Annotated in this window: 218 protein-coding genes and 8 tRNA genes (1 of these 226 cut by a window edge); 114 read left to right on the top strand and 112 right to left on the bottom strand. The window is 37.8% G+C overall.

Translation table 11 applies throughout. The features are described 5' to 3' along the window. On the top strand, positions 1-845 hold the 3' portion of the coding sequence (locus HHL23_RS03905; protein ID WP_169233503.1) for a nucleoside recognition domain-containing protein. It extends 559 nt beyond the left edge of the window; only the last 845 of its 1,404 coding nucleotides appear in the window; its start codon lies beyond the left edge, outside the window; the stop codon is at positions 843-845. Between the two features lie 154 nt (positions 846-999). Next, positions 1,000-1,392 (top strand): hypothetical protein, encoded by a 393-nt coding sequence (locus tag HHL23_RS03900; protein ID WP_169233502.1) that lies wholly within the window; start codon positions 1,000-1,002, stop codon positions 1,390-1,392. A gap of 14 nt (positions 1,393-1,406) precedes the next feature. On the opposite strand, the gene HHL23_RS03895 is transcribed toward HHL23_RS03900, so the two are convergent. The 4 genes from HHL23_RS03895 to HHL23_RS03880 form a co-directional block, all read right to left on the bottom strand. Next, positions 1,407-2,294, bottom strand: a complete 888-nt coding sequence (locus HHL23_RS03895; RefSeq protein WP_169233501.1) for a ferric siderophore ABC transporter substrate-binding protein — start codon at positions 2,292-2,294, stop codon at positions 1,407-1,409. A 33-nt stretch (positions 2,295-2,327) separates the two neighbouring features. Continuing rightward, entirely contained in the window at positions 2,328-2,726 is a 399-nt protein-coding gene (locus HHL23_RS03890; RefSeq protein ID WP_169233500.1) for an ExbD/TolR family protein, read from the bottom strand. Between the two features lie 5 nt (positions 2,727-2,731). Continuing rightward, complete coding sequence (locus HHL23_RS03885) at positions 2,732-3,436, bottom strand: MotA/TolQ/ExbB proton channel family protein (protein WP_169233499.1); 705 nt, start codon at positions 3,434-3,436, stop codon at positions 2,732-2,734. A gap of 171 nt (positions 3,437-3,607) precedes the next feature. After that, positions 3,608-4,069, bottom strand: coding sequence for a hypothetical protein (locus HHL23_RS03880; RefSeq protein ID WP_169233498.1), 462 nt, complete (start codon positions 4,067-4,069; stop codon positions 3,608-3,610). A gap of 169 nt (positions 4,070-4,238) precedes the next feature. Between HHL23_RS03880 and HHL23_RS03875 the strand changes: the two genes are divergently transcribed. Beyond that, entirely contained in the window at positions 4,239-6,035 is a 1,797-nt protein-coding gene (locus HHL23_RS03875; RefSeq protein ID WP_169233497.1) for a DUF885 domain-containing protein, read from the top strand. Between the two features lie 131 nt (positions 6,036-6,166). Beyond that, positions 6,167-6,613, top strand: a complete 447-nt coding sequence (locus tag HHL23_RS03870) for a DinB family protein (RefSeq protein ID WP_169233496.1) — start codon at positions 6,167-6,169, stop codon at positions 6,611-6,613. A gap of 87 nt (positions 6,614-6,700) precedes the next feature. Here HHL23_RS03870 and nth read toward each other — a convergent pair whose 3' ends face one another. Next, positions 6,701-7,321, bottom strand: a complete 621-nt coding sequence (gene nth, locus HHL23_RS03865; protein WP_169233495.1) for an endonuclease III — start codon at positions 7,319-7,321, stop codon at positions 6,701-6,703. Positions 7,322-7,354: 33 nt separating this feature from the next. On the opposite strand from nth, the gene bcp reads away from it, so the two are divergent. Next, positions 7,355-7,804: a thioredoxin-dependent thiol peroxidase gene (bcp, locus tag HHL23_RS03860; RefSeq protein ID WP_169233494.1), complete on the top strand. Its 450-nt coding sequence runs from the start codon at positions 7,355-7,357 to the stop codon at positions 7,802-7,804. Between the two features lie 176 nt (positions 7,805-7,980). Here the strand turns inward: bcp and HHL23_RS03855 are convergent, their stop codons facing one another. From HHL23_RS03855 to HHL23_RS03835, 5 genes are read right to left on the bottom strand one after another with little or no spacing between them, the layout of a single operon-like run. Continuing rightward, on the bottom strand, positions 7,981-8,514 hold the full coding sequence (locus tag HHL23_RS03855) for a GNAT family N-acetyltransferase (RefSeq protein ID WP_169233493.1): 534 nt from the start codon (positions 8,512-8,514) through the stop codon (positions 7,981-7,983). After that, on the bottom strand, positions 8,483-9,145 hold the full coding sequence (locus HHL23_RS03850; RefSeq protein ID WP_169233492.1) for a hypothetical protein: 663 nt from the start codon (positions 9,143-9,145) through the stop codon (positions 8,483-8,485). The genes HHL23_RS03855 and HHL23_RS03850 overlap by 32 nt, the downstream gene beginning before the upstream one ends. A gap of 33 nt (positions 9,146-9,178) precedes the next feature. Beyond that, complete coding sequence (locus tag HHL23_RS03845) at positions 9,179-10,261, bottom strand: mannose-1-phosphate guanylyltransferase (protein WP_228464602.1); 1,083 nt, start codon at positions 10,259-10,261, stop codon at positions 9,179-9,181. Continuing rightward, positions 10,255-10,854 carry a SprT-like domain-containing protein gene (locus HHL23_RS03840; protein ID WP_169233491.1) on the bottom strand — a complete coding sequence of 200 codons (600 nt, stop codon included), beginning with the start codon at positions 10,852-10,854 and terminating at the stop codon, positions 10,255-10,257. Before HHL23_RS03840 ends, HHL23_RS03845 begins: the two co-directional genes overlap by 7 nt. A gap of 1 nt (position 10,855) precedes the next feature. Beyond that, positions 10,856-12,202, bottom strand: coding sequence for a TolC family protein (locus HHL23_RS03835; RefSeq protein ID WP_169233490.1), 1,347 nt, complete (start codon positions 12,200-12,202; stop codon positions 10,856-10,858). Positions 12,203-12,299: 97 nt separating this feature from the next. Between HHL23_RS03835 and HHL23_RS03830 the strand changes: the two genes are divergently transcribed. From HHL23_RS03830 to HHL23_RS03820, 3 genes are all read left to right on the top strand, one after another. Beyond that, positions 12,300-13,544 carry a bifunctional folylpolyglutamate synthase/dihydrofolate synthase gene (locus HHL23_RS03830; RefSeq protein WP_169233489.1) on the top strand — a complete coding sequence of 415 codons (1,245 nt, stop codon included), beginning with the start codon at positions 12,300-12,302 and terminating at the stop codon, positions 13,542-13,544. A 42-nt stretch (positions 13,545-13,586) separates the two neighbouring features. Then, positions 13,587-13,661, top strand: a tRNA-Val gene (locus HHL23_RS03825). A 35-nt stretch (positions 13,662-13,696) separates the two neighbouring features. Beyond that, a tRNA-Val gene (locus HHL23_RS03820) sits at positions 13,697-13,771 on the top strand. Between the two features lie 62 nt (positions 13,772-13,833). Here the strand turns inward: HHL23_RS03820 and HHL23_RS03815 are convergent. From HHL23_RS03815 to HHL23_RS22420, 5 genes are read right to left on the bottom strand one after another with little or no spacing between them, the layout of a single operon-like run. Next, positions 13,834-14,727 carry a glycosyltransferase family 2 protein gene (locus HHL23_RS03815; protein ID WP_228464600.1) on the bottom strand — a complete coding sequence of 298 codons (894 nt, stop codon included), beginning with the start codon at positions 14,725-14,727 and terminating at the stop codon, positions 13,834-13,836. Beyond that, positions 14,727-15,698 (bottom strand): glycosyltransferase family 9 protein, encoded by a 972-nt coding sequence (locus tag HHL23_RS03810; RefSeq protein WP_317174663.1) that lies wholly within the window; start codon positions 15,696-15,698, stop codon positions 14,727-14,729. Before HHL23_RS03810 ends, HHL23_RS03815 begins: the two co-directional genes overlap by 1 nt. Before the next feature lie 2 nt (positions 15,699-15,700). Then, positions 15,701-16,120 carry a SufE family protein gene (locus HHL23_RS03805; protein WP_169233488.1) on the bottom strand — a complete coding sequence of 140 codons (420 nt, stop codon included), beginning with the start codon at positions 16,118-16,120 and terminating at the stop codon, positions 15,701-15,703. 46 nt (positions 16,121-16,166) lie between these two features. Next, entirely contained in the window at positions 16,167-17,261 is a 1,095-nt protein-coding gene (locus HHL23_RS03800; RefSeq protein WP_169233487.1) for a glycosyltransferase, read from the bottom strand. Next, complete coding sequence (locus tag HHL23_RS22420; protein WP_169233486.1) at positions 17,258-17,485, bottom strand: uroporphyrinogen decarboxylase; 228 nt, start codon at positions 17,483-17,485, stop codon at positions 17,258-17,260. Before HHL23_RS22420 ends, HHL23_RS03800 begins: the two co-directional genes overlap by 4 nt. Before the next feature lie 152 nt (positions 17,486-17,637). On the opposite strand from HHL23_RS22420, the gene HHL23_RS03790 reads away from it, so the two are divergent. After that, on the top strand, positions 17,638-20,166 hold the full coding sequence (locus tag HHL23_RS03790) for an ATP-dependent Clp protease ATP-binding subunit (protein WP_169233485.1): 2,529 nt from the start codon (positions 17,638-17,640) through the stop codon (positions 20,164-20,166). A gap of 150 nt (positions 20,167-20,316) precedes the next feature. On the opposite strand, the gene HHL23_RS03785 is transcribed toward HHL23_RS03790, so the two are convergent. Further along, positions 20,317-20,844 carry a hypothetical protein gene (locus tag HHL23_RS03785; RefSeq protein WP_169233484.1) on the bottom strand — a complete coding sequence of 176 codons (528 nt, stop codon included), beginning with the start codon at positions 20,842-20,844 and terminating at the stop codon, positions 20,317-20,319. Positions 20,845-20,961: 117 nt separating this feature from the next. On the opposite strand from HHL23_RS03785, the gene mnmA reads away from it, so the two are divergent. Together mnmA and HHL23_RS03775 are read left to right on the top strand one after the other, a co-directional pair. After that, the gene (mnmA, locus tag HHL23_RS03780) at positions 20,962-22,149 is read left to right on the top strand and encodes a tRNA 2-thiouridine(34) synthase MnmA (protein WP_169233483.1); all 1,188 of its coding nucleotides are present in this window, start codon (positions 20,962-20,964) and stop codon (positions 22,147-22,149) included. An 81-nt stretch (positions 22,150-22,230) separates the two neighbouring features. Continuing rightward, complete coding sequence (locus HHL23_RS03775; protein WP_169233482.1) at positions 22,231-22,437, top strand: hypothetical protein; 207 nt, start codon at positions 22,231-22,233, stop codon at positions 22,435-22,437. Between the two features lie 137 nt (positions 22,438-22,574). On the opposite strand, the gene HHL23_RS03770 is transcribed toward HHL23_RS03775, so the two are convergent. The 3 genes from HHL23_RS03770 to HHL23_RS03760 are packed head-to-tail and all read right to left on the bottom strand — an operon-like array spanning position 22,575 to position 24,532. Next, positions 22,575-23,381 (bottom strand): hypothetical protein, encoded by an 807-nt coding sequence (locus HHL23_RS03770; protein WP_169233481.1) that lies wholly within the window; start codon positions 23,379-23,381, stop codon positions 22,575-22,577. 20 nt (positions 23,382-23,401) lie between these two features. After that, positions 23,402-23,758 carry a hypothetical protein gene (locus HHL23_RS03765; protein WP_228464598.1) on the bottom strand — a complete coding sequence of 119 codons (357 nt, stop codon included), beginning with the start codon at positions 23,756-23,758 and terminating at the stop codon, positions 23,402-23,404. A 12-nt stretch (positions 23,759-23,770) separates the two neighbouring features. Next, positions 23,771-24,532: a glycine-rich domain-containing protein gene (locus tag HHL23_RS03760; RefSeq protein ID WP_169233480.1), complete on the bottom strand. Its 762-nt coding sequence runs from the start codon at positions 24,530-24,532 to the stop codon at positions 23,771-23,773. Between the two features lie 115 nt (positions 24,533-24,647). Between HHL23_RS03760 and HHL23_RS03755 the strand changes: the two genes are divergently transcribed. Next, the gene (locus tag HHL23_RS03755; RefSeq protein WP_169233479.1) at positions 24,648-25,544 is read left to right on the top strand and encodes a hypothetical protein; all 897 of its coding nucleotides are present in this window, start codon (positions 24,648-24,650) and stop codon (positions 25,542-25,544) included. A gap of 168 nt (positions 25,545-25,712) precedes the next feature. Here the strand turns inward: HHL23_RS03755 and HHL23_RS03750 are convergent, their stop codons facing one another. The 9 genes from HHL23_RS03750 to HHL23_RS03710 all read right to left on the bottom strand — a co-directional run bounded on the left by HHL23_RS03750 (position 25,713) and on the right by HHL23_RS03710 (position 33,761). Beyond that, positions 25,713-26,456, bottom strand: coding sequence for a LytR/AlgR family response regulator transcription factor (locus HHL23_RS03750; RefSeq protein WP_169233478.1), 744 nt, complete (start codon positions 26,454-26,456; stop codon positions 25,713-25,715). A 55-nt stretch (positions 26,457-26,511) separates the two neighbouring features. Then, on the bottom strand, positions 26,512-26,787 hold the full coding sequence (locus HHL23_RS03745; protein ID WP_169233477.1) for a 2TM domain-containing protein: 276 nt from the start codon (positions 26,785-26,787) through the stop codon (positions 26,512-26,514). Positions 26,788-26,811: 24 nt separating this feature from the next. Then, positions 26,812-27,108 carry a 2TM domain-containing protein gene (locus tag HHL23_RS03740; protein WP_169233476.1) on the bottom strand — a complete coding sequence of 99 codons (297 nt, stop codon included), beginning with the start codon at positions 27,106-27,108 and terminating at the stop codon, positions 26,812-26,814. Positions 27,109-27,409: 301 nt separating this feature from the next. Continuing rightward, the gene (locus HHL23_RS03735) at positions 27,410-27,979 is read right to left on the bottom strand and encodes a methyltransferase family protein (protein ID WP_169233475.1); all 570 of its coding nucleotides are present in this window, start codon (positions 27,977-27,979) and stop codon (positions 27,410-27,412) included. Positions 27,980-28,039: 60 nt separating this feature from the next. Further along, complete coding sequence (locus HHL23_RS03730) at positions 28,040-28,342, bottom strand: 2TM domain-containing protein (RefSeq protein WP_169233474.1); 303 nt, start codon at positions 28,340-28,342, stop codon at positions 28,040-28,042. Next, positions 28,329-29,660 carry a 2TM domain-containing protein gene (locus HHL23_RS03725; RefSeq protein WP_169233473.1) on the bottom strand — a complete coding sequence of 444 codons (1,332 nt, stop codon included), beginning with the start codon at positions 29,658-29,660 and terminating at the stop codon, positions 28,329-28,331. Before HHL23_RS03725 ends, HHL23_RS03730 begins: the two co-directional genes overlap by 14 nt. Before the next feature lie 129 nt (positions 29,661-29,789). Further along, positions 29,790-30,440, bottom strand: a complete 651-nt coding sequence (locus HHL23_RS03720; RefSeq protein ID WP_169233472.1) for a hypothetical protein — start codon at positions 30,438-30,440, stop codon at positions 29,790-29,792. A gap of 82 nt (positions 30,441-30,522) precedes the next feature. After that, positions 30,523-32,766 carry a TonB-dependent receptor gene (locus HHL23_RS03715; protein ID WP_169233471.1) on the bottom strand — a complete coding sequence of 748 codons (2,244 nt, stop codon included), beginning with the start codon at positions 32,764-32,766 and terminating at the stop codon, positions 30,523-30,525. Between the two features lie 92 nt (positions 32,767-32,858). Next, positions 32,859-33,761, bottom strand: coding sequence for an AraC family transcriptional regulator (locus HHL23_RS03710; protein ID WP_169233470.1), 903 nt, complete (start codon positions 33,759-33,761; stop codon positions 32,859-32,861). Between the two features lie 150 nt (positions 33,762-33,911). Between HHL23_RS03710 and HHL23_RS03705 the strand changes: the two genes are divergently transcribed. Continuing rightward, positions 33,912-34,415, top strand: coding sequence for a superoxide dismutase family protein (locus HHL23_RS03705; RefSeq protein ID WP_169233469.1), 504 nt, complete (start codon positions 33,912-33,914; stop codon positions 34,413-34,415). A 55-nt stretch (positions 34,416-34,470) separates the two neighbouring features. On the opposite strand, the gene HHL23_RS03700 is transcribed toward HHL23_RS03705, so the two are convergent. Then, the gene (locus HHL23_RS03700; RefSeq protein WP_169233468.1) at positions 34,471-36,600 is read right to left on the bottom strand and encodes a carboxy terminal-processing peptidase; all 2,130 of its coding nucleotides are present in this window, start codon (positions 36,598-36,600) and stop codon (positions 34,471-34,473) included. Between the two features lie 509 nt (positions 36,601-37,109). Between HHL23_RS03700 and surE the strand changes: the two genes are divergently transcribed. The 3 genes from surE (at position 37,110) to HHL23_RS03685 (ending at position 39,827) form a co-directional block, all read left to right on the top strand. Beyond that, on the top strand, positions 37,110-37,880 hold the full coding sequence (gene surE / locus HHL23_RS03695) for a 5'/3'-nucleotidase SurE (protein WP_169233467.1): 771 nt from the start codon (positions 37,110-37,112) through the stop codon (positions 37,878-37,880). Continuing rightward, positions 37,880-38,545, top strand: coding sequence for a GNAT family N-acetyltransferase (locus HHL23_RS03690; protein ID WP_169233466.1), 666 nt, complete (start codon positions 37,880-37,882; stop codon positions 38,543-38,545). Before surE ends, HHL23_RS03690 begins: the two co-directional genes overlap by 1 nt. Positions 38,546-38,786: 241 nt before the next feature. Next, the gene (locus HHL23_RS03685; protein ID WP_169233465.1) at positions 38,787-39,827 is read left to right on the top strand and encodes a GMP reductase; all 1,041 of its coding nucleotides are present in this window, start codon (positions 38,787-38,789) and stop codon (positions 39,825-39,827) included. A 69-nt stretch (positions 39,828-39,896) separates the two neighbouring features. Here HHL23_RS03685 and fabG read toward each other — a convergent pair whose 3' ends face one another. From fabG to HHL23_RS03665, 4 genes are all read right to left on the bottom strand, one after another. Further along, positions 39,897-40,640 (bottom strand): 3-oxoacyl-[acyl-carrier-protein] reductase, encoded by a 744-nt coding sequence (gene fabG / locus HHL23_RS03680; protein WP_169233523.1) that lies wholly within the window; start codon positions 40,638-40,640, stop codon positions 39,897-39,899. A gap of 172 nt (positions 40,641-40,812) precedes the next feature. After that, complete coding sequence (locus tag HHL23_RS03675) at positions 40,813-42,318, bottom strand: WG repeat-containing protein (RefSeq protein ID WP_169233464.1); 1,506 nt, start codon at positions 42,316-42,318, stop codon at positions 40,813-40,815. Between the two features lie 5 nt (positions 42,319-42,323). Beyond that, complete coding sequence (rsmI, locus tag HHL23_RS03670; protein ID WP_169233463.1) at positions 42,324-42,998, bottom strand: 16S rRNA (cytidine(1402)-2'-O)-methyltransferase; 675 nt, start codon at positions 42,996-42,998, stop codon at positions 42,324-42,326. Between the two features lie 2 nt (positions 42,999-43,000). Beyond that, the gene (locus HHL23_RS03665; protein WP_169233462.1) at positions 43,001-44,500 is read right to left on the bottom strand and encodes a hypothetical protein; all 1,500 of its coding nucleotides are present in this window, start codon (positions 44,498-44,500) and stop codon (positions 43,001-43,003) included. Between the two features lie 61 nt (positions 44,501-44,561). Here HHL23_RS03665 and HHL23_RS03660 point away from each other — a divergent pair, with 61 nt between their 5' ends. The 6 genes from HHL23_RS03660 (at position 44,562) to HHL23_RS03635 (ending at position 53,443) form a co-directional block, all read left to right on the top strand. Next, the gene (locus HHL23_RS03660) at positions 44,562-45,152 is read left to right on the top strand and encodes a thymidine kinase (RefSeq protein ID WP_169233461.1); all 591 of its coding nucleotides are present in this window, start codon (positions 44,562-44,564) and stop codon (positions 45,150-45,152) included. A 310-nt stretch (positions 45,153-45,462) separates the two neighbouring features. Further along, positions 45,463-47,910 carry a bifunctional UDP-N-acetylmuramoyl-tripeptide:D-alanyl-D-alanine ligase/alanine racemase gene (locus HHL23_RS03655; protein ID WP_169233460.1) on the top strand — a complete coding sequence of 816 codons (2,448 nt, stop codon included), beginning with the start codon at positions 45,463-45,465 and terminating at the stop codon, positions 47,908-47,910. 2 nt (positions 47,911-47,912) lie between these two features. Beyond that, on the top strand, positions 47,913-50,069 hold the full coding sequence (locus tag HHL23_RS03650) for a patatin-like phospholipase family protein (RefSeq protein WP_169233459.1): 2,157 nt from the start codon (positions 47,913-47,915) through the stop codon (positions 50,067-50,069). Positions 50,070-50,073: 4 nt separating this feature from the next. Next, entirely contained in the window at positions 50,074-50,496 is a 423-nt protein-coding gene (ybeY, locus tag HHL23_RS03645) for an rRNA maturation RNase YbeY (protein WP_169233458.1), read from the top strand. Between the two features lie 147 nt (positions 50,497-50,643). Beyond that, the gene (gene mnmG, locus HHL23_RS03640) at positions 50,644-52,506 is read left to right on the top strand and encodes a tRNA uridine-5-carboxymethylaminomethyl(34) synthesis enzyme MnmG (RefSeq protein WP_169233457.1); all 1,863 of its coding nucleotides are present in this window, start codon (positions 50,644-50,646) and stop codon (positions 52,504-52,506) included. A gap of 115 nt (positions 52,507-52,621) precedes the next feature. Then, positions 52,622-53,443, top strand: coding sequence for a class I SAM-dependent methyltransferase (locus HHL23_RS03635; protein WP_169233456.1), 822 nt, complete (start codon positions 52,622-52,624; stop codon positions 53,441-53,443). Positions 53,444-53,958: 515 nt separating this feature from the next. On the opposite strand, the gene HHL23_RS03630 is transcribed toward HHL23_RS03635, so the two are convergent. Next, positions 53,959-55,149: a phosphoglycerate kinase gene (locus tag HHL23_RS03630; RefSeq protein ID WP_169233455.1), complete on the bottom strand. Its 1,191-nt coding sequence runs from the start codon at positions 55,147-55,149 to the stop codon at positions 53,959-53,961. Between the two features lie 554 nt (positions 55,150-55,703). Here HHL23_RS03630 and rpiB point away from each other — a divergent pair. The 11 genes from rpiB to tsaB all read left to right on the top strand — a co-directional run bounded on the left by rpiB (position 55,704) and on the right by tsaB (position 65,569). Further along, positions 55,704-56,138: a ribose 5-phosphate isomerase B gene (gene rpiB, locus HHL23_RS03625; protein WP_169233454.1), complete on the top strand. Its 435-nt coding sequence runs from the start codon at positions 55,704-55,706 to the stop codon at positions 56,136-56,138. A gap of 547 nt (positions 56,139-56,685) precedes the next feature. Then, positions 56,686-58,839, top strand: coding sequence for a ribonuclease R (rnr, locus tag HHL23_RS03620; RefSeq protein WP_169233453.1), 2,154 nt, complete (start codon positions 56,686-56,688; stop codon positions 58,837-58,839). A 15-nt stretch (positions 58,840-58,854) separates the two neighbouring features. After that, the gene (locus HHL23_RS03615) at positions 58,855-60,258 is read left to right on the top strand and encodes a pyridoxal phosphate-dependent decarboxylase family protein (RefSeq protein ID WP_169233452.1); all 1,404 of its coding nucleotides are present in this window, start codon (positions 58,855-58,857) and stop codon (positions 60,256-60,258) included. A gap of 24 nt (positions 60,259-60,282) precedes the next feature. Then, complete coding sequence (locus HHL23_RS03610) at positions 60,283-60,969, top strand: LysE family translocator (protein ID WP_169233451.1); 687 nt, start codon at positions 60,283-60,285, stop codon at positions 60,967-60,969. After that, positions 60,966-61,895, top strand: a complete 930-nt coding sequence (locus HHL23_RS03605) for a S66 peptidase family protein (RefSeq protein WP_169233450.1) — start codon at positions 60,966-60,968, stop codon at positions 61,893-61,895. The genes HHL23_RS03610 and HHL23_RS03605 overlap by 4 nt, the downstream gene beginning before the upstream one ends. Before the next feature lie 16 nt (positions 61,896-61,911). Next, entirely contained in the window at positions 61,912-62,337 is a 426-nt protein-coding gene (locus HHL23_RS03600) for a hypothetical protein (RefSeq protein WP_169233449.1), read from the top strand. Next, positions 62,337-62,708: a YraN family protein gene (locus tag HHL23_RS03595; RefSeq protein WP_169233448.1), complete on the top strand. Its 372-nt coding sequence runs from the start codon at positions 62,337-62,339 to the stop codon at positions 62,706-62,708. The genes HHL23_RS03600 and HHL23_RS03595 overlap by 1 nt, the downstream gene beginning before the upstream one ends. A 152-nt stretch (positions 62,709-62,860) precedes the next feature. After that, positions 62,861-63,535: a hypothetical protein gene (locus HHL23_RS03590; protein WP_169233447.1), complete on the top strand. Its 675-nt coding sequence runs from the start codon at positions 62,861-62,863 to the stop codon at positions 63,533-63,535. A 91-nt stretch (positions 63,536-63,626) separates the two neighbouring features. Beyond that, complete coding sequence (locus HHL23_RS03585; RefSeq protein WP_169233446.1) at positions 63,627-64,376, top strand: SDR family NAD(P)-dependent oxidoreductase; 750 nt, start codon at positions 63,627-63,629, stop codon at positions 64,374-64,376. A 1-nt stretch (position 64,377) separates the two neighbouring features. Continuing rightward, complete coding sequence (locus tag HHL23_RS03580; RefSeq protein ID WP_169233445.1) at positions 64,378-64,818, top strand: nuclear transport factor 2 family protein; 441 nt, start codon at positions 64,378-64,380, stop codon at positions 64,816-64,818. Between the two features lie 64 nt (positions 64,819-64,882). Beyond that, positions 64,883-65,569: a tRNA (adenosine(37)-N6)-threonylcarbamoyltransferase complex dimerization subunit type 1 TsaB gene (tsaB, locus tag HHL23_RS03575; protein WP_169233444.1), complete on the top strand. Its 687-nt coding sequence runs from the start codon at positions 64,883-64,885 to the stop codon at positions 65,567-65,569. Between the two features lie 57 nt (positions 65,570-65,626). Here the strand turns inward: tsaB and porW are convergent, their stop codons facing one another. The 4 genes from porW to HHL23_RS03555 all read right to left on the bottom strand — a co-directional run bounded on the left by porW (position 65,627) and on the right by HHL23_RS03555 (position 70,104). Then, on the bottom strand, positions 65,627-68,197 hold the full coding sequence (gene porW / locus HHL23_RS03570) for a type IX secretion system periplasmic lipoprotein PorW/SprE (protein ID WP_169233443.1): 2,571 nt from the start codon (positions 68,195-68,197) through the stop codon (positions 65,627-65,629). Between the two features lie 85 nt (positions 68,198-68,282). After that, positions 68,283-68,837, bottom strand: a complete 555-nt coding sequence (locus HHL23_RS03565) for a Maf family protein (RefSeq protein WP_169233442.1) — start codon at positions 68,835-68,837, stop codon at positions 68,283-68,285. A gap of 9 nt (positions 68,838-68,846) precedes the next feature. Continuing rightward, positions 68,847-69,365, bottom strand: coding sequence for a KdsC family phosphatase (locus HHL23_RS03560; protein ID WP_169233441.1), 519 nt, complete (start codon positions 69,363-69,365; stop codon positions 68,847-68,849). Continuing rightward, the gene (locus HHL23_RS03555; protein ID WP_169233440.1) at positions 69,355-70,104 is read right to left on the bottom strand and encodes a Rossmann-like and DUF2520 domain-containing protein; all 750 of its coding nucleotides are present in this window, start codon (positions 70,102-70,104) and stop codon (positions 69,355-69,357) included. Before HHL23_RS03555 ends, HHL23_RS03560 begins: the two co-directional genes overlap by 11 nt. A gap of 189 nt (positions 70,105-70,293) precedes the next feature. Between HHL23_RS03555 and HHL23_RS03550 the strand changes: the two genes are divergently transcribed. From HHL23_RS03550 to lepA, 6 genes are all read left to right on the top strand, one after another. Next, positions 70,294-70,845 carry an RNA polymerase sigma factor gene (locus HHL23_RS03550; protein WP_169233439.1) on the top strand — a complete coding sequence of 184 codons (552 nt, stop codon included), beginning with the start codon at positions 70,294-70,296 and terminating at the stop codon, positions 70,843-70,845. An 18-nt stretch (positions 70,846-70,863) separates the two neighbouring features. Next, complete coding sequence (locus HHL23_RS03545; protein WP_169233438.1) at positions 70,864-71,397, top strand: hypothetical protein; 534 nt, start codon at positions 70,864-70,866, stop codon at positions 71,395-71,397. 5 nt (positions 71,398-71,402) lie between these two features. Continuing rightward, complete coding sequence (locus tag HHL23_RS03540) at positions 71,403-71,924, top strand: hypothetical protein (protein WP_169233437.1); 522 nt, start codon at positions 71,403-71,405, stop codon at positions 71,922-71,924. A gap of 99 nt (positions 71,925-72,023) precedes the next feature. Continuing rightward, the gene (locus HHL23_RS03535) at positions 72,024-73,040 is read left to right on the top strand and encodes a hypothetical protein (RefSeq protein ID WP_169233436.1); all 1,017 of its coding nucleotides are present in this window, start codon (positions 72,024-72,026) and stop codon (positions 73,038-73,040) included. Between the two features lie 85 nt (positions 73,041-73,125). After that, positions 73,126-74,154: a hypothetical protein gene (locus HHL23_RS03530; RefSeq protein ID WP_169233435.1), complete on the top strand. Its 1,029-nt coding sequence runs from the start codon at positions 73,126-73,128 to the stop codon at positions 74,152-74,154. A 267-nt stretch (positions 74,155-74,421) separates the two neighbouring features. Continuing rightward, the gene (gene lepA, locus HHL23_RS03525; RefSeq protein WP_169233434.1) at positions 74,422-76,218 is read left to right on the top strand and encodes a translation elongation factor 4; all 1,797 of its coding nucleotides are present in this window, start codon (positions 74,422-74,424) and stop codon (positions 76,216-76,218) included. 39 nt (positions 76,219-76,257) lie between these two features. Here lepA and HHL23_RS03520 read toward each other — a convergent pair whose 3' ends face one another. Both HHL23_RS03520 and HHL23_RS03515 read right to left on the bottom strand, forming a co-directional pair. Beyond that, positions 76,258-76,467, bottom strand: a complete 210-nt coding sequence (locus HHL23_RS03520; protein ID WP_034724485.1) for a hypothetical protein — start codon at positions 76,465-76,467, stop codon at positions 76,258-76,260. A 98-nt stretch (positions 76,468-76,565) separates the two neighbouring features. Further along, positions 76,566-77,198, bottom strand: coding sequence for a DUF1579 domain-containing protein (locus HHL23_RS03515; RefSeq protein WP_169233433.1), 633 nt, complete (start codon positions 77,196-77,198; stop codon positions 76,566-76,568). Positions 77,199-77,319: 121 nt separating this feature from the next. Here HHL23_RS03515 and HHL23_RS03510 point away from each other — a divergent pair, with 121 nt between their 5' ends. From HHL23_RS03510 to HHL23_RS03440, 15 genes are all read left to right on the top strand, one after another. Then, the gene (locus HHL23_RS03510) at positions 77,320-77,997 is read left to right on the top strand and encodes an NUDIX hydrolase (RefSeq protein ID WP_169233432.1); all 678 of its coding nucleotides are present in this window, start codon (positions 77,320-77,322) and stop codon (positions 77,995-77,997) included. Positions 77,998-78,283: 286 nt separating this feature from the next. Beyond that, positions 78,284-78,832 (top strand): prolyl hydroxylase family protein, encoded by a 549-nt coding sequence (locus HHL23_RS03505; RefSeq protein WP_169233431.1) that lies wholly within the window; start codon positions 78,284-78,286, stop codon positions 78,830-78,832. Between the two features lie 70 nt (positions 78,833-78,902). Continuing rightward, on the top strand, positions 78,903-79,238 hold the full coding sequence (locus HHL23_RS03500) for a hypothetical protein (protein WP_169233430.1): 336 nt from the start codon (positions 78,903-78,905) through the stop codon (positions 79,236-79,238). Positions 79,239-79,241: 3 nt separating this feature from the next. After that, a complete protein-coding gene (locus HHL23_RS03495; protein WP_169233429.1) occupies positions 79,242-80,096 on the top strand; it encodes a hypothetical protein in 855 nt (284 codons plus the stop codon). A gap of 3 nt (positions 80,097-80,099) precedes the next feature. Further along, positions 80,100-81,170 carry an adenylosuccinate synthetase gene (locus HHL23_RS03490; protein ID WP_169233428.1) on the top strand — a complete coding sequence of 357 codons (1,071 nt, stop codon included), beginning with the start codon at positions 80,100-80,102 and terminating at the stop codon, positions 81,168-81,170. A gap of 55 nt (positions 81,171-81,225) precedes the next feature. Beyond that, entirely contained in the window at positions 81,226-81,699 is a 474-nt protein-coding gene (locus tag HHL23_RS03485) for a macro domain-containing protein (RefSeq protein WP_169233522.1), read from the top strand. A gap of 80 nt (positions 81,700-81,779) precedes the next feature. Beyond that, positions 81,780-82,421 carry a DUF4291 domain-containing protein gene (locus HHL23_RS03480; protein WP_169233427.1) on the top strand — a complete coding sequence of 214 codons (642 nt, stop codon included), beginning with the start codon at positions 81,780-81,782 and terminating at the stop codon, positions 82,419-82,421. Between the two features lie 6 nt (positions 82,422-82,427). Beyond that, positions 82,428-82,934, top strand: a complete 507-nt coding sequence (locus HHL23_RS03475) for an O-acetyl-ADP-ribose deacetylase (protein ID WP_169233426.1) — start codon at positions 82,428-82,430, stop codon at positions 82,932-82,934. 4 nt (positions 82,935-82,938) lie between these two features. After that, complete coding sequence (locus HHL23_RS03470; protein ID WP_169233425.1) at positions 82,939-83,625, top strand: SIR2 family NAD-dependent protein deacylase; 687 nt, start codon at positions 82,939-82,941, stop codon at positions 83,623-83,625. After that, positions 83,625-84,590, top strand: coding sequence for an ADP-ribosylglycohydrolase family protein (locus HHL23_RS03465; RefSeq protein ID WP_169233424.1), 966 nt, complete (start codon positions 83,625-83,627; stop codon positions 84,588-84,590). Before HHL23_RS03470 ends, HHL23_RS03465 begins: the two co-directional genes overlap by 1 nt. A 12-nt stretch (positions 84,591-84,602) precedes the next feature. Continuing rightward, positions 84,603-85,145, top strand: coding sequence for an RNA 2'-phosphotransferase (locus tag HHL23_RS03460; protein ID WP_169233423.1), 543 nt, complete (start codon positions 84,603-84,605; stop codon positions 85,143-85,145). A 1-nt stretch (position 85,146) separates the two neighbouring features. Beyond that, entirely contained in the window at positions 85,147-85,893 is a 747-nt protein-coding gene (locus tag HHL23_RS03455; protein WP_169233422.1) for a metallophosphoesterase family protein, read from the top strand. Between the two features lie 312 nt (positions 85,894-86,205). Then, entirely contained in the window at positions 86,206-87,930 is a 1,725-nt protein-coding gene (locus HHL23_RS03450; RefSeq protein WP_169233421.1) for a M14 family metallopeptidase, read from the top strand. 141 nt (positions 87,931-88,071) lie between these two features. Further along, the gene (locus HHL23_RS03445; protein ID WP_169233420.1) at positions 88,072-88,353 is read left to right on the top strand and encodes a hypothetical protein; all 282 of its coding nucleotides are present in this window, start codon (positions 88,072-88,074) and stop codon (positions 88,351-88,353) included. After that, positions 88,343-88,753 (top strand): hypothetical protein, encoded by a 411-nt coding sequence (locus tag HHL23_RS03440; RefSeq protein WP_169233419.1) that lies wholly within the window; start codon positions 88,343-88,345, stop codon positions 88,751-88,753. The genes HHL23_RS03445 and HHL23_RS03440 overlap by 11 nt, the downstream gene beginning before the upstream one ends. A 34-nt stretch (positions 88,754-88,787) precedes the next feature. Here the strand turns inward: HHL23_RS03440 and HHL23_RS03435 are convergent, their stop codons facing one another. Further along, positions 88,788-89,669 (bottom strand): cupin-like domain-containing protein, encoded by an 882-nt coding sequence (locus tag HHL23_RS03435; protein WP_169233418.1) that lies wholly within the window; start codon positions 89,667-89,669, stop codon positions 88,788-88,790. 496 nt (positions 89,670-90,165) lie between these two features. Between HHL23_RS03435 and HHL23_RS03430 the strand changes: the two genes are divergently transcribed. After that, complete coding sequence (locus HHL23_RS03430; RefSeq protein ID WP_169233417.1) at positions 90,166-92,916, top strand: carboxypeptidase-like regulatory domain-containing protein; 2,751 nt, start codon at positions 90,166-90,168, stop codon at positions 92,914-92,916. Positions 92,917-92,979: 63 nt separating this feature from the next. Here the strand turns inward: HHL23_RS03430 and HHL23_RS03425 are convergent, their stop codons facing one another. Further along, on the bottom strand, positions 92,980-93,477 hold the full coding sequence (locus HHL23_RS03425; RefSeq protein ID WP_169233416.1) for a DinB family protein: 498 nt from the start codon (positions 93,475-93,477) through the stop codon (positions 92,980-92,982). Between the two features lie 245 nt (positions 93,478-93,722). Here HHL23_RS03425 and HHL23_RS03420 point away from each other — a divergent pair, with 245 nt between their 5' ends. From HHL23_RS03420 to HHL23_RS03395, 6 genes are all read left to right on the top strand, one after another. Then, entirely contained in the window at positions 93,723-94,631 is a 909-nt protein-coding gene (locus HHL23_RS03420) for a GLPGLI family protein (RefSeq protein ID WP_169233415.1), read from the top strand. A gap of 134 nt (positions 94,632-94,765) precedes the next feature. Continuing rightward, positions 94,766-95,020, top strand: a complete 255-nt coding sequence (locus tag HHL23_RS03415; RefSeq protein WP_169233414.1) for a FeoA family protein — start codon at positions 94,766-94,768, stop codon at positions 95,018-95,020. Then, the gene (gene feoB / locus HHL23_RS03410; protein ID WP_169233413.1) at positions 95,020-97,053 is read left to right on the top strand and encodes a ferrous iron transport protein B; all 2,034 of its coding nucleotides are present in this window, start codon (positions 95,020-95,022) and stop codon (positions 97,051-97,053) included. The genes HHL23_RS03415 and feoB overlap by 1 nt, the downstream gene beginning before the upstream one ends. Positions 97,054-97,273: 220 nt before the next feature. Beyond that, positions 97,274-98,302, top strand: a complete 1,029-nt coding sequence (locus tag HHL23_RS03405; RefSeq protein ID WP_169233412.1) for a DUF4421 family protein — start codon at positions 97,274-97,276, stop codon at positions 98,300-98,302. Between the two features lie 60 nt (positions 98,303-98,362). Continuing rightward, the gene (glmM, locus tag HHL23_RS03400; RefSeq protein ID WP_169233411.1) at positions 98,363-99,745 is read left to right on the top strand and encodes a phosphoglucosamine mutase; all 1,383 of its coding nucleotides are present in this window, start codon (positions 98,363-98,365) and stop codon (positions 99,743-99,745) included. Between the two features lie 382 nt (positions 99,746-100,127). Then, complete coding sequence (locus HHL23_RS03395; RefSeq protein ID WP_169233410.1) at positions 100,128-101,510, top strand: tetratricopeptide repeat protein; 1,383 nt, start codon at positions 100,128-100,130, stop codon at positions 101,508-101,510. Between the two features lie 142 nt (positions 101,511-101,652). Here the strand turns inward: HHL23_RS03395 and HHL23_RS03390 are convergent, their stop codons facing one another. Genes HHL23_RS03390 through HHL23_RS03380 form a run of 3 tightly spaced genes read right to left on the bottom strand, consistent with a single transcriptional unit; the run spans position 101,653 to position 103,621 of the window. Then, positions 101,653-102,543: a DMT family transporter gene (locus HHL23_RS03390; RefSeq protein ID WP_169233409.1), complete on the bottom strand. Its 891-nt coding sequence runs from the start codon at positions 102,541-102,543 to the stop codon at positions 101,653-101,655. After that, the gene (aat, locus tag HHL23_RS03385; RefSeq protein WP_169233408.1) at positions 102,530-103,183 is read right to left on the bottom strand and encodes a leucyl/phenylalanyl-tRNA--protein transferase; all 654 of its coding nucleotides are present in this window, start codon (positions 103,181-103,183) and stop codon (positions 102,530-102,532) included. The genes HHL23_RS03390 and aat overlap by 14 nt, the downstream gene beginning before the upstream one ends. Before the next feature lie 60 nt (positions 103,184-103,243). Then, on the bottom strand, positions 103,244-103,621 hold the full coding sequence (locus HHL23_RS03380) for a DUF3127 domain-containing protein (RefSeq protein WP_169233407.1): 378 nt from the start codon (positions 103,619-103,621) through the stop codon (positions 103,244-103,246). Between the two features lie 172 nt (positions 103,622-103,793). Between HHL23_RS03380 and HHL23_RS03375 the strand changes: the two genes are divergently transcribed. The 7 genes from HHL23_RS03375 to HHL23_RS03345 all read left to right on the top strand — a co-directional run bounded on the left by HHL23_RS03375 (position 103,794) and on the right by HHL23_RS03345 (position 107,026). Next, positions 103,794-103,875: transfer RNA gene (locus HHL23_RS03375), tRNA-Leu, on the top strand. A gap of 4 nt (positions 103,876-103,879) precedes the next feature. Beyond that, positions 103,880-103,955, top strand: a tRNA-Gly gene (locus HHL23_RS03370). A gap of 5 nt (positions 103,956-103,960) precedes the next feature. Beyond that, positions 103,961-104,044: transfer RNA gene (locus HHL23_RS03365), tRNA-Leu, on the top strand. A 182-nt stretch (positions 104,045-104,226) separates the two neighbouring features. After that, positions 104,227-104,308, top strand: a tRNA-Leu gene (locus HHL23_RS03360). Positions 104,309-104,465: 157 nt separating this feature from the next. Next, a complete protein-coding gene (locus tag HHL23_RS03355) occupies positions 104,466-104,831 on the top strand; it encodes a hypothetical protein (RefSeq protein ID WP_169233406.1) in 366 nt (121 codons plus the stop codon). Between the two features lie 41 nt (positions 104,832-104,872). Further along, entirely contained in the window at positions 104,873-106,291 is a 1,419-nt protein-coding gene (locus HHL23_RS03350) for an aminotransferase-like domain-containing protein (RefSeq protein ID WP_169233405.1), read from the top strand. Between the two features lie 249 nt (positions 106,292-106,540). After that, positions 106,541-107,026 carry a GNAT family N-acetyltransferase gene (locus HHL23_RS03345; RefSeq protein ID WP_169233404.1) on the top strand — a complete coding sequence of 162 codons (486 nt, stop codon included), beginning with the start codon at positions 106,541-106,543 and terminating at the stop codon, positions 107,024-107,026. Between the two features lie 226 nt (positions 107,027-107,252). Here HHL23_RS03345 and HHL23_RS03340 read toward each other — a convergent pair whose 3' ends face one another. The 6 genes from HHL23_RS03340 to HHL23_RS03315 all read right to left on the bottom strand — a co-directional run bounded on the left by HHL23_RS03340 (position 107,253) and on the right by HHL23_RS03315 (position 116,421). Next, on the bottom strand, positions 107,253-109,106 hold the full coding sequence (locus HHL23_RS03340; RefSeq protein ID WP_169233403.1) for a LamG-like jellyroll fold domain-containing protein: 1,854 nt from the start codon (positions 109,104-109,106) through the stop codon (positions 107,253-107,255). Positions 109,107-109,371: 265 nt separating this feature from the next. Beyond that, positions 109,372-110,040, bottom strand: a complete 669-nt coding sequence (locus tag HHL23_RS03335) for an HAD-IA family hydrolase (protein ID WP_169233402.1) — start codon at positions 110,038-110,040, stop codon at positions 109,372-109,374. Positions 110,041-110,046: 6 nt separating this feature from the next. Next, a complete protein-coding gene (locus tag HHL23_RS03330; RefSeq protein ID WP_169233401.1) occupies positions 110,047-111,201 on the bottom strand; it encodes a TIGR03364 family FAD-dependent oxidoreductase in 1,155 nt (384 codons plus the stop codon). Positions 111,202-111,203: 2 nt separating this feature from the next. After that, complete coding sequence (locus HHL23_RS03325) at positions 111,204-112,511, bottom strand: DUF5690 family protein (RefSeq protein ID WP_169233400.1); 1,308 nt, start codon at positions 112,509-112,511, stop codon at positions 111,204-111,206. 10 nt (positions 112,512-112,521) lie between these two features. After that, the gene (locus HHL23_RS03320) at positions 112,522-115,347 is read right to left on the bottom strand and encodes a TonB-dependent receptor (protein ID WP_169233399.1); all 2,826 of its coding nucleotides are present in this window, start codon (positions 115,345-115,347) and stop codon (positions 112,522-112,524) included. 504 nt (positions 115,348-115,851) lie between these two features. Beyond that, a complete protein-coding gene (locus tag HHL23_RS03315; RefSeq protein WP_185194852.1) occupies positions 115,852-116,421 on the bottom strand; it encodes a helix-turn-helix domain-containing protein in 570 nt (189 codons plus the stop codon). Positions 116,422-116,583: 162 nt separating this feature from the next. Between HHL23_RS03315 and HHL23_RS03310 the strand changes: the two genes are divergently transcribed. The 10 genes from HHL23_RS03310 (at position 116,584) to HHL23_RS03265 (ending at position 126,335) form a co-directional block, all read left to right on the top strand. Then, on the top strand, positions 116,584-117,291 hold the full coding sequence (locus tag HHL23_RS03310; RefSeq protein WP_169233398.1) for a response regulator transcription factor: 708 nt from the start codon (positions 116,584-116,586) through the stop codon (positions 117,289-117,291). A 3-nt stretch (positions 117,292-117,294) separates the two neighbouring features. Next, positions 117,295-118,713 (top strand): sensor histidine kinase, encoded by a 1,419-nt coding sequence (locus HHL23_RS03305; protein WP_169233397.1) that lies wholly within the window; start codon positions 117,295-117,297, stop codon positions 118,711-118,713. Positions 118,714-118,987: 274 nt separating this feature from the next. Then, positions 118,988-119,482: a hypothetical protein gene (locus tag HHL23_RS03300; protein WP_169233396.1), complete on the top strand. Its 495-nt coding sequence runs from the start codon at positions 118,988-118,990 to the stop codon at positions 119,480-119,482. A 33-nt stretch (positions 119,483-119,515) separates the two neighbouring features. Then, positions 119,516-120,343, top strand: a complete 828-nt coding sequence (locus HHL23_RS03295) for a YoaK family protein (RefSeq protein WP_169233395.1) — start codon at positions 119,516-119,518, stop codon at positions 120,341-120,343. A gap of 627 nt (positions 120,344-120,970) precedes the next feature. Continuing rightward, positions 120,971-122,767 carry a DNA mismatch repair endonuclease MutL gene (gene mutL, locus HHL23_RS03290; RefSeq protein WP_169233394.1) on the top strand — a complete coding sequence of 599 codons (1,797 nt, stop codon included), beginning with the start codon at positions 120,971-120,973 and terminating at the stop codon, positions 122,765-122,767. 2 nt (positions 122,768-122,769) lie between these two features. Next, positions 122,770-123,498 (top strand): rhomboid family intramembrane serine protease, encoded by a 729-nt coding sequence (locus HHL23_RS03285; protein ID WP_169233393.1) that lies wholly within the window; start codon positions 122,770-122,772, stop codon positions 123,496-123,498. 7 nt (positions 123,499-123,505) lie between these two features. Continuing rightward, on the top strand, positions 123,506-124,495 hold the full coding sequence (locus tag HHL23_RS03280) for an endonuclease/exonuclease/phosphatase family protein (protein WP_169233392.1): 990 nt from the start codon (positions 123,506-123,508) through the stop codon (positions 124,493-124,495). Between the two features lie 78 nt (positions 124,496-124,573). Then, positions 124,574-125,548, top strand: a complete 975-nt coding sequence (locus HHL23_RS03275; RefSeq protein ID WP_169233391.1) for an endonuclease/exonuclease/phosphatase family protein — start codon at positions 124,574-124,576, stop codon at positions 125,546-125,548. A 4-nt stretch (positions 125,549-125,552) separates the two neighbouring features. Beyond that, on the top strand, positions 125,553-125,915 hold the full coding sequence (locus HHL23_RS03270; RefSeq protein ID WP_169233390.1) for a hypothetical protein: 363 nt from the start codon (positions 125,553-125,555) through the stop codon (positions 125,913-125,915). 39 nt (positions 125,916-125,954) lie between these two features. After that, complete coding sequence (locus HHL23_RS03265) at positions 125,955-126,335, top strand: hypothetical protein (RefSeq protein WP_169233389.1); 381 nt, start codon at positions 125,955-125,957, stop codon at positions 126,333-126,335. Between the two features lie 184 nt (positions 126,336-126,519). Here the strand turns inward: HHL23_RS03265 and HHL23_RS03260 are convergent, their stop codons facing one another. The 17 genes from HHL23_RS03260 to mraZ all read right to left on the bottom strand — a co-directional run bounded on the left by HHL23_RS03260 (position 126,520) and on the right by mraZ (position 146,517). After that, positions 126,520-128,034 carry a GH3 auxin-responsive promoter family protein gene (locus tag HHL23_RS03260; protein ID WP_169233388.1) on the bottom strand — a complete coding sequence of 505 codons (1,515 nt, stop codon included), beginning with the start codon at positions 128,032-128,034 and terminating at the stop codon, positions 126,520-126,522. A gap of 105 nt (positions 128,035-128,139) precedes the next feature. Further along, positions 128,140-128,550, bottom strand: coding sequence for a BrxA/BrxB family bacilliredoxin (locus HHL23_RS03255; RefSeq protein WP_040992866.1), 411 nt, complete (start codon positions 128,548-128,550; stop codon positions 128,140-128,142). A 458-nt stretch (positions 128,551-129,008) separates the two neighbouring features. Beyond that, entirely contained in the window at positions 129,009-129,455 is a 447-nt protein-coding gene (locus tag HHL23_RS03250; RefSeq protein ID WP_169233387.1) for a GatB/YqeY domain-containing protein, read from the bottom strand. Positions 129,456-129,545: 90 nt separating this feature from the next. Further along, on the bottom strand, positions 129,546-131,468 hold the full coding sequence (gene ftsZ / locus HHL23_RS03245; protein ID WP_169233386.1) for a cell division protein FtsZ: 1,923 nt from the start codon (positions 131,466-131,468) through the stop codon (positions 129,546-129,548). A 120-nt stretch (positions 131,469-131,588) separates the two neighbouring features. Then, complete coding sequence (ftsA, locus tag HHL23_RS03240) at positions 131,589-132,974, bottom strand: cell division protein FtsA (RefSeq protein ID WP_169233385.1); 1,386 nt, start codon at positions 132,972-132,974, stop codon at positions 131,589-131,591. A gap of 115 nt (positions 132,975-133,089) precedes the next feature. Further along, positions 133,090-134,055, bottom strand: coding sequence for a cell division protein FtsQ (locus HHL23_RS03235; RefSeq protein WP_169233384.1), 966 nt, complete (start codon positions 134,053-134,055; stop codon positions 133,090-133,092). Positions 134,056-134,127: 72 nt separating this feature from the next. Beyond that, on the bottom strand, positions 134,128-135,486 hold the full coding sequence (murC, locus tag HHL23_RS03230; RefSeq protein WP_169233383.1) for a UDP-N-acetylmuramate--L-alanine ligase: 1,359 nt from the start codon (positions 135,484-135,486) through the stop codon (positions 134,128-134,130). 60 nt (positions 135,487-135,546) lie between these two features. Beyond that, on the bottom strand, positions 135,547-136,656 hold the full coding sequence (murG, locus tag HHL23_RS03225) for an undecaprenyldiphospho-muramoylpentapeptide beta-N-acetylglucosaminyltransferase (RefSeq protein ID WP_169233382.1): 1,110 nt from the start codon (positions 136,654-136,656) through the stop codon (positions 135,547-135,549). Between the two features lie 105 nt (positions 136,657-136,761). Continuing rightward, positions 136,762-138,000 carry an FtsW/RodA/SpoVE family cell cycle protein gene (locus HHL23_RS03220; protein ID WP_169233381.1) on the bottom strand — a complete coding sequence of 413 codons (1,239 nt, stop codon included), beginning with the start codon at positions 137,998-138,000 and terminating at the stop codon, positions 136,762-136,764. A gap of 64 nt (positions 138,001-138,064) precedes the next feature. Further along, positions 138,065-139,399, bottom strand: a complete 1,335-nt coding sequence (gene murD / locus HHL23_RS03215) for a UDP-N-acetylmuramoyl-L-alanine--D-glutamate ligase (protein WP_169233380.1) — start codon at positions 139,397-139,399, stop codon at positions 138,065-138,067. Positions 139,400-139,483: 84 nt separating this feature from the next. Continuing rightward, a complete protein-coding gene (mraY, locus tag HHL23_RS03210; protein ID WP_169233379.1) occupies positions 139,484-140,725 on the bottom strand; it encodes a phospho-N-acetylmuramoyl-pentapeptide-transferase in 1,242 nt (413 codons plus the stop codon). Between the two features lie 39 nt (positions 140,726-140,764). Further along, entirely contained in the window at positions 140,765-141,145 is a 381-nt protein-coding gene (locus HHL23_RS03205; RefSeq protein ID WP_228464595.1) for a four helix bundle protein, read from the bottom strand. Positions 141,146-141,192: 47 nt separating this feature from the next. Further along, positions 141,193-142,653: a UDP-N-acetylmuramoyl-L-alanyl-D-glutamate--2,6-diaminopimelate ligase gene (locus HHL23_RS03200; protein WP_169233378.1), complete on the bottom strand. Its 1,461-nt coding sequence runs from the start codon at positions 142,651-142,653 to the stop codon at positions 141,193-141,195. A gap of 64 nt (positions 142,654-142,717) precedes the next feature. Next, positions 142,718-144,709 (bottom strand): penicillin-binding transpeptidase domain-containing protein, encoded by a 1,992-nt coding sequence (locus tag HHL23_RS03195; RefSeq protein ID WP_169233377.1) that lies wholly within the window; start codon positions 144,707-144,709, stop codon positions 142,718-142,720. After that, the gene (locus HHL23_RS03190; protein WP_169233376.1) at positions 144,693-145,058 is read right to left on the bottom strand and encodes an FtsL-like putative cell division protein; all 366 of its coding nucleotides are present in this window, start codon (positions 145,056-145,058) and stop codon (positions 144,693-144,695) included. Before HHL23_RS03190 ends, HHL23_RS03195 begins: the two co-directional genes overlap by 17 nt. Before the next feature lie 63 nt (positions 145,059-145,121). Next, the gene (gene rsmH, locus HHL23_RS03185) at positions 145,122-146,015 is read right to left on the bottom strand and encodes a 16S rRNA (cytosine(1402)-N(4))-methyltransferase RsmH (RefSeq protein WP_169233375.1); all 894 of its coding nucleotides are present in this window, start codon (positions 146,013-146,015) and stop codon (positions 145,122-145,124) included. A 43-nt stretch (positions 146,016-146,058) separates the two neighbouring features. Beyond that, positions 146,059-146,517, bottom strand: a complete 459-nt coding sequence (mraZ, locus tag HHL23_RS03180) for a division/cell wall cluster transcriptional repressor MraZ (protein WP_073328675.1) — start codon at positions 146,515-146,517, stop codon at positions 146,059-146,061. Between the two features lie 272 nt (positions 146,518-146,789). Here mraZ and HHL23_RS03175 point away from each other — a divergent pair, with 272 nt between their 5' ends. The 3 genes from HHL23_RS03175 (at position 146,790) to HHL23_RS03165 (ending at position 148,680) form a co-directional block, all read left to right on the top strand. Further along, positions 146,790-147,551, top strand: a complete 762-nt coding sequence (locus tag HHL23_RS03175; protein ID WP_169233374.1) for an alpha/beta fold hydrolase — start codon at positions 146,790-146,792, stop codon at positions 147,549-147,551. A gap of 65 nt (positions 147,552-147,616) precedes the next feature. Continuing rightward, the gene (gene yihA / locus HHL23_RS03170; RefSeq protein WP_169233373.1) at positions 147,617-148,240 is read left to right on the top strand and encodes a ribosome biogenesis GTP-binding protein YihA/YsxC; all 624 of its coding nucleotides are present in this window, start codon (positions 147,617-147,619) and stop codon (positions 148,238-148,240) included. Next, positions 148,240-148,680, top strand: a complete 441-nt coding sequence (locus HHL23_RS03165; protein ID WP_169233372.1) for a GNAT family N-acetyltransferase — start codon at positions 148,240-148,242, stop codon at positions 148,678-148,680. Before yihA ends, HHL23_RS03165 begins: the two co-directional genes overlap by 1 nt. Before the next feature lie 421 nt (positions 148,681-149,101). Here HHL23_RS03165 and HHL23_RS03160 read toward each other — a convergent pair whose 3' ends face one another. The 9 genes from HHL23_RS03160 to HHL23_RS03120 all read right to left on the bottom strand — a co-directional run bounded on the left by HHL23_RS03160 (position 149,102) and on the right by HHL23_RS03120 (position 157,058). Beyond that, positions 149,102-149,761 (bottom strand): hypothetical protein, encoded by a 660-nt coding sequence (locus tag HHL23_RS03160; RefSeq protein WP_169233371.1) that lies wholly within the window; start codon positions 149,759-149,761, stop codon positions 149,102-149,104. Between the two features lie 142 nt (positions 149,762-149,903). Next, the gene (locus tag HHL23_RS03155; RefSeq protein ID WP_169233370.1) at positions 149,904-151,454 is read right to left on the bottom strand and encodes an ATP-binding protein; all 1,551 of its coding nucleotides are present in this window, start codon (positions 151,452-151,454) and stop codon (positions 149,904-149,906) included. Positions 151,455-151,456: 2 nt separating this feature from the next. Next, complete coding sequence (locus HHL23_RS03150) at positions 151,457-151,969, bottom strand: hypothetical protein (RefSeq protein ID WP_169233369.1); 513 nt, start codon at positions 151,967-151,969, stop codon at positions 151,457-151,459. Continuing rightward, on the bottom strand, positions 151,969-152,142 hold the full coding sequence (locus tag HHL23_RS03145; protein WP_169233368.1) for a hypothetical protein: 174 nt from the start codon (positions 152,140-152,142) through the stop codon (positions 151,969-151,971). Before HHL23_RS03145 ends, HHL23_RS03150 begins: the two co-directional genes overlap by 1 nt. An 11-nt stretch (positions 152,143-152,153) precedes the next feature. Continuing rightward, positions 152,154-153,857 (bottom strand): hypothetical protein, encoded by a 1,704-nt coding sequence (locus HHL23_RS03140; protein ID WP_169233367.1) that lies wholly within the window; start codon positions 153,855-153,857, stop codon positions 152,154-152,156. 20 nt (positions 153,858-153,877) lie between these two features. After that, positions 153,878-154,327 (bottom strand): hypothetical protein, encoded by a 450-nt coding sequence (locus HHL23_RS03135; RefSeq protein ID WP_169233366.1) that lies wholly within the window; start codon positions 154,325-154,327, stop codon positions 153,878-153,880. Positions 154,328-154,449: 122 nt separating this feature from the next. Next, complete coding sequence (locus tag HHL23_RS03130; RefSeq protein WP_169233365.1) at positions 154,450-155,115, bottom strand: response regulator; 666 nt, start codon at positions 155,113-155,115, stop codon at positions 154,450-154,452. A 15-nt stretch (positions 155,116-155,130) separates the two neighbouring features. Further along, complete coding sequence (locus HHL23_RS03125; protein ID WP_169233364.1) at positions 155,131-156,756, bottom strand: tetratricopeptide repeat-containing sensor histidine kinase; 1,626 nt, start codon at positions 156,754-156,756, stop codon at positions 155,131-155,133. 77 nt (positions 156,757-156,833) lie between these two features. Then, the gene (locus HHL23_RS03120) at positions 156,834-157,058 is read right to left on the bottom strand and encodes a hypothetical protein (protein ID WP_169233363.1); all 225 of its coding nucleotides are present in this window, start codon (positions 157,056-157,058) and stop codon (positions 156,834-156,836) included. Between the two features lie 381 nt (positions 157,059-157,439). On the opposite strand from HHL23_RS03120, the gene HHL23_RS03115 reads away from it, so the two are divergent. Next, positions 157,440-158,306, top strand: coding sequence for a hypothetical protein (locus HHL23_RS03115; protein WP_169233362.1), 867 nt, complete (start codon positions 157,440-157,442; stop codon positions 158,304-158,306). 52 nt (positions 158,307-158,358) lie between these two features. Here the strand turns inward: HHL23_RS03115 and msrA are convergent, their stop codons facing one another. The 9 genes from msrA to HHL23_RS03070 all read right to left on the bottom strand — a co-directional run bounded on the left by msrA (position 158,359) and on the right by HHL23_RS03070 (position 171,873). Next, a complete protein-coding gene (gene msrA, locus HHL23_RS03110) occupies positions 158,359-158,913 on the bottom strand; it encodes a peptide-methionine (S)-S-oxide reductase MsrA (RefSeq protein WP_169233361.1) in 555 nt (184 codons plus the stop codon). Positions 158,914-159,298: 385 nt separating this feature from the next. Continuing rightward, positions 159,299-160,267: an ROK family protein gene (locus tag HHL23_RS03105; protein ID WP_169233360.1), complete on the bottom strand. Its 969-nt coding sequence runs from the start codon at positions 160,265-160,267 to the stop codon at positions 159,299-159,301. Positions 160,268-160,351: 84 nt separating this feature from the next. Then, complete coding sequence (locus HHL23_RS03100; protein WP_169233359.1) at positions 160,352-161,563, bottom strand: PepSY-associated TM helix domain-containing protein; 1,212 nt, start codon at positions 161,561-161,563, stop codon at positions 160,352-160,354. A gap of 51 nt (positions 161,564-161,614) precedes the next feature. Beyond that, positions 161,615-163,732, bottom strand: a complete 2,118-nt coding sequence (locus HHL23_RS03095) for a TonB-dependent receptor (protein ID WP_169233358.1) — start codon at positions 163,730-163,732, stop codon at positions 161,615-161,617. Further along, a complete protein-coding gene (locus HHL23_RS03090; RefSeq protein ID WP_169233357.1) occupies positions 163,732-164,928 on the bottom strand; it encodes a PepSY-associated TM helix domain-containing protein in 1,197 nt (398 codons plus the stop codon). The genes HHL23_RS03095 and HHL23_RS03090 overlap by 1 nt, the downstream gene beginning before the upstream one ends. 40 nt (positions 164,929-164,968) lie before the next feature. Then, entirely contained in the window at positions 164,969-167,134 is a 2,166-nt protein-coding gene (locus tag HHL23_RS03085; RefSeq protein ID WP_169233356.1) for a TonB-dependent siderophore receptor, read from the bottom strand. Between the two features lie 153 nt (positions 167,135-167,287). Next, positions 167,288-170,362, bottom strand: coding sequence for a preprotein translocase subunit SecA (gene secA, locus HHL23_RS03080; RefSeq protein WP_169233355.1), 3,075 nt, complete (start codon positions 170,360-170,362; stop codon positions 167,288-167,290). A gap of 125 nt (positions 170,363-170,487) precedes the next feature. Beyond that, positions 170,488-170,709: a DUF2795 domain-containing protein gene (locus HHL23_RS03075; protein ID WP_002662059.1), complete on the bottom strand. Its 222-nt coding sequence runs from the start codon at positions 170,707-170,709 to the stop codon at positions 170,488-170,490. A 141-nt stretch (positions 170,710-170,850) separates the two neighbouring features. Further along, entirely contained in the window at positions 170,851-171,873 is a 1,023-nt protein-coding gene (locus HHL23_RS03070) for a GDP-mannose 4,6-dehydratase (protein WP_169233354.1), read from the bottom strand. Between the two features lie 74 nt (positions 171,874-171,947). On the opposite strand from HHL23_RS03070, the gene HHL23_RS03065 reads away from it, so the two are divergent. From HHL23_RS03065 to HHL23_RS03055, 3 genes are read left to right on the top strand one after another with little or no spacing between them, the layout of a single operon-like run. After that, the gene (locus HHL23_RS03065; RefSeq protein ID WP_169233353.1) at positions 171,948-173,006 is read left to right on the top strand and encodes a DUF389 domain-containing protein; all 1,059 of its coding nucleotides are present in this window, start codon (positions 171,948-171,950) and stop codon (positions 173,004-173,006) included. 38 nt (positions 173,007-173,044) lie between these two features. Continuing rightward, complete coding sequence (locus HHL23_RS03060; RefSeq protein ID WP_169233352.1) at positions 173,045-173,842, top strand: DUF2797 domain-containing protein; 798 nt, start codon at positions 173,045-173,047, stop codon at positions 173,840-173,842. Positions 173,843-173,878: 36 nt separating this feature from the next. Further along, positions 173,879-176,533 (top strand): hypothetical protein, encoded by a 2,655-nt coding sequence (locus HHL23_RS03055; protein ID WP_169233351.1) that lies wholly within the window; start codon positions 173,879-173,881, stop codon positions 176,531-176,533. Between the two features lie 37 nt (positions 176,534-176,570). Here the strand turns inward: HHL23_RS03055 and HHL23_RS03050 are convergent, their stop codons facing one another. Then, positions 176,571-176,921, bottom strand: a complete 351-nt coding sequence (locus tag HHL23_RS03050; protein WP_169233350.1) for a hypothetical protein — start codon at positions 176,919-176,921, stop codon at positions 176,571-176,573. A 173-nt stretch (positions 176,922-177,094) separates the two neighbouring features. On the opposite strand from HHL23_RS03050, the gene HHL23_RS03045 reads away from it, so the two are divergent. Continuing rightward, positions 177,095-177,289 (top strand): hypothetical protein, encoded by a 195-nt coding sequence (locus HHL23_RS03045; protein ID WP_034739952.1) that lies wholly within the window; start codon positions 177,095-177,097, stop codon positions 177,287-177,289. A gap of 125 nt (positions 177,290-177,414) precedes the next feature. Continuing rightward, positions 177,415-178,461, top strand: a complete 1,047-nt coding sequence (locus tag HHL23_RS03040; RefSeq protein WP_169233349.1) for a PA0069 family radical SAM protein — start codon at positions 177,415-177,417, stop codon at positions 178,459-178,461. Positions 178,462-178,545: 84 nt separating this feature from the next. Here the strand turns inward: HHL23_RS03040 and HHL23_RS03035 are convergent, their stop codons facing one another. Together HHL23_RS03035 and HHL23_RS03030 are read right to left on the bottom strand one after the other, a co-directional pair. Then, positions 178,546-178,716: a bacteriocin-like protein gene (locus tag HHL23_RS03035; protein WP_169233348.1), complete on the bottom strand. Its 171-nt coding sequence runs from the start codon at positions 178,714-178,716 to the stop codon at positions 178,546-178,548. 105 nt (positions 178,717-178,821) lie between these two features. Next, complete coding sequence (locus tag HHL23_RS03030) at positions 178,822-178,983, bottom strand: bacteriocin-like protein (RefSeq protein ID WP_169233347.1); 162 nt, start codon at positions 178,981-178,983, stop codon at positions 178,822-178,824. A 240-nt stretch (positions 178,984-179,223) separates the two neighbouring features. Between HHL23_RS03030 and HHL23_RS03025 the strand changes: the two genes are divergently transcribed. Next, a complete protein-coding gene (locus HHL23_RS03025; protein WP_169233346.1) occupies positions 179,224-179,496 on the top strand; it encodes a bacteriocin-like protein in 273 nt (90 codons plus the stop codon). Between the two features lie 299 nt (positions 179,497-179,795). Here HHL23_RS03025 and HHL23_RS03020 read toward each other — a convergent pair whose 3' ends face one another. Then, entirely contained in the window at positions 179,796-180,746 is a 951-nt protein-coding gene (locus HHL23_RS03020; protein ID WP_169233345.1) for an isopenicillin N synthase family dioxygenase, read from the bottom strand. An 86-nt stretch (positions 180,747-180,832) separates the two neighbouring features. Here HHL23_RS03020 and menD point away from each other — a divergent pair, with 86 nt between their 5' ends. After that, entirely contained in the window at positions 180,833-182,509 is a 1,677-nt protein-coding gene (menD, locus tag HHL23_RS03015) for a 2-succinyl-5-enolpyruvyl-6-hydroxy-3-cyclohexene-1-carboxylic-acid synthase (protein ID WP_169233344.1), read from the top strand. Here menD and HHL23_RS03010 read toward each other — a convergent pair. Next, positions 182,506-183,132, bottom strand: a complete 627-nt coding sequence (locus HHL23_RS03010; protein ID WP_169233343.1) for an aminotransferase class IV — start codon at positions 183,130-183,132, stop codon at positions 182,506-182,508. The genes menD and HHL23_RS03010 overlap by 4 nt on opposite strands. Further along, positions 183,116-184,093 carry an aminodeoxychorismate synthase component I gene (locus tag HHL23_RS03005; RefSeq protein WP_169233342.1) on the bottom strand — a complete coding sequence of 326 codons (978 nt, stop codon included), beginning with the start codon at positions 184,091-184,093 and terminating at the stop codon, positions 183,116-183,118. The genes HHL23_RS03010 and HHL23_RS03005 overlap by 17 nt, the downstream gene beginning before the upstream one ends. Positions 184,094-184,140: 47 nt before the next feature. Here HHL23_RS03005 and HHL23_RS03000 point away from each other — a divergent pair, with 47 nt between their 5' ends. From HHL23_RS03000 to HHL23_RS02985, 4 genes are all read left to right on the top strand, one after another. Then, positions 184,141-184,860 carry a hypothetical protein gene (locus HHL23_RS03000; protein WP_169233341.1) on the top strand — a complete coding sequence of 240 codons (720 nt, stop codon included), beginning with the start codon at positions 184,141-184,143 and terminating at the stop codon, positions 184,858-184,860. 72 nt (positions 184,861-184,932) lie between these two features. Further along, positions 184,933-185,670, top strand: a complete 738-nt coding sequence (locus tag HHL23_RS02995) for a beta-carotene 15,15'-monooxygenase (RefSeq protein ID WP_169233340.1) — start codon at positions 184,933-184,935, stop codon at positions 185,668-185,670. Between the two features lie 9 nt (positions 185,671-185,679). Beyond that, on the top strand, positions 185,680-186,771 hold the full coding sequence (locus HHL23_RS02990; protein WP_169233339.1) for an AI-2E family transporter: 1,092 nt from the start codon (positions 185,680-185,682) through the stop codon (positions 186,769-186,771). 2 nt (positions 186,772-186,773) lie between these two features. Continuing rightward, positions 186,774-187,001, top strand: coding sequence for a DUF3820 family protein (locus tag HHL23_RS02985; RefSeq protein WP_169233338.1), 228 nt, complete (start codon positions 186,774-186,776; stop codon positions 186,999-187,001). Between the two features lie 76 nt (positions 187,002-187,077). Here the strand turns inward: HHL23_RS02985 and uvrB are convergent, their stop codons facing one another. From uvrB to HHL23_RS02970, 3 genes are all read right to left on the bottom strand, one after another. Then, positions 187,078-189,069, bottom strand: a complete 1,992-nt coding sequence (gene uvrB / locus HHL23_RS02980; RefSeq protein WP_169233337.1) for an excinuclease ABC subunit UvrB — start codon at positions 189,067-189,069, stop codon at positions 187,078-187,080. A gap of 154 nt (positions 189,070-189,223) precedes the next feature. Beyond that, entirely contained in the window at positions 189,224-190,660 is a 1,437-nt protein-coding gene (locus HHL23_RS02975) for a M56 family metallopeptidase (protein ID WP_169233336.1), read from the bottom strand. Position 190,661: 1 nt separating this feature from the next. Continuing rightward, positions 190,662-191,033, bottom strand: a complete 372-nt coding sequence (locus tag HHL23_RS02970; RefSeq protein ID WP_169233335.1) for a BlaI/MecI/CopY family transcriptional regulator — start codon at positions 191,031-191,033, stop codon at positions 190,662-190,664. 107 nt (positions 191,034-191,140) lie between these two features. On the opposite strand from HHL23_RS02970, the gene HHL23_RS02965 reads away from it, so the two are divergent. Then, positions 191,141-192,358, top strand: coding sequence for a PQQ-dependent sugar dehydrogenase (locus tag HHL23_RS02965; RefSeq protein WP_169233334.1), 1,218 nt, complete (start codon positions 191,141-191,143; stop codon positions 192,356-192,358). Positions 192,359-192,405: 47 nt separating this feature from the next. On the opposite strand, the gene HHL23_RS02960 is transcribed toward HHL23_RS02965, so the two are convergent. The 8 genes from HHL23_RS02960 to HHL23_RS02925 form a co-directional block, all read right to left on the bottom strand. Further along, positions 192,406-194,835 carry a TonB-dependent receptor plug domain-containing protein gene (locus HHL23_RS02960; RefSeq protein WP_169233333.1) on the bottom strand — a complete coding sequence of 810 codons (2,430 nt, stop codon included), beginning with the start codon at positions 194,833-194,835 and terminating at the stop codon, positions 192,406-192,408. A 162-nt stretch (positions 194,836-194,997) separates the two neighbouring features. After that, positions 194,998-196,155, bottom strand: a complete 1,158-nt coding sequence (locus HHL23_RS02955) for a pyridoxal phosphate-dependent aminotransferase (RefSeq protein WP_169233332.1) — start codon at positions 196,153-196,155, stop codon at positions 194,998-195,000. Between the two features lie 4 nt (positions 196,156-196,159). Next, positions 196,160-197,245: an FAD-dependent oxidoreductase gene (locus HHL23_RS02950; RefSeq protein WP_169233331.1), complete on the bottom strand. Its 1,086-nt coding sequence runs from the start codon at positions 197,243-197,245 to the stop codon at positions 196,160-196,162. Positions 197,246-197,268: 23 nt separating this feature from the next. After that, on the bottom strand, positions 197,269-198,189 hold the full coding sequence (locus tag HHL23_RS02945; protein ID WP_169233330.1) for a DsbA family protein: 921 nt from the start codon (positions 198,187-198,189) through the stop codon (positions 197,269-197,271). Positions 198,190-198,336: 147 nt separating this feature from the next. Next, complete coding sequence (locus HHL23_RS02940) at positions 198,337-198,954, bottom strand: DUF502 domain-containing protein (RefSeq protein ID WP_169233329.1); 618 nt, start codon at positions 198,952-198,954, stop codon at positions 198,337-198,339. 24 nt (positions 198,955-198,978) lie between these two features. Further along, positions 198,979-199,557 (bottom strand): tRNA-(ms[2]io[6]A)-hydroxylase, encoded by a 579-nt coding sequence (gene miaE, locus HHL23_RS02935; protein WP_169233328.1) that lies wholly within the window; start codon positions 199,555-199,557, stop codon positions 198,979-198,981. 75 nt (positions 199,558-199,632) lie between these two features. After that, positions 199,633-200,721, bottom strand: a complete 1,089-nt coding sequence (locus HHL23_RS02930) for an acyltransferase family protein (protein ID WP_169233327.1) — start codon at positions 200,719-200,721, stop codon at positions 199,633-199,635. Positions 200,722-200,835: 114 nt separating this feature from the next. Then, a complete protein-coding gene (locus HHL23_RS02925; protein WP_169233326.1) occupies positions 200,836-201,723 on the bottom strand; it encodes a neutral zinc metallopeptidase in 888 nt (295 codons plus the stop codon). Between the two features lie 404 nt (positions 201,724-202,127). On the opposite strand from HHL23_RS02925, the gene rplU reads away from it, so the two are divergent. The 3 genes from rplU to HHL23_RS22970 all read left to right on the top strand — a co-directional run bounded on the left by rplU (position 202,128) and on the right by HHL23_RS22970 (position 203,338). Next, the gene (gene rplU / locus HHL23_RS02920) at positions 202,128-202,703 is read left to right on the top strand and encodes a 50S ribosomal protein L21 (RefSeq protein WP_072925762.1); all 576 of its coding nucleotides are present in this window, start codon (positions 202,128-202,130) and stop codon (positions 202,701-202,703) included. 12 nt (positions 202,704-202,715) lie between these two features. Then, positions 202,716-202,973: a 50S ribosomal protein L27 gene (gene rpmA, locus HHL23_RS02915; RefSeq protein WP_034726841.1), complete on the top strand. Its 258-nt coding sequence runs from the start codon at positions 202,716-202,718 to the stop codon at positions 202,971-202,973. Between the two features lie 197 nt (positions 202,974-203,170). Further along, on the top strand, positions 203,171-203,338 hold the full coding sequence (locus tag HHL23_RS22970) for a bacteriocin-like protein (protein WP_449386646.1): 168 nt from the start codon (positions 203,171-203,173) through the stop codon (positions 203,336-203,338). Positions 203,339-203,581: 243 nt separating this feature from the next. Here the strand turns inward: HHL23_RS22970 and HHL23_RS02910 are convergent, their stop codons facing one another. The 6 genes from HHL23_RS02910 to HHL23_RS02885 form a co-directional block, all read right to left on the bottom strand. Beyond that, the gene (locus HHL23_RS02910; protein WP_228464594.1) at positions 203,582-206,110 is read right to left on the bottom strand and encodes a DUF5686 family protein; all 2,529 of its coding nucleotides are present in this window, start codon (positions 206,108-206,110) and stop codon (positions 203,582-203,584) included. A 617-nt stretch (positions 206,111-206,727) separates the two neighbouring features. After that, positions 206,728-206,801 (bottom strand) — tRNA-Asn (locus tag HHL23_RS02905). A 137-nt stretch (positions 206,802-206,938) separates the two neighbouring features. Further along, positions 206,939-207,658 carry an AAA family ATPase gene (locus HHL23_RS02900; RefSeq protein ID WP_169233325.1) on the bottom strand — a complete coding sequence of 240 codons (720 nt, stop codon included), beginning with the start codon at positions 207,656-207,658 and terminating at the stop codon, positions 206,939-206,941. Positions 207,659-207,744: 86 nt separating this feature from the next. Beyond that, positions 207,745-207,821: transfer RNA gene (locus tag HHL23_RS02895), tRNA-Asn, on the bottom strand. Between the two features lie 81 nt (positions 207,822-207,902). Further along, entirely contained in the window at positions 207,903-209,384 is a 1,482-nt protein-coding gene (rseP, locus tag HHL23_RS02890) for an RIP metalloprotease RseP (protein ID WP_169233324.1), read from the bottom strand. A gap of 103 nt (positions 209,385-209,487) precedes the next feature. Then, complete coding sequence (locus tag HHL23_RS02885; protein WP_169233323.1) at positions 209,488-209,928, bottom strand: DUF6646 family protein; 441 nt, start codon at positions 209,926-209,928, stop codon at positions 209,488-209,490. A 102-nt stretch (positions 209,929-210,030) separates the two neighbouring features. On the opposite strand from HHL23_RS02885, the gene HHL23_RS02880 reads away from it, so the two are divergent. Further along, entirely contained in the window at positions 210,031-210,783 is a 753-nt protein-coding gene (locus HHL23_RS02880) for a nitrilase-related carbon-nitrogen hydrolase (RefSeq protein WP_169233322.1), read from the top strand. A gap of 81 nt (positions 210,784-210,864) precedes the next feature. On the opposite strand, the gene HHL23_RS02875 is transcribed toward HHL23_RS02880, so the two are convergent. From HHL23_RS02875 to HHL23_RS02865, 3 genes are all read right to left on the bottom strand, one after another. Continuing rightward, positions 210,865-211,164: a thioredoxin family protein gene (locus tag HHL23_RS02875; RefSeq protein WP_169233321.1), complete on the bottom strand. Its 300-nt coding sequence runs from the start codon at positions 211,162-211,164 to the stop codon at positions 210,865-210,867. Between the two features lie 65 nt (positions 211,165-211,229). Next, positions 211,230-211,604 (bottom strand): rhodanese-like domain-containing protein, encoded by a 375-nt coding sequence (locus tag HHL23_RS02870; RefSeq protein ID WP_169233320.1) that lies wholly within the window; start codon positions 211,602-211,604, stop codon positions 211,230-211,232. Positions 211,605-211,608: 4 nt separating this feature from the next. Then, complete coding sequence (locus HHL23_RS02865) at positions 211,609-213,018, bottom strand: MBL fold metallo-hydrolase (protein ID WP_169233319.1); 1,410 nt, start codon at positions 213,016-213,018, stop codon at positions 211,609-211,611. Between the two features lie 378 nt (positions 213,019-213,396). On the opposite strand from HHL23_RS02865, the gene HHL23_RS02860 reads away from it, so the two are divergent. The 16 genes from HHL23_RS02860 (at position 213,397) to HHL23_RS02785 (ending at position 230,538) form a co-directional block, all read left to right on the top strand. Continuing rightward, positions 213,397-214,923, top strand: coding sequence for a helicase HerA-like domain-containing protein (locus HHL23_RS02860; RefSeq protein WP_169233318.1), 1,527 nt, complete (start codon positions 213,397-213,399; stop codon positions 214,921-214,923). A gap of 35 nt (positions 214,924-214,958) precedes the next feature. After that, positions 214,959-215,309, top strand: coding sequence for a hypothetical protein (locus HHL23_RS02855; RefSeq protein WP_169233317.1), 351 nt, complete (start codon positions 214,959-214,961; stop codon positions 215,307-215,309). Positions 215,310-215,320: 11 nt separating this feature from the next. Next, positions 215,321-216,544, top strand: a complete 1,224-nt coding sequence (locus HHL23_RS02850) for a 3'-5' exonuclease (protein ID WP_169233316.1) — start codon at positions 215,321-215,323, stop codon at positions 216,542-216,544. Between the two features lie 260 nt (positions 216,545-216,804). Next, a complete protein-coding gene (lysA, locus tag HHL23_RS02845) occupies positions 216,805-218,004 on the top strand; it encodes a diaminopimelate decarboxylase (RefSeq protein ID WP_185194851.1) in 1,200 nt (399 codons plus the stop codon). A gap of 331 nt (positions 218,005-218,335) precedes the next feature. Beyond that, positions 218,336-220,069 carry a thiamine pyrophosphate-dependent enzyme gene (locus HHL23_RS02840; RefSeq protein WP_169233315.1) on the top strand — a complete coding sequence of 578 codons (1,734 nt, stop codon included), beginning with the start codon at positions 218,336-218,338 and terminating at the stop codon, positions 220,067-220,069. A gap of 1 nt (position 220,070) precedes the next feature. After that, positions 220,071-221,315, top strand: a complete 1,245-nt coding sequence (locus HHL23_RS02835; protein WP_169233314.1) for an MFS transporter — start codon at positions 220,071-220,073, stop codon at positions 221,313-221,315. 117 nt (positions 221,316-221,432) lie between these two features. Then, entirely contained in the window at positions 221,433-221,918 is a 486-nt protein-coding gene (locus tag HHL23_RS02830) for an energy transducer TonB (protein ID WP_169233313.1), read from the top strand. Positions 221,919-221,927: 9 nt separating this feature from the next. After that, the gene (locus HHL23_RS02825) at positions 221,928-222,338 is read left to right on the top strand and encodes an energy transducer TonB (protein WP_169233312.1); all 411 of its coding nucleotides are present in this window, start codon (positions 221,928-221,930) and stop codon (positions 222,336-222,338) included. A gap of 36 nt (positions 222,339-222,374) precedes the next feature. Beyond that, a complete protein-coding gene (locus HHL23_RS02820; RefSeq protein WP_169233311.1) occupies positions 222,375-223,070 on the top strand; it encodes a hypothetical protein in 696 nt (231 codons plus the stop codon). A 127-nt stretch (positions 223,071-223,197) separates the two neighbouring features. Continuing rightward, on the top strand, positions 223,198-224,634 hold the full coding sequence (gene miaB / locus HHL23_RS02815) for a tRNA (N6-isopentenyl adenosine(37)-C2)-methylthiotransferase MiaB (RefSeq protein ID WP_169233310.1): 1,437 nt from the start codon (positions 223,198-223,200) through the stop codon (positions 224,632-224,634). Positions 224,635-224,712: 78 nt separating this feature from the next. Then, the gene (locus tag HHL23_RS02810) at positions 224,713-225,156 is read left to right on the top strand and encodes a hypothetical protein (protein WP_169233309.1); all 444 of its coding nucleotides are present in this window, start codon (positions 224,713-224,715) and stop codon (positions 225,154-225,156) included. After that, positions 225,128-225,925, top strand: a complete 798-nt coding sequence (locus HHL23_RS02805; RefSeq protein WP_169233308.1) for a tetratricopeptide repeat protein — start codon at positions 225,128-225,130, stop codon at positions 225,923-225,925. The genes HHL23_RS02810 and HHL23_RS02805 overlap by 29 nt, the downstream gene beginning before the upstream one ends. Positions 225,926-225,958: 33 nt before the next feature. Next, positions 225,959-227,245 (top strand): sigma-54 interaction domain-containing protein, encoded by a 1,287-nt coding sequence (locus HHL23_RS02800; protein ID WP_169233307.1) that lies wholly within the window; start codon positions 225,959-225,961, stop codon positions 227,243-227,245. Between the two features lie 8 nt (positions 227,246-227,253). Continuing rightward, on the top strand, positions 227,254-227,955 hold the full coding sequence (locus tag HHL23_RS02795; protein WP_169233306.1) for a DUF2189 domain-containing protein: 702 nt from the start codon (positions 227,254-227,256) through the stop codon (positions 227,953-227,955). Then, positions 227,952-228,473, top strand: coding sequence for an LPS assembly lipoprotein LptE (gene lptE / locus HHL23_RS02790; RefSeq protein ID WP_169233305.1), 522 nt, complete (start codon positions 227,952-227,954; stop codon positions 228,471-228,473). Before HHL23_RS02795 ends, lptE begins: the two co-directional genes overlap by 4 nt. Before the next feature lies 1 nt (position 228,474). Next, positions 228,475-230,538: a hypothetical protein gene (locus HHL23_RS02785; protein WP_169233304.1), complete on the top strand. Its 2,064-nt coding sequence runs from the start codon at positions 228,475-228,477 to the stop codon at positions 230,536-230,538. The last annotated feature ends 148 nt before the right edge of the window (positions 230,539-230,686 follow it).

Genomic DNA, 230,686 nt, shown 5'->3' with positions numbered 1-230,686 from the left:
ATCCGAATAAAGATACCGCCAGTAATTCGCAAATCATGTTTTTATGCCTCCATGCAGGCGGAATGACGCTTATACCGGTCTCCATTATTGCTTTGAGAGCTTCCGCCGGATCCAAAAACCCTACGGATATCTTTCTTTACTGTATGATTGCCACTTTTGCAGCCACTTTAGCGGCTATGATCATCGTTTCAATCTATCAGAAAATCAACTTATTAAAACCAACTGTTATTGCATACATCGGCGGAGTCTCCGTAATGATTGGACTCCTTGTATGGTATTTAACAGGTCTTAGTAAGAGCGAATTGGATATTTTCAGCCAGGTTTTAAGTAACGGGCTTATTCTTTTTATTTTCCTCGCCATAGTTCTGGGAGCCGTTTATAAAAAAATCAATGTTTTTGATGCCTTTATTGAAGGAGCCAAGGAAGGATTTACAACTTGTGTTAAAATCATCCCTTATTTAGTAGGGATGCTGATTGCTATTTCATTACTGAGGACTTCAGGTGTTTTTGATGTGATCATTGACGGAATGAAGTGGGTAGTTAATACAGCGGGTATGGATCCAAGATTTGTAGACGGACTTCCGACTGCATTAATAAAACCTCTTTCCGGTTCCGGAGCGAGAGGAATGATGGTTGACACCATGGCGACATTTGGACCAGACAGTTTTCAGGGGAAACTAGCAGCAGTTCTTCAGGGAAGCTCAGATACGACTTTTTACGTCATTGCAGTTTATTTTGGCGCCATTGCCGTTAAGAATACGAGATATACGGTAGTTGCTATGCTTCTGGCAGATTTGGTGGGGGTTATTACTTCTATTGTGTTGGCATATTTGTTTTTTGCGTAATTTGTTATCCGTTGCTGAATTTATGCTCTGATTCAAATGAAAAAACAGAACAATATCAACTCTTAGGAGGAAAAATAAATAACTTTATAAAATACGTCCAGTTAAACTGGCAACTAGCAACTAGCAACTAGCAACTAGCAAAATAAAATCAACTATGATCACAGATAAAGAATTCACATTAAGATTAATACGTCAGTTAACTCAAGCATTGGAAAAACTGATTTTGGACAAGCCAGAGGAAAGTTTAATGCAGAAAGAATTAGATTTTGATACTTTGATGAAGGATATTTTCAAAATAGATTTTACGGAAATTTCTTCAAAATCAAAAGAAGAAATCATCAGCATTGTGAATGAAAGACAGGAAAGAGACCACAAAGATTATTTCGAAATGCTGGGAAACCTTTTCTATTTTAAAGGGAAGCAGGATGGTAATAAAGACTTTTTAGACAAGTCAAAGACTTTCTATGAGCTTTATCTGCAGACCAGCGGTATATTTGCGCTTCCGGTGATCAACAGGATCAACGAAATGAAAAAAGCACTTGAATAAAGTGCTTTTGTATTTTAGAATGTGATTTTATACGTTCCGGTGGAAGATGTACTTGCTTTCTCGGCTTTTACATACTTCTTCACCCAGGAAACTCCGGTAGAAGAAATACAGGGATCTGATGTTCCTCCTGATCTTCTTGCGGAGACTACATTTCCAGCTTTATCTACAGTATAGGCAATGGTAACGGTTCCACTTGCGGTACAGCTATTACTTGGCTGCGCGCCTCCTCTTCCCATTGTTCCGGGAATATATCCTACCAGTTTTCGGTCAATTCCTACTTTAATGTCTCCGTTTCCGTCACCACCTAATGGATCTCCTGAATTTCCTATTCCCTCACCTGTTCCCTGGCTTCCGGCTTTTGTTCCTCGTCCTCTGATCAGGTTTCCGATGGCTGCAGTTCCTTTTCCGTCGCCGTTTCCGGTTTTAGAGTTGGCTGTTGTTGCGCCTGCTTTTTTAGTACTCTTAGAGGCACTGGCACTTGTCGCGGCTTTATTATTTGTCTTTTTCGATTCTTCTTTTTTAGGAACGCTTATTTTAGCATTGTTTCCTGTAATTACCTTTTCCTTTACGTCCGCTTTCTTCGGCTCTGGTGTTGGTTCAGGCTTTACGACTGTTTTAGTTTCAGGAACAGGCGTTTCAGCTGGCTCAGGAGTTACTTCTTCTGTTGCAGCCGCTAAACTCCCCGGTTGTTCAGCAGGTTCTTCAACCCCCTTCCCGTTTCTGTTATCCCCATAGTTAACAAGCATTGTTGTGACTACTTCATCAGGCTGCTTATCTAATTCCGGTTTTAATTTATAAAGAAAAACAAAAAGCAAAATTCCAGCCCAAATAAGGATAGAAAGTATAGCACTTTTTATCCTGTCTCTGTTTTGCTCGTTTTTGTTTATCGTGTAACTTTTCATTTTAAATGATTCTTTCCGACTGTTTCGGAGTCATTATTTAACTTTAACCGTTGCAATTGCAATATTAAATTTATTCTTTTCCGCGATTTCCATGACAAAGACTACATCTTTATGCATGGTATTTTCATCTGCACGAATGGTAAAAGACCTGTTGGTTTGATCCGTTAATTTACTCACAATCAATGGCTCCAGTTGTTCTCTGGTGACAGGCGTGTCATCTACAAAATAAGATCCGTCCGGTTTGATACTCACCGTCAGAGGATTGGGAATATTATCTTCTACCGCTCCCGCTTTCGGTAACTTTACATCAATGGCACTTTGATTGGCGGCTGATGAAGTTATCATAAAGAATATCAGCATCAGCAAGATAACATCTGTCATCGCTGCCAAACTGAATTCGGGGTTCGCTTTATTTCTTCTCTGAATTTTCATAAGATTTATAAAGGTTTGTTGATAAGATCTAAGAATTCTCCAGACATATTCTGCGCTTTTAATACAAATCTATCAATTCTGGTTAATAGGATATTGTAGAAAAAGTTAGCAGGAATCGCTACAGCCAAACCTACCGCAGTCTGTCCCAAAGCCGTATAAATACCTTCAGAAAGTGTTTTCGGCGAGAATGAACCTGTTGCATGGGAAAGATTGAAGAACGCAATGATCATCCCGATAACCGTTCCCAGAAGTCCCAGCATCGGAGCGATACTTGGTACCACGGCCAAAAGATTAAGATTCTTTTCCATATTGGCTACTTCTATCTGAGCCTGGGATTCCATGGCGCTTACAATATCCGAAACAGGACGTCCCAGTCTTGAAATACCCTTTTCCAGAATTCTACCTTCCGGAGAGCTCTGTTTCTTAGCATAATCTGCAGCCGCTTCTATCTTTCCTTCTTTGATAAAATCTTCGATATTCTCCATGAAATTGGCATCTGTTTTTGAGGTCAATCTTTTAATAAAGAAAAAACGTTCGAAAAACAGGTACAGTGAAAACACACCTAAAGCCAGAACGACAAACATCACTATTTTAGCGAAAGCCCCTCCATGGAACATGATCTTCCAAAATGAAAATTCTAAATCGTCTGTTGCAACTGCAGGAGCAGTAATCTGTGCAAATAAAATCTGAGTAAGTTCCGTTAACAGCATTAATGTGAATTTTTATAAAATTTTAACGACAAATGTAGTGGAATATTATGAATTGCTCTCTTAAAAATTGCTTAAAAACAACTTAAAATTTGTTATGATTTAGAAGACAGCAAATATCCTTCCAAAAGAAATTTTGAAAAGATATTCGATATAAAAAGGATGAGAAAATGGTTAGTCCTCCTCTATATTGATAGCATCCTGTTTAAATTCGCATTTTAACCGGAAAGGGATCGGTGTATCTGATCCTGTATAGAAATCGTCAATAGTCCCTTTCCAGATGACCTGAAGCTCACCTTCTTCATTAGTCTCAAACAGCAGCTCATTATCGTAGATAAAAGCGTCCTCGTCATCGAATAAATCCACTTCGGTGTAGGTTTCTTCCTCAGAATCGTTAATCTTAATCAATTTTCCTTCAATATCCTTCGAGTCGATAGGGAAATCGAAAATTTCAAGTGAAAGCTGCGGAAAGTTGTACTGTAATGAATCATCATCTACATGATCCAAACTGTCATCCGTTACTATTTCAACTTCTAAAAAATGTTGTTGATTGCTGTAGACCGCTTTACAATAAGTGTTTCTAATATTGTATTTTAGGGTCTCCTCCGGATGGTAAATTTTTAAAATCCCTTTCATTATTTCTTTAAAAAAGAGCTGTAATAATATGATTGTTAAATGTTATGGACAAAGATAAAAAATTGATTCAAAGTTGAAAATATTTTGAAAATTATTTTTTTAAATCATTATGATTGATTATTCCGTATAAGCCAATAATACTTACTTTTGCTACATAAAGATTCTGAAAATGAAAAACATTTTATCAAAAGGTATTTTAGGGCTTGGACTGGCCATCAGCCTCGCAGCCTGCAAAAAATCTGATTCTCCGCTGACGAAGGTAACCCCTACGAATATGGATTCTATTGCCTCCAACTATTATGAGCAGTATCTGAAACTATATCCTTTAGAAGCTACTTCTCAGGGAGACACAAGGTATAACGACCAGCTTCCTATCAATATTGATAAAGATTTTATTTCAGGAGAGGTTGCTTTTTACAATTCTGTACAAAAACAGTTGGAAAGCGTTGATTATAAAGCCCTTTCAGATGATGATAAAGTTGTATATGACGTGCTGGATTATACTTTAAAAGATAAAATTGAAGCCTACGCCTATCATCCGGAATATATTCCTTTTACTCAGTTTGGAGGACTTCCCCTGAACTTTCCCTTGTATGGAAGCGGAGAAGGAAGCCAGCCTTTCAAAACAGAAAAGGACTACATTGACTGGCTGAAAAGAATGGAAAAATTCCCGGAATGGATGAATGCGGCCTCAGAAAACTTCCGTGAAGGAATTAATAATAAGGTGGTTCTTCCCAAGAAACTGGTAGTGAAAATGATCCCTCAGATGAAAGCAGAAGAGATCACGACTACAGATATGGACAAAAATATCTTCTACGGGCCGATTAAAAAATTCCCTAAAAACTTTACAAAAGCTCAAAAAGATAAATATTCAGCTCTTTATGCAAATGCTATTACCAAAAAGATCATTCCTGCCTATACCAAAATGGGAGTGTTTCTTGAGAAGGAATATCTTCCGAAAGCCAGAGACACGGATGGCTACAATAGCCTTCCCAACGGAAATGAAATCTACAGATATTACACCAAAAGCTGGACAACAACTAAGAAAACTCCTGAAGAGATCAATAAAACAGGTCTGCAGCAAGTAGCTATGCTTCGTGCAGAAATGGAAAAAGTAAAGCAACAGGTAGGCTTTTCGGGAACACTGGAAGAGTTTATCAATTTTGTAAAAACAGATCCTAAAGCCATGCCTTATAAGACTTCCAAGGAGGTCCTGAATGGATTTAACAGCATTCTTGCAAAGATTACACCTAAGCTGAAGACAATGTTCAGCATCACTCCAAAGACCAAATTTGAGATCAGGCAGACCGAAAAATTCAGGGAAGCGAGTGCAAGCGCAGAATATATTCAGGGAACTCCTGACGGAAAAAGACCGGGAATATTTTATATGCCACTTCCGGATCCCGCCAAATTCAATGTAACTTCTGGAATGGAGTCTCTTTTCCTTCATGAGGCTATTCCGGGACATCATTATCAGGTATCTCTTCAGCAGGAGAACACGAAGCTTCCTAAATTCATGAGGTTCGGATGGTTCGGAGCTTATGGAGAAGGCTGGGCGCACTATTGTGAAACTTTAGGGCCTGAGTTTGGACTTTATACAGATCCTTACCAGAAGATGGGGTATTTGAGTGATCAGATGCTGAGAGCGGTAAGATTGGTTGTGGATACCGGAATTCATACGGGAACGATGACCAGAGAGGAAGCGATCAAATATTTCCTGAGCAATATTTCTTATGATGAAGCCAGCGCAACTGCAGAGGTGGAAAGATATATGGCGATGCCGGGACAGGCTTTAGGCTACAAAATCGGATCGCTGAGAATCCGTGAGCTTAGAGACCAGTACCAAAAAGAGCTTGGAAAGAAGTTTAATTTAGCAAGCTTCCATGATGAAATCTTAAGCCAGGGATGCCTTCCGCTTGATGTTTTAAACAGGAAGATGGATCTCTGGGCTAAGAAACAGAAATAGAATTATTTTAAAAAATAAAAAATACTGGAGATGGGATCATTAATTTTAATGTCCCATCTTTTTATTTAATTTTGAACGTCCTCTTTTCGAAAACCGGGTAAAGAAATTCCAATTAATTTAAACCAATTAAAATGATCATAGAAAGCCTAAGATCTCTCTACAGCAGAGATTTAAATAAACTAAAAACAGAAATAGAATCCTACAGGAATGAAAGTTCTATCTGGAAAACAGACAAAAACATCGCTAACTCAGCAGGAAACCTTTGTCTGCATCTGGTTGGAAATCTCAATACTTATTTTGGGACAGAGCTTGGTAATACCGGCTACATCAGAAACAGAGAGCTGGAATTTTCATTAAAAGATGTTCCAAGAACTGAACTTATTGAAAAGGTAATGGCAACAATATCTATGGTAGATGATGTCCTTAGCCGTCTGACGTCTGAAGATCTCGAAAAAGAATATCCTCTCGTTATTTTTGAAGATAAAATGACCACGGGATACTTTTTAATTCATTTGATTACCCATCTGGATTATCATCTCGGACAGATTAATTATCATAGAAGGCTGTTGGATATTTAATTATTATTCAGTTTAACTACCCAATCTCTTTGCTGCACAAAAATCCACCCCTTTAGCTAAGGGGGAATAGGAATCGCTAAAATTCAATTATTTTTCAAACATCATTTTCGTAATAAAATCCTTCTCTCCTTTTCCTCTGGCTGGCGAATATTCTCTTCCGTAGAAAATGATCTGAAGGTGAAGCTTGTTCCATACCTCTTCAGGAAATATTGCCTTAGCATCTTTTTCTGTTTCTACAACGTTTTTCCCTGAAGTAAGCTTCCATTGCGTCATTAGTCTGTGAATGTGTGTATCGACCGGAAAAGCAGGAAATCCGAAGGCCTGGCTCATCACCACAGAAGCGGTTTTGTGACCTACTCCGGGAAGTGCTTCCAATTCTTCATAAGTTTGGGGAACAATACCGTTGTGCCTTTCCAGTAAAAGCTCAGCCATTCTTTTAAGGTTTTTTGCTTTTGTATTGGATAATCCTATTTCTTTGATCAGTTCTTTAATTTCAAACTCTTCCAGTCTGGCCATTCTTTGCGGAGTTCCGGCCACCTCAAAAAGATGGGGAGTCACCTGATTCACTTTTTTGTCGGTCGTCTGTGCAGAAAGGGCTACTGCAACCATTAAGGTATATGGATCTGTATGATCTAACGGGATAGGTGTGGTAGGGTATAATTTCTCCAGTTCTTTCTGAACGAGCTCAGCTCTTTGCTTTTTTGTCATTTAACCATTAAATTTGAACAAAATTAATTCATTATGCTGAAAGTTGGAGATAAATTACCTGAATTTGAAGGAACCAATCAGGACGGGGAAACAATAGCCTCATCAAAGTTGATCGGAAAGAAACTCGTCGTTTTCTTTTATCCTCAAGCCAATACGCCTACGTGTACCGTAGAGGCCTGCAACCTGAGCGATAATTATTCGAAACTTAAGAAAGAGGGATTTCAGCTGCTTGGCGTAAGTGGAGACGGAGTAAAGAAGCAGAAAAACTTCCACAGCAAATTTGCTTTTCCCTATAACCTTATTGCTGATGAGAGCCACGATGTCATCGAAAAATTTGGAGTTTGGCAGGAAAAGAAGACATTCGGAAAAACGTATATGGGAATTGTACGGACCACGTTTATTTTTGACGAGAACGGAATCTGTACAAGAGTCATAGAGAAAGTCACTTCAAAAACGGCCGCTGACCAGATTCTGGAAGGATAGCTGAAGGGTTTGGAAGATGGAAGAGGGATGATGGAAGTATTATTGGACACTACTTTAAACAGGCATCGTAGAATTTGATGACATCACTTAAAAAAATTAATAAAGCTTGTGATGCAGTTATGCTTCAGATCTCAATAACTTCCCTCTTCCAGCTTCAGACTTCCTGACATTAAAATCTATTCGGTTTCGTAGTACATCAGCTCTTCATCATCATCCGGAAGCGTCACATAATTTTTGAATGAAAGTCCCAGTTTTTCAATCAGATTCTGAGACGAGAAGTTATCTTTTGAAGTAATAGCAGAGATCTTTGTTAAACCAAAAAGGTCCATCCCGATAGATTTCACCATCTGAGCAGCTTCAAAAGCATATCCTTTCCCTTCATATTCTTCCAGCAGGGAAAATCCTATATCCGCTACATCAAGACCTTCTCTTTCAAAGATGCCTACTGCCCCGATTTTTTCGCCTTTATCTTTTGTAACCACCAAATAGTTTCCAAATCCTAATCTGTCAAATTGGGGAAGAAACCTGTTTATGATATAGTTTTCTGCGTCAGATATACTGTTTACACCACGATTACCGATGTATTTAATAAACTTCGGCCTGTTGTAAAGTTCAAATACAAATTCTTTATCATCCACTGATATTTTTTGGATAATCAGCCTTTCGGTTTCGTATATGTTATTTTCGTTGGGTAGATTTTTTAGGCTCATCTTTGGGTTCTACTTTTTTCTGGATTTTTAAAAGCCTTGGATTATTGGCGCACTTTTTATTGTAAAGTTCTATGTAAGTTCCGTTATCTTTCACCTTGGAAATAGCCCCTGAAGACTTGCTTACAGTCAGGGTATAATGTGTTTTCTGGTAAGGACATTCTTTTGAGGTGAGTTTTCCCAGATCCAGATAATAGTTGGCAGAATCTTCATAATAATTGCCAGCAACATCCTTGAATTCCTCATCGACCATGTATCCATCTGTAGTCAAAATAATAGCTGCTTCTTCTGCGTTGTCAATTTTTCCAACGAATTTCTTCAGACCTTCAAGATCTGTAATATAATTCATCTTCCCTCCGGTGGCATAAACGATATAATAAAAGCTATCCTTGTCAGGAAATAAATTAAAGCCGGAAAATTGCGGTGTGTAGTCTTTTTTGTCCCCCGAAGTTCTGATCTCCTGGTTTTTTCCGTAACTGTTATAAACCAGCACCCAAGAATCTATCCTGTCATTTGGGATGATCTGCTGTAAAATGTTCGGGATATTGGAAAAATTCTTCTTATCCTGAGAATATCCAAGGAATCCCCAAAGCAGAAACAGAAGAATGGTTGATCGTATTGCAGTTTTTATCATAATTCAAAAATCAGCAGAAAGATACCAATTATTTTACATGAATTTATCTCCTTTCTTGAAACTTTTCAGGTCAAGAACATAGTCTTTGATCAGCTGGTCATTGTTTCTGGGACAGATCAGCAATGCTTTATCTGTATCTACCACAATAAAATCTTCAAGCCCGTCAATGATCACCGCTTTATTATTATTCTTCAGGCGGATAATATTTCCTTTAGAATTATAGTTTAGAAAATGCTTGAGTTTAACCGCATTTCCGTCATTATCTTTTTCTGTATTTTCGTATACGGAAGTCCAGGTTCCCAGGTCACTCCAACCCAGATCTGAAGGAATTACATATACATTTTTCGCTTTTTCAAGGATCCCATTGTCAATAGAGATCTTCTGAACCTTGGGATAAATGGTTTCAATACAGCTATCCTCCTTTTCAGAATTGTATTCGCAGGCCATGAAATGCTGCATCATCTCAGGAAGATACAGCTCAAATGCGTGATGAATGCTTTTCACATTCCAGATAAATATTCCTGCATTCCATAGGAAATCCCCACTTTCTAAAAAGCTCTGAGCGATCTCAAGGATAGGTTTTTCCGTAAAGGTTTTTACTTTAAAAAAATCTGAACCTTTCTTTTCTACAAACTGGATATATCCGTATCCTGTATCAGGTCTAGTAGGTGTAATTCCCAGAGTTACCAGATAATCATGTTTTGCCGCCAGATCAAAAGCCAGCTCTACTTTTTCAAGGAATATATCTTCTTTTAGGATCAAATGATCTGCCGGAAGGACGATCATTGTTGCATTCGGATTAATTTCAGCAATCTTGTTGGCCATGTACAGATTACAGGCCGCTGTATTTTTCATCAGAGGTTCCCCCACAATATTCTCTTCAGGAATTTCCGGAAGCTGCTGGTGCGAAAGCGCGACATATTCTTTATTCGTGATCACGAATATCTGTTCTTTAGGAATAATCCGGCTGATTCTGTCATAAGTCTGCTGAATCATTGTACGCCCTGTTCCTAAAATATCCTGAAACTGTTTTGGAAATTTCTGTGTACTCATTGGCCAGAACCGACTCCCGATTCCTCCCGCCATGATGACACAGTATCTATCTGATTTTAACATTCTTGCCTACATTTTTCAACCCTTGCCAAAGGCTTGAAAGAATACTTCCTTCCCGTAGCCAAGTTCTTACAAAGATAGTTTTTTTTAATCAGACCTTCTAATAAATACTTTTCGTTCCGGTACATAAAAAATTCTCCTTTTTTTAGTTCTTCAATAAAGTGCAGCGTATCATCTTGTTTCTCAGTATGAAAATATCTTACAAGATCCGGACTTGCCATAAAATTGGCTTTTGGAGATTTTGAAAATCTGATGATAATGGGCTTCAGATCCTCATCGTAGACCTCCAGACTTTCGAGAAGCATGTTTCTAAATGTTTCCTTCCATTCATTCCCGTGCGGCGATATTCTGCGCCCATATTTTTCAAAGGCGATCAGATGGGCCAGCTCATGCGTCAGGACAAAGAAAAAAAGTGGCGGTGTCAATGTTGAATTCACCGTTATTTCATGGGAACCATCAGGTAGTTTTCTGTAATCTCCCAGTTTAGAATTTCGGCTGCGTGTAACTTTTATGTGAATAAAGTGATCTGCAAACCAAACTCTTAAGTATTTCAGTGTATTTTGAGGTAAATATTTTTCTAAAGACTGGATAGACATTTTACAAAGCTAATGGAATTCCTGCATAGAAATTCAGTAATTTAAGACTGAAAAGATAATTGTATTTCGCCTGTGCCACAGATCCCTGTGCGTTTGCATAATTATTTCTGGCAACATTCACGTCATAAATCGTCGTTCTTCCTGCTGCATAACTTTTATCAGCAAATTCTAAAGCCAGTTTGGTACTCTTCTCTGTTTCTACTGCTGAAAGGAAGGTCTCATAATTGGCATCTACATCAAACTGTGCCTTCTGTACATTCTGTCTTACCGTCTGTTTTTGTTGTTCCAGAGTGATCTTGGCCACACTTTCATTGATTTTAGACTGTTCTACCTGCAGCTTGGTGTTTCCTTTATTGAAAATTGGAACATTCAGTGAAATACTTGCCTGCTGTCCAAAATTATCTTTATACTGACCGAAAAAATTCCTTTCCATCACAAGATTACCTGTCGCATCAACTCCCGTTGTATTCGTGGTTAAAAGATTATTGTAAAAACTTCCTACTCCCACACTTCCGGTAAGAGTCGGCCAGAAAGCAGTTTTACTTACTTCTGTCTGCGCTACAGCAGAATTGATTCTGCTTTCTGCAGCTTTTACCTGAGGCTGATTTTCAAAAGCCGTGGTAAGAACTTCATCTACTGATTTTAATGGTTGTTCCAGCTGATCAGGAACCTCTACATATTCAACATCAAAATCTTTATAATCGGGAAGCTGTAAGAGCTGTGCCATGGCAAAAAGGCTTCTGCCAACATTAATTTCAGCGGTCTTACGGTTTTGCTTTTCTCTCGCCAATGCGGCTTCTGCTTCTGCCAAAATAGTTTGAGCTGTAGTCCCAACCTGGGTGGTTATTTTAGCCCTGTCGTATTGCTTTTGGGCATTTTCAACAGCACTCTCCGATATTTTTACGATTTCTTTATTTAACAGGGTGGTAAGATATTGTTGCGCAATCTGAAGGGAAATGTCATTTTTAATCGTCTCCACATCATATTGACTGGCTTCTACATCAAACTGGGTTTTCCTGATCGTTTTCTCCAGTCTTCCGTTGTTGAACAGTAAAATATCTGCTCCCAGATTAGCACTGTTGCTGAATCTGTCATTCCTTAAACTTCCTGTTCCAAATGATGTCTGTCCAAAACTTACGCTGTTAGACATAGTTCCGGATACTGAGGGCAGATACTCATTTTTTGCCATTTTAAGGTTAGAATCCTGGATCTGTTTAGAATATTGATTTTGGATAACCTGAAGATTATGCTCCACGGCATAGTCTACACATTCTCTTAAGGACCATTTCTTCTGAGCGCTCAGGCCCAGACAGCTTAATCCAAAAACGATAATCCAAACTTTTTTCATATTAATAATTTTCAATATTAGACGAGCCAAATATAAAAAAGTTACAGTTTTAATAATTAATATTTTATTTTAAAAAAACTTTTGTGAATTTTGCACCATGACAAACGGACAATATCAGGAAGCTGTAGACTGGCTTTTCGTACAGGCTCCCAACTATCAGACCGATGGACTGAAGGCCTATAAGCCTGGATTAGATAATATTACAAAGTTATGTGATTTCTTTGGCAATCCTCAGGAAAAGATAAAATGCATTCATATTGGAGGTACCAACGGAAAAGGGTCTTCCAGCAATATGCTGGCCTCGGTTCTGCAGGATGCCGGATATAAAGTGGGTTTATATAATTCTCCCCACCTTATCGACTTTACAGAACGGATCAAAGTAAACGGAAAAAACTGTGATAAGGAGTTTGTTTTTAATTTCATTCGGAAACTTCAGACCCTTCCTGAAGATATCTATCCCTCCTTTTTTGAATTTACAACCATTATGGCTTTTGAATATTTTTACCAGCAGGAGGTAGATTTTGCTATTATTGAAGTCGGTCTTGGAGGAAGGCTGGATTCCACGAATATCATTACCCCTTTGGTTGCCGCCATCACCAATGTACAGTTGGACCACCAGAATATTTTAGGAGATACCATTGAAGAGATCGCCTCAGAAAAAGCAGGAATCATCAAACCTCATATCCCAATTGTTTCAGGAGAAGAAAAAGAAACAGTTAAAAATATCCTCAGGGGAAAGGGCAACAGCGAAAACGCACCCTTTATAGACGCTACAACCATACAAACGGACCTTGTCTCCGATCTTAAAGGAAACTATCAGAAAAAAAACATCCGCGTGGTTCTTGGCTTGATCGATGAGTTAAAAAAATTAAATATCCCTGTTTCTGACAAAAATATAGAGAACGGATTATTGAATGTCCATCAAAACACGGGTTTTATCGGCCGTTGGTTTGAGTTTTCTAAAGATCCGCTTACCATTTGTGACACGGGGCACAATCAGGCCGGGCTGGAGTATGTATTTTCACAACTAAATTCTATTGACAGACATAAGCATGTCATTCTGGGATTTGTAAGTGACAAAAAAATAGATGAAGTGATGGCTCTTCTTCCGGAAAATTCAGAATTTTATTTTGCAAAACCAGCTATCAGCAGGGGAAGACACCCGGAAGACTATGAAGTTCTTCTGCAGGAAGCAAAAATTTTTTATAAAATTTTCGATTCGGTACAGGAAGCGTATCTTTCTGCAAAAGAGCGATGTACAAATGAAGAAATGATTTTCATCGGCGGAAGTAATTTTGTTGTTGGAGAATTTTTAGAAAAAAATTTGGAGATTTCTGAATAAGTCGTATATTTGCACCACTCTAAACGAGGAAACAAGTATTAGGGGCTCTTAGCTCAGTTGGTTCAGAGCATCTGGTTTACACCCAGAGGGTCGGGGGTTCGAATCCCTCAGGGCCCACACAAAGGTAACTGAAGCCTTTCAAAAAAAGTTCAGGGCTCTTAGCTCAGTTGGTTCAGAGCATCTGGTTTACACCCAGAGGGTCGGGGGTTCGAATCCCTCAGGGCCCACAAAATCTCTCAGGAAACTGGGAGATTTTTTTGTTTTATATGTCCCGCAAATATTTAAAAACCTACTTCATCTTTTTTATAAGTAGCCCTAATTTGTACAGATCAAGATAGCGCAGATTAACATTTCCTCTTAAAAGTTTCGCCTTAAGAGCGTACAATGTTTTATCATCTAAAAACAGGTCGATAAAAGGCTTAAAAGGCAGCTTATTGTACAGCCACACAAGTTTTACTTCTGACAATTTTGACTTCAGACTTTCGTCTTTAAGTATTTTGGTCAGACTTTCTACAGATTCCGCTACTTTTTCAAGATATACAGTACTAGTTTCAAGATCATTATTAAGAATCGGGTTGTCTATGTGATCTATACTTATTTTTTCAGATTTTAAATCCATCGCAAAAAGAAGATCTTCGTATCCATATTTTTGAAAATTAGGATTGAAATGTATTTTTTCAAAAACGTCTCTTTTAATGATAAAGTTGTTGGTCTGAAAACTTAAATAAGGTTTATCCAAACGTAGCTCGACAGGCAGATTTTCCCTTTCAATAGCAAATTTCCACCTTAAATAATATTCAGGACCCGAAGCGCGTCCCAAAACAGTCCTGCCGCCATAAATAACCTTGGTGTCCTGATCTTTTTGTATAAACTCTGTATATTTTTTTAAGAAATTCTTTTCTGTAATTTTTCCATCACAATCCAGGAATAACAGGTACTCCCCTGCCGCGTACTTTTGAAAAAGGTTACGTATCCTTGATCTTCCAATGTTTTTTTCAAGAAAAATGAAGTTTTCAACCTCATTTTGAAGTATCTGATTAATCTTTTTATAGCTTTCATCAGAAGCATCGTCAATCAAAATAATTTCTGCATTGATTCCATTAGCACCAATCTCTTTCTTTAAATCAGATACGAGGCCGCGAACATTAAAATTATAGACAGGAATACAGATTGACAACAACATTATAATTGAATTTTTTCAACGATCTTCTGGATATTAAGTTCTTCAAGACAGGCCCAATCGCCCCGATAACATCCTTTATCACCAAAAACCGAGCAAGGTCTGCAGGTAAGGTCTTTCACCTGAACCACGTCGTTTTCGCTCTGTCCGAAGCCTAAAAAACCAGCATAAGGATGGGTTGCCCCCCACACAGAAACACACCTGGTTCCCATAAGGCTGGCAAGGTGCATATTGGCAGAATCCATAGAGATCATCAACTCCAGTTCTGAGATTTTGTGAAGCTCTTCTGAAAGGTTTAATTTTCCTGAAAGGCTTTTGGTATTTGGAATCTCAGTTTCCCACTTTTCAAGGGTTTCGGTTTCCTTTTTCCCCCCTCCAAAGAAATAGATGGTGTGTTTTTGAGCCAAAATTCTGGCCAGTTCAAAAGATTTTTCCAAGGGAAGCATTTTCCCTTTATGCTGTGCGAAAGGAGCCAGACCTATTCCTAATTTTTGCCCCGGAACCGGTCGCAACTTATGAGAAAGCTCTACTTTAAACCCCATATCACGGAAAACATCTGCATAGCGTTCCACCGTCTTTTTTAGCTGAACTTTATTCAGGTTCCAGACATCCGTAAGCTCTTCCTTTTCTTCTTTTCCTTTGTTTATTTTAAAGACTTTAAGCCCTTTTCTTCGATAGATCTTATCCAGAATTTTAGTTCTGATCACATCATGAAGATTGGCTATATAATCAGGATTAAATTCTTTGAGCAGTTCATTAGAAAGCCTTCTCAATCCAAAGATCCCTTTGTAGTCATCAAGGTTAATTCCTTTAAATTTAACATTCGGAATATCAGCAAATAAACCCTCGAAATTCTTTCTGGAAACCATGATAATTTCCACGTCAGGATTCTGCTCCAGAAACTCCCTGAAGACAGGTGCCGTCATCGCGACATCACCAAAAGCGGAAAAACGATATGCTAGAATTCTGGTCACGCCTAAGATTTTAACTGGTAGGCAACTGCGTAAAACTTAATCTGTTTAGTCATCGCCATTAATCCATTTGCTCGGGATGGCGAAAGAAATTCCTGAAGCCCTATCTCTGCAATGAATTCAAAGTCAGAATCTAAGATTTCCTGTGTAGAATGACCGCTGTAGATGCTTACTAAAAGTGAAACAATTCCCTTAGGAAGTATTCCGTCTGAATCGGCATCAAAAAAAAGCTTTCCATCTTTGTATTCAGCATCGATCCAAACCTTGCTCTGACAGCCTTTGATGAGATTACCATCTTGTTTTCTGTCTTCGGGCAGACCCTTTAACTCTTTACCAAGATCAATAATATATTCATACTTCTGTTCCCAGTCATCGAGAAAAGCAAACTCGTCGATTATTTCTTGCTGTTTTTCTTTAATGGTCATTTTTTTAACAAATTTTATGCAAAGATAACCATTTTATAAAGATTATTTATTCTGATGCTTTTTCAAAAACTTTCAACAACTTTACTTCTTCATTTTCCCAACAGAGTTCTTTTGATGCTCTTTCCAGTTCTTTCTGATAGCTTCCCCTTCCTTTATTTAGAATTATTCGGATAGCAGCTGCTATATTTTCCGGCCGGTGGTCTTTTATGATTTCTCCCACATCAAATTGATTTTTAATATTCTGCATCTCCGGAAGATCTGCAAGCACCAGTGGAACGCGAGACTGGATGCAGTCCAGAACTTTATTCGGCAGAGAATAAAGGTAGCTTTCGCCCCCATTTTCCTCGATACTCATACCGACATCTGCTGTCAACGTAATACCTCTGAGGTCATCTGGTTTCAATTTTCCTAAAAACTGAACTTTATGCTGAAGATTTTCTTTCGCAACAAGATCTTCATATTCTTTTTTTCTTGGCCCGTCTCCTGCTATTTTGAAAACAACTCCTTCAAGGTGATTCATTGCCAGAATAGCCTTATCAATCCCACGAAAAGGGTTGATCGCCCCCTGATATAAAAATATTTTAGGGTTGTTCTCCGGAATTTTCATGGTAAATTCCATTTTTCTCGGTGCATTCTGAACGACAACAGGATGGGGCCCATATTTTTTTTGGAACCATTTTGCATAGCTTCCACTGGCCGTGATCATGAATGTAAGTTCAGGAATGATCTTTTTTTCTAAATACCGCCACAGTTTTTGTGACATTTTGCCCTGAACAGCAGGCATTTCTGAAAAAATTTCATGACTGTCAAAAACAAGCGGAATATTTAATTTTTTAGCGATGAAATAATTTGGAAGCAGTGAATCAAGATCATTCGCGTGAAGAATTGTGTTGCTGTCTGCTTTTTTCTTTAATTGATGGTACAGTTTCCAATTAAATTCAAAATAAGCTGTTTTCAAGCTTTTGGAAGCTAAATGTATTCTGGAAAATGGGTAAGGACGATCCATTTGCTCAGCTCCTTTCCAGTCGTTTCCAATCAGTTCTACCTGATAACCGTTCTCATACAGTGTCCGGCATACCTTTTCAATCCGCTGGTCTGTACACAGGTTACTGAAAGCAGAAGTAATTATTTTTTTCTTCATTCCTTTTTGTTTCCCGCCAACAAATAATAAACCTGAATAAAGCAGATTAACCCATTCGGAATAATAACTGGCCAGAGCATTCCATTGAAAATACCATAAATGACAAAGCAGACACACCCTATCATGTTAACAATTCTAATTTTTCTTACATCTTTCAGTATAAAACTCAGTACTATGAAAATTGATGCAGAATATCCGATATAAGTAGTAATTTCGGGATTCATGGGGAAGTTTTAAAGGATAACAAACTTAATCATTTTCAATAAGATAATAAAATTTTTTCTGCCATAAAGTCATTAATTGATTTTTGGTAAAATATTTGTAATTTAGATAATGAATAAATGGCACCGCTGCCATTATTCTAATGAGATATATTATGGATTATAAGTTTTCACAAGGTTTGAGCCAAGTGTTCAAACAAAGCAAGAGCGAAGCTAAAAGGCTGAAAAGTGAATTTCTTAATACAGAACACCTACTTTTAGGTATTATAAAAACGGAAAACTCTGCAAAAGAAATCCTTCAAAGCCTTAATGCGGATTTAACACAAATCAGAAGAAAAATTGAAACTTTAAATACAGCAAGTCTTAATCCTATTTCTGAAGAGGTTACTAATATTTCTTTCACCAAGATGGCAGATCATGCGATCAAACGTGCAGAGCTGGAATGCAGACAATATAAAAGCAATGAAATTAATACCGTTCACCTGCTTTTAGGCATTCTATATAAATATGAGGATCCTACTTCAAATATTTTAGGCGCTTACGACATCGATTATGAAGGAGTTTCAAAAGAGTACCAAACAATGCTTAAAAATTCTGGACAGGCGCCACAGATGAGTGCTTATGACGATGATGACGACAGAGAGGAATTTGAGCAGATGAGGAAGCCTTCAGGAAATTTAGGTTCTGCAAAAAGTAAAACGCCTACATTGGATAACTTTGGTAGAGACTTAACTTCTTTGGCTAGAGACGGAAAATTGGATCCTGTGATTGGTCGTGAAAAAGAAATTGAGCGTGTTTCTCAGATCTTATCGAGAAGAAAGAAAAACAACCCTCTTCTTATTGGTGAACCGGGAGTTGGTAAATCTGCGATTGCAGAAGGACTGGCTTTAAGAATTCAGCAGAAGAAAGTGTCGAGAGTTCTTTACGGAAAGCGCGTTATTACTTTGGATCTGGCAAGTTTGGTAGCAGGTACAAAATACCGTGGTCAGTTTGAAGAAAGAATGAAAGCGATCATGACGGAGCTGGAAAAGAACAGAGATGTCATCCTATTCATTGATGAGCTTCACACTATTGTTGGTGCCGGAAGTTCTACAGGAAGTCTGGATGCATCCAATATGTTCAAACCTGCTTTGGCAAGAGGCGAAATTCAATGCATCGGGGCCACAACTCTGGATGAGTACCGTCAGTATATCGAGAAAGACGGAGCTTTGGAAAGAAGATTCCAAAAAGTAATGGTAGAACCTACCAATATTGAGGAAACCATTCAGATCCTGAATCAAATTAAAGATAAATACGAAGAACATCATAATGTAGTGTATACCCCAGAAGCAATTCTGGCTTGTGTCAATCTGACATCAAGATATATTACAGACCGTTTCTTACCGGACAAAGCTATTGACGCGATGGACGAGGCAGGATCACGTGTTTATATTAAAAACATGAAAGTTCCTACCGAAATCATTGATTTTGAGCAGAAAATTGAGGATATCAAAGAAAAGAAGCAGAAAGCTGTAAAAGCTCAGGACTACCTTGAAGCCAGAAAGCTTAAAGATGAAGAGGAACGTCTTCAAATGGAACTTAATTCTGCTCAGGATAAATGGGACAAAGATGTAAAAGAGAAAAAAGAAACCGTAACGGAAGAAAATGTAGCGGAAGTGGTTTCTATGATGAGTGGTGTTCCGGTGACGAAAGTGGGTAAAAACGAGCTCGATAAGTTAGCTCAGATGGATGAAAAACTGAACGGAAAAGTGATTGGTCAGGAAGATGCTGTGAAGAAGGTTGTGAAGGCCATTCAAAGAAACAGAGCTGGTCTTAAAGACCCGAACCGTCCAATCGGTACTTTTATCTTTCTGGGTACAACCGGAGTGGGTAAAACCGAGCTGGCCAAAGTAATGGCAAGAGAACTTTTCGAATCTGACGAATCTCTGATCCGAATTGACATGAGTGAATACATGGAAAAATTTGCGGTTTCAAGATTGGTGGGTGCGCCTCCGGGATATGTTGGATACGAGGAAGGTGGACAATTAACTGAAGCTGTAAGAAGAAAACCTTATGCTGTGGTTCTTTTGGATGAGATTGAAAAAGCTCACCCTGATGTATTCAATATCCTGTTGCAGATCCTGGATGAAGGTCACGTTACAGACAGTTTAGGAAGAAAAATCGATTTTAGAAATACGATTATTATCCTTACATCCAACATTGGAACAAGAGATCTTAAAGATTTCGGAGATGGTGTAGGATTCGGAACGTCAGCTAAAAAGACTGGTACAGATACAAGAGCGAGAAGCACGATTGAAAATGCCCTTAAAAAAGCATTTGCTCCTGAATTCTTAAACAGAATTGATGACATTGTGATCTTCAACTCTCTGGTACAGGATGATATCAAGAGAATTATCGATATTGAACTGAACAAGCTTTATGGCAGATTAGAGAAATTAGGTTATAAAGTGGAATTAACTGAAGATGCCAAAGACTTTATTTCTGAAAAAGGATGGGATAAAGACTTCGGAGCAAGACCGTTAAAACGAGCCATCCAGAAATATATTGAGGATTTATTGGCAGAAATGCTAGTGAATAAGCAATTGAATGAAGGAGAAACTGTAGTTCTTGAAGTGAATGAAGCTAAAGACGGATTGACCGGAAAAACTTCAAAACCGAAAAAAACGGTTGAAAAGTCTTCTTAGTTTTAAACAAATACTATAATAATAATGAAAGCACCGGAAAATTCCGGTGCTTTTTGTTTTCTATGTTTTGGCTAAAGCCAATCCAGGATTAGGTCAAAATGAAACGAGCTAAAGCCCGTTCCTATTGATGTTTAATTTTTTTTATCGAGTCTACAGTCCTACTACAAATCCTATATTCGGAACCAGCCCACTCGAGAATACACTTGAATTTTCTTTCCAAAGCACGTTATACATTAAGCCCAGCTGCATAAAAGAGTTCCCTCCTATCCTCTGCATATATCCGCCGCCAAGGTATAAAGCAGTTTCCTGCTCATTCACTTTATAATCATAAAATTTGTCTGTATAATTGATAAAATAATGCTGAAGATTGGCCCCCACATAAAATGATCGGGCAATATAATAATTGGCAAAAGGTCCTACTCCAAACATCGTTGATTTGTAGTAATTAGAAGTCTGCCAGGAAACACTTCCTACCACCCCGCCCTCAAGATCATCGGTGATTTTGTATCCTACTCTTGGGGAAGCCTGCAGATAAAATGCACTGTTGCTTCCGAATCCTAAACCGATTCCGCCACCGAACGTCCATTTATTATTGTCTTGTGACTCCGTGCCTACTGAAACCTGGGAAAATATTGATCCTGAAATCATTACAAATAAAGGAATAATAAATTTTTTCATATTAATATTGTTTTTATCGATGTTTAAAATTATGGTTTTTTTTCGAATTTTTTTAGTCGTATTTTTGCCGGGTCAAACTAAGAACTCCCGTTAAGAGTTTCGTAAAATTGAAATAAAATGAAAGTAGTAGTAGGATTATCTGGAGGTGTAGATTCCAGTGTTACAGCGTATTTGTTGCAACAACAAGGCCATGAAGTGGTCGCTTTGTTTATGAGAAACTGGAATGATGCTTCGGTAACGCTGGAGGATGAATGCCCGTGGATTGAAGACAGTAATGATGCTCTGATGGTAGCCCAGAAGCTTGGGATTCCTTTTCAGGTCATCGATATGAGCGAGCTTTACAAAGAGCGTATTGTAGATTATATGTTTGACGAATATCAGAAAGGAAGAACTCCAAATCCTGATGTTTTATGTAACAGAGAAGTAAAGTTTGATGTTTTCATGAAGACCGCAATGTCTTTAGGGGCTGATAAAGTAGCCACAGGACATTATGCACAGGTTAATTCTACTTTTGACGAAAACGGAAAGGAAATTTTTCATCTTTTAGCAGGAAAAGACAATAACAAAGACCAGTCTTATTTTCTGTGTCAGCTGAGCCAGGATCAGTTGTCAAAAGCTTTGTTTCCTATCGGTGAGCTCACCAAGCCTCAGGTAAGAGAAATTGCTAAAGAGATCGGGCTTGTCACCGCTGACAAAAAAGATTCTCAGGGATTATGTTTTATCGGAAAGGTAAGTCTGCCCCAGTTTTTGCAACAGCAATTGGTTCCTAAAGAAGGAGAAATTGTAGAAATTTTCAAAGATTCACCTTTATTTTCTGTAGAAAAACCCGAATTTTCTTCAAAAGAGGAAGAGCTGGAATTTTTATCCCAGAAAATCCATTATAAAAAAGCGGACGGTAAAGTAATCGGAAAGCATCAGGGTGCTCAATTTTTCACGATCGGACAAAGCAAGGGACTTGGTATAGGCGGCCATAAGGAAAGCTGTTTTATCATCTCCAGAGACATGGAAAACAATATCATTTTTGTGGGCGAAGGTCACAGTTCTCCGGGACTGCATAAAAAAGCATTAAAAATTGACAATTCAGAGCTGCATTGGGTTCGCGATGATCTAAAGCTGGAAAATGGTAAGTCTATGGAAGTCATGGCTAGATTCAGATACAGACAGGCATTGCAAAAAGCGGTTCTTTATCAGTTTGAGAATGCATTGTATGTTGAATTTGAAGAGCCTCAATCAGCGATTGCGGAAGGTCAGTTTGCAGCGTGGTATCTTGACGAGGAACTGATTGGAAGCGGTGTTATCGCATAACGAAAAAGTTTTTTGAAAATTTTCTGTAACGAATTTTGAGTTGTTAGACTTACTAGGTAAATAACAATAAAAAATATCACTATGAAAACGACTTCAAAAAACCAGTACACTTTTGTCAACCTTATTTTAATTCCTGTTGTAAGTGCCGTTTTGGGCTATAATCTCTATCAGGTTATTGTACATCCGGAACCATCCAATATGGCAGCTACTCTAATCCTAGCGGTCATCACGTCTGTCATGGTCCGTAAATACGGCTACAAGCCTGTAAAAGAAGAACAGAAAAATTAAATCATTTTAATTGATATTTATAAAATCCCGAAGCATTTTTTGTTTCGGGTTTCTTTTTTCAGGAAGCTATTACCTCTTCATCTTATGCTTGAATTCAGTTGATATAAAAATCACAGTGACAATAATGTCTGCTATATTTATAATAACCGATCTTCATCATAATAGTATTCAACCTTACTTTCTACGTCTTTCACAACAATATCGATATCCTGTATAATATCATCGCCATAGAAATTGATAAAAAGCAATTCTTTATTTTTCAGAGCATAAACGAGATTGTATTTTGTCTTCAGAAAATCACGGAAATAGTACATTTCCTTATTAGAATCAAGTTTTACATTGGTGGAAAAATCTTTTAGTCTTACATCAGCTTTTCTGTTAAAATTTTTAGCGCCAAGAATCCTCAGAATCTCATGAAGAGGGATATCAATCTTTTCTGAATCTACCTTCCCATAGTTTCCAATTTCTTTCTGGAAATCTTTTTGCACGGCATATTCTATTGTTATTTTCAGGAAGATCTTTATTTCTATTTTTTCTTCTTTAGCATTGGGAATCTGTATAATAAAGTCTTCCTCGTCTTTTCCCTGAAAAATTTCTATTTTATCAGAATCAAATGCATATTCTGCAGCATATTTCCGATACCGTGAATACACTATGATATCCCTTATTACCCTTAGTATAAAATTAGTCAGCAAAAAAGGAATTACAATAACGGGTATGAGCATTATAAAAATATAGATAATGGAAACCCAAACCGGAAAGTCTCCTCCCGGTAAAAAAGGGTTATAATCATAGAGAATCGTTTTAAAAATGAGTACAGAAAACACGATGTTTAAAATGATGAAGACAAACGTCTCCCAACTCACTTCATCACCCTGTTTTTGCAGAGGAATATTCTCATACAAGATATTCCTCTCTTTTTCTGTAAATTTTCTGGTCATCATATTATTTTTTATCATCTGGTTCAGATCTCTTTCTGTTTGATATTTACTCTTGAACTGGATTGGTATAGAATCACAATACCTTGTATAATCAAGAGCACAATAAGATACCCAACCGGTTTTCCTATCATTAATCCTTTAATCAGTTTCACGATTCCTATCATCAGAATGAACATCATAAAGTAAAAAGTTATTTTTGAAGGGCCTTCTTTCAATGATTTCAGGATGATTGCGGAAAGATAAAAACCAAGCAGAAGCATTACATAAAACTTTAGAAATTCCGGTCCTTTCAAAGAGATTGGATTATAGGTCTCGTGCGTAAGAACAAGCCAAATCATGCTTATCATTACCGGGACTATGTATATTAATATCTTTTTCATGGTTTTCACTTTTTAACCGCCACATCCTCCGCCGCAACCCCCACAACCGCCACCGCAGCCACTACTGCAGCCACTTCCTCCTCCTTCTCCACCTCCACTGCAACTGGAACCTCCTCCATCACCGCTTCCGCCTACACTGCCATCATCTTTCTTTTTAACGATAATGCTACCATTATCACCCCGAAATAAGGAGATCAGGGAAAAGAAACTGAATATTACGATTATGGGTAAAGCGACTAAAGTCAGTGTTCCCAAAACCTCTCCCAGACATGATGACATCATGAAAAGCACCATCAATAACGGAATGATTCTCAGTCTTTTCAGCCAAATTGTCATGAATCCGTTTTTCTCTTTTTCATACCAGATCTCTTTAGGAGCCTCCTGTTGAAAAATCTCGTGATAGCTTTTCATAGTATCCGAAAACCAGTTCCGGTGTTTGTTTTTTTCTTTAAGGCCACCTTTCGAAGGATAATGATGAAGCGTTCGTTTTAAAATATGGGGGCAGAATTCTTCCCAGTAATTCTGGGTGTAGATCAGGTGCATATGCCATACTTTGTCTACTGTTTCGCTTGGAGAAGCTCCGTTGGGAAGGATGCAGCAGAGGTAAACAAATTTTTTATACTCCTGAATGGCTTTTTGAGCGAAATCTAATGTCCAGCGTTCTTCTCTGGCCAGTTTTTTCGAAAAAGGAAAATCAGCATCCGGGGCATCCATTGAAAAATTCTGAATCCGGTTCCAAAGGATTTCGTCTTTTAATAAGATTGTTGTTTCCATTGTGTTAACTTTTATTTTTCTACTCAAATATCATTGGATTTTAAAATATAAAAGTCTTGCATGCGTCTTATTTGGATGTATAAAAATCTTATATTAGTCTTACAAAAATTAAGGGATGAAAAACGAAGACATTCAGCATCTTGAGAAACTGATGAACTTCTTAAGTCAGCATTTTTTGAAGAAAAATCATTGGGAAGGAGTCACAAAAACAGAATGGTCGTACATCAGCGCGGAAATCAACGACCTGATTATCAATGATCATTCTGAAAAAGGGATCAGAAAGGAGCCGGATCTTCTGGGGTCTAACTACCTTTATGAACATTTGATTATCAACAAATTAAAGAAATACAAACAGAACGAAAATGCTGTTTTAAGCAGACCCAATCTTGCTAAATTAAGCCAGATCGTGAAAGTCCTAGGATATTCCAGTTATATTGATTTCATTAATTCCAACACGGAAGCATTCAATTTCAATGATCTCAGGATAGATATGAATAATGTGAAGCAGAATACGGCACTTTTAGACCGTTTGGTGGGTTGCTGGTATTCCTACAATAGAAATCTACCTGAAAAGCCTCTGGCGGCAAGGGATGAAAGAATATGGCGGTCTGCAATGGAAATCTATAAGTCTGAAACTTCCGGTGAATATCTCATCGAAAGAAGCGGTGGCGATCATCATAAGTATTTCGGAAAAGTAACAGCATATTCAGATTATGTGTTCATCATTATGAACAGCAATACATTTATTCGCCAGAGACATTTTATCTCAAGGATAAAAGATATCAAGGAAAAGCTTAAAAATCCAGAATATAAGCTCCATGAGGTGCATTTTATAAGTACGTGTATCAGTTTTAATCAAGAGCCTATCGCTCTGTTCGAGATATTTCAGAAAGCAGATAGAAAAACGTTTATTTCTGACTCTATCAGCTTTCCTATTGACAGTGATGAGATTCCTCAATCTATTATAAAACAGCTTGAAGACACAGAGTCTAACAGGATTGATTACAGGTAATCGCGGTTCAGGCCTGAGAGTTTGAGGGTATTGGAGAGAGAGAGTTTTGAGTGCGTGTTTCGGGTTATGGGATATTATTTAAAATATTTTACTATTCCAACCTTCGCACAACAGTCTCAATCTTAGCCTCAACCTAAAAATCTGATGTCTGAAATCCAGTATCTTACTCTACCCCAACAGCCATTCTTTAAAATCCTTCACCCGATCTCTGCTGACCGTAATTTCTTCGCTTGGCTGAAATTCCATATCAACTTTGTAATACGGTGAAGTATGAATGTTTTTTATATAATCTGAGTTGATGATAAACTGTCTATTAACCCGGAAAAATTTCTTTTCTTCCAGAATATCTTCCAGCTCATCCAGTGTAAAATCCGAAGGATAAACACGCTCTTCCGTCTGAAGATAGACAATCTTATTTTCACTGAAAAAACAGCTTATTTCCTGTGTCTGAACAATTTTCAGGTTATATCCGATCTTGACCAAAACCCTTGAAAGGGTAGATTTTTCTTTTCTGATCAGCTGTTTAATATCTTCAGAACCAGCTGTATTATTGAATGGAATGAATGATTTAAACTTTTCCACCGCACCTGAAAGATCTTCTTCCAGAATAGGTTTCAGAAGGTAATCGATGCTGTTCAGCTTAAAGGCTTTTAAAGTATACTGGTCAAAAGCTGTCGTATAAATAATAAACCCTTTGGTTGGTACTTTTTCAAAAATATCGAAAGACAGGCCGTCTCCCAGCACGATGTCTGAAAAGATCAGCTGCGGGTGCTCATTTTCAGAAAACCAGGCAACTCCTTCTTCTACCGACTCTATTTTGGCAACCACTTCTATTTCAGGAAAATGACTCAACATTCTTTCCAGTTTTCTTGAAGCAGGTTTTTCATCTTCGATAATGACAGTCTTGATCATTGAGTGACAGTTTTTAGTTTAAATCGGGAATAAAATTAGATAAAAAATAAACAGCTTAAAAATCTATCTTCTTTTTACTTTTTCTCATTTCCTTTTCTATGATATCGTTTTCCCATTCTGCATCTAAAAGAAATAATTTCACGGCTTTTACCGTCAAAATAATACCCCAGATTACAAGAATAATAGATCCGTTGAATAAAGAGAAATTGATTGTTCCCTCTTCAAAAATATCATCAAAGAATATAATTCCGGCCACTATTCCAAACCAAAGAAGACTCTTGTAAAACTTTTTCAGTTGGCTGACTCTTTCGTATGCGCTATCGTAATTCATGATTATTATTGTTTTTTAAGGTTACTATAATGTTTTGGTATTTTTTCTTTCCTGATCCATCAGCTCATTGATTTTTCTTTCTTCCCACTCTTTTCCGATCCCGAAAACATTCACGGCATGAGCTACAATTCCTATTCCCCATCCCAGCATTGGCCAGTAGAACCATAAATGTCCGGGAGATGTTATAAGATTCAGGGCTGCTAAGAAAGGAATTACAAGACAGTATGAGGTAAGATTTCCATAGAATCCTTTCAGTTCTTTTACTCTTTTTGACGCTTTTTCATACGCTAATGTCTCTTTTGTGTATCCTTTTGTTTCCATAATTTTAATTTTTAAAGGTTAGTTTGTCTTTTTTGTTAAATCAAAGGTAGGCCACAAATGAGCCTCCACTCAACTTTATATGACCGAGTGGTAGAATATGCTTCCTGAATGGTAAAAAGGTTGGTTTAGCAGTTATTGGAATAAAAGAAAGACAGATTTTTTCGTTTCTCAATTGCATTACAGATACAATCCTTGCGCCTTTGTGTTTAGCCAAGATACCTATCATTCTCTTTGATCTTGCGCAGATCATGCAGATGACACAGGTCGTTGCGTTGGAATGGTTGGTTTTTGAAAAAGGAAATCAGTAAATGAAAGGGATGAGTTTTTTGGTCTTTTTTCTGTATTCCAGGTATTCCTCCCCAAATTTTTCCACCAGAGCCTCTTCTTCGATTTTAATCCGGTAAATGAAAGCAAAAAAAGGTGGCAGGAAAGCCAGAATTAGTGAAACCCAGTTATTAAGATACAGACCTAAACCTAAAGAAGTCAGGAGAGAAAACGCATAGGAAGGATGTCTTAAATATTTGTAAAACCCTTCTTTTTTGATCTGGTGATCCTCTTTTATCGTTACATCAACCGTAAAATATTTACCTAAAGACCTGATGATGATCAGTCTAAAAATAATACCAATAAGAATACAAGCTTCACCCAAATATAGAATCCAGACTCCTTTGGCAATAGGAAATCTCGCGATGTAAGATATCGATACCGAAGCCGCAATAGAGAATGGAATCGCCATCCACAAAATATTGAGGGTAGACTTATCTTTGTCCTTCTTGTCTTCTTTACCGGATTTCAACATATTTTTGTAGAAAATCTCAGTAATAAACCAAGCTGCCATTGAAATGGAAAATAAGATTTGTAGAAAGTGCATATCTGTATTTTTAAGATTAAAAAGTCCATAGACTATTGAAATTGATCATTTCGGAACCATTTACTTTTTCTTTTTCTCCATGAGTTTCCTGATTTGCTTTTCCTCCCAGTCTCTTATAATGCCAATATGAGGTAAATAAATAGCTATCGCATGAGCCACCAGTCCAATTCCCCAAAAGGTTGCCGTAAAGAAGTTTTTGAACTGGAAATAGCTCTCTCCCGGTTCCAAATGCTTCATATTATAGACTACAATCATAGCATTTACAGCTACATATGCAAATAAATGACTGTAAAATCCTCTTAACCGATCGACCTGTCTTCTCGCCTGCTCATAGCGGATATTGTTTTCATCAGAAGTTTCCATTATTTCTGTTTTTTTGTTTGTCCATAATTTCCCGGATCTTCCTTTCTTTCCAGGACTCTCCTACTCCAAAAACCTGAAATGCATGGGAAATCACACCAATTCCCCATCCTAACATGGGAAAATAAAACCACAAGTTTTTAGGAGAAATAATCAGGTTTAAAATGATCAAAAAAGGGATTATTGTGCAGTAGGAAATTAGATTGCCATAAAAGCTTTTTAATTCCTTTACCCGTTTCTTCGCTTTTTCGTAGGACCCGCTTTCATCATCGGTCTTTGCACTGATATTGTTTGGCTTACTGGATAATATCGGAACTTTTACTTTAAAATAATCCTCCGATTTTTCAATAAAAACATTCTTCCTGGTAAGAAGGGCATAACGTTGAACAATATTCGCCAACCCTATTCCCGCACTTTCTTTCATCTTTTCTCTTGCCTGAAGGTTATTTTCAATACAGAGCGTATCGTTATCCGAGAATATTTTGATAACCAAAGGTCTTGAAGAAGTGGCAAAATTATGTTTGATGCAGTTTTCCAGTAAAAGCTGAAGCGATAATGGCACTACATATCTTCTGTACTCTTCTTTTTTAACATCAAAAATGAAATCTACACTGTCTTCAAATCTGGTTTTCAAAAGATCACAATATGTTTTTGCAAATTCGATCTCGTCTTCCACCGTTACCAGCTCTTTATCTTTCTGTTCAAGTACATACCGGTAAATCTTTGACATTGAAGCAGTAAACTTCTGTGCCTGATTGGGGTTTTCATCAATCAGAGAGCTCAATACGTTTAAGGAATTAAAAAGAAAATGGGGATCCAGCTGGTTTTTCAGACTTTCAAACTGTGCATTGGCCGACTTGGCGATCAACTTCTGTTCCACCACTTCTTTTCTGGACGTTTTCTTCAGTTCTTCCATGAATCCTTTTGCATGAAGAAATGCAGAGATCAGAAGAGCGATATTGATCATGAACCAGTTGGTCGTAGCATATTCTTTGGAAAAAAAAGCTTCTGTTGTAGCCACTTTCTGAATCTCGACATAGTTGATATAGTTGCAGAAATAGACTAGAATAAAATTTCCTGTAATAATAGAAACAACACTTAAAGCAGTCCTTATTCTAGTGGTTTCCGACCATGGAAACTTCTTGTTGAGAAAATCATTAATAAAAGCATTTCCGAATCCAAGAACAAAAGAATACATGGTAGAGATCAGCAGTGTGATCAAAAAATTGTAGAAATTCTTCTCTTTTGTGAAAAATAAGAAGAAAAATAGCGCTGTTCCCAACGATACCCAAAATAAAATGATAAATCCTTTACGTTTCATTATCTGTTTTCTTGGTTCAAAATTAGTCTTTAATAAAGGGATCAAAAATTATTTTTTGCTGAAGGGCTTATTTTCCTTTCTGAATGGAATAAAAAAAGCCTTCCAGTAAGGGAGGCTTGGATTTCGTTATTATTTTGTCTGCATACTCAGGAAATATTCCGCTTCAGATTTGCCCCAATTCGGATCTAAGGCTGTTTTAGGTTTATAGGCATTAAATTTTGCCAGTGCTTCCTTAAACAGCTCCATGCCTTTGGTCTTGCTTCCACCGTACTGCTCAGGTGTAAAATAGATGTCTTCTGCTTTAATAAGAGCTATTCTCGGGTTCGAAGGATCAAGTTTCTCTGCAATACCAAGTTCTTCCGTCGCTTTGGCTCCATCTGTCATGTAACGCTGAGCCGGATTGACCATCATTCTTAAAGAAGCGGCCATTTTTCTCAACAAATGGATCTCCGCATTGTCCGCGCCGGCAAGATTTTGAGCCGTTGCTAAATACTTATCCGCCTGTTCAGAAGTTTCATCCAGTTCCTGCATATTTCCGTTTCTCATCATCAGTCTTCCTTTTTGGATTTGAGAAAATGCGGCATAGTAAGCAGGAAGCCATTTTGAGCTTTCTTTGCTGCCAATTCTTTGGAAATCGTTTGCTAGCGTTTGAAACTCTTCTGTGGTTTTACACGTTTCTATCTTAGCGATCTTTTCAGTCATTATTTTTTCGTAATCTGCCTGTGCGAAAGCTGTTAAACTCATAAAAGCTAAAGCAAAACTTAATAGGTATTTTTTCATTATATCGATTTTTTTTAGTTAGTTAATTGTCTATCCTAAGTTATGTATTTTGCAACGATTGTGATATCTGTTGCTTTTATTTTTATAAATTATTATTGATTGCATCCTGTGTTCTGTCTACTCCAAAACTGATGAAAGCGCCTATAAATACGAAAGTATTGACCGGTGGAACTACTGATGAACTTCTGGCTCCGTCAAGAGAAAAATTGTAGCCATACACATTTTTAGATCCTAAAACATTGGAAACACTTAATACAAGAACCGTAAAAGCTTTCGCCTCTTTTTTTCCCAGGTTGGGAAGATAATTGAAGCTGATATTAAGGGCATTGTAGTCTTTCAGTTTTCCTTCATTTCTGATATAGTTGATGACGTTGCTGTTTTCCGATTTTGTTGCAATATCATAATAAGGGCGGCCTTTAGAATAAGTATAAGATAGATTGACCCCTAATTTCCATTCCGGGATAAATCTTTTGGCCACAGCAGAAAGGGTGTGTGCGGACGCGAAATTTGGTTTTAAGCTTACGGGATAATTGATAAAATCTCTTTTTGAATCAAGGAAAGAGTAACTGATCCAGTAATCGATGTTTTCAAAGGTCTTTTTATCTCTCCAGAAAAGCTCCAATCCTTTGGCATACCCGTAACCATTGTTGTTCAGGGCGGTCTGTACCTGCTGATTCTGTTCTTTGTCCGGCACAATGTTAAATGTCTTGATCAGCTGGTCGTATTTTTTATAAAAAGCTTCAAAACGCAGACTTCTTCCCTCTGAAGATCTTTGAACCTGAAAAATATAGTGTTGTGATTTCTGAAATTCAAGATCTGCAGGTCCGTTGATGTATTTGCTTTCAGGATTCTGATAAAACCATCCGTAGGCAAAGGAAGTCGTCCAGTCTTTTGCCAGGCGGTAAGCCACTGCAAAACGGGGAGCAATATTGTTTTTTTCTAAAAACGAGGAGTTTTCAGCCCTCACTCCTATTTTTGCCGACAATGCATTGCTGAAGCCAAGATCTGTTTCTATAAAAGCGGATGAGATCAGATCTTTATAATGTTTCTGAACGTCTCCAAAATTCAGTTTTTCGCCTGTATTATTCAGTTCAAAACCGGCTCTTAATGCGCTGATTTTATTAATTTTCCTTTCAAGAACGGCTTTAAAATTAATGTAATTACCATCCGTTAAAAGTTTCGTCCTGTCTGACTCTATATCATTCGTTTCCGTTGAAAAATTAAGATCGGATCTGTTGTAAGAGTAAGAAGTTCCTGCATTCAGAAGATATTTTCCGAATTTCTGTTTAAAAGACAGGTTATGATAGGTGTTTTTTCCTTTCAGCCTTACGAGGGCAAAATCATATTCCGGTTCTAAGCTTTCTGTTCTCACCCCCATTTTATTAGAGTCATACATTCCGTAATATTTGAAGAATCCGCCAGATTTTGTTTTGATTCTGAAGTTAAAATCACCATTTAAGCCCTGCGGAGCATCAATAAAATCTGTATTAAAATTAAAAACCTTCTGCATAACGCTTAAAAGTGAATAGCCCAACGTTGCTCCAAAAGAATGGGTTTTATCATCACTGAGTTTCTGAAATCCCGCGCTTAAAAATATGGGGGAAATTCCGAAATCATAAGAGCTTTGGTCCGGAAGATCTACACTTTCCAACATCAGCGCTCCTGAAAGAGCCTGACCGTATAATGCAGAATATCCGCCACTTGAAAAGACATTTCCTTTAAAGAGAGAGGTATTGAAACGGTCTCTTCCGGCAATTCCCGGAACTGAATTAGAGAAATAATTGTTGATCAGACTTCCATCCATGAAAATCTTCGATTCCGTTCCTGTTCCTCCTCTGATGAAAAGGCCTTCTGTTTCGCCCACTTTCTGAACACCCGGAAGGTAATTTAAAGCCGAAGATATCTGTCCGTCCGCTCCTGCTGTGGTGTAAATATCAATAGGGGTAAGCAATGCCGTTGCCCTTTTTTTGTCGCTGGCTTCTATAGAACCTGCAGAAACTACAACAGCATCGATCTCGCTGATCTGTTCTTTAAGTTCTGCATTGACAGAAATATCCTGATTGTCAATTACTATTGATTTCTCCACGTCCTGATACTTCGGATGGGCAAATGTCAGAATATGGCTTCCTTTCTCTGAGGTCTCAAAGGAAAAGTTTCCCTGTGCATCTGTGGTAGCACCATCATAAGTGTCTTTAAGCGTTACATTGATTTCATTGACTCCCTTACTTTTGAAAGTGACCTTTCCGGAGATCTTAATCTGTGAATATCCTGCAATAAAGGACAGAAAGGCAATCAGAAGTAAAAGCTTTTTTGCTTGTGTTTTCATGGCGTTAATTTTCGGATCAAAAATAGCACGCAATATGCCTTTCTCTAAAATAAATTTTACTGAAAGGCATACTTTGGCTCCTGAATGGGAAATTAGTAAACCGGGATACAGAAATCCACGATCATTTTACCTTCCGGGTGGTCTTTAAAATTAGAATGATAGATCTCAAACGGAAATGCTTTCTTCATGGAATAATGATGCTCATTCATCCATAAAAATAAGGATACCCAGCACTTTTCAAAGTCATCAAGCGTAAATTCTCCGCTTCCTACAATATATTTGCCGGCATCGATGGTTTCTGAAAATACAACTCCCTTCTGATCCTCCAGTCTTTCATCAAGAAGAATACACGCATGGATTCTTACCTTATCGGCTGCGGTCACTTTAAAGCTGTCATGGTATACGGAGATCATTTTAACATTCTCACGGGGAAATAAGTGCCTTTTTTTCGCCCATTCAATAAGCGTATTATAGGAAGGTTCCACATGGGAAATTCCTAAACTCATAACGGAAGCCAGATTCATTTCCGGCAGTTCTTTTACTTCAATTTTTAAATTCATTTTTGTCCAGTTTAAAAGGTTTTCGACATGGCAAATGTACTGGCTGAAAACCGTATCAACTTGTCCGTTCTTGCTCTGTATCTGTAAAATCTTGTGAAAAGTTTCTGGTGCAGAATTCCGGAATGCGGAGGGAGCTATTCCGTAGTGTTTTTTAAAAGTCTTACTGAAAACAGAGTGACTGGAAAATCCGAGATCGTGATAGATATCTTTCATCGCTATATCCTTCTTTACAGCCAGATAAAAGGCGCTTTTTTCTATTTTTTTTCTGATGATATAGTTCTGGAGTGTCTCTCCGGTAATGAGCTTAAAAATCCTATGGAAATGGAAAGAAGAATACATTCCGATTTCTGCAATTTTTTCCAAAGAAAGATCGGTTTCAAGGTTGTCATCGATGTACCTGATTGTTTTTATAATCCTTTTTTTGTGTTCTTCCATTTCAAAAAATACTGATGGCTAAAGGTATTAAGATACGCAGAATTTCACTTGTCATATATTGCTGTTTCTTAAAAAAGGATTGAAATCATAAAGTGTTTCGGAAAATCTTTTATAAATTTAACGGTATAATCACTTTAAAATCATTTAAAAATGAAAGTACAAACATTAGCACTATTGGCGGGGTGTGCCTTTTTAGCGGCTTCATGCTGCACGACAAAAACGTACACGGTAAACGCTAAGAGCGGAACACAGACTGGCGGAACGGCTAAGTTTACGCAGAAAGGCGAAGAAGTGGTCATGAAACTTGAGGTAACAAGTCTTACTCCGGGTATCCATGCGGTACACATCCACGAAAAAGGCGACTGTTCTGCAGCCGATGGAACTTCTACAGGAGGACACTGGAATCCAGCTAAAGACGACCACGGAAAATGGGGTGCCGATCATTTTCATATGGGAGATATAGGAAATTTAACGGCTGATGCAACCGGAAAAGCAGTCCTTACTTTCAAAACGAATAAATGGTGTCTCGGATGTACAGATGAATCTAAAAATATCATCGGAAAAGGTCTTATCATTCATGCAGCAGCAGATGACTTTCATACTCAGCCTACAGGGAATGCAGGGGGAAGAGTGGGATGTGTGGAAATTAAATAATATCCTATTGATTGCCATAAAAAAACCGCTGATTTTCATCAGCGGTTTTTTTGTTTTATGATTTAGTTCCCATATCGGAAACGATATTCATTGCTTCCTGCAGGTAGGGATCTTTTTTCAGATTTTTGATCCACATTTCAGATTTTTTCTTGAATGCTTCGTCTTTTTTCTCCCTTTCGATTTCTCCAGGGAACATCGTGAACTTAAGACCGTTCTCAAACTTGCTTAAAGCTTTGAATTTCTCGATCTGAGCTTTTCTCTGCTTCATCAGTTCATTGAACTTGTTGACATTAAGTGTAATATTTTCTTCTTTATCCAGTTTTTCTCTCCACTGGGCAGATTCAAGAAGAAGCTGATAATTGTTATTTTTAGCCATTCTGTCGGCACTTGCTTTTTCCAGAGCCTGAATATTGAAATAATTCAGTTTTTGGAATTTAGTTCCAGGAATTTTATCCCACGCTAAAGCATAATCATCATATCTCTCCCCTACTTCTGCGTAAGTAAAGAAGTCTTTCATTTGAATATCAGAAACAATTCCTTTTCTTTGGGTAGATTCTCCTGTAATTCTGTAGAATTTCTGAATCGTCAGTTTTAAAGATCCGAAATCATCTTCCGTATTCAAGAATCTGTTCAAGTCTACAAAGGTCTGTACCGTTCCTTTTCCGAATGATTGCGGAGAACCGATGATCATCGCTCTTCCGTAATCCTGCATTACCCCCGCTAAGATCTCAGAAGCTGATGCGGAAAGCTCGTTCTGCATGATCACTAATGGGCCTGTCCAGATTGGTGTTTCATTTTTATTTTTTAAAGTCTGGATCTTTCCATTGCCGTCTTTCACCTGAACATAAGGTCCCGCATCCATGAAAAGTCCCATGATATCCCCAACTTCAGTAAGAGATCCTCCCCCATTATTTCTAAGGTCCAGAACGATTCCTTCAATATTCTGCTCTTTTAATTTAATGATCTCATTTTTGATGTCATCAGAAGCATTTCTTCCTTTAGCATTCTCAAAATCAGCATTAAAACTTGGAAGATTGATAAATCCGTATTTCTTTCCGTTTGGAGAGTTCACGACAATACTTCTTGCAAATGTATCTTCAATAGCAACTTCTTCACGGATCATGGTTACATCCTTCGTCGTTCCGTCTTTTTTCTGAACGGTAAGGGTAACCGGTGTTCCTTTTTCTCCTCTGATCAGTCTTACGGCTTCATCAGAAAGCATTCCTACTACATTGACCGCGTCATCTTTCGGCTTGGATTTCACTTTTAAGATCTTGTCGCCTTCAGAAAGCTGTTTAGACTTCCAGGCTGGCGCACCAATCGTTAAAGCACCCAGAAATAGATTTCCTTTTTTCTCCTGAATAATAGCTCCGATACCGATCACCTTTCCAGTAAACTGAGTATCAAAATCTTCTTTATCCTTTGGAGAATAATAATTGGTGTGTGGATCAAAAACTTCAGTATATGCATTCATATACACTGTAAACCAATCCATTTTCTTTCTCTTTTTGAATCTTGTGAAGGTATCTTTTACAAGGTCTTTCACTTCATTCGTCGCTTTTTTGATCTTCTGATCCTGCGTAAGCGGCTGATACTTGATGGTATCTTTCAACTTATATTTCTGAACAGAATCTTTCTTCTCTTTCTGAGCTTCTTCTTTGCTGTTCATAGATTCAACCTCCTGAAGAATATTATATTTAATATATTTCCTCCATTCATTATATTGTTCCTGCTTGTTGGCAGGTACTTTTTTAAGCTTCGGTTCAAGAGTCAGAGATTCTTCTTCCTGAAGATTGATTGGCTTGTTGAAAATATCCTGAGTAATCTTATCGATTTCATCTACCCTCTGATATAGTCTGTCTATGGTAAGTTTATAGAATATCAGATCTCCCTGGCTGATATAGTCGTCAAGCTTTGTTTCGTGCTTACCGAATTCGTCCATATCCGACTGCAGGAAATATCTTTTTGCGGGATCTACCAGTTCGAAATAATGTTTATAAACGTCCTTGGAATAGGCATCATTGATGGGTTTAGGGCTGTAATGTAAATAAGAAAGTGTATTCTTTACGCTCACCATGATTGTCTGCATCTTTTCATCGTCATTCTTTGGCGAGTTGAAACAAAACATTAGACTTGTCAATGGAATTAGGAGTAAAAATTTATTCAGTTTGAAATTTTTCCACATAAACTGTCTTTATTTATTGATTTTTTTTTAATATATACTACAATTAGTAGCAGCAATTAATTCGCTGTTACAAACTATCAAATTTAATACCTTATTTACAATTATCGGATAGTTTTAAATGTTTTTTATTAAAACCCGTTCAGTGGAAGTATTGTTATTTAAAATGTACCAAACTACATAACTTATAATCAATATGTTATAGGTTATTTAAATGGTAATGTATACTTTTTCAATCTATTAAAAATTATAGTCCCCTAATTAACGATCACTCCTTTTGTCATACAGGATAACAGCAGATCAGATCTTCTTTAGCCCATATTTACAGAGAAGTTTTTTATGATTGATTCATCATTGTCTTCCTTCTCAGACCAAAACTTATATTTCCTGAATTGCGTTTATCTTCAAAACTTTTTAGCTAAATTTGAAGTGTGGGAACTTTTTCTTTCTGTCCAAAACGACGAAGAAAAGCCCTTTATACGAGCAATTTATGCTAAAATTAAACTGATTTTATGGAAAGACCGCTTATTCTGGTTACTAATGATGATGGAATTACCGCACCTGGTATCAGAAACCTAATACAATTTATGAACGAAATTGGAGATGTTATTGTCGTTGCACCGAACTCTCCCCAAAGTGGAAAAGGCCACGCTATTACAATCAATTCTACCCTAAGCTACGAAGAAGTACAACTTGATGGGCCACAGACCGATTTTTCATGTAGCGGAACTCCTGTAGACTGTGTAAAAATGGCTCTTGACAAAATCTTGACAAGAAGACCGGATATCGTAGTTTCAGGGATCAACCATGGCGCTAATTCTTCCATCAATGTGATCTATTCTGGAACGATGTCCGCAGCTGTAGAAGCTGGTGTAGAAGGAATTCCGGCTATCGGATTTTCACTAATGGATTTTAGCTGGGAAGCTGATTTTTCACAAGCCAAAGATTATATCCAGAATATTGTCAGAAGAACGCTTGAAAACCCAATGCCTAAAGGTATTGTACTGAACGTTAATATCCCAAAACTCACTACAGGAGAAATCAAAGGTGTAAAAGTCTGCAAGCAGGCGAATGCTAAATGGGAAGAAAGCTTTGACGAAAGAGTAAATCCTCACGGAAAGAAATATTACTGGCTGACAGGATATTTCAATAATATGGATGAGTCTGAAGATGCCGACGAAACCGCATTGGCCAACGGATATATTTCAATCGTTCCTGTAAAGTTCGACCTTACAGCCTATGAATATATGAAAACCCTTGAGGAAGTAATGAATTTTGACTGATGTACGAGAAGCTAGACAATCCTGTTTATCATTCACTTAATGAATATCATGAAAAGTTCTGTTTCAATTTTGGGAACACGAAATTCTATAACCCTGAAGTAGCCTCTTTTGGAGCAGCAGCAGAGCTTTCAAGAGAAAAAGACATCACAGAATACGCAAAGATCTGTGATGATTTTCTGATTTTCGGTGCTCAGCCTGATCTGGGAAATTTAAAAACAGAACTGTCCAGACTTATCTGTGATCAATATGTTTTGGAGAATTCCGTTCAGATAGATTTCACTGAAGATATTGTGGAACTGAAAGAAGAAAATCATGAGGAGCTCATGGCATTTATCATGAAGTTTTATCCTTATTATTTCAAAGCCAGAACTCCCGAATTAGGACGTTATTTTGGCATATTTAAAGACCATAAGCTTGTTGCAGTTACCGGCGAAAGAATGCAGATGAATGACATGACAGAGGTAAGCGCTGTGATCACAGATACGGATCATCTGGGGAAAGGTTTAGCCAAACAACTGGTTGCTTTTGTTTCCGGAAAGATCTTTGAAGATGGAAAAACGCCTTTTCTGCATGTGGCGGAAAGTAATACAGGAGCCAAAAAACTGTATAAAAAACTCGGCTTTATGCATCGGGGAACTATAAATTTATGGGGTGTGAAAAGATAATTTTCCGCCCTTTATTTTTCCCATAGATTTCAAGAATTACACAAATTCACACCATTCCTTTCCTTTTAAAAATCAATACGTTCACGCCCAAGTCATTCTGCTGACTTCAGGACCTTCCCCCTTCCGGCTTCGAGCTTTCTCACTTTATCAAAACCAGGTTAAAAAATCTATAAAACCCTCTCTTTTCCATTTTCCCTTGAAAGTTTTCCCTACATTTATTATTATTAATTTTTTCCAGATTATGAGAATAGAAAATGATATAAAGCTTGGATTCAAGGATGTAATGTTCCGTCCCAAACGTTCTACATTAAAATCCCGCTCAGAAGTGGATCTCGAAAGAGAATTCACCTTCAAGCATACGAAAAAGAAATGGAGCGGAGTTCCCCTAATCGCAGCTAATATGGATACGGTGGGAACTTTTGAAATGGCTGTAGAACTGGCCAAAGACAAGATCATTACAGCTGTTCACAAACATTATACTCCTGAGGAATGGAGCCAATTTCTGGACAGCCAGCCTGAAAGCATCCATCAATATATTGCGTTGAGTACCGGTACAGGAAAAGCAGATGAAGAAAAACTTAGAGTGATCCTCGAGAAGCACCCAAAAATCGAGTTTCTCTGCATTGATGTAGCCAATGGATATTCTGAGCATTTCGTTGGATTTGTGAAGAAAGCAAGGGCTAATTTTCCGGATAAGATCATTATGGCCGGAAACGTAGTAACCGGAGAAATGGTAGAAGAACTTCTTCTGGTAGGTGCTGATATCATCAAAGTAGGTATCGGGCCTGGTTCGGTATGTACAACGAGAGTAAAAACAGGGGTCGGATATCCGCAGCTTTCAGCTATTATTGAGTGTTCTGATGCGGCACACGGCCTTGGAGGGCATATTATTGCTGACGGAGGCTGTAAAGTTCCGGGAGATGTGGCTAAAGCTTTTGGTGGAGGCGCAGATTTCGTCATGCTGGGCGGAATGTTTGCAGGCCATGATGAAAGTGGCGGTGAGATCATTGAGGAAAACGGGAAAAAATTCCGTCTGTTTTATGGGATGAGTTCCAAAACAGCCATGGATAAACATTCCGGAGGTGTTGCCGAATACCGCGCTTCGGAAGGGAAAACCGTGAAAGCAGTGTATAAAGGTCCTGTTTCAGAAACCGTAAAAGATATTTTGGGAGGTGTACGCTCTACATGTACCTATGTAGGGGCTTCCAAGCTTAAAGAACTGTCCAAGAGAACCACTTTTATCAGGGTTCAGGAGCAGGAAAACCAGGTTTTTAAAGATTAACAGATTTTTCAATCTTTCAAATTATAAAATAGGCTGTACAAGTGATGTACAGCCTATTTTGATTTATTATTAAGTCAGCATTCCGCCGTCTACGTTCAGCGTCTGTCCTGTGATATAAGAAGCCATTTCGCTTCCTAAGAATACACATGCATTGGCAACGTTTTCAGTTTGTCCCAGTCTCTTCAACGGAATCTGGTCTCTCCATCCCTGAATCGTTTTTTCATCCAATACCGATGTCATTTCCGTTTCAATAAATCCGGGAGCAACAGCGTTACATCTGATGTTTCTTGATCCTAATTCCAGGGCGATAGATTTTGTGAATCCAATCACTCCTGCTTTAGAAGCGGCATAATTGGACTGTCCGGCATTTCCGCTGATTCCAACTACTGAAGTCATATTGATAATAGATCCTGATTTAGCTTTCATCATCGGTTTGATCACCGCTTTTGTAAGGTTAAATACCGAATCCAAATTGATTCTCATTACTTTATCCCAGTCTTCTTTAGACATTCTCAACAAAAGGTTATCTTTTGTGATTCCTGCATTATTGATCAAAATATCGATCTTTCCAAACTCCTCCATCACATCATCGATTAGCTTTTGAGCTGCATCATAATCTGATGCGTCAGACTGATATCCTTTGATCTTGGTTACAGAACTTAAAGCTGCTTCTAACTCTTGAGCTTTTTCTACAGAGCCGGCATAGGTAAATGCTACCTGTGCACCCTGTTCAGCGTACATTTCAGCAATTTTCTTTCCGATTCCTCTTGTAGCTCCGGTAATTAGTGCTACCTTTCCTTCTAATAGTTTCATCATATCTCTTGATAATTATATTCTTAGTAAATACTTCCGTCTTTGAAAAAACGGCAATTTAGCACATTTAATTTTATAGAAATTAAACAGTCCGCAAAGATATTATAAATTGTTATTCAATGCATTTCAAATCATCAAATTAGTGAAATTTTTTGTCTGTTTTTTATCATATTTAAAGACGGCTGCCACTATTTTTAAATCTTGTAAAATAAAGGATATCGGTTTTTTTGTCTTTATCCAGTTTCAAAACTTCCTTCTGCCAGTAATATTTATCATAAATAATATCCTTCAAAGGCTCATTCTGAAAATTCACCACTCCATATTTATCCTGCTTCTTTACGACAATCTCATTCTCGGAATTTTCAAATGCAATGATGTCGTCATAGATAAAAGGAACGATCTCCTTCCCTTTTTCGTCCATTATTCCGTATAAATTACTGGTGTTTCTGCAGACCACAGGTTTTGAATACAGATTGAAAATATTAAAGAAATCCGGCTCCTGTTCTTTGATAGAGACAATGTCTTTCAGAATAGAAGCAGATTGGTTCAGCACAGAAAATTGATAGTAGCTATCCTGTTTTTTAATGATGAGATGATCAGGATAAAAGGCAATAACCTGTGTATTTTCGTCCAGAATATTCTTTAAATCTTGGTTTAGAAATTGCTCTTCCTTTCCTTTTTTAAGATAAATAAAGTCTTTCCCTGAAATATTGAAGTTCTGGATAAAGTCATATTCCTGGGGAACAATGATGTCTCCATGAAGGTTCACTACTCCGGTTTTCTTTAACTTATCGCTGTACACTGTGAAAAGATCATTAAATAATGGCGTTAAATACTTGAAATTATTTGGATAAAGCTTCCTGTCTTTCTTGTTAAAAACGCTCGCCTTTCCTTTTTTTCGAAGATAAACATATTGCTTTGTTCCAAAATATTCAGGGGCCGCATCATCAAAGATCTCCTCGGCAAGGATATGGTCTTCAGCATCAACTAGGCCATATTTTCCTGTCGTTCTGTTTCTGGTAATCAGATAGGGATAAGAAGCTATACTGTAAATCTGTGTTGAAAACTGGTGCAGTGTTTGTCCGTCTTTTCCAATGATCTCGCTCTGATTATCTTCATTGATGATCAATGCTTTGCCATTTTCGAAGTGATAATCCTCTTTAAATGTACGATCACTGATTTGTTTTCCGTCAAGATCATATAAAAACCACTTTTTATCTTTCATGATAAAGAAGCGGTCTTCCCCAGCAAACTGAATCCTGTCCGAATAAGGGATGATCTGCTTTCCGTTATAATCATAAACGGCGTCTTTCCCTTCTTTTGAAGAAATAATCCGTTTGTCGCTGAGCCAGGGTGTATTAAAACTCTGGTTATCGAGAGGAAGCAGCTGGTTTCCTTTCTCGTCGATGACGGCAGATTTGGTCTTATAATTGGCTTCTTCAGTAAGAATAAACCTGTTTTTAAAGATATGTGAAATACTGTATGGCGACTCAAAAGTTATATTTCCCAATGAATCTACGATACTTCTGGTCTTTGTTTTTGCATCATAGACGGTTCCATATCCTCCTGAATAGGAATTCACTTCTTTTCCGGTCTTTTTTGATAAAAGAATTTTTTTATACTGATTGGTCTGGGCCATACACACTGACGAACACAGTGCGAAAACTAAGTTTTTCAATGAATTTAGATAGAATTATTGACAATAAGAACGATCTCTCCTTTTAAAGTTTTGCTTTTGGAAAATTCAATTAATTCATTGATTGTTCCGCGTTTGGTTTCTTCAAACTTTTTAGAAATTTCCCTGCTCAGACTGGCTTTTGTTTCTTCTCCGAAGAATTCTCTGATCTGCTCCAGGGTTGTATTGATCTTATGTGGGCTTTCGTATAAAACAATGGTTTTTTTCTCTTCAGCCAGTTGCTTAAGCTTGGTTTGTCTTCCTTTTTTCTGTGGCAGAAATCCTGCAAACAGAAATTCGTTATTCGGAAGTCCGGAAACCACAAGGGCCGGAATCAGGGCTGTAGCTCCGGGAAGACATATCATTTCGATATCATTCTCTGAGCCTGCTCTCGCCAACAGATAGCCAGGATCTGATATTCCGGGGGTTCCTGCATCGGTAATGATAGCAATGTTCTGCCCGCTTTTAAGATCACCAATTACCTTTTCGGTGGCCTGATGTTCGTTATGAAGATGATAGGATTTTAAAGGTTTGGAAATCTCGTAATGCTTTAAAAGTATTCCTGATGTCCTTGTGTCTTCACATAAAATATAATCAACTTCTTTAAGGACTTTTATAGCCCTGAAGGTCATATCTTCCAGGTTCCCAACGGGTGTGGGAACAAAATATAAGATTCCGCTCAAAATTATAAGAATTTATTTTCTACCAATATCCAGAGTCTCTGGGCATATTCATCTACTTTACTCCACTTTCTCTCGTAATAAAGATCGCTAAGATACTCTTTTGCTTCTTCCAGATTCCTGAATCCGTTAAGATGGGACACCGTTTCGTTCAGATCCAACTGACTTCCGTTGAAGAGCATTTTTGAAAAAGCAATTCTGTCATTCAGATCCAGTCTGAATTCAGGTTTTACCTTATCTGCCTCCATAAAGTTGGTAGGAATGTTTGTTTTCAGGATGCCTCCCTGATCTTCTTTTGTTTCAGATACGGGTTTCTGCTTGGGTATCTCTCTTTCCAGAGGATCGTCATCAAAAAGAGTCTGTACAGCCTTCAATCCTTTGATATTGGCCAGTTTTATTTTTTTCTCCTGCTGATAAGCATCGAGATCTTCGAAGCTTTCATCAGAAGCAGGTTTTTCTGTTTCGTGAAAAGGTTTGTCTATGTCGACAATTTTTCTTCTGTCATATACTTCCGCAAGAATGGTTTCTTCCTTTTCTTCTAAAGGAAAATCATTTTTTATTTCGCTCAGAATACTTTCTACATTGGAAGTTTCTGTAAGCATTTCTCCTTGTTCCATCATGACATGGGATGTAGCAAACTGCTCTTCATTTTCCTCGATCAGTATTTCATCTTCCAACATTTCAGTATCAAAAATACTTGGAATTCTTTCTGTCGGTTCATTGGATTTATCTGATAGCTTATGATGATCTGATTCTTCTTTTTCAAGATCACTTAAATCAATTATTTCATGTGAAACCTCGTCTTCATTTTCATCAATTTCATTAAGCTGATTATTAAAAACTACTTCTTCTTCCGTAGTTTCAGTGGTGAATAAATCTTCATTCAGATCTTCATCATTATCCGGTTCAGCATCAGCAAGAATTCTTTCTTCATCTACGAAACTCAATACTTTTTCGTCGGTATTGAATGGTTCATTTTCTTCTATTTCGTTCAGCTGGCTATTAAAAACATCTTCCTCTTCTGCAACTGTACCGTGAGAATCTTTATCCTGAACGCCTTCCGTTGAGTCATGTCCGTCATTTTCTTCTGCAAAACTGGCCATATTCTCGTGGAATTCATTTTCTACGATCTCATCGAGCTGATGGTTAAATTTTTCCTCTTCATCATTTGATGAATTAGTATAATTTTCACCTTCGTTTTCATCAATTTCATTAAACTCATTGTTGAAGATCGCTTCTTCTTCCGTCACATCATGATTAGATTCATGACCTTCGTCTAAATTCAATGAAACATACTGGCTCTGGGCGTTTTGCTGTGAATGATCTGTAATAAAATACTCGATATTTTTTTCCAGCAGCCGTAAAAAAGAAATCCTGTTCGCAAGCTCATCTACAAGATCCTGCTTGGAAAGTAATTCGTCTACATTGTTTATTTTATCCAGGATATCAATGATATTCTTGGATTCAAAAAAAATTTTTTCCTTTAAATCTTGGATGTTTTGCATAATAAGAATCTTATTAAAATTGCTTACTTTTGATCTTAAAAATATACGGCTAATTTAACAAATGTTTTTAGAAAATACAATTAATCATTCCAAACAAAGTGGTTGGATGGAAGTTATTTGTGGCTCTATGTTTTCGGGGAAAACCGAGGAGCTGATCCGAAGATTGCGAAGAGCAGAAATGGCGGGACAGAACGTGGAAATTTTTAAACCGAGACTGGATACACGATATTCTGAAGAGGACGTAGTTTCTCATAATCAGAATAAAATACGCAGTACAGCAGTAGATAATCCCAATGAAATTCTTTTGCTGGCTTCTAACTGTGACGTGGTGGGAATAGATGAGGCGCAGTTCTTTGATGAAAGCATTGTTGATATCGCTAATCAGCTTGCCAACAGCGGTACGAGAGTAGTGGTGGCAGGGCTTGATATGGATTTCCTGGGACGTCCGTTCGGACCGATGCCTAATTTAATGGCTACCGCAGAGTATGTGACAAAAGTGCATGCTATTTGCAAGAGAACGGGTAATCTAGCCAACTATTCCATGAGAACTTCCCAGGGAAATGATCTCGTAGAGCTTGGTGAAACAGAAAGTTATGAAGCAGTAAGCCGACGTGTTTTTATTGACGAAGTACTTTTAAAAAAGAAAATATAATAAAACCGCTGAATCGCGGTTGATAATAGCAAAGGCGCAGAGTTATTTCTAATACACGACCATTTTAAGACCCCAGAAAATCACCATTTTCCGCAGGCAGGGCTCAATTTTATCTTCGATAAGATGCTTACACCCTAAGAAGGTATCTGTTATTAATTATTTTACGCCTTTACCATTGTTCAAAAAAATAAATTAACTTGTAAAGGTAAATGACAAAACTTTGAAAAGGAATATGGTTTAAAAACATCATATCTCTCTTTCCTCAAAAGTTTACCGTTATGAGCTCAAAATAAAGCAGAAGGGGGCACCAATGAACTATACAGTACAACAAATTGCAGAGATCACCAATGCACAGATCATTGGAGACAAAGAACTAGTGGTCAAAAATATAGCGTTTGACAGCAGAATTATTTATTCAACGAAAAATACGGCATTTGTAGCGATCAATACGCATAAAAATTCCGGTGAAAAATTCATTGAATCTGCAGTTGATCGTGGTATTGATATCATTATTTCTGAACATCAGTATCCGCAGTTTGAACATGTAACGTGGATCATAGTTGACAATTCGGTGGATTTTCTTCAGAAACTGGCAAAATATCATTTCGAAAATGCTCATCTTAAATCTATAGGAATTACCGGAAGCAACGGGAAAACCATTTTAAAAGAATGGCTTTATCAGTGTCTGTGGAATGAATTTCCGACCGTAAAAAGTCCGAAAAGTTTCAATTCCCAGATTGGTCTTCCACTTTCTCTGCTCCAAATTAACAGTTCACAGGAACTTGGAATTTTTGAAGTAGGAATCTCAAAGCCTCATGAGATGGAAAAACTGGAAAATATTTTTCATCCCCAGATCGGACTGCTCACTCATATTGGAAATGCCCATGCCGCCAATTTTGAATCCGAAGAAGAATTGATTGATGAAAAAATCATACTTTTCAAAGATTCTGAAGTCATTATTTACAATGGCGACAACGAATTGGTTGACAAAAAGATACACGAATTATATTCAAGCAAAAGATTAATTTCTTACGGATTTAAAAAGAACAACCAGGTTTTCATCAAAGAAAATATTTCTAAAGATGAGAAGATTACGGTTGTTTATTTTGATGAAGAGATCTGCTTCCCTGTTCACCAGAGGGATGAAGCTACACTGACCAATGCTTTGGCTTTGGTCACGGTTTTAAAGGAACTGAATATCGATAATCAAAAGATTGTTGAAAAAATCAATTCTTTAAAGGCTGTGGAAATGCGTCTGGAAGCGATTGAAGGAATTAAAAATAATATTGTTATCAATGATTCTTTTAATCTGGATCTGGATTCTCTGAAAACCGCACTTCAGTTTCTGAATGAATATAAAAAATCTAAAAAGTCGTTGGTTTTAACGGATATTGTAGGGGTTAATTCTAATTCTAAAGAACTCTATGAAGAAGTTTCCGAGCTTGTGAATGACCAGAATTTTGATTCTGTATTTCTTGTTGGCGATGAAATTTCAAAATTCAGTAATTTATTTAAATCTAAAACTTTTACTTTCGTAGATACTAAAGAATTAATTGACAGTAAACATCTTACGGAAATTGAAAACCAGATTATCCTGCTGAAAGGAGCGAGAAAATTTGAGATCGAAAAACTAAAAGATATTCTTGAACTCAGAAAGCACGATACCGTTCTGGAGATCAATCTCAATGCCATTCTTCACAATATCAACTATCACAAGTCCCTATTGAAACCGGGAATAAAAATGATGGCCATGGTTAAAGCGAATGCTTACGGATTGGGTAGTTATGAAATCTCTGAATTCCTACAGCATCATCACATTGATTATCTGGGTGTTGCTTATGCCGATGAAGGTATAGAGCTCCGTAAAAAAGGGATTACCACGCCTATTATAGTCATGAATCCTGAACAACACAGCTACGAGGCTATTATTGAGTATAATCTTGAACCTGAAATTTACAGTTTCAGGGTTCTGGAGTTGTTCTATGAAGCAGTTCAGAAATCCGGATACGATAAAAAGTATCCTATTCACATCAAGCTGGAGACGGGAATGCACCGTCTTGGTTTTAAAGATTTTGAATTGGATCAGCTAAGTGAAACTTTAAGCCACAAAAATATGAAGGTTCAGAGTATGTTTAGCCATTTATCTTCTTCTGACATGCCTGAGGAAAGGGAATTTACATTAAGACAGTTCGAAGTTTTTGAAAAGAATTCCAATTATCTGATCGAGAAGCTGGGCTATACTCCTCTCCGACATATCCTTAATTCTTCCGGAATAACAAGTTATACGGCTCATCAGTATGATATGGTAAGAATCGGGATCGGAATGATTGGAGAATCACCATGTGGTGAAATACAGAAACAACTTCAGTCTGTGGTAAGTTTTAAAACCGTAATTTCACAGATATCAACTGTTGATACCGGAGAATCTGTAGGCTACAGTAGAAAATATAAGCCGGACCATGCCGCCAGGATTGCTACCATCCCTGTTGGCTATGCAGACGGAATCCCAAGACTTATTGGTAACCAGGTTGGAAATGTGGGGGTAAACAAAACGCTGACTCCCATTGTAGGAAACATTTGTATGGATATGATGATGATCAACGTAGATCAAATCCCCAACATAAAGGAAGGTGATACGGTCACCATTTTTAATGCAAAACCAAGTTTAAAAGAATTCGCAGGCTACTGCAAAACCATAACCTATGAAGTGTTAACGTCCATTTCGCCCCGGGTGAAACGGATTTATATAAAAGATTAATTATGAGAAAACTCCTGATCCTTCTCTTCGTATTTCAACTCCTGATGATCCATTCACAAGTGAAAAAGGATCTGGTCATACCCAAAAATCCCAGAATAGGCCTTTCCCTTGCCGGTGGCGGAGCTAAAGGTTTTTCCCATGTAGGAGTGCTGAAAGTATTAGATTCATTGGGGGTAAAAGTAGATTATATTTCCGGAACCAGTATGGGTGCCATTGTGGGTGGTTTGTACGCTTCGGGATATTCCGGAAAAGAGATAGAAAAGATCGTAATGGATACAGATTTCTATTCTTTGATCATGGATCCGAAATCCAGACAGGAAACTTCTTTCTTTAACAAAGCCGTAGATAAATATCTTTTATCCATTCCCTTAAAAAACGGCAAAATATCCCTACCCTCCTCTATAAGTTCAGGACAGCGAAATGTCTACCTTCTCAAAGAACTTTTCAAAAATGTTTCCAATATTGATGATTTCTCCAAGCTGCCTATTCCTTTTATGTGTGTCGCCACCAATCTGGAAAGCGGAAATATGGAAATCTTCGAAAAGGGAGATCTTGTACAGTCCATTATGGCCAGCTCTGCCTTCCCTTCTCTTATGGATCCGGTAAAAATTGGAGACAGCATTTATATTGATGGAGCAATGACGGTTAACTATCCATCAAAACCATTAAAGGACAAAGGAATCGATATCGTGATCGGTGTGGACCTTAACCAGGATTTATCGACAAGAGAGGATTTAAGCAATATTATATCAATTCTAAATCAGGTCATTGATTTCGGAATTAAAAGAGATACCAGAAAACAGTATAAATATACCGATATCAATATCAAACCTAATCTTAAGGGAATGACTGCGACAAGCTATGATGATAAGAAGAAAATTCTTGACAGTGGCTATGTGGAAGGCATGAAGTATACCAAGATACTGGATCAGCTTCCTAAACGGTCGTTTGACCGCCTTAGAGAGCGCGTAAATCCAATATATTCCAATGTATATAAGATTGACAGCATTTCATTGGATGGAGGCAAAATATATGGTAAAAACTACGTTTTGGGGAAAATGGGCCTCCGCCTCCCTTCTATGCAGACGTATGGCAGCATCAACAAGAAAATAGATAAGCTTGTTGCCACCAATAATTACAGGTTTATCAACTATGATATCATTCCGGAAAATGATGCCAATTATCTTAAGCTCTATGTTACAGAGGATGAAGCCCGTCACTTTTTGAAAGTCGGATTGCATTATGATGAAGTATTTAAAACCGGACTTCTTCTGAATTATTCGGGAAAACGTCTCTTATTCAAAAATTCAAATCTTTCACTGGATGTTATCGTGGGAGATCAGCCCAGATATTATCTGAATTATTTTATTGATAACGGATATATCCCAGGTTTCGGTATCTACTCTTCAGGAATGAGCTTTGACCTGAAAAACATAGATAATAATGTGGTAGATAAGTGGGAATGGTTCAGGAATGAAGCCTATATACAGTCTGTGTGGAAGGATAAATTCGCCATAGGCGGAGGGATTAGTCACGATTATTTTGGCGCTGAAATAAATGGACAGCATGAAAGATACATGCGTTTCTTAAACCCTTATGTATTCTTAAAAAGTGATACCCAGAACGATAAAGACTTCCCTTCCAGAGGGATTTATATTGCCGCTGAAGGTAAAGTAATCGATCTATTGAAGTCTGAGGTAGAAAAAAGAATTATACAGGTTAAGGCAGATATCAGGATTAATATTCCTCTTTCCAAACAGTTCTCTTACCGTCTTAATCTTTATGGAGGAGTTACCATTGGTGATAATCTTCCGGAGTTCTACCAGTACAGACTCGGTGGGATCTTTGAACAGAATCTGATCAATTTTAAAAGCTTTGGAGGCTTCTATTTTGCACAACTCAACGCCAATAATGTGGTTCTGGTTTCCAATGACATTCAATTTAAATTTAATAAAAGCTATTTCTTAAGCGGGAATTTTAGCTTTGCCAATCTTTCGGATGATATCAATTTCGAAGAAACTGTTAAAGTAAACTATAGCTCAGTAGGGCTTACCGCCGGCTATAAATCTCCTTTCGGGCAGATTAAAATCAATTTTAGCCACTCACTTAAAAACAATCAAAAAGGCATATTCAGTGTTATTTTAGGACACTGGTTTTAATACAATGATACAATTCTTTTACGAAAACTTACAGGAATCTGTCAGTACAGATTATCAAAAATGGCTGAAGGATATTATACTTTCAGAAGGAAAAAAACTAGGCGAAATCAATTATATTTTCTGCGATGACGAATATCTGCTTAAGATCAATCAGGATTATCTGCAGCATGATTATTATACCGATATCATCACTTTCGATTATGTAAAAGGTAAAACAATAAGCGGAGAGATTTTCGTATCTTTGCAGCGGATTTCGGACAATGCTTCTACTCTATCCAGAAACTATGAAGAAGAACTAAAAAGGGTCTTGGCTCATGGCATTCTTCACCTCGCAGGATACAAGGATAAGACCGAAGAAGAAGAGAAAGAAATGAGGAGAATGGAAGATTTCTATCTGGCAAAATTCAGAGATTTAAATCCTGAATAAATTAAAGAATCACTTAAAGGCTAATCCGTAAAGTGCTATAAGCTAGATACAATTAAAACCCACCTAGAGTGCATTCTCTAAAAATGTTTCACGTGAAACATTCATAGAAAATATTAAAATTAAAGGCTTTAAATAAGCAATATAAAAATGATTTCAGATACATATGACGTAATCGTAGTAGGTGCCGGACACGCAGGTTGCGAAGCAGCAGCAGCAGCCGCCAACCTGGGTTCAAAGACCTTACTTGTTACAATGAATATGCAGACCATCGGACAGATGAGCTGCAACCCTGCAATGGGAGGAATCGCAAAAGGACAGATCGTAAGAGAGATAGATGCTATGGGAGGATACTCCGGAATTATAGCCGATAAATCAGCGATTCAGTTCAAAATGCTGAACCTTTCAAAAGGCCCCGCGATGTGGTCTCCAAGAACACAAAATGACAGAATGCTTTTTGCTGAAGAGTGGAGAATGGCATTAGAAAATACACCCAATCTTGATTTCTTTCAGGATATGGTAAAACAGCTTATTGTAGAAAATAATAAAGTAACCGGAGTTGTTACTTCTTTAGGAATTGAGATAAAAAGTAAATCGGTTGTTTTAACCAACGGAACATTTCTTAACGGACTAATTCATGTTGGAGATAAACAATTAGGCGGAGGAAGAATGGGCGAACCAAGAGCATTCGGAATTACCGAACAATTGGTAAGTTTAGGTTTTGAAGCCGGAAGAATGAAAACAGGAACTCCTCCCCGAGTAGACGGAAGAAGTCTTGATTATTCTAAAATGGAAGAACAGAAAGGAGATAAAAATCCTCAAAAGTTCAGTTATACAGATACTCCTAAATTAACAAAACAGCTTAGCTGCCATATCGTTTATACTAATGAAACGGTCCATGATATTTTACGCGAAGGTTTCGACAGAAGCCCAATGTTCAATGGAACGATCCAGAGTTTAGGTCCAAGATATTGTCCAAGCATAGAAGATAAGATCAACCGTTTTGCAGAAAGAACAAGACATCAGCTTTTCGTAGAACCAGAAGGATGGAGAACCGTTGAGATCTATGTAAACGGATTCAGCTCTTCTCTTCCTGAAGATGTACAGATCAAAGCGATGAAACATATTCCAGGTTTTGAGAATGTAAAAGTGTTCCGTCCAGGATACGCTATTGAATATGACTACTTCCCTCCTACCCAATTAAAGCATACTTTAGAAACAAAGCTGATTGACAATTTATATTTTGCAGGACAGATCAATGGAACTACAGGATATGAGGAAGCAGCAGGACAAGGTTTAATGGCGGGAATCAACGCTCACAATAAAGTACACGATAAAGAAGATTTCATCCTAAACAGAGATGAAGCTTATATTGGCGTATTAATCGATGACCTGATTACAAAAGGAACCGAAGAACCTTACAGAATGTTTACTTCCCGTGCAGAATACAGACTTCTATTGAGACAGGATAATGCAGATATCAGATTAACTAAAAAAGCATACCATTTAGGTCTGGCAAAAGAAGACAGATTAAGAAAAGTAGAAACCAAAGTGTCTAAGAGTCAGGAACTTGAGTCGTTTTTAAGAGAAACCTCTTTAAAGCCCGGTATTATCAATCCTATTTTGGAAACCATCGATAGTAATCCTGTAGATCAGGCTTACAGAGCTTCACAATTCCTTACAAGACCTAATATTACACTGGAAAAGCTTGATGCCATAGACGTAATCAAAGAATTCACTTCTCAATATGATGATGAAGTAAGAGAACAGGCAGAGATCAATATTAAATATAAAGGATATATTGAAAAGGAAAAAGAGAATGTAGCTAAGCTAAATCGTTTGGAAAACATAAAAATTCCTGAAGATTTTGATTATAAAAGCATTTCCAGCCTTTCTTTAGAAGCAAAACAGAAAATGTCCAATGTAAGACCTAAAACTATTGCACAGGCAGGCAGGATCAGTGGTGTTTCCCCGGCCGATATAAACGTTTTACTAGTCTATTTAGGACGTTAAAGCAAAAATGTTTCACGTGAAACATTTATAAATTAAAAGCAAAAATTAAGGTATTTATGAGCGTTATATTTAATCCATAAATACTTTAATTTTAAAATATCAAGATATCAATTCAATGAGAATAAAGGATCATTTTCTTTCACAGGAAATATTTGAAATAAAGGAAACAGAAACAAAGGGGGTTTTCAAGACCTCCCCTATTCCATCTAATATTTCCAAATATTATGAAAGCGAAGATTATATTTCCCACCACCAGGATTCCGGAAGTTTCAAAGAAAAGCTGTACAAATTCCTGCAGTCTTTTAATCTGCAATACAAAAAAAATATCCTCACAGACAGAATAAAAAAAGGAGCAAAAGTTCTTGATTACGGATGCGGTGCGGGAGAATTTGTGAAGTATATTGAAGAAGATTTTAAAACCTTCGGTTTTGAACCTGATGCTGATGCAAGAAAAGCAGCACTCAGTAAAATCTCAAAAGCAACTGTACTGGATAACATCCAAACTATTCCGGATCATAGTTTAGATGCCATTACCTTATGGCACGTTTTCGAGCATGTAGAAAATCAGGATGAAATGCTTAATATATTTCACGGGAAATTAAAAGACAAGGGACTCTTAATCATAGCGGTTCCCAATCCTACTTCTTATGATGCAAAACATTACAAAGAATATTGGGCAGCTTACGATGTACCGAGACATATTTATCATTTCTCTAAAAATGGTATGGAAAATTTAATTTCCAAAAAGCCGGACTGGAAAATGAGAAAAATCAAACCTTTGGTCCTTGACTCGTTTTACATCTCTATGTTGAGCGAAAAATACAAAAAATCACCTCTTTTTTGGCTAAAAGCAGTCATCTACGGAACGATTTCTAACGTAAAGGCGCTTTTTTCAAACGAATTTTCAAGTTTGATATACATTATCGAAAAAAGATAGAAAATCGATTTTTAAGCCGTTTCTGAAGGTCAGTTTTCATCAATTTTGACTAAAAAAACAAAAACCTGGAGAATTTTCCGGGTTTCTTTTTTGGATTTCTATAAAATTGGAAAATTGAGAAATGTAAAAAATACAACTCTCCTACTCCATCCTTTCAAAAATTAATAATAAAAATCGGAGAGCGTACTAATTTATAGTCAGTTCGATACTGCTGAAAAATAAAATCACCAAATTGACAATTTCAATTTTCAAAAAAAATCCGAACCATAAAAATCAGGTTCAAAAAAAAATAGATTGAACATAAAAAGCTTACCACATGAAAAAATAAATTTTCACTAAAATCGCAGATATCCACATCTTTTTAACAAAATAGAAAATTTAACAGTGATTTTCAAAAATCACAATAGATTCACTCTAAATTAAAAAATAAAACCAAAAAACAGAAATTGAAAAAAATATTCCAAAAATAAAAAAGACCGTCACTCATGACGGTCTCCTATATATAAAATAAAATTCTATTTATTGATAGCAGCAACTCCCGGAAGTTCCAAACCTTCCAGACTTTCAAGCATTGCTCCTCCCCCTGTTGAAACATAACTTACTTTTTCTCCGTAACCGAACTGCTTTACAAAAGCAACACTGTCACCTCCACCTACAAGAGAGAATGCTCCAAATTTTGTAGACTCAGCAATACTGTCACCAAGAGCAACAGTTCCACCTGCAAAGTTTGACATTTCAAAAACTCCGATCGGACCATTCCAAAGAATTGTTCTGGAATTTAGCAATACATCATTGAACTGATCTCTCGATTTGTGACCGGCATCAAGCCCCATCCATCCTTCAGGGATTTCATAAATATCAGACTCTTTTCTTTCAGCATCGTTATTGAAAGCTTCAGCAATAATGACATCCGAAGGAAGGTATACTTTTACCTGGTGCTCTTTCGCTTTACCTAAAATTTCAAGTGCCAAAGGAAGCTTGTCCTCCTCTACCAATGAGTTCCCTATTTTACCTCCCAAAGCTTTAATAAAAGTAAAAGCCATACCACCACCGATAATCAGATTATCTATGGCAGGAAGTATATTTTCTATAATGGTAATTTTAGTTGAAACCTTAGAACCACCTAGTATTGCCGTTACAGGTCTTTCCCCTTTTCTCAATACTTTATCGATCGCCTGAAGCTCTTTAGCCATTAATAAACCGAAATATTTAGTTGATTCGAAATATTGAGCAATTACAGCTGTCGAAGCGTGTGCTCTGTGAGCTGTCCCGAATGCATCATTAACGAAAGCATCACCAAGTTTTGAAAGTTGTTCGGCAAAACCTGCATTTCCTTTTTCTTCTTCATTGTGGAAACGAAGGTTTTCCAACAATAGGATCTGTCCAGGTTGAAGCTCAGCAGCAGCCTTTTCAGCCTTTTCTCCGATACATTCATCCACAAACTTCACTTCCTGTCCAAGAACGCTGGAAACTTCATCTACGATATGCTTAAGAGAGAATTCATCTTTCACTTCACCTTTTGGTCTTCCAAGATGCGTCATTAAGATTACAGAACCTCCGTCATTAAGAATTTTTTCAACTGTGGGCTTCACAGCTGTGATTCTCGTATTATCGGTCACTTTTAGCTGATCATCCTGCGGAACATTAAAGTCCACTCTTACCAGAGCCTTCTTGTCTTTAAAATTGAAATCATTGATTGTTTTCATAAATATCGTTGAATTTTCGTTTCACAAATGTAAGCTTTTAAACTTTTTCAACAGATCCATTGAATTAAAACTTTTCCGAAACTTTCCCTCAACCCAATCACCCACTAATCAACAATTTTTTTCTCTTTAAAGAAAAGAATAATGTAGTTGTTGTTGAGTATTGTTAGTTTCGGGGATAAGTTTTATCAAAAAAATTGGTAACAAATAATTTTTATTCAATTCATATTTAATTCACATTGTAATAGATTGTAAATCTGCTTTTTCACGGACTTATCAACAGATGTGAATAACTTCCCAACAAAACCATTCTTAGTAATTAAATTATGGAAAAAGTTCGGATTAAGTGAAGAAAACAATTTGAAAGTTGTGACTAAAATTTCCGAATACATTTCCCATTACGAAATAAATTCTTCTTTAAAAATAGAAAGTTGGAAAAAGTTTTCCACACTTATTCACGTACCTTTTCACAAATTACTCCCGATTAACTAACAGACTTTGTTATTATTCTTACCTTTGTCATGAAATAAAATCTAAAAAGACTTAATACAAGTATTATGAAAAGAAAAATAGCTATTGCTGCAGACCATGCAGGCTATGAGTATAAGGAGATTGTTAAGAACTATCTGTCAGAAAAGTTTGATGTTCAGGATTTTGGAACGTTCTCCACAAACAGTGTGGATTATCCGGACTTTGTGCATCCTGCTGCTACCTCTGTTGAAAACGGGGAAAATGAATTGGGAATTTTGATCTGTGGAAGCGGAAATGGAGTACAAATCACAGCGAACAAACATCAGAAGATCAGATGTGCTCTTTGCTGGATGCCGGAGATTGCAGTGCTCGCGAGACAGCATAACGATGCGAATATGATCTCTGTGCCTGCAAGATTTATATCTAAGGAAGTGGCTATAGAAATTGCAGAGAAGTTTCTTTCCACAGACTTTGAAGGAGGAAGACACCAAAACAGAGTTGATAAAATTGCTGTTTGCTAAATATATAAAGGCCTGTAAATCAAATTGCAGGCCTTATTTATTTTTTATTTTGTACATTTGCAGCAACTAATAGAAAGTACCAGTCTATTATTTCCATACAAAACCTGATCTGTTTAAAAGATACTAATCAAAGGTTTTTCTCCCCTCTTCTCCATATTTGTAGTATTTTTATACAAACTAAAGTCTCCATTATAAGTAAATTGGAAGGAAAATTGATGCAGTTGAATAACAAAGAAAAGGTAAATTGAATCAAGATTAAGCATCTGCATCATTCACTTTTATAATAAGTAGTTTCCTTGTACGGGAAATAAAAGATAAGGAAAAGCAGAAACGAAATTTACAAATACTAGAGACTCTATAGAAAATAAGGAAGTGAAAGGTGTAATGACACTTCCTGGCAGTGATATGATGAGAAACAAATTAGATAGTACAAAAAATAGGATCTCACCGGATAAAAAAGAATTCTTTTTGAATATAACGATTCCGGAATTATAGAAATATCGCTGTTAGATTATTACAATTAATAACAATTAAACAACATTAAAAAATGCCAAGAAAAGGTAAATATATAAGCCATAAAAACGAACAGAAACTCATGGAAATCGGAAGATTGATCCTGCGTTTCATGAATACCAATTCGTCCAAAATCTATAATTATAAGCAGCTCGCAGACGGAATAGATTATAAAAATCCACGTCAGAGAGAACTGGTGATCCAGGCTCTGCATAAACTTCAGGGTTCTGAGAAGATCAAAGAAGTGGAGAAAGGAAAATTTATCGTTAATCTGAAGATTGCAGGAACATTAACCGGAGTCATTGATTTTAACCAATCCGGTAATGCCTACGTAAAAGTAGAAGGTGTGGAAGATGATGTCTTTATCCACTCCAAAAATGTGAAAGATGCGCTTCAGGGGGATAAGGTTTTAATCATCACCTATCATTTTAAAGGGAAGAAACTGGAAGGTTCGGTACTGGAAGTTCTTGAAAGAAACAGAACTGAATTTGTAGGAACATTCCAGCTGGTTGCTCACAAAGACTTTGGATTTGTAGTGTGTGATAAAAAATCGATCAATACCGATATTTTTATTACGAAAACAAACTTCGGGGGAGCCGAAAACGGCGATAAAGTAGTCGTTAAAATGACAGAATGGAGACCGGGAGATAAAAACCCTCAGGGAGAAATCATCCAGGTATTGGGAGCTCCGGGTGAACATGAAACTGAGATCCACTCTATCCTTGCAGAATATGGTCTTCCGTATGAATTCCCGCAGGAAGTTGAGCTCGATGCTGATAAAATTGACAGAAGAATCACTGACGAAGAAGCTGCAAAACGTTGGGATATGCGCGATATCTGTACATTCACCATCGACCCTAAAGATGCAAAAGATTTTGATGATGCACTTTCCATAAGAAAATTAGAAAACGGAAACTGGGAAATCGGGGTACATATTGCAGACGTTTCTCATTATGTAGTTCCGGGAACTATGCTGGATGACGAAGCATACAAAAGAGCAACCTCGGTATACCTTGTAGACCGCGTCGTTCCAATGCTTCCCGAAGTTTTAAGTAATGATGTATGTTCACTCCGCCCGAACGAAGATAAATATACTTTTTCAGCCGTTTTTGAACTGAATGACAAAGCAGAAATTCAGAAACAATGGTTTGGAAGAACTGTGATTCATTCAGACCGAAGATTTACGTATGAAGAAGCTCAGGAACGTATTGAAACGGGCCAGGGAGATCTTGCAGAAGAAATCAATACTTTGGATAGACTTGCGAAGATCATGCGTGATGAGCGTGTCAGAAATGGAGCGATTACTTTCGACAGAAGTGAAGTACGATTCAATCTGGATGAAAATAACTCGCCAATCGGAGTATACTTTAAAATAAGCAAGGATTCCAATCACCTGATCGAAGAATTCATGCTTTTAGCCAATAAAAAAGTATCCGAATTTGTATCATTAACCAATAAAGGAACGGTAAGTAACAATACCTTTATTTACAGGGTTCACGATGATCCGAATCCTGCGAAACTGGAAGCATTGAGAGATTTTGTTTCTACTTTCGGATATAAAATGAACCTTGACAACACTAAAAAAGTAGCAGAATCATTGAACAAGCTACTTTTTGATGTCAAAGGAAAAGGAGAAGAAAATATGATCGAAACGTTGGCCATGAGAAGTATGAGCAAAGCGGTATATTCTACAGAACCTATCGGACACTACGGTTTAGGTTTCGAATATTACAGCCACTTCACCTCTCCTATCCGTCGTTATCCTGACCTTCTTGCCCACCGTCTTTTACAGCATTATCTTGATGGAGGTAAATCTCCGAGTAAGCAGGAGCTTGAAGACAAGGCAAAACACTGTAGTGCTATGGAAAGGCTTGCTGCTGATGCAGAAAGAGATTCTATCAAGTTCATGCAGGTGAAATTTATGGAAAAACATCTTGGAGAAACATTTACAGGAGTGATTTCAGGCGTTGCAGAATTCGGTTTCTGGGTAGAAATACCTGAAAACGGTGCTGAAGGCCTGATCAAATTAAGAGATCTTGTGGATGATTCCTATTCTTACGATGCCAAGACCCATGCAGTTTATGGTCATAAAACCGGAAAAAGACATCAGTTAGGTGATCAGGTCCAGATCAAAGTAGTAAAAGCTAATCTTATTCAGAAACAGTTGGACTTTAAGATTGTTGATTAATTTCATACAGAGCTTATGAAAGGAGTACTTGAAATAGATAAGGAAGAATTTTCAGAAATTTTAGAGAAAACATTTTCAGAAATTGTCCATTTTTTTAATTCTCTGGATGAAATATCTACCCAGCCAAATGTAAAACTGGAACATCAAAATCTTTCTTACGAAGGATGGGGATCAAAAAAAGTTTTAGAATATTTCCAACAAGCAGTAAAACCAATTATTTCTGGTTCCAGCGGACCTAAATATTGGGGTTTTGTTACCGGAGGGGCAACGCCAGCAGCATTAATTGGAGATTTTTTGGCAACTATTTATGATCAAAATACACAGAGAATTAATCAGGGAGGAGATATTTCTGCCCTTTTGGAAGTAGAAACTGTAAAGATGTTGCTGGATTTCTTTAGCCTGCCGGATTCTTTCGCAGGAGGCTTTGTGACAGGTGCTACTATGTCAAACTTTACATGCCTTGCTACAGCCAGACAATGGGCAGGGCATCAAATAAATAAAAACTATGCATTAGAAGGTGTTTCTTCTGATGATTTTGTCATACTTTCTGCAGAACCCCATTCTTCAGTTGTTAAATGCCTAAGCATGTTAGGTATAGGGAGTAATAATATTGTTTTTGTTAAGAAAAAAGATGAAACAAGAGAGGCGCTTGATGTTGAAGACTTAGAACAAAAACTAGAATTTTATAAGGCCAAGCAAATCATTATTTCAACCAGTGGAGGAACAGTAAATACGGTTGATTTTGATGATATGAAATCTATCAGTATCCTAAAAGAAAAATATAATTTCTGGTGGCATATTGATGCTGCTTTCGGTGGGTTTGCTAATATTCTGGATGAATACAAACACTTATTAGAGGGTTGGGAAAATGCAGACAGCATTGCAGTAGATTGCCATAAATGGATGAACGTACCATATGAAAATGCGGTTTATTTTATTAGAAAAGAACATAGCGGTTTGCAGATGCAGGTTTTTCAAAACTCCAATGCAGCCTATTTAGGAAACCCGGAAGATAATTTTTCCTATGGTAATTTTACGCCTGAGAATTCCAGGAGATTCAGAGCTTTACCTGTATGGTTTACCCTAAAAGCGTATGGAAAAAAAGGCTATCAAAATATAGTGAGAAATAATATACAGAATGCTCAAAAATTTTCAGTATTTGTAGAAAATCACCCAGCATTACAGTTATTGTCAGAAACAAGATTAAATTGTGTATGCTTTTCATTGAAAGAAAATCCCGAGAAAAGTTCTACATTATTAGATATCATTAATGAAAATGAGAAAATTTTTATGACTCCTACAAGGCTTAATAATAAAGCGGGAATCAGGGCTGCATTTGTAAATTGGAGAACAAGCGATAAAGATTTAGACGTCGCTTTTACAGAAATACAATTTGCGCTTGATAAAATGGATATTTAATACTATTATTCTTAAATTTAGAGCATGTTTGAACTTGTACTTTCTGCCGTTGTTTTAGGATTTATGCTGAGCCTGGTTTTTATAGGACCTATTTTTTTCCTGTTAATTGAAACCAGTTTTTCCAGAGGACCAAGACATGCCCTGGCACTGGATCTCGGAGTCATTACGGCAGATATATTATGCATTGTTGCTGCTTATTATGCAAGTGCAGATATTGTCACTTTAATAGATAAACATCCCGGATTTTACAGGATTACTTCTATTCTTATATTTGTATACGGGATCGTCATGATGGTGACCAAAACCAAAATGCATATGCCCGGTGAAGAAAGGATCATTGGCCAAAACTATTTTAAAACCTTTTTCAATGGTTTTTTCTTCAATCTTTTGAATGTAGGAGTGATTCTCTTCTGGCTGGTTACGGTGATTTCCGTAAGAAACCAGTACCCCGATACCAGCAGTTTTATTCTCTATGTGAGTATAGTCATTGGCACCTATCTGTGCATTGACCTGGCCAAAATATTCTTAGCAAAACAATTTCACGATAAACTTACCCAGAAACTCGCCAACAAGATCAGAAGGATTGTAGGCGGGATTCTTATTATGTTCAGTTTCTTTATATTTCTGCAGAGCTTTAAGAAATTCAATCAGTTCGACAGACGTTTAGAAGAAGCTGAGAAAAAAGAAATCAAGTACCAAAAAACAGAATGAAAAAAATAATCTCTCCAAAAGCTCTTAAAAAAGGAGCTAAAATAGCTGTTATCTCCCCTGCCGGAGCTGTAGATCCATCTCAGCTTGAAAAGGGTATAGAAATGATCAAAAAAAGAGGTTTTGAACCTGTTTTGGGAGAACATCTGTACACTAAATTTTCAAACGGATACAATTATGCCGGAACAGAACAGGAAAGATTAAAAGACATCAACTGGGCTTTAAATGAAAAAGAGATTTCAGCAATTTGGGCTTCCAGAGGAGGTTACGGATGTCAGCATCTGGTTCAGCATTTAAAACTGAAAAACTTTGCAGAAAACCCTAAATGGTATATCGGATACTCTGATAATACCGTTATACAAAGCTATTTACTAAAGAAAGGTTTTGCCTCTATTCACGGACAAACCATCAAAACATCAAGTTTTGGGGTGACGGATGAAAGCTATGACCTGATATTTGATGTTTTAAAAGGGAAAAGTCTTAAATATGCTTTAAAATCTCATCAATTTAATAAAACAGGGACCATTGAAGGTGAATTGGTTGGAGGCAATTTAGCCCTGATCTATGCACTTTTAGGAACTAAATATTCTTTCGATTTTAAGGATAAGATTTTATTTATTGAAGACATCGGGGAAAATTTCTATGCCCTTGATCGAATGATCATGAGCCTGGAATTAGCCGGAGTTTTTACTAAAATAAAAGGACTAATCGTTGGCGGAATGACCAATATGGGCGATGAAAAGGAAAATAAACAATACGAAGAAAGTTTTGATGAATTTGCTTATAAATTAATTTCAGACAGAATTTCAAAATATAATTTCCCAATAGTTTTTGGGTTTCCAAACGGTCACATTAAAGATAACAGACCTTTGATTATTGGTGGAAATGTTACGATAAAGGTTGAAGATAAAGTTAAAATTGAATTTTAAAAAAGGATGATTCCGGATGAAGCTTACTGAGAATTTTAAGCCCATAAAAATCACACCGGATCTTGTGAAAAGCACGCTTTATATTCTGTTTTTAGTTAGTGTAGTGTCTTATTTTCTATTCTTTGACAAAGGACTAAAGCTTGAATATAAAGAGAAATGTCCCTGTAATACTGAATATACCCTCTTTCAGTATGATGAAAGAGGAAAGATTTGGGAAAGAAGAAAGTATGCTACCGATCCTGATTTTAAGACCTATAAGCTCAAAAACAGAATGGGTTTTACAATTGGGAAGCTTGAAAATATTGATTTTTATAAACTGAATGACACCTTGTTCAAGCCATCAGAAAAAAGCGAGTTTGATTTGTTTTCAAAACGCTTTTACTGGGACTGTAAAAATGAAGAAGTATGGATATCAACACACCATAAATTATCTTTTAAATAATGGCAATTCATAATGATTTCGGTAAAATAGCAGAAGACCTTGCCGCAGAATATCTGCAGAAGAACGGCTATAAGGTTGTTACCAGAAATTTCCGGTTTCAAAAAGCGGAGATTGATATCATTGCCGAAAAAGAAAATCTGATCATCATTGTTGAAGTAAAAGCCCGTTCTACAGATGCTTTTATCCTTCCTCACGAGGCAGTTACCAAAACAAAAATACGGTCTATTGTTTCGGCAGCCAACCATTATCTTGAAGAATTTAACAGGAGCAATGAAGTAAGATTTGATATTATTTCTGTTCTTCCTGACGAAAGAAAGAACTTGATTATTGAACATATAACCGACGCTTTTGAAGCTTTAGATGCCAACTGATGATGCAAAATTTAGATTGGGAAGTCATATACTCTGTGGTCGTTTACGTCCTGAAAAATTATCCGCTTAAAATAATTTTTTATATGTCCTTATGCTTTGTAATAGGCATAGTGATAAGCATAATTTACAGTTTGATTTTAAAAAAATATAAAGTGTTTTCAAGAGAACATACTTATTATAACTGGGCAGTAAAACTTTATATCCCAGCAATTTTTATCATCAACATTATCTTTTCTCTCAAACTAGGTCTGTTTTGGGGTGCATATGAAGCCCTTAAAAAGGATAGCTACTCTATTTCACAGCAAACTTACAATGCAGGTACTTATTATGCTTTTAAGGATGAACAATCCAAAAAACAGTTTGTCGGAAAGTTGCAGTCTGTGGTAGCAGATTTGAGCAACAGCAATAAGAATACAAAGATCCGGATCGTTGATATCGCCAAAGCTTATGATACGAAATATCAGGTGGTAGACAGCCCTAAAAACTGGCTGGCTTCTTTGTTTGCTGAAAAATACGGCGACAGGATTCATACCCTTGTTTTGTACGGAATGTTGAATGCGGTTCCTCACGTGAATATCTCGGAAAGCATTTCTTACAGCGAGTTTGATAAATTGACCAATCAGCTGATCATGCTGGATTCTAAAGATGTGGAATCCTCTATTGTCAAGAAGGTTCAGAATTTATTTCTGATGGTTCTGAAATCACAGTTTAAAACAATTATCAACGGAATTCTTATCATCTGGATATTGCTCATGCTCATCCCGTTAGTTGAATTCTGGATCTACAGATATGTAATGAAAAGAAAAGAGAACAATATAACAATGTAATAATGTAACAGTGTACCAATGCAAGAAATGCAGAATACTATTTATTGTTACACTGCTAGACTGATACATTGTTAAATTAGAAATATATTTTATGAAAACAATACTCATCACCGGAGCTACTTCCGGAATAGGAAAATCTACGGCAGAGCTTCTTGCCAGACAGGGAAACAGAATGATTATCTGTGGAAGGAGAAACGAAGTTTTAGAATCACTAAAATCTGAACTTTCCCAATATACCGAAGTATTTAGTTTATTATTTGATGTAAGAAATCTTGAAGAAGTTGAAAAAGCGATCAATTCTCTCCCTGAAGAATGGAAGAATATTGACGTTTTAATCAATAATGCAGGCAATGCACACGGTTTGGAACCTCTTTCTGCCGGAAAGACAGATGATTGGGATTCTATGATCGATGGCAATGTAAAAGGACTTTTATACATTTCCAAAACGATCATCCCTTCTATGAAAGAGAGGAATTCAGGGCATATCGTAAACATTAGTTCAGTGGCAGCAAGGCAAACCTACGCTAACGGAACTGTATATTGCGCAACTAAAAAAGCAGTTGATGTAATTTCCGAAGGAATGCGCCTGGAACTTACCGAATTTGGAATCAAAGTGACCAATATTCAGCCGGGAGCCGTGGAAACAGACTTCTCTCTGGTAAGATTCAAAGGTGACAGCGAAAGAGCCGCAACCGTTTATGCCGGATATGAAGCTTTAAAAGCCGAAGATATTGCTGATGCTATCGCTTATTGTGTGAATGCTCCCAAACATGTAATGGTTTCGGATATGACTATTTATCCAAGTGCACAGAGTGAGCCGAGAACGATTTACAGAAAATAGGGTGAAAAAAATATCATTTTTTATCCTGCTTCTTTCATTTGCTCTTTGGAGTTGCCAAAATATAGCCACTTCTAAAGAAGGTCAAAAGCTATTGGGGAATATGAAACTCCTGGATATCTATTTACAGAATAACGATGAAAAGATAGTCGATATTTTGAGTCCGGATGTTTCTTTTGGCCATTCCAACGGCTGGATACAGAACTTCGAAGATTTCAAAAAGGATTTTTCATCAAAAAAAGTGACTTACAAAGAGATTCAGCAAACAGAGCTTTCTGAGATCAAAAAATATAAAAATACAGTAAGTATCAGAAGGAAAATAAAGGTTTCAGGAACGTATAAAAATCAGGATTTTGAAATGAAACTGGCTCTGCTGGAGATCTGGATCAGAAAGAATACGGTATGGAAACTCTGGAGTCGTCAGAGTGTCGAAATAAAGCCATAAATTTGCACGAATTTGAAGCAATTTTGCCTTTTGCAATTTGCCAATCAGCTTAAAAATTAAAGAGATGAAAATTCTATATCTGGAAACCTCTTCCAAAAACTGCTCTGTAGCTATTTCAGACGACGAAAAGCTCTTATGTCTATGCGAAGAAGTCTCCGAGAACTACAAACAGTCTGAAAGTCTTCACACCTATGTAGAATGGGCACTGGAAGGCGCAGGCCTCACGATGAAAGATATTGAGGCAGTTTCTTTAGGTAAAGGACCGGGTTCTTATACCGGATTAAGAATTGGGGCAGCCTCCGCAAAAGGTTTCTGCTACGGACTGAAAATCCCGCTTATTGCAGTGAATTCTCTGGAAAGCATGATAGAGCCTTTTTTAGGCAAAAACTATGATTATATAGTGCCATTGATCGACGCAAGGAGAATGGAGGTTTATACGGCTGTTTATGACGGCAAAACAGGCAAAGAACTATCGCAGACTGAAGCCAAAATTTTAGATGAAACTTCTTTCGGAGAATTTAAAGATAAAAAAGTAATTTTTGTAGGAGATGGGGCAAAGAAAGCAAAAGACATTCTGGATCTGCCTGATGCAGACTTTAGAGAGGATGTCTACCCTTCCGCACAATACCTTATCAAAAGGAGCCTGGAAAAAATTGATCAAAAGGAATTTGAAGATATTGCCTACTTTGAACCCTTCTATCTCAAAGATTTCCACGGTGTAAAGAAAAAGAAATCTTCAGATTCTATATGACCATAAAAAATGAGCAATTACATATAAAAAGCGAAGATTAGTTCTTCGCTTTTTTTATTATTTAGGCATTTCAGGAATGACATCCGGACTTTTTTCCTTCTGCTTGTCCTTTTTCAATTTCTCTTTCGATTTTTTAGGCTCTGCGTTCATTTCTTGTATCGACTGCATGAGCTGACCGTTTTTATCATTATTGCCAGGAACCTGAGGAATACCATTATCTTGGTTTTGTACAGGCTGTACTGGTGCCCCAGGTTGCTGAGGAAGAGAATTCCCCTTGTGGTCAGTTGCCTGAAATGAAAGTTCACTTTTCAGATAGTTCAGCATCTCCTTGGCTCTTATGCCTTCCGGAGTTTTGGAATAATTCAGGGCTATCTGCTCCAGCTGAAGGATCATTACCTCTTTTCCACTGGTCTTACCTGTATTGAAAGCATTCAGCAGATGAAATTTCGGAACCAGGGCATCTTTGGGGAACTTTTGGATGGTCTGGTCTATAACCTCTCTACTTTCCGTAAATTTCTCTGATTCGTAGAGAGCATAAGCCTTTTTGTATTCATTTTCAACCTCTTCAGATGACTTTACAAATGAAACATTCTTAGGATTTCTTGCAAATTCAGCGTATGATGTATACGGATAATCAGTTAAAAGGATTTGTTTCGCTCTTTCTGAAGCTTGTGGATTCTTCAGATAATTCATAGCGAAGATCTCGTAAAGCGCCTGAAGCATTACCTTTTCCTCCGGTTTTACATCTACAAGGTCATACAATGTCTTGGTGGCTAGCGGTGTATTCGTAAAATAATTCTGATACATTACCCCTAAACCTAGAGAAGCAGTGTCTCTGTCTTTCTTTAATTGTCCCAATTTTTCCTGATCTGTAGGGATCTGTTCAATATAGTATGTAGGTTCGAAACGTCTTGGATTAGGTGCTGAAGTCACTCCAAGAGCTTCATTTTTCATATCTTCAATAGACGCCATTTTCTTGGAATAACGCCAGTTATCTGCTAATGCTCTTTCTCCCCAGATCTGCTTAAACGAAGAAGTTCCTTTACTGATGGTTCCCGTATTACTGAAATAAAAACCTTTGGTAGTCACCCCAAAATCTTCAAAAGAATTGGTGTTATTGGCAAATATAGAATTGGCGTTGTAGTCTCCACCATCAAAGCCTTTGCTTCTTTCGGCACGTATTCTCTCCTGCTCTGCTTTTTCCTCTTTAGCTTTCAGTTTTGCAATATATTTCGCGAAAAAGTCAGTTTTCTGAGGGTCGCTCATCTTCGCTAAAGAAAGAATACTGTCATTCTTCTTGATCAGATAGTAGTTTTTGGAGATCTTCTTGATATATTCAGACTGGTCCTTTAAAAGGATCTTCGAAGGCTCGTAGGTCATCACCGTAAGCGCTGAATCATAGTAGGTTCCGGCCCCGATATAGTCATTTTTTTCAAGATAGCTCTTTCCTATTTCGTAGTAGGTAAGACCTCTCACCTGTGGATCAGACACCTTTTCAAATAAAGATTTTTTGAAAAAATCCTGGGCTTCATCTTTCTTCCCGGCCTTGTTGGCCATTAAACCTAAGGCATAATAAAATTCATTCTTTCTGGATCCGTAAGTTCCTTTCTTACTGATACCTTCCAGATAGTTTTTAGCTCCACTATAATCGCCTTTTCCATTAAAGGTCTTGGCAATAGCAATTTGGGATTTCACTTCAAATTCAAAATCATTGGCGTATTTATAGGCTTGGGTAAAGCTTTCACGGGCTTTATCATTGTTGCCCATATTTTCATAAACCTGTCCTTTCAGATAGGATATTCTGCTCTTTAATTTTCTGTCAGAGTTCAGTTCAAAAGCTCTGTCCAGTTCAGCAGCAGCTTCCTCCTTTTTTCCTGAATCCAAAAGAGATTCAGAATAGTAGATACTCAACAGTTTAGCATAATTTTTATTAACGTCCTCCCCTTTCAGTTTGGCAAAAGTTTCATTTGATTTGTGATAATCTTTGATCTGCGCATAAGCCACCCCTTGATAAATTCTTGCCAAAGGAAGTCTTTTATCATCCTTCATATGCGTGAAAACATAGTTCAGGGCATCCAGAGCCTGCACAGCTTTGTTCTGATAAATTCTGGACTGTACCAGGATCATATAAGCATCGAAGATCTTTTTATTCTTTTCTTCACCGTTTCTGATGACAGAGTATTTCGTGATGGCTTTCTGGGCCTTTGCTTCAGCAATTTCCAAAGTGGTTGCTCCTTTATTCTGAAGATCATCAGGCTTACTGGGATCCTCTCCATTGGAACCGGGTATTCCTGGTGGCATTCCCGGAGCTCCTCTTCCGGAAGAAGGTCTGTTCACTTCCGCCATTTTCATGGAGTTTTCGGCAAATGCAGCAGATTGCCCAAGATCACTGCCTAAAGGCTGGTCTTCGTAGGTAAGAATAGGAATGTAAGGAGCATAAAAATTATCCTTATGTCCCTTGTCTCTGCTCGTAAATTCACTGTTTAATGCGTCTTTAGCATTAAATAGGGTATTATAGTAGGTGTTAAATCCTTTCATGAATTTAGATCGCTGCTCCGGCTTTTTGGTCTTAGTGACACAGGAAGCAACGAGACACATGATTAAAAGGAATACAATATTTTTTTTCATTACTCAATATAACTCTCTTATCTGCTTTTTATTATAGGCAGTTGATGATTTTGTAAAAATAATAAAATTTTATAATGAATAATATTTATATTTCATTCAAAATTTTGTAAACCAAGTGAGTAGGAAGTCCCATGATGGTATAAAAACTTCCGTTCATTTTCCTGATTTTTGCCATTCCCAGCCACTCCTGGATGCCATAGCTACCCGCTTTGTCGAAAGGTTTGTAATTTTGAATGTAATACTCTATTTCATCATCTGTAATTTCATCAAATTCCACATCTGCCACGTCGGTTTCTGTATAAGTTTTATCAATGGTTTTAATACAGATTCCCGTATACACCTGATGAGTCTTCCCGGAAAGCGTGCGGAGCATTTGTCTTGCTTCGTTTTCATCTTTCGGTTTTCCAAGGATTTGTCCTTCTGCTGCAACCACAGTATCAGCCGTCAGCAAAACTTCATCAGTTGTTAATTCTCTAAATGCTTCTGCTTTTAATTCAGACAGATATGCTGCGGCCTCTCCTATTTTGATATCTCCAGGAAGAATTTCCTCACAGTCTATTTTCACAACTTCAAACTCAAAACCTAAGCTTGTCAGCAGTTCTTTTCTTCTCGGTGACTGGGATGCTAAAAGTAATTTCATGCGTTGAATTTATACAGATTGGGTATTATCATCGTGCCAGTTCCCCTGAACTTTCATCACCTGCTCGATCACGTCTCTTACTGCACCGCTTCCTCCTTTTTTGGCCGAAATATAATTGGAAATTCCTTTTACCTCCGGAACAGCATTTTCGGGGCATGCAGCGATCGCAGAGCTTTCCATAATGTGAATATCCGGTAGATCATCTCCCATGGTCAGAATCTCTTCGTTTTTAAGGTTATACTTCTTTTTAAAATCTTCAAAATCAGACATTTTATTGTGTGACTTTGGATAATAATCGTCTATTCCAAGATAATTGATCCTGTGTTTTACCATATCATCGTTTCCACCGGTAATAACACCAATTAAATATTTGTTTTTTAACGCTTTAACTACTGCATATCCATCCAGGACATTCATTACCCTGCACATATTTCCACCGGGCATCAGATAAACGCTTCCATCCGTAAAAACGCCATCTACATCAAATACAAATGCCTTAATATCTTTTAATTTCTCTTTATAACTCATACATTTTTTGAATAGAATGATTCATTGTCTTGTAAATCTCAAGACTTTCGTCTTTTAATAACTGCTCATGTAATTCCAGAACTCTCACATCATTTCTTACTGCGGGTCCTGTTTGTGCTTCCATAGGTTCTATTTCATGAATTTTCTTCACCGTTTCATCAATAAGCGGTAAAAAATAATTAAACGGAATTTCTTGCGAATCAGAAACTTCTTTGGCTCTTGCGAAAAGGTGATTCACAAAATTACAGGCAAAAACGGCTGTAAGATGAATGTATTTTCTCTTTTCGTGACTGCTTTCCATTACGTTATCAGAAATTTGGGAAGCGAGGTCAAAAAGAATCTGTTTGTCCTCTTCATTTTCTGTTTCAATAAAAAACGGGATTTTTTTGTAATCCAGTTCTTTAGATTTTGAAAAAGTCTGCAAAGGATAAAAGCTTGATTTTCTGTACTCTCCTGCCAGTATTTCTTTAGACAGAGATCCTGAAGTATGGGCAACCAAACAGTCTTTTTTAGTGATTATTCCAGAAACATTTTCTACAGAATTATCACTTACACAGATGATGTAAAGATCTGCATCTTCCAGATGCTCCGTAGAATAGGGAACATGCAGTTCTTCAGAAATTTTCTTCAGTTCTTCGCCGTTCCTTCCAAAAAGCTGTGCTAATGGAATGTTCTTCAGACTAAAAGCTTTTGCCATATGGTAGGCCACATTTCCGGAACCTATAATTACAGTTTGCATCTAACAAATATAAGATTTTAACGGAAGATGGAAACAGAAGGGTAGAAGTTTATCAGGAATTTGCCTAGAGCCCGCTGCTTAAAGCTTACGGCGTAAGTATCTCATATTATTTAAAATATTTGGACTGAAAATTGAATAAGTAATTTAACTTTCGGCTATTTTTGTAATCCAAAACAGTGAAAGCATCTTATGAAGATTAAGGACGCGGAAATTATTTCGTTGATGCAGAATCCACGGACCCAGGAAAAAGGTGTCCGTGCCTTGATGGATGCTTATCAAAGCAGATTGTACTGGCACATCAGAAGGATTATTGTAGATGGTGACCTTGCTCAGGATACGCTGCAGGAGACTTTTATTAAAGCCTATCAGAATTTTCACCAGTTCAAAAATGATAGCCAGCTGTATACCTGGCTTTACAGGATCGCTACCAACGAAGCACTACAGCAGGTCAATAAGATGAAGAAAATGCAGAAAACGGATGAAGATCCGGAGTACTATATGCAAAATCTGGTGGCCGACAATACAGAAGGAGATGCAGAAGAAATTCAACTGATTCTCCAGAACGCCATACAAAGCCTACCCGAAAAGCAGAAACTGGTATTTATGATGCGGTATTATGATGATTTGCCTTACGAAGAGATATCAAAAATTGTGGATATGTCTGTAGGGACTTTAAAGACCAATTATCATTATGCCAAACAGAAAATAGAAGAGTATATTAAAGAAAATTACGAGAGATAATTTTTTGACCCAACAAAGATGAAAGAGTTCGACATAGAAAAACTAGAACGCAAGAATATTTACAAAGTTCCCGATGATTTATTTGAAAACATCCAGAACAGTGTAATGAACGAAGTGAAAGCGAATAAAAAAGCACCAGTCTTCAAACTGAACTGGATGTATGCCGCTGCGGCATCACTTGCTTTGATATTCGGGGCTACCTATGTTTTTAATTCTGACAACGATCCGGCTAAAGATGGAGCGAATTCAAAAACATATGCTGTCAATGAAAAACAGCCTAAAACAGAAAGCGAACGCGCTTATGAAACGCTGGAAGCTGATTTAACTTCTGTTGAAAATAACAATCAAACAGTTAGTAACCAGGGAAGTAAAACTGTTTCGTATACTCCTAAAACAGGAGCAGACAATGTAACTGCAAAGCAACCTGCAAAAGCTGGAACTAAAAAAGAAGAAACTAAAATGAATGAATATCTGGATTCGTTTTCTAATTCCGAAATTTCAGAATTGGCAAGCAACTCAACCCAGGACGTTTATTTAGATTTATATAATTAAGAAAGATGAAAAAGATATTATTTACGCTTTTTATTATGTATGGTTTTGGTCTGAATGCACAAAATGCCCAGATTACAGATTATGACTGGAAAAAGATGGATCCTAAACAAAGAAAGGAGGTAATAAACAATCTTTCTCCGGAAGAAAGAAAAGAACTTCTCAAGAGGTTTAGAAATAATATGGTGCTGGAAAATCTCGAAATTGATGCCAGTGATAAAACTGAATTTACACAGCTGTATAATGAGTATCTTGAGAATCAGAAACAGATAAAAGGACAGTTTAATCCTAATTTCAATCCGGAAACTTTATCTGATGATGAAGCGAAGGCTAAACTTCAGCAAAGTTTTGATGTAGGACAGAAGTTGTTGGATAACAGAAAGAAATATGCTGATAAAATGCAGCAGGTAATTCCTTGCCAAAAAGTATTAAAACTATTCCAGTCTGAGGGAATGATGAGAGATAAAATGAATGAAAGAAAACCTCACAGCGGGCATGACAATACGGCAAGGGCCAAACAAAACCCATAATAGTTTATTTTTTTAATGTTGGACGGCTCTCACGAATTTTTCTTGTGAGAGCCGTTTAGTGTTTACGAATGACTATTTTTGCGCAAAAAAAATTATACAATGAGAAAACTGATGCAGCTGGCATTTATTTTTGTGACTATTGTTGCTTTTGCGCAGACAAAAGAAGTCATAAAATTCAGAGGGAACATTTTGAATTATACTGAAAATCCTTATTCAATTTTCAAAGTAATCGATCAGAGAGAGGATAAGCAAATTGGCATACTGCCTTTTGGCGACCAAAAGGAAATGAAGGAAGTTGTTTTTCCTACAACACCAGATGCTGATTTTAGTGCCTGGTATTTAAAAAGTAATCAACCCGGTAAATTAACTGATTTTGTTTTGGTTTTAAAAAAACTGAAGCTTTCAACAGGAGATTCGAATGGTAAAAAGACAGAAGGGAAGATGGACTTTTCTGCCCAGACTTTTGCTAAAACCGGTGATAAATACCAATTCCTGTATAAAAAAGATACCGTATTTACTTTTTATGATAAGGAGGTTTCGGAACTGATGGTGAAAAATATTCCCGCCATTTTTTCTGTATTCATCAAAAAATCATATTCATTGAATCCTACAGGAAATTTAGTTTCATTAAATGATCTGGCAGATTACACTAGTCTTGTAAAAACCAATTATCCCGCTTTAAAAGAAGCACCATTAAAAGATGGAATCTATCTGGATTATATTTCTTTCTTCAACCAAACTCCTGAACAAGGAGATTATGTTCTTGAGATTAATAACAAAGGGGATGTTACAAAAGCCGTAAAAGAAGAAAACGGAAAAAAAACGAAGATTTCTGCTTACAAAATGTTTGCTTATGTAGAAAAAGGAAAAGCTCGTAAAAGTACATTCTCAGGCTTTCTTGATCTTGATAAGGACGAAAATGGCTTTTATCTTTTAGCCAATCGCGGCCACCTTTTTCCTGTACAATCTAACAGCTCCTACGGAATGTTTGGCCTTATTGGAGGAATTGCAGGAGCTATTGAGCAGGGAGCAAGACAGAAGAAAATGAAGAGTGGAGGTTCGGGGAAAGTGTATATTGATCCATTGACCGGAGAATACGATTTCTCAGAGGAATAACATAGCTGCTCTTACAAATTTTTTGTGGAGTCGTTTAATTTTTAAACTAATTCATAGTTTTACGAACGAATTTTAAAAAAAACAAATGAAAAAAACATTTTTCTTTCTATTATTTTCTAGTTTTATTTTTGCTCAAAAAGACCAATTTATAGAGCTCAGAAATAGCATAAAAGATAAAAATCATTTTGCCAAATCTCTTACTTTGCTAGACAGGAGGGAAGATAAAAACATAGGAATAGTTTCTCACAGAAAAGATCCTTTCGAGGTAAAATTTGAAAAAGATGATTTGGAAAAATTATTTTCTGATTGGTTTTTAGAAGATAATAAGGTACAGGGAAATATTCAATATTTTCTTGTGCTGGAAAATTTAAAGGTTAATGATATACCTACTGAAAGATCAGCTATGGGACATCTGGAGATGAAAATGTCTACTTTTTTAAAAAGAAATGATAAATATTATTTTTTGAAAAAACGCACAATTTCAAAAGATTATCAACAGAAAGATCATGCGTATATTACGAGGGCTATATCGGCTAAAATATCATCAGAATTAGCCGATATTATCAAAGATTCATACACTGAAACCGGGCTCAATGTTCCTATTTTTGAAACTGATCTTACAAATTATGAAAAAATAATACCCGAAAAGTTATCAGTTTATAGTTCTGAAACTTTTACAGACGGTGTTTATAAAGATTATAAATCATTTGCCGAACAAAAACCAGCTAAAGAATTTGCAGTAAAGAAGAATAAAGATGGTGTAATTAAAGGAGTGAAAAGAGTAGATGGTTACGATAATCTTGGCAAAGATGTTTATGCAATAATTGATAACGGAATTGCTTACAAGAAAACACCTGTAAGTATTATCGAAATTGAAAAAGATAATGACGGAATTTTTATAATGGCATCTCAGGAAGAAATTTTTCCGCAGTATAGTAGTACACCGATTATTGTAGGGGCAGGTGCAGCAGGTGCTATTGGAGGTTTGATTGTAGCTATAATAGACGTTGCAGCTACAAGAATCCGCAAACAGAATGCTTCGTATTACAGAATAGGAATTGATAAGCTTACTGGGGAATATATTTTACCCAAAAATTTCGTTAAACCTAAATAAGGCAGATAAAAAATAGGAATAGTAATTCTGCAACCCTTTCTGTCGGCTGCAAACTTAGCCCCAATCGCAGCATTTGTCTGAGTTCATTTTCGGGTTTTGGCGGCGGCTTTGCCGCCGCCAAAACCCGAAAATGAACAGTACGGAGAACAGGAAAAGTTCCTGAAAACTAAATCATTTTAAGCATATTTTAAATTAATTTCACACCATAAAATAAGAATGAGGAATTGTCTCGCTTTTTTTTATCTTTGCAAATTACAACGTTCTTAAATGAAAAACATACGAAATTTTTGCATAATCGCTCATATTGACCACGGTAAAAGTACTCTGGCAGACCGTCTTTTGGAGTATACCAACACAGTTACTCAGAGAGAACTGCAGTCTCAGACCCTGGATGATATGGATTTGGAGAAAGAACGTGGGATTACCATTAAGTCTCACGCAATCCAGATGGATTATGAATATAAAGGAGAAAAATATATCTTAAACCTAATCGATACACCGGGACACGTAGACTTTTCTTATGAAGTTTCCCGTTCTATCGCCGCCTGTGAAGGAGCTCTTCTTATTGTAGATGCTGCACAGAGTATCCAGGCACAGACCATCAGTAACCTTTATTTAGCATTAGAAAACGATTTGGAAATTATTCCAATTCTTAATAAAATAGATCTTCCCTCTGCAAACCCTGAAGAAGTGACCGACGAAATTATGGGACTTTTAGGGTGCAAATATGAAGATGTCCTTAGAGTTTCCGGAAAAACAGGGGAGGGAGTTCATGATTTGCTTGAGCAGATCGTGAATAGAATTCCACCTCCGGTTGGAGATCCTGATGCCCCATTACAGGCCTTGATCTTTGACTCTGTTTATAATCCATTCAGAGGAATTGAAGCTTATTTTAAAGTCGTAAACGGAAGTATTTCTAAAAACGAAAAAATTAAATTTTTCGCTACAGGAAAAGAATATGGAGCTGATGAAGTAGGAACTTTGAAACTAAAGCAGGTTCCTAAAAAAACAATCCAGTGTGGTGACGTAGGGTATATTATTTCCGGGATTAAAGATGCCAGAGAAGTAAAAGTAGGAGATACCATCACTTCTTTTGTAAATCCTGCTACCGCTGCAATCGATGGTTTTGAAGAAGTAAAGCCAATGGTTTTTGCCGGAATTTATCCTATAGAATCAGAAGACTTTGAAGAACTGAGATTCTCACTTGAAAAATTAAGATTGAATGATGCTTCCCTGGTTTTCGAGCCAGAAAGTTCAGCCGCTTTAGGTTTCGGTTTCCGTTGCGGATTCTTAGGAATGCTTCACATGGAAATCGTTCAGGAACGTCTTGACAGAGAGTTTAATATGGACGTTATTACTACGGTACCCAACGTTTCATACCACGGTTACTCTAAAAAAGACCCTGAGACGACCATTTTAATTAACAACCCGTCAGAAATGATGGACCCTTCCATTCTTGATAGAGTAGAAGAACCTTTTATTAAAGCTTCTATCATTACGAAATCAGACTTTGTAGGTTCTGTGATGACGCTGTGTATTGAAAAAAGAGGTGAAATTCTAAACCAAAGTTATTTAACGGCGGACAGAGTAGAACTGACATTCAATATGCCTCTGGCAGAAGTTGTTTTTGACTTCTATGACCGTCTTAAATCCATCTCTAAAGGATATGCATCATTCGATTATACACCCATCGGAATGCGTGCTTCCAAATTGGTGAAAATGGACATCCTGATTAATGGAGATATGGTAGATGCCCTTTCTTCCTTGATTCACGACAGTAATGCTTATCACATTGGTAAAAAGATGTGTGAAAAACTTCGTGAACTGATTCCTAGACAGCAGTTTGACATTGCCGTTCAGGCCGCTTTGGGAGCGAAAGTGATCGCAAGAGAAACCATCAAAGCTTTAAGAAAAGACGTTACCGCAAAATGTTACGGTGGAGATATCTCCAGAAAACGTAAACTTCTTGAAAAGCAGAAAGAAGGTAAAAAGAAAATGAAACAGATCGGAAGGGTAGAAGTCCCTCAGTCTGCGTTCATGGCAGTATTAAAACTAAACGATTAATATAAAAAGACCGGTAAGAAATTACCGGTCTTTTATTTTTTAGAAAGTTCGCTGCTTCTCCGTCAGATTGGCCTGGATCACCAATGCACCGAGGCCGAGAATTACTTCAGCGATGCCTAATGTTCTTATAAGATTGATCCCGCATACGAGACATTCAGGTTCCGGGAAAGGCTTTTTCCCCACAACAATGATCAATACTCCTCCTATGATAATAATGACCACGATAAAGGCTCTTAATAATGTTTTCATGATGGTATAAATTTTTATTTTCTATACCAAAGTTGAGCATATCTGTCAGTAAATCTATAAGGAAAATCACTGTTTCGTAGGAGAGGTTTCTCCGGTTTTTATTTTTTTCTCGTGAATTTTATTTCCATGGACTTATATTCATTTCCTGCTTTGGAATCAGGACCGTACATTTCCATAGTGTGATTATTGTCATCGGTAAATACATACACTTCTCTGAAATCGCATTCTTTTCCGGGCCTTGCAGGATCGGCCATTTTTCCTTTAAATTCAAGGGATTTTTTTGATGCATTCCATTCACCCTCTGCATGCATAATGCCTGTTCCCATATTATCTATCCAGGTGCTTACAAACTTTTTCTTAGCATTGTCGTAGCCCATGAGGCTCATGCCCTCAAAAGGCATTCCCATAAAGCTTCCTTTGTAATTGCTTTGCTGATAGCGTCCTCCAAAAATCATTTTATTGGTACATTCAGCTTGGCTGGTAATAGGTTTTCCACCGGCTTCCATCCACATGGTTGATGTTCCTGTCCAGTTTCCGTCATATTTTGCCAGCATTTTGTGCAGGTCTCCGGGTGTGGCGTATTCCATCCATGCTTTCATGGCAACCGCAGAATCTACAGGTTTCCATTCCGTAGAGTCAGTTTTAGATAAGCTTTTTTCTGTGGAAGGCTTTCCTTTCTCACAAGCGGCCAAAAGAAAAGCAATTGAAAATAATAACAATAGATTTTTCATAATTAGTTAATTTTAAGTAGGTTAATGAATAATAAAGTTAATCAATTTTATTATTCGGGTAATTGTTTTTTTGATGTCATATATAAAACGTACCTTTGTGTATTCATAACGCAAATTAATTATGCAGGCTATAAAAGTTGCAGTAGATGCCGTCATTTTCGGATACTTTGATAAACAGGATCTTCAACTCCTTCTAATCAAAAGAAAGATCGAACCTTTCAAAGGAGGCTGGGCTCTGCCCGGAGGTCTTGTCTTGGATGATGAAAACCTGGATGATGCAGTCAAAAGAGAACTGCACGAAGAAGCAGGCATAAAGCCCGATTTTTTGGAGCAACTTTATACTTTTGGAAACGTAGGCCGTGATCCAAGGAACAGAGTGGTTTCTGTGGCTTATTTGGGCCTTGTGAACCCTTCTTACCACGAACTCTTTGCAGACTCAGATGCGGAAGATGCACAATGGTTCAGTGTGAATAAACTTCCAACCCTTGCTTTTGATCATAAAGGCATCATTGATATTGCGTTACAAAGACTTCGTACGAAAATTCAGTACCAGCCGATCGGCTTCAATCTTCTCAATGAAGAATTTCCCTTTTCAGACCTTGAAAACCTTTACAGAACTATTGTCGGGCGCGAAATAGACCGTAGAAACTTTCGTAAAAAGATTATGAGCTACGGATTGCTTAATGAAACCAACAATGTCAAAAAAGAAGGGAGCGGAAGACCCGGAAAACTTTTTACATTCAATCAGGAGAAGTATGAAGAACTTGAAAAAGAAGGATTCTATTTCGAGATCAAATAACTTCCTCTTCAATACAGATCCCTGTATAAATTTACAATCATAAATCTCTTATTTTCCTATGTAAATCAACTAAACTAATATTTTAGTTTAATGTATGTTTGTGCTATTTGTGAAAACATTAGTGTCATTCGTGTTCAAATTGGATTTGGAATATTTAATTTTTTATATTGACAATCAATAAGTTAAATAGTTAGCGTTGAAATAACGCAAATATATTTTGGCTGTATAATGAGATTGTTTTACATTTGTGTAAGAATAACACAATTGCCAAACACAAAATAATATTATGGAAAAAACAGAACTGCACCCACAGATATTTCTCATTGAAGATTTCCTGACTGCTGAGGCCTGTGATGAATATATTGCCATGGCTGAAGGAAAAGTATTTGAAGAAGCTCAGATCAATGTACATGGACGCCAAATGATGAGTAAAGGCATCAGGAATAACGACAGGCTGATGGTTTTTGATCATGATTTAGCAGAAGATCTTTTCAGAAAAGCAGAACAATTTCTCCCTCAGGAACACGAAAATGATAAGCTTCAGAATTTCAATGAAATGTTCAGAGTCTATAAATATACACCCGGACAGAGATTTAAAATGCACAGAGACGGAAGCTATATCCGCAACGAACATGAAAAAAGTTTCTACACTTTCATGATTTATCTGAATGATGACTTCGAAGGTGGGGAAACAGAATTTGAAAACCTATTTACAGTCGCTCCGAAAAAAGGATCAGCATTGGTTTTCTATCATCTGCTGAGACATGAAGGGAAAATCCTGGTCAGCGGTAAAAAGTATGTTTTAAGAACCGATGTAATGTATTCCAACAAGTAAAACTCTTTAAAAGAAGAAGCATTGCTATGTTCTTTTTATTTAGCGTAAAAACAACACAAAAAAGATAAAAATGGAAGACGACTTAAAGCCAAGATTCATCGAGTCATTACAGAGAAACAATGACCAGATCAGAGAAGACCGTGCGAGAACCATTGGAGCAGATTCCGAATTGATCTACAGGCGCAGGGTGGAAGACATTGAACTGAAAATAAAGAGACTGGAAAGAGAGCAGGAAGGCCTCATCGATATCAGTCCTTTAGACAGGAACAGCCTCACATTTGCAGACTTTCAGCCCGAGGCATTTGTTCAGAAAGATATAGAATATTCATTAACCCTCAGGAATTTAAATATTCAGTTAGAAATCGCAGTGAAGAGATTTGAGTATTTATTCGGTAAAACATTTTAAATTATGGGAAGTACAAGATACGATATGGACGCTCGTTTCGACAGAGCAAGAAAAGAAGGGTACGGATCTAAATCCGCAGGTGAAATTTTCACTCAGAATGCCAAAAGAATGGCTCATGAATCTATGAATCCCAAAGGTATTTCTTTCAGAGAATCCAGAGATTCTGCAGTACATCCGAATTCTGTTCCCATCATTTTAGGATTGGATGTAACGGGAAGTATGGGACACATTCCCCACGAACTCATCAAGGAAGGCTTGCCTAAATTAATGGGAGGAATTATCCAGGGCGGTGTTCCGGATCCTGCTCTTTTATTCTTAGGAATCGGAGATCATGAATGTGATGCTTACCCTTTACAGGTCGGGCAGTTTGAGTCAGGAGATGAGGAACTCGATATGTGGCTGACCCGTACTTATATTGAATCCGGCGGTGGCGGAAATGCCGGAGAAAGTTATCTTCTGGCGTGGTATTTTGCCGCTTTTCATACCAGAACGGATGCTTTTGAGAAGAGAAATCAAAAAGGACTTTTGTTTACCGTAGGGGATGAACCCTGCTTAAAAACACTTCCGGCATCAGCGATCAGCGAAATAATGGGAGCCGGTCAGCATACCTATACACACTTTGAACTCTTGGAAGAAGCTCGAAAAAGGTATGAAGTGTATCACATCAATGTTGTGCATTCAGACCAGGCCATGCGAGCAGATAGCGGCTGGAAAGAATTGTTAGGACAGAACTGTTTATCGATAGAGGATCACAGAGAAATTCCCAATGTAATTAAAGGAATTATTTGTGATACCTTTAAAAATAAAACGTTCATAGCGGGAGATAGAAACGAATTTGATAATATTCAAATGTTTTAAGTCATGAAAAAGGCACAAATAGTAATAGGCTTGGGTTTTGGGGACGAAGGAAAGGGAAACACCACAGATTTCCTGGCGCAGCAAAACCCGGATTCTGTTGTCATCAGATTTTCCGGAGGCCAGCAAGCTGCACATACCGTAATGATTGATGATAAAAAGCATATTCATTCCAGTTTTGCAAGCGGAGCACTTCGTGGATTACCTTCTTATTTTTCGGAACACTGCACGATTCATCCTGTGTTTTTACTAAATGAAAGGATGGAATTAATGGAAAAAAACGGAAACACGGAACTGCATATTCATCCACTGGCCAAAGTGACCACTCCGTTTGATGTCTGGCAGAACAGGACCAATGCAAAGAATCTGGAGCACGGAACCTGTGGAAAAGGAATTGGAGCGACCATGAAAAGACATGAAAGCCCATACAAACTATTTGCTGCCGATTTGATAGCACCAAGAGGAATGCTGATCGAAAAATTAAAAGGAATTGCTTATTACTATGGCTTTATGGACGAAGATCAGATACGGGAAGCATTGCATGGTTTTTTGAACGCGGTAGACGAGATCGATTGGAAAATAGATGATTATACCTATCTGAATTCCTTTGAAACTCTCATTTTTGAAGGAAGCCAGGGAATCCTGCTGGATATGGATCATGGAGTATTTCCCAATGTAACCTATGCTCATACCACTTCAAAAAATGCTTACGAGATCTGTCAAATTTTGAAAATAGAGGAAATTGAAATGTATTATGTGACGAGAAGTTACTCAACACGTCACGGAAGCGGATGGATGAGCAATGAAAAGGAATTGGTGCTGAAAAATAATGAAGAGGAAACCTGTGTCTTTAATGATTATCAGAAAGAACTTCGCTTTGGAGAGCTGGATGATGACTTACTGAACTATGCCCTTCTTTTGGATGGAGCCTATGTGACCGCAACCAAAAAGAATCTTGTCATTACGTGTCTGGATCAAACCGATGAGCAATTTAAAACAGAAAATTTAAAAGTAAAATTTGACCAGATGTACGGATCCTATTCTCCATATTCAAAAGACTTTAAACAAATTTTGTAAACCAAATAATGGCTTTATATTTAGTGACAGAACCGAGCCGGATCAATTAAAAATGATGAGAAAAATAAACTATTTAAAAGGAGACGCCACAAATCCTCAAACAAAAGGAAATAAGATCATTACCCATATCTGTAACGACATTGGAGGTTGGGGAAGAGGTTTTGTGATGGCGATTTCTAAAAGATGGAAACTGCCTGAAGCACAATACAGGGAATGGTTTAAAAGTGGAGAAAGGTTCAGTCTCGGAGAGATTCAGATCATAAAAGTTGAAAAAGAGATCTGGGTTTGTAATATGATCGGTCAGCATAAGACAATAACAAGTTCAAAAGGAATTTCGCCAATAAGATATGAAGCCGTAGAAAAATGTCTTGAGAATTTAGCTCTTGAAGCTTTAAAACTCAAGGCAGAAGTCCATATGCCGAGAATTGGATGTGGCCTGGCAGGAGGGAAATGGGAAGAAATTGAACCTATCATTGTAAAAACAATGCTCAGACATGATGTTTCGGTATATGTTTATGACTTTGAATAACAGAAAAATAAATTTAAAAGAGTGGTTTTTGCAATTTTAACCAAGAAAAAGGAATTGCTGGAAATGTTCGAAGAAATATAATGAAACTTAAATTAAAAAAATATAAAGAACAACTACAGGATTGGCCTCAAGAAGGGTATCATCTCATGGCCCAATACGATGATGATAAAATTATTGTGTATCAATCTTATAGAAAAGAAATTGGAGAGTTTGCGATTAAAAATCAATATTTTGGAGGTGAATTCAGTCTGGACAGAATGACCTGGATCAAGCCTAATTTTCTTTGGATGATGTACCGAAACGGATGGGGAATAAAAGAAGGACAGGAATATGTTCTGGCCATTCATTTGAAAATGTCTGCTTTCAAAAAATATATAGAGAATGCAGTTTATTCTTCCTACAATGATAGTTTGGGGATTTCCCGGGAAGCATGGCAGGCTGAGGTAAAAGCATCTTCTGTGAGACTGCAATGGGATCCGGATCATGATCCTTTTGGAAACAAGTTGGAGAGAAGAGCAATACAAATTGGGCTGCGAAATAAATTCACCCGTTCTTTTGCTCATGAAGAAGTCCTCTTAATTGAAAATATTTCAGATTTTGTGAAGGAACAACGCCAGTTTGTTTTACATGATGATTTGGATAATCTGATCATTCCTGAGGAAAAACCATTGCTATTCAACGATGAAAGTTTAAATAAAAAGTTAAGATTAAATCAGAACTAATTTGCCATGAACATTGAACTGATAAAAGGAGACATCACGAAGACCCAGGCAGACGCTCTCGTCAACGCAGCCAATTCATCACTACTTGGCGGAGGTGGAGTAGACGGAGCTATTCATCGTGCAGGTGGAAAGCAGATTCTCGAAGAATGCATCCAGATCAGAAACAGGCAGGGAAAATGCAATACCGGGGAAGCTGTGGTAACTTCAGCAGGAAACCTTCCGGCAAAGTATGTCATTCATACCGTAGGACCTGTTTGGAATGGAAAAGAAGATAAAAGTTCAAAACTTCTGGAAGCGTGTTATAAAAATTCTTTGCAACTGGCAGAAAGTTTGGGTGTCAAAACCATAGCTTTTCCAAATATCAGTACGGGAATTTATAAGTTTCCAAAAGAACTGGCCGGAAAAATTGCGGTAGAAACAGTAAAGAATTTTCAGTCAGAGAACATTGATAAAGTTATTTTTGTCTGCTTTGATGATGACAATGAAGAGATTTACAAAAAATTATTAGATTAAAAAAATGAAAAAACTAGCCATATTAAGCGGTGCAGGAATCAGTGCCGAAAGTGGAATAAAAACATTCAGAGACGGAGATGGGCTCTGGGAAAATCATAATATAACAGACGTAGCAAGTCCGGAAGGATGGCGAAAAGACAGAGAATTGGTGCTGGAATTTTACAACCAGAGAAGAAGACAGCTTCATGAAGTTCATCCTAATGAAGCCCATCGATTAGTCGCAGAACTGGAAAAGTATTTTGACGTTCAGATCATTACCCAAAATATAGATGACCTGCATGAAAGAGCCGGGTCAACGAATATTCTTCATATTCATGGGGAGCTCTTCAAGTCTTGTTCTTGTAACAATAAAAACCTGATATACGAGGAAAAAGGAGACATCAAGATCGGAGACAAAGCGGAAGATGGGGCTCAATTGAGACCATTTATCGTATGGTTTGGAGAAGATGTTCCTTTGTATAAGACTGCCCAGGAAAAGGTGAAAGAAGCGGATATTTTGGTGGTCATCGGAACCTCTCTGCAGGTATACCCTGCAGCAGGACTGATTCATGAAATTAAAGACGACTGTCTGTTGGTAGTAATCAACCCTAATGAAACAGGTTTCGGATACGGACAAAGAGCGGTAGTCATGAAAGAATCTGCAACCAGAGGAATGAAATTGCTGTTTGATAAATTGGTTAATCTAGCCTGATGGAAAATGTAGTAAAAGCCGGAATTTTTGGAGTGTGCATCGGTGATGCGCTGGGAGTTCCGGTGGAGTTCAGAAGCAGAGAGCAATTAAAACGCTCACCTGTTACAAAAATGAGAGCTTTAGGAACCCATCATCAGCCTGCTGGAACATGGAGTGATGACGGTTCATTAACTTTGTGTCTTGCGGACAGCCTTTGCAAAGGATATGATCTGGAAGATATGGCCCTCAATTTTTTGAAATGGTATAATGCAGAAATCTGGACACCTCATGGAAGGGTTTTTGACATTGGTATTGCAACCTCGCAAGCCATTCATAGAATTGGCAAAGGTATTTCCCCTACTTTATGTGGTGGAAATTCAGAGTTAGATAATGGAAACGGGTCTTTAATGAGGATCATCCCCTTATTATTTTACATCAAAGATTTCCCTATTAAAAAGCGGTTTGATATTACAAAAGAGGTTTCCTCTATCACACACGGTCATATCCGTTCTGCTTTAGCTTGTTTTATTTATTTGGAATTGGCTTTAGAAATTCTGAATGGAAAAGAAAAATGGGAAGCGTACAGAATAATGCAGGAAAAAGTTAGAAATTTTTTGGACCATAATCCTGTTTGTTCCCAAAATGAAATGGATAAATTCCACCGGATTTTAGAACTAAAAGTAGGAGAGTATGATTTGGTTCCACTGTATACTTTGCAGGAAGAGGAAATAAGTTCTTCCGGCTATGTCCTCCACAGTCTAGAAGCCTCACTTTGGTGTTTTCTTAACTCTGGAACGTATGCAGAAGCAGTATTAAAAGCTGTGAATTTAGGAGAAGATACAGACACCACAGGAGCCATTACCGGAGGAATTGCAGGTATTTACTACGGATTTGAAAATATTCCGGAAGAATGGGTCTCCGAATTAGTGAGGAAAGAAGATATTGAGGCTTTATGCGAAAAGCTTCAGAAAAAAATAATGAAATAAAACACACAAACCATGAACGAAATAGAAAACAAAAGAATAAGCAAATTTCTAAGCCTTATTCTTAGACATCAACCCGAAACCATTCAGCTGAAGCTGGATGAAAACGGTTGGGCAGAAGTAAGTGAACTCATTACGAAATCTGCAAAAGGAAGAATGCACTTCAGCTTTGAAGACCTAGAGGAAGTGGTAGAAACCAATAATAAAAAGCGTTTCGCTTTTAATGAAGATAAAACCAAAATCAGAGCCAGCCAGGGACATTCCATTGATATAGATCTGGCCCTGAAAACAATACAGCCACCTGATTTCCTGTATCACGGAACAGCAGAAACCAATATTGCTTCTATTCTTGGAAAAGGAATTGAAAAAAGAAGCCGGCAGCATGTTCATTTAAGCGCAGATAAAGAAACAGCCACGAAAGTAGGAATGCGCCACGGAAAACCGGTTATTCTGACCATCAGAACGAAGGAAATGCATGAAGACGGAATTGCTTTTTATCTTTCGGCCAACGATGTTTGGCTGACGGATTTTGTGGATGCAAAATATATTTCAAAATAAGATGGGCAGAACATTGGTAATCGGTGACATTCATGGAGGTTTTAAAGCTTTACAACAGGTTTTTCAAAGAGCGGAAGTCGGAGAAAAGGATACCCTTATTTTTCTCGGGGATTATGTAGATGGCTGGAGTGAATCTTCTCAGGTCATCCAGTTTTTGATGGAACTTTCCCAAAAGCAGGAATGTATTTTTATCAAAGGAAACCATGATGCCTGGTGCGAAGACTGGTTGTCCTTTGGAGACGGACCGGAGGTATGGCTTTTTAATGGCGGAAAGAGTACAGTGGAAAGTTACAATGACTATTCATTGGAAGATCTGGACCTTCACCTTGAATTCTTTCAAAGGATGAAAAACTATCATGTAGACGATAAAAACCGCCTGTTTATCCATGCGGGATATTCCTCTATGCATGGCCCAGAAAAAGAAGTCTATTCCAGCAATTACCGTTGGGACAGAACCCTTTGGGAAACTGCCGTCGCGATGGATAAGAAATTAGAAAAAAATTCAGTGCTTTACCCAAAAAGGCTGCTTTTATACCATGAAATATTTATCGGGCATACACCGACACTGGATATAGGAATTAAACATCCGATCAACAAAGCCAACGTCTGGAATATGGATACAGGAGCAGCTTTTACAGGTTCTTTGTCAATAATGGATATCGACACCAAGGAATTCTGGCAGAGCGATCCGCTTCCCTCTTTATATCCGGATGAAAAAGGGAGAAATAACGATATTGCAGGAAAGTAAACCCTATGAAAGGACATCCCAAATTTTCAACATCCACAACCTTATAGGTTTTTAAAACCTATAAGGTTTCTATTAATTATAGAGCCCCGACTATTAATTTTTTTATCTCCCGCAGATCACACAGATCTTTATCTAAACATCGAATTTCCAAACAAAAACCTCTGGTTTTCTTGCGCCTTAAAACAGCATTAACATCAAAAAACTTTACGCTCTCGCTTTGGTCCAAGATTATTAAATAATGTTACAATTTTCCCGTTTTCTCTTCCGCACCCAAATCATATTAAGTAATTTTGAAGTTCAAAAACTGCTTCAATGAAACTGAAATACCTCTTAATTTTCCTGACCACATCGTTGTTTTTATGTCAAAATTCATTTCAAACCCCTTTTGAAAAAGGAAATAAAAACCAAACGGTTACTTATGATGAAATGAATGCTTATTATCAGGATCTGGCTAAAAGCTTTAAAACCATTCAGTATCTTAAAAAAGGAGAAGATGACAACGGAAAAGCCATTTATGTGGTCATGTACAATCCTTTTCCCGAAAAAGATCCGGAAAAACTGAGAAAAGATAAAGCGATTCTCTTTGTCAACAACGGAATTCACCCGGGAGAACCGGACGGAATTGATGCTACCATGATGCTCATGCGTGATCTGGCAACCGGGAAAATAAAGACTCCTCAGAACTTCGTCATTGCAGCGATTTCTGCGTATAATGTGAGCGGAATGCTGAACAGAGGTTCTTTCTCCAGAGCCAATCAAAACGGGCCCGAACAATATGGCTTCAGGGGAAACGCCAGAAACTACGACCTGAACAGGGATTTTATTAAAGCAGATTCAAAGAATGCCAGAAGTTTTCAGGAAATTTATCAGTGGCTACAACCTGATGTTTTTATTGACAATCATGTAAGTAATGGCGCTGATTATCAATACACGTTTACCTATATTTCTACCTTTAAAGAGCGCCTTGGAAATTCATTGGGAACTTATTTCTACAATGACTATCAGGCTAAAAACCTTGAAGCTATGAAGAAGCTGGGCTATGAAAGTACACCTTACGTCAACATTCACGGTGATATTCCGGACGAAGGATTTGCTACTTTTGAAGACTCCCCGAGATATTCTACAGGGTATACGTCTTTATTTAACTCGTTGGGAACTGTCCCGGAAACGCATATGCTGAAACCTTATGACAAAAGAGTAGATGCTACCTACCAATATATGCTGGTCAATCTGCAGAATTTGGATAAAGACTATAAAAAAATCAAACAGCTGCGTCTTGACAATTTAAAGCAATACAAATCCGGAATGCAGTATGGAATCCGCTGGAAGATAGATTCCACAAAATTTTCTACCATGGATTTCAAAGGCTACGAAGGAAGTTATAAACCGAGTGATATTTCCGGAAAACCAAGGCTGTATTACGATAGAAATAAACCTTTTACAAAGAAAATTAAACTGTTTATGACAGCGGTTCCTACAGGATATATCACGATTCCTAAATATTATGTGATTCCTCAATCCCAGTACCGTGTAATCGAAGAACTCAAAAGGAACAAGATCCGTATGACAACGCTTAAGAAGGACAGTACAGCATCGGTGGAGTCTTATAAGATCAAAGATTTTAAGACCGTTAAAAAACCTTATGAGGGACATTATCTTCACTATGAAACTGCAGTGGAAACAACGAAAAAGAATCTCAGTTTCTCTGCTGGTGATTATTTAATTTCAACAGATCAGCCTGGAGTGAAGTACATTATTGAAACCCTTGAACCTGAGGCTTTAGACTCATTTTTTAACTGGAATTTATTTGACGGCATTTTAGCCCAGAAAGAACATTATTCCGCTTATATTTTTGAAGATACTGCTTCAGAACTTTTGAAGACCAATACAAAATTAAAAGAAGCTTTTGAAGCCAAAAAAGCATCCGATAAAAAGTTTGCTGATGATGGAACAGCCCAGCTCGACTGGATTTACAGAAACTCTCCGTACTTCGAAGAAAAAACATTCAGAGAGTATCCAATTTATAGAATCTTATAAATTTTTAAATTTGATTTAAATAATTGATAGTCAGGAATTAATTTTTAGGATTTTCACCTATACACAAAGGGTGTTTTTCCTGATAGATGTTGACCATACTCTGCCGAAATTTGCTTTATAAAACCAATAAAAACTATAGTTATGGCCACTAAAAAGCATTTTTTCGTTTCGTTGGAAGGGGTAGATCTTTCAGACGAACAGTTGAAAAACATCGACAGAGGAATTCAGAGCGTAGTGCTTTCTGAACTTTCAAAGATTGACAATACCCAGGCTTTTGGAGCCCACAGAGACTTCAAAGGACTTTTAAGACCTATGAAAATTAAAGACTGGTTTCCGTGGGGAATCATCATTTTCAAACCGGGAATTGATATTCAGAGCCAGGTAAAAGACATTCAGTCTCAAATAAAAAGCTATGGAGGCTAATTCTAATTCTTCAAAAAAGAGGTGTCCCAGTTATCTAGGAAAAGTTGGGGCACAGCTTTTTGGAGTAGTCGGCAAAGACGGAAAGGTACAGTTTATCACGCCTCTTACCGTTACAGAAGATTTTCTGAGTCTGAATAAAGACCAAAACAGCCTGGAGCAGAGATTTCGTTTTACAGGAAAATGTGTAGAAAGAGGCTGTGCCCAGTGGAATGCTGAAGAATCTAAATGTTCTTTATCTCAGAAGGTTCAGAATTTAGAAACCCACAAAGAAACCGAGCTGTTCTATTGCCCGATCCGGTCACAGTGCAGATGGTTTTCTCAGGATGGAAAAGAAGCCTGTTTTTCGTGCAATGAGGTCACGAGAAATATGGAGGAACTTCTGGTCAGTGCTCAACCGTAAAAAAAGACGCTTCACATTGAAACGTCTTTTTGTTTTATTTTGGTAATCCTCTTTTTAAGGCCATTTCTGCGGTCTTCATCGCTGCTTTTTCTTTCCATTCCATATAGGTGTTTTTAAAATTGGACTTCATAATATCGTCAAACTTACGCTGTACAGTAAGATTCCATATAGAATGAGCCTTTACTGCCCAGGATTTGTCCCATGCTCTCAAAGAGATAGAGAAACTTCCGTCCAGATATTTCATCCAGTGCCACCATCCGGTAGGCATGAAAAGCGTATCGCCGTGTTCAAGGAAACATTCAATGCCTTCTACACCATTTAAAGCCGGGTATTTTTCGAAATCAGGATTGTCGATGTCATAGTCTTCCAGAGCATACGTTGCATAGGGAAGTCTATACAGTCTTTCTTTCCACTTGTGTTCAAATAACTTTACATGCTTTCTTCCGTTGAAGTGCGTATGGAAGATATGCGCCATATCAATATCAAAGTGAAGAAAGGTTACAGAGCTCTTCCCTCCGAAAAACATAGATGGGTATTTATCTAGGAAACCGCCCATGAGTTCTTTAGGGGCAATAAAATCGTCCATTAATTTATTGGCATGTTTTATCGGGTCAAAAAAGAAAATTCTCAGATCGGTAGGCTCTCTTTGGATAAGGTCTATATAATCTGCGAACTTCATTTTGGTAGTAGGCGTATTGATGGGAGCTGCAGGATCAGCTTTTTTGGAATCATAAAGAGGAACTTCCACATCACCTACCACTTCCTTTACATACTCCATGGTCCACTTCTGGTAAGCAGGCCATTTTCTTGCCATATTTTTTATGACAACGGGCACTCTTGGCTTTAGATATTTTTCCATGAACTCTTCCTGAGTGATATCATCTACAACATCTATAGGCTTTAAAATAATTCCCATTCTATAAATTTTATGTTACAAAATTATTAAATAAATATATATGAATCAGTGTTTAAGTTTTTTTTAATCTATGATTCAAATCATTTTTAACTATTTAGAATAAATAAGAATATAAAAAATGATCGTTTCATGATAAGTCTTTGACATTTCCTTACTATAAGACAATATTTTCACTAAAAATGCTAAACCCGGATAAAAGAAACGATTGAGTCATGGGTTAAATTTAACAAATAGATTTTAAAGATTTTGCATACCAAACGAATTTTAAAAATAAAATTCACAGATTTCTTTTTAAAGCGTAATTACCCTGATTTTTAAGCCTATAACTTTATATAACCATATTAATTTTTAAAAATTTCCATCATAACAATGGCGACATGAAAAATATAACTATTTTTGTAGTGATAAATCATTTAACCTTTAGCTATAAAATACATCTTTATAAAAAGTGTAACAAAAAACACAAGCGACAAACTAATTAGGCAAATAATAAATTATGAAAGGAAAGATTTCTTTATTTCTGCTGCTTTTTTTTACAGTGCTCACTTTTGCACAGAAAACAGTGTCAGGGACAATTACCGATGAAGACGGATCCGCTATCCCAAGCGCCAGCGTTACCATAGAAGAACCTGGCAAGGATGCTATTTTAGCATACGGGATTACCAATTCAAAAGGAGAATACAAAGTAACATTCACTTCTCCGGAGGCTAATGTAGACATGAAAGTGAAGGCCTTCAACCAAAAATCTCAGACCAGACAGATTAGTAACAGCGATCAGAACATCAGTTTCAAGATGCAGTCTGAAGCTACAGAAATAAAAGAAGTACAGCTTAAAACAAAGATGATCACTGCAAGAGGAGACACCATTGCTTATGATCTTAAAGCCTTTGACAGTAAAAGCGACAGAACCCTGGCCGATGTGATGAGAAAAATTCCGGGTATCGAAGTCAATAAAGACGGAAGCATTCTTTACCAGGGAAATGCCATCAATAAATTTTATGTTAACGGGAAAGACCTGATGGAAGGAGGCTATGGAACGATCAACAACTCGCTTCCTAAAGATGCCGTACAGAAAGTAGAAGTTCTTGAGAACCACCAGCCGGTAAAAATTCTTCAGGATAAAGTGCCTTCTGACCAGGCAGCCATCAATATCAAACTGAAAAACTCCGTTACCATGACCGGGAGAGGAGAAGTGGGAACCGGCTTTGGTGATCCATGGCTTTGGAATGTTAAACTGACACCGATGTTTTTTGGGCAGAAAAGCCAGTGGGTGGTTAACTACAAAACCAATAATATGGGGGAGCAGGTGGAAAATGAAGGAAATATCCTTGCTTTCGGAAGCGGATGGGAAGGCAGAAGGATCAATGCGGCCCAGAACGACTGGCTGAATGTAGAAAATTCAGATGCACCCAATTTACCGGTAAAAAGGTATTTAATGAACAGCGTGCATTATCTGTCTGCCAATTATTTGACCAATATCGATAAAAAGAAAGAATGGGAGCTTAAAGCGAATGCAAATTATACCAATAATACAGTAGAACGAGAAGATATTGTAGAAACTGTTTATAGCCCAAGAGATAATAAACCTGGCTCAACCATAACAACAAGCACCAAGAATAAGTTTTTCACCGATAAACTGAAGGGGGAGCTTATCTTTACTAAAAATGCAAAGAAAGGATTCTTTAAAAATACCACAAGTTTCAGCCAGTTCTGGAATGCAGACCGTGCTGTTGCCACAAGGGTAGGAAGAGTTGGAAATGAGGCTGTACAGTCACCTACATCTTCCTTCCAGAACTCTCTAAGTACAATCATCCCATGGAAAGAGAAAATGGTGAATTTCAAATCATATATTAGTTACCAGGATGATAGTCAGACTCTTGAAGTAGCACCAGCGAATTATCTTCAGATTTTATATAAAAATCCTGTAGTGGATTCTGCTACGGCTATCAATTTTGCTCCCGGGACATCGGCATTGCAGAGCTTCAGACTTAAAACTTTAGATACTTCGCATTCTGCCAATATCAGTTTCAGTACAAAAGGATGGACATTTACCCCGCAGGTGGGAGTTGATTTTTCATCTAAAAAACTGAATACAGATTTTACAGGGACAGCAATTCCTAATCCTTTGATCACAAATGATGTGGCGCCAAGTTTTGACGGGCCGGGATATGAAAACGACCTGAAATTTACAGAATTTGCTCCTACAGGATCTGTGGGGATTAATTATAAATCAGAAGCATGGAGTTTATTTGCAAACATTCCGGTTAATTTTAACAGCATCAAAGCTGAGGATGATCTTAGAAACGTTCATAAATCACTGAACAAAACTACATTTACTCCAAACGCCTTTTTACAGTATTCATTTGCCTCTTTCTGGAAAGCAAGTGTGAACGGAAATATAAGCAATAACTTCGGAGATGTGAAGTCTGCTTATGCTGGATATATGCTTCTTAGCCCGGGCGGATTTAATGTAATGGATCCCAATAACCCGATCCCTCAGACTGTTTCAAAGAGCGGAGGAACAAGAATAGAGTATAGAAATCCATTGAATAATTTATTCTTTAATGTGAATTACTCTTTAAGCGACAGCAAAAAGAACCTTCTTGCCTCTCCAATCCTTGATATCAACACAGGATTTACATTGATACAGTACAGAGAACAGGATAACCATGCAAAAAGCAACCGATTTGGCGTAGAAGTAGGTAAATACTTCCCTAAATTTAAAACAAATGTATCTGTAAGCTATAGCAATACACTTTCAAAGGCAGATGCTTTCTTAGACAATATTCAGTATTTGAGTAAAAACAATACACAGTCTTATGGATTTAAATTGAACAACACTTATTTCAGCTGGATGAGCTTAGATTATAACCTTAGTCTTTCCAGAAACAAACAGGATAATGAAGGATTAAGTGAGAGAGGAGGAAGCCTTGGGATCAACAAAGGGTTTAATCACAATTTAGGAGCATTTTTCTATCCGATTGAAAACCATACCATAGGATTCAATTGGGATCAGGTCAATACAAGTGATGGGCAGAATAAATACAACAATGCATTTTATGATGTCTCTTACCAGTTTACTTGGTCTAAAAAGAAAATTGACTTTGAACTTAAATGGATGAATATTGCGAACAGAAGGGTTTTTGAAACCTATAACATCAATCAGGCAACAAACAGTGTAGCGTACACAAGAGTACAGCTCCGCCCAAGCCAGGTCATGTTTACCGTCAAATTCAATTTCAAATAGAAATAACAAGAAAAACCAATCTCGCAGAGATTGGTTTTTTGTTTAAGATATATTCTGTTTTTTCTAGAAACCTTGGTTGTCTGCAGAGGGGCCATAGCTTCCCGGAAGAGGAATATCATTCAGTCTGTAATAAACGCCCAGCTGTGCCCTGTGATGGGTAATCTGGTTCAGAGAGTGGCGGATGGAGCCGTATTTCGTCCATTTTGCAACTTCATGCCCATTGTTTTTTAATGCCCAGGTATCGTTGAGGTTTTCTTCCTTAGCATTTTCAAGAGCGTCTTTGGCTGATTTAAAATTGTCATCCAGTGTATTGAGGAGGTCTTCTTTTGTAGACAGATGTTTAGGTTGAAAGCCTCCTGTGGCAAAATCCAGTTCTGAAGTTTTCATCATGGTGTCCGGCCATCCGAAAATTTCCGAAATATGAGTGGCAAGAGGCATCAGTTTCATGCTTTTCTCATGGGGAGCATAGTCATTTTTACCTTCAGGATAAGCTTCAAAGAACTTTCTCGTCGTCTGGTATTCGGTTTCAAACTCGTCTTTAAATTGTGATAAAGTGTCCATAATATTTTGTTTTTTAGGTACTTAAAGATAAAGCTTTTGAAGCAAAAAATGTTTTAACGAAATCATAATTTTATATCACGACTTAGAAATAGCCAATATTTTGAATAAGACTAAAAAATGAGCAGGAATAAATTTGGTCTGGCAAGATATTGTTATTCAATATTTTACAATAGACAAAATAAAGTTTTGAAAAAAAACTGTAACATATTTCAACAATTGGTAACTAATTAGTAAACATTATTACAATGAAAAAGCTATTCTCTGTATTCTTTATTGCGCTCTTTGCCTTTGCTTCGGCACAGGATTCCAAAGAATCAAAAGAAACAGCCAACCGTTTCTTTTATGAGCTGACTTTTAAGCCTAAAAAAGATTCAACCAAACTGGATAAAGTAGTTGCTATCTTAGATATTACAGGCAAGAAATCTATCTACCAAGATTATACAATTCCTGCTCAGGATTCGATTATTAAAATCGCAGTTGAAGAGATGGAAAAAACAAAAAGTTGGAAAGATGTAACAAAACTTATTAGAATGCCTAAGTTTTCTTATAAAATTGTTAAAACTTATCCGGAAATGAAGGAGCAATATATAGATAGAGTAAGTATGAATCTATTTGGATATGATGATGATGTTAAATTTAATTGGAACATTTTACAGGAAAAAGAAAAAGTAGGAGAATACAATACACAAAAGGCAACTACGGAATTTGGAGGAAGAAAATGGACCGCTTGGTTCAGTACGGATATCCCTTTTCAGGATGGGCCATACAAGTTTTACGGCCTTCCAGGGTTGATTGTTAAAATTGAAGACTCAGAGAAAAACTATTCTTGGAAATTAAGCGGAAATAAAAAGATATTAAATTACGAGGAAATGTCATATTCAGACAAAATTAATGCAAAATACGGAGTTCCTCAAACCCTGACACCAACTACAAAAGAAAAGTTTGAAAAGGCCTATGCCAGTTTTAAACAAGATCCAATGGCTGAGTTCCGTCAGAAAATAACACCGGAAATGATGAGTATGAAAATGCCGGGATCAGATCTTACAATAGGAGAGTTCGCAAAAAAACAGGAAAAACAGGCAAAAGACTTCTTTAACGCGAACGACAATCCAATAGAAATTTCTTCTCAAACTCAGGAGAAAAAGAAAAAATAAACATTCATATCAACTAAATTATATTTTTGAATCAACCCAGGTACAGCAATGTATTTGGGTTGATTTCTTTCATACCTGTCGTTATTTAGATTAAATTTAAATAGCGTATATTTGCCCTTACAAAAAAGCAGGTTTTGAAAGAGAAGGACTTACATAAATTAAGCGGATTCCCTAAGAACAAAATGGGGAAGATTTTGGGTTATGACAATGATCACCTTAAAATGCCTAACAAGATCATAGAAATGGGGCTTCTGCCGGAAACCGTTTTCAGGATATTGTACCAGGCGCCGTTCAATGGTCCTATGTATGTGGAATTTGGAGAAGAAAAAAGCCGCATCGCTCTGCGTGAAGAAGAGGGAAGTTATATCATTGTTGAAGAATTGAATTAATGCAGGAAATTAAGAAAAAGCAGGTCCTTTTAGTCGGGAATCCTAATGTAGGAAAGTCTACGGTTTTCAATGCACTGTGCAACAAAAAGCAGAAGACCGGAAATTACGCAGGGGTTACCGTGGCGAGCCACTCAGGAAATTACACCTATAAAAACGAGGAGGTTGAGGTGATCGATTTGCCGGGTTCATACAGTTTGTATCCAAGCTCCGAAGATGAAGCTATTTTTTCTAAATTTCTTATTGACGAACAACAAAACTACGCAGGAGTAATCTATATTCTCGAAGCATTGAGTCTGAAAAGAGGACTGCTTTTGTTTCAGCAGATTCAGGATCTGGGTATTCCGATGATTTTGGTGGTTAACCAGATCGACCAGGCCGAAAGAAGAGGAATTACAATCGATATCGCGAAGTTTTCTGATGCTTTAGGGATTAAAATTATTCAGACCAATGCTAAAGAGCAGTTGGGAATAGACGAGATCAGAGAAGCTGTTCTTAATAGTGGTTTTGTAAAAACAGACAAAACCTCTTTCGAAATACCAAACGAACACAAAGATTTTATTCATAAACTGGCTGCCCACAAAGGCATCGACAACGAGTATAAAGCCTGGATGAGCCTTTCTGCAGGTTCAGACCTCGGAAAAATAGCCTCCATAAAAGATCTGATGAATGAACCTGACTCCAAAAGTCTGGTTCCTAAAAGACTTCAGGTTCAGGAAACAGTAAGAAGATATCAGAATGTAGATAGAATATTAGCAGATGTTATCTCTAAAAAAACGCAGTTCAAAGAGCTTCTGACAGAAAAATTAGACAAAGTACTGGTCCACAAATTCTGGGGGTATATTGTTTTTCTGATGATTCTTTTAATCATTTTCCAAAGTGTTTTCTTCCTGGCTGAATATCCCATGAACTGGATTGATGATTTCTTCTCTTGGCTGGCCGCCTTTACCGGAGAACACCTGCCGGAAGGACCTATCAACTCATTGATTTCAAATGGAATTGTTCCCGGAATCGGAGGAATTGTAGTTTTTGCACCTCAAATCGGGATTTTATTATATTTCTTATATCTATTAGAAGATTCAGGGTATATGGCGAGAGTTGTATTCTTGATGGACAGACTGTTACGTCCCTTCGGACTGAACGGGAAAAGTATCGTTCCACTGGTGTCGGGTACTGCCTGCGCTATTCCTGCCGTGATCTCTACAAGGAATATTGAGAACGTAAGAGAAAGATTACTGACTATATTGGTCACCCCTTTCATGACCTGTTCAGCACGACTTCCGGTTTACAGTATTATCATAGGACTTATCATTTCAGAAGGATCATTCCTTGGAATTAAATATAAAGCACTGGTGCTGATGGGAATGTATCTTTTAGGCTTCCTTGTCGCTCTATTTTCAGCAGCCATTCTTAAAGGATTTATCAAAAACGAAGGTAAAACCTATCTTGTCATGGATCTTCCAACCTATAAAAAGCCACTTTTCGGATACGATTTTAAAATGGTTTTGGGAAAGGTCTGGGAATTTATTACAGGAGCTGGAAAAATTATATTTATTGTAAGTATCATCATCTGGTTCTTAAGTTATTTCGGGCCTAAACAAAAGCCAGAGCAATTTGTGGCCACGAATGTTGAACTGGATCACTCTTACCTAGCAAAAATGGGTAAAGGAATTGAACCGCTTATTGAACCTCTTGGTTACGACTGGAAAATGGGTGTTGGGATTCTGACAAGTTTTGTGGCGAGAGAAGTTTTCGTAGGAACCATGTCTACCCTGTACAGTCTGGAAGATGATGCGCCCGAAGTGAAGGTAATCGATAAAATGAGGCGAGATGTAAAACCTGACGGAAGCAAAGTCTTCAGCTTTGCAACAGGTATTTCTGTCCTTTTATTTTATGCATTTGCAATGCAGTGTGTTTCTACACTTGCAGTAGTCTACAGAGAAACCAAAAGTTGGAAATGGACCGGCTTCCAGGTAGCGATGATGACAGGTTTGGCATATTTTGTGTCGTTGATAGCATATCAGATTTTAAAATAATGGATACTTCATTAATTTTTCAGTACGTTATTATTGTATTGATCGTTGCATTTGCCTGCTACTCTTTATTTAAAGTGCTCAGAAAGAACTTTGCACCGAAAAAATTTAGCTCCAAAAGATCCAACTGTGACAAAGATTGCGGATGCTCATGATCCTGTTTTAAGGTCATAATTGAAAAAATTGTAGTAATTTCATTCTCTGAAACTAAAACCATTTCGATTTGAGCCCGAAATCAGTAGCTGTCTTTATATTTTCTATGGTAACAATTCTGGCTAAAGCCCAGATCGATACAACCAAAATCAAGTCTTATGCAGATCAGGTTATGGTCCGGGTAAACTTTGATACCAATATTGAAGAATATGTTCATACAGAAGGTCCTGAGGATAAACCATTAGAAACCACCCTTTCTATCAACAATAAAACAAGAGCTTCTTTCTCTGTTGACTATAAAATTATAAGTGCCACAGTATCATTTACACCCAGTTTTCTACCGGGAAACAATGATGACGAACTGAAAGGCAACAGCTCCTATGCAGACTTTAGATTTCGTTTTTTTCCAAAAAGATTTATACAGACCGTTTATTACAAAAATGTAAAAGGTTTTTATTTAGAGAATATGCAGGACTTCTTTCCCGAATGGAAAGAAGGAAAAGATCCTTACTTCCAATTTCCGGATCTTAGAGTTCAAAGTTTTGGAGGATCTACAGCCTATGTAATGAAGAAAGATTTTTCCCTGAAAAGTATTTATACACAAGGGGAATGGCAAAAAGAAAGCCGTGGGAGCTGGGTTCCTTTTGTAGATTATGACCTTTCCATATTCAGGGATATTTTAAACGGGCAGAAAAGTAAAGAGAGCCAGTACAGTTTTGGAGCCAATATGGGTTATTTTTACAATTGGGTGCTTGGAGCCAAAAAAAGAGTGAATATCGCTCCCAATATTGCACTCGGATTAGGAGGGATGTTTTCCAGCAGCTGGGATATTCATAATGACGGGACAAAATTCAATAAGCAAAACACACAATATTTAACCTTTAAATTTGCGACGGGGCTGCATATAGGATATAATACAGACAGATTCCTGTTTGGAGGGAAATTTAATGTCAATGCCTATGCTTACAGCGAAAAAAACAACCAAAATGTACAGAATAATAACATGTACGGATTGCTTTACATAGGCTATCGTTTTCCACCTCCGAAGGTGGTACAAAGAAATTACGACAAAATCCAGAAAAAGATCCCGATTTTATAAATTACAGGTCTTTTAAGTATCTTTGCCCAGAATAAAAACAACTTAAAAAATAAAAACAGAATGTCGTTAATAAAATCCATTTCGGGAATCCGGGGAACCATCGGCGGAAAAGTAAATGATAACCTGACTCCTTTGGATGTGGTGAAATTTGCTTCTGCATTCGGAACTTGGCTTCAGAATACACAGAATAAAAAGAATTTAACCCTTGTCATTGGAAGAGATGCCAGAATTTCAGGAGAAATGGTTTCTTCACTGGTGACAGCTACCCTTCAGGGATTGGGAATTAATGTAGTGGATTTAGGACTTTCCACCACCCCAACCGTTGAAATCATGGTGCCTGAACTGAAGGCAGACGGAGGGATCATCCTTACGGCTTCACATAACCCAAAACAGTGGAATGCTCTTAAGTTATTGAATGGCAAAGGAGAATTTATCACAGGAGAGGATGGAGCAAAAGTACTTGCTCTGGCTGAAAGTGAAGATTTCGACTATGCCGAAGTAGATGATCTTGGAAAATATGAAACAAGAGACGATGCTTTTGACATTCATATCCAGCAGATCCTTGACCTGCCAATGGTAGATGTTGAAGCCATTAAAGCTAAAAAATTCAAAATCGTTCTGGATGCCGTAAACTCTACGGGAGGAATTGCGATCCCGATGCTGTTAGATAAATTAGGCTGTGAAACAGTCAAATTATACTGCGAACCGAACGGGCAGTTTCCACACAATCCTGAACCGTTGAAAGAACATTTAGGAGACATCTGTGAGCTGGTAAAAAAAGAAAACGCAGACTTGGGAATCGTTGTAGATCCTGATGTAGACAGATTAGCCTTAATTGATGAAAAAGGTGAAATGTTCGGAGAAGAATATACACTGGTTGCTGTTGCAGACTATCTATTGAAACATAAAAAAGGAGCTGCTATCTCAAACCTTTCTTCAAGCCGTGCTTTGAGGGATGTTGCCAACAGCCACGATTCAGAATACTTTGCAAGTGCTGTAGGGGAGGTGAACGTAGTAAATCTGATGAAAGAGAAAAATGCAGTAATAGGAGGAGAAGGAAACGGAGGAATTATCTATCCGGATCTTCATTACGGAAGAGACTCTTTGGTAGGGGCCGCCTTGTTTTTAACCCATCTGGCCAAAGAAAACAAAACCGTTTCCGAACTAAGAGTGGGTTACCCAAGCTACTTTATGGGGAAAAAGAAAATAGAACTTACCCCAGAGATCAATGTAGATGAAATCTTATCCAAAATGGAAAAAGAATACCAGAATGAGCAGGTTTCTACCATTGATGGAGTTAAAATAGACTTTGAAAATAACTGGGTGCACCTCAGAAAATCAAATACAGAGCCGATTATCAGAATCTATACCGAGGCCTATACACAGGAAGAAGCCGATAAGCTTGGAGATGATATCATTGCTAAGATTAAAAGTTTAATTTAAAATAAAAGAAGAACGGAACAGAAATGCTCCGTTCTTTTTTCTTCTGTACACCATGTTTGAGCATATACAAAACAGGTTTCGTTTCTCTTTCCTAAAGATAAATGGCGGAAATTTCTAAGCTGCTTTGAGCGTATGGAAGTTCCTGCCGGAAAAAGGCTCGTTATAACTATTTAACCACAATTTGCGTTATTTATCCACAATCCTTTTATGTGTTTTCTTTTTTTACTATCTTTATTATAGAAATTTATGAAAAACTAATTCAAAAAAAAGTTGCAACTTTGCATAAACATTTGAATGTCAGTTTCAGAAGTTATTATTAATTAATAAAGTTTGCCGAGGTTTGTAAGTATATTCAGACATCGGGCCGACAAAGACGACACTATTGGAAGAGTATTTTGGAAATGAACTTGTAAAAAAGTTCGAGGAAATGATGGAAAATAATGATGAATTCTACTTCGATACCGAAGAATTGGAAGATATCATTGTTTATTATTTGGAGCTGGGAGATTTTAACTACGCAGACAATGCTGTTAACTATGGACTTAAGCTTCACCCGAATTCATTAGATATCAAGATCAAAAGACTTGAGATTCTTTTGGAATGGGAAGACTATAATACCGCAAAAGAACTTATCGATGAACTGAAAGGAGCATCGATGGAGAATACAGACTTTTTAGTTTGCTATGCGAAGTATTATTCGAGCCTGGGAAACCCTAGAAAATCCATTGACATCTGTAAAAAAGCTTTAGAACTGAAAGAAGAAGAGAACTTCCTTCACAACTTTATTGCGGATGAATATGTGAATTTGGGAGATCCCTTTAACGCTCTTAAACACTACAGAAAAGCTCTGAAAGAAGACCCTACAGACGAGTATTCACTCGAAAACTGTATGATCTGCTTCAGCGATCTGAATAAGAGCGAGGAGGCTATTGCCTTTCTTAATGAATATTTAGATGAATTTGCTTACTCCGAGACCGCATGGTTTGAATACGGACAGTTTTATTTCAACAGAAAGAATTTTGAAGAAGCCATCAAAGGGTATGACTACCTGTTGGCAATCAATTCAAACTCTGTAGGAGTATATGCTAATAAAGCAGCCTGTTACGAAGCTTTAGGACAATATCAGAAAGCAGTGACAGTCTATGAGGAAATGCTTGAGCTGGAATATACCAAAGCATTTACTTTTTACAAGATAGGACTATGCTACAAAGCGCAGAAACAGTCTATTATGGCTCTTAATGCGTTCCAGAAATCATTGAGAGAAGACCCGCAGTTTTATCTTGCGATGATGGAGCAGTCTTACCTGTATGAGGAAATGGGAGGAATGAAAGAGGCCTTGCATTTTGCACAAGAAGCGACTCATCTAAACGATGACAACCTTGATTATCAGAAAAGATTAGCGTTTCTGTTCATAGATTCCGGGAAATTTGAGGAAAGCCTTGGCTGTCTGAAAAAACTGGTAGACGCAGAACCCACGAGGTTTTATAATTGGTATGCCTATTCAGAAGTGCTGATGCTTCTGGGAGAATATGAAGAAGCTGTGACCATTTTGGAAAGAGCCCTGAAGGTGCACGACAGAGCAGAACTCTATTATCAGTTGAGTAATTGTTATTTCAACCTTAGAAGACCAGAAAAAGGAGCAGAATCTCTTCAGAAAGCATTAAGTATAGATCCATCATTGGCTCCGGATATGCAAAAAAAGTATCCGTTCATCAAAGATGAGGTGAAGAAGGTTAAAGCAAAAGTGAAAAAGAAGAATTCTTAGAAGTTGGAAGAGAGGGGGTAAGATCAAAAGATCAGTCTTAATTCTCCTTAACATCCTAAAATTCTTAATGGTTTAACTTAACAATCATAAATAAATAATCCTGCAGCAATGCAGGATTTTTAGTTGATATTAATTAAAGTATTTATTTTTTTATAATGCTGGTTTTAGACCTTAAAAAGATTAATCCGCCAATAATAATACCTGCGCCTACAAACTGTAAGATACTTAATTTTTCACCATCCAAAAAGCCCCAGATAATAGCAACGATCGGTATTAGCAGCGTTACTGTTGAGGCGAAAAGTGGAGTGGATACTTTCAGAAGACGATAATTCAATGTCATAGCCAATCCCGTTCCGAAGATGGATAACAGACCCACAAACATCAGTCCCAGCATATGATCTTCATTAAAACTGAATGTCGAAAAGAATCCGGTACATGTTAAAGCAAAAAGAGAAGGTAAAAACAAAACAAAGGAGAAAACAAAAGCTGATAATATAGTTGAGGAAACATCCATTAGCTTAGATTTTACCGTTGTGGTGCTTACTGCGTAGCATAATGTGGCTAATAAAAGGAGTAAGATTGGGATCAGTTTAAGCTTTCCACCTTCTCCGTCTCCACCGAATGCCAGTAAACAGACGCCCGCAAAGCTGATCATCGTTCCTACGATCTGTCTTTTGGTGGTTTCAAACTTCCAGATTAAAGCCCCCACAATGATCACGAAAATGGGCATCATAGAATTGATAATTCCCGCAACACTGCTGCTCACCTCCGTTTCCGCAATTGGAAAAAGGAACATCGGAATGAAATTTCCCGTAAATGCAGCCAGAATGAGCCATTTCAAATGCTTTTTAGGAAACAGTTTATATTTAGAAATCGCAACCGGCATTAATATAATTCCTGCGATCAAAACCCTTAGTGCCCCGACTTGATATGGGCTGAAATGCTCCAGAGATTTTTTGATCAAAATAAATGATGATCCCCAGATAACAGTTAGTACAATCAGAAGAATCCATTTTTCTTTATCTGCGTTCATTGTTTTTGTGTAAGATTTTTAAAAATTCTTTTTTAGGAATCATTTTTGCGCCCAGGCTTTCCAAATGTTCTGTATGAGATTGACAATCAATGAGATCAATTGTTTCTTTGTTGCTTTCTACAAAATGGATGAAGCCTGCTTTAGAGGCATTGCTCACTTTCGCAAACATGCTTTCTCCACAGAAAACATTGCCAATCTGAAGTCCGTAAAATCCGCCAACCAGTTCTCCATCCTGCCATACTTCTATACTTTTGGCAAGACCGTATTCGTGAAGTTTGATAAAAGATTCCATCAGCTCGTCCGAAAGCCAGGTTCCCGTCTGTTCTTTTCTGCTGGTCTGCTGACAGTTTTGGATAACTTCTCTGAAACTTTTGTTCTCCGAAAAGGTAAAAACAGATCTGTTCAGTATTTTCCGCATCGATTTTGAAACTTTCAGTTCATCAGGAAACAGGACAAACCTTGGGTCCGGGCTCCACCACAGTATTTCCTCTCCCGGATTATACCACGGGAAAATTCCCAACTGATAAGCGAACCAAATACGTTCTATAGACAGGTCGCCACCAAAGGCAATCAGGCCTTCGTGACCGTCATAAAGTTCAGGATCGGGGAATGAAATCTCGTTTTCGTCTAGTCGGACCATTTTTTTGGAAAAAAAATCCCACTTGTGAAAGCAGGATTTATATTTGATCTTATTTTTTAATTAAAAAGGTAAATCATCATCATCATCGCCAGCGAAAGGGTTTTCGTTGGAAACAGGAGATGCAGATTGAGAAGGAGAAGCCTGAGTAGGCTCAGATCCGTTATCCATTACTTTTTCAATTTTCCATCCTGTGATAGAATTGAAATATTTAGTTTCACCTTGTGGAGAAACCCATTCTCTTCCTCTGATGTTGATCCCCACTTTTACATTTTCACCTTCTTTAAGATGATCTAATAAACTGATCTTATCAGACAAAAATTCTATGTTTATCGGCTGTGGGTACTGTTCCTGGGTTAAAATAACCATTTCTCTTTTTTGAAAACCACTTGCAAATGTCTGAGCATCAAAAAGTTTCTTTACCGTTCCTTGTAATTCCATATTGTAATTATTAACGTTGTAAAAGTAAGAAAATGAAATGTAATAATAGGGGGGACAGAAAAAAAATCTGTGAATTTTAATTTTTTTTAATGAAAAGTTTGGAGATAAAGGAAAATGTCCTATATTTGCACTCACAAAAACGAAGCAAGCTCTTTAAAATAAACAAAAACCAGCGGATGTGGTGTAATTGGTAGCCACGCCAGACTTAGGATCTGGTGCCGTGAGGCGTGGGGGTTCGAGTCCCTTCATCCGCACTATGCGAAAATAGCTCAGCTGGTAGAGCACAACCTTGCCAAGGTTGGGGTCGCGGGTTCGAATCCCGTTTTTCGCTCCACACCTGCCCTGGTGGTGGAACTGGTAGACACGCAGGACTTAAAATCCTGTGTTCGTAAGAACGTGCGGGTTCAAGTCCCGCCCGGGGTACTAAAACTCTCTGTAGAATTTTTCGACAGAGAGTTTTTTAGTTTTAAGAAGGTTTAAAAGACGTTTATTCCTTTATTGAGTTTTTGTGAATGTTTATATTTTTAGCTCTTCTTTTAAGACAAAAAGTCCTATATTTGTAGTCTCAAAAGGAAGTAAGCTCTTAAATAAAGAATAAACAACCAGCGGATGTGGTGTAATTGGTAGCCACGCCAGACTTAGGATCTGGTGCTGTGAGGCGTGGGGGTTCGAGTCCCTTCATCCGCACTCAGCAAAATAAAACTCTCTGTATTATTTACAGGGAGTTTTTTGTTTTATACCAATAACTTCCCTCTTTACAATCTGTACCCAAGATAATATCAACTTCTGTATCTGTGCCCAAATTTGAATACTCCATAACTTTGCTGAAGTAAAGCAGAACACTATGGAAACGTTACGACAAACCCCCAATCAGCTTCTTTATGCTGAAGTTTATATTTCAGACATGTTGTCTCTGAAAAATATTTTTCTACAGACACAGACCCTTAAAAAACTGAATCAGAACTTTGGTGTACCCTTTCTTTTGGTGAAAAAGAAGACTGAGGTGGCAGCGTTTGCCAGCCTCGTGATCAATGAAAAAGGAGAAATTACTTTTAAAATATATGAAAACAGCCTATCCGATACTGAAAAAAGAAATTTTACTACGCGCGCAGAAAGTTATTTCAGAAAAAACAATACAGCCAATTTCCGTGATCCGGAGCAGCTTAAAAGCAGTATCAACAGACTAGTTGGCTGGCTGAATGTTGGATAACCCTGAATGAAATTTGTACATTTACTTAAAATCCAGATCGCATGTCCAGAGACGTTCTCTACCTTAAAATAGCAAAATCTGTCACTGAGCAGATTAAAAGTGATACCCTGCAGTTTGGAGACAGGCTGCCTTCGCTCAGAAGTGCCCAGAAGCTCTATAATGTGAGTCTTAATACGGTAAAACAGGCCTACATGGAGCTTGAAAGCCGTTCCCTGGTAGAATCACGCCCGAAATACGGCTATTTTGTGAGGCAGAGTTCCCAAAGAAAGCTGGCACTGCCATCTGTTGCGCCTATGAAAGTGGCGGAAAGAGAAAATACCGCTGAGGTTCTTATCGATAAAGTGTTTGGAACCATTGATGGATCCGATGATGTTACCCAGTTTGCTTTAGGCATTCCGGGTAAAAGCTTCCTTCCTTTAGCTAAGCTGAAGAAATCTATGATTAATGTGATTAATAGAAAGAGTGACAGCGGAACAGATTATGAACCGGTGCAAGGAAATGAATACCTGCGCAGGGAATCTGCGAAATGGGCTCTCGTACTGGAAGGTAAGATCTCAGAAGATGACCTGGTGATCACCTCAGGAGCGATGAATGCAGTGTATACCTGCCTGATGGCGGTAACGAAACCCGGAGATTCTGTTGCGGTGGAAAGCCCTGTCTATTTCGGAGTTCTTCAAGCCATCCAGCAGTTGGGACTGAAAGTGGTGGAAATTCCTACCCATCCTATTTACGGTGTTGATCTGGATGCATTGAAAAAAGTACTGCCTTCGCTTTCCGCCTGCTGTTTTGTAACGAATTTCAACAATCCATTAGGCTTTCAGATGCCTGATGAAAACAAAAAAGAATTGGTAAAACTGATCACGGAATATAATGTTCCGCTGATCGAGGATGATATCTACGGCAACCTGTATTTTGGAGCAGAAAGGCCGAAACCCTGTAAATTCTATGATGAGGCAGGACTTGTGATGTGGATAGGATCGGTTTCCAAGACTCTTGCCCCGGGGTATCGGGTGGGATGGGTCGCTCCGGGAAAATTTAAAGAACAGGTGATCCGGCAGAAATTGGTGCAGACGGTATGCAGCCCGTCCATATATCCGGATGTCATTGCTGATTTTCTGGAACACGGGCGGTATGACCATCATTTGAGGACATTCAGGAAAAAATTATACGCCAACTATCTTCAGATCCAGAAGTCGGTGACAGAATATTTTCCGGATAATACCAAAATTTCAGAACCGAAAGGAGGTTTTATGCTGTGGCTGGAACTGGACAAAAGAATCTGTACGGAAGATTTATTTGATGAAGCGATGAGTCAGAAAATCAATTTTGCCCCGGGAAGAATGTTTTCACAGTACAATCAGTATCAGAACTGTATGCGCCTGAACTATGCGCTGGAATGGACGGACAGGGTAGAAAGTGATCTGGAGAAATTAGCGAAAATGGTAAAAAAAAGAATCTAATTTTCGGTAATCCGATATAAAAAGGACGCTTAAGATTAAAAAAAATGCTTTGAAACATTAAGTGAGATTAAGGTTTTAAGATCATTAAGTGAGCTTCGCATTAAGGATTACAGCTTATAAAATCTTTAGATTTTCTCTTAACGATCCTTACCTCCTTAACAGATCTTAATGTTTAAAATATTAGAAAACACTGCGGTATCTGAAACCTGCGCAAAATATAAATAATAATATCAATTAAACCCTATAGTGATGAATGATACAAACAATGAAGTACAAATTATAAACTACGTACCTCAATACAAAGAAGCTTTCAAGGCATTAAATGAAGAATGGATTAAAAAGTTCTTTACAATGGAAGCAGGCGATTACAAGCTGCTGGATAACCCCGAAGAACATATTATAAATAAAGGAGGACACATTGTTTTTGCACTTCTGGATAACGAAGCCGTAGGAACCTGTGCATTGGTGAAAATATCCGATGAGCCGCTTAGATTTGAACTATCCAAGATGGCTGTAAGTCCAAAAGCGCAGGGGAAGAAAATAGGATATCTGGTAGGACAGGCATTAGTGAATAAAGCAAGAGAACTAAAAGCTGAAAGCATTTTTCTTGAAACGAATTCCGTGTTGGTTCCTGCCATAAAACTATATGAAAAACTGGGCTTTAAGCATATGCCGGTTTCAGGTTCGGCCTATGAGCGGTGTGATACCCAAATGTTGCTGAAATTCAATGATTAAGCAAAAAAAAAGATATTAGAACTTGGATACGAATATCCTTGTTCTAATATCAAAAATTAAATCTAATGGTATAATAATGTTGTCAGGAAGTTGGAAGCTCGAAGATGGAAGTTATTGAAGTCCAAAGCTATTACTGTAACCTCGTTTTATCATATTTATGGAAACTGTTGAAAATGAATGCACAATAATAACTTCCGGCCTCCCTCTTCACGCTTCCGGTCTCATTTTATTTCTTAATGAAAGTCTTGGTCAGAGAATTTTTATTTCCGCTGATTTTTATGAAATACATTCCTGCCGTAAGACTTTGAATGTTTATTTTTTCATGAAACAAACCGTTGGAAGATTTTAAGTTTTTTGTTGAAATCAGCGATCCGTTTGTATCAATGATTTCTAATTTAATTTCCTTGTAATCAGATTGATACTGTACGTTGATGCTCTCTGAAGCAGGATTAGGATAGAGTTTGAAATCATTCATGGCCACTTTAGTGTCCTTCACGGCCAAAGCTCCGTTAATACATACCGGAATACGATTTACCCCATCGATTCCCCAAGATGGCTGTACAGGAATACACATCCAGTTCAGAACGGTAGGAAAATGATCCGTTTCTCGCGTTGTGGAGGTGTAATCATGGATTTTAAATGTATTGGTAGTACCTGCAGCATAAGCAGGAGATCCTGTTACTGTCAGATTATTGGCATTTGGACTTGAGTCGGTTAAAACATTTCCTGAAGTTCCGTTGCACTTCCAGTCTGCCAGTAATTGGGCGTAATAGGGGTGGGAAGGAGTAATATCCTGATTGGCCCAGTTGACAATCACATCATTCGGAAGGGCAGATTTCCAGATTCTGATATCTTTATAGGATGCGGCAAGATTCTCTCCATATACATTTGTTCCATCCTGGTTGATGGTAAATGGCAGCCCGGAATCTATATTTCCAATCGTATTCATTTTAGCAAAAGTCACCGGAACACCGTCTTCATACATCGTTACAAGTCCGTCTCTTTCGAAACTTACTGCAATATGTTTCCACTTTCCTGTTTCCACTTTTCCACCTGTCATGTCAATTCTGTTCACGCCGTCACCGATATTCATTTTGAAGTTCTGTCCCGAACTGCCGGATATCACAAACCCTTTGTTTTTTCCATTCGCCCAGTTTTTATTGCTGATCATTACCGGGTCACTTGAATAGGCCGCATTTGGCTTTACCCAAAATTCAACCGTAAAATCCTGAGTGGCTCCGAAATTGAAAGGCACCTGATTAGCCGGTTTTGCATAGGTGCCTGCCGGAAAACTAAGCTGGTTGAAGGTTTTATTAGACTCCAGAATCGTTTTTCTGATCTGTTGAGGGGTAAATCCAGGATTGGAATATATGTTAAAGATATTACGTTCAGAAAGGTTTCCGCCACCGTGAGAACTTTGGATGGCGCCGTGATCTGTTGTTAGCACCACCAGCCAGTCTTCGTTGCTGTAAGTTGGCCTGCTTTTCATGGCGTTCACGATCTCTGCGATATAAGAATCGGTAGTCTGGATAGAGGAAACATACTGAGGAACTGTGGCTGCGAATCCGTAAGAATGTCCGGCGTGGTCTACATCATCGAAATCTACGAAAAGAATATCAGGATTGTCATTCTGCATAGCACTCACGGCTGCATTTTTTACGGCCAGATCAGATCCAAGATTGCTCTTTACATCAGCAGTCTTTACAATCTTGTCATTAAGCGGAGCCCAATTGACCAAAGACATTGTTCTTAAGTTAGGATTGTACGTTTCGGCTCTTGTAAGAAAATCAGGATAGTTGACATAATTGGGGCTCGTGAAATTGTTGTCCTGAACATTGTGTTTCGTGTGCCATACGCCTGTAAGCATGGTGCTCCAGCCGTTTCCGCTCCAGGTTGTAGCGGCGCATAGACCGTCCAGAGAGTAAATGGATTGATTGACAAGGTTTTGGATGTTTGGGATATTGCTGGACATCATGACGTCTGCGCGACATCCGTCAATACCAATGAAAAGAACTTTTTTAGTCTGAGCTCCGAGGAAACAGCTCATAAAAACGGCCATTGAGAATAATTTTGTTTTCATAGATAAAGATTTTAAAAGAAAAAGTTTACAAATAGTAATTTATTTTTGATAATTGTAAAATTAATTTACTATTTGTAAACAAGTGTAAATTTAAAGTTAATAAATTGACAACTAAATGTTTAGAGGTTTTTAAACACAAACAGCACAAATAACCTCACGAATTTCCACAAATAATAGCGTGGTGTCATTAGTGGAAAGTATTTGTGCCATTAGTGTTTAAATAAAAATGAGTCTGAAAAAAGTAAGTATGATTTGAAAGAAGAGTTTAAAGTAGATCTTCAGCCTCAGAAATTGTATTAAAAATATAGTCAGGATTGGCCTTTTCCAGTTCCGCTCTGTTTTGCGCTCCGGAAAGGACGGCAATGGTAAGTCCGCAGCCTGCATTCTTCCCTTCTTCAATATCAATCACAGAATCACCCGCTTTTAAAACTTTGCTGGCCTCAAGGATATTGAACTTTTTCATCGCAAGGTTGATCATATCAGGACTTGGACGGCTTTCAGAAACATCATCGGCTGTTATCAGGGCATCGAAATGGATATTTTCCTTCCACTGTAATTTATCTAAAAGCTGCTGTGCGATCTCGAAAGTGTAGCCTGTATTCAGAACGACTTTTTTATTTTGAGCTTTCATTTTTAAAAGAAAAGCTTCCGTACCATTGATCGGTTTTACTTCCAGTTTTTGATAGGCTTCTTTTAATTGTTCAGAAAAGTTTTGGAAAATAACAGAAGCATCTTCTTCATTTCCATGGATCTCTTTCAGCAAACTGGTGATGGCTTCCAGTTTTTCCATTCCGGCACAGCTTGAAAGCACCTTTTCTAAAGTCACATGATAGCCATGATTATTCACAGCCTGCGTTAAGGTTTTGTACACTACATTGTCTTCGTCAATCGTTGTTCCGGCCATATCCAGAACCAGTAATTCTATATTTTTCATTGAAATTTATGCGTAGATTTTATCTATATTAAATTTTGAAAAGCCTCCGCTTCCCGTCATTCCTTTTCCTCCGCTTCCTGTTACGATGTGGATATTCGGGGAAGGATTGTGTTCGAAAATATCTTTTGTTTTGCACTGGGAATAGATCCCGAACCATCTTCTCTGAATTTCATAGGTAGGAAGATCTATAATTTTTTTGGCTTCGTGGATCATGAATTCGTCGATTTCCATGTTCAGATCGTACCCGAGATCATCGGCATTTTTAGCATCGGCATATTCGTGGGAGTCTCCCAGAATGATAGATCCGTCAAGCGCCTGTTTAAATAGAATATGAACCCCATACTTTTTTTCAAAAGATTTCGGGTCTTCCGATTCCTTAATTTTCTGAAAGGAAGCACATTCACTGAACGATTCATACCTTCTGATGGAAAGACCTGTCAAAATATTCCCCGGCAGCGAATAAATACCCTGAGGTTTCGTCTGCAGCATCTGCAGTTTACTCACTTCTAAATCGCTTTCATCAAATACTTTAGGGTATAATGTTTTGAACTCATGTCCACCACAAATGATGATCTTTGAAGCCGTAAATTCCGTTCCATCTGCACTTATGGCGGAACAGTTCTGACCGTTTTCACCCGTTTCAATAATGGTGGTATTGTAAAAGATTTGAAGTCCCAGTTTTTCCTGCAACAGCTTATGAAGCTTGACGATCATGTCTGCAGAGTCTACCGAAAGTTCCTGCGGGAAAAAGAGTCCTCCTTTACAGTAATCCGAGCGGAGGCCATCAAATTTCTTGATGCAGTCATTCTTGGATAACAGAACAGATTCATACCCATTATTTCTGTTAATCTCATACAGTTCTTCAATAAGCTGAATTTCTTCATCATTCGAAGCGATATATACTGAACCGTTTTTTCTGATGGTAAGATCTGCCTGGGTATGAAGTTCGTTATAGATGGCCAGACTTTCTCTTCCGTAGTTCTGCCATGTAAGATCCATTCCGGAGGGAACTACCTGTCCGAAATTTCTCGCCGTTGCGCCCTGGGGAACAGAGTTTCTTTCCAGTAAAGCGACCTTCAGACCTTTCTTTAGGGCATGATAGGCGTGGAATGTTCCCAGAATTCCGCCTCCCACAACGATTAAATCAAATTTTGCTGTCATTGTTATTTTAATTTATAAAATTTCGACGGATCGAAATTGATGAATTGATTAGAGTTTGAGTTCGGTTTTGCCTTTTTTTTGAAAGCTAAAAAAGCAGTGACCGAAAGAATAAAAACGGCGGCTGTAATGATATAATTCAGATGAATATAAAAACTAAGCCACGAAGTCTGTGCAGAACCGAAGTTTTTGTACAGCAGGATAAGAACACTTCCCAGGTAACCGAAAGAGTCTACGGTATAGATCAGAAACCCTACATTTCCCTTGATGTCAAAGGCTGCAATCATCCGGTCAAAATAAATTCCGTTGAAGGGAATATAGCAGATGTACATTCCAAAACCGGAGATGACCATCCATAAAAAAGGGGATAAAGAGCCGTTCTGAAATAAATACGTTGACAATCCGACTGTAAGAATGCCTGCAAAAAGGATGTAGTGGTAATACGCAAAGGCTTTTTTATTGTTTTTCACCTTAACCATAAAGCTTAAAATTAAAAGCACCATTACTGCTATTGGAATTTCTGTTAGGGTGAAAATGGAGCTGTTAAAAGTAAAATGCAGCCCGTCCCAGATCTCGCGGTTGAAATTATCTCTGAAATCTCTTAAAACCGTTAAACAGATATACAGAAAAATAATACACACAATGGGAATGAAAAACTGACGGATCAGCTTTTTTCTTTCTGCACGAAGTAAGGGTTGTCTTTTGTTTTTTAGCAGGATATCTTCTTCTGAAGGCTTAGGAATCCTATTTAAAAGGAACGCAAAAATAATAAGTGGAATGATGAAAATCAATCCTGTGCAAAATGGCATCCAGAATTCGGAAACAGGGAAAGTATCCATTAAAAATTTCCCTGTAGATTTTGTAAATCCCGAGGAAATCACAAAGCTTGAACACAGGAAAAGTCCGATGATTTCTGTTGTTTTCCGGCCTTCAATATAGGAAAATACGATTCCCCAGATCATTCCCAGCGGAATACCGTTGATGAACATAAAAACGATATTGTAGGGGGCGGGAACCAATGCAAAACCCAGCAAGGCCAGTTCTGCCACTCCGATGAATGTCAATAAGTAAGCTATTCTATTCTTCGGTTTCAGCTCTGAAATAAATTTAATGCCGATGAATTTTGAAATAAAATAACCGACAGCCTGCGCAATGATGATCAGAATTTTATAGTCAACCCCGAAATAGGTGAGCCCTTCAAAAGAGGCTACCGTAAAGGGTTTTCTGAATCCGTACATGCAGAAGTAGACCCCGAAAGCGGCCAAGGCAGCCTTCAGTGTTACTAATGTTTTTTTATTGATACTTTGAGCCATTATGGATGGTTTAGAAGTTCAGTTTTATTCCCAGATTACATCTTACTCCGTAATATTCTACCTGCTCAGGACGGTCTTCATTCTTTCCGAAATGATAAATCAGCGGTTTGTTCAGGATGTTGTTGACATCTGCATACAGCATAATATGTTTCGTGAACTGGTATGATCCTCCGAAATCCAAGCTGCTGTATTTTCCGTAGTATGAATCATTGATGTCATCTTCAGAATATTCTACAGCATACTTTCCTTTGTAGTTGTAGGCCAGTCTTGCATTGAATCCTTTTTTCTCAAAGAATACCTGTACGTTATACAGCTGTTTAGCCTGATACGGAAGAGCGACCTGTCTTCCGCTTGGTTTTTCCATTTCCGAAGTCATGAACGTCGCATTCAGCTGTGTTCCGAAATACTGAAGAAACCCTGGTAAAAAGTCGAATCTTCTGTTGATTCCCAGTTCAACGCCACCTAACCATGCTGCATTTCCGTTATTGGGTGCTGTAAACTGTACACCTGTTATTCCGTTGTAGTTTCCGATGAAAGAATCCTGGAAAATAGGATCTGTGATGGATTTATAGAAAACACCACCGCTTACGATCCCGACATTGGAGAAATAGTATTCACCCATCAGGTCAAAGTTTAAGGAATAGGTTGGATTAAGGTTTGGATTTCCCCCTTTGAATTCGTTGTCTGCTTCGCTGTACGTTCCGCCTGGTGTGATATCCCCGAAGTTCGGTCTTGAAAAGGTTCTGGTTGCTGCAAAACGAAGATTGGTTTTCTCGTTCAGAGCATATTTGATGTGAAGCATCGGAAGAACTGCCAGATAGTTTTTGGTATGTTCAACCGGTGTCAGAACATCCTCAACTACATTATAGCCCTGTACTTTTGTATGCGTATTGGATAATCTGATTCCCCCTAAAATGGTGATCTTGTCACTCAATTTATACGTTCCCATTCCGTAAGCATCCGCATGTTTCTCAAAAACATCAAAGTTTCTTCCCAATGCTTTGTTGTATTCCAATGCTTCAGAATCAGTATGATTAATCTTTAAATTTCCTTGATTCTGGATCCAGAACTGATCCATGCCTGTTGTAGAAAGTACCGGTCCGAAAGTGTTTCCAATGTGAGTATTCATTTCACTTAAATATTTTGGGCCGTTTGCCTGTGTGGTGATGTAGGGAGCATAATCAGACAGAAGAGGAGTTGTTCCGCCGTTCCAGTTATAGAAAATATCCGAGAATCTGGCATTTCTTTCTTTGTCTCTGTATTTGAATCCGTATTTTAAAGTCAGTTTATCCGATGCATTGATCTCATGATTGAAAGCCGCTACGATCTTGTCTTTTTCCTCAACAAAAACTTTATAAAATTCAAGGTCTGTAAATTTCATTTGCGAGGCGTCCATCTTGAAGCCGGGATCGTTGTAGAAACCAAATAAAGCATCAGGATTTTTATAGTCTAATTTTCCGCCATCTGCTTTCCAGTAAGCTCTCGGACCACTTCCGTGGTTGGAAATATAATCAGGGTTAATGCCTACTCCGGATTGCGTGTATTTAATGACATAATAGGAATTGTTTTGCTTGTCAGGAATGTTTCCGTATTTGAAACGGTTGTCATAATAGGATAGATCCCAATCGATTTTTCCTTTATTTAAAGTATGAACTCCACCTAAGGATACAGAAGTAAGTTCTGTGATCAGTAAGTTGTGGATGTTCTGAAGTTCCACTCTTGCGGTATTATTCGCAGAGCTGAATTTATCAAACCTGATTCTGTGCTTGTAATGCGTTTCATCATCTGAAAGTGTTCCGTACATTCCTTTTAGATAGAATGTGTTTTTTGGAGAAAGGACGTATTCAAAAGCTGCATTCACGCCCGTTGTTTTTCGTACTCCGTTATAATCGCGGAGTTCCATTCTGAAAACGCCTTCGTCACCACTTCTTCTCGCCTCAAAATTGTCTGTAGACCAGTTTCTGATAAAGTGGGCCACATTAAATAAGTATCCGAATTTTTTATCCTTCGTTCTGCCTCCGTAAAGAAGTCCAAGATTGTAAACCCCTTTATCAGCTTTTGCATTGTAGCCGCTTCCCAAAGTCGCTTTGAACTCTGTTTTCATCGGTGGTGTTTTCGTGATGAAATTAACACCGCCTCCGATTCCGTCTGCTTCCATATCAGGGGTAAACGACTTGTTTACATGAACATAGGAGATCAGTTCGGTTGGGAAAAAGTCGAATGCTGTCGCTCTTGAAGTTGTTTCTTCCTCTGCAGTTGGCAATCTGTTTCCGTTGATGGTCGTTGATGCCCAAAACGGGGGAAGTCCTCTTAAGGAAACAAATCTTCCTTCGCCCTGGTCTCTCTCGATGGAAACGCCCTGAACACGCTGAACGGTTTCTGCTGCATTTCTGTCCGGAAGCTTTCCGATTCCGTCTGAGGCAATGACATTGGTAATATTCACCGCATTTTTCTGAAGGTTTAAGGCTCTTGCTTCCGTGTTTTTCAAAGTTCCGGTCACCACAACTTCGTCGATGTTCTTTCTCTGCTGGGATAATTTGATAGAACCTAAGTCTACCGTTTCTCCGGATTTCACCTCTACATTGATGTCTGCTGTTTCGTAACCGATATAGCTTATCTGCAGATTGTATTTCCCTTCTTTGATATCATTCACCGTGAATTTTCCATCAATATCTGTAGCGGTATTTTTTGATAAACCTTTTATTTTGACTGACGCGCCGGGAAGAGGTTGGCTGTCGTCAAAAACAGTTCCTATGATTAATTGCTTCTGGGCTGACACAAAGAATAGGAAACAGACAAAAGCAAGGGTAAGTAATTTCTCTAATTGGGTCCTCATTTTTACATATATTAAATTTTCACTGCAAATCAAGCTAATAATTTTAATATATATAAATATTTTGTATTAAGTATTGTTTAACAAATAAGGGGAATTTGTTACTTATATTTTACTTTATTTACCTTTTGGAAAATAGTATATAAAATGATAAATAGTTTTTAAATCCCTTTATTATAAGGTGTTTTGCTTTAATGGATGAAATGTTTCCTAAATGAGAATTTTAGACGGAGATTGTCCTGCGAGTTAACATAACGTTAATTTTAGAGGTAAACAGAAAATCAAAAAGTTTACAAATAGTAAATTTTTTGCTCGAATAAATAAGAAAAAGAAGAATTATTTAACCATGTCAAGGTTCAAAACCTTGACATGGTTAACATGACTGCAAGAACCTAAGAAGGTCCAGATTCCCTGACCGTTATTGTTTAAAAATAAGGTATCCTTAAATGTAAAACTTTGCGTTTTAAAATAGGCAGTATTATATAGGAATTTGTAAAATACTCATTACTATGCCGTATAAAAGTAAAGAACAAGCATAATACAGCTTTCATAGCTGATGCTTACGGGAACGTGTGGAAATTTTCCGTTAAAATAAAGAGAATCACCTTCCTTTAAGATGATTTCTTCGTTATCGATGAGGTATTTTACTTCGCCTTTCAGAATGTATTTGAATTCCCAGGCATCCGTAATCACTTTTTCCCTTTTGGAATTCGGCTCAATGGTCAGTAATACCGCTTCAAAACCTAAAGAATGAAGGCTTTTGCTGAAAATATGCATATACTTAAACCCTTCTGCTTCCACTTCTTTTTCAATGACCTGTTGGTTGTCTTTGGGAAGATAAATGAATTTGGCGCTGGATTTTTTCTCAACGCCTTCAAAGAAATAGCTGGCATCAATCTCCAGGGACTGGATCATATCCAGCAGCACAGGAAGTGAAGGAATGGTTCTTCCATTCTCAATCCGGGAAACAAGGCCGTTGCTTACATTGGCTTTGGAAGCCAGTTCATTAATGGTTAAATTATTCTTTTTTCTGATATCCTTCAGTCTCTTACCGATACCTATTAAAAAATCATTCATAGTGTTTGCAATTTAACCTTCAATTATTTTTCGTCATGATAGATGAAAAGCAAAGTTAGTATTATTCTATATAGCTTTTGTAAAGTCCGGAATCAATTCATTGAAAATTGTTATTGAGGCGATTCGCTCTTTTTCCCTATTTTTGTAAAATTCCTTATTTCAATGAAAAAGATTATCCTCATCGAAGACGAAACCAGCGTTGTATCTTTTATAAAGAAAGGACTTCAGGAAAGCGGGTACGAAATTTCCGTTGCTTTTGACGGTCGTACAGGCGTACAGCTTGTACAGGCGAATGATTTCGATCTCGTGATTTTGGATATTATGCTGCCGGAAATGAATGGCCTGGATGTCTGCAAAGAGATCCGGAAAACCAACCAGCATGTTCCGATTCTGTTTTTGACCGCCTTGGGTACTTCTGAAAATATTGTGCTGGGGCTGGAAAGCGGAGGAGATGATTATCTTGTAAAACCTTTTAAATTTATCGAACTGGTAGCAAGAGTAAAATCTCTGCTGAGAAGAAGTAACGGAATAAGTCCTCAGGAACTTACTGAACCGGAACCGGATAATGAGCATGTATTTCAGTTTTCTGACCTGATCGTTAATGATTACACAAAGAAAGTAACCCGTAACGGTGATGAAATTTCACTGACTTCCACAGAATATAAGCTTCTGCTGTATTTCTTGAATAATCCCGAAAAAGTAATTTCCAGAGCCGAAATTCTGGATGCTGTTTGGGGTGTCAATTACGAGCTGGGAACCAACGTAGTCGATGTTTACGTGAATTATTTACGAAAAAAGCTGGACAGCCAGGATGATAATAAGTTGATTCATACCGTGATAGGGATGGGATATGTACTGAAAAAAGCTTAATGAATGTTTAATAAAGTTGTCACAAATCAGACCAAAACGATGGTGCTTTTAATGTTGGTGTTTACGGCCATCATTCTGCTTTTCAGTGGGTTGGTTTATTTTTCGATTGTCAACTTTTCGCATCAGAGGTTTTATGAACTGCTTAAAATACGTACCACGACGATTGTTCAGATTGAGAAAAGCAAAGATCATCTCGATCTTCCTGAAAACTATATCCTCAACAGTCTGAATGATGAGGAACTTCCCATGGAAAAAGATTATGTTTTTGCGGTTCCTGCAGATTCCAACTTTAAAAAGATTTCACAGGAAGTCCATATCCCTGATTATTTTTTTAAAAGTATCGTCAGAAAGGGAGAGGCTAACTATAATGATAAAGAATTCTACTATATCGGCCAGACCTTTAAATATGATGATAAAGAATACATTGCTATTGCTTCTGCCAAGAATCATTATGTGATCTATTATCTGGGATTTTTAAAGAGAACGCTGATCACCTGTATCGTACTTTCCCTGTTTTTCAGTATGATCTTTTCTTTTTATCTGTCTAAAACTTTATTCAGACCCATACTAAAGATTACGGGCAAAGTAAAGGAGATCAGTTCAGAAAACCTGCACCTGAGACTGGAAGCTCAGCCGGACAATAAAGAACTGAATGAGCTGGTAGATACTTTCAACGGAATGCTGAACCGTATCGAAACTTCATTTGAAACCCAGAATCATCTGATCGGAAATGTCTCCCATGAATTGAGAACGCCTTTGACATCCATCATGGGCGAAGCTGACGTAGCACTTTCCATCAACAGAACAGCAGAAGAATATAAAGATACATTACAAATAATCCTGGACGAAGCTGAAAAGCTGGATAAAAAGATCAAAGCCTTACTGATGATCGCTGAGACCGGGTTTGATGGTAAAATCCAAAAAATGGATAAGGTAAGAATCGATCAGCTGCTTTGGGATGTGATCGAAACGCTCAGGAAAATCGATTCAAGAAATAATATCTATCTGGATATCAGTATGCTGCCTGAGAATCCTAAAAAACTCAAAGTTCAGGGTAATGAACAGTTGCTGCATCTTGCCGTGGCCAATATCATCAGCAATGGCTGTAAATATTCTAATTTCCAGCAGGTGAAAGTTTCGCTGGGTGCCACAGATACAGATGTCTATATTATTATAAAAGATTTCGGGATCGGGATTCCTGAAGTAGAGATGAACAAAATCTACGACCCATTCTTCAGAGCTTCCAATACCAAAAACTATGAAGGCTACGGAATCGGACTTCCGCTGGCAAGAAACATCGTAAGAATGCACCACGGTGAACTGATCGTAAGTTCCTACGAAAACCAGGGAACCACGGTACAGATGCGTTTTCCTAACTTCTATACTGCGAGACCGGAAAGGGTAGAGAAAACAAGGGTTTAGCTTAAGGCTAAGGTCGAGGCCGTCCCAATATTCATTGATCTATAAAAAACCGAGAGGTTAGGGCTGAATAATAAAGGCTGAACTTGCCGTTCAGGCCGTTTTTGTCATGGATTGAGGTTTATATCATTTCTTTATATTAACGGCTGTTAACAATATTCTAATCTCATTCTAATCTCTTTAATCACATTTTAATACCATTCCAAAGGGCTTCTAATCTTGCCGCTTTAGTTTTGTAGTATCAAAATACGATAACACAAACCTAAATCTAAAAGATATGACCAAAACCATTTTAATCGCCACGGATTACTCTCTTGAGTCACTGAATATATTAAAAAAAGTACTGAAAGAGAAGGAGGCTTCGGAAGACCCTAATCAGTATAATGTTCTTTTGGTTTCAGGATACGAGGCCGGAGATTCCATCAGAGATCTTCTGTTCAATACAAAAAACACGGTTTTCAATAAGATCAGACCTCAGGAGTTCTGTGATGCCTACGGGATCATTAAGAATAAATATCCTCAATTAGTCCATAAGATCATCTGCGATATTTTCACCGGAAGTTTTCAGAGAACTTTCAATAATTATGTGAAAGCAGAGAATATTGAGGAAGCTTATTATTCTCCATCTATCAAGAGTAAGAGCAAAGGAAAATTTGATATTGCGCCTTATATCAAAAAATGCAAAGATCTGGAAGTTCAGGAAATCAAAGTGGAAATGCCTGAGAGACTTCCGGAAAGAGGAAGACTGGCCGAGATCTTTGTAGAGGTCTAGAAATTAATAAACACAATACTAAAAAATAAAAAAATGTTAAGAAATTATAGTAACAGCCGAACGTTGGGAGACAATATCAGATTGGGGACGCTGACTGCATTCACTGCAGGTACTATAAATATTGCCTCCCTGCTAATATTTCTCTCTTTTACGTCCAACGTAACAGGACATTATGCCATATTGGCGGCGGAAATCAGTAAAGGAAACTGGACGCAGGTGGCCGTAGTAGGAGCCTGGATTTTCCTGTTCTTCTTCGGAAGCTTTCTGTCTAACTTTATTGTCATCAACTTCAATAAAAAGAGTAAGTATTTTGCCCACTCCATGCCAATTGTGCTGGAAATCATATGTTTATTGTTTGTCGGGATATATGGACAGTTTTATTATCAGAAAACACTGGAAGAAACAGAATATCTGGTAGCGCTGATGCTTTTTGCAACCGGCCTTCAGAATGGTCTTACCGCAAGTATCTCCAATTTCTCGGTGAAAACTACCCACCTTACAGGTACCACTACCGACCTTGGAATTCTGCTTTCGATGTTTACGAAAAAGAAATACAGAAAGAGTGGCGAACTGATTGCAAGAGCTAAGCTGCTGACGAGTATTATGGCGGCCTATGTTTTAGGAGCGGTGTTCTCGGGACTTACTTATTATTATCTTGAGTTCAGGGTATTTTATGTGATCAGCCTTTGTCTTTTAATTGTCATCGGTTATGATGCCTATAAAATTCATATGAGACACTTTAATACCAAATATCGCTACAGCAGGATTTATAAAAAGCCCACTGTGTTGGCCTATTTGTATGACAAGGTCCATGGAATTCCAAAAAGAAAAGAAAAAAGAAGGCTTGTCTTTGATGAATAAGCGAAGAAATAAAATAAATATCAGTATTATTTTTGTGTAAACTAGCTGTGAGACATCCCTTTTCGATGGTAGAAAAGGGGTGTTTTTTGTTTATTAAAACACAAAATTTTAAATATGTTATCATTTAACACAAAGGTTGACTTAAACCTGTTCATATTTAAGCCTGTAAAGTTTGAATCAACCAGACAGATGTATTATTCAGTGGCTTATTCAGTGGCGAAGCCACATCTCTTTGCTCAGCTTAAACTTCGGGCATGTCACCTTTAATCTTTGCGTTAAAAAACAAACATATTTAAACGCAAAGATTGATAATAAAGCCTTTTAGCTTTTAAGCCTGCAAAGAAGGAATCAATTTCATTGATTCGACTAAGCGTACGTGTTATCCAGCAGCTTAGTCAGTGGCGTAGCTACATCTCTTTGCCAACTGAAAATTAAAGCAATTCATCATTAAACTTTGCGTCAAAGAAGCATCAGTCCCTTTTCAATGTTTTTTTCCTTTGTCAGGGATAAAAATAGAACTGGACGGCAAATTGTGATTAAAATGTTGATAATTAAATTTTAATTCACGGGTTTATTGTTTTAATTCCCGTTTCCATTGACTATTTTTGTAAGTTGATTACACGTTTTATGTCAGATATTATTCAGCTTTTACCGGATCATGTAGCTAACCAAATTGCGGCAGGGGAAGTGGTGCAGAGACCTGCGTCCATTGTGAAAGAACTTTTGGAAAATGCGATTGATGCCGAAGCGTCCAAGATAGAATTGATTATCAGGGATGCCGGAAAAAACCTGATTCAGGTGGTAGACGATGGTAAAGGAATGTCTGAGACCGATGCCAGAATGGCGTTTGAAAGACATGCTACGTCAAAGATCAAAGGAACGGAAGATATTTTTAAGATCTCGACCAAAGGATTCAGGGGGGAAGCTTTGGCTTCTATTGCTGCGGTTTCACAGGTTGAACTGCGAACAAAGCAGAATGATGCCAAGATCGGAACCAATATCTACATTGAAGGCGGAGTCTTTCAGTTTCAGGACCCGATACAGACCGTAGACGGATCTAATTTCCTGGTGAAGAACCTTTTTTACAATGTTCCGGCCAGAAGAAAATTCCTTAAAAATAATAATGTTGAATTCAGACATGTCATTGATGAATTCCAGCGTGTGGCATTAGCGCATGAAAACCTGGAGTTTTCTCTGTTTCATGATGATGAAGCCGTTTTCAGACTGAGAAAAGGAAGCCAGATGCAGCGTATTGTAGATGTCTTCGGACGCAAACTGCAGCCGCAGCTGATTCCTATCAAAGAAGATATTATCTGGTGTAAGCTTCATGGATTTGTGGCTAAACCTGAAGGCGCTAAAAAATCGAGAGGAGAGCAGTTTCTTTTCGTCAACGGAAGGTATTTCAGAAGCCCATATTTTAATAAAGCAGTTCAGGAAGCTTTTGAGGGGCTGCTTCAGCCGGGCTATGTTCCTACATTTTTCCTCTATCTGGAAATGGATCCGGAAAAAATAGATGTGAATATCCATCCTCAAAAGACAGAGGTGAAGTTTGAAGACGAACACCTGATCTTTGCCCTGCTTCGTTCCACCATTAAAAGATCTCTGGGAATTTATAACGTTTCCCCGAGTCTTGATTTTGATAAAGATCCGGAAATGGATGCGATGATGAATAAGCCTTTTCCAAGCAAAGGAAACGGTGGCGGCGGGATGATCAAGATGCCTGAAATTATTGTGGACAAAGACTACAATCCATTTATTGAAGAAAGGAATGTACGTCCGGAAGAGATTCAGAATCTTACGGAAATGTACCACCAGAATATCACCGCAGAACCGTCGAAGATCAATTTATTTGAAGACGAAGATTTCGATGAAGACCTGATGAGGTTGCCGAACGGGTACTGGCTTTTCAATAAAGGAGACGTAACCCTGATGCTGGATTTGGGAAGAATGCACAGACTGGTTGTTGCTGAAAATAACAAAACGTCAAGGAAAAGCAATCTCAATATCAACCCAAACAGCCATTCTCTTCTGTTTTCCCTGGAGTATCATATGAACGAAATAGAGAAGAATAAATACAATTCTTTCAAAAAATTTCTTCCGGAACTCGGGTTTGACATGAAAATTGCACATGAAAGCGTGCTGAGAATAGATGCGTTGCCTGAGGGACTGAAAGAAACCCAGGCTATGAAGTTCCTGGAAAACCTTTTTGAGATCCTGGAATATAAGAGCGAAGAGGAATTTATGCAGTATTATCTGAACCAGTGGAGCAAAATGCATTCGAAATCGAGGTTTGATTTTATCTATAAAAAAGATGCGGAACAGGTCATCAAAGATTTTACAGCTTTAGGCTTCCCGGAATTTTTACCGGATGGCAAAAGATGTTTTTATGAAGTTCCGTTTAATGATTTTAAAAACAAGTTTTAAAAATGTTTAACAATATACCGCCCATCACCAGGAATATTATCATTATCAATGTCATCGTATTCATTGGGACTTACTTTCTTGGAAATCAGGTAATCGGTTATCTTGCCGGATTTTACCCTTTTTCTCCGTTTTTCCATTCATGGCAGATCATTACGCACATGTTTATGCATGGAAGCATTATGCATATTCTGTTTAATATGCTGACATTGTACAGTTTCGGACCTATCCTGGAGCAGGCTTTGGGTGAGAAAAAGTATCTGATCCTTTACTTCCTAAGCGGATTGGGAGCTTTCTTCCTTTTTAATTTATGGAATTTTGTTGAAGCCCAGCAGCTTACAAATGAATTGCAGCAGCTTGGGTTCAATGTCAATGCCTATCTATCCGGAGCAAGCGTAGGTTTTAGTGGAGATGCAGCATCCGTTCTTAAGCAAAAAGAGTTGTTGGAGAGTTTTAAAGGGATTGTAGCAACACCTATGGTAGGTGCTTCGGGAGCTATCTTCGGAGTTGTGGCAGCCTTTGCTACCCTTTATCCCGATTCCAAAATTATGATGATGTTTATCCCGGTTCCCATAAAGGTAAAATATCTGATGCCTATCGTCATTGTAGTTTCTGTCTATCTGGGCGTTTCCGGTAACGGAGGTGGTATTGCTCACCTGGCTCACGTTGGAGGGGCATTAGTTGGCTGGATTCTTGCAAGGATATGGAAAAAACATCTGTATAGATTCAATTAAAAATTCTGTGAAAGTTTTCCGTCTTATCATACTGATCCTGCATGTGGGTATTTTGTTCCTGCTGCTCGGTACTTTAATGAATGCCTATGTTCCACCTAAAATATTTCCGTGGTTCAATCTGCTTTCTTTAGGGTTTCCTATCTTTATTATTATATATGCTGTATTTACGCTTTTTTGGCTTTTCAGCTGGAAAAAGAGAACTTTTGCGTTTATGCTGGCGGGCCTTATCTTTATGAATCCTGTACAAAGATGGGTGAGTTTTTCTTCTGATAAAAAAGAAACTGCCGATCTGAAAATCATTTCTTTTAATGTCAAGGCAGGTTTGTTGGGAGCCACAGACATTGAAAAATACCTGAACAGTGCCGATGCTGATGTTGTTCTGTTACAGGAATCCGGAAGTAAGGTTTCGGTGAAAGGGATGGAAAAAAGTGGTGAGAACGGAGTCTTAAAAGTCTTTTCAAAACATAAACTGATAGAATCTAAAGAGTTGATCAAGAGTGATTTAGAGACTAATAATGCATATGCTTCTCAAACAGATATTGAAATTAAAGGAAAAATATACCGTTTCATCAATATCTATCTGGAGCCTTTTAAATTCGAAAAAGGAATGGTTAAATTAGATGGGGTGAAAGAAGAGGACGAGCAAAAATTGAAAAATATTGTTAAAAGACTTATTCCTGTTTTTAAAAAGCATCAGGATCAGGTAGGTACCATCAAAGAAGCCATTGAAACTTCTCCTTATCCCGTCATTATTGCAGGAGATCTTAATTCTGTTCCCAATTCTTACGAGTATTACCATTTAGCTGATGGGCTGGAAGACGCCTTTGTAAAAGCGGGAAAAGGAAGTGCTACCAGTTTCCACGACTATAAATTCCCGATCAGGATCGACTATATTTTTACATCAAAAACCATACAGCCGGTGAGCTATAAAGTAGACCGAACTGTAAAGCTTTCAGATCATTATCCTGTGGTGGCAACATTTTCACTAAATCACTAATAATCATAAAATTAGTTAAAGCTTTAGTGCTTGGTAGGGTTTTTGATGAAGAGAAAGTCGTACCTAGATTGTTATTTCATGAAGCCGAGCCAGTTATTACTATTTGTTCATATTGTTGTTGCCGTGTTGCTGTTGTGCACATTGGGGAATGCGTGGATTCCGCCTAATTTTATGGGCTCTCTGAATCTTCTTTCCCTAGGCTTTCCCTATCTGATCATAGTATATTTTCTTTTAACGATGGTTTGGGCCCTTAAAAGAAAGAAAATAGCCATTGCTTTTGCTTTTGGGCTGCTTCTTTTTTACAACCCGGTAAGACGATGGGTCAATTTTTCCCCAAAAACAGAAAGTTTAAAATCGATAAGAGATATCAAAGTTCTTACGTTTAATGTAAAATACGGAGATTTCGGCTGGGAAAAGGTGAAAAAATACATCCAGGACCAAGATGCCGATATTATTTTGGTTCAGGAAAAAGATACCAACAGAGCGATAAGCAAGGATATGGTAAAATATCCTTCAGTCATTCTGAAGACAAAACATAAGATTTTAAGACAAGAACAGCTGATTGAAGATAAAGCAAGGGGCAACTCTTTCTATGCCGATGTAGATATCAATGGAAAGATCATAAGAGTAGTCAATGTATATCTGGAGCCTTTCAGACTGCATAAATCAATGCTTAAATTTGATGGCTTTGCAAAAGAAGGAGGTAAAATTGCTAACCTTATTTCCCATATGACACCTACTTTTCAGGCCCATGAAGATCAGATCAGAAAGATCAGAAAAGTAATTGATTTTTCACCTTATCCGGTGATTCTGGCGGGTGACTTTAATTCTGTGCCTAATTCCTACGAATATTATAATCTGGGAAAAGATCTGCAGGATGCCTTCCTGACAGTAGGAAATGGATCTTCTACAAGTTTCCATGACTATAAGGTCCCCTTGAGAATTGATTATATATTCACTTCAAAATCGATCATCCCTTTAAGTTATAAGGTAGATCAGTCTGTAAAATTATCGGATCATTATCCTGTAATTGCAGAATTTCTACTAAATTAGTTCCATGAAAAATTTACTGTCTGTGGTTTTTATTGTATCCCTGTTGTTGATGGCCTGTTCAAAGAAAGAAACGCCAGGTTTTGCAGCATATCAGGAGATGAAAATCCACTATGATACGGTAGCTGTAGACTCATTTTCAGCAGGAGCAACATCAGTAGATATTGTCCGCCAGATCAGAATGTCTTCGCAAAAATATCAGGATTCGATAAAACAAGCTGAAAAACTACAAAAAGAAGAACAAAAGCTGAAGGAAGAGCTGGAAAAAGAAAACAAAAAGAAATTGGAAGAGGAAAAGAAAAAGACGGAAGCAGAAAAGAAGCAGACCGTTTCTGACACTCCGCCGGCCAATGGAACGAAGACCAAGTAACGCTTACTCACATAAAAAAACATTTTAAAAATATAAAATATGAAAAAACAAATCTTAGCAGCAGCTGCCATAGCATTATTTGCTGTATCGTGTACAAAATCTACCACTAAAACAGAGCAGGTTGAAGGTGCTGACGGATCAGTAACCACTACGACGACAACCGTTTCAGAAACACCTTCTCCGATTGTAGATACGGCTAAAATAGACAAGGCTAAACAGGATGTAAAATCCAAAGTAGATGAAGCCGGAAACAAAATAGACAATGCCGCACAGAAAACGAAGGAAGACCTTAATAAAGCAGGAAAAGACATCAAAGCCGGAGCAAAAGAAGTCGGACAAGATGTGAAAGATGCCGCTGCAAAAGGCGCTGCCAAAGTGGAAGAGGGAGCCAAGAAATTGAAGGAGGATTTAAAGAAATAGTGAAATACTGAAACACAGAAAACGCAATCAGAATTTTGATTGCGTTTTTTTATGCTAATTTTTTGATGGATGAGAGAAGATGGGAGCGGGAAGTTATATTTGTCCCTAGTTGTAAAGCTGAATATTGGTTTTTATGACCTCAATAACTTCCATCTTCCAGTATCAGGCTTCCTTTCTGTATGCCTTACTTATTAAGCTCCAGCAAAGGATCTATGTATTCCCGGTCATTACTCAGTCTCGGGACTTTATTCTGCCCGCCCAGTTTTCCTTTGGATTCCAGCCACTGGTAGAAAAGATCTGGTTTTGCAATATGAACGATGGGTCTTCTCAACGTCAGATTATTGTATCTTTTAGCTTCGTAGTCTGAATTGATCGTTTTTAAATGGTGATCAAAAGCATCGGTAAAACGGTCCAGATCATCCGGATGATGGCTGAATTCGAAAATCCACTCGTGGGCACCGCCTTCGTTCTCTTTCATGAAAATAGGAGCGCCTGTAAAATCCGTGATGCTTGCTCCGGTCACCTCGCAGGCTTTTGAAAGGGCAGATTCCACATTGGTGATCATCAGTTCTTCCCCAAATGCATTGATATAATGCTTGGTTCTTCCCGTAATTTTTATTCTGAAAGGATTAATGGATGTAAATATAACAGTATCACCGATCAGGTATCTCCACAGTCCGCCGTTGGTAGTAATCACCATTGCGTAGTTTTTTCCTATTTCAACATCTTCGAGGCTCACCACTTTCGGATTGGAAAAGTGAAACTGATCCATGGGAATGAACTCATAAAAAATACCATAATCCAGCATCAGAAGCATTTCATCGCTGTCCGATCTGTCCTGGATCCCGAAAAAGCCTTCAGAAGCATTGTAAATCTCATAGTAATTGATCTTTTTGCCGATGATCTGTCTGTACTGGTCCTTGTAGGGCTTGAAACTGATTCCACCGTGAAAAAAGACCTCTAAATTGGGCCAGAGCTCAGAAATACTTCCGCTTCCGGTTTCTTTTAAAACTCTTTGAAGAAGAACCATCATCCAGCTGGGTACACCAAGGATACTTCCTACATCTTCATTTTTCACTTCAGAGGTGATGGCTTTGAGCTTGCTTTCCCATTCAGACATCAGGGAAACCTTTTTGCTTGGTGTTGTGGTGATCTCTACCCAAAAAGGCAGATTATCAATTAAAATAGCAGAAAGATCCCCGAATTTGGTGTTGAAATCGGCGTGGAGCTCAGAACTGCCTCCCAAGCGCAGGTTTTTATTGGTGAATAACTGGTTTTCCGGATGGTTATTGGCATAGATGGCAACCATATCCTTTCCTGCCTTCATGTGACAGTATTCCAGGCTTTCCGTGGAAATAGGGATGAATTTGCTCTTAGCGTTTGTGGTTCCGGATGATTTGGCAAAATGCTTGATGTATCCGGGCCAGCTTACGTCTTTGTGTCCCTGTCTTGCTCTTTCAATAAAAGGCTCAAAATCTTCATACGTAACGATCGGAACCTTGTTTTTAAAGTCCTGGTAGCTTGAAATTGAATTGAAGCCATATGCTTTGCCGTATTCAGTATCCTCAGCATGAAACAGCTGAGAAAAGAGTATACCTTTCTGAGTTTCAATCGGATGGTCCATGAAATTCTGAATCTGATCTATCCTTTGGCGGATAAACCAGTTGACGACCGTATTGAAAAGTGCCTTTGTTGCCATTCCAACAAATATAATAATATTTGGATTTTTAGAGAATTTTTATCGTGTTAAATACAAAAACCGCTACAAATAATGTAACGGTTTAGTATTTTGCTTTATTGTTTCTTAGCAATACTCGTCAAAAGCAGCCTGAAGATTTGCTGCGATTGCCCCTGCAGGGTTTCCTTCAATGTGGTGTCTTTCCAGCATGTGAACCAATTCTCCGTCCTTGAAAAGAGCTACACATGGAGAGCTTGGAGGGAATGGAGCAAGATGCTTTCTTGCCTCTGCTACAGCTTCTGTATCAAATCCTGCAAAAACAGTTGTTAAATGATCAGGTTTTTTATCTCCTGTCAAAGAGTAAACAACACCCGGTCTTGCTGCTCCAGCTGCACATCCGCAAACTGAATTGATGACCAATAGAGTTGTTCCCGACTGCTTTAAAGCCTCTTCTACCTGTGCTGGAGTTGTTAGATCTTCGAAACCTTTATCTGTAAGTTCTGCCTTCATTGGCATTACTAAATCTGTTGGATACATATATTTTGTTTTTTATCACTACAAAGTTAATCATTTCTTGGCTTTTGTTCAATATATAAAAACTATCAATCGTTTAGTCAGATAAAATTAATGTAATATTAATATTGTAATAATATTCAAAAAAACATAAAATAAAATTATGAATAATGATAATTATTTATTAAATTTGAAATGATTCTGAAAAACAAACGACCATGAAAAAAACATTTACTGCTTTCCCTCGAGCACTCAAATTATTTAACAGCGCATGATTGTAGTTAAATAAACACCTATTTCAGTTTTGAATACTACCGAACTGAATTATTATTTATGAATATCCAAAAAATGAAGCCCTGAACGTTAACGTTCAGGGCTTCTTTAATCAAATCGATATGCAAAGGTTGGATATCCTGCTTTTTGGGTCTTGTTTCGTGATTAGGATTAAATACATCCCGGCTCGCGAAAAACTGATCCCGTTTTTACGAAAGGAGCTTCTTGGCCATTTCGGAAATACTTTTTCCGTCTGACTTTCCGGCTAATGCTTTTGAAGCTGCTCCCATCACTTTTCCTAAGTCTTTGGCAGACTCAGCTCCAGTTTCTGAAATAATACTCTTAATTTCTGCTTCCAGTTCTTCCGGACTCAGTTGTTTAGGCAGATACTTCTCGATCACCTTCATCTGAGCATCTTCTACTTCTGCTAGGTCATTTCTTCCCTGTGCTGAAAACTGTTCGAAAGAGTCTTTACGCTGTTTGATCATTCTTTGCAGAATGGCAATTTCCTGTTCAACAGAAACTTCAGTACCTCTAGCTTCAGTTTGTAGATTTAAAATTTGAGCTTTTACAGCTCTCAGAGAATCCAGAGCAACTCTGTCTTTCTCTCTCATGGCTGTTTTAATAGCTTCGCTTATGATATTTTCTAAACTCATGGTATATAATTTATCAATGTAAAAGTGTATCAATGTACCAATTTGAACAAGCAATTGTTACACTGTTAAATTGATACATTGTTACATTATTTAGTCAACGTCTTTATTTAAAAATCTGTTCTCTCTCACCTGCATAGATCCATTGTTGTCAGACAGATAGGTATTGATATTCTGGTCTGATGCATTGTTTTCGTCAATAGAGATATTCTTTCTTTTGAAAGCCGGTACAGATTCGAATTCGCTTGTGCTGTCAAAGCTCTGATAGCGGGAATTGAATTCTTTTAATTTATTTCTTCTTTCTACGATTCTTTCCTGGTCAACCGCTTTATTCACGAAAGTGAATTCTGATTCTGCAGGTTTTGGCGTTTCAATTTCTATTTTTTCTTCAAAGGCTGGTTTTGTTTCAGCTTTTGGCTCTTCATATCTGGTCTGGAAGATCGCTTCAACAGCCTGAACAGGAATTTCGGTTACTGTACTGGCGGGAGCAGTAAACTCTGCTTTTGGCTGTCCGTAATCTGTTTTAGGCTCATTAGATGAAGGCTGATTGTTGACAAAAAAACTGAACTCAACCGGTTTTTCGTGTGAGAAAACATGGGTTGCCGGTGTAGATGGCACATCATCTTTTCTGGAATCAAAGTCAAATTTGAAAGACTCTATTTCCAGATCATTTGGATCTTCTCCTTCTTCATCATAAGAGAATAAGCTATATGATTCTTCTTCCGGTTCTTCTTCATTTCTCCAGTCACGGGCCGCGTTATTAGGTGTATCTTCCTCTTTATCAAAGAATTTTATTTCAGTTTTAATCTGCTCTTCCTCAATAATCATTTTTTTTTCAGAAGAAGTCATCCCGAATTGTGGGGCATCGCTGTCCTCATCATCCAGTCTGAAGGTGTGTTTTCCTCCAAATTCACGGGTTTTTTCAGAAGGTGTTTCTCTTTCTTCCCTTGTTTTAAAAGGAGATGTTTTTGGAGCATCAAAACTGTCATTAAGACTGATTCTGATCTTCTCAGTAGGGCCTGCAAATCTTTTGCTGTCATTTGAAAAACCTGTAGCGATTACAAGAACGCTTACAGAATCTCCTAATTCTTCATCAGCACCCACCCCGAAAATAATATCAGCTGTATTTCCGGCTTCTTTCTGGATGTGGTCCATAATTACCCCGATCTCGTCCATGGTTACTTCTTCAGCACCACTTCTGATCAGTAGAAGCACGTTTTTAGCACCGGTGATCTTGTTGTCGTTCAACAACGGAGAGTCCAGGGCTTTTTTAACGGCTTCTTCTGCTTTGTTTTCTCCTGAAGCAATTCCTGTAGACATCAGGGCAGTACCAGAGTTCTGAAGTACAGATTTAGCATCTCTAAAGTCAATGTTCACATCAAAGTACCCTGTAATAACTTCAGCCATTCCTTTCGCGGCATTGGTTAAAACTTCATCGGCTTTTGAGAATCCCTGCTTAAATCCAAGGTTTCCAAACTGCTGTCTTAATTTATCATTATTGATCACAATCAGTGAGTCAACATTATTTCTTAGCTTTTCAAGACCAATTTCGGCTTGTTCAAGTCTTCTTTTACCTTCGAAGCTGAAAGGAACGGTAACGATACCTACCGTCAAAATTCCCATATCTTTAGCTACCTTGGCAATAACCGGAGCTGCTCCTGTACCTGTACCACCGCCCATTCCGGCAGTGATGAACACCATTTTGGTATTCTGGCCCATACAAGCTTTAATTTCTTCGATGCTTTCAATAGCAGATTTTTCTCCTACTTCAGGATCCGCACCCGCACCCAGTCCTTCTGTGATGGTAGTACCAAGCTGTACTTTATTAGCAACGGGATTATTATCTAAAGTTTGGGCATCTGTATTACAGACCACGAAATCTACTCCGTAGATTCCTTTCTCGTACATGTGTTTCAATGCGTTGTTTCCACCGCCTCCTACACCGATTACTTTTATGATGGATGAATTTCCTTTTGGCAAATCAAATGAAAATCCTTGTGTATCTATATTTTCCATAACTATGCTTTTTATAATTGACGATTGATGAATGATAATTGATGAGTGATAAATGGCGCCATGCAATAAGCTGTGTGCTTTTTATTTATCAATTATCAATGATCTTCTATCATTTATATTTTACTCTACTTCTTCAAAGAATTTTTTAACTTTTTCCATAAGCGACTGCCCAAAGGTGAGTTTCGCTCTTCTGTTTTCCTGCTGTTGGGTAGCAACGGCCTGTTGCTCCTGAACTGTAGCTGACGGCTGAAGTTGCTGAGTTGTTTCTGTCTGTATTTCAGCAGTTTCTGCTTTAGCAACTTCTTCCTCAACGAACGCTTCTTCTTCAGCGCCCTGCTTTTTGTCCCGAATCTTTAAACTCTCCATCAGCAAGCCGATTGAAGTAGCAAATTCCGGGCCTTTCAGGTACTGGTTTTTATCGTTGGCAATATATTCATTTGCAAAACCGATTCTGCTGTCAAAACCTGTTGTATAATTGGCCAGCTGACGAAGGTGTTTCAAGTTGGATCCGCCTCCTGTAAGGACAATCCCTGCAATCAGCTTTTTCTTTTGCTCAAATGCTCCGTACGCTTTTAATTCCGTGTTAACCATTTCCAGAATTTCTTCTACTCTGGCATTGATGATCTGTGCCAGTGTTTTAAGAGAAATTTCCTTGTCCGGTCTTCCGTGAAGCCCTGGAATAGTAACAAATGTACTGTCTTTTTCCAATTCCGGAACTGCAGAACCGAATTTTACCTTCAGTTGTTCTGCATGTTTCTCAATGATGGAGCAGCCTTCTTTGATATCTTCCGTAATAATACCGCCTCCGTAAGGGATTACGCAGGTATGGCGGATGATATTGTCTTTGAAGATGGCAATATCTGTAGTACCGCCTCCTATATCTACTATAGCAACGCCGGCTTCTTTTTCTTCTTTAGTCAGTACAGCTTCTGAAGACGCCAAAGGTTCCAGGGTAAGGGCCTCCATTTCCAGGCCTGCTTCTCTTACACATCTTGCGATGTTTCTGATGCTGCCCATCTGTCCTACTACCACATGAAAATTGGCTTCTAAGCGTTTTCCGTGCATTCCAACGGGCTCTTGTATTTCGCCTTCGGAATCCACTTTATATTCCTGGGGAAGGACATGGATAATTTCTTCTCCGGGAAGCATGACCAGCTTTTTTACCTGATCTTTCAGTGCTTCGATGTCGTCGTCTGTAATAAATTTGTCCGGATGCTCACGCATAATATAGTCGGAATGCTGCAGAGAACGGATGTGTTTTCCTGCAATACCTACCGTAACTTTACGGATAGGAACTCCTGCGCTGGATTGTGCTTCAGAAACGGCAGCCTTGATTGAATTAATGGTTTGTGATATATTGTTCACAATACCTTTATGAACTCCAAGACTTTTGGCCTTCCCAACGCCGAGAATTTCTATCTTCCCGTGTGCATTCCTCCGTCCGACTATCGCGACAATCTTCGTTGTCCCGATGTCCAGACCTACTGAATACTCTTGATTTTCCATTTTATGTCGATTTGATTTTTTTCTATTTTTTCATGCCTGGGACAATGTCCCGTTTTTTTTTAATCAAATTGGATCTTATCCAATTCTATGCTAAATGGTCCCTTTGGACTTGTGTTTATTCTATTTTTACTTTTGTCTTTGCCTTTGTAGCTACCGGTTTTTTCACTGTCTTTTTAGTTTCCTTTGGTTTGACCGTCGTTTTTGGTTTTATTTTTTCCTTCGGCTTTACGGAAGGGGCTTTTGTTTTTTTTGTTTCTGCAATTTTAGGCATGGCTTCCGGCTTTTTTGCTGCTGCCAGTAGCGGGGTTTTTGCCAGTTCCAGATTTCCTGCTTTCAGAATACTGTCGTTTTCTTTGAAATAAGGATTTAGAGTGGTTACAATCTGGTTCTGATATTTTACAGATACTAAGCTGTACTTTTGGGGATCCTGGAATACCAGATATTTTTCTACAAAAGTTTTTAAACCTTTTACCTTAAATTCTATGTTGTCAAGATCTCCTATTTCTACTTTGTAATTTCCATCACTGGTCAGAAGATTATAATCGCCTCTACTTTTTGAAATTCCGATAAAGAATTTTTTGCTGAAATCATCTTTATCAATCTTTTCAACCAGCTCTGCCAGTTTTTCATATTCATCCGGTTTCACATCTCCTGTTACCAGCATGCAAGGGTGCGAATAGGTCTTGGATATAGGAAACTCGGTTCCTTTTTCATCCACATAAAAGTCTTTTCCGTCTTTATTCAGCCTGAAAACAGGAACTCTTTGTCTGATATCGAGGTAGAGTTTTCCGTTCAGGTTCAAATAGACATTGGCGCTGTCTACCGCAGGAAGAGAGTTGATCTTCTTTTCAAGCACAGGGATATTCAGATCTCCGACTTTTCCGGAAGGGTTTTCTTTTTTTACAATTTCCCGGATATCTTTTTCATCTATGAAGTATACCGGAGTTTTTTCATTCATTTTTACAGAAATCTTATTGTCCGTGATCTTCTGGCCGCTGAATCTCTTCAATGAGAAACTCAGCAGTAATCCAAGGATGATCACTGTGACAGCAATTTTTAATATTCTGTATTTATTTTTCATAATTCTAAGATGTCAGATTTCAGACGTCAGATATCAGAAACTGATTCATTTTTCATTATTAATTTTTCACTATTATTTTTTTGAAATCCATTCTGCAATAGGATCATACAGGGTATCAATGTTTCCTGCACCTACGGTAAGAAGGATGTCAAAATCTTTTTCTTTTATTTTTTCAAAAGCACCGGATAGTTCCGATTTTTCTTTTTGATCTAAATTCACTTTTTCTAATAACCAGTCAGACGTTATTCCTTCAAAATTTTCCTGAAGTTCTCTTGCAGGATAAATGTCGAGAAGGATCAGCTCATCCGATTTGCTCAGGCTTTCTGCAAATCCATCAGCGAAATCCCTTGTTCTGCTGAAAAGATGGGGCTGAAAGACCACTAAGAGTTTTTTATCGGGATAAAATGTTCTGATAGAGCTCACTACCGCATTGATTTCTGTCGGATGGTGCGCATAATCATCAATATAAATTTTACCATTTGGATAGATATGTTTGGTATATCTTCTTTTAATTCCTTTAAAATTAGCAATAGCCTTTTTCAGTGTTTCAAAATCTACGCCTAAATTGTGAAGGATAGCCAAGGCTGCTGTTGCATTTTCTACGTTATGGATTCCCGGAATTTCCCACACAAAATCTTTTACAGTTTCGGAAGGAGTATGGAAATCAAAATAGATTTTATCGTGATCCATACGCAGGTTATCTGAGTAGTAATCTGCTTCTTCATTCACGGCATAGGTCTGATGTGCTCTTCCTATATCCAGGCCTTTTCTTACAAACAACTGTCTGTCATTCGGAACAAGGGCTGCAAACTGCTTGAAACCCTCCTCAATGTGGCTTTTATCGCCATAAATATCCAGATGGTCTGCATCGGTAGACGTTACTACTGCCCAGTCCGGAGAAAGGTTCAGGAAGCTTCTGTCATATTCATCGGCTTCTACTACGGAGTACTCTGTTCCATTATATAAGAAGTTTGATTTAAAATTTTCAGAAATACCGCCTAAAAAGCATGAAAATGGAAGATTGGCCTCTTTGCACAGGTGAGAAACCAGTGTAGAAGTTGTTGTTTTCCCATGGGTTCCTGCTACTGCGATACAGTCTGTATTTTCTGTGATCAGGCCTAAAACCTTAGCACGTTTTAAGACTTCAAACTGATTTTGGTTGAAATAATCTAAAATTCCCAGCGTTTTGATGGCGGGAGTATAGATCACCAAAGTGTTTTCTTTTTGAAGTGTAGTTATTTTTTCGTCAATGTTATCTTCGAAAACGATATCAATTCCTTCTTTCATCAGAAGCGAAGTAAGCTTCGTATTGGTCTTATCATAGCCCAGCACTTTTTTGCCCGAAGCATTGAAATAACGTGCCAAAGCACTCATTCCGATACCTCCGATGCCTACGAAGTAATAATTTTGATATGTTTCTAATATGTTCATTCTTTTTTGTATTAATGTATTATGTACAATGTAAAAAGTATTTTTTATCGTTAATATATTTTACGTTGTACTTTTTACAATTTTAAATATCTCATCTACAATCTCTTTTGCAGCATTGGGCTTGGCAAAATATTCGAGGTTGTGAGACATTTCTTTTCTTAAACTTTCACTGCTGCAGATCTCCTCCAGTGTATTCCAGAATTTTTCCTGCATTTCAGAGTCTTTTACTATTCTGGCTGCATTTTTTTCAACCAGGTTCATGGCGTTTTTAGTCTGGTGATCTTCTGCCGCAAACGGGAAGGGTACCAGAAGAACAGGTTTCTTAGCTACTGCCAACTCTGAAATGGCAATGGCACCTGCTCTTGAAACAATGATATCTGCTGCAGAATAGGCTGTTTCCATGTCTCTGATGAATTCATGGATCTGGATATTTCTGCTATCGGTATCTTTTGTTTCTTCTACTATATCTTGATAATCAAGCTTTCCTGTCTGCCAAATCAGCTGATAATCTTTTTTTACAAGTTCATTTAAATGAGACCTCCATGCATTGTTTAATGTTCTGGAGCCTAAAGAACCGCCTACAGAAAGAATCGTAAGCTTATCTTTATTTAATCCCATTTTTTGTTTTGCCTGTGCTGTTTCTGTCATTCCTGTGATGATATTCTCACGAATAGGATTTCCCAGGAATTTTATTTTTTCAGCAGGGAAGCCTTCTACTTTTGGATAGGCCGTGAAAACAGCTTTTGCCTTCTTGCTCAAAATTTTATTGGTAACTCCGGCGTGGGCATTCTGCTCCTGAATAAAGATGGGAATTCCCAGTTTACTTGCTTCATACAAAGCGGGGCCGCTTGCAAAACCTCCTGTTCCTACTGCAAAATCCGGAGCGAAATTTCTAATGATCTTTTTTGATTTAGATAAACTTTTCAAAATTTTGAAAGGCAGCCCTAAATTCGATAGCATATTTCCCCTGTCTATTCCGGCAATATCAATTCCTTCAATTGTATAGCCTGCCTGCGGAACTTTTTCCATTTCCATTTTTCCGTTGGCTCCGATGAACAAAAATTCGGTATCAGGAAATCTTTTTTTGATTTCATCTGCAATGGCGATAGCCGGGAAGATATGTCCTCCTGTTCCACCGCCGGATAATACTATTTTTAATTTTTTGTTCATTTTTTAAATCGTCCCTTTGGGACTCTTTGTTGTTGATTCTATATTTCTTTGACAGGATTTTATTCTATCCTGTGTTAAACCGTCCCCTTGGGACTCTTTGACAGTTTATGCAATATCATTAATTTCTGCTACACTTTGTTTTTTGCCCATTCCTTCTTCATCGTATATCTGGATTCTTGAGCTTATATTTAAAATAATTCCAAGCTGGAGATAGGTAACCAGCATGGAGGTTCCTCCATAACTTATCAGGGGCAATGGCTGTCCTGTTACCGGAATCAGATTGACTGCTACCGCAATATTGACTGCAAGCTGTATGAAGATCATCACCCCGAGACTGAGCACGAGGAGCGAGCCAAAAAAGGCAGGCATTTTACTGGCAATCATGACAATTCTGATCATCATAATAAGATAGAGACAGATCAGGAAAGCGGCGCCAATAAGTCCATATTCTTCTACAATCACTGCGAAAATAAAGTCGGAGGCAGATTGTGGCAGCATTTGTTTTAATGCACTTTTTCCAGGTCCCATTCCGGTAATTCCACCGTGAACGATGGCTGCTTTGGCCTGCATTACCTGATAATTTTTTGCTTTTAGGCTTTCGTCATCCACATCAGCTGACTTTGCCTTACTGGATGTAAATGTTTCGATACGGCTCATCCATGTATGAACACGGTTTCCGCCTATCATGTTGGTATTTAATGCAACAATCAGGAATAAAACAATGGCTATAAATGAGGAAGAGATAAAGCCTGCAATGTATTTCCAGTGAAGCTGTCCTATGATCAGGACAATTACGGAAACCATAAGGATCATCAATGCCGTAGAACCGTTGTCTTTTGCTACCAAAACAAACACCAGCAGGATAGGCCCGAAGATGTACATAATGTTCTCAATGGGAAGCCTTTCCCGTGTTATTTTCTTGGTCAGATATCTGCAGAGATAAATGATCAGCATTAAAAATGCAAATGATGATGGCTGGAATGAGATAGGGGTTCCGGGAATTTTCAACCATCTTGAAGCACTGGCTCCGTCAATAGTTTGCCCCGTAAACATGGTGACTACAAGGAGGATAATCATTAAGCCAAGCAGAATACTGCTGAGCTTACCGATGTACTCATATTTCACCATCCCCACGACTCTCATGATCACCAGACCCAAGACCACAAAGAACATATGTTTGATCACGTGACCGGTAGTGGTCCCGTTATTAACGATATATTCCAGATTTGAACTCGCAGAATATACAGGGAAAATAGAGAAAATGGAGATCACAAGGATGACCATCCAAAGTACTTTATCGCCCTTTAGCAATTCAATTCTGCTTTCTGTGTTCTGTTCGTCCATATTATTGAATGAAAAATGAAAAATTAATAATGAAAAATTTTCAAAAATTATTAACTATTCATTCTTAACTATTATTTTTTAATACTTGTTCTTTAAACTGTTTTCCTCTGTCTTCATAGCTTTTGAACAGGTCAAAACTTGCGCAGCATGGAGAGAGTAAAACAGTATCTCCGCTTTTGGCCAGTGATTTTGATATTTTCACGGCTTCTTCCATGCTTGAAGTATCATAGATGAATTCTTTTTTGTCTTTAAAGAAGTTTATGATCTTCGAATTGTCTATTCCCAAGCAAACAATTGCTTTTACTTTTCTTTTAACGAGTTCCTCAATTTCTGAGTAGTCGTTTCCTTTATCTAATCCTCCCACGATCCAAACCGTTGGGGTTTTCATACTTTCTAGGGCGTAATAGGTAGCGTTTACATTCGTTGCCTTGCTGTCGTTGATGTATTTTACACCATTGGTTTCTGTCACGAATTCAAGTCTGTGTTCTACCGCCTGGAAAGTCATCAGAGAGTTTCTGATACTTTCGTTGTTGATTTCCAATATTTTACCGGCAATAGAAGCCGCTAAGCTATTGGCAACATTGTGATTTCCGAGAAGGGAAAGCTTATCAATCTTCATTGAGAATTCGTCCTTCATTTTTACCACAATCTGATCGTCATCAATGAAACCACCTTCAGACAATTTTTCTTTTGTAGAGAAGGGAATCATTTTCGCCTTTATTTCCAGCTTTTCAAGGATATTTTTGCTCATTTCATCATCTTTATTGTAGATGAAGAAATTATCATTTTCCTGATTTTCAGCAATTCTGAATTTAGCTAAAGCATATTCTTCATAATTGTAGTTGTACTGATCCAGGTGATCCTGGGACAGGTTCAGCAACAGCGAAATATAGGGCCTGAAGTTCTGAATATCATCTAATTGGAAAGAACTTACTTCCAAAACATAATATTCATGATTCTCGTCAGCCACCTGTTTTGCAAAGCTGTATCCTATGTTTCCTCCCAATCCTACATTCAGTCCGTCATTTTTCAGGATGTAGTAGATCAGGGATGTTGTTGTTGTTTTTCCGTTGCTTCCTGTAATCGCGATGATTTTGGCATCGGTAAATTCTGAAGCAAATTCAATTTCAGAGGAGATTCTTATTCCTTTTTCATGAATTTTATGGATGATGTCTGCCTTTTTGGGAATTCCCGGGCTTTTCACGATCCATTCGGCGTTTAAAATTCTTTCTTCGTTGTGGTTTCCTTCTTCAAATTCAATTTCATTTTCGGCTAAAAACTGTTTATAGTTATCCTTAATAGCTCCTTTGTCTGAAAGAAAAACCTCCAGACCCTGTTTTTTCGCTAAATAAGCAGCTCCGCATCCGCTCTCTCCACCTCCTAAAACAACTATTTTCATATTTATTCTTTTGTAAAATGTATAATGTAATATGTATTAATGTAATTTGGTTTTGTATTAACACATCATACTTTACACAAGGTTTTATCTCATTTTTAATGTGATCAGGCATACAATAGCCAGCACTACACCGATGATGATCATTCTGTTCACGATCTTACTCTCATGGAAACCTCCTTTCTGATAATGGTGGTGTAATGGTGACATTCTAAAAAATCTATTATTCTGAGCATATTCCAGCCCGTATTTTCTTTTTCTGTATTTGAAAACAACGACCTGCAGCATCACAGATACGTTTTCAATCAGGAAGATTCCGCATAAAACAGGAATCAGAAGTTCTTTTCTCAAAATGATGGCTAAAACAGCAATCACTCCTCCGAGCATTAAACTTCCTGTATCGCCCATAAAAACCTGGGCTGGGTAGGTATTGTACCAGAAGAAACCGATCACGGCACCTACCATGGCTACCGCAAAAATGGTGGTTTCCCCCATATTTGGGAGGAACATAATATTGAGGTAATCGGCAAAAATAATGTTCCCGGAAAGGTAGGCGAACAGCGCAAGGGTAAGCAGTATAATGGCACTGGTTCCTGCCGCGAGCCCATCGATTCCGTCTGTGATATTAGCTCCATTGGAAACGGCTGTCACGATGAAAATAACGATTGGTATAAAGACAATCCATGCCCACTCATGGGCATCTTTATCATTCATCCAAAACAGAATTCCACTGTAATCGAACTCGTTGTTTTTGGCAAACGGAACGGTAGAAACGGTGATCTTTTCTGTTGGCATGAAGTTCTGCTCTACATTATTTCGGTTCACCACTTTTGCATCTGCATATTTTCTTTTAACGGTGATGTCCGGGTGGAAATACATTGTTATTCCGACAATTAGCCCTAATCCGACCTGCCCAACAATTTTAAATTTTCCGCTCAGACCGTCTTTATTTTTCTTTATTTTCTTTAAATAATCATCTACAAAACCTATGGCACCCATCCATAACATGGAAACAAGCAGCAGAACGATATAGACGTTGGTGATCCTCGTAAAAAGCAACACCGGAATGATCGTTGCGATGATAATGATAAGTCCACCCATCGTTGGTGTTCCTTCTTTCTGCTTTTGTCCGTCTAATCCAAGGTCACGTACCAATTCGCCCATCTGTTTTGCTCTCAGGTAATTGATGATCCTTTTTCCGTAGACTAAGGCAATGATAAGAGAAAACAGCACGGCTATTCCTGCACGGAAAGAAATGTATTTCAGCATTCCCAATCCCGGTATATGGATTCCCTGACTGGTTAGATATTCGTATAGATAGTATAGCATGTCCTTTTTTTAATTTAAAAATTTAATTTATTTAAAGATTTAAAGATGGGGTTTCTCCATATTTTCACTTAAATACTTAATAAAGTTTGAAATATTAGAAGAAACTTCTCGTGAAAGATTAATGATTTCCTCAGCTTTATTTTCATCTCCCAGTTTTAATCTTTTACTTACAATCATCATACTTCTAACTTCGGCACAACTGCCTTTTGCAATTTTTAAATATTTAATAAATTGTCTGTTATTATTATATTCTGAGCCTTCTGCAATATTATTGGATATTGAAAATCCGGCTCTTTTTATTTGGTTATTAAATTCAAATTCTCTTTCTAAATTTTCGCTTCTGAGAAATTGATAAATCTTTTCAATTACAGCTAAACTCTTGACATAAACAGGAAATTTTTCAAAATTTTTAGTCATCATCAAATTTTTAAATTTTTAAATGAATTGAATCTTTCAATCTTACTTTTTTATTTACTCATTAACTTCCAAAGTTCGTTGATCGTTTCTTTGTCGTCAAAATGATGCTTTACACCATTAATATCCTGATAGGTTTCGTGGCCTTTTCCGGCTACTAAAACAATATCTTTTGGCTCTGCAAACTTGATCGCCATTTTGATGGCTTCTCTTCTGTCCGGAATGGAAGTGTATTTGCTGAAGTTTTGAGATTCAACACCCGCCTCAATTTCTTTGATGATCTGTGCAGGATCTTCTGTCCTTGGATTATCTGAAGTAATGATCGCCAGCGTTGATTTTCTGGTGGCAATATTTCCCATTTCAGGTCTCTTGGAGTGGTCTCTGTCGCCTCCGCAACCGAAAACGGTGATCAGCCTTTCGTTTTTGGTTCTGATATCATTAATGCTGTCCAAAATGTTTTCTAAAGCATCCGGAGTGTGCGCATAATCTACGATAAAGAATATCCCGCCTTCCGATTTGAAGGTTTCAAATCTTCCGGAAACTCTCTTTAGCTGACTGATCGCCTGCAAAATTTCATCCTGCTCAAAACCAAGTTCTGATGCAATTCCGAAAACAAGCAGTAAATTATAAACATTGAACCTTCCTGTCAGTGTTGTCCAGAATTCTTTTCCGTTGAAATTCAACAACATTCCGTTGAAATCAATTTCTAAAGATTTTCCGTGATAATCTGCCATAGTTTTCAAAGCATAAGACTTTTTCTTTGCCTTAGTGTTCTGAAGCATGACCATACCATTTTTGTCATCAACATTGGTGATGGCTACGGCAGTATCTTCGAGTCCGTCAAAAAACCTTTTCTTCGTTTTAAGATATTCGTCGAATGTTTTATGATAATCCAGATGGTCGTGGGTAAGGTTGGTGAATCCGGCTATTTTAAAATGCAGCCCTTCAATCCTGTTCTGTGCAATTCCGTGGGAGCTTACTTCCATGAAAGCAAATTCACAACCCTTTTCAACCGCCTGAGCCAGCATTTTATTAATGGTAATCACATCAGGAGTGGTATGTGTAGCAGGAATAATTTCATCGGCAATTCTGATCTCCACTGTGGAAAGCAGCGCTGACTCATAGCCTAGATTTTGGAATACATCAAAAAGAAGGGTAGATACCGATGTTTTTCCATTGGTTCCGGTAACGCCTATCAGTTTAAGTTTCTGAGATGGATTGCCGTAAAAGTTGGAGGCCAGATGTCCCAGCGTTTTAGATGAATCTTTCACCTTTATGTAGGTTACATTTTCATCCATTGTTTCGGGGAATTCTTCGCAAACAACTGCTTTTGCACCTTTTTCAACAGATGATGCAATGTATGAATGTCCGTCTGCAACGGTTCCTCTCACTGCAACGTAGAGTGAGTTTTCCGTAATCTTTCTGCTGTCGAAAACCAATTCTGAAACCTCACGGGCGTCGTCGCCGTGAATTTCTAAAACTGGGATTCTTTTTAATAATTCTGTTATTATCATTTTTATCAATAGGATTTCATCCTATCCGTTATTAAATTGTCCCTTGGGGACTTGGTTTTCTATTCTAATTCTGCAGAGACAAATAAATTCTCTGGTTTTTGCTGATTATGGTGCCTTCCAGCGGGAATTGTTCTTTAATTCGGCCAACTCCTTTAAAATCAACTCTATATCCTAAGTTTTCCAGCTGGGGGATGATGTTTTTACCGATCATTCCAACTACGCTTGGCATTTGCTTATTATTTACTGCTATTTTAACATTAGGCTCAATCAATTTATTGAGGTTTACCTTTCTGTCTACAAGCATTTCTTTTTCAATATTCTGAGGTGTTTTCAGGAATGTTTTTCCTGCAATTTCTTTAAACACCGGTGCTGAAACTGTACCTCCATAAAAGCTTTTTGCCGTATTAGGCTCACTGATCATCACATAACAGGTGTATTTTGGATTATCAGCCGGATAAAACCCTGCGAAAGAAGCTCTGTACTTCATGGGGCCGGGAAGCCAGTATTCAAACCTTGCTGTTCCTGTTTTTCCTGCCATTTTCAGGTTAGGCGTAAAAATGCTTCGTCCTGTTCCTTTTTCTACGGCTTTAGTCAGTGCACTGGTCATCATTTTGATGGCTTTTTCAGAGGCCATTTTGTTCACAATGACTTCCGGTTTTGCGCTGTACATTACTTTTCCGTCTTTCATGATCTTATCGATGAATAAAGGCTTAAGCATTTTACCACCGTTAGCAACCCCGTTATAGAAGGTTGTTAACTGTAACAGGTTGATGTTTGATGAATATCCGTAAGAAATAGAAGCTAAAGTGGCGGCATTCCATCTCTTATTCTGTGGGGTTACGATCTTCGGTTTTGTGATTCCCGGTAGCTCGATATCCATTTTATCGAATAATTTCCATCTTTTCAGGTGATCAAGGAAAATCTGTGGTTTTTCTGCGTAATATTTTGTGATCAGTTTTGCTGTTCCCACGTTACTTGATTTGGCTAAAACATCACTTATATCGTAAGTTCCTCCTCCGTGACCGTCTGAAATCCTTTGTTTTGCATAAGTCCAAACCCCGTTTCCAACGTTCACGGTTGTGTTTTCGTCAATAAAACCGTCGTCCATTGCTGCTAGGAGTGAAATGGTTTTAAAGGTAGACCCTGGCTCGATATTATCTTTTATGGCATAGTTGTAAGAATCTTCGTAATTGCCATCTTCATTTTTTCTCAAATTAACCAATGCACGCACCTTTCCTGTTTCCACTTCCATGACAATCACTGTTCCGTGTTTAGCTTCGTAAGTGATCAGTTGCTTCTCTAAAGCTGAGTGTGCAATGTCTTGAATTCTAAGGTCTAAGGTGGTGTAAACATCCTCGCCATCCACCGGTTCTTTTACTTTCCAGTAATCAATCGGCTTCCACTGTGAGGAGTTGATTCTTTGTTCCAATCTTTTTCCGTCGGTTCCGGTAAGATATTTAGAGAAAGCACCTTCCAGACCGGCTTTAACTTCTCCGTTATCCATGCCGATAGTTCCTGCCCCGATTTCCGAAGTAGCGAGTTCTCTCTTATAGTTTCGGTCTACGATAAAACCTCCTTTGTTTTTACCTTTTTTAAAGATCGGAAAGTTTCTTATTCTGTCGTATTCGTCGAAATCAAGACCTTTCACCAGGGTGTAGTACTGGTTTTTCTTTTTCTTCTGTTCATCAAACTTCTGTCTGAATTCTCCTCTGGATTTTCCAAACATTTTGCTTAGGGAATCCGTTAGCGCACCGATGTTGTTGCTGTAGATCGTATCCTTCATTGTTTTGAAATCAAGATAGATGTCATAGCGCATTACGGTTGTTGCGAGAATAGACCCGTCTGATGCAAACAGATTTCCGCGGGCAGCTTTTAAAGTGGCTTCGCGGTAGTTTTTATTAATGTAATCGTCTTTAATTTCCTGAACGTTAGTGTTTTGCAGGATTACTATTCTTGTCAGAAACAGCACAAATACGCACAGGACTCCTACTGCGAAGAGGTAGCCCCACCTTAACGTTTTTTTACGTTTGCTATCGTATTCATTTTGTTTTTGCATCTGTACTGTCTAGTTTTATGAGCAGTTTATGGGGATGATTTTCCAAAGTCATCAATGAGTCCTTTGCTACTTCCTTCCCCAGTTGCGATTCCATTTTCACTTTGATCAGCTTACTCTGGGCGTAAGCGTTTCTTGATTTATATTCTTCTGTTTCTTCTTTTAAAGCATTGACAATTTTAATCTTCTTGTTGACGAGGTGATTGCTAAAGATCATCGCCATCATCAGAATGAACAACAGTAAAAAATACTTATAATGAGTTTTGATCTCATCACGGTTCAGAAAGTTTCCTTTTATAATGTCTATAAAAGTGAGTCTTTTCTGAGGGCGGTTTGTTGTTCTTTTTGCCACGTTGTTTATAGTTGATAAATGATAATTGATGTTTTGAATCATTTATCATTTATATTTTATCATTTATACTTTTATTCCAGTTCTCATTTTAGCACTTCTTGCTCTTGAGTTTTCTTCAATCTCCTTGTCGTCTGGGATGATGGCTTTAGTCTTAAGCAATTCAAATACCTTTTTATAATTTCCGTAGATGTCTCTTTGCTGTTCTCCTTCAAACATTCCATTTTTAAGGAATCTTTTTACCAAACGGTCTTCTAATGAATGGTAAGAAATCACAACAAGCCTTCCTTCCGGTCTTAAAATATTGTAAGCTTGAACAAGCATTTCTTTCAATGCTTCAAGTTCCTGGTTAACCTCTATTCTTATTGCCTGGAAAAGCTGTGCATAGAATTTATTCACCTTGTGAGGCGGAAGATAGCTGAAAAGCTTTTTCAGATCCTCGGTGGTATTGATGATTTTTGTTTTTCTGTGGTGAACGATGTCTCTTGCCAGTTTTCTTGCTTCTCTCAACTCACCGTAGTAATAAAATATATCGGCAAGCTCAGTTTCTTCATATTCATTGATCACTTTCTTAGCATCAAGGCTCTGCATGACATTCATTCGCATATCCAGAGGGGCATTGTTTCTTGTAGAAAAGCCTCTTTCCGCTTCATCAAACTGATGGGAGGAAACACCAAGGTCTGCCAATACACCATCAACCTGAGGAAAACCATACATCAGCATGGAGTTTTCCAGAAATCTAAAATTCTGATTGACCAGGGTAAATCTCGGATCATCGATTGTATTTTTAAGGGCATCCAGATCCTGGTCAAAACTGAAAAGTTTTCCTTTCTCTGAAAGTCTGCTCAGAATTTCTCTTGAGTGGCCTCCTCCTCCAAAAGTGCAGTCCACATATATTCCGTCAGGATTCGTCACCAAATCATCAACACTCTGCTTCAATAAAACGGGGTTGTGGTACATACTTAATTGTGTTTTTTACCTTGCCCTTTACAGCAAGCGCGGTTTATTCTTCATCTAAAGAGCCCATTACATCTTCAGCAAGGCTGGCAAAATCAGCTTCATTGGTAGAGATCACCTTTTCATAGGCTTCTTTATCCCAAATCTCAAAAAGCTCTCCTGCGCTTGTAATAACAGTGTCTTTCTGAAGGTTTGCAAAATGAACCAGATCTTTTGAGATCTGAAGTCTTCCTGCATTGTCCAGTTCTACTGTTTTTACACCTGCCGTAAACATTCGAATGAAATCAGCATTCTTTTTAATGAACCTGTTTAGTTTATTAATTTTGCCCATCAGTTTGTCCCATGCATTCATGGGATAGACCTCCAGACAAGGTTGGAACACAGATCTCTTGACTACAAATGCCTTATCGTCGAAGTTTTCCATCTGATTGATCAGGGAGGAGGGAACTTTTAAACGGCCTTTGTCGTCAATTTTACACTCATATGTTCCAATGAAACTTTTCATTTGGGACAAATTTATATAATAATTTCCAAAATTTCCCACTTTTTCCCACTTTTTGACTTAATGTTAATAAGTTTTATTAAAGATTGAATTTCACTGGGGTAAGTATTTGATATATGGTATGTTGTAAAAAGTATTATTTAGGCCATAGTAAAGAGGTTTTGAAAAAAGTAAAGAAAAAGGATGATATTATATTATTTTTACTTTAAATTAGGGTAATCAAAAAATTTTTGAGGTTTAATTTGTATTTTTGCAGAGCTTTATTAAGGCATTTTATGATATTTAGTACAAAAAAAGAAAAGAAATATACTTTTATAGAGGCGGGAGAAGGACATCCATTGGTGCTGTTGCACGGTTTAATGGGTGGTTTGAGTAATTTCGATAAGATGGTAGATTTTTTTTCGGAAAAGGGGTTCAAAGTATATGTTCCTCAGTTGCCTATCTACGATCTGCCGGTACTCAATACTAATCTTACCACTCTTGCAAAATATATTATCAAGTTTATAGAGAGTCATATGACTGAACCTGTTACCATTGTTGGAAACTCCATGGGTGGGCATGTAGGATTGATTATGACTTTAGCAAGACCGGACCTGGTTAAGAATCTTGTTTTAACAGGAAGCTCGGGATTGTATGAAAGAACTTTCGGAGATAGTTTCCCGAGAAAAAATGACCGTTCCTATATAAGGAAGAAAACGGAAGAAGTTTTCTATGATCCTGCTATCGCCACAGAAGCTCTTGTAGACGAAGTTTTTTCTGTAGTGAACGACAGGATGAAAGGAATAAAAACGGTAATGCTGGCAAGAAGTGCCATCAAACACAATATGTTGCATGACCTTCCTAAGATTACGACGCCAACTTGTCTGATCTGGGGAAGACAGGATAATGTAACGCCACCTGAAGTCGCTGAAGATATGAATAAGTTTATTCCGAATTCAGATTTATTCTGGATTGAGAAATGCGGACATGCTGCGATGATGGAAAAGCCGGACGAATTCAATGAAATTCTGTACAGCTGGTTAAAAGATAAAGTTTAAAACAAATAATAATAAACCATTAAGAGCTTTTCTTAATGGTTTGTTTTTCTAAAAAATAGTCAAAAATGGTTATAAAAACAGCAGAATTTGTAAAAAGTAGCGGAAAATGGCAGGAATGCCCTGAACCTACGATGCCTGAGTATGCTTTTATCGGAAGGTCGAATGTTGGAAAATCTTCATTGATCAATGCAATGATGAATCACAAGGACTTGGCAAAGACCTCCGGAACTCCAGGGAAAACTCAGCTGATCAATCATTTTTTAGTGAATGAAAACTGGTATCTGACGGATTTACCGGGTTATGGATATGCAAAGGTTTCAAAATCGATCAGAAAGGATTTTGAAAAACTGATCACCAATTATATTTTGAACAGGAGAAACCTGGTAAACCTTTTTGTTCTGATAGATGCAAGACATACTCCACAAAAGATAGATCTGGAATTTATCCAATGGTGCGGGGAAAGCGGAATTCCTTTTTCGATTGTTTTCACTAAAGCGGATAAACTGAAACCGAATGTTACCATTCAGAATGTGGAAAATTATAAAAATGAACTGCATAAAACGTGGGCAGACCTGCCTGAAATATATGTGACTTCTGCAGAAAAGAAAACCGGAGGGGATGAGATCCTTAATTTCATTCAGACAACGAATGAATTTTTGAAAAATAACAGTGTAAGTTTTGAGGAGTAATGATTTGGAAAATTAAAACCTTTGATGAGTTTACGGTTCCTGAGCTGTATGCTGTTTTAAAAGCCCGTATTGATGTTTTTGTGATCGAACAGAACTGTCCTTATCCTGATCTGGATAATTACGACCAGAAAGGAATTCATATCTGGGCTGAAGAAGAGGGGCAGATCCTTGCTTACTGCCGTGTTTTTGATAAGGGAATCAAGTTTGAGGAAACTTCTTTCGGGAGAGTTCTTACCACAGAGCAGGCGAGAGGTAAAAACCTGGGCAGACAACTGATCAGGTATGCTGTAGAAACGATAGAAAACCGTTTCCATACTTCTGAGATCAGGATTTCAGCACAGGATTATTTATTAAGATTTTACTCCGAATTCAGATTTATAGATACCGGGAAAAAATATCTGGAAGATGATATTCCCCACACGGAAATGATCAGAAAATAAAAAAAGCGAAGAGAAATCTTCGCTTTTTTTATATATGGTGAATGTTTTTAGAGTTTTGACCTAAATTCAGGTTAGTTGCAACCAGAACAATAGGACCGATCTACATATTGTTTACTATTTCCCGTGTAGTAATAGCAGCCTCCTCTTTTTCCTACATACAACTGACTCCCATTATAAGTGCATCCTCGACTTTGTGAATAGGACTTTGACCTTTTAGAACTAGAGTTGGAGCTGCTCTTGCTCTTTTTCGATTTTTTCTTTTGTTTTTTGGATGCCAGTTCCGTTTTGGAAACAGTGTTGTTTACTGATGCTGTAAAGCTCGCAGGAGAGAGTAATCCCGTAGCTAAAAGGGATGTGAATAGTAGTTTTTTCATGGTGTTATTGTTTTTATATGATAAGAGTTTTCATGGTTATGAGTGTTTTAATCTATAATTTCAGAATCTTTGGATGATTCTATATTGTAATATGTATATTCATCATCACCCGAGTACCATTTGTATTGTGTCTGTTTAAATCTTAAGTTTAAGAGCATTTCATGAAGAGTTGTCTGTGTTTCCTGAATGTTTTTATTAGATGCAAAATAACCTGCCGTAAATTGAATAGTCTTATTGTTTGGACCCAAAATTTTAACATCAACATCATTTACCCAAAGTTTTTCTTTTATTAGTTCATAATAGATACGTCTCAGTTTTGGAAATGTTTTAACTTGAGAATCAATAACTTTTTTTTCTAACTTTTTTGCCAACTCCTGTTCATCATTGTTTTTGCTAGATTTTCCTTCATTGATAATGGAAGAATAAACTTTATAGAGAGCCAGTACTATTACTATTCCATCTAAAGATTTTACATTTTTTGCCAAATCCTGACCTTCATCAATTCCTTTAATATTGTTTTCCAGCTTTGTTTTAAGATCTATTTTTTCTTCTGATTTTTTTTCCGTCTGAATTGAAACTTTTTTATTTTGTGGAGTAGATGTATCTGTTTTTGTACATTTAATTAATAATAAGAGTAATATTCCAAAAGGAATTAAAAATCTTTTTTTTAAGAAAAAAGGTTTGGGCTTAACATCTATCTTATTCATGGAAGTGGTTTTTATAATTGTTGTTTAAATTTCTTCTTCAAAAATATCCCGAGAAAAAAGGTTTTCCTTACGGGAATCCGTAAAACAGAAAAACCTTTCAATGAAATTGAAAGGTTTGTAGATGAATTTTGTAGAATCACCCTTATATAATGATGGTACGCTTAGGGGAAATTTTATCGTTCGGAGAGGAATTCCATGTTAGGCCTGAAGCGGGCAAGGCTCTTTCTTTGCCCCAGTTTCTAATTGCTTCAATTCTTTCCGGGCTGGTTTTGCTCAGTGGAACAATATTCAGAAAGCATTTTTCATAGAGCTCGTCGCTGATAAAAGAATCTCCATTGATTACGGCCTGTATCGCGACATCTCTTACAGCTCCTTCCAAGTCAGATCCGGCGAAGCCTGCTGAAATTTCTACCAGCTTTTCAAAAGTCGGAGAAGAAGGTGGTGATAAAAGATTCTTTTTAACATAAAGATTGATAATATCTGCTCTTTCCTGATCCTGTGGAAGGTCTACAAAGAAAAGTTCATCGAACCTGCCTTTTCTAAGCAGTTCCGGAGGGAGTTTTGTAACATCATTGGCCGTGGCTACCACAAAAACTTTTTCTGTGCTTTCCTGCAGCCAGAATAGAAACTGACCGATCATTCTTGTGGTTACTCCTGATGAATCGTTGGCGTTAGCAGCTAATCCTTTTTCAATTTCATCAATCCATAAAATACAAGGTGCTGCATTGTCTGCTGATTCAAAGGCCTCTTTTAACCTGTTTTCAGACTGACCCACATACATTCCCTGAATGGATGCAAAATCTAAGCGGTACAATGGAAGATTCCATGTAGCAGCGATGAATTTTGCTGACAAAGATTTTCCACAACCGGGAACTCCCACCAATAATACACCTCTCGGCGGACGAAGCTTCCTTGATTTTAAATCTGCGGTTAATAGCTGTTTCTGATTATCAAGCCACTGATGTAAGCCGCTAAGTCCTCCTACAGATATTAAAGAGGGGTCTAATTTTACCTTTTCAAGACCGGAAATATCACTGAAAAGTTTATCTTTTTCCATGCTTAGGCTTTTGATGTCGTCTTTTGTAAGAGAACCTTTGGCCATTTGGGTTGCCAAAACATTTTCAGCTTCTATTTTAGTCATATTGGCCAAAATGGTTGCCGCCATTTTAAAGTCATTTTCTTCCCAGTCGATAGGAATAGAACCTTTGTATGGTACTACACAATCTTTGACAACGGTCAGCATTTCTTCTTCGTTAGGAGGGTCCAACGTAAGGGTCATTCCTAAACGTTGCAACTGCGACCACACGCTTTTTGTGGAGATTATACAGATACTTCCGCCTTTTTCAATAGCTTGGACCACACAATCATAGATATGTCTGGAAACGATGTTATCATCTTCAATATCACTTACTTCTGTGAAAATAAAGGTAAGGTTTTGTCTTTGTGAAATATTCTGCACGGCAAAATCGATTCCGCCGGCGACAGAACGGTCATCATTGACTGCTTTTTTAGTTTTGATATCCATTGTTCCATGCGATAAGCTATGGATGTAGATCGGAATATTAATTTCTTCCGATAGCTGCTGTATTATTTCTAAAACTCTAGATCTTTCTATGCTCCGAATCGAGATAAAGGGGATTCTCGCCCGAAACATTCTGGATAAAGAATTTTTAAACTCTTCTTTGTTTGCCATACTTAAAAAATAATTTTTCTTCCTGTTGAGAGATTGGGGTTAGGAATCTCTTCAGTAGATTCGTTTTGTTGGAATTTGCGTACGCTGAATGAATTGATCACTATCAGCATTCTTTCTCTCTCTTGATTGTCTTTTGGGGTATTGTCTTTTAAATTTTTTTTAAAGTCATTCACAAAACCAGTAAAATCTTTCGCAAAGTTTTCTCTCAGTTCATTGGGAAGACCTTTTGAATGAGCAAATTTTGCTAAAACAGACATGGTTTTTTTATTATTCTGAAGCACAAATTCCAATTCTTCAATGGTTTTAACGTTCTGAAGATTAAAATTTCGCTGATATTGGTCCAGCCATATTCTTTTCCTGGTTTTATAAGCTTCTTCTGCTCTTGTGTAAAAACGTTCCGCTGTTCCTGAGTCAAGATCAAAATGCCCGGAATCCATTTCATCCGATACATCTTCACCTTTTCCGAAGCGATCAAACAGCTCTGTCCAATCAGCATAGGTAACGGGTGATTTCATTATTGGTTTTTAATTCTAGGATTGATGATCCTGTTGGGTGGAAGAATATCCCAATCCGGAAATTTTGCGTTTCCTTTTTCGCCTTCAACTCTTCCCTGGAACAAATTCCGCCTTGGTTGCTGTGTTGGTTTATGGTTTTTGTTTTCCTCAGAATCGTTTTTATTGTCTTTCATAGCTGTGATTATTAAGAAGGTTGTAAAATGGTTCTTGTATCTCTGGAAGTGCTTGAAAAATTTTCGGGTGTGATGGACATTAAGGTCTGTCGTAAAATTTCAGCCTTTGCATCTTCTTGGGCAAATTCTTTTCTGTAATCTACAGTTTCAGCAATACATCCGCGCAGAACTTCTTTGGATTTATTTTTTCTTTCAGTGATAGTCTCTACCGTTTTTTTCTTTGCTTTTTTATGATTGCTGATAGAACTCCAAATAATTAGCCCACCAATCAAAGCGCCAATAATTCCAATAACTTCGAATTTAAAAATCATTAAACTTACCGCAGAAATTATAAGTCCAACTATAATTATTGCTAATGGATGAGTCAGTTTTTTTAATTCATTTTCGAGAAAATCAGCCCAGTATTGATCATGTTTTTGTAATTGTGCTGTTTCATCAGATCCATCGGGAGTAGAGGTTTTAAAACCATCAATAATTAACTCAACATTTTCCTCTATTTCATTTCTGTATTTTGCAGTAAAGGTATCATGAGCTTCTACGATCCATGGTTGGCTGATGGAAACTGCAAGAGCCTGCGTAACTTTTGTGGCACCGGATAGCACCGGATCAAATGCTGCATTCGTCAACATCTGAAGAAAATCTACTTTTTCATCAAAAATGTGCTTCTCTTGGTTCATTAAAGATTGTGCTGCTTTTTTATCTCCATCTTTCTGAATGATCAGCTGATTGAGTCTGACTTCATTTTGCAATGGGAGTTCTTCATCATCAAAGTTGGTGACCAATAAGGACAGAATTTCATCAAGTTGAATTTTTGTGGCTTTAGAATAATCTGTAGTCGTTTCGAAAATATTTTTAAAATGAATGTCTAAAGCATGATGAGATCTTGCCTGAATTACAGAAGCTTTCAGATCGTCCCAATTAGTGGCAAATTCTTCAAGCAAAGGGTACTTTTTGGAGGACAGGGATCCTTTTGTTTCAAAAAAATGAGTCCACTGAACTTTCTGTTTATCAATATAATTGTCCGTTTGAGTGAGCTGATTGATCCAGCTTTTAACGTTGGTCATCATCAACTGATGGGAAGCGGGCTGAAAAACTCCGGTGGTGATGGCTTCCAGAATAATGATAAATTCTCTGTCCAGATTGTGTGGGTTCTGATGGAGAAAATATCTGTTCATCCATTGGAAACAGGCTTCAGTTCTTCCCAATCTTCTCATGATAAGCATAAAGAAAAGGGTTGTTTTGTAATCGTCTCTTTTTAAACTTTCGGTCAGCGCTTTTTCAGTAGTACTTTTATCTTCACGAATCCAGGAAGCAAGTACAACTAATGCGGGAGCAAGCCAATAGTTCGGGGCTTTTATCATCACCTCCTCGGTCGTATGCCGTAATGTATCGTCGCTTATAATTCCGGTATCTACGCCCTGAAGAATTCCGGTGGCCATTCTACGGACTTCTGCATAGTATCCGAACTTGATCTGTAGGTCCTGTTTCAGATTTCCTTGGCGGGTTTCGGCGAGTTGTAGTGCTTTATGTTTTATATCTGATTCTACAAAATCAGAAAAGGATAGAATCAGCTGTAATAAATCGCTTTTCAGATGTTCGTGCTTTGTATTTAGGCCTCCCAATTCTATATTCACCTCTCTCATATCTATTTTGAGCGAGCTCAGGGCACTGTTGATCCTTGAAAGATCTGCGTATGAAATTACTTTTTGTGACATTATATTTAGTTTTTTCAGGGTTATAGTTTGGCTGCTGTTCCGTCTTCCCGAATGAGTATGAGTTTATCTTTATATACTTCTACAAAAAGATAAGCGTTATGCTTAGCGAGGATTCTTGCTTTTTCAAAATGATCGGGAAGAGGTTCTCCTATGGTATAATGCTTAATGATTTGTCCGGCACTTAAATCTAGAGTGTGAACTTCATGAGGATGTCCCAAATAGCATTTAGCTAAAATTCCCATGGGAAGATCAGCCAATTGAGCGGTGCCAAATTCTTCATGAATTTTTGCCATTATTTCTTCCTTTCCTCTCGTTTCACTGAGGAGCTCTGTGTCCATTGTTTTAATGAGGTTCAGGTATTTTTCCGAACGCTTTTTTAGAATATCCCTATCACTTAAAATCTGAGTGGAAGTGGACCTGATTTCTGATTTGCCGGTCACTGCAATATTTTGAAAGATTATTTTCGCCATTGTATAGGTTTTATACTAACAAAAATATTGGGTAGGAACAGGTTTTCCTTACGGGAATCCGTAAAACAAAAAAACCTTTCAATGAACTTGAAAGGTTTGTATATCATATTTAAAAAGCAAGATTAAATAATTCCCAGGTCTTTGCAGAAGGCAACCAACTGCTCATTGCTTGCTACATTAAGGTTTTCTTTTAAACTGTTCAGTCTTTTTTCTACACTGCTCAGACTGTTGGGTTTAATATTATTATTCTGAAGATAGGTGGGAATGTTTTTTTGCAACACTCCCTGAGAAAGAAGGGAAACGAGCGTAATGTCATAAGACGTAAACTCATAGCTGTTGAGCTTTTTCACCTCCTGCTTAAGATCAAGAGACAGATAGTTTTCATTGACGTATACGGATGCGATTGCTTTTTTCAGGTCTTTGGAATCATGTCTGGCTTTGCGGACAAAACCGTTGATTTTATATTCGTTAAAAAGAGAATCTATCACTCCTGATTTATGTTCTCCGGAAAAAACGATCACTTTGAGAGAAGGGATTAATTCCCGGACTTCAAGGATCAGTTCCTTTCCTTCTTTGATGTTTTGTTCACGGTGATCCTCTTCAAAAGAGAGATCGGTAATAAGTAAATCATAAAGGTCATTCTCGCGAATGGACTTTTTTACTTTAGCGACTGCATCATCACAATAATACACATAATCAGCATGAGAAATATTTAGATCTTCCAATGTTTTTTGTACAGAAATGCTGCTGCTTTCGTGGTCTTCGGCTATTAAAATTTTTTTGAACATTCTTTAGGTCTTTTTTTAAGAAACAGGAAATGAAATAATAATCTTCAGTCCTTTTTCGGATTTATTGTCAAAAATAATTTCTCCACGGATAGCGGCAATACGGGTTCCCGTATTTGTTAGTCCATTTTTGTAGATCATTTCACCGGGAATCCCAACTCCGTCGTCGGTGTACTGGATTTTGACCCAATTATTGATTCTTTCAAATTTAAAAATAACACGCGAAGCCTGGCTGTGCTTTTTCATATTAACAAGCAGCTCACGGATCACCTGATAGACATCTTCAAAGGAGGATGAGGAAATTCCGTTCCATATTTCATTTTCGTTTCCAACGATATAGGTGTCGGTCATATCATTTTTAAAAGAGGCAATAAGGGAGGATATTCTATCTTTATTGTCCTTTATATCATTTTCAAGATCTGGTTTTTCATAGGAAATGTCTCTGGATTTTTCGTAAACAAATTCCAATTCGTCCAGGGCTTCCTCTTTATCAAAATGTTCCTGATTTTCTATTTTGGTCATCACCTGGTAGATGCCGTTGGCTACAACATCGTGGACTTTTTTGGAGATTCTTAATTGGTCATTCTTTATCTTTAATTCATTTTCTTGTTTCAGCCTTTTCTTTCTTCTTTTGTACCAAAAAAAGCCAACAATTAAAAGTACTGATAAAGCACCTAAACCGATATTTCTTTTCAAGAGCTCCGCTTCATTTTCTGCTATTTCATTTTTCTTTTTTTCTACATCGTATCTTATCGTGGCAAACTGATTTTTAGCTTTGCTTCTGGCAATCTGCACACTATCATTAAGGGCTTGAAATTTTTCAAAATATACTAAGTAATGTTCTGGATCTAAGTTTATTATTTTTTGTAAAGCTTGTAATCGGTCTTCCGGACTGTGGTTTTTTTCGGCAGTATTCAGCATTTTATTTGCATAGTATAATGCTTTATTTTTGTCTAAAGAGAAAAAATAATTGGATAGTGCTGCATAGCTTGAATTTTCATCTTCTCCTTTTTTTTGTCTTATTTCAAGGGCTTGATTAAACTCAGGAAGAGGGTTATATTTTTGATCTTCGTAATGTTTTGCCCTGGCCATATTATTAATGAACATTGCATATTTTAAACTGTCTTTTGTTGGCAGTGCAAGTTTTATACTTTCCTGAGCTTCTTTATACTTTTCTAATGTTATCAGTGCAGCTCCCAAATTATTATGATACATATATTTATTTTCTGTATCATCAGAGTATTGAAGTGCTTTTTTGTAGTATTCAATAGTTTCATCAAAATTGTAAAGATAGGATGAGCAGATTGCCATATTATTAAAGCTGGAGGCTAGTATTCGTAGGCTTAGGCTGTCTTCATTTTTCTCCAGACAACGATTGGCTTCAAGTGAGGTTTCGATGCTTCCATAATAATCTCCTTTACCTTCTTGGATAATGGCCATATTTACCAATGATCTAGCTCCTTCTATAGAGTCGTTTGCTTCAAAGTATGAATTTTTAGACAGATTGTAGTAATAGAAAGAGGAGCCTGTTGTATCTGCCCTTGCTTTGTCAAAGTATGCTTTGGCAGTAGCAATTTTTTCAGATTTATTATTGTTGCAAGAAAAAAGAAAAATAGATAAAACGATGAGAAAAAACATTTTCATGGATGTTGGTTTTTTCTTACAAATTAAAAAAAAAGAACAGATTATACAATCTGCTCTTTTTTAATTAGTTTGTTACCTTATGGCTGAGTTGAAAATGGCGGTGTTTGTCCCGTATTTCCTCCTGTATTCCCGCCGTTTCCATGGCCATTCCCGTTTCCGTTTCCATCCCCCGGATCTAAACCTTCTCCCGGATCACCTGCCAGTTGCACTGTTGGCTGTCCTTGATTGTTGTTACATGCTGCCGTATTGGCGTTATTATTTGAAAATGCTAAACTTAATAGCATTAATATAAACTGGATCATTTCCTTAAAATTTTGAAGTTTTTAGACTGTTTTTCTTCCTCTCGTGGTTTTCGATCACGAGCAGTACACGTTTAAAATTTCGAAGCGCTTCTAATTTTTTTGGGAAGTGAACCTTCAAAAACGGAGGAGAAACATCTGCTTCCCAACCCGGAGTTTTCCTCCGTTTTATCTGGTGAGTTTGAAATCAGTTTTGTAAATTTGTTTTTGTAATGTTTTGTTTGTTACTGATTTCTGAAGCAAAGATGCGGCAAATGATGACGCAGGTGTTAGGCAAAACATGGACATCGATGGACAGGAAATGGACAGGAATTTCATTGCGGAAAACCGTAATGCGACATGGTCGAAAATCACCTATTTTGTAATTGCCTTAAAAAACTAATTATGTCCAAAATAAAACTACTAATCCATGAGATTTTCAAACAGGGGGAAATTGACACAGGTAAAAACAAAAAAAACGGGGTAGCTCTTTTTTTAAGTGTGCATTTGAAAGAAGTCTATAATTTGGGTATTGATGAGAGAACACTTGTTAGATATTATGACGCTTATATTGCCGGAACCAGGAATGAAATAAGCATTGAACCCTATAAGTTAGATATATTCAGCAAGTATATTGGGTATGATGATTTTGGACATTTCTCCAGAACCTTTATCAAAAAGAATGATGAAGCAAAATCAACTACTGTGAAAATAAGTGTTGATGATGAAGAAGTTATCCCGGGGGTAAATTCTGGTATTGTCATTACCCTAACAAATACAGTAGAGACTACGCAAAATTTCAGTGTGCCGGAATTCGTAAAACAGAATGGCTTGGGTATTATGGAGATTGCATTGCTTTTATGTCTCGTCACAGGAAATGTGGTTTTCTCTAATAATAAGAAAATCTCTAACAGCTCTTCGTTTCCATTAAGCCTTATGTCAGGTATAGAATCTGGTACAGACAAAAAATATATGTATTGGGATGGAGAAAGATATATTGCCACAGATAGTAGTTTTATAAGGCCCGGACTTGAAGTAAAAGCAATGGATGAGCATTTGTTTCTACATTTCAAAAAGAATACTAGAAAAGATACATTGACTGTTGATAATGCATTAGGTGTTACATGGTATTCGAAATTTTATGGAACTGTGGAGTTTTTTACAATGGATGGAGTAGATCCAGAAAATGGAAAGGAATTGAGAAAATCAACCTCTTTTATTCTTGATAAATATGCAGGCAAGCCAAAAGATTCGATAGACGTTGAAGAATAATTTAGACATAAAAAAAGCGAACATCCATTGTGGATATTCGCTTTTATATTTTTTACGCCTCATTCAGCATTCCCAGTTCCCCAAAATGTTTTTTAAACTTCTGGATCTTCGGGCCTACTACAGCGCTACAGTAAGGTTGGTTGGGATTCACGTTATAATACCCCTGATGATACTGTTCTGCAGGCCAGAATTTCTCAAACTGGCTAACTTCAGTGACATATGTTCCAGGCCATTTTCCTGATGCTTCAGAGGTTTTCAGGGCTTCTTCTGCTTTAACCTTTTCAGCATCATCTTTATAGTAAATAACGGAGCGGTACTGTGTTCCGATATCATTTCCCTGTCTGTTCAGTTGGGTAGGATCGTGAAGGAAGAAGAAGACATCCATCAGCTGTGCATAAGAAATGATTGTAGGGTCAAAGGTGATCTGTACCACTTCCGCATGTCCGGTTTCTCCGGTGCAGACTTCTTCATAGGTAGGATTGTCTTTGTGTCCTCCGGAATATCCTGAAATTGCAGAATGTACTCCTTTAAGCATATTGAAACAGCTTTCCACGCACCAGAAGCATCCGCCTCCGAAAGTGATCTGTTCTAAATTATTATTATCCATTGTTCTTAAATTATGTATTTGTTGGTTTTACCGATTCAGCCGAGGCATAAAATGGGTAAAAAACCAATCAAAAGTAAGAAAAACTTTTTCATTTTGGATGAGAAATCCGATGATTTAAAACAGAATTGATCCCAACCTTTTTAACCACTGAAGATGTGAAAGTGATATGATTTATTCGCGCAGATATCACAGATTAGACCGATCATTGCGGTAATGAATTTCTGGAATAAAAGGAATTGTAAAATAAAGTATGGAAAAATCATATATAAACCTGTGTAAAGTTCTGTAGAATCTGTGTGGGAATTTTAAACCAGATCGACCCTATTTAAAACAAAAAAAGCACCCGAAAGGATGCTTGTATTATTATTTTAATGTCGTTTTTTAGTTATTTTTCCCAAACCAGGGCACTTGCTCCAAGAATGGCAGCATCAGCTTCGTCCAGTTCACTGAAAACCAATTTTACTTTATTTCTAAAGATCGGAAGAAGGTTTCTTTCCATATGAAGTTTTGCGGGCTTCAAAATAAAATCACCGGCTTTGATCACGCCACCAAATAAAAGAATGGCTTCAGGGGAAGAAAACATCACGAAATTAGCCAAAGCCTCACCCAGTTTCTGTCCCGTATATCTGAATACCTCGATTGCGATAAGGTCGCCTTTCAGTGCGCATTCATGAACCGTCTTCGAGTTGATGGATTCTTCAGGATACTGGTTCAGTATAGATTCAGGAAATTCAGCCCTCATCTTCTTAGCGGTGATTGCAATTCCTGTTGCTGAAGCATAGGCTTCAAGACTTCCTTCAGATCCTGTACTCCAGTGCTTTCTTCCGCCAGGTTTTACAATGGTGTGACCCAATTCTCCTGCGAAACCGTCGTGGCCGTAAATCAAGCTTCCGTTGGAAATGATTCCACTGCCAACGCCTGTTCCCAGAGTGATCATGATAAAATCTTTCATTCCTCTTGCTGCTCCGAAAAGCATTTCTCCAAGAGCTGCGGCATTCGCATCATTAGTAATGGTACACGGCAGGTTGAATTTGGCTTTCATCAGCTCACTGAAAGGAACTAATCCCTTCCATGGCAAATTGGGAGCCTGTTCTATGGTTCCTTTATAATAGTTGGCATTGGGAGCACCTACCCCGATTCCGTCAAAGTTGGTCTCTGTACCGTACTTTTCGATCAGGGGTTTCACCTGTTCATATAAAGCATCGATAAAGTCTTCTACTTTTTCGTATTCATCAGTTCTCAGATTTCCTTTTTCCAGAACTTCACCGCGGTGGTTAACCACTCCGAACTTGGTATTGGTTCCCCCGATATCAATTCCTAGAGCCACTTGTTTTGATAAATCTATTAATGACATTTCTATTTATAAATTCTAAAGGGTTAAAATTATAAAAAAGATTGTATTAATGGATTATTAACAAAACTTTTATTTAAAAAACTTTTAGGCTGTTTTGGCCGGTTTCTTTTTTCTTCTTCCCCACCAAACCATAAATCCGGTTACAGGAAGTGATGCACAGATAAGGCTGACAATGAATGCGATGATCTTTGTAGGCAGTCCTAAAATAGAACCTACGTGAATATCATAGTTGGCCCCTACTGCTTTTTCACCAAAGTTCTTGTCCTCGGGATCGTGGGTATGAAGCAGTTCTCCGGAGTTTTCATCAAAGATCAGGCTGCTGCTTTTATGATAAGAATAAGAAAGATGTTTCACATACACCTCAAAGTTCGGATGCTCATGATCATCCATATGCTTGTGGCCCAGGTCAATCGCAAAACCGAAAGCATCAGGATATTTCTGAATAACGGTACTGATGACTTTGTCCAGCGTTTCTTCTGTTCTTAACTCTATAGGTGCTTTTGTTTTGATATGAGAGAAGTCCGGGAATTTCGTTTCTCCCCCTGAGAATATAACGTAGATCATCGCCTGTACAACGAAGTAGGCATAAAACAATCCTGTGATCGTAAAGATTAAAGCAAAGATGGAGGAATAGAAGCCTAGTATGTTGTGAAGATCATAGTTCTTTCTTTTCCAGCTTTTGACATTCTTCCATTTGAAAGAAAGACGCTGCTTTCTTGCGGCTTTGTTTTTAGGCCACCAAAGCACAATTCCGGTGATGAGCATGATCAGGAATATGATCACGGGAATTCCCACGACATACGGTCCCCAGTCTTGCTTCAGCAGAAAGCTCCAGTGGATCATTTTTACAATATTGAAGAACCCGTTCTTTTCATCATAGACCCTGAGGACTTTACCCGTGTAGGGGTTTACATAAGCTGCTTTATAAACCGGAAGTTCATCAAAATAATTCCAGGCTTTGGTGTTGTGTTCGTACCAGTAAAATAGGTAGGACCTCTTTTTATCGATGGGAACGTTTACCCAGTGAACCGGATATTTTTCCTTTACCTGTTCAACAACAGATTTCTCCATCATTCTGATAGGAAGAACGTTTTTTTGCTCTATATTCTGCTCGTTATGATAGATAACATCCTTTCTCGTAAAGTTTTCCAGTTCGTCTTTAAAAACATAGAGTGCTCCTGTAATGGAAATAATGAAGATCAGAAACCCGATCCCCAGACCCAGCCAAAGGTGCAGTTTGGCAGACCATTTTTTAAAGAAGCCCGGTTTGTTTTTATGATGATGTTTTTTCTTCATATCGCAGTTCAAAGTATCGCAAAGATAAGTTTTACTTTTTATTTAGATTAATTAAAATTTATATTCAAGCATCAGGGTGCCTCTTCTTCCCGGTGAGTTCACGAATTCACTGTCACGGGCAGACCACCATGCAATCGCGGGTTGATACATTCTGTTGAATACATTTTCAACCCCTGCAGATACCCTCCAGTTTTTATTGACTTCGAAGCTGGCTTTAAAATTAAAGACTGTGTAGTCAGGAACATAGCCTTCTCCGTAGGCAAACAATCCGGTCTTTGAATTAGGCTGGAATCTGTCCTGCTCAAAAGCGTGAAGCATATCAACCCCAATAGATAAAGGCTGTATGGGTCTTGCCTGAATGTAAGCAAGTACTTTAGGTGCAGAAATCCGGCTGTTGTTGATCTTTGCGGAATAGTCTCCGTCGTCTTTGATGGAGGTAATTCCTTCCATCCAGCTGTAGCTTCCTCCGAAGTTGATCCATTTGGCGGGCGTAAAATGTAAGAATCCTTCTACACCGTACACGATTTCCGGAGATCTCTGTATCGTTAATGCTCTGTCCGGGCTCTGTACAAATGAAGCTCCCAGTTTTGAAGTACTTACATAAGAAGTGATCTCATAGTTGATCCATTTTGAAATCTGTCCTGTCGCCCCGAATTCATAGTTGTTGACGATGATCGGTTTGGTTTCCAGGTTTTGAATGGTTCCTTCTGTAGAGGTTCTCAGAATCCTTCCTAATTCATTAATAGAGTAGGACTGTGAGAAGCTTCCGAACAGATTGATAAAAGGTTCAATATTATAGCGGACTCCTAAATTGGCGACCAATGCATTGTATTTCAGATCTCCACCAGTCACAAAGATACTTTTGGTGAAGGTTCCGTCACTTTTAACCGTAGAAAGGGTATTAAAATCTCCGACTTTGACGCGCATGTTTTCGTAACGAAGGCCTCCTTTAATGGTTAATTTTTTTAATAAATCAATTTTAACCAATACGAAAGGGGCCAGGTTGGTCATATTCATATCCGGAGTCCAGTAGCGTCCGTCTTCCAGTTTTTGAACCGTCTGATCGTTGAGGATATCCATTCCGTACATCACTTCACCCTGTGAATTTTTAGCAGACCATAACTTAGTGTCAAAATTGAATCGGGCTCCATATTTTTTTGAAATCACATTGGACTGACCTCCTCCGAAGAAAGTATCGCTATATCCGTATACCGTCCTGAAATCCTGCATATAAGCATTAAAATTCAGTGAAGTAGTTCCACCAAAAAGATTCTGGTTGTCATAATTGATTCTGAAATTATGGTTTCGCGGGGTTCCCTGGGGAGTGGTTTCAAGATTTTTTCCTACACCTTCCCCAATGGTTGGGGTAATTCCATATTTTCCCGTTACCAATCCTAAGTTGAGGTCAGATCTGGATGCATATCCGATGTAAGAGGCTTCAACTCTCTGATCCTTATTGATATTGTATCCTACTTTAAGCATCCCGTTGTAGTTGTCCATTTTCGCAGGACTGTAAGTTGGGGTAAGGTTGACACCATCGGCATCTTTCATGTAACCGGTTCTTTCGTAGGCAAGAGAGAAAACATAATCAAACTTATTCACCTTTCCGGATAGCAGCTGGCTGGCTCTTACGCCAAGAGTTCCGCCATAGGATTGGCCTGTAAAACCAATCTGGGTAAGTCCGGAAATTTTCTTGTCAGATTTGCTTCTTCTCGTGATGTAGTTGATGATTCCGCCATCTGCCCCATTTCCGTAGATGGATGACGCTCCTTTGATCACTTCAATTCTTTCAATCACTGAGGGATCGATAGACCTAAGATCTCTGGCTCCGTTTCTGAGTGGAGTAGATTGAGGAATACCGTCGATCAGGACAAGAACCTGGCGACCTCTCAGGGTTTGACCTGTATTCGATGTTTGTCCTGAATTGGTTCCTAGACTGGGAACCGTATATTGAAGAATGCTGGTGATATCTGAATTAACGGTCAGCTGAGACTGGATCTGCTTTTCTGCAACGATCGTTACTGAGCTGGGTATTTCTTTAATATTTTCTTTTTTTCTGGAAGCAGTCATCACGACTTCATCCACGCTGTTGGTCTGCAGACTGTCTTTAACCTGTGCAAAAACGGTAGCTGAACCTAAGCATGCAGCTGATATAAGCGCTTTTTTCATTATATTTTCTTTCCTTGTTTTTTTTGTTTCCCACACCATACCATAAATCCTGTCACAGGAAGTGAAGTACAGATGAGTCCGGTAATGAACCATAGAATTTTTCCGAACAGGCCGAAGTAGGATCCTGTGTGGATGTCATAGTTGGCATTGGCATATTTTTCAGCATTGCTCAGTTTCTGATGAGGTTTTTCGGCCAGCAGTTTTCCTGAGTATTTGTCAAAGACCAATGCATTTCTTTCGCTAAACCTTCCTTCTTCACCGTAAATAGTAACCGGGATATTTTTCAGTTCTTTCCCTTTCTTGTTTTTTCCGTTCAATGGAATTCTGAAACTGGAAGATGTAGGATACCGTTTTCTGGTTTCCTGAGCGGAGAGGTCATAAACAGAAGCATTTTTCACCATCAGGGAATCAGGAGATTTTATTTCCTTTTCTTTTGGGAGCTCTGTGGAGCCTGAAAGTGTAAAATTGAAGGCGTTTTTCACATACGGATAGGCAAAATAGATCCCTGTGATGCTCATCAGCAGAGCCAAGAATGAAGCATAAAAACCTAGTACATTATGAAGATCATAGTTTTTGCGTTTCCAGGTTTTCACATTTTCCCAGCTGAACCAAAAGCGGCTTTTTCTTGCTTTTTTGTTCTTTGGCCACCACAAAATAATTCCCGTGATCAGCATGAAGATGAAAATGATGGTAGGGATTCCTACGACATATTTTCCCCATTCGGAGTTCAGAAGAAGGCTCCAGTGGATGAATTTCAGAATGTTGAAAAAGCTATATTTCTCATCGTAAACGGCCAGAATTTTCCCGCTGTACTGATCTACATACACAAGCTTATTGATCTTGACCTCTTCAAAATAGTTCCATCCTTTTTTGTTTTTTTCATAATATGAAAAACGGTAGGATCTGTCTTTATCCAAAGAGATTTCTACAGCGCTCAGCGGAAACTTTTCATTAAGTTCAAGACTGACTTTTTCCTTAAGAACGGCGATAGAAAGGGGTGATGCCGAAGGTTTCTGTACATACATCGCTTCTTTTCGGAGGCTGTTCTGTATTTCATCCTTAAAGACATATAAAGTTCCGGTAAGCGAAACAATAAAGACAATGATACCAACGGACAAACCCAACCACAAATGCAGTTTGGCAGACCATTTCTTGGTAAAAGAAACTTTCTTTTTATGGGGGTGCTTTTTCTTCATAGAAAAAAGTTAACCTCCGGAGAGGCTAACTTTTGATTATTTAAAATTTATATCCTATTGATAGTCTCCAGTTACGCGGAGTATTGTAGATCCATGCATAAGAACCGTCATCTGATCTGTAGCCACTGTAAAGCTTTCTGTTCAGAACGTTGTTCAGCAATAGATTAACATCGAATTTTTTAGCAACATAAGAGATCCCGAAGTTGGTGTCAAAATAATCTTCCAGACTCTGATCATATTTTGCCGTTGTTCCAAACCAGGACTGTCTTCCTCCCTGGTATTGGTATCCTGCAGATATACCAAATCCTTTTAATTGACCGTGCTCAAATCTGTAGCTTAACCAAGTGTTCTGTACATTTTTGGCATTTCCGGGAGCAGCCGTTCCTATTCTTGAAAGATCTGTATCTTCTGTTACTATTGCATCGGTATATGCATAGTTTATGACAACATTTAACCCTCTTACGATTTCACCTTTGATATCTGCTTCAAATCCTCTTGCTCTTTGTTCTCCAATTGCCAGTTTGAATGGATAATTATAGGTTAGATTATCAGGATTAAGTACGCCATGTTCTTTGTCATCTACACTTATGTTTTTTCTTTTAATTTCATAAACAGCAAAAGTAGAGTTCCATTTGCCATTGAACCAGTCTTTTTTCAATCCAAATTCAATATTTTGACCTTTTAACGGAGCAGGAATATTTGTATTGGTGTAACTTGCTACTGATTGAGGCGCAAACGTTTTATCAAAAACTCCATACACTGAAAAATCATCCTTAATAGAGTAGCTGGCGCCAGCTCTTGGTGTAAATTCTCCAGCCTGATCAGCTTTTATCGGATCTAAATTAGGATATCCCGAGAATGTTGTTCCGCTTGTATATCTTCCTGCCAGTGTAATACGTAGCTTATTATTAAGCATTTCTATTTGATCCTGAGCATAGTAAGAAGTGTATTTTACTCCCTGATCATTATAATAATTAGCATTTCTATTTAGATAATAAGCGCTTTCAGACGGCAATGTATTAGGATTTACACCGTAAACAATATTGTGAACATCAATAGATCCTCCATCACCTAAATAAGAGAAATCAGCCTGGTATTTTCTATTTCCATAATCGAATCCGGCAATGATTTTATGAGTAATATTTCCTGTTTGTAAACTTCCTCTAACGTAGGTCTGGAATATATTGTTTTTTCCGAGAGCCTGCCAGTTACTTAAAGATCTGCTTAAAATATTGGGGTCTGAACCATAGAAACCGCCCCACCACGAGCCACCGTCATAGTTCATGTCCATATAGGCATACTGTGTACTCCAAACCCAATCTTTGAATAATTTTTGATCTAAGCTTAAAAATAAACTCTGATCCTTCACCTCAGTTTTTTTGAAGTTAGGATCATTAAAGTTAGTGTGCACGTTTAATGAAGCATAGCCGTCATTAGACATTAGGTAGGCACCCGGCTGGTTGAATTTTAAGAACTGATAATTATACTGGGCCGTGAATGTTGTTGTTTTTGTAGGTCTGAATGTAATAGACGGAGCGATGATTATTTTACTTGTCTTGTCATTTTCTGACCATGATTTGTTGGAGCTTCCCATTAAGTTTAAACGGTAGTCTAAAACGCCGTCCTTCACGATAACCCCATCAAGATCTGCTTCTCCTCTGAAAAGATTGTAGCTTCCTGTTGTGAATCTTACACTGTTGGCAAACTTACCAGTTGGCTTTTTCGTTACCACGTTGTAAAACCCTGCCGGATCACCCATAGATCCCATGAATCCTGCCGGTCCTTTTACGAACTCTATTCTGTCGATAATGGATGCATCCGGATTAATTGGTCCCCAGGTAGAAGAGACATTCATTCCGTTCATATACGTAGCAATACTTGCTCCTCTCATAAAAACATTGGAATAAACGTTGTCCCAGTGTTCTACTTTTCTGGCACCACTGACATTACGGACAATTCCTTCGGACATATTTAACGTGATTTGATCATTCAAAACCTGCCCACTGATAGACTGTACGTTCTGTGGAAGTTCAATAAGCGGAGTTTGCAGTCTTAGAGAACCGGAGACCTCATTCAGTTTATATTTTTGATAATATCGCCCGCTGACAACAACTTCTTCAATATCATTAGATTTTATAGTATCTTTTTCCTGAGATAAAACCAGCATAGAACCTAGCAATGAGGCACAGATCAGTACATTTTTCATGAAAGTCAAATTTTCTGCAAATATATTGTTTTTAATTGTTCTAAATAAACAATAAAATTGATATTTATCATGAAATCATTAGGCGTTGAATAGCAAAACCCCGCATCAGACAGTGCTGATACGGGGTTTTTATGAGATTTTATTATAGATTTCTTAAGCCGGAATTTCTCCTTTATATAAGAAAGAAATAATTTCTTTGTTCATTTTGTCAACCATTTCACTGAATAAGTGGAATGATTCCTGTTTGTAGATGACCAATGGATCTTTCTGTTCGTAAACGGCACCTTGAGAAGATCTTCTCAGGTCATCCATTTCACGAAGGTGAAGTTTCCAGTTTTCATCGATGATTGATAAAGTAATGTTCTTTTCAAAATCGTTGATCAGGCTTTCACACTGAGTGTCATAAGCTTCCTTAAGATCAGCTACGATCGTCATTGTTTTGTGTCCGTCTGTGAAAGGAACCTGGATCATTTTGAACATTGAACCTTGATTCTGATATACATTCTCAATGATAGGGAATGATTTTTCTTTCAATAGGTTCAGTTTCATTTTGTAATCTTCCTGAGCTGCCTTGAAAACAAGATCCGTTAATTCCGGAAGCTGCTTGCTCTTGAAATCACTTTCAGAAACAGGAGATTCCATGGTGAAGAACTTAATGATATCGAATTCGAAATCTTTATAGTTTCCTGAAGCCTTTCCTTTGGCAACGATTGAATTGGAAACATCGAAGATCATATTTGTAATGTCATACTTCAGGTGATCACCGAATAGAGCATTCTTTCTTCTCTTATAGATTACATCACGCTGCTTGTTCATAACGTCATCATACTCAAGAAGTCTCTTTCTGATCCCGAAGTTGTTTTCCTCTACTTTTTTCTGAGCTCTTTCGATAGACTTGCTAATCATGGAATGCTGAATCACTTCACCTTCCTTATGACCCATTCTGTCCATCATTTTCGCGATTCTTTCAGAACCGAACAAACGCATTAAGTTATCTTCAAGAGATACATAAAACTGAGAGCTTCCAGGATCTCCCTGACGTCCCGCTCTACCTCTTAACTGTCTGTCTACACGTCTTGAATCGTGTCTTTCTGTACCGATAATAGCTAAACCACCTGCTTCTTTTACTTCTTTAGAAAGCTTGATATCCGTACCACGACCTGCCATGTTCGTTGCAATCGTTACAACTCCCGGTTGTCCTGCTCCGGCAACGATCTCTGCTTCCTTCTTGTGAAGTTTTGCGTTCAATACCTGGTGTGGGATTTTTCTTAACTGAAGGGCTTTGGAAAGCAATTGAGAGATTTCAACAGAAGTTGTACCTACCAGTACAGGTCTTTTTGCTGCTGTTAATTTTTCAATTTCCTCAATTACGGCATTATATTTTTCACGGTTAGTTTTGAAAACTAAATCCTGTTTGTCATTTCTTAAAATAGGACGGTTGGTAGGAATTACCACAACATCTAATTTGTAGATTTCCCAAAGTTCTCCCGCCTCTGTTTCAGCAGTACCCGTCATCCCCGCAAGCTTGTTGTACATACGGAAATAGTTCTGAAGTGTTACCGTAGCAAATGTTTGCGTAGCAGCTTCAATCTTTACATTTTCTTTAGCTTCGATCGCCTGGTGAAGTCCGTCTGAATAACGTCTTCCTTCCATGATACGTCCTGTCTGCTCGTCAACGATTTTTACTTCACCGTCTATCACTACATACTCATCATCTTTTTCAAATAATGTATAGGCTTTCAATAGCTGGCTCATCGTATGTACACGCTCAGATTTTTCAGCGAATTCAGAGAAAAGTTTTTCTTTAGCTTCGAATTCTTCTTCTTTGGATAAATTTCTGGCTTCAACTTCAGCGATTTCTGTTCCGATATCCGGAAGAACGAAGAAGTTGTTGTCAGAATTCCCCTGAGACATGTATTCTACTCCTTTGTCTGTAAGGTCTACCTGATTGTTTTTCTCTTCGATAACGAAGTAAAGGTCTTTATCTACGATTGGCATGTCACGGTTGTTGTCCTGCATGTACTGCGCTTCAACTTTCTGAAGCAAGGCTCTGTTTCCGCTTTCCGATAAGAATTTGATTAATTGTCTGTTTTTAGGAAGTCCTCTGTATGCCTGAAGCAATTTGAATCCTCCTTCTTTGGTGTTTCCTGCAGCGATTAATTTTTTCGCTTCATTAAAGATGGCAGAAACTGTTTTTTTCTGAACGTCAACGATTCTGTCGATAGAAGGCTTAAGAACATCAAATTCCTGTCTGTCTCCCTGAGGAACCGGACCTGAAATAATTAATGGTGTTCTGGCGTCATCTACCAATACGGAGTCAACTTCATCCACGATAGCAAAGTTTAATTCTCTCTGTACCAGTTCTGAAGGTGAAGTTACCATGTTGTCTCTCAGATAATCGAAACCGAATTCGTTGTTCGTTCCGTAAGTAATATCTGAATTGTATGCTTTTCTTCTTCCGTCTGAGTTCGGCTGGTGGTTATCGATACAATCGATAGACATTCCGTGGAACTGATAAAGAGGTCCCATCCACGCGGAGTCTCTTTTGGCAAGATAGTCATTCACCGTTACTACGTGAACCCCTCTTTCAGTAAGAGCATTCAGGTAAATAGGTAATGTTCCTACCAGGGTTTTACCTTCCCCTGTTGCCATTTCGGTGATTTTCCCGCTGTGAAGAATAACCCCTCCGATAAACTGAACATCATAATGGACCATGTCCCAAACTACAGGAGTCCCGGCTGCGTCCCATGAGCTTTTCCAGATTGCGGTATCTCCCTGAATTTCTACGAAATCTTTACCTGCCGCCGCCAATTGTCTGTCCCAATCTGTTGCAGTAGTACGGATTTGTCCGTTCTGAGCCCATCTTCTTGCTGTTTCTTTTACTAATGCAAAAGCTTCAGGAAGGATCTGGCCAAGAACTTTCTCTTCGATCTCGTATGATTCTTTTTTAAGAGTCTCAATCTTTGTGAAAAGAGCTTCTTTTTCATCAACGTTTGTTGAATTTTTGATCTGCTCTTGTACTTGTTCTATTTGAGCTGTGATTTTGCTGGTTGCAGTTTTGATATTTTCTTTAAACTCAGCAGTTTTCTCTCTCAAACCATCATCAGACAATTGCTGAATAGTTGGTTCAACAGCTTTGATTTTTGTTACAACTTTTTTTACTTCTTTTAGGTCCTGCGCTTTTTTGTCTCCCAAAAACCCTTTAAGAACTTTGTTTAAAAAACTCATAAATTTTTTGCTTTATGCTTAAAGTAATATGCTTTAAGCGTTGTATTGATACGCTTATCGTGTGAATTATATATAAAAAAAGGGCAAATAAGCTCTAAGCTACTGCTTAAAGCTTATTGCTTTAATTAATATTCGTCTTCGTTCCAAAGGAAATCCTCGTCGGTAGGATAATCGCTCCATACCTCTTCGATAGATTCATAGATCTCTCCTTCGTCTTCAATAGCCTGAAGGTTTTCTACTACTTCCATTGGTGCACCAGTTCTGATTGCATAGTCAATAAGTTCTGCTTTTGTCATTGGCCAAGGTGCGTCACTTAAATAGGAGGCTAGTTCTAATGTCCAGTACATAATTTTCTAATTTTTTTGCAAAAGTATAAAATTAGCTTATATTATACGCTTTTTTATACTTGATTTTCAATTCTTTTTATTAATTTTTGTTCATTGCACGTCATAGACTGCATTACAGCTGCGCCGGAAACTTACATGATGTCATTTTCTCAAAAACCATTCCACAAATTTTTTTATGCCATTTTGGAAGTCTGTGTCTGGTTTGTAGCCTATTAATGTCTTTGCTTTTGTGATATCTGCATTGGTTTTCTGGACATCTCCCGGCTGCATTGGCAGAATTTTTCTCGTGGCAGAGATTTTCAGGGTATTTTCTATGGTAGCCAACATTTCAGACAAGGTTACCACTTCGCTTTCCCCAAGGTTAATAATTTCATAGACCCCAGAATGGGTTTCTAAATAAAGGATAGATTTGGTAATTCCGTCTATGATGTCATCAATATACGTATAGTCTCTGGCCGTATTTCCGTCGCCGTAGAAAGGGATTTCCTGGCCTTCTGAGATCAGCTTGGTGAATTTATGAATGGCCAGATCCGGTCTTTGTCTCGGGCCATATACCGTAAAAAATCGTAAATGGATCATGTCTATTTGATATAGGTTATGATACACATAGCCTATAATTTCTCCACTTTTTTTTGTGGCGGCATACGGTGAGATAGGATTGTCCACATTATCTGTTTCCGCAAAAGGAACCTTTTCGTTGTTTCCGTACACACTTGAAGAGGATGCACACACGAATTTCTTGATATTGAATTCTTTGCAGAGTTCCCAAAGGTTCATGGTACCGCGTACATTCACCTCTTCGTATTCCAAAGGTCTTTCAATGGAAGGGCGTACGCCTGCAAGGGCTGCAAGATGGATAATAAGGTCTATCCTGTGGTCTTTAAAAATATGTTCAAGTCCTTCTTTATCACGGATATCCTGATAATATAGGTGATAGGTATCTGACTGGGAAATGTCAGTTAAACGTCTGATATCGGTCTCTTTGTCCGAAAACTCAAAATTCGAATTTTTATCAATAGACTCTAAAGTATTTTTAATTTTTATCTGATAATTATAGAAATCATCAAAATTGTCAACGTTTATGACAGAATGTCCATTTCTTAATAATTTTTCTATTAAATGGGAACCTATGAATCCGCTTCCTCCAGTTACAAGATAAGTCATTTGTGGTTTTTTAATGGCAAATTTATTAATAATACTTGAATGCTGTTTTCATACTTTTGTTAGAAAATATAATAATGATCAATTTCCGAAAACTATTTGTATTACCCAAGGAAGAAGATGAAGAATTTACATTTCATGAAATAGAAGAAGGAATTTATTTTCGGGGACACAATTTATGGCTTCTGGTGATTTCTATGGGTATTGCATGTGTAGGTCTGAATATCAATAGTTCAGCTGCTGTTATTGGTGCGATGCTTATTTCTCCGATAATGGGGCCAATTGTAGGAATGGCCTTTGGTCTTTCTACAGGAAACAAGAGACTTATAAAACTGGGAATTATCAATTGGGTTCTGATGATTGTTGTTGCGATTTGTTCTTCCGCCTTGTATTTTTTTGTTTCTCCTTTTCACTCAGAGACTTCACAATTGGAAAGTTTTAAAACAGCTACAATTTTTGATTGTTTTTTGGCTTTATTAGGTGGCTTCGCCTGGTTTCTGGGGATTGTTAGGAAGGAAGCGGTAAAAGTAATTGCGGGTGTTGCGGTTTCCACGGCATGTATTCCGCCTCTTTGTACAGCCGGTTTCGGAATAGCAAATGCAAATTGGGAGTATTTTTGGGGAGGTTTCTATTTTTATCTTATCAACTGCTTTTTTATAGGGGTGGGGACCTGGATATTAAGTATATTTTTAGGTTACCAGAGGTATTATAGAATGAAGGATAAATCTCACAACCGTAAAATTTCTGGTTTAATTAGCCTGCTTTCCATCGTTATATTATTTCCAAGTATTCTTCTGACGAAAAAGAAATGGGAGAAGGAAAGGCTAAAGGAGCGTGCGGAAAATTATATTAAAAACATTAAAGAAAACCACTCGGAATTGGCTATTATCAGTTATGAGGCTTTTAAAGAGAATGATCAGGATTTTTTGAGGATAACACTTTTGAATGACAGTGTTACTATCAGTAAAAAAAGGCTGGATGCCCACAATGATTTGGTAAAAGATATTCACCTGATATGGCAATATTCCCCAGGGGCAAGAAGTACTGGAAAATCGGAAATGCTGAGGCTCCAAAGTCAAATAACAGCTCTGAAAGATGAAATAGATCGTATAAAATCTCAGAACAAAATCAAATAAATTTAATTTTAATATATTTACGTATAAACAGAACAATTATGCAGTTTCAAGGGCAAATTTTAAAAATGACGAGCTACGACGCACAGCCGATCCAATATTATCTGAATCTTTCAGGAGATCTCATTCATATGAACGAGCTTTTCGGAAAAGAGTTACGTATAAAGCATGTCGGATTTCAGTGTGTCAACTGCGGAGAAAACAAGCCTATTTATAGGATGGGATTCTGCAAAAGCTGTTTCTTTGAAAGTCCTTATGCGAGTGATACAATCATCCGTCCTGAGCTTTCCACGGCGCATTTAGGAGTGGGTGAACGTGATCTGGAAGTGGAAAAACAAATCCAGTTGCAGCCTCATACCGTATATCTTGCCTATACAGGTGATGTAAAAGTAGGAGTAACAAGAAATACCCAGATCCCTACAAGATGGATCGATCAGGGAGCTACTTTTGCACTGCCGATCGCCAGAACAGAGAACCGTTATGAAGCAGGAATGATAGAAGTTGCTTTAAAAGATCATCTTCCTGACAAAACAAACTGGAGAAAAATGCTTCAGGATGATTTTGAGGGAGAAATGGATCTCGCCGATTTTCAACAAAAGATCAGGCAATATTTTCCAGAGGATTTTCAGAAATTCTACAGTGAAGGAGAAGATCTTTGGAGATTTGATTATCCTTTTGAAAAGCCGGAAAAAGTAACCTCATTCACGCTCGATAAAAAACCTGAGTTTACAGGAAAACTGACAGGAATAAAAGGACAGTATTTAAGTTTTCAAGGGGGTGATTTCATTAATGTGAGAGGACATGAAGGCTATGTGATAGAGCTGGAGATTAAAAACTAATCTTACTTTAAAGCTAATAACCACCAAATCAAAAATATGAAAAAATGGGTCAAAAAGTTATTAATAAGCCTGGGAATTCTGCTGCTGATTCTTCTTGCCGCGAATTTCGGTTTGAATATATGGCTTAAAACCCAGCTTCCGGATTATATCAAGAAAAATACAGATTACAAAGTTTCCTATAAAACCCTGGATGTGGATTTGGGTTCAGGAAACATTTTTGCTGCGGGAATTACCGTAAACAACAAAGATCCTCAAAATACGAATGTTATTGGCCTCCAGGGAACGATCGATACATTGAAAATCAGTCGTTTTGGGATTTATGATGCTATTTTTAATAAAAGAATCAGTTCATCAGACCTTCTGCTGGCGAAGCCTAATTTAAATATCAGCCTTGCAAAACCGGTAGACCGTAAAACCGGAAAAAAACGAAATCCTTTTCTGTTTGAAAATATCAGAATCAATAAAGGGACGATCAATATTTTCAAGCATACCAAACAGAAATTTTTATCTGTTCAGCAGCTGGATCTCTTTGTAGAAAATCTACAGATGACCGAAGAATCAGTAGAGGATAAACTTCCTGTGGTTTTTGACCGATATGATATTAAAGGAAAGAATTTTTTCTTCCGGCCGAATGAGGTGTATGCCGTCACGACCAATACGATCACAACTTCAAACGGGCAGATGTCTGTTGAGAATTTCCGGCTTATTCCGCTTCTGTCTTTCAGCCAGTTTAAAAGATTTTATCCTCAAAAACCCAAACTCTTTGAGTTTTCCATTCCCAAAATGGATTTTAAAGACGTGGTTTTAGCTAAAAATAAAATTTCACTGGCCAATGCTGATTTCCAAAATCCTGTCTTTACCGTCTATAATACAGGAGTAAAAGCCAAAAAGCGGGAGAAAAAGCTAAATTTTGAAGTTAATTTAGAAGATATAAAACTTACTAATGCCTCAATACTGATCAATAAACCTGATGGAAACAGGCTGCTATCCGCAAAATCACTGAATGTAAAAGTTAATCAGCTTAAATTGGATAAGGTGACTGCAGAAGAGGTAATTCCTGTAGGATATAAAGATTTTCATTTTTCAGGAAAAGATATTCAGTACTCCAATCATCAGAATTTTACGGTTGAAAGCATTGCATTAAACCCCAAAAGCGGCGAAATCAGGAACCTGATATTGTCTCCCGGGACTCCGGAAACGGGAAAAGGTTCGATGGATCTGAAAACCGGACATATTGCCTTTCATATCAACAAGCTTGAGTTTGTAGAAAAAAAACTTAATCTGGACCTCAAAGATGTCCTTGTTGAGAATGTAAGCGGAACCATAAAAGCAGGCGAGAATAAGCCCCAAAAGAATCCTCGTCCGGGAATTATAAATTCGGTCATAGTTCGGAAAATGTCCCTTAAAAATTCTGATATTGTTTATGACAAAGGAAAGCAGCCGCTAGCCTTTCATGATCTGAATGCGACGATCAATACCATTGAAATAGCACCTAAACCCAATAATCAAGGACTTTCCTTCAAAGTAAAAGATTATTTTCTGACCACGCGGAACTTTGCGTACAGAACACAATTTTACAATCTGAGTGCCGGGCTTTTAAAATTAAATAAAAACAAGATACAGGTTAATAATTTTGTGATGAAACCTCTCGTTTCGAGAGCCCAGTTTATCAAAATGATACCTGTGGAGCGCGATCTGTATGACATCAAAGTTTCTCAGATCGCAGCAGACGGACATTGGGATTTGTTCTCAGATCATCAGTCAATCAATGCCTCCAATGTGACGGTTCTTGGGGCAGATGCCAATATTTTCAGAAGCAAAATCCCGAATGACGACCCAAAAGTGAAGCCGCTATATTCTAAACTGCTCCGTTCCATAAAAATACCATTGACGGTTAATAATCTGGATCTGAAAAACTCAGTTTTAGTCTATGAAGAAGATACTCCGGAAAGTGCAGGACCAGGAAAGCTGACCTTTGCTAATTTTAATATGAACGTTAAAAACCTGAACTCTGCAAAGACAAAAGGAAAGCCGACAAAAGTTGATATCAGAATCAACTGTTCGTTTATGAATCTGGCACCGCTTTCAGTGAACTGGAATTTTGACGTAGCAGATCATAATGACGGTTTTGCCATTTCAGGAAAAACATCCAACCTCCCGGCAAGCGGCATTAATCCATTTATCAGGCCCTATCTACATGTAACGGCTACTTCCGGGACGATCCAGGAAATGTTGTTTAATTTCAAAGGTAACCCTGCAGGGCTGCATGGAACATTTAACCTGAAACATAAAGATCTTAAAATTGCAGTCCTAAATAAGGACAACCTTGAGAAAAAAGGAGTACTGACGGCAGTTGCCAATCTTTTTATCAGATCTGCTTCCGGAAGATTTCCGGAAGCCGTGGCTGTGGAAAATGTTGAACGCGATCCTACGAAGTCATTTTTTAATCTTTTCTGGAAAGGAATCGAGCAGGGGTTAAAGAAAACTCTGATCGGAAAAAATGTTGACAAAACAGAAAAAACCGTTAAAAAAGCAGTCACTTCTGTAAAAGAAGTGAAGCAGACAGTAAAAGATCTGAAACAGGAGATCAAAGCAAAGAAAGAAGAGCCTAAGCCACAGGAAGAGAAAAAGGAAAAGAAGGGTTTTCTAAAGAATGTGTTCAAGAAAAAAGAAAACCCCGAAGCTGAATAGTTTCGGGATGTATCTTGATGCTCTCATCGAAGTGAGATCAGAAATTAAATTCGTCGCTTTCCTGAACGGGAATATCTCTTAGAAATTCATCAAATTTTTCACCAGGATAGTTGCTGTCCGCTCCATAAGAATCTATGATCATTCCTCGGTTTCCGGCATTGTCTTTCACGACATATAATACCGCACTATCATCCGGGTTGCTATCACCTTCGAAACGGTATGTTTTTAAAATGGTAAGTTCAGAAGGCTGATACACTTTTTCTGAATTTTCAAATTTCATTTCGCAGTTTTCATTCATTCTGAATTCCCGGTGTATTCTTCTTCCTGCAAGGGTATTCATGACCTGGCTTAAGGTGGTCATTCTATCATTATAATCAGAATTATCCATAATATTATTTTTTAAGGTAAGTACAATAATTACACCATTAATCTTGTGAATTTAATTGAAAAAGCAATTATGTTTTTGATCAAAATAAAGTTTAATGTTAACAAAATTTATAATTTATAGCAAAGAAATAGGTATGCTTTTTGCAGTAACGATATTAATAAATCGGACAAAATATGAAAAAAGAAGTTGGCGTTTTACTGGCAGGAGGTGTTGGTCTTTTGGCAGTATTAGGTTTTATTGGACTAAAAAAGATATTGACTAAAAAAGATAAAAAATATAGTGATACCTACTCGGATTATCATAGACATTTTGATGAAAAAAACCACGAAGATGAATATCACGGAGTGGAGTTTTATGCGCTGAAGTAGTAAAAGAATATATTTTAATTATGTTTAAATCCGGTTCCTTTTAAAGGAGGCGGATTTTTTTTGTGGATAACTTTAATGTTAAAACTCATTATTTTATAGAAAAAGCATTCTAATTTTACATGACCATGCAGGACGAAAATTTCATAAAAGGACAGGGAGCACAGCGGAACGTTATTAATCGTTTCGACAGGTATACCTATGAACCTGAAGATGAAGATTTCGAAGCCGTAAAGACCACTTTTACAGAAGTTTTTCCTAAAACCATTGTCAATCAGGTGAAAAGCGAAGATCTTCCCATGGAATATTCTATGAATCCCTATCAGGGTTGCGAACACGGATGTTCCTACTGTTTTGCAAGACCCACTCATGAATATTGGGGCTACAGCGCAGGAATTGATTTTGAAAGACAAATCATGGTCAAGAAAAACGCTCCTGAACTATTGGAGAAGTTTTTCCAAAAAAGAGGCTATAAACCTGCACCCATCCTTCTTTCAGGAAATACCGACTGCTATCAGCCTGCAGAAAGACAGTTTGAGATCACTAGGAAATTGCTTCAGGTGTGTCTGGATTACAGACATCCTGTCAATATTCTGACAAAAAATGCACTTGTTCTGAGAGATCTGGATATTTTAAAACCTATGGCAGAGCAGAATCTGGTTTCTGTATCTTTAAGTATTCCTACTATTAATGAAGATCTTAGACGAAAAATGGAACCGCGGACCAGTTCGGCCCCTAATAAATTAAAAGCGATACAGGTTCTTACAGAGAACAAAATTCCTGTACACGTTATGGTGGCACCTATCATTCCGGGATTGAACAGTGATGAACCATTGACTATTTTAAAAGCAATTTCAGAGGCCGGAGCTTTGAGTTTCGGTTACACCCTGGTACGGCTGAATGACACGGTAGAACCTGTTTTTATAAAATGGATTGAGTCTCATTTTCCGGACAGGGCACAAAAAGTTTTAAATCTTATCCGTTCTATGCGGGGCGGAAAACTCGGAGATAAAAGATATTTTGAACGACAGAGGGGAGAGGGTAATATCGCTGAAATGATTCACAATACATTTAAGATCGGGAGAAAGAAATTTTTCGAAGGCAGAGAATTTCCCAAATTATCAAGTGCCAACTTTACAGGAGCAAAAGATCAACAGTTACGACTGTTTGAGTAATTTGAGATTTTCCGGGTTTGTATTTTAATAAGTAAAAGAAAACCACCCCAAAAAGATAGCCTTTTACAAATAAGTCGATTTTTTCTAATGAATAATGGGCTCTTCACCATCAGGACAAAGAAATTCACTGCGGCATAAGGCGCGATAAGTAATTCCGTCACTGCATACATAAAAACAGTCTCCGGGAAAAGGGTAACTTATTCCTCCTGAAATAGTTTTCAGTTTGCTTTTAGTCAGCTTTTTTAAATTTTTCATATTATTTTATTGGTAATTAAATGGTAGTAATGACTTTGGATTTTTTAATAAGATAAAAACCGCTCCAAAAGAAACGGTTTTATTTATTCGGTCTGATTTTCAATTTTACATAGTGTTATCCGGACATTTGAAATCATCACTGCAAGTGGCACAAACTACGGTGCCGTTGCAATAATACATACAGAATTCCGGTTCCGGAAGTTTAATTCCTCCTGCCCCGGAAATGCTTTTTAATTGGCTTTTGTCTAGTTTTTTTAAATTTTTCATATTGTTTTAATTAAAAATTTGATAGTAAAGTAAATATAATTAAAATATTTTTAACCAAAATCAAATTAGGTAAATTTTTATATAAATGTTTTCAGACAAAGAATTATCCACTATAAATGTCATTTTATAGTGAATAAAATGGTTTAAAGCTTTGATTGTTAATGAAAAAATATTTAATTTTAAATAAAACAAAGCGTTATCCGAAAAGCTGATAGAGTAGGAAACCCAAAAACAAAAACTATGAAAAATCTAAAAAAACTTTCCAGAGAAAACCAAAAGAAAATTTCTGCCGGAGATCTGACACCTTCTTTCTGTTTTGAAGGAGAAGGGCCGGGTACCGGAGGCTGCTCAGCAGGTCAGATCTGTTCGGGAGGCAAATGTGTACCCTATGTAGATCCCGGAACCGGAGGTGGTGGTGGAACTGGCGGCGGCGATACCTATACGTGTATCTGTCCCTGGGGCACTTTTACGCAGACCACTCCATGTCCTGAATTTTATTGTATTACAGGATAAAGCCAATTACAACAGATTATAACTGTGAAAAATTTAAAGAAAATTGAACGGAAGATCTCAAAAATATAAGTGGGGGATTTTGAAATAAGAGATACATTTGAAGACCCTTGTGAAGCACTGAACAGTGCGGGTATGGGATGTTACCGATTTAACAGCTGTACGCTATCCTGTGAACCAACGCCTTGCGGACTTGGTTTCTAGCCATTTGCCAGGATAAAAGATAAAAGTCAATAATTGATCTGAGAGTTACAACATTACGTTAATAACCGAAATACAGATCAATTATTGACTTTTTTATATTACTTTTTGATAAGACCTAATTCTATAAGTCTTTCATGTAAAAACTCTCCTGCAGTAGTATCTTCATACAGTTTAGGATTGTTTTCGTCAATACAGTTTTCAAGAGCATTAAGCGACATTCCGCTTACCGGGTGCATAAAGAAAGGGATTGAGTATCTTGAAGTTCCCCACAATTCTCTTGGCGGATTGACCACTCTATGAATCGTAGATTTTAATTTGTTGTTCGTATGTCTAGACAACATATCTCCAACATTGATCATCAATTCGTCCGGTTCTGCAATAGCATCGATCCATTCCCCATTATGGTTTTGAACCTGTAAGCCTTTTCCCTGAGACCCCATCAGCAGGGTAATCAAATTGATGTCTCCATGAGCTGCAGCTCTTACGGCATCATCTGGCTCCTGAGTGATTGGCGGATAGTGGATTGGTCTTAAAATAGAGTTTCCTTCTGCGATCTTATCGTCAAAATAAAACTCATCCAAACCAAGATACAATGCCAAAGCTCTTAGCACATACTTCCCTGTTTTTTCAAGCATCTGGTAAGTTTCTTTACCTACCTCGTTGAATTTTGGAAGTTCGTCAACGATTACGTTATCAGGATATTCCTTTTTGTATTTTGAATCATCGGACACATACTGTCCGAAATGCCAAAATTCTTTCAGGTCTCCTTTTTTGAAACCTTTTGCAGTTTCTTTACCGAACCCTACATAACCTCTCTGGCCTCCAATTCCGGGAATCTCATACTTCTGTTTAGTTTCCGTTGGAAGTTCAAAAAAGTTTTTCACCTCTCCATATAAGCCTTCTACTAATTGATCGTCAAGAAAATGGCCTTTTAAGGCTACAAAACCAATTTCTTCGTAAGCTTTTCCGATTTCATTTACAAATTTCTGTTTGCGTTCCGGGTTGTCCGAAAGGAAATCACGCAGGTCTACACTAGGTATTTTATCCATTTTTAGAAATTTAACGTGGTGCAAAATTACATCTTTTTTGAATTAAATGTTTTTAGAATTAAGTATTTATAAGTTAAATTTGCTGTATGAAAAAATATTCTTCAAAGAGAAGTATTCAGATACTTGCCCATCTTCTTCAGCAGTACGGAATTTCAGATGTCATCATTTCCCCGGGATCCAGAAATGCACCCCTGGCGATTCATTTTTCAGAAATTGATGCGTTCAACTGTTACAGTATTGTAGATGAGAGGAGTGCAGCTTTTGTGGGAATAGGTATGGCTAAGAGTGAGAAAAAACCAGTGGCAATAACTTGTACCAGCGGTTCTGCGGTGGCCAATTATTACCCTGCAGTCACAGAGGCTTTTTACCAGAATGTTCCGCTTTTGATCCTGACTGCCGACCGTCCTACAGATTTTGTAGATATTTTCGATGGGCAAACCATCAGACAGAAGGATATTTTTCATCAGCATTCTTACGGTGACTTTCAGCTCGTGGAAGACAGCAAAGAGAATGCAGAAGACATTAATTTTGACATTATTAAAAAAGCGATTGAGCTCTGTTTTGAAAAGCAGGGGCCGGTCCATATCAATATTCCATTGGAAGAGCCTTTGTATGAACTGGTTTCGGAACTTCCTTCTTTCCCTACCGTTGAAAAAACGATCAGGCATAAGGAGTATGAAGTTCCTTCCAACTTAATAGCAGACTGGCACACTTCTCAAAGGATCATGATTTTAGTGGGAACCAGAGATTACAGCCCGGAGTTGGAAAACCAATTGACACAGCTTGTGAAAAATCATTCTGTTGTTGTATTGAGTGAAGCAAACTCCAATCTGTATCATGAAAAGTTCTTCAGACATATTGACCGTTATATCTTCAATTTCACAGAGGAAGATTATAAAACCTATGCTCCGGATCTTTTGATTACAGTAGGGCAGAACGTGGTTTCTAAGAAAGTAAAGCAGTTTATGAGAAATGCACGTCCTAAACAGCACTGGCATCTGGATGAAGTATGGCAGCCGGATACCTATTTCTCTCTGACGGAAAAAATTGAGGTGAAGCCTGAAGTTTTCTTTTCTAAACTTTTAAAATTTATCAATCTTGAGCCAAGGCCTTATTTTAATCTTTGGGATGTTTTAAGGGATAAAAAAGATGCTAAACACGAACTTTTCCTTAACAAAGCGGAATTTTCGGATTTTTATTTCTTTAATAAAGCTTCGCAGACCATTCCTCAAAACTATAATATCCACTTCAGTAATTCTTCAGCGATCAGATATGCGCAGCTGTTTGATTTCGGAAAAAGAAAAATGTATTGTAACAGGGGAACGAGCGGTATAGATGGATCTACTTCTACAGCCATGGGGTTTGCTATAAAAAATGCCAATCCGACACTGCTTATTACAGGAGATTTAGGGTTTTTCTATGATATCAACGGACTTTGGAATCAATACATCCCACCGTTTGTGAGGATCATCATTTTCAATAACGGTGAAGGAAATATCTTTAAGATCATTCCGGGACCCGGCAATGCGAATCCTAATACTTTAGACGAGTTTATTGCAACCAAGCACCGCAAACATGCTGAACATTTGGCAAAACATTTCGGCTTCTCCTACATTAAAGTGGAAGATGAGCCTACGCTGGACAGAGTGCTGGAGAACTTCTTTAAACCAGATCTGCAGCCGAAGATCCTGGAAGTGAATACATACGGGAAAAACAGCGCAGATGTTCAGAAGGCCTACTTCGAATTCATGAAAGGAAATTAATAGTCTAGGTATTCTTCATTTCCCGGCAGATTGTTAATCTTGTCAATAGGATAAATAAACATATCATCAAAGTCATTCAGGGCATTAATCAGTTGGAAATGAGAAAACTGCTTAATGTTCTGAAGGGTGACTTCAGTTTCTTTTATTTTCTTGTGTTTCAGAAGGTTCTGTCTCTGTACTCCGTTCAGAAGGTAGGTGTTGGGCGTAAACCAGTCCTTCCCTTTTAGGAAAAGAATATTGGAAAAAGAAGTATCTGTGATGTGGTTATTTTTGATAATAATGATCTCCTCTGCTTTGGATTTCATCTTCATTTTCTCCAGCTCTTTACGGTCCTCAAACTTGAAAGAATAGTCAAAAATGTTATTTTCAACCAGTTGGAAGCTTTGTATCTCGGGAATCGCGTATGGAATCATTTGGGTTCGGACTCTTTTATCAAGATCATAAGAAAGTCTCAGCTTGAACAGACCGTCTTCATCGTGTTCAAGGTTTTTGAAGATCTTACCCAGATCAATAGAACCCTCTTTTCCGAAATGGGCAAACGTCTGGTTAACACGTTTTTGATGTAGTTCCAAAAGGAAAATATCCTGATCTTCTACCTTTATGCTTTCAATGAATTGGGACATAGATTTTATTTTTCATTTCCTGATATTCGTCTTCTAATTTACTCATGTGTGTTATACCTCCACCACTTTTGAAATAAAGGAGGTCTCCCTCTTTTTCAATAAAGCGTATCATAACGCAGCTGTCGAGGTTCTCACCGTCAAACCAGCCGCATACTCCGGTATAATATCCTCTGTCGTATCCTTCTGCTTCCAAGATTATTTCCAGTGTTTTGGGCTTTGGAGCTCCCAGAATTGATCCGGCAGGAAGCAGTTTTTTCATCATGCTTCCGATCTTTCCTTTAAACTCCGGTTTTACCTTTCCTGAAATTTCAGAACTCATGGCATACAGATCTTTCTGTTGGGTTCTGATGAGTTCTATATGCTGAAACTGATCAACTTTTACATCATCTGCTACCATGCTCAGATCATTTCGAAGAAGATCCACTACAGTATAATGCTCGGCTTTTTCTTTTTTGTCATTTTTCAAAACTTCAGCGGCGTTTTCCAATGATGCATCAATAGTACCTTTCATAGGATAGGTTAAAATTTTGCCGTCTATAATCTTTACAAAAGTTTCAGGAGAAAAAAATACAAAAAAATCTTTACAAAACACTTTGTACTTTGCAATTGAGTGATAAAAAATTTCTTCGAGGCTTAAATTCGTCTGGACTTTGGTCTTTCTGGTATAATTGGCAAGGTAAGAATTTCCGAGACGGATATTTTTCTGAACTTTGTCAAATCCTTCTTTAAAGCTTTCCAGCGTCTCAGGAAACGCCGTCCACTCAATTTTTTTATTGAGATTATGTTTCTGTTCAGAGTTTGAAAAGCTTTGAAAATCAATTAATAAGCCTGATTCTTTAATTTCATCTTCTCGATACACTTCTACATTTTCCGAAAGGAAATCGATCATGAAAAAATAGGGAACCTTCTGAAGGGAAAGTTCGTCCATTTCGAGAAATTTTTGATGATTCATTGAAAACATCCTGCAAAAATAATTAATGATGACTACTTTTGTGTAAAATTTTTTTGATGCAGAGTAAATATCCTCAGAAACCGGGAATAGATTTTATATTGAAGCAGGCTTTTTTCTATTGGAATAAGACCCTCTTCTTTCAACTGGTATTTTCAATCTTCTATTTTGGAATCTTTTTTTCAGTGCTTTTCTTCTTAGACGGAAGGTATGGGGTTTTAACCCAATATATAGAAGCCGCTAAAAATGTGAACCTGGGGATGAATGCCTCGGAACAGATGTTAAAGATGCAGTCCAATCCCGGACTCATCTATTTTTCCTGGGCTGTTATTGGAACAATGGTCTTTCTTTATCCCCTGAATATAGGCTTTTATAATATTTACAGGAAGATTGACCTGAAAGAAAAACTAGAGCTGGGAGATCTTCTTGTGGGATACAACGGGCTTAATTTTTTCAAATATATCGGATATTATATCTTCTGGTTGTTTGTCTATATCTACACATTTCAGACCATTATACTTGGTGTTGCGTGGGTGATGGTCACAATTTTTGTGGCACCGCTGATGTTTTTTACAGACAAAAGGATTTTTGAAGCGATTTCTTTAAACTTTCAGGCGCTCAGAAAGTACTTCCTGGAAATACTGGTATGTATCATAGTCGCTCTTTTCTTTAAATATATTGGCTTCGCACTGTTTTTTGTGGGAGGTCTGTTCACGTTTCCTTTTTGGAATGCCATGATTTATTCCCTGTATAAAACAATTTTCTCGGAAAAAAGTTAAAATTTACATAGGTTTAATATGTTTTTCTTCCAAAAAAAGTTAATTTTGAGGAAAATCATTAAATATTAAACTATGTCAGAATTTAACGAATTTGACCAACAGGGGTCTGTTCCAAACAAAGATACGGGATCTATTATTTCGCATTCTTTTGAAATGTATAAGGGAGTCTTCCTATATGGTATTGTAGCGATGGTAATTTACATGATAGCAGGTTTTGCGATCCAGTTTATTACCGGGTTCAATTCTGCTTCCATGATGGAAGAAATGCAAGAGGCAGGAGGGGATTATTCTTCCTTTAGCTACTGGAATGTACCGGGATTTTCGCTTTACCTTTCATTGTCAGGTCTTTTGGGAATCTTAGTAGCTCCATTATATGTAGGTTTAATCTACATTGTTAGTAAGTACAATACTAAAAGCCAGATCGATTTTGCTGATCTGTTCATTGGATACAAACAGAATTTTGTCAATATCCTGATCTACAGTATTATTTCAGGGATTATTTCCAGTGTTGCGATGGCCTTGTGTTTCTTCCCGTTCATTTTTGTTTACCCTTTCCTATTGTTGGGTTATCCTATCTTATTATTCGAAAATGCATCAGCTACTGAAGCTTTAGGAAAGTCTTTTAATATTGCAAAAGAAAATTATGGAACGTTTCTTGGAGCAACGGTTGTAGGAGGCTTGATTTCTATTGCAGGAGTTATTTTATGCGGTATCGGTATTATTGCAACAGCGCCATTCATGATGATTGTTATGTATTCTGTATACTGTGCATTTTTAGGCAAGCCCAGACAGATTGAATTTAAAAAATAAATAAGATAAATGATAAATAAGGATAAGCAGATAAGCAACGTTGCGATAAAGCAGGTCGCTTTGCTGGCTATAATTTTGGTTTTGGCTGGGTTAATCTGTTTTAACCTTTCTCTTTTTATACCGTCGGTTCTCGGAGCGATCACCATTTATGTGGTCTGCAGAAGGTATAATTTCTATTTGCAGGAAGAAAAAAAGTGGAAACCGTGGCTCGCAGCCCTTGTTTTGATGCTGGCAAGTCTTGTCATCCTTATTCTTCCCATCTATTTTATTGCCGATCTGCTGATCGAGAAACTGGGAAATGCCCAGGTTTATATGACTAAATTCAATGTATTTCTCGATAAAATACATTCATATATCTATTCGAAAACAAATTTTGATATTCTCAGCAAAGAGAATATGGATAAAGTAAAAAGTTCTGCCGGAAAGGTTTCTACTTCTGCGGTTAGCGGGACTTTCAACACTCTTACTGTGGTGATGTCCATGTATTTTATTCTTTATTTTATGCTGGCAAGTCCGAGGTTGTTTGAGAGAATTCTCAGTTCTTCCGCTCCATTAAAGAGAGCTAATATTTCTTTGATCGGCGAGAAACTTAGAAAACTGATCATGGCCAATGCCATTGGAATACCTGTTGTAGCATTAGGACAGGGGATTGTAGCACTTATAGGATACTTCATTTTTGGAGCACCAAGTCCGATCCTTCTTTTCGCATTGACGGCTGCAGCTTCTATGGTTCCGGTTGTTGGGGCAGCTATAATTTATGTTCCAGTCTGTATCTTTATGATCGCAGAGGGGAATACGGGACAAGGGCTTGGCCTTGCTGCCTATTGTTTGATTGTTGTAGGACTTACCGATAACCTGCTCCGTTTTACGCTCCTAAAAAAGCTGGAAAATATCCATCCGCTGAATACCGTATTTGGAATTATCATGGGGATGAATTTATTCGGTTTTATGGGGCTTATTTTCGGACCCATTCTTATCTCGTTTACCTTACTGCTTATTCAGGTGTACAGAAATGAATTTTCGGATGAAGATACACCGCCTGAGCTTGAGTTGCCCAATAGAGATAATGATCAGGAAAATAGAGTTGATTTAATTGTATAAAAGTGGAAGGAGTAAATTCAGAAATATTAAAAGAGATCTGTATCGTCAAGATGCCTTTTGGAAAATATCAGGGAACAATTCTTGCTGACCTTCCGATAAGCTACCTGGAATGGTTTAACAGAAAGGGAATGCCTGCTGGAAAGCTAGGTATGCAGCTTGCAACGGTTTACGAAATTAAGCTGAATGGCCTGATGGAACTGCTTATTCCGATTAGGGCTTCTTTGAGATAGTAGGTTTGTTCCAAAAAAGTATAAATTTAGGGGCGGCATCGAAGATGCCGCCCCTAAATTATTTTATATCAATCGATTATTCTTTTAAAGCCGCAATCTCATCTCTTAGCTTGGCTGCTTTTATAAAGTCAAGATTTTTAGCTGCTGCTTCCATCTCTTTTTGCTTCTGCCCGATGATTTTTTCAATGTCTTCCCCTCCATAGCTGGCTTTTGTTTCCGCTGCTTTTTGCAGGATTTCCTTTTGGGTATATTTTGGATCAGGGAAATCTTTGCTTCTGCCGACCAGATTTTCAGAGATCTTTTTATTTAAGGCTGTTGGAACCTTATTGTTGTCTTTATTGTATTGTATCTGCTTTTCACGGCGATAGTTTGTTTCATCTATCGTTGCCTGCATAGATTTTGTCATTTTATCGGCATACAGAATAGCCTTACCGTTAAGGTTTCTTGCAGCACGGCCCACCGTCTGAATCATTGATCTTCTGCTTCTTAGCATTCCTTCCTTATCTGCATCCAGGATGGCTACTAAAGAAACTTCAGGTAAGTCCAAACCTTCTCTCAATAGATTGACCCCAATCAAGACATCGAAAAGTCCCACACGCAGATCGTGCATGATCTGGATACGTTCCAGCGTTTCCACATCCGAGTGGATATATCTTGTCCTGATCCCGAATTTTACAAAATACTTGGTCAGTTCCTCAGCCATTTTCTTGGTTAGGGTGGTCACAAGAACCCTTTCGTCAGCATCAGATCTTTTCTGGATCTCTTCCATTAAATCATCAATCTGGTTTAAACTTGGTCTCACCTCAATGATAGGGTCGAGAAGACCGGTCGGTCGGATGATCTGTTCAACGTACGCTCCCCCGGATTTTTCAAGCTCATAGTCTGCTGGTGTTGCAGAAACGTAAATGACCTGATTTTGAATAGATTCATATTCTTCAAATTTCAATGGCCTGTTGTCCATCGCAGCAGGAAGACGGAATCCATATTCCACTAAAGCTTCTTTTCTGCTTCTGTCGCCGCCGTACATAGCGTGCACCTGAGGTACGGTAACGTGGCTTTCATCAATAACCATGAGATAGTCCTTCGGAAAATAATCCAATAAACAGAATGGTCTCGATCCCGGGAGTCTGCCATCTAAATATCGGGAATAATTTTCAATCCCGGAGCAATATCCAAGCTCTTTTATCATTTCCAGATCGAGCTCAGTTCTTTCCTGTAATCTTTTGGCTTCCAGTGGTTTTCCTATTTCGCTGAAGAAATCCACCTGTTTCACCATGTCATCCTGAATATTCTTAATCGCTCCGTTCAATGTTTCTTTTGAAGTCACAAAAAGGTTGGCAGGATAGATCTGAATTTGGTCAAAACTCGCAGTAACATTTCCTGAAACCGGATCAAAACTTTGAATTTTTTCAATCTCATCACCATAAAACTGAATTCTCACCGCATTATCTGCATAAGCCGGAAATACATCTATCACATCTCCCTTTACTCTGAATGTACCTCGTTGAAAATCGCTTAAGGTTCTGGAATATAAAGCATTAACTAGCGAGTGAAGAAAAGCCGTTCTCGTCACTTTCTCTCCAATAGCAATTGATATCAATGACTTATGGAACTCCGCGGGATTTCCCACACCATAAATGCAGGATACTGAAGCAACGATTAAAACATCCCGTCTTCCGGAAAGTAAGCTTGCAATAGCGGAAAGACGTAGTTTTTCAACTTCTTCATTGATGCTCAGGTCTTTTTCGATATAGGTTCCCGTTGTCGCAATATAAGCTTCCGGTTGATAATAATCATAGTAACTTACAAAATATTCTACAGCATTTTCAGGAAAGAATTCTTTAAATTCCATAAAAAGCTGTGCTGCCAATGTTTTGTTGTGAGCCATGACAATCGTTGGCTTTTGTACATTTTGTACAATATTGGCAACGGTAAAGGTCTTTCCGGAACCCGTCACACCCAGAAGGGTCTGGTATTTTTCGCCGATCTCAATACCTTCTGTAAGTTTTTCGATCGCTTGTGGCTGGTCGCCGGTAGGTTTATATTCTGACTGAAGATTGAAGTTCATAGGAAATGATGTATACAACAAAAATACGAAAGAAATTTTTAGCCTTCATAATGTATTTGGAGATGAATAGTTGGATTATCCATTTTTCATCCATCTGTGCTGAATACAAAATACCAAAAACGCTACACGGGTAGCGTTTTTTCTTATGATGAATTTACTGGAAACTCATTGTGGCTGGCAGCTTGTAGATGCTTGCTATAGCTTTCCCATTTCTTGTAGCTGGTTTCCAGGCAGCTCCATTATTTACTACAGTAATGGTCTTGATCATTTCTTTATTGAAATTTTCATTATCACCTGAAGCCGTTATTTGATTTACTTTCCCGGTTTCATCAATGTGTATAAATGCAGTTGTTTTTACGAATTTCTCTTTTCCGCTAAATATACTGGTATCAAGCATTGACCCAATTTTTGTACGAAGCGATTTTTCTCCTTCAGGAAATTCCGCCTGAATAACATCTTGGTTCTGTTGCGTGTTTACATTTGTGTTAATACCTTCATTGCTGGCTGTTTTTCTTGGAGAAATAGTATCCGAAACTACTTTTACCATTTCTTTTTTGGTTCCCATTGCGGACTGTGATTTTACGTCCACTGTTTTTTCGAAATAATTTTGGACAATTAAATTAGCTTGTGGCGATTGCTGTTTTTTTAGTGTCCCGGCATTGTTGGAGACCTGCATTGTTGATGAAATTCCTGTTTCTTTACTGTTGACTTTTTGAGTGTCTGCTGTAAGCGCTGGGCTGACAGCGTATGTCCTTTCTGCGAATAAAGCCGCAGCAGCCATCATTGCTGTGATTCCAGCCGCTTTTTTCAGGACAATGAATTTTGATTTTTTTGTGGTCATCATAATAAATCGTTTTTTGGTGTTGTTAAAATTAAATGAATGGGTGAGTGGCAGATTCTGACGGTTAATAATCTCTTTAAGGATTAAATTCTGATACTCTTTAATGCTGAAGCTGTTATTTAAAACAACTTCATCTGCAAGAAATTCATGATTGGTAAGGATCGCCTTCTTATAAAGAAAGAGAACAGGATTAAACCAGGTGAATATCTTAATAATATCCAGAAAAATGAGGTCCAAGCTATGTTTTTGATCAATATGGCCCTTCTCATGGAGAAAAATTCTTGTATCAACCCTATTGTTTTCTATGTAAGTCTCACCCAAATAAATGGTGTTCCAAAAGCTAAACGGCGAAATGTTTTCTTTTGTGACCATAATGCTGTGATTCTGATATATTCGTCTTTCACCTTGTATTCTTTTAACGGCTCTGATCGAAAGAATACTTCTTATCAGTAGGAAAAGTGTAACCACTCCATAAATGATCCATATGACAGTCATCCAATTGGAATTTTCCTGTTCAGGCTGAGCAAGGATGATTTGCTGTGCTGTATCTTCAAACAGTATTTTAACTTTGTTCTCAGGTTTTGGAAGATGCAATGTGATAGAGATGAACGGGATCACATACGAAACAATCAATGAAAGCAACAGATAAAACCGGTTGAACCGATACATTTTCTCTCTCTCCAAAAACAGGTAGTACACACCGATGAAAAGGGAAGAGCAAAGAATGATTTTTAGAATAATGGGTAACATGTTATTCCTTTATTTGCTGGTCTATAATATCTCGGAGTTCTTTCAGCTGCTTTTGACTGAATTGAGCATTCGTAGTGAAAAAAGAAGCAAACTGAGTCACCGAGCTGTTGAAAAAACGGTCAATCATAGAGGTCATTTCCTCGTTGAAATATTCCCCTTTTTCTACTTTTGGATAGTATTCACGGGAATTTCCATACAGTTTATAGCCTACCAGATCCTTATTCTGCATTCTCTTCAACAGGGTAGCGATGGTAGTGGCTGCGGGTTTCGGGTCCGGATAAGAATCCAGAATATCTTTCATGAAAATACGCTTCTTTTCCCAAAGGATTTCCATTAGATTTTTCTCCGAATCGGTTAACTTTATATCTTTCATTCTACAACATTGTAATTTGTTCTACAAATGTAGAATAAAAATTTAGACCTGCAAATTTTTATGGCATTATTTTTCTATCTATCTTTTTACCATCTAATCACAACACTATGAAATTCAATCCTATTTACGTACCAGCACTCAGTGTTTTTTTACTTTTGTCTTCGTGTAATAAGAACAATGCCAATGCCCAGCAGACGGGAATCGATGGCAGTGTAGAAACCGAAAAGCCCAATACAAACTATAGACCTGCCTTTAAAGGGCAGACCAGAATCAAGGCAGTAAAAACGTCTACCGCTTATAAGGTGGAAGTACTGAATAAAGATCTTGGAAGGCCTTGGGGGATTATCAATCTTCCGGATGGGAAATTCCTGATTACCGATAAAAACGGCCACATGAACGTAGTTTCTGCAGATGGAAAAAAGGTTTCTAAAATTGATGGATTTCCAAAAGTAGATGCAAAAGGGCAGGGAGGAATGCTGGATGTAGCCCTTGATCCGGATTTCAAATCCAATAATATCATTTATTTTAGCTTTTCAGAACCTTTTGGACAAGGGAATTTGACTTCTGTAGGGAAGGGTAAACTTTCGGCAGATCTCAAAAATATTTTAGAAGTTAAAGTTATTTTCCGTGCAGAACCTTCTTATGACGGAGATAAACATTATGGAAGCAGGCTTGCATTTGACAAAGACGGAAACCTGTTTGTAAGTACGGGAGAAAGATCGGATAAAGAAACGCGGGTGTATGCCCAGAAAACCGATAATTATTTAGGGAAAATTTTAAAAATCACTAAAGACGGGAAACCAGCTCCGGGAAATCCATTCATTGGAAAAGAGGGATATAAACCAGAGATTTATGCCTATGGGGTAAGAAATCCACAGGGAATGGCAATAGATCCAAACGGAGCGCTCTGGGATGTTGAAATGGGCCCTAGGGGAGGAGATGAAATCAATCTTATACAGCCAGGAAAAAATTACGGCTGGGGAGATGTGACGTACGGAATTGAATATTCCGGAGCCAAAGTAGGAAACGGAATTACCCAAAAAGAAGGGACCGAACAGCCTGTATATTACTGGGATCCCGTGATCTCTCCAAGTGGAATCGCGTTCTATACCGGAAACATCGAAGAATGGAAAGGAAACCTTATCATCGGATGTCTGAGTGGTGAGCACATCAACAGGATCGTGATGAAGGATAATAAAGTGGTGGGCGAAGAACGTCTTCTAGCCGATCAAAAGGAACGGTTCAGAGATGTTCTGAATGGGATGGATGGCAATCTTTATGCAGTAACCGACAGTGGAAAACTCTATAAAATTTCAAAAAAATAAAAAAATCTCCAGAAATTTTCTGGAGATTTTTTTATAGTGATTTGTTTCTAAAACTTAAAATTAAGCCTTGCAAAGGCCTGTCTTCCTGAAAAACCCATCTGTACAGGATCGAAGATTCCTCCGGATTCTGTATTGCCGTCTACAGCAGCAGTTTGTAGTGTTGGATATCGGTTAAATAAGTTCTTACTGCCAATAGTTAGATTGAAATTCTTGGAAAACTCATATCCGAAAGAAATGTCAGTGGTTACTTTAGCGCCATAAAGCTGGTCAGCATCATTATATCCTATTAATTTCACTTTATCAAATCTTACGAGCTGAAGATTAGCGTTGAACTTATCAATCTTATAATTTAAATTCAGATTGATTTTTGTTTTCGGAGCAGAAGCTAAGATAAATGCTCTTTCTCTCGGGCTCATGTAAATGTTTTCTTTTCCTTGAAGTTTATCTGAAGTATTGACCTTGGTAATCTCCATTTCATTATAGTTTCCTGCTAGAGTTGCAGAAATTTTCCCGGAACCAATATTATCAGTGTAGCTTAAAATAACATCTATGCCTTTTGTTTGGGTATCTATAGCATTGGCGAAAAATTGTGCTTGATCAATATAAGGATAAGCATCTTGAACATCTTGTGGTAGATCGGCCCGTGGAAAGTTACCAGTCAATACAATTCTGTCTTTTACTTTAATATAATATCCATCTATTGTCGCTGTGAATTTTCCGGTATTAAATGTAAATCCTGCACTACCATTTAATGAGGTCTCTTGTTTCAGCTGTGAAATTCCGGATTTTTGTGCAATATCACTATCATTAGACGCAAGTTGGATGGTAACCAGATTTCCTTCTTGGAAGTTGGTAAACTGCAGACTATAGTATTTCTGTGCCAGAGAAGGCGCCCTGAATCCTGTAGAAACCGATCCTCTGAACGCAAATTGAGGGGTAATCGCATACCGCGTAGCAAATTTACCATTCAAAGTACTTCCGAAATCATTGTAGTTTTCAAACCTTCCGGCGACACTGATCATCCAGTTTTTAGTAATATCAAGTTCGGTATCTACGTACGCAGCAAAATTATTCCTGTTTTTATTAAACTCCTGCGAATATCCTGGAAAACCTTGTGAACCGCCGGGACGTACATCTCCTGAAAGAGGATTGGTAACCAGAAGGTTTCCGGGTGTATTGGAAGTAACAATATTTCCATTGACATCATACATGGCATAAGAGGCTTCTTCTCCCTTAATGATCTCAAACTCTTCATATCTGAATTCAGAGCCGAATGCAACGTTTAATCCTTCCAGTACTTTAAACTGCTTGGAGGCATTGAATCCTGTTGTATTCTGCAGAAGAGAATGTCCTCCGGCATTAAAACCTGTTGGTGATTTTATTCCTAAAGTAGCATTAATCGTATTGTCGATTTGATAAGTAAACCTATTGCTCCCGAATGCATTGTAAAAATCAACATCCCAGTCTAATGCTTTAAATTTCAGCCCGTTGTCAAACGTGAAATCTGTGATGGTGGTATTTTCCATAGGATTAAAACCATTTGGGTACACCTCAGGAATATTTCCGTCTGCATCGGCGCTTCTTGTCCATGCATAGGCATTTGTCTTACGGTAGGAAAACCCCTGGCGGGAATAAAACTTCAATCCGTCAGATAATGGCAGTTCTACATTGCCAAAGAAATACATATTCTGAGATTTTGCATCTCCAAACTTCTCCCGTGGAGAAGAATAGCCCTTTTCCGGGTTTGCATTTCTTATGGTACGGTCTTTATTGATAAATTCTACAGTGAAATTACCAAAACCTCCTTTGTTGCCAATTTTTGTTCCCAGGTTTCCACTGAAATCAAAAGTAGTTCCGTCTATTTTATGATCTGATATGACATCTTTGTTTCCCGGGCTTTTAAAGAGATTCATTCCGTAAAATGCGTTGCCTTCAAAACCCTGATTTCTGTCGTTAAGGATAACGTTGATCACTCCGGCTATCGCATCAGATCCATATTGGGCTGAAGCTCCGTCACGGAGAACTTCAATTCTTTTAATGGCACCAATGGGAATAGTGTTCATATCCGATCCGGTATTTCCTCTTCCTTTTGTCCCGAAAAGGTTGATCAGTGAGGATTGGTGATATCTTTTTCCGTTCAATAAAAGAAGGGTCTGGTCTGGCCCAAGTCCACGAAGTGTTGCGGGATCTACTGAATCAGCTCCGTCTGACCCCGATTGTTTATTTGAATTAAATGAGGGGGCACTGAACTGAAGAAGCTGATTCACTTCGATCTGCCCTGTCGATTGGCTTACCTGCTTGATATCAATCACATCGACAGGGACAGGTGTATTGGTAACCGTTCTTTTTTTATTCCGGCTCCCGGTAATAGATACCTCCTCTATTTTTGATTCTTTGGAGATGGTATCATTGGTATTTTGCGAGTAAAACATTGATACAGTCCCTAAAAAAAGAACACTGGTGTATATTATTTTCATATTCCATATTGGATTTGGTGATTGTTTCAAAAATATTGAATTTCCTCCTCAAATCAATGTGAAATCTCGCTATTGTGTACGATTTTTTTAAATGAAGTTTATTTTTAGTTAATTTTAGTAAAATATTAATTAAATTGTTATAAAAAGTTAATTTTTTTAACCTTAAAAGCTTTTGATAATCCGATTAAGACCTTCCTCAAGGATTTCCTTCGACGTAGAGAAACAAATCCTGACGTGTCCTTCAGCTCCTTTTCCAAACCATCGTTCAGAACCGGGAACAATGGCTACTTTCGCTTCTTTTAAAACATGTTGGGTAAAGGCGTCACTTGAAAACCCGTTTTCAATTTTTGGGAAAATCACAAAGGTAGCTTCAGGTAAATTCGGGGTTAAAATATCAGAGTTGCTGAGTATACTGTAGGCAAGATCCCTGTTGTGCTGAAGATGAGTCAGGAAGTCATTGAACCAGGGTTTAGCCTTCTCGATAGCCACACTGGCGGCGATTTGTGATAAAGTGGAAACGCCTTCAATGGTTGAATTGAACTGGGATTTCTCTGTAAAATCCTCCAAAAGTTCCTGATCGTTACACAAAACAGCACCAATTCTTAATCCTGCGATTCCGAAAGACTTAGAAAATCCAAAAACGGTAAAGCTTTTTTTCTTGGCAGCTTCTGAAACTGAAGAGTAGGTATTGAATTCTTTTTTGTCAAAAACGATATCACTCCAGATTTCATCACTCATTACCCATAGATCATGAACTTCAGCTATTTCAGAAATCTTTTTTAAAACTTCTTTAGAATAGACCCTTCCTACCGGGTTGTGAGGATTACAGATGCTGATAAGCTTTGTTTTGGAAGAGATGAGGGAAGTCAGCATTTCAAAATCAATTTCTCCGGTTTTAGAATCAACAGAGCATAATTTGATATTTCCACCTGCTGCTTCAACTGTTTTTTTGAACAGAAAATCAACGGGATCGAAGATAATGGCTTCATCACCGGGTCCCAAAACATATTTTGCCACCAGAAACATACCCTGGGCAGCACTGTTGATTGCTAAAACATTTTCCGGGGTAAAGCTTCCATTTTTTTCCGTATTGAAATGGTTTGCCACACTTTTTTTGAATTCAGGAATTCCTGAAAACGGGCCGTAGCTCAGATAGCCGTCTTTTATATAGTCAATAATTCCCTGCTCGATCTCGGATGACATTCTGAAATCCGGATCTGCTGCTGTTAAAGGAATGATTCCGTCCTCCAGGGTTGCCCATCTTCCGTTGTAGGCTTTTCTTTTCAGGGCTTCGAAATTGATATCTTGATGTGTAAACATGTTATTATTTGTATGAAATGGGTAATGTATTTTTTTGCTGTTCGTTTAATGGCAGCAGGAATTGGTTCAATAATGCTCTTCCGTTATTGATATGAATTTCAATTTCAGCCTTTCTCTCCTCATTATACTTTTCGAAGGTCTGGGAAAGCGTATTTCCTTCCATTAAGAGATTGGTCAGCATAAAAGAGTCTTTCAGGGCTGAGGTAACGCCCTGGCTTGTAAAAGGAATCAATGGATGGGCTGCATCGCCTATGAATACCACATTTTCGTGATAAAAGGGATTAAGCTTTTCTAATTCATAAACCCTCCAGATGTGTGCATTTTCATAAGATGAATCATTGATAATAGACGAAACCAGAGGATTCCAGTCACCGAAATTATCGAGGATGAACTGTTTGATACAATCCGGGGTGTAATCTTCATTGATAAAGAATCTGGTAATATCAAACTGGCAGTACCAGAGAATTTTTGTTGTGGAAAGCTTTAGGACTCCGAAAGTCAGACCGCCATCTTCATGATGAAACTTCAAAAAATTATTGTCGAGTTTGCTGGCAATTTCTTCATTTTCTATGATATTTACCACTTCATTTTCCAGGACAGCTTTCATTTTTTCGTCTTCAAAAGTTTTTCTTCTTATCCTGCTTCTGGAACCGTCTGAAGCGATCACCACATCAGCTTCTAAAGATGCAGTGTCATTGATCGTGATGCACGCTTTTTTTTCGGAATAACCATTAAGGGTGACTGTTGTGTTGTATGATATCTTATCGGCAGGAATACCTTCGGCCAAAATCTCTATCAAAGTACTTCTTGAAACCACAAAAACATCTTCCAGGTCTTTTTCGGAAAGAATCTCACCGTTTTGATGGTAATGAAGATACTTTTTCAAAAAACGGCCCTTTGTGTAGAGATCGTTGATATCAATAATGTTGGAAAGAAATTCAATACCTTCTTTAGGAAGGATAAATCCATGTCCTTTGAGGTCATTTTGGGTTCTCCTTTCGTAAATATGGTAGTCGATATTGTTTTTTTCCAAATAATTGGCCATGCTTAATCCCGATACTCCTGCTCCAATGATTGCAACTTTGTACATCCTTATTAGTTTAAATAGTGTTATTAGTTTTTATTAAAAATCCAAAGATCTCCGTTTTTATACTTTTTGCGGGAAACTTTGTCTTCTTCTGTGAGTTTCTGAAGTTTTTCAAATGCTTTTTCGAAAGAAATATTTGAAAGGACTGCAAATTCCTGAGTGGTTAACGTGGGATAAATGGCGAATAGCTGATCAGGTTCTAAAGAATATTCTTCTTTTTTAGCGTCAGCGCTTATTTTTTTTATTCTGTGTTCAAAATCTGCGTAAGGCTTCACTCCGTAAAGGATGTCTAAAATTTCATCGTCTTTGGTGAAGATCAGGGTAGGGAAGCCTCTTACCCCAAGCTGACGTCCAAGATCAAGGTCTTTTTTGAATTCGATCTGAGCTTTGGATTCATAATCTTCTTTCCATTGACTTACATTTAATCCGGAAAGTTCCGCCGCTTTTTCAAGATGTTCAAGTTTTGTGATGTTTAATTTGTCAAGAAAAACCATTTCACGGAGAACCCTCAGATAGACCACTGCTTTCTTTTTATCCTGCATTTGTGCAGCTTTAAAAGCAATTGACGGTGGATATGAGGAATTTAACGGGTCCGTAATCCAGACACCTCCTTCAATAGGCATTTGGTAATATGGGCTTACTTCTTCCCAATGGTGGGCAACATCACTGGGCTTACTGATTCCTCCGGAATTGTAGATGTCCCAAGACGGTAAAAGTCCTCCCATTCTATAATCTAATTCTACAGCATTTCCGTATTCTAATTTCAGTTTTCTTAACTGTGGCTCAATTCCCCAGCAGGAAGAGCAGATAGGGTCTGTATAATAAATAATTGTGATCTTGTCTTTGGTGCCGTGCAGCTGTTCTGCTGAAGATTCTGCATCTGGTGTTTCAAGGATTTCACATACACCTTTTTCGTAATCGCAATTGAGAAGAGGATTCTTGTTCATATTATTGGTATTTGAGTTAAATAAGTTAATGAATAAAAGTAGATAGGTAAAAATGTCCAAAATGATTTTTTTGGTTAACATAATATTTAAAAGGAATAGAGGAATAATAGCCGGATCAGCTATTATTGAAAGAGTCGCGGAGTAGAATTACTCCGGAGCTTTAAATATATTGTCGTCAGAATGGAACCCTGCTACACCACCGCTTACGGCAAACTTCATGGCAGAAGCCGCATTCATTCCCACTACAGGTTTGATGTTTTTTTCTTCAGTAACAATTACCCACCCTGAAATAGCGTAGGAATGAGGCAGATAGACTGCAACGTAGTTTTGCTTGTCAACGTCTGACATCTCTTTTTGGGTCAGAAAACCGATTCTCCAGATTTCCGGATTTTCATTTGTTTTTACCCAGACAGGATGGTTGAATTTCTTTTTGTCTCCTACAAATGAGGACATGACGTCTTTTGTAGGGGTATAGATATGTTTTACCCCCGGCGTTTTTTCCAGCAGGCTGTCCATAGTGTCGAAAAAGAATCTTCCCACTACGAATTTATTTCCCAGGTAGCCCAGAATGGCAGTCATCAGGATTGTTGAAACGAAAACCAGCCCGGGAATTTCCTTTGCAACGGATGGAATGATATTGTCAATAGCACTGACAATATACCAGATCACAAAGATGGTGAGCCCAATAGGACCAATAATAACCAGCCCCTGAAAGAAATTTTTCAGGAAAAAATTAGCAATATTTTCGAAGGTTGGTTTTTTCAACGTGGATTTTTTACTTTTTTATTTTTAACCGTGGATGGTTTCTTTGTTTCCGTAAGATTTTATGATACTGGCTTCATATTCCAGCCATTCTTCCCAGCGTTTGTTTACCTTTTCGATATCGCCCAACTGTCTTGCAAAACCAATAAAAGTTGTGTAGTGATTGGCTTCTGAAATCATTAATTCTTTATAAAATGTTTTAAGCTCTTCATCTTTGATATTCTCGGTAAGGACTTTAAACCGTTCGCAGCTTCTTGCTTCAATCATAGCAGCGAAAAGTAATTTATCAACAATTAAATCTTCTCTTCTTCCCTGAACAACAAATTTAGCCAGTTCGTTGACATAATCATCCTTTCTGGCTTTTCCGAAAACGAATCCTCTTTTCTTAATAATCTCATGAACCTGGCTGAAATGGTCGAGTTCTTCCTGCGCAATGGCAATAAGTTCCGTTACAATTTCCGGGTATTCTGGGAGCATATTGATTAAACTGATGGCATTTGTTGTGGCTTTCTGCTCGCACCACGCATGATCTGTTAAAATTTCTCCTATGTTTCCTTCTGCAATATTTGCCCACCTTGGATCGGTAGGAAGTTTCAACTTAAACATGTTTTGAATTTTTTGTAAAATTAAAATAAATTGCGATACTAAAGATTATTTTATTTCAAATTGGCTGTAAAAGTATTAAGAAGCCGTTTTTCTTCTTAAAAATTCCAGAATTCTCCATCCCAGATCGTCTACTTTTTTTAATCCTGCTGCAATAATGAAGGCAAGGATAATATTAATGATATAGATGAAGACCATCAGCGCCCACCAGGGCATATTTTCCTTTAGGGCTACAACAATGAAATAGACCAGCGAAGAACTTATTCCCTGGGCGAAATAAAAGAAAATCGCATTCTTTCCGATGTGGGTAACAAAGTTTTCTTTCGTGATTTTTAATCTGTTGTAAAGGACAAATAAGGTGGTAAGAGAGAACAGTGACCAGATGATGTAGGGAATCTTTGGCGGGAATTTGTTTTTATTGATTTTATAAAAAATTTCACTTCCATAATACCAGAACATCCATATCAAGGCTGCTGCGACCACTGCGTAAACGACAGGAATCAATTTTGCAGGAATTTTCTTACCCCGCATTCTATTGGCAATTAAAAAAATAGCCAGATAAAAAGCAACATACCCAACCTGCCCTGTAGGATAGATTTCGGGGAAAACGTTGAACAGTAAAGTTAAAATAAGACACAATCCTATAAACCAGGTGACGTGTTTTGGGAAAAATCTTAAGATCAGGACTCCGAAAACGGCAAGAATGAAATACACTTTCAAATACCAGAAGCTTCCCATGACGACAGGGAACGTATCTGCGTTGGTATACTGGTGAAGGTACCAGTTTCCGAGATTCTGCCATTGGGGAACATCAGAAACTCCGGTTGCGGCATATTTGGATCCAAAGGTGGAATAGAAACTCTGGAGCCATTCCATAGAGAAAAAGGTTAATCCAAATACTTTGAAAAAGTAATCCAGAAAGAACAGAAAGCTTACAAAGATCATATACGTGATCTGAAGTTTTAATAGCCTGTAGAATGTTTTTTCTATGTCCGATCCTGAAGTAATTCCACTCAGGGCGTAAAAAAGTGCCACATCAAATACCAGAGAAAATACCCTGACCTCCGTGGGAATGTAAAACTGTCCGGACCAGAAAGCGGTATGGATGAATATAATGGAAAGTGTGGCCATTCCCTTGGCAAAATCAATGTAGAGGTCTCTGTTCATTGTTGTACGATATGGGTCAAAAGTAAATAAACTTTGGGATATTTACTGATAAAAATGAAAAGAGACAGGACATCGCTGCCTGCCTCCTTTGTTAAATATGCTAAAAATGAATGTTTACTGAAGTTGTTTAAATTCTTCTGCAGAAATTTCTCCGGTCTGGATTTTTCTAAGTTCATCCATGTATTGGCTCATATAAGCATCGATCTCTGGGTTTACAGAGTTTTTGCCCATTTTATAAGTGCCGTTTAATACACCCTGGTAATAATAGAAGAAATTATAGTCGAAATTCGCGGCATTAAGATCATACTGCCCTAAAAGGAAACCTAAACGTACTGCAGATCTTCTTTGTGGAGGTGTTCCGTGGTGGTTTGCACTGTTGGTTTGATAATCTCCGATGCTCTGTGCAAATTCATATGCTGCTGCAATTTCTGCAAAACTCGTTTTGTTGTATCCGTTGGGTCTTCTTAAGTAATATCCCGCAAAACCATCTGCTTCCAGTTCGTTGGGTCTTGCGGTAGATTCATTAACAGTAGGCAGGCCAAAAATGTATTGTAACTGATGACCATATTCATGAGCAAGGATCATGGCATTGACAATGTCTCCGCCTTTGCTTTTTGCATCATAATAAATAGCATAGCCGTAATAGATCTTTCCTGTGGAATAAGAAATGGCATTGTACGTAGAATTGAAATTGGAAGGATCATTTACAAATCGCAGGGTAGGATTGCTTCTTCCCCACAGACTTGCAATTTTAGTCATCTGAGAATTCATAAAGTTGGTGTCTGTTGAATTCTGAAGGGTAGTGTAGAGTAAGGAAGATGAGCTCCAGTTCTGATCTACATATGAGCAGCTCTTTTGAAGATCTCCCGGCTGTTCGATCTTGGAGCTTGCAGATTGAGATTCAGGAAGAACAGATTCTTCCATTTTGTCATCACGGCACGCTGACAGTGAGAAAGCGGCAATGGCTCCTGCTAATAAGCAGAATTTGAAGTTTCTTTTCATATAAAATTTTTTTGGTGAACACGAAGGTATAAATTATCTGTTAAGTATGAGTACTTTAATGCAAAAAATTATTCAAAACATAGTGAATTTCTATTTTTATATTACTTTTTGTGAAAAAAATAAACCTATTTGTGAATATGGATAGGAATTTATACAGGCGATTTTCGTTTCTGCTTGGATATAACTAAGAAGTAGGCATGAATATACCTTTGAGTACTGATTTTAAACTGTAGGCAAGAAGAAAGTGTTTTTTTTCAAAATGTGTTTGCGATTGAATATTTTACTGCCGGGAATTCTTTAAATGACTGTAAATTGTTTTTCTTAAAAAATACAGATCTGATTGCAAGCTATTTAGAAATTTATTCATATATTTGCACCTCGAAATAACTAAAAATTTATAAACAATGTTTGCAATTGTAGAAATAGCAGGGCTTCAATATAAAGTTGAGCAAGACCAGAAGTTGTTTGTAAACCGTTTAAAAGGAGAAAAAGGAGACAAGGTTTCTTTTGATAAAATTCTTCTTACTGTAAACGGTTCAATCACTGTTGGCGCCCCAGCTGTAAGCGGTATCACTGTAGATGCAGAGATCCTAGACCATGTAAAAGCTGATAAAGTAATCGTTTTCAAAAAGAAAAGAAGAAAAGGTTACCAAGTTAAAAACGGTCACAGACAATCTTTAACTCAAATTAAAATCACTGGTATCACTGGTTTTGAAGGAGGTTCTAAGAAAGCTGCTAAAAAAGAAACTGTGAAAGCTGAAGTTCTTTCAGACAACGCAACTGTTAACTTTAGTGAAGATCACGAGCTGAACTATCACTTGAAGAAAAACAACTTGTCTCAGTCTAAAGAAAACAGAGAAACTTTAATTACTTTAGGTAAAGCAGTTAAAGTGGAATTAGAAAAAACTATTCTTACTCACGAAGAAGTAGATGCTGCTATCGTTAAGAATATTGATACATTTAAAGCACTTAACAAATAATCCAGTAATAAAATGGCACACAAGAAAGGAGTCGGTAGTTCCAAGAACGGTAGAGAGTCTCACTCTAAGAGATTAGGTGTGAAGATTTTCGGTGGACAAGAAGCTATTGCCGGAAATATTATTATCAGACAGAGAGGTACACAACATCACCCAGGTGAAAACGTGGGAATGGGTAAAGACCACACTTTGTTTGCATTAGTAGACGGTAAAGTAGTTTTCAGAAAGAAAGCAAACAACAGATCTTTCGTATCTGTAGAAGCAAACGCATAATTTAAGCGTTTTATAAAAATTTAAACCTCGGCATTTGCTGAGGTTTTTTTATGCCTATATGTGGCGAAATCAAAATATTTTCGTTAATATTCCAATTATTGTGAAATATTTATATATTTGTCAACTATCAAATAACAAATCATTTGCGGATGCCGAAAAGCATATAGAGTAGGCCAACAAATTAAAAACAAAGTATTATGAAAAATTTGAGAAAATTATCTAAAAAAGAATTAAGAACAATAGAAGGAGGCGCTTTAGCTTGTCCACCTCCGGCCACTACTTGCGTTCAATGGTGTAGCTGGACGGCACAGCAAAGGCTAAGGTGTAAAAATATGGTTATGGACCCGGATCCATGCCCATGTTAATATAAATAAAGTTATTGAAATGGCCTCAGCATAAGCTGAGGTTTTTTTGTCGATATTTTTCAAACATAAATGCTTTTAATAATATTTCAACTATGGTGAAGTCTGCTCTATGTTGATGAGGTTTGCGAATGCTAAGCGTAAGATCACGGATAGTCATTGTTCATGAACTTGAGGAATAGAATAATAAGAACGGGCTGCCTCATGGAAGATGCAGCCCGTTCTTGTTCTATTTTCATTTTCTGATTAAAACCCAACCTGGAATCCTGCTTTGATTCCAAATGTAGAAATACCCGGTCTGTCGAGGTAATTTCCTCTCCAGTTAAAGTCTACCCTGAATATTCTAAGGTTTCCGATTCCAATATTTTCAATTCCGAATCCATATTCAAAATAAATTTGCTCACTAGGGGCAGAATATTTAAATCCATCTACATTGATCGCTTTAGAGGCATCGCTTAAAGTTCCATAAGCACTTCTGATGAATGCGATCTCCCTAAGTTTCAGTTTTTTGATTAATGGGATGAATGAAAGTATTTTTCCATTGAAGTGATGTTCAAGGTGAAGGGTGGAATAGGTGTCAGCTACAAATTCATAATAATTAAGCTGTGCAAATGTGTTCTGCGCCAGACTATATGATTGGTTTCCGGGAATTACATTCTGGAGCCCCAAAGGAACATTGTCGAAAGTTTTTCCTGCCTCAAAGCTTATAAGCGTCTTACCCCAGCTTCCGATCAATACCGGTTTGTAGAACATAAACTGAAGTCTGTTATAATTAAAGTCTCCGTTGAAAAGGCCTTCAATTCCTCTCGTGTATTTCAATATAATGGTTGGTGCCAGTGTTCCGTGCTCGTAGCGGTCTACTCCGGTCTGGGAGAATTTTGCCCCGGGTCTTGCAATTAAGCTAAGGGTAACGTGAGAGTCGTTAAGTGTTTTTCTCAGATCACCGTCGCGGTAGTACATTAGGCTGAATTTCTCAGGATTGGCAGATTTTATGCTCTGCAGGGTTCCGTCAACTCTTACCTGGAAGTTTTTCCACGGTTCAATAGATGCAAAGATATTGGTCTTGTTTATAGAGCTCAAAGAAGCATTTTCTCCTCTTGCAAAAAGAGTGGATGATGCAAAAGTACGAGCCATAATTCCGTCATCGGTGGTAAGTTGTACTCCCAGCTGTTCGATGTCTCGTTTGGTTCCTGCTCCAATCATGAATCTGTTCACTCTGTTAAACATATAGCGGGCTTCAGCACCGTATTTAACCTGTTGATCTTTGAATCCATATGCGGTATAAAACTGCGCTCTCCATGGGTCGTTTTGTCCAAAATAGGTTCTGGCTCCAAGTCTTATTCTGTCTCCTTCAACTTCATTTTTACCGTAAATTGAAAAGATAGGTCCTATATCGATGCCTTTAAAAGCGTTGTAATAGCCTGATGCCAGTGTCTCATAGATTTTAACGATGCGGTTGAATTTTGGTGTCTGCTGAAGCTTATCAAGCATCTCGTAGACTCCCTGTTCCGATTTCGATAATGAATCCGGTCTGGCCTGAACCCAGTAAGCATCGTCTTTGTCTACAAACTTAGCGTCGTATTCTTCCTCTCTGCGGGTGAATACCTTATCATCAAGAGGTTTGTTGAATTCATATTGAGAATAATCGACCGACCGTTTGGCAATGATACTTTTTGAAGTCCTCTTTTTTGCAAAAGGAGTCAGTTCTATTTCTGTAATGAATTTTTTTGGAAGGAATGTATTCTCGTCGGGATTATCATATTCCAGCTCTGTGGAAATACTGTTGATAAAGTTGACATTGATCTTCTGTGTAGACTTTAAAGTAGCCCCCAAAACAGCATAGCTGTCTGTGTCTATATAAAGATATCCCTGGAAGGCTAATACGTCTTTTCTTTTGGGTTGGTATCTTATCTTGTAAGCATTTTCGCTATGGATAGAAATGGTATCTGTTAAATTATAGTCATAGGTACTGAATCCATTCGTACCTACAGGGCTCGGAAATCCAATGTCAAAATAATTTAACGTATTGTCGTAAATATTAATATCCCTGTAGAGGTTTTTGGCTGTAATAGTGATGACCTGGTTGTCTTGAAATCCTGAGGTTTTCTGAGCGACCAGCAGTCTTTTTATTTTTTTTCCAGGTTTGTTTTCCCCGAAATTTTCATAGATAGACTCATTCAGGAATATGGGAAGTCCTATCTTTCCGCTGGCTGTGGAATCTGCATAGTCAAAAATAAAATCCAGCTTATTGAAGATCTTTTTACTCATAAAAGCGCTGTCCAGATTATTGGCGTCAAACTGGATTTTCTCGTATTCTTTATAAGTATAGGTGTCGAACTTTTCTAAGCCGTTATTTCGTTTTCTTTTCCACACTTCCTGCATAATAGCGTAAGCGGGATTTTCCTTCTTATTTTTATACTTAGTTTTTTCGTTATGGATCACAATCTCGGCAATTGTGTTTTCCTTTTCCTGTGAAAGTTTTACGAAAATATTGTCTGCCGTTTCAGGGGTAATAGTAACGGTTTCAGGGGAATAGTTCTTTTTCGAAAATTTTAGTTTATAAATAATACTGTCCGACTGAACACTGAAACTCCCCCCGGAAGTTTTCAAAAAGGGCTCAGTACTGTCGTTGATAAAGATATCTACACTTGAAATTTCTTTACTGGTTTTTGCATCGGTGATCTTGCCATTTGCTGTGTTTTGGGCATACGTCAAGCAGGTTATAAAAAGCAGAAAAAATAGGTTGTAATATTTGGGGTTGTTGTTTAACATCATTTGGTTCTTCAGGCAATTAGCAAAACAAAAAGCGTGCTGTTTATTTAAAAAAGATCATATTTTTTTAACGTTTTCTGTGAAAAATCACAAAACTACAAATGTAACGAAAATAACAGTAAAAGATTGTGGCAATAAATGCCCTGATTACGGTGAATTTTAGAATAAGATAAACAAAGATGAATGGGTTGGTTGGGGAATTTATTTTTTTTACTATTCACAACTTTTCCACAATATATCCTGATTAAAAGAACGGTTACCAATAGACTTTTAACATGTTTTCGTCAGGGTATCCACATGATTTTAACATGCCTATATTGTGTTTTCCATGATGTGTTAATATCTTCTTAATAGTTTTTCCACAGGTTATTAACAATTATAAATGTTTTATTTCCATCAACTTACTTGTATTTTATGCTGTTTTTCCACAAGTAAGTAAAGTAATTTGTATAGATGAGATGATTGGTAAAATGAAGATCTAATTAACACCTTTTATTTTTTTTGTGGAAATAATTAATGGGGATGTTTTAAATAACTAGAGGTGATGTAAATATTGCTAATGTCTGTTACATCTGAAGTCTGGACATAAAAAAAGACCTACATTTCTGTAAGTCTTTTTGCTCCTCCTGCTGGGCTCGAACCAGCGACCCTCTGATTAACAGTCAGATGCTCTAACCAACTGAGCTAAGGAGGAATTTTCCTCTGTTTAAGGTGCTGCAAATATAAAAGGAATATTAATATCAGGCAAGTTTTATCCCTAATTAACGGTGATTTTTGAGCAAAAATGTTGAATTTCAGGGACAAATATTTCAACATCTTTTTTATTTAACGCTAATCATCTTCAAATAAATGCCGGAAATAGAGTTCTGGAGATTCTAAAAAATTTCTGGTGAGCTGATAGTGCTCTGTCTCTTTGTAATGGGTTCGTTGAATTTTGTCGTCCAATAAATAAATTTCGGCGCCGGGATAGCTCATTAAAATGGGAGAGTGGCTGGAAATAATGAATTGAGCTTTTCCTGCTTTTTCTAATTTATGAATAACGGATAATAGTGAAAGCTGCCTCTGTGGTGACAGCGCAGACTCCGGCTCGTCCAGGATATACAGGCCATTTTGGAAATGATTATGGAATAATGAAAGGAAAGCTTCACCATGTGATTGTTGATGCAGGGATTTCCCTCCGTAGGCGTCTAATACTCTTCTGTCTTCTTTGGCAACTTCATCGATGTAAGTGGCAAAGTTGAAAAAGCTTTCAGCTCTCATAAAGAATCCTTGGCCGGTTTTGGTTTTCCAGGATAAAATAAGGTATTCTGATAGTTCAGATTCGGTTTTATGGAAATTGTAGTTATGATTCCGGCTGCCTCCTGCGACATTAAAATCACACTTTTCTGCAATGGCTTCCAACAAAGTGGATTTTCCGATTCCGTTTTCGCCAACAAAAAAGGTGACATTGCTTTTAAGTCTTAGATCTAAACCTTCCTTCAGAAAAGGCAGATTGAAGGGATAGTCGTTTGGATGGTTATCCTTTAAATAAATCCGGGATAGGTAGGGCATCGTGCTTGTTTGATTAAATAGAGTCAACTTCCATCAAGCAAAATGTATGCAAAATAAAAAAGACCTACATTTCTGTAAGTCTTTTTTGGCTCCTCCTGCTGGGCTCGAACCAGCGACCCTCTGATTAACAGTCAGATGCTCTAACCAACTGAGCTAAGGAGGAATGTCCTTTGTTTTAAGTGGTGCAAATATAGGACGAATATTTATACCCTACAAATATTTTTTAGAAAAAAATTCAAAAAAATTATAAACTGCCGGTAACCGCTTTAAAGATATCACTTCCGAAGATCAGTACCATCAATCCTAACAGGAAGATAACCCCGATCATCTGTGCATTTTCCAATACTTTTTGAGGGACAGGTTTTCCCGTAATCACTTCCCATAATGTAAATAATACGTGTCCTCCATCAAGGCCTGGGATAGGAATCAGGTTCAGGAATGCCAACCATACAGAGAACATAGCTGTAAAACTCCAGAACATGCTCCAGTTAACCGATACTGATCCGTCTTTCGACTTCTCTACCGGCATATTCTTGATGATCGCCAAAGGACCGCCCACTTTCTTATATCCCTGAACTTTCTTGTTGAATACCAGTTTAAACTGCTTCACCTGATACGTCAAACTTTCAATACTTCTGGTAAATCCTCTTCCGATAGACTCTACAAAAGTAAAATGCTGTGTATTGACGAACTTTTGCATTTGCTTATAAGACGCAATTCCTAATGTACCCTCTTTAGAAACCTGAAGGCTTAAAGGCTGTAATGCACCAGCTCTTAATACTTCCATATTAATCGCTTTTCCTGCGTTTTTTACAACAACCCCTTGCAGTTCATCGTAATAACTGATTTTCTGACCATTGACTGAAACTACCTGATCACCTATTTTTAAACCTGCTTCAGCAGTTTTAGGATTCACAATGGTGTCAATAACAGGTGCATATCTTGGCGTAAGGAATGCTCTTGGGTTCTCATCTTTGAAAGCCAGTGCTTTTCCGTCGTCATTCGTGTTGAAAGTAACGTTTTTACCTTTTCTTAAAACAGTTACTTGATCACTCAATAAAATATCTAAAGACAGTTTATCCAGATTGTTCTGAACTTTTCCGTCTACTTTTAAGATCTTATCGCCGTCTTCAAAGCCCATTGCTTTCGCAATATTGGTATAATGCATCGGGGTATCTACTTTCGTGGTATCAAAAGAAGTTTCTCCGTTGAAGTACGAAAGGCTTCCGAAAATGATCCAGGCAAGGAAAAAGTTAACAGTAACCCCTCCAAGCATAATGATCAGTCTCTGCCATGCCGGTTTAGATCTGAACTCCCATGGCTCGGCAGGTTTTTTCATCTGCTCAGTGTCCATGCTTTCGTCGATCATTCCCGCAATTTTTACGTAACCACCGAAAGGAAGCCATCCGATTCCGTATTTTGTCTGCTCAGGATGTTTTCTCCAGTCGTTGTCAGAAAGTTTTGATATATCGATAGGAACTTCTTTCTCTTTTCCGTCTACTACGATAGTTTCTGTGTCCGGAAGGTTTTTAGAAAGAACCTTATACTGCCATTTTCCGTTGATTTTCTTCATGGAAAAGATAGAAAACCATGGATCAAAAAACAGGAAGAATTTCTCAGCTCTGGTCTTAAACCATTTTGCCGGTAAAAAGTGTCCAAGCTCATGAAGAACCACTAAAATAGAAATACTTAGTATGAACTGGAAAATCTTGATTGCTAATTCCATTAATAATTTTTAGATTTTAATTTGCAAAGGTAAGAATTATCAAAACTATGCCAAATAAAAAAGCCCCTCTAAATGAGAAGCTTTGTCATATATTGAGCTGATCTTACAGATTGAAAGAAACACCTATACTGCCGTTGTTGCCTACTTCTGCAAAAACGCCCACTTTCTCTGTGAAAAAGTAACGCGCTCCGATGTGGGCTCCAATCCCAAAATCCTTACCTAATACACCAACATCAACTCCCGGGTAGATATCCCATTTAGAAGGCAGGTCAAGGGCTTCCTGAAGATGAAAATTCACCCTTCCGAATACAAAAACACGGTTGTCTTTGTCATTATCTTTATAATCACTAAAGTAAGCATTAAGTCCTGCTCCCACTGATACAAGCTTATTCAGTCCATAGTCATAAGTTCCTGTCACTCCTGTTCCATATCCCCAGGCACTCAGTCCAAGCTGAATTTTCTGGTCACCTTTTCCGGTGTAAGCCTGCGCATTGGCTGCTGTTCCTAAAAATGCCATCATCAACACAAAAAACAATTTCTTCATAAATTTTACTTTTAAATGATACGAATGAAAAATATCCTCATCAAAAATAGAACCGAAATCATTGAAAAATCGTATTTTTAGTGAAGTTTTTTAACAAAGTTTATGAGAATTGCAGGGCTTAATTTAGATATTGTCTGGAAAAATAAGGACAAAAATTTTCAATTGATCGAGGATCAGCTGAAGGATCAGGAAGCTGATATTTTCCTGCTTCCTGAAATGTTCTCTACCGGTTTTTGTATGGATGCGGCTGAAGTTTCGGACAGATATGAAGAGTCTCTGGAGTTTCTGAAAAAGATGTCAAAAGAAAAAAATGCGGCCTTCTGTGGAAGTGCTCCGGTAGAACAGGGTGGGCATTTTTATAACAGGATGTATTTTGTACAGCCTGATTCCGAAAGTGTTTTCTATGATAAAAGACATCTGTTTTCTTTTTCAGGAGAAGATAAAGTGTATAGTCCGGGACATAAAAGAGTCATTGTGGATTATAAAGGAGTCCGGATATTACTTCAGGTATGCTATGACCTTCGTTTTCCGGTATTTGCAAGGAATAATGGTGATTATGATGCTGTTTTGTATATCGCCAACTGGCCTGAAAAGAGAGTAGGAGCCTGGGAACATCTTTTAAAAGCCAGAGCCATCGAAAACCTGTCTTTTGTTTTTGGGTTAAACAGGATTGGAACAGATGGAAATAACCTTTTTTATCAGGAAAGTTCACACTGCTTTTTTGCAGACGGAACGGAAATTTCTAAAAAAGAAGGAAATATCGTCTCCGCAGACTTGAATATGGATGAGTTAAAAGATTTCAGACAGCACTTCCAGTTTCTGAATGACAGAGATCGTTTTTCAATAGATTTATAGGTTTGAGAATAAGGTTAAGATTAAGACTGAGATTAGAAAATGTTCTACCTTAGTCTTAATCTTAGCCTCAACCTAAATAGTTTAAGAATATTGATTAAGCAGCTCTGTAAGTGTATTCACATCATGGACGCCGCTTTCTTTCCATAAAAGTTCTCCGTTTTTGAAGACAGCCAATGTCGGAACACCTCTTACACCATATTGTGCTGCCAAAGCTGGATATTGGTCTACATCTACTTTGATGATTCGGGCTCCTTCGCCGATATTTTCCTTTACGGTATTTAAAACAGAGGACTGTACTTTACATGGCTGACACCAGGTAGCAAAAAAGTCAATAAGTACCGGTCTTTCCGAATTGATGATTTCCTGAAATTTTTGTGACATAGTTTTAGTTTTTATCTAAATCATCAAGATTCACTGTGATCAATCTTAATAATTTAATTGTATTTTTATTTTCCGGATAGTTTCTCATCCTGAATCGCTTTTACATTTTTCCAGCTGGTTCCGTCGTATGCTTCCACACCGTTTTTATTTAGGATTTCCATAGCCTGGTCTGCCTGTATTCCTTTATTACAGAAAACAACTACTTTTTTGCCTTTCAGCGAATCCATCGTATTCTGTAGTTCAGCTAATGGAATGTTAATGGCGTTTTTTGCAGTTCCTGCTTCGTACTGTTCCGGAATTCTTACATCTACTAAGATAACATCCGAACTGTTAACTACTTCTCTGAGGTCTGCCTTTGGAGCAATATTGAGACCTGTTGTTTTACAGGCTGTTAGCACTAAAGCTGAAGCTAGGATAAATCCAAAAATCCTTACTTTCATTATCCTATAAAGTTTTTGACTGGCATACAAAATCAGTAGTTGGTAATTTTTCTGTCTTTTTAATACCGCCGAAGCCTCCTTCTATTTCAGTAAAGTTTCTGATTCCGTGTGCGTTAAGAATGCTTGCTGCAATCATGCTTCTGTATCCTCCGGCGCAATGCAGGAAGAAATGTTCGGAATCATCAATGGTCTTTACCCAATCACTTATTGTATCCAATGGTTTGTTGAATGCATTGTCAACATGTTCTGCAGAATATTCGCTTAGTTTTCTCACATCAATCACTGTAGCATTCTCTGTAAACTGCTCTGCAAATTCAGAAGGGGAAATTCTTTTGACCTCGTCAATTTCTTTTCCGGCACTTTTCCATGCACTGAAACTGCCATTAAGATACCCTACCACATTGTCGAAACCAACTCTGCTTAATCGGGTAATAACTTCTTCTTCAGTTCCTTCCTCAGTAACCAGTAAAATAGGATGTTTTACATCTACGATCATATTTCCAACCCATGGTGCGAAATCTCCTTTTAAGCCTATATTGACAGAATTAGGAATAAATCCTTTATGGAACTCTGCCGGGCTTCTTGTATCTAAAATCAAGGCCCCTGTATCTTCTGCGAAAGCTTCAAAATCTTCTGCATTAATTGGACTTAAGCCTTTATTCATCACGACATCCAGACTCTCGTATCCGCCTTTGTTCATCGCTACGTTCATTCCGAAATATTTCGGGGGAGCGGTAAGACCGTCAAGAACCTCTCTGATAAAGGATTCCTTGTCCGGTTGGTTAAGTGCGTAATTGGTTTTTTTCTGATTTCCCAGGATATCCACTGTTTCCTTCTGCATATTCTTTCCACATGCTGAACCGGCGCCATGTGCAGGATAAACGGTAATACTGTCGTCCAGTGGAATGATCTTGGAGTGAAGACTGTCATACAGAATTCCTGCCAGATCTTCCTGAGTAAGATTGGTTGCCTTCTGCGCAAGGTCAGGTCTCCCGACGTCACCCAAAAATAGAGTGTCTCCTGTGAAAATGGCCGTTTCAACGCCGTTTTCATCGATTAGCAGATAAGTTGTGCTCTCCATGGTGTGTCCCGGAGTATGAAGTACTTTTATCTTTATGTTTCCGATCTCAAAGATCTGGTTGTCTTCAGCAATGGTAGCCTCAAATGCAGGCTGAGCAGTAGGTCCGTAAACAATTGGAGCTCCTGTTTTTTGACTTAGATCCAAATGTCCTGAAACAAAATCAGCATGGAAATGGGTCTCAAAAATATATTTTAAAGTAACATTGTCTTTTTCAAGACGATCCTGATAAGGTTTTACCTCTCTCAATGGATCAATAATGGCAGCTTCATTTTCTGATACAATATAATAGGCACCCTGAGCCAGACAGCCCGTATATATTTGTTCAATTTTCATTGGGTCTTTTTTAAATTTTAGATAAAGATACAAAGTATTAGATGAAATGTAAATGAAATGTTAAATCCACGCGATAGTTTCTTTCAATATTCTGTGTGTGGCAGCCTTAAAATCCTTTGTTTTTCAAACGGAAAAGGTGTCTCGTGGAAAAGTGATTTAATACAATGTTTTTTATCATGTCCGGAAAATCGAAATAATTGTTTAGAGTCAATGGCTATAGAAATTCTATAATTCCTTCTTGTTAGTGGTTTAAAATTTGCAGATGATGGCTGTCAGGGAGATTTTCAGGGTTTATTAACTAAGTTTATTCTGGAATTTCACTTTAATGACCAAATGTTTTACAAAAACTTTTATATTTAGATGTTAAAAAAAGATCAAATGGCAGATAAAGCACAATTTATTGAAGAACTGAATACAAGATATACTCCAAAAGGAGAGCACATTATACTGGGAAAAGGAATGCTGAACGGGGAAGTGGTACCGGAAGTCAACGTAACGATTCCTTTGAAAACAATCAACCGTCATGGTCTTATTGCAGGGGCAACAGGAACAGGTAAAACAAAAACACTTCAGGTTTTTGCGGAACAGCTTTCTCATGCAGGAGTTCCTTCCTTGGTTTTGGATATTAAAGGAGATTTTTCAGGAATAGCAGAAGCTGGCCTGATGAATCCTGTGATTGAAGAAAGATATGCTAAAACACAGCTTCCTTATAATCCGCAGGCTTTTCCGGTAGAGCTGATGAGTATTTCCGGTGGAAAAGGGGTGAAACTAAGAGCTACCGTGACAGAATTCGGACCGGTTTTATTAAGCAAGATCCTGGAACTGAATGATACCCAACAGAGTATTATGTCTATTGTCTTTAAATACTGTGACGATAAAGGTCTTCCGTTAATCGATCTAAACGATTTAAAGAAAGTTCTGCAATATGTTACTGACAATGCACAGGGAAAAGCTGAACTGTCCGCCAATTACGGATCCATAGCTCCGGCTTCATTAGGTACGATCCTGAGATCTATTGTTGCCCTGGAACAGCAAGGTGCATCTGATTTCTTTGGAGAATTAAGTTTCGATGTGCACGATCTTCTTGAAACCAGAGATGGAAAAGGAGTGGTCAATATCTTAAGAGTTGCTGAAATACAAAGCAAACCGCAACTTTTTTCCACATTTATGCTTTCGCTTTTTGCGGAAATTTATATGACTTTCCCTGAAGAAGGAGACAGCGGAAAACCTAAATTAGTCCTTTTCATAGACGAAGCTCACCTGATCTTTGATGAATCTTCAAAAGCACTACTTTCACAAATTGAAACAATGGTAAAACTGATCCGCTCCAAAGGGGTCGGGATCTATTTTATTACACAGATTCCGGGTGATGTACCTGAGAATGTTTTATCACAACTAGGACTGAAGATCCAGCATGCATTGAGAGGTTTTACGGCAAAAGATAAAAAAGAGATTACTAAAGCTGTTGAAAATTATCCTACAACAGAATTTTATAATGCATCCAGCCTGATCCAGAATCTTGGAATTGGAGAAGCATTTATCACCGCTTTAGATGAAAAAGGGATTCCTACACCACTTGTACACACTTATCTGATCTCTCCTGAGTCCAGAATGGATGTTCTGAGTGATGCGGAAATTTCAGAACTGACGGGAAATTCTTCTTTAGTCGCTAAATACGAAGAGCCCGTTGATAAGGATTCGGCTTATGAAATGTTAACGAACAGAATGGAGCAGGCAGCCCAAAATTCTGCACCAACCCAAAAAACAAAACCAGTGAAAGAAGAACCCGGAATGTTTGAACAGGTGCTTCAAAGCAAAGCCGGAAGAACTTTTACCAGCACATTGATGCGTGAAGGGGCAAAAGCCATCCTTGGAATGTTCGGACTGGGTGGAAGAAGGAGATAGGATTTTAAAATTTATTCTATAAAAAATAATCTGCTATGAAAAGAGTATCAGCTTTTTATTGTATTGGAATGGCTATTTTGAATCTGGTTATGGACAGTATCAATACACGTTTTACTTTTTTTGATATATTTTTTGTTATTTTAGCCGCACTGCCTTTATTGGTAAATAAAAAATGGCTGTATCAGTTATTTGGCGGAATAATTTCCTTTATCAGCCTGTTTGTACTTTCTGCTGTATTGGGTTCCAATATCAAAGATGTGCAGCAGGCACAATTGCAGCGGTTATGGACATATGGCATGGGTTATGTACTAAGCGTCATAACGTTAAGCTTTGGATTGATGATGACCGGGATTATTAATATTAATATAAAAAAATTAGCAGTATAATTAAAAATTCAATGTATTCGATTATAGATATAGAAAGTAATGGTGCAGGTTATAGAGACGAATGCATTATAGATATAGCCATCTACAGGTATGATGGTCAGAAAATTACTGACCAGTTCATCTCTCTCGTTAATCCTGAAAGCGATATTACCCCTTTTGTGCAGAAACTGACAAGTATAACGCCCAAAATGGTTAAAACCGCCCCAAAATTTCATGAAATAGCAAAAAGAGTCATTGAAATTACTCAGAATACCACACTTGTGGGGCATAATATTGATTTTGACTACAGAATGCTCCGCCAGTCTTTTAAAAGGCTTGGGTATGATTTTCAGACCAATACTTTAGATACCATTCCTTTAGCAAAAAAAATGATTCCGGATGAGGTAAGTTACTCATTGGGAAAACTGGTGAAATCTTTGGGAATTCCATTGACAAATCATCACAGAGCTGAAGGGGATGCAAGGGCAACGTTGGAACTGTTCAAACTTTTGATCTCAAAAGATACAGAGAATGAGATCATCCAGAAACAGCACGACGAAACCAATTCGAAAACATACATCAATAAGATCAAGATCCTGACTCAGGATCTGCCCAATGAAAAAGGATTTGTCTATTTCCAGAATGAGGCCGGAAAAATTATTTTATCCGATTACGTTCAGGATATTAATAAGTTTTCAAAGAAAATCTTTAATTCCAAGTCCAAAAAGTGGGAACAGATCCAGAAAGATGTAGAGCAGATCAATTATGAACTTACAGGAACAGATATTATTGCAAAGCTGGTCCTGAATTCCAAAAACATCAAGAAAAAGGAAGTATTTCCGTTTGGGCTTTATTTTAGAAATAATAAATACATTGTTGAAAAGAATAAACTGAACAAAACAGAAAAACCCCTCCTCAAATTCAAAGCATTTACCCAAGGAACAAAAGCCGTTCAGTTCATTGGCCTTCAGGAAGAATTTAATGATATTAATGCGTTTATTAAAAAAATAGATTTCAGAAAAAGAAATGAACTCTGGCTCGGTCAAGGCCGAAAATTGGGCGAAAAAATGTTCCTGATCATTGAAAACGGAAAAATAATGTCGTATGGTTTTTATGACCTGTTTACCCAGATTCAGACCATGAGCAAGATCTCAAAACTGAAGATTGATCTTCCTTTACCTTCAACAGATTTACACAATGATCTGCAGCTGGCATTGCTTCGTGGCGATTTTGAGACCTTACCATTGCCAAAATAACAGAGAAATTTAGACTTTAGAAGTTTTTATCAAAAATAAGATGCTTTTAAATCAATTTTCCTAAAATAAAAAATAAATAGTATTTTTGTAAAAAATAAAATAGAGCAATGCAAAATTTTAAACATATTAAAACTGGAAAAAAGGGAACTATAAAGTTCTCTAAGGTTTGGAATATTTAAAAGACTTGTCTTGCATAAAAATAATTAATGTGGCAGGCTCTTTATCTAAGAATCTGCCTTTTTTTATGTTAAAATGAAATTATGAATTCAAAAGAATTATTAAAGATTGCCACTGAGTTTGGCACCCCGGTGTATGTTTATGATGCTGAATCCATCAAAGTGCAATATGAGAAACTTACATCTTCTTTTTTAAAACACACAAAGTTTTTCTATGCGGCAAAGGCGTTGACGAACATCAACATTTTGAAGTATGTCAAGAACCTGGGTGCTTCTTTGGATTGTGTATCTATTAACGAAGTTAAACTTGGACTAAAGGTAGGATTTCCGAAAGAAAAAATATTGTTTACTCCCAATTGTGTTGACTTGGCTGAAATAGAAGAAGCAATGACTTTTGGAGTTCATATTAACATAGATAACATTTCTATTCTTGAACAATTCGGGAATAAATACGGAAGTACATATCCTATCCTTGTAAGAATTAACCCGCATATTTTTGCCGGTGGAAATTATAAAATTTCAACAGGACATATCGACAGTAAATTCGGGATCTCCATTCACCAGGTTCGTCATATCGAAAGAGTGATGAAAAGTACCAACCTTAATGTAGAAGGTCTTCACATGCACACAGGAAGTGAGATCAAAGATCCTGACGTTTTCCTTCAGGCACTGGATATCATGCTGGAACTTGCTGAGCATTTCCCGAATCTTAAATATCTGGATATGGGAAGCGGTTTCAAAATTCCTTACCAGGACAGTGAAGAAGAAACAGATGTAAAAACGTTAGGGAAAAAAGTAGAAAACGTATTGTCTCAGTTCACAAAATCTACAGGAAAAAAGTTCGAATTATGGTTTGAGCCTGGAAAATTCCTCGTAGGAAAGAGCGGTTACCTTTTGGTGAAAGCCAATGTGATCAAGCAGACCACAGCTACTGTTTTTGTAGGGGTAAACTCTGGATTTAACCACCTGATCCGTCCGATGTTCTATGACTCTTATCACAAGATCGAAAACCTTTCAAATCCAAAAGGAGCGGAAAGGATCTATACCGTAGTAGGAAACATCTGCGAAACCGATACTTTTGCATGGGACAGAAAGCTGAATGAAGTAAGAGAAGGCGATATTCTGGCTTTCCATAATGCAGGAGCGTACGGTTTTGAAATGAGTTCCAACTTCAATTCAAGATTGAAACCTGCTGAAGTGTTATTCTTAGACGGAAAGGCACACCTGATCCGTAAAAGAGACGAATTTGAGGATCTCTTAAGAAATCAGATAGAAGTAATCTAAAATCAGATAGAAGCTATATAAACTCCGCAGTAATTTGCGGAGTTTTTTGTTTGAAAGAAGATAGGATATATTGGATTCTAACCATTGACAGTTAAGTTTTTAAGAAGATGAAGGTGAGTTTTATTTTAAAAAAACGTATTAGTTTAAAACTGTCTTTTTTGGATTATTATCAGGTCAATATGTTGAAATTTTAATAGTCTGTTGGCATAATAATTATAATTTATTAGCTAAATTTGAGAGAGGTAAGAATTTTTTTAATACTAAAAAATCCCTTTCAAACCACTTTCTCTTCAGTATTCTATAACAAAAATAAACACCAAAAAATAATAGTATGGCTAAAAACATAGCAGAGCAGATTGTTGAAATGCTCGAAAATGCCAATGTGAAAAGAATTTATGCAGTAACCGGCGATAGTCTTAATCACCTTAATATTGCCGTGAAAAAAAGCAGCATCGAATGGATCCATGTAAGACATGAAGAAGTTGGTGCGTATGCAGCAGCAGCAGAAGCGGAACTTGACGGTTTTGCAGTATGTGCAGGAAGCTGTGGTCCGGGGCATGTTCATCTGATCAACGGAGTCTATGAAGCGCACAAATCTCATGTTCCAATGCTTGTCATTGCCTCTACCATTCCAAGTGACGAAATGGGAATGGACTATTTCCAGGAAACTAATACCATAAAACTGTTTGATGACTGCAGCCATTATAATCAGATGATTACAAGGCCAGAACAGGTACAGAGAACATTACAGACAGCCATTCAGCATGCCATTTCCAAAAAAGGAGTTGCCGTGATCGGACTTCCGGGGGATGTGTCGGAGCTAGATGCCGAAGAAGGATCTACTTCTGCCCAAATATTCAGGACCAATCCAGTGATCAGACCTTCTGATGAAGAATTGAAAAGTCTTGCGAATCTGATCAATGCAAGTAAAAAAGTAGCCCTTTATTGCGGAATCGGAGCGGGAGAAGCAAATGCTGAAGTGGTAGAGCTGTCAAAATTTTTAAAAGCACCTGTCGGTTATTCTTTCCGTGGAAAAATGGCTATTCAGCCTAATAATCCCAATGAGGTGGGGCTTACAGGACTGTTGGGACTCCCGTCCGCTTACCACGCCATGCACGAAGCTGATCTTGTGATCCTTCTGGGAACCGATTTTCCGTATCAAAAATTCATGCCTGTAAAAAATAAAATTGTCCAGATCGATGAAAGCCCTGAAAGATTGGGAAGAAGAGCGAAATTGGAAATGGGATTGGCGGGAGATGTTAAAGAAACAATTAAAGCGTTACTGCCTTTACTTGAAGAAAAAACAGATATTCATTTCCTTAACGAGCAGCTGGCATTTTATGAAAAAGTGAAAGAAAACCAGCTCGAATATGTGAAAGATTTTGGAAAGGAAGATGCTATTCAACCAGAATATGTAGCGCATACCTTGGATCAGCTGGCCAAAAAAGACGCTATTTTTACGGTAGATACGGGAATGTGTTGTGTTTGGGGCGCCAGATTTATTACAGGAACCGGTGAAAGAAAAATGCTGGGCTCTTTCAATCACGGGTCAATGGCCAATGCGATGCCGATGGCTATCGGAGCAGCACTGGCTCATCCGGGCAGAGAAGTGATTGCTATGTGCGGAGATGGAGGCCTTTCGATGCTTCTCGGAGATATGGCAACGATCTTTCAGTATAAGCTTCCGGTAAAATTGATCGTTTTCAATAACAGAACCCTTGGAATGGTAAAACTGGAAATGGAAGTAGGCGGAATGCCGGATAATGAAACCGATATGATCAATCCTGACTTCGCAATGGTAGCACAGGCTATGGGATACCCGGGGAAAAATGTTCACAAACCCGAAGAAGTGGAAAATGCTATCAAAGAATGTCTGGCTTATGACGGGCCTTATCTTCTCAATATATTTACCAATCCAAATGCATTGGCTCTTCCTCCGAAAGTAGACTTCGACCAGGTTCTGGGAATGACCAAATCTATGGCCCAGCTGATGCTTGGTGGTAAGATGGAAGAAGTTCTGGACACCGTAAAAACCAATTATAAACACATTAAAGGGCTGCTGTAAGATGAATGCTTCCTTAAAAAGATGGTATGTCATTGCGTGGTTATTCGGGCTGGTGTTCTATTTTCTGGATTATGTAGTCCGTTCAGCACCGGCGGTAATGATCCCGGAATTTGTTAATCATTTCAGTACAACGGAACTGAAGCTGGTCAGCCTCATCGGAACCTATTATTATACTTATTCCACATGCAGTTTGATTGCCGGAATAGCTTTGGATAAATTCGGTGGAAAAAAATCACTTTTTGCCGGAGCTTTAATTCTTGGTATCGGCTGTTTACTGTTTCTCGCATCTGCCTATTCCGGCGGTGTGGCAGGAAGGCTGCTTCAGGGAGCGGGCTGTGCTTTTGCATTTCCGGGCTGCGTGTATCTGGCGAGTAAAGGATTTTCCTCTAAATCTCTGGCTACAGCCGTAGGATTTACGCAATGTATCGGAATGCTGGGGGGAACTGCCGGACAATTTGTGGTAGGACCATGGGTAGAAGAAGGGATGAACATCAATACCTTCTGGCTTTGGTCAGGGGTTATCACGGTGATTACAGCATTTTGCCTGTTCTTTGTAACTCCTGGAGAAAAACAGGCAGAAGCAGAGTCCGGCGATGCTGTTAAAAAAGTTGGTTATTTAGAACCCTATAAAATCGTTTTTACAAATCCTCAATCCTGGTTGTGTGGCCTTATTTCCGGGCTGCTGTTTGCGCCTACCACGATCTTTACCATGACGTGGGGAGTCGCTTTTTTTCAAAAAGATAAGGGATTTGTATTTCACGATGCAGCCATCACGAGTGCAATGGTCGCGTTTGGCTGGGTTTTCGGATGTCCGCTTTTGGGCTTTCTTACCGATAAGATCGGAAGAAGGAAACCTGTATTGGTTGGCGGTGCAGTTTTAATGATCCTGAGCTTTCTGCAATTGGTATATCTTCCTGAGCTTTATCCTGCTAAGATCAGCATGTTTATTTTCGGGCTAGGTTCAGGAGCTGCCATGATCCCATATTCGATCATTAAAGAAGCCAATCCGGATTATGTAAAAGGAAGTGCAACAGGGGCTATTAATTTTATCACCTTTGGAGTCACTACATTGGTGAGCCCGCTGTTCAGCGGATGGTTTGGGAAAAGCCTGGATATTTCTTCCGGAGAGATACATTTTCAGCATTCCATATTATTTTGGATAGGAGGAATTGTATTTGCTGTTTTGATTTCATTATTATTAAAAGAAACCGGAAGCAAAGCACAGACTCAGGCTCTAAATACGTAAGATCAATTTCAATAATTCATACAACTTCAGGTGAAAGCCTGAAGTTTTTCTTTTTGATAAAACATTTAAATAATTAACTTTGTTAAAGTAATTTAAATAACCAATGAATAAGGTTCTATGAAAGCTTTTACATTATTTGTAGCACTCCTTGTGGCGAATTTCACATTGGCCCAACAGGATGTTGAAGACAGAGATGATAATCCGATTACAGAGACGAATAAAAACCTCCTGAAAATAGACATTAAAGAACCCCTCCTGCAGATTGCAGTGAAGAATTGTAATGATTTTAAGCCTGCAGCATTTGAAGGGGGCGTATCTGTTTATAAGGAAACCCTTCAGAAATTTATGTATGATTATCTGAATTCAGATTTTTATGTCCTGAACGGAGATTTTACCTTTACCCTTACCGTAGATAAGACCGGAAAAGTAACGAATATCGAAGGAAGTCCGAAAGTTTCTAACAGTGCTTACTTTTTTGATGATATGAAATACGTAGTAAGACGTATCAAAAAGAACTGGATCCCGGCTTCCTGCAACGGTGAGCCTGTTACCTCACAGATCAAACTTAAAATGAATTTCTCCTCAATAGCAACAGATCTATAACCTGATCGGATGAAAAAATACCTTTTATTACTGCCTTTACTATTCATTGGAATTAAAGGATTCTCCCAACAGGCTCCGCAGACTGAAGTAACATCATACACTCAAAAAGCAGAATTTCCCGGCGGAGACGAAGCTTTTCGGAAACAGTTCATGGATATGCTTCATGCTTATGTAGATGCCCAGAGCTATGCCATCAACGGCAAAGTAACTTTTGTGATCAATATAGCTCCTAATGGTAAAATGGACCGTCTTGATATTCTTCCCAAGATCAAAAACAGCGAAATGTTTGTAGATGACGTAAAGTATGCCATGCAAAAGATCAAAGGAAAATGGAAACCAGCCATGAAAGACAATACTCCGGTAGATTCCAAAATGATTGTCAAGGTTAATTTCAGTACCCATGGATATGATGAAGATTAGAATGCTGTTTTTATTACTGGTCAAAATATCAAAATCATGATGAAAAAATTAATTAAGATCATTTTTTTTCTATCCATATCTGTTTTCGTCAAAGCTCAAACTTTTGATCTTCTGCCTGAAGATACAAACCCTTACGAAGGCGGCTCCGTTCAGTTTTATAAAGATTTGAACGACGTTTTGGTTAAAAATAATTTTAAGCCTTGCAGTAATAGACCATCTGAAATGTTTTTGGCTGACATCGAAATTGTTAATGGTGACGGGAAGATTGTGAATAAAAAGTTCAATGACGATTGTGTTACAAAACTTTTTCTGAATGCTTTTCAAGAAGTGAATAAACTGAAAAAATGGAATGATAGTTCAGGGAAACAGAGGAAATTTTCAATTATATTTTATCCAATAGATTATTTTTCAATTTTTAAAGAAGGCTATACGACGGAAGGATTAAAAAAAGAAGCTCATTTTCCTGGCGGGATAGAGGAATTTAAAAAGCAGCTAGGTAACAACTTAAAAAACCAAAAAATCAAAAATGCCGTTGGATTGAAGGTTATGATTAGATTTAAAGTTAATCAGGAAGGTATTATTAATAATATACATGTTGAATCTGGTGAGTTAGATTCATCAGAAAAAGAAAAAATAGTTAGAGCTATAGAAAAAATAGATAAAAAATGGAATCCGGAAACATTCAGAGAGCAACCGCTAATTTCAACTTATCAACTGTCTTTAAGTCTTTAACTTTCTCAAAATAATCCCCTGCCATTCTGTCACAATATTTTGTATCTTTGCAAATTAATCTGTTTAGGGGTAAAAATTCATGAATTGAACTTTTGGATCTTGAATCCTGAACATCAAATTGATTACAGTGCAGGAAAAATATATAGACGAAACAAAACAGGGAGAAGCTTTTGCCATCGCTGAAAAGCCCGAGAATTCTAAAAAACTTTTTTTAGAAAGCTATGGCTGTCAGATGAATTTCTCTGATTCTGAAATTGTTGCATCTATTCTTAATGAGCAGGGGTACAATACCACGCTGAAAGTAGAAGAAGCAGACCTTATCCTCTTAAATACCTGTTCTATCCGTGAAAAGGCGGAGCAGACCGTAAGAATGCGTCTTGCCCAGTTCAAAAACCTGAAGAAGGAAAAACCTAGCATGACGGTGGGTGTTTTGGGATGCATGGCTGAACGTTTAAAAACCAAATTCCTGGAAGAAGAACAGTTGGTAGATCTAGTGGTAGGTCCCGATGCTTATAGGGACCTACCCAACCTTTTGAAGGAAACGGAAGACGGAAGAGATGCCATCAATGTCATCCTTTCAAAAGAAGAAACCTATGCAGATATCAATCCGGTACGTTTAGGCGGAAACGGAGTTACAGCCTTTGTAACCATTACGAGAGGCTGCGATAATATGTGTACATTCTGTGTGGTTCCGTTCACCAGAGGACGGGAAAGAAGCCGTGATCCGCATTCTATCATTCAGGAATGTAAAAACCTTTTAGAAAACGGGTACAAAGAAATTACCCTTTTAGGTCAAAATGTAGACTCTTACTTATGGTATGGAGGAGGTCCTAAAAAAGATTTTGCCAAAGCATCGGAAATGCAGAAAGCAACAGCTGTTGATTTTTCTCAATTGCTTGATTTAGTGGCTAAAGCTGTTCCTGAAATGAGAGTGAGATTCTCCACTTCCAACCCTCAGGATATGAGTCTGGATGTATTCAGAATGATTGCGAAGCACGACAATATCTGCAATTATGTTCACCTGCCGGTACAGAGTGGAAGCGATAATATGCTTCTGGCAATGAACAGACAGCATACCCGTGAAGAATATTTAGATTTAATTAAAAAAGCAAAGGAAATTGTTCCTGATATTGCTTTTTCCCAGGATATGATTATCGGTTTCTGTAATGAAACAGAAGAAGATCACCAGGATACCCTGAGTCTGATGAAAGAAGTGGAATACGACTACGGTTACATGTTTGCTTATTCAGAAAGACCGGGAACACCGGCACATAAAAAAATGGAGGATAACATCCCTTTTGAAGTGAAACAGAGACGTTTGAATGAAGTGATTGAACTTCAGCGCGAACTGTCCAGAAAAAGGATGGAGACTTATGTAGGAAGAACGCATCAGATTCTGATCGAAGGAACTTCCAGAAAGAACAAAGATCAGTGGAAAGGAAGAAACTCACAGAATGCGGTTTGTGTATTCGATGTGTTGGAAGGTCAGAAAATTGGTGACATTGTGAACGTATTTGTCTATGACAATACACAGGGCACACTTTTAGGGAGAACAGCAGAATAATTGAAGATCTTGATCAAAGCGGTTTATCTTTTTGCTTTATTTTCTTGTATTCTGATGTCATGTCAGACAGAAAAAAGCATGGGTAAATATCCCGCAACAGTAGGAGACATAGAATTTGATGAAAAGCTGGATGATCCTGCGTTTAAAAAATGTAATCCTGAAAAACTGTTTACCCTTCAGTATTACCAGGGATCAAAAGAGTTTGCCTATAAAGGAGAGAAAATAGCCATTATAGAAAAACTGGAAAAAGAAAAAATATCTTCCGAAAGTAAAACGAACGGGTATATTACCGTAAGATTTTTAGTAAATTGTGAAGGAAAAACAGGATTGTTCAGAGTTCAGCAAATGAATGCAGATCTCAGGGAAACAATTATAAATAAAGAATTGGGAGAAAGGTTGCTTCGGTTTACAAAATCGCTGGACGGCTGGATCCCCAAAGAGATAAAAGGTTTTAAAATAGGCTATTATCAGTATTTAACCTATAAAATTGAGAATGGAAAAGTTTCAGAGGTATTACCTTAGCTTTTTGCTGCTTATCGTTTATACCAATACTATTGCACAGGTCAACTGTAATGCAGTAGAGGGTGAGAACTGCAAAAAAGCCTGCGAGTTATACAACTGGGCTTCAGACAGACAGGGCAGCCGGGAATCTCAGGAAGCTTTCGATAAAGCCATTGGATTGTGTCCCGATTTCTCCAACTCCTATATGGAAAAAGCCGTTCCATATCTTAAAAATGGAGATTTTGTAACCTGGAAGATTCTCATCGACAAAGCTGTTGCTGTAGATCCTAAAATGAATTTAGGGTACAGAGGCTGGTGCAAATTCCAGTTTCTGCGTGATTACAGGGGGGCTATTCAGGATTTAGAAGCATTAAAACAATATTATCCCGATGATCTTGGGAGATCCTTAAACGGAGATTATAACCTGGAGGTGGTGAGAGCCATGTCTTACAGTGCCTTGGGGCAAAAAGAAAAAGCTGCAGGGATCATTGAAAAGCTTCTGGCATCAAAAGGGTATTTCAAAGGAATGTACGATCACTACCAGCTGGGAGTGACCTTCTTTGAGCTTGGCAGATATGACAAAGCTTTAGAGAATTTTGAAAAACAGAGCAAGGAAAACAACTTTGCTGAAAATATATATTTTAAAAGTAAAGTTTCTAAGATCAGAAACAAAGATTATTTAGATTTAAAAAAGGGAGCATTAGCAGCTTATGATGAAGGAAAGACCATGAAGGATGTCTACACTCATCACTTTAACAAAGTCTACAGGAAACAGATCGAGGAACTGTAGATTATTATTAAATCAATAATCAAAAATTTACTTATGAGCAACGAGTTACAAAATATAAAAAACCGCTTTGGCATCATTGGAAACTTTCCTGTCCTGAACAGGGCTTTGGAAAAGGCAATCCAGGTGGCGCCCACAGATATTTCAGTTCTTGTCATTGGGGAAAGTGGGGTAGGAAAAGAATTTATCCCAAAAATCATTCATTCAGAATCAAAAAGAAAACATCAGCCTTATATCGTGGTCAACTGTGGAGCGATTCCGGAGGGAACCATAGACTCTGAATTATTCGGACACGAGAAAGGCGCATTTACAGGAGCTACCGCTACCAGAAAAGGATACTTTGAAGTGGCAGACGGCGGCACCATCTTCCTTGATGAGGTTGGAGAACTTCCTTTACAGACGCAGGTCCGACTTTTGAGAGTGCTGGAAAGTGGCGAATTTATGAAAGTAGGTTCTTCACAGGTTCAGAAAACCAATGTAAGAATTGTAGCGGCAACCAACGTCAATATGATGAAGGCTATTCATGATGGAAGATTCCGTGAAGATTTATTTTACCGATTAAATACGGTTCAGATTGATATGCCTCCTTTAAGAGAAAGAAAAGGAGATATTCACTTGTTATTCAGGAAGTTTTCCATAGATTTTGCAGAGAAATACAGAATGCCGGAATTGGAACTGGAGCCAAGCGCTGTTCATTATATTGAAAACTATGCCTTTCCGGGAAATATCCGTCAGTTAAGAAATCTGGTAGAGCAGATGACTGTAGTGGAAAGAAACCGCGAAATAAGAGTAGAGAAACTTGCTGAATATATTCCGATGGAAACCCACCTCCCGATGGTGGTCAACAATCAGAATGCTCAGAAACAGAATGATTTTGGAAGCGAAAGAGAAATTATGTATAAAATTCTCTTTGACATGAGAAGTGATATTAATGACTTAAAATCACTAACTTCAGAACTGATCAAGAACAAGGGAACGGCCGATTTGAGCAACCAAGAGAAAAATCTGATCAACAGGATCTATTCTGCGGAACAGGCTCAGCCGGTAGCCCAGAATTCACTGCTGTATTTCGAGGATAAATCTCCGGTAGCCCAAAATGCACCGACGATTATGTCAAATGCTGATGACAGCTACGAAGATATTGAAGATATAGAAATAGAAGAAAACAGACCAGAATCTCTGTCGCTTCAGAACAATGAAAAAGATTTGATTATCAAAGCATTAGATAAGCATAAAGGACGCAGGAACAGAGCTGCAGACGAGCTTGGAATATCACAAAGAACTTTATACAGAAAAATAAAACAATATAACTTAGAAGACTAATAACGGGAATGAAAAATTTAGAAGTGCTTAATGTAAAAGAATATGATTTTAATATTGGGAAATACCTATCCCAGGGAACTGAACTGTTCAAAAAAGATATCGGTGGGTTCATTGTAGCCACTCTGCTTCTTTTTGTGATGAGTTTTATCCCTTTCTGCGGTATTCTTGGACTGGGGAACTTTTATAAGATCTGCAAAAAAGTGGATGAAGGTCAGCAGGTTTCGGCAGGAGATATTTTCGACTTTACAGATTTCATGGTGTATCTGAAATTGTTTCTGCTTATTTTAGCAATATGTATCGTTGTTATGATTCCGATACAGCTTACGTTAGTTCCGTTTCTGCTTGCTGCCGACGTTGAAGGCGGGCAGGTATCAGATACCGGTGCAGCCTTACTGGCGGGTGGAATGGGATTGTGGATAATGCTGATCATGATCGTTTTCATGATTCTTTCTATATCCATGTATTTTATACAGCCTTTGATCTCGCTGTACAGAATAACAAGCGTAAGAGAAGCGTACAGGCTTTCGTGGAAAATTGCCAGAAAAAACTTTTTTATGATTTTTTTATTCTCAATTGTAGTAGGCATTATATCTCAGCTTGGAATGATCGTATGCGGAATAGGAATCCTGTTTACAATACCTTTGGGAATCTGCATGAAGTATGCTGCTTATAAAGATGTATTAGAGTCGTTAAATAAAAAAACGGTATGAGTAAATTAAAAATAATAGTTGGGTTTGTAATGCTTTCACTGTTTCATCAGTGTTACTCTTTTACAGGATCTTCGTTGACGGATGAGAAGACCGTTCAGATCAATGAATTTCCAAATAATGCAGCACTGGTCAATCCAACTCTTTCCCAACAGTTTTCTACGGATATCCAAAACCGATTTCTGCAGAGAACGACCTTAAAAGGAACAAAATCAAATCCTGATATTTTAATAGAAGGTGAAATCTCCGACTACGGCTATTCACCAACTACGATCAGCTCCAATACAACGACAAACCCTTCGGGTGGAGTAGTACAGCAGTCACAGAGTAAGCTGACGATTTCCGTAAAAGTACATTATGAAAACAAAGTACATCCGGATTCCAGTTTTGACAGAACCTATACGGATGAAGCGGTTTTTAACAGTAACCTGACCCAAAGTGAGATCGAAGCTTCCCAGGTGAAGCTTGTGACAGACAGAATTATTAACAAGATATTTAACGATATTGTAGCCAATTGGTAAGATGAATCCCAGAGTTTTAGAATTATTAAAGAACCCCAAAAATATTCAGTCAGAAGATCTCGGTCTTTTGAAAGAAGAAATCCATACTTTTCCTTATGTTCAGAACATCAGGGCACTTCACTTGTTTGGGGTACACCTTTATGATAAAGAAAACTATCAGAAAGAACTTTCTACAACGGCGGCTTATACCACCGACAAAAAGCTTCTTTATCAGCTGATCAACGGGAAGATCCAGCGAGAACCAAAGCCCGAAATGATAGAAGACAAAAAAGCTTCTAAAACGGCTGAAAAAGAGGTGAAATATTCCTATAAAGACAAGGCTTTCCCGATCAAAAGAGACCAACCTTCTGAAAAGGTGCAGGACAAATATGAAGCGGTGGCAAGCATAATGCCGCCAGTTCAGGAAATCAAGCACATCCATGTCAACGGAGAAAGAAATAGGATCCTCTTTGAAGGAGAAGAAAACTTCCTTGAAGAAACCCATTCTGAAATAATAGATCTTGAATCTACACTGGAATCAGGAGTAATCGTGACTCAAAAAACGGAACCTGCCACAGAAGATCTTCACGAAGAAACTGTACAGGTAGCTGAAACAGAAAAAAGCGAAGAACAGGAAGAGTTAGAAGTTGGAGCAGAACTCACTCCGGAATTAATTGTTGACGAAAATACAATTGAAAGCCAGACAGAAGAACAGGAAATCGATAAAGATGAAGATGTAAGTTTCCATGAAGTAGAAGAAATCATCATCCCGGAAGCAGAAGCGACTGAAGCTGCAGAGCAGGATGAAACGGCTGAAGAAACAATTGCTGTTGAAGCAGAACAGGATTCCATAATCGTTGCAGAAAACGAAAATGCAGGCGAGCCGGATGCCGAAATAAGTTTCCACGGAATGGATGAATTCCTGCCCGATGTTAAAATCCAGGGAAATAGTGATGATGAAGCCGTAGCTCCTGAAGTTTCTAAACCGAGTGTGAATAAGCATGAGGAAGAAATGAGACGCCTGATCGAAGAAGTCGAGAAGAAAATGAAAGAAGCTCAGTCAGCTCCCCAGGTTGAAAATGAGGAGCCTGAAATTGTTGACCATGAGATCAGTTTTGCAGAGACTCAGAATTTCCATTTCTGGTCCACTGAAAAAGAGGAAAATAAAGCCGAAGAACCTGCGCAAGAGCCAATAGAAGATAGTATAGTTCAGCAAGAACCACAGGAAGAGGCTATAGAGATAAAGGAAATAGAACAGCCAAAAGAAATCGTCCCACAAGAAGTTTCTGCCTGGAAACCCATGAGTCTGGATGCAAATCTACCGGATTCTATGATCAGTAAAGAGCAGACCGTTCCGGCGGCTAAGATTGAAGTTCCTAAACAGGAAGAAATTAAAGCCGTGGAAGATGTACGTGAAATAGCTGTACAACCTGTTGAAGAGCCTCAAAAAGATCTTGAAACTACCTCAGAAGACAATATACTGCCTGTAGAAGAAACGTCAGAAATTGCAGAAAAAAAAGAGGGAGAGGTTAAAAGCTCTGAAAATGGGATCGAAGCAAAAATACCGAAAGAAGAAGCACCAGTCATGAATGTATCTTTCTTCGGGACAGATATTTCAAGCCTATCGGTAGAAAGAGCTGAAAAAGAAAAAAAGAAAGACGAGCCCGTTCAGGAAGTTAAAGCTCAAAATAACACAAAAACAACGGATAACAGTAACGTTCCGGGATTTATCAATACATGGCAGAGTTGGCTTAAAATAGACCGACCTGTAGAGGAAGAAGTCATTGCTGAGAAAAAAGTAAAAGAAGCACCAATCCCGCCGATTCAGGAGAAAGTGATTGAAGCTTTCATTGAGAATAGTCCTAAAATCAGTCAGTTAAGAGATGAGAGTACCTATGTTGTCAGAGAAAAAAATGATGATATTTCCCATTTAATGACGGAAACACTTGCCAATCTCTACTTCGAACAGAAATTATATACTAAAGCTATTAAAGCATTTGAAATTCTGATCAAGAAAACCCCTGAGAAAAATGAATATTTCCAATCCAAAATTCAGGAAATAAAAGATTTCAGAAGCAAAAACTAAATAGAATAAAAGATATTAGAAGAGTCCGTCTCACAACCAGTGAGGCGGATTTTTTTTGTATTTATTCGTTTTTCTTTTGAAGTTTTTTCCAGTTTGAAAAGTGTCTCTTATGCCACTTTCTTTCTTAGGTTGTGAGCTAAAGCATGTA

This window comes from Chryseobacterium antibioticum (assembly GCF_012927325.1).
Classification (GTDB): Bacteria; Bacteroidota; Bacteroidia; order Flavobacteriales; family Weeksellaceae; genus Chryseobacterium; species Chryseobacterium antibioticum.
The sequence above is the reverse complement of the archived record's forward strand: the minus strand, read 5'-3'. Positions and strand labels throughout refer to the sequence as shown.

What these genes read in the sequence shown, in the direction of transcription:
- rseP (WP_169233324.1), bottom strand. Translation starts at nt 209,384, where the DNA reads ATGGAATTAGCAATCAAGATTTTCCAGTTCATACTAAGTATTTCTATT.
- HHL23_RS03755 (WP_169233479.1), top strand. Translation starts at nt 24,648, where the DNA reads ATGAAAAACGAAGACATTCAGCATCTTGAGAAACTGATGAACTTCTTA.
- HHL23_RS03265 (WP_169233389.1), top strand. Translation starts at nt 125,955, where the DNA reads ATGAAAAAACAAATCTTAGCAGCAGCTGCCATAGCATTATTTGCTGTA.
- HHL23_RS03550 (WP_169233439.1), top strand. Translation starts at nt 70,294, where the DNA reads ATGAAGATTAAGGACGCGGAAATTATTTCGTTGATGCAGAATCCACGG.
- HHL23_RS02910 (WP_228464594.1), bottom strand. Translation starts at nt 206,110, where the DNA reads ATGATGTTAAACAACAACCCCAAATATTACAACCTATTTTTTCTGCTT.
- HHL23_RS03690 (WP_169233466.1), top strand. Translation starts at nt 37,880, where the DNA reads ATGTACGAGAAGCTAGACAATCCTGTTTATCATTCACTTAATGAATAT.
- HHL23_RS02925 (WP_169233326.1), bottom strand. Translation starts at nt 201,723, where the DNA reads ATGAAAAGAAACTTCAAATTCTGCTTATTAGCAGGAGCCATTGCCGCT.
- HHL23_RS03665 (WP_169233462.1), bottom strand. Translation starts at nt 44,500, where the DNA reads ATGCAAAACATCCAAGATTTAAAGGAAAAAATTTTTTTTGAATCCAAG.
- HHL23_RS03485 (WP_169233522.1), top strand. Translation starts at nt 81,226, where the DNA reads ATGAGAAAAATAAACTATTTAAAAGGAGACGCCACAAATCCTCAAACA.
- mraZ (WP_073328675.1), bottom strand. Translation starts at nt 146,517, where the DNA reads ATGAAAAGTTTCATTGGAACATATGAGTGTAAAATTGACGACAAAGGC.
- HHL23_RS03535 (WP_169233436.1), top strand. Translation starts at nt 72,024, where the DNA reads ATGAGAAAACTGATGCAGCTGGCATTTATTTTTGTGACTATTGTTGCT.
- HHL23_RS02870 (WP_169233320.1), bottom strand. Translation starts at nt 211,604, where the DNA reads ATGAAAGTAAGGATTTTTGGATTTATCCTAGCTTCAGCTTTAGTGCTA.
- HHL23_RS03845 (WP_228464602.1), bottom strand. Translation starts at nt 10,261, where the DNA reads ATGTTAAAATCAGATAGATACTGTGTCATCATGGCGGGAGGAATCGGG.
- HHL23_RS03075 (WP_002662059.1), bottom strand. Translation starts at nt 170,709, where the DNA reads ATGTACTGGACATTAGAACTAGCCTCCTATTTAAGTGACGCACCTTGG.
- glmM (WP_169233411.1), top strand. Translation starts at nt 98,363, where the DNA reads ATGTCGTTAATAAAATCCATTTCGGGAATCCGGGGAACCATCGGCGGA.
- HHL23_RS03275 (WP_169233391.1), top strand. Translation starts at nt 124,574, where the DNA reads ATGAAGCCGAGCCAGTTATTACTATTTGTTCATATTGTTGTTGCCGTG.
- HHL23_RS03600 (WP_169233449.1), top strand. Translation starts at nt 61,912, where the DNA reads ATGAAGCTTACTGAGAATTTTAAGCCCATAAAAATCACACCGGATCTT.
- HHL23_RS03770 (WP_169233481.1), bottom strand. Translation starts at nt 23,381, where the DNA reads ATGATGACCAGAAAATTTACAGAAAAAGAGAGGAATATCTTGTATGAG.
- HHL23_RS03740 (WP_169233476.1), bottom strand. Translation starts at nt 27,108, where the DNA reads ATGGAAACAAAAGGATACACAAAAGAGACATTAGCGTATGAAAAAGCG.
- mnmG (WP_169233457.1), top strand. Translation starts at nt 50,644, where the DNA reads ATGATTTCAGATACATATGACGTAATCGTAGTAGGTGCCGGACACGCA.
- HHL23_RS03020 (WP_169233345.1), bottom strand. Translation starts at nt 180,746, where the DNA reads ATGGATAAAATACCTAGTGTAGACCTGCGTGATTTCCTTTCGGACAAC.
- HHL23_RS03725 (WP_169233473.1), bottom strand. Translation starts at nt 29,660, where the DNA reads ATGAAACGTAAAGGATTTATCATTTTATTTTGGGTATCGTTGGGAACA.
- HHL23_RS03555 (WP_169233440.1), bottom strand. Translation starts at nt 70,104, where the DNA reads ATGCAAACTGTAATTATAGGTTCCGGAAATGTGGCCTACCATATGGCA.
- HHL23_RS03390 (WP_169233409.1), bottom strand. Translation starts at nt 102,543, where the DNA reads ATGAACGCAGATAAAGAAAAATGGATTCTTCTGATTGTACTAACTGTT.
- HHL23_RS03650 (WP_169233459.1), top strand. Translation starts at nt 47,913, where the DNA reads ATGAGAAAACTCCTGATCCTTCTCTTCGTATTTCAACTCCTGATGATC.
- HHL23_RS03610 (WP_169233451.1), top strand. Translation starts at nt 60,283, where the DNA reads ATGTTTGAACTTGTACTTTCTGCCGTTGTTTTAGGATTTATGCTGAGC.
- rnr (WP_169233453.1), top strand. Translation starts at nt 56,686, where the DNA reads ATGCCAAGAAAAGGTAAATATATAAGCCATAAAAACGAACAGAAACTC.
- HHL23_RS03885 (WP_169233499.1), bottom strand. Translation starts at nt 3,436, where the DNA reads ATGCTGTTAACGGAACTTACTCAGATTTTATTTGCACAGATTACTGCT.
- HHL23_RS03050 (WP_169233350.1), bottom strand. Translation starts at nt 176,921, where the DNA reads ATGGATAATTCTGATTATAATGATAGAATGACCACCTTAAGCCAGGTC.
- mutL (WP_169233394.1), top strand. Translation starts at nt 120,971, where the DNA reads ATGTCAGATATTATTCAGCTTTTACCGGATCATGTAGCTAACCAAATT.
- HHL23_RS03465 (WP_169233424.1), top strand. Translation starts at nt 83,625, where the DNA reads ATGGAAAATGTAGTAAAAGCCGGAATTTTTGGAGTGTGCATCGGTGAT.
- HHL23_RS03440 (WP_169233419.1), top strand. Translation starts at nt 88,343, where the DNA reads ATGGAGGCTAATTCTAATTCTTCAAAAAAGAGGTGTCCCAGTTATCTA.
- rpiB (WP_169233454.1), top strand. Translation starts at nt 55,704, where the DNA reads ATGAAAAGAAAAATAGCTATTGCTGCAGACCATGCAGGCTATGAGTAT.
- murC (WP_169233383.1), bottom strand. Translation starts at nt 135,486, where the DNA reads ATGAACATATTAGAAACATATCAAAATTATTACTTCGTAGGCATCGGA.
- HHL23_RS02835 (WP_169233314.1), top strand. Translation starts at nt 220,071, where the DNA reads ATGAATGCTTCCTTAAAAAGATGGTATGTCATTGCGTGGTTATTCGGG.
- HHL23_RS03010 (WP_169233343.1), bottom strand. Translation starts at nt 183,132, where the DNA reads ATGTCCCAATTCATTGAAAGCATAAAGGTAGAAGATCAGGATATTTTC.
- miaE (WP_169233328.1), bottom strand. Translation starts at nt 199,557, where the DNA reads ATGTTTAAGTTGAAACTTCCTACCGATCCAAGGTGGGCAAATATTGCA.
- HHL23_RS03750 (WP_169233478.1), bottom strand. Translation starts at nt 26,456, where the DNA reads ATGATCAAGACTGTCATTATCGAAGATGAAAAACCTGCTTCAAGAAAA.
- HHL23_RS02875 (WP_169233321.1), bottom strand. Translation starts at nt 211,164, where the DNA reads ATGTCACAAAAATTTCAGGAAATCATCAATTCGGAAAGACCGGTACTT.
- HHL23_RS03475 (WP_169233426.1), top strand. Translation starts at nt 82,428, where the DNA reads ATGAACATTGAACTGATAAAAGGAGACATCACGAAGACCCAGGCAGAC.
- HHL23_RS03445 (WP_169233420.1), top strand. Translation starts at nt 88,072, where the DNA reads ATGGCCACTAAAAAGCATTTTTTCGTTTCGTTGGAAGGGGTAGATCTT.
- HHL23_RS02785 (WP_169233304.1), top strand. Translation starts at nt 228,475, where the DNA reads ATGAATCCCAGAGTTTTAGAATTATTAAAGAACCCCAAAAATATTCAG.
- HHL23_RS03035 (WP_169233348.1), bottom strand. Translation starts at nt 178,716, where the DNA reads ATGAAAAATTTAAAAAAGCTGACTAAAAGCAAACTGAAAACTATTTCA.
- HHL23_RS03135 (WP_169233366.1), bottom strand. Translation starts at nt 154,327, where the DNA reads ATGGCGAAAATAATCTTTCAAAATATTGCAGTGACCGGCAAATCAGAA.
- feoB (WP_169233413.1), top strand. Translation starts at nt 95,020, where the DNA reads ATGCAGGAAATTAAGAAAAAGCAGGTCCTTTTAGTCGGGAATCCTAAT.
- HHL23_RS03165 (WP_169233372.1), top strand. Translation starts at nt 148,240, where the DNA reads ATGATTTGGAAAATTAAAACCTTTGATGAGTTTACGGTTCCTGAGCTG.
- HHL23_RS02830 (WP_169233313.1), top strand. Translation starts at nt 221,433, where the DNA reads ATGAAAGCTTTTACATTATTTGTAGCACTCCTTGTGGCGAATTTCACA.
- HHL23_RS03630 (WP_169233455.1), bottom strand. Translation starts at nt 55,149, where the DNA reads ATGAAAACAATCAATGATTTCAATTTTAAAGACAAGAAGGCTCTGGTA.
- HHL23_RS03705 (WP_169233469.1), top strand. Translation starts at nt 33,912, where the DNA reads ATGAAAGTACAAACATTAGCACTATTGGCGGGGTGTGCCTTTTTAGCG.
- HHL23_RS03460 (WP_169233423.1), top strand. Translation starts at nt 84,603, where the DNA reads ATGAACGAAATAGAAAACAAAAGAATAAGCAAATTTCTAAGCCTTATT.
- porW (WP_169233443.1), bottom strand. Translation starts at nt 68,197, where the DNA reads ATGAAAAAAAATATTGTATTCCTTTTAATCATGTGTCTCGTTGCTTCC.
- HHL23_RS03510 (WP_169233432.1), top strand. Translation starts at nt 77,320, where the DNA reads ATGCAGGCTATAAAAGTTGCAGTAGATGCCGTCATTTTCGGATACTTT.
- rplU (WP_072925762.1), top strand. Translation starts at nt 202,128, where the DNA reads ATGTTTGCAATTGTAGAAATAGCAGGGCTTCAATATAAAGTTGAGCAA.
- HHL23_RS02965 (WP_169233334.1), top strand. Translation starts at nt 191,141, where the DNA reads ATGAAATTCAATCCTATTTACGTACCAGCACTCAGTGTTTTTTTACTT.
- HHL23_RS03800 (WP_169233487.1), bottom strand. Translation starts at nt 17,261, where the DNA reads ATGAAGAAAAAAATAATTACTTCTGCTTTCAGTAACCTGTGTACAGAC.
- HHL23_RS03835 (WP_169233490.1), bottom strand. Translation starts at nt 12,202, where the DNA reads ATGAAAAAAGTTTGGATTATCGTTTTTGGATTAAGCTGTCTGGGCCTG.
- murD (WP_169233380.1), bottom strand. Translation starts at nt 139,399, where the DNA reads ATGAAAATAGTTGTTTTAGGAGGTGGAGAGAGCGGATGCGGAGCTGCT.
- HHL23_RS03470 (WP_169233425.1), top strand. Translation starts at nt 82,939, where the DNA reads ATGAAAAAACTAGCCATATTAAGCGGTGCAGGAATCAGTGCCGAAAGT.
- HHL23_RS02800 (WP_169233307.1), top strand. Translation starts at nt 225,959, where the DNA reads ATGAGCAACGAGTTACAAAATATAAAAAACCGCTTTGGCATCATTGGA.
- HHL23_RS03220 (WP_169233381.1), bottom strand. Translation starts at nt 138,000, where the DNA reads ATGGACGAACAGAACACAGAAAGCAGAATTGAATTGCTAAAGGGCGAT.
- HHL23_RS03350 (WP_169233405.1), top strand. Translation starts at nt 104,873, where the DNA reads ATGTCCAGAGACGTTCTCTACCTTAAAATAGCAAAATCTGTCACTGAG.
- HHL23_RS03515 (WP_169233433.1), bottom strand. Translation starts at nt 77,198, where the DNA reads ATGAAAAATCTATTGTTATTATTTTCAATTGCTTTTCTTTTGGCCGCT.
- secA (WP_169233355.1), bottom strand. Translation starts at nt 170,362, where the DNA reads ATGAGTTTTTTAAACAAAGTTCTTAAAGGGTTTTTGGGAGACAAAAAA.
- murG (WP_169233382.1), bottom strand. Translation starts at nt 136,656, where the DNA reads ATGAACAAAAAATTAAAAATAGTATTATCCGGCGGTGGAACAGGAGGA.
- HHL23_RS03195 (WP_169233377.1), bottom strand. Translation starts at nt 144,709, where the DNA reads ATGCAAAAACAAAATGAATACGATAGCAAACGTAAAAAAACGTTAAGG.
- HHL23_RS02880 (WP_169233322.1), top strand. Translation starts at nt 210,031, where the DNA reads ATGAGAATTGCAGGGCTTAATTTAGATATTGTCTGGAAAAATAAGGAC.
- HHL23_RS03060 (WP_169233352.1), top strand. Translation starts at nt 173,045, where the DNA reads ATGCAGTTTCAAGGGCAAATTTTAAAAATGACGAGCTACGACGCACAG.
- ftsA (WP_169233385.1), bottom strand. Translation starts at nt 132,974, where the DNA reads ATGGAAAATCAAGAGTATTCAGTAGGTCTGGACATCGGGACAACGAAG.
- HHL23_RS03480 (WP_169233427.1), top strand. Translation starts at nt 81,780, where the DNA reads ATGAAACTTAAATTAAAAAAATATAAAGAACAACTACAGGATTGGCCT.
- HHL23_RS03425 (WP_169233416.1), bottom strand. Translation starts at nt 93,477, where the DNA reads ATGGACACTTTATCACAATTTAAAGACGAGTTTGAAACCGAATACCAG.
- HHL23_RS02810 (WP_169233309.1), top strand. Translation starts at nt 224,713, where the DNA reads ATGGGTAAATATCCCGCAACAGTAGGAGACATAGAATTTGATGAAAAG.
- HHL23_RS03505 (WP_169233431.1), top strand. Translation starts at nt 78,284, where the DNA reads ATGGAAAAAACAGAACTGCACCCACAGATATTTCTCATTGAAGATTTC.
- HHL23_RS03495 (WP_169233429.1), top strand. Translation starts at nt 79,242, where the DNA reads ATGGGAAGTACAAGATACGATATGGACGCTCGTTTCGACAGAGCAAGA.
- HHL23_RS03655 (WP_169233460.1), top strand. Translation starts at nt 45,463, where the DNA reads ATGAACTATACAGTACAACAAATTGCAGAGATCACCAATGCACAGATC.
- HHL23_RS03320 (WP_169233399.1), bottom strand. Translation starts at nt 115,347, where the DNA reads ATGAGGACCCAATTAGAGAAATTACTTACCCTTGCTTTTGTCTGTTTC.
- lepA (WP_169233434.1), top strand. Translation starts at nt 74,422, where the DNA reads ATGAAAAACATACGAAATTTTTGCATAATCGCTCATATTGACCACGGT.
- HHL23_RS03295 (WP_169233395.1), top strand. Translation starts at nt 119,516, where the DNA reads ATGTTAAGAAATTATAGTAACAGCCGAACGTTGGGAGACAATATCAGA.
- mnmA (WP_169233483.1), top strand. Translation starts at nt 20,962, where the DNA reads ATGAAAGTAGTAGTAGGATTATCTGGAGGTGTAGATTCCAGTGTTACA.
- HHL23_RS03760 (WP_169233480.1), bottom strand. Translation starts at nt 24,532, where the DNA reads ATGGAAACAACAATCTTATTAAAAGACGAAATCCTTTGGAACCGGATT.
- HHL23_RS03785 (WP_169233484.1), bottom strand. Translation starts at nt 20,844, where the DNA reads ATGAAAAAATTTATTATTCCTTTATTTGTAATGATTTCAGGATCAATA.
- HHL23_RS02995 (WP_169233340.1), top strand. Translation starts at nt 184,933, where the DNA reads ATGTCAGAATTTAACGAATTTGACCAACAGGGGTCTGTTCCAAACAAA.
- surE (WP_169233467.1), top strand. Translation starts at nt 37,110, where the DNA reads ATGGAAAGACCGCTTATTCTGGTTACTAATGATGATGGAATTACCGCA.
- aat (WP_169233408.1), bottom strand. Translation starts at nt 103,183, where the DNA reads ATGGTCCGACTAGACGAAAACGAGATTTCATTCCCCGATCCTGAACTT.
- HHL23_RS02945 (WP_169233330.1), bottom strand. Translation starts at nt 198,189, where the DNA reads ATGAACAAGAATCCTCTTCTCAATTGCGATTACGAAAAAGGTGTATGT.
- HHL23_RS03355 (WP_169233406.1), top strand. Translation starts at nt 104,466, where the DNA reads ATGGAAACGTTACGACAAACCCCCAATCAGCTTCTTTATGCTGAAGTT.
- HHL23_RS03430 (WP_169233417.1), top strand. Translation starts at nt 90,166, where the DNA reads ATGAAAGGAAAGATTTCTTTATTTCTGCTGCTTTTTTTTACAGTGCTC.
- menD (WP_169233344.1), top strand. Translation starts at nt 180,833, where the DNA reads ATGAAAAAATATTCTTCAAAGAGAAGTATTCAGATACTTGCCCATCTT.
- HHL23_RS03085 (WP_169233356.1), bottom strand. Translation starts at nt 167,134, where the DNA reads ATGAAAAATGTACTGATCTGTGCCTCATTGCTAGGTTCTATGCTGGTT.
- HHL23_RS03870 (WP_169233496.1), top strand. Translation starts at nt 6,167, where the DNA reads ATGATCATAGAAAGCCTAAGATCTCTCTACAGCAGAGATTTAAATAAA.
- HHL23_RS03530 (WP_169233435.1), top strand. Translation starts at nt 73,126, where the DNA reads ATGAAAAAAACATTTTTCTTTCTATTATTTTCTAGTTTTATTTTTGCT.
- HHL23_RS02850 (WP_169233316.1), top strand. Translation starts at nt 215,321, where the DNA reads ATGTATTCGATTATAGATATAGAAAGTAATGGTGCAGGTTATAGAGAC.
- HHL23_RS03615 (WP_169233452.1), top strand. Translation starts at nt 58,855, where the DNA reads ATGAAAGGAGTACTTGAAATAGATAAGGAAGAATTTTCAGAAATTTTA.
- tsaB (WP_169233444.1), top strand. Translation starts at nt 64,883, where the DNA reads ATGAAAATTCTATATCTGGAAACCTCTTCCAAAAACTGCTCTGTAGCT.
- HHL23_RS03500 (WP_169233430.1), top strand. Translation starts at nt 78,903, where the DNA reads ATGGAAGACGACTTAAAGCCAAGATTCATCGAGTCATTACAGAGAAAC.
- HHL23_RS03540 (WP_169233437.1), top strand. Translation starts at nt 71,403, where the DNA reads ATGAAAAAGATATTATTTACGCTTTTTATTATGTATGGTTTTGGTCTG.
- HHL23_RS03660 (WP_169233461.1), top strand. Translation starts at nt 44,562, where the DNA reads ATGTTTTTAGAAAATACAATTAATCATTCCAAACAAAGTGGTTGGATG.
- HHL23_RS02885 (WP_169233323.1), bottom strand. Translation starts at nt 209,928, where the DNA reads ATGAAGAAATTGTTTTTTGTGTTGATGATGGCATTTTTAGGAACAGCA.
- HHL23_RS03330 (WP_169233401.1), bottom strand. Translation starts at nt 111,201, where the DNA reads ATGACAGCAAAATTTGATTTAATCGTTGTGGGAGGCGGAATTCTGGGA.
- HHL23_RS02950 (WP_169233331.1), bottom strand. Translation starts at nt 197,245, where the DNA reads ATGTACAAAGTTGCAATCATTGGAGCAGGAGTATCGGGATTAAGCATG.
- HHL23_RS02820 (WP_169233311.1), top strand. Translation starts at nt 222,375, where the DNA reads ATGATGAAAAAATTAATTAAGATCATTTTTTTTCTATCCATATCTGTT.
- HHL23_RS03875 (WP_169233497.1), top strand. Translation starts at nt 4,239, where the DNA reads ATGAAAAACATTTTATCAAAAGGTATTTTAGGGCTTGGACTGGCCATC.
- HHL23_RS03095 (WP_169233358.1), bottom strand. Translation starts at nt 163,732, where the DNA reads ATGAAAAAAGCGCTTATATCAGCTGCATGCTTAGGTTCAGCTACCGTT.
- HHL23_RS03100 (WP_169233359.1), bottom strand. Translation starts at nt 161,563, where the DNA reads ATGAAGAAAAAACATCATCATAAAAACAAACCGGGCTTCTTTAAAAAA.
- mraY (WP_169233379.1), bottom strand. Translation starts at nt 140,725, where the DNA reads ATGCTATACTATCTATACGAATATCTAACCAGTCAGGGAATCCATATA.
- HHL23_RS03565 (WP_169233442.1), bottom strand. Translation starts at nt 68,837, where the DNA reads ATGAAATTACTTTTAGCATCCCAGTCACCGAGAAGAAAAGAACTGCTG.
- HHL23_RS02970 (WP_169233335.1), bottom strand. Translation starts at nt 191,033, where the DNA reads ATGAAAGATATAAAGTTAACCGATTCGGAGAAAAATCTAATGGAAATC.
- HHL23_RS03765 (WP_228464598.1), bottom strand. Translation starts at nt 23,758, where the DNA reads ATGAAAAAGATATTAATATACATAGTCCCGGTAATGATAAGCATGATT.
- HHL23_RS03285 (WP_169233393.1), top strand. Translation starts at nt 122,770, where the DNA reads ATGTTTAACAATATACCGCCCATCACCAGGAATATTATCATTATCAAT.
- HHL23_RS03310 (WP_169233398.1), top strand. Translation starts at nt 116,584, where the DNA reads ATGAAAAAGATTATCCTCATCGAAGACGAAACCAGCGTTGTATCTTTT.
- HHL23_RS03200 (WP_169233378.1), bottom strand. Translation starts at nt 142,653, where the DNA reads ATGATAATAACAGAATTATTAAAAAGAATCCCAGTTTTAGAAATTCAC.
- yihA (WP_169233373.1), top strand. Translation starts at nt 147,617, where the DNA reads ATGGTTATAAAAACAGCAGAATTTGTAAAAAGTAGCGGAAAATGGCAG.
- HHL23_RS03105 (WP_169233360.1), bottom strand. Translation starts at nt 160,267, where the DNA reads ATGTCATTAATAGATTTATCAAAACAAGTGGCTCTAGGAATTGATATC.
- HHL23_RS03855 (WP_169233493.1), bottom strand. Translation starts at nt 8,514, where the DNA reads ATGAGCCTAAAAAATCTACCCAACGAAAATAACATATACGAAACCGAA.
- HHL23_RS03735 (WP_169233475.1), bottom strand. Translation starts at nt 27,979, where the DNA reads ATGCACTTTCTACAAATCTTATTTTCCATTTCAATGGCAGCTTGGTTT.
- HHL23_RS02960 (WP_169233333.1), bottom strand. Translation starts at nt 194,835, where the DNA reads ATGAAAATAATATACACCAGTGTTCTTTTTTTAGGGACTGTATCAATG.
- HHL23_RS02900 (WP_169233325.1), bottom strand. Translation starts at nt 207,658, where the DNA reads ATGCCCTACCTATCCCGGATTTATTTAAAGGATAACCATCCAAACGAC.
- HHL23_RS03490 (WP_169233428.1), top strand. Translation starts at nt 80,100, where the DNA reads ATGAAAAAGGCACAAATAGTAATAGGCTTGGGTTTTGGGGACGAAGGA.
- HHL23_RS03340 (WP_169233403.1), bottom strand. Translation starts at nt 109,106, where the DNA reads ATGAAAACAAAATTATTCTCAATGGCCGTTTTTATGAGCTGTTTCCTC.
- HHL23_RS02840 (WP_169233315.1), top strand. Translation starts at nt 218,336, where the DNA reads ATGGCTAAAAACATAGCAGAGCAGATTGTTGAAATGCTCGAAAATGCC.
- HHL23_RS03745 (WP_169233477.1), bottom strand. Translation starts at nt 26,787, where the DNA reads ATGAATTACGATAGCGCATACGAAAGAGTCAGCCAACTGAAAAAGTTT.
- HHL23_RS03720 (WP_169233472.1), bottom strand. Translation starts at nt 30,440, where the DNA reads ATGAAAAAATACCTATTAAGTTTTGCTTTAGCTTTTATGAGTTTAACA.
- HHL23_RS03235 (WP_169233384.1), bottom strand. Translation starts at nt 134,055, where the DNA reads ATGAAAAATAAATACAGAATATTAAAAATTGCTGTCACAGTGATCATC.
- fabG (WP_169233523.1), bottom strand. Translation starts at nt 40,640, where the DNA reads ATGAAACTATTAGAAGGAAAGGTAGCACTAATTACCGGAGCTACAAGA.
- HHL23_RS03155 (WP_169233370.1), bottom strand. Translation starts at nt 151,454, where the DNA reads ATGGCAAACAAAGAAGAGTTTAAAAATTCTTTATCCAGAATGTTTCGG.
- HHL23_RS03260 (WP_169233388.1), bottom strand. Translation starts at nt 128,034, where the DNA reads ATGGCAACAAAGGCACTTTTCAATACGGTCGTCAACTGGTTTATCCGC.
- HHL23_RS03700 (WP_169233468.1), bottom strand. Translation starts at nt 36,600, where the DNA reads ATGTGGAAAAATTTCAAACTGAATAAATTTTTACTCCTAATTCCATTG.
- HHL23_RS03635 (WP_169233456.1), top strand. Translation starts at nt 52,622, where the DNA reads ATGAGAATAAAGGATCATTTTCTTTCACAGGAAATATTTGAAATAAAG.
- HHL23_RS03205 (WP_228464595.1), bottom strand. Translation starts at nt 141,145, where the DNA reads ATGATGACTAAAAATTTTGAAAAATTTCCTGTTTATGTCAAGAGTTTA.
- HHL23_RS03070 (WP_169233354.1), bottom strand. Translation starts at nt 171,873, where the DNA reads ATGACTTATCTTGTAACTGGAGGAAGCGGATTCATAGGTTCCCATTTA.
- HHL23_RS03450 (WP_169233421.1), top strand. Translation starts at nt 86,206, where the DNA reads ATGAAACTGAAATACCTCTTAATTTTCCTGACCACATCGTTGTTTTTA.
- lptE (WP_169233305.1), top strand. Translation starts at nt 227,952, where the DNA reads ATGAGTAAATTAAAAATAATAGTTGGGTTTGTAATGCTTTCACTGTTT.
- HHL23_RS03335 (WP_169233402.1), bottom strand. Translation starts at nt 110,040, where the DNA reads ATGAAAAATATAGAATTACTGGTTCTGGATATGGCCGGAACAACGATT.
- HHL23_RS03685 (WP_169233465.1), top strand. Translation starts at nt 38,787, where the DNA reads ATGAGAATAGAAAATGATATAAAGCTTGGATTCAAGGATGTAATGTTC.
- HHL23_RS03345 (WP_169233404.1), top strand. Translation starts at nt 106,541, where the DNA reads ATGAATGATACAAACAATGAAGTACAAATTATAAACTACGTACCTCAA.
- HHL23_RS22420 (WP_169233486.1), bottom strand. Translation starts at nt 17,485, where the DNA reads ATGAATCCCGAAATTACTACTTATATCGGATATTCTGCATCAATTTTC.
- HHL23_RS02975 (WP_169233336.1), bottom strand. Translation starts at nt 190,660, where the DNA reads ATGTTACCCATTATTCTAAAAATCATTCTTTGCTCTTCCCTTTTCATC.
- HHL23_RS03790 (WP_169233485.1), top strand. Translation starts at nt 17,638, where the DNA reads ATGGATTATAAGTTTTCACAAGGTTTGAGCCAAGTGTTCAAACAAAGC.
- HHL23_RS02955 (WP_169233332.1), bottom strand. Translation starts at nt 196,155, where the DNA reads ATGTTTACACATCAAGATATCAATTTCGAAGCCCTGAAAAGAAAAGCC.
- HHL23_RS02930 (WP_169233327.1), bottom strand. Translation starts at nt 200,721, where the DNA reads ATGAACAGAGACCTCTACATTGATTTTGCCAAGGGAATGGCCACACTT.
- rsmH (WP_169233375.1), bottom strand. Translation starts at nt 146,015, where the DNA reads ATGTACCACAACCCCGTTTTATTGAAGCAGAGTGTTGATGATTTGGTG.
- HHL23_RS03025 (WP_169233346.1), top strand. Translation starts at nt 179,224, where the DNA reads ATGAAAAATCTAAAAAAACTTTCCAGAGAAAACCAAAAGAAAATTTCT.
- HHL23_RS03000 (WP_169233341.1), top strand. Translation starts at nt 184,141, where the DNA reads ATGCAGAGTAAATATCCTCAGAAACCGGGAATAGATTTTATATTGAAG.
- HHL23_RS03455 (WP_169233422.1), top strand. Translation starts at nt 85,147, where the DNA reads ATGGGCAGAACATTGGTAATCGGTGACATTCATGGAGGTTTTAAAGCT.
- HHL23_RS03895 (WP_169233501.1), bottom strand. Translation starts at nt 2,294, where the DNA reads ATGAAAAGTTACACGATAAACAAAAACGAGCAAAACAGAGACAGGATA.
- HHL23_RS03065 (WP_169233353.1), top strand. Translation starts at nt 171,948, where the DNA reads ATGATCAATTTCCGAAAACTATTTGTATTACCCAAGGAAGAAGATGAA.
- lysA (WP_185194851.1), top strand. Translation starts at nt 216,805, where the DNA reads ATGAATTCAAAAGAATTATTAAAGATTGCCACTGAGTTTGGCACCCCG.
- HHL23_RS03055 (WP_169233351.1), top strand. Translation starts at nt 173,879, where the DNA reads ATGAAAAAATGGGTCAAAAAGTTATTAATAAGCCTGGGAATTCTGCTG.
- ybeY (WP_169233458.1), top strand. Translation starts at nt 50,074, where the DNA reads ATGATACAATTCTTTTACGAAAACTTACAGGAATCTGTCAGTACAGAT.
- HHL23_RS03560 (WP_169233441.1), bottom strand. Translation starts at nt 69,365, where the DNA reads ATGAGTTATAAAGAGAAATTAAAAGATATTAAGGCATTTGTATTTGAT.
- HHL23_RS03880 (WP_169233498.1), bottom strand. Translation starts at nt 4,069, where the DNA reads ATGAAAGGGATTTTAAAAATTTACCATCCGGAGGAGACCCTAAAATAC.
- HHL23_RS02865 (WP_169233319.1), bottom strand. Translation starts at nt 213,018, where the DNA reads ATGAAAATTGAACAAATATATACGGGCTGTCTGGCTCAGGGTGCCTAT.
- HHL23_RS03130 (WP_169233365.1), bottom strand. Translation starts at nt 155,115, where the DNA reads ATGTTCAAAAAAATTTTAATAGCCGAAGACCACGAAAGCAGCAGCATT.
- HHL23_RS02990 (WP_169233339.1), top strand. Translation starts at nt 185,680, where the DNA reads ATGATAAATAAGGATAAGCAGATAAGCAACGTTGCGATAAAGCAGGTC.
- HHL23_RS03380 (WP_169233407.1), bottom strand. Translation starts at nt 103,621, where the DNA reads ATGGAATTACAAGGAACGGTAAAGAAACTTTTTGATGCTCAGACATTT.
- HHL23_RS03545 (WP_169233438.1), top strand. Translation starts at nt 70,864, where the DNA reads ATGAAAGAGTTCGACATAGAAAAACTAGAACGCAAGAATATTTACAAA.
- HHL23_RS03115 (WP_169233362.1), top strand. Translation starts at nt 157,440, where the DNA reads ATGTCCAAAATAAAACTACTAATCCATGAGATTTTCAAACAGGGGGAA.
- HHL23_RS02855 (WP_169233317.1), top strand. Translation starts at nt 214,959, where the DNA reads ATGAAAAGAGTATCAGCTTTTTATTGTATTGGAATGGCTATTTTGAAT.
- HHL23_RS03005 (WP_169233342.1), bottom strand. Translation starts at nt 184,093, where the DNA reads ATGTTTTCAATGAATCATCAAAAATTTCTCGAAATGGACGAACTTTCC.
- HHL23_RS03850 (WP_169233492.1), bottom strand. Translation starts at nt 9,145, where the DNA reads ATGATAAAAACTGCAATACGATCAACCATTCTTCTGTTTCTGCTTTGG.
- HHL23_RS02795 (WP_169233306.1), top strand. Translation starts at nt 227,254, where the DNA reads ATGAAAAATTTAGAAGTGCTTAATGTAAAAGAATATGATTTTAATATT.
- HHL23_RS03255 (WP_040992866.1), bottom strand. Translation starts at nt 128,550, where the DNA reads ATGTATCCAACAGATTTAGTAATGCCAATGAAGGCAGAACTTACAGAT.
- HHL23_RS03140 (WP_169233367.1), bottom strand. Translation starts at nt 153,857, where the DNA reads ATGTCACAAAAAGTAATTTCATACGCAGATCTTTCAAGGATCAACAGT.
- HHL23_RS02825 (WP_169233312.1), top strand. Translation starts at nt 221,928, where the DNA reads ATGAAAAAATACCTTTTATTACTGCCTTTACTATTCATTGGAATTAAA.
- HHL23_RS03325 (WP_169233400.1), bottom strand. Translation starts at nt 112,511, where the DNA reads ATGGCTCAAAGTATCAATAAAAAAACATTAGTAACACTGAAGGCTGCC.
- HHL23_RS03160 (WP_169233371.1), bottom strand. Translation starts at nt 149,761, where the DNA reads ATGAATAAGATAGATGTTAAGCCCAAACCTTTTTTCTTAAAAAAAAGA.
- HHL23_RS03595 (WP_169233448.1), top strand. Translation starts at nt 62,337, where the DNA reads ATGGCAATTCATAATGATTTCGGTAAAATAGCAGAAGACCTTGCCGCA.
- HHL23_RS03030 (WP_169233347.1), bottom strand. Translation starts at nt 178,983, where the DNA reads ATGAAAAATTTAAAAAAACTAGACAAAAGCCAATTAAAAAGCATTTCC.
- HHL23_RS03585 (WP_169233446.1), top strand. Translation starts at nt 63,627, where the DNA reads ATGAAAACAATACTCATCACCGGAGCTACTTCCGGAATAGGAAAATCT.
- HHL23_RS03775 (WP_169233482.1), top strand. Translation starts at nt 22,231, where the DNA reads ATGAAAACGACTTCAAAAAACCAGTACACTTTTGTCAACCTTATTTTA.
- HHL23_RS03305 (WP_169233397.1), top strand. Translation starts at nt 117,295, where the DNA reads ATGTTTAATAAAGTTGTCACAAATCAGACCAAAACGATGGTGCTTTTA.
- HHL23_RS03840 (WP_169233491.1), bottom strand. Translation starts at nt 10,854, where the DNA reads ATGTCTATCCAGTCTTTAGAAAAATATTTACCTCAAAATACACTGAAA.
- HHL23_RS03045 (WP_034739952.1), top strand. Translation starts at nt 177,095, where the DNA reads ATGAAAAAAGAAGTTGGCGTTTTACTGGCAGGAGGTGTTGGTCTTTTG.
- HHL23_RS03805 (WP_169233488.1), bottom strand. Translation starts at nt 16,120, where the DNA reads ATGACCATTAAAGAAAAACAGCAAGAAATAATCGACGAGTTTGCTTTT.
- HHL23_RS03145 (WP_169233368.1), bottom strand. Translation starts at nt 152,142, where the DNA reads ATGAAAGACAATAAAAACGATTCTGAGGAAAACAAAAACCATAAACCA.
- HHL23_RS22970 (WP_449386646.1), top strand. Translation starts at nt 203,171, where the DNA reads ATGAAAAATTTGAGAAAATTATCTAAAAAAGAATTAAGAACAATAGAA.
- nth (WP_169233495.1), bottom strand. Translation starts at nt 7,321, where the DNA reads ATGACAAAAAAGCAAAGAGCTGAGCTCGTTCAGAAAGAACTGGAGAAA.
- HHL23_RS03120 (WP_169233363.1), bottom strand. Translation starts at nt 157,058, where the DNA reads ATGATCCAGTTTATATTAATGCTATTAAGTTTAGCATTTTCAAATAAT.
- HHL23_RS03150 (WP_169233369.1), bottom strand. Translation starts at nt 151,969, where the DNA reads ATGAAATCACCCGTTACCTATGCTGATTGGACAGAGCTGTTTGATCGC.
- HHL23_RS03900 (WP_169233502.1), top strand. Translation starts at nt 1,000, where the DNA reads ATGATCACAGATAAAGAATTCACATTAAGATTAATACGTCAGTTAACT.
- HHL23_RS03420 (WP_169233415.1), top strand. Translation starts at nt 93,723, where the DNA reads ATGAAAAAGCTATTCTCTGTATTCTTTATTGCGCTCTTTGCCTTTGCT.
- HHL23_RS03300 (WP_169233396.1), top strand. Translation starts at nt 118,988, where the DNA reads ATGACCAAAACCATTTTAATCGCCACGGATTACTCTCTTGAGTCACTG.
- HHL23_RS03040 (WP_169233349.1), top strand. Translation starts at nt 177,415, where the DNA reads ATGCAGGACGAAAATTTCATAAAAGGACAGGGAGCACAGCGGAACGTT.
- ftsZ (WP_169233386.1), bottom strand. Translation starts at nt 131,468, where the DNA reads ATGGAAAATATAGATACACAAGGATTTTCATTTGATTTGCCAAAAGGA.
- bcp (WP_169233494.1), top strand. Translation starts at nt 7,355, where the DNA reads ATGCTGAAAGTTGGAGATAAATTACCTGAATTTGAAGGAACCAATCAG.
- HHL23_RS03435 (WP_169233418.1), bottom strand. Translation starts at nt 89,669, where the DNA reads ATGGGAATTATTTTAAAGCCTATAGATGTTGTAGATGATATCACTCAG.
- HHL23_RS03605 (WP_169233450.1), top strand. Translation starts at nt 60,966, where the DNA reads ATGAAAAAAATAATCTCTCCAAAAGCTCTTAAAAAAGGAGCTAAAATA.
- HHL23_RS03315 (WP_185194852.1), bottom strand. Translation starts at nt 116,421, where the DNA reads ATGAATGATTTTTTAATAGGTATCGGTAAGAGACTGAAGGATATCAGA.
- HHL23_RS03815 (WP_228464600.1), bottom strand. Translation starts at nt 14,727, where the DNA reads ATGTTGTTGTCAATCTGTATTCCTGTCTATAATTTTAATGTTCGCGGC.
- HHL23_RS03520 (WP_034724485.1), bottom strand. Translation starts at nt 76,467, where the DNA reads ATGAAAACATTATTAAGAGCCTTTATCGTGGTCATTATTATCATAGGA.
- HHL23_RS03715 (WP_169233471.1), bottom strand. Translation starts at nt 32,766, where the DNA reads ATGAAAACACAAGCAAAAAAGCTTTTACTTCTGATTGCCTTTCTGTCC.
- HHL23_RS03730 (WP_169233474.1), bottom strand. Translation starts at nt 28,342, where the DNA reads ATGGAAACTTCTGATGAAAACAATATCCGCTATGAGCAGGCGAGAAGA.
- uvrB (WP_169233337.1), bottom strand. Translation starts at nt 189,069, where the DNA reads ATGAACTTCAATCTTCAGTCAGAATATAAACCTACCGGCGACCAGCCA.
- msrA (WP_169233361.1), bottom strand. Translation starts at nt 158,913, where the DNA reads ATGGATAATAATAATTTAGAACAGATCACTTTCGGAGGCGGATGCTTC.
- HHL23_RS03175 (WP_169233374.1), top strand. Translation starts at nt 146,790, where the DNA reads ATGATATTTAGTACAAAAAAAGAAAAGAAATATACTTTTATAGAGGCG.
- HHL23_RS03270 (WP_169233390.1), top strand. Translation starts at nt 125,553, where the DNA reads ATGAAAAATTTACTGTCTGTGGTTTTTATTGTATCCCTGTTGTTGATG.
- HHL23_RS02805 (WP_169233308.1), top strand. Translation starts at nt 225,128, where the DNA reads ATGGAAAAGTTTCAGAGGTATTACCTTAGCTTTTTGCTGCTTATCGTT.
- HHL23_RS02860 (WP_169233318.1), top strand. Translation starts at nt 213,397, where the DNA reads ATGGCAGATAAAGCACAATTTATTGAAGAACTGAATACAAGATATACT.
- HHL23_RS03710 (WP_169233470.1), bottom strand. Translation starts at nt 33,761, where the DNA reads ATGGAAGAACACAAAAAAAGGATTATAAAAACAATCAGGTACATCGAT.
- HHL23_RS03250 (WP_169233387.1), bottom strand. Translation starts at nt 129,455, where the DNA reads ATGAGTTTAGAAAATATCATAAGCGAAGCTATTAAAACAGCCATGAGA.
- HHL23_RS03125 (WP_169233364.1), bottom strand. Translation starts at nt 156,756, where the DNA reads ATGAAAATGTTTTTTCTCATCGTTTTATCTATTTTTCTTTTTTCTTGC.
- rpmA (WP_034726841.1), top strand. Translation starts at nt 202,716, where the DNA reads ATGGCACACAAGAAAGGAGTCGGTAGTTCCAAGAACGGTAGAGAGTCT.
- HHL23_RS03090 (WP_169233357.1), bottom strand. Translation starts at nt 164,928, where the DNA reads ATGAAGAAAAAGCACCCCCATAAAAAGAAAGTTTCTTTTACCAAGAAA.
- HHL23_RS03890 (WP_169233500.1), bottom strand. Translation starts at nt 2,726, where the DNA reads ATGAAAATTCAGAGAAGAAATAAAGCGAACCCCGAATTCAGTTTGGCA.
- HHL23_RS03830 (WP_169233489.1), top strand. Translation starts at nt 12,300, where the DNA reads ATGACAAACGGACAATATCAGGAAGCTGTAGACTGGCTTTTCGTACAG.